The following is a 226,806-nucleotide window of genomic DNA, read 5'->3' as shown; positions in this document are numbered from 1 at the left end:
CCGCCCGTTACGCCTTCAACACGGCCGACGTGCACGCCGCGCTGCCGGCCGTCCTCACGGCCGTCCTCGTGTGGGTGCTCAACGTCGTCCAACTCGGTGACGGCCTGCCGAACGGGCCGCTGGGGGTGCAGATGGCCGCCTTCCTCGGCGGGCCGCTGTCCGTCACGGCCGTCTCCGCCTGGGAACTGCACGTGCTGCGCACCCGCCACAACGTCCGCGTCCGCGGCTGAGTCACGGAAGGGGGCTTGCTCCCCCGGCCGGGGTCTACTCCCCCAGCCCCGCCAGGTCCCGCAGCCGCCGCCCCTGGGCGGCGCGCTCGGCGGCGCGCTGGTCGTCGTGCGTGCGGCCGGCCGCGCCGCGCAGCAGCGCCTTGGTCTCGACGACGGCGTCCCGCGGTGCGGCGAGGACGGCCGCGGCGAGGTCCTGGACGGCGGCGTCGAGCTCTCCCGCGGGCACGACCAGGTTGGCGAGGCCCGTGCGCTCGGCCTCCTCGGCGTGCACGAAGCGCCCGGTGGCGCAGATCTCGAGCGCGCGGGCGTAGCCGACGAGGGTGACCAGCGGCTGGGTGCCGCCGAGGTCGGGCACCAGGCCCAGGCTGGGCTCGCGCATGGCGAACTGCACGTCCTCGGCGCAGACCCGCAGGTCGCAGGCGAGGGCGAGCTGGAAGCCGGCGCCTATCGCATGGCCCTGGACGGCGGCGATGGAGACGATGTCGTTCCGCCGCCACCAGGTGAAGGCGGACTGGTACGCGGAGATCTCGGCGTCGAGCGCCTCTTCGGGGCCGCGGGCCAGGTCGAGGAACGAGGGCTCGCCCTCGAAGCCCTCGGGGGTGAAGGCCTGCCGGTCGAGACCGGCGGAGAAGGACTTGCCCTCCCCGCGCAGCACGACGATCCGCACGCTGCCCGGGAGCAGCCGCCCGGCTTCGGTCAGCGCCCGCCAGAGCGCGGGCGACTGGGCATTGCGCTTGGCGGGGTTGGTGAGGGCGACGGTGGCCACCGCGTCATCCACGGTGAGCCGTACGCCGTCCTGGTCGAGCAGAGTCTTGGGGGTACTCATCAGGGCCTCCGATCGGACTACTGCACAGTAGGTGACTGCACAGTAACCACCCGGTCGACTGCTCGACCGACCGGGTGGCACTGTCCACACTGTCGGTTGCCCTGGGGTGCGCGGGGCGTCAGGCCGAGGCGGCCTTCTTGCCGCGCGTCGCTCCGCCGCGACCCCGGAGGATCACGCCGGATTCACTGAGCATCCGGTGAACGAAGCCGTAGGAGCGGCCGGTCTCTTCGGCCAGCGCCCTGATGCTCGCACCGGAGTCGTACTTCTTCTTCAGGTCTGCCGCGAGCTTCTCGCGCGCGGCGCCGGTCACCCGGCTGCCCTTCTTCAGAGTCTCGGCCACCCGTGCCTCCTCATGGGAGATGCGCCTCTTGACTCTCATGATCACCCCTATACGGCCTCCTGGCCACCCATTCGACAAGGTCCATGAGAAGTCCGCGGGCCCCGGCGGCCCTGAAATCCGGCGTCGGCGGCCTTTGGAACAGGCAATTCCGAACGGGCGCGCCCGTACGGCCGTACGGGTGGCGTAGCGAAGGGGCAGGTCAGACGGGGCACTCCCGCCCGGTGGTGCGAACGCCCCGGCGCATGACACTGGTCGTGCGCCGGGGCGGCGGGTGGCAGCGGGGTACGAGCCGCTCTCACTCAGATGATGGATCACCCGTCGGCCGAATGATCGGGACGGCACCGATCACGCCCGGTACGGGGCGGGGGGTCAGGCGAGGGCGACCAGGTCCGCGTAGTCCGGGCCCCAGAGGTCCTCGACGCCGTCCGGAAGCAGGATGATGCGCTCCGGCTCGAGCGCGTCGACCGCTCCCTCGTCGTGGGTCACCAGCACCACCGCGCCCTTGTACGTGCGCAGCGCGCCGAGGATCTCCTCGCGGCTGGCCGGGTCGAGGTTGTTGGTGGGCTCGTCGAGCAGCAGCACGTTGGCGGAGGAGACGACCAGGGTGGCCAGGGCCAGCCGGGTCTTCTCGCCGCCGGAGAGCACGCCCGCGGGCTTGTCGACGTCGTCGCCGGAGAAGAGGAAGGAGCCCAGCGTCTTGCGGACCTCGACCAGGTCGAGGTCGGGCGCGGAGGAGCGCATGTTCTCCAGGACCGTGCGGTCCGGGTCGAGCGTCTCGTGCTCCTGGGCGTAGTAGCCGAGCTTGAGGCCGTGGCCGGGGGTGACCTGGCCGGTGTCGGGCCTCTCGGCGCCGGCGAGCAGCCGCAGCAGCGTGGTCTTGCCCGCGCCGTTGAGGCCGAGGATGACCACGCGCGAGCCCTTGTCGATGGCCAGGTCGACGTCGGTGAAGATCTCCAGCGAGCCGTAGGACTTCGACAGGCCCTCGGCGGTGAGCGGGGTCTTGCCGCACGGCGCGGGCTCCGGGAAGCGAAGCTTGGCGACCTTGTCGGAGACGCGGACCTCGTCCAGGCCCTTGAGCAGCCGCTCGGCGCGCTTGGCCATGTTCTGCGCGGCGACGGTCTTGGTGGCCTTGGCGCGCATCTTGTCGGCCTGCGAGTTGAGGGCCGCGGCCTTCTTCTCGGCGTTCTGGCGCTCGCGCTTGCGGCGCTTCTCGTCGGCCTCGCGCTGCTGCTGGTAGAGCTTCCAGCCCATGTTGTAGACGTCGATCTGCGAGCGGTTCGCGTCGAGGTAGAAGACCTTGTTGACGACGGTCTCGACGAGGTCGACGTCGTGGGAGATCACGATGAAGCCGCCGCGGTACGTCTTGAGGTAGTCCCGCAGCCAGGCGATGGAGTCGGCGTCGAGGTGGTTGGTGGGCTCGTCGAGGAGCAGCACGTCGGCGTCGGAGAAGAGGATCCGGGCCAGCTCGACGCGGCGGCGCTGACCGCCGGAGAGGGTGTGCAGGGGCTGGCCGAGGATGCGGTCGGGCAGGCCGAGGGCGGCCGCGATGGTGGCGGCCTCCGCCTCGGCGGCGTAGCCGCCCTTGGTGAGGAACTCGGTCTCCAGGCGGGCGTACTTCTTCATCGCGTTGTCGCGGGTGGCGCCCTTGCCGTTGGCCATGCGCTCCTCGTTCTCGCGCATCTTGCGCAGGACGGAGTCGAGGCCGCGGGCGGAGAGGATGCGGTCGCGGGCGAGCACGTCGAGGTCGCCGGTGCGCGGGTCCTGCGGGAGGTAGCCGACCTCGCCGGAGCGGCTGATCGTGCCGCCCGCGGGCATGCCCTCGCCGGCCAGGCACTTGGTGAGGGTGGTCTTGCCCGCGCCGTTGCGGCCCACGAGGCCGATGCGGTCGCCCTTCGCGATGCGGAAGGAAGCGTTCTCGATGAGGATGCGGGCGCCGGCGCGCAGCTCGATGCCGGAGGCGGTGATCACGGGGATTACTCCAGGGCGTGGTGGACGGCGGTGGGGACGGGGGGTGAACTCGGCAGCGCGCGGGCGGGCCCTTGCGGGCGCGCGGGCGACGGGCGGCCGGCGCCGTCTAATGCACGAGGAGGAATGCCATACCCATCAGTCTAACGGGGAAGCGCAACTCGCTTTCCGGGGCGTTTCCGGGTCCGCGGACCGGCCGCCGTGCGGGTCAGGCGAAGGGGCGGTCCGCGGAGAACGCCGCGATCCGGGACGTCCACGGCGTTCCGGGGGCGCAGTGGCGTGCGATCAGGAGGACGTCGGCGCGGCGGGCCGTGCGGGAGGCGTCGAAGGCGCAGCCGGGCCCCGCTTCGCGGTGCCACCGGAGGCCGCCGTCGCCGAGCGCGTAGGCGGTGACCAGCCGCGGGGTGACGACGGCCACGGCGCCCGGCCGCGGGCCGAGCAGCTGGAGGGTGCCGGGCGCGCGCCGGGCGGCCGGGGCCCCGGGCCAGCCGGGGGCGCCGCGGTGCCAGACGGAGAGGGAGCCGTCGCGCAGGGCGGTGCCGGTGACGAGGCCGTCGTCCCACAGGGCGACGGCCGCGCCGCGGGCGGGGCGGGCCTGGAGGGGGTGGTGGCCGTCCCGGGCGTACGTCCAGCGGCGCGCGCCCGTGCCCGGGTCGTACGCCTCCAGGCCGCCCCGCGCGAGGCGCAGCCGGGGGGCGCGGGCGGCGCCGGAGAGGGCCGGGCGGGCGGCGGCGTGCAGGGTGAGCCGGTCGCCGAAGGGGGCGTGCTGGACGTGGCGGGCCGCGGCGGCCATCAGCAGGACCAGGAGCAGGGTGGTGAGGAGCAGCGCGAGGGAGGCCGGGAAGGGGGTGCCGCGGCCGCCGTGCACCGTATCCGCCGTCGCCATGGGGGCACTCCTTCCGTACCGTTTGTCCTGGATATCCGGGGCACCGCCGGACGGCCCCGCCGACACGCCGGACCAGACATTTCCGCAATAGCCATAAATGGGGCGATTCGCCGATACTCAGGGATGGGAAGGCGGTGGGCGCATGCAGTTCGACGACGACGCGGGACTGGACACCTCCCAGGTCCAGGACGAGCGCGGCAGCCGGATCCCGGGCGGCGGGATGACCATCGGCGGCGGCATCGTCGGGCTGGTCGCGCTGATGCTCGGGCTGTTCTTCGGCATCGGCCCGCAGGAGCTCGGGCTCACCTCCGAACCGGCGCCGGGCGGCACCTCCAACAGCGACGCCCAGGTCACCCGGGACTGCAAGACGGGCCGGGACGCCAACACCCGCGAGGACTGCCGCATCGTCGCCGTGGTCAACAGCGCCCAGTCCTTCTGGAGCCGGGAATTCGCCCGCCGCTCGGCCACCTACACGCCGGCGTCGACGGTCTTCTTCACCGGCCAGGTCCGCACGGCCTGCGGAGCCGCGTCCTCGGCCGTCGGGCCCTTCTACTGCCCCGGCGACCGGAAGGTCTACCTCGACCTCGGGTTCTTCGACGAGCTGCGGACGAAGTTCGGGGCGAGCGGCGGCCCGTTCGCCGAGGCCTACGTCGTCGCGCACGAGTACGGGCACCACGTCCAGAACCTGATGGGCACGCTCGGCCGCTCCCAGGACGGCGGCACGGGCGCCGGGAGCAACGCCGTCAGGGTCGAGCTGCAGGCCGACTGCTACGCGGGGGTCTGGGCCCGGCACGCGACGACCACGCCCGAGAAGTCCAGCGGGCGCCCCCTGATCAAACAGCTGACCGAGGCGGACATCGCCGACGGCCTGTCGGCGGCCGCGGCCGTCGGCGACGACCGCATCCAGGAGAAGTTCCAGGGCCGGGTGACCCCCGAGAGCTGGACGCACGGCTCGGCCGCGCAGCGGCAGCAGTGGTTCAACACGGGGCACAGCACGGGGGACATGGCCCGGTGCAACACCTTCCGCTGACCGTTCCACCGACCAACGATTCCGCCGGCCAACGATTCCGCCGACCGAGGAGTGACCTCAGATGACAGGCACGCACACGCCGGGCATCTGCCCCACGCTGCTCTACCGCGACGCGAAGGCGGCGATCGCACAGCTCACCAAGGCGTTCGGCTTCACCCGGGCCGCCCTGTACGAGAGCGAGGACGGCACGGTCCTGCACGCCGAACTCGCCTACGGCAACGGCAGGGTGATGATCGGTTCGAAGGGACGGGTGGGGGTGTTCGCCGAGGCCATGCGCGAGAGCGGCCCGGTGGGCGTCTACGTCGTGGTCGAGGACACCGACGCGCACTTCCGGCAGGCCGAGAAGAGCGGCGTGGAGATCCTGATGCCGCCCACGGACCAGGAGTACGGCTCGCGGGACTACATGGCGCGGGACCTGGAGGGGAACGTGTGGAGCTTCGGGACGTACGTCCCGGCCGGGTGAGCCCGGCGCGGGCCGCGGCCCGCGGGGACGGGCCCGGCCCGGGCCGGCCGGGCTCCTAGGCTCCGCCCGTGTGGACCTGGAAGGCCGCCTTCCGGACAGCCTTGGCCAAGGCCGGGTCCGGGTGTGCCGCCGCGAGGGCGACCAGCACCTGCACCGTGCGCGGGTGCCCCACCGCCCGCACCTCCTCCAGCAGCCCCGGCACCGTGCCCTGGACGGCCGAGTCGAGGTGCCGCACCAGCAGCCGGCTCTCCCCGTGGTCGGCGACGGCCGCGGCGGTGTCCACCCACAGCCATGTGGCCTCCTCGCGGGTGAGCACCTCGGCGGCCTGCTCCGGGTCGCGGCCCTCGTGCTCGGCGAGCCACAGCAGGGCGTAGGGCCGCAGGCACGGCTCGTCGGCCACGGCCCGCACGGCCGGTTCCGCGGCCGCGCCGACCGCGCGCAGGGCCTCGAAGGCCAGGCCCCGCACGAGGGCGTCGTCGCCGCGGGCGGCGTCGAGGAGCTCGCTGAGGGCGCTGCCGGCGGGGCGGGCCGCCAGCCAGGCGCGGTACTCGGCGCGGGCCGGGCCCGGCGTGAGGTCGGCGCAGCCGCGCAGCATGGCCTCGGCGGACAGCTCGATGTTGCCCGCGGGGCTCTGGGCGGCGACGCAGATCTGCTCCAGCTTGACCCACACCGCCCAGTTGCCGAGCGGGGTCAGCACGGCTTCGGCCCCCGGCCCGGTGCCGCCGGGCACGAGCAGGGCGCCGACGGAGGCGAGCCCTTCGAGGGCCCAGGCCAGCAGCTCCTCCAGGGGATCCTCGTCGGTGGGCGCGGACCGGGCCGGGGGCACCGGGCGGCCGCCGTAGGGCACTTCGCAGCGCTCGGCGCGGATCTCGGCGACGCGCTGCTGGAGCAGGTCGAGGAGCATCGGCACGGCCACCGGCCCGGCCGACAGGTGCATGACGGACAGCAGCTGCGGCGCGGCCTCGACGACCTCGGCGGCGACCGTCGCGTCGGTGCCCGCGGGCGCGGGGTGGGCGAGCGACCAGGCGTCGAAGAGGGCGACCCAGCCGCGCAGGACGGCGCCGTCGTCGCGGTCCCACGCCTGCAGGCGCCAGCCGGGGCGGGCGGTGCCGCCGTGGAGCTCGACGAGCCCGGCGAGGCGGGCGTGGTCCCAGTCGGTGCGCGCCTGGTGGGGCGTCAGGTGCAGGGCCGCGGCGGCCCGCTCGGCCGTCTCCGCGGAGAGCCCTCCGGTGGTGCCGGGGCGCAAGGTGGCGCCGCGGCCGCGCTCGTCGGCCGCCCAGCGGGCCACGCGGACCGCGCCGGTGAGGCAGTTTCTGGCCTGCCGGGCCAGCTCCGCCGGTGCCGGCGTGCCGGCGGGCGGGCGGGGCGCCGGGCGGGAGCCTCGGTTCGCCACGGCCCGGCGGGCAGCGGCGATCGGCTGTCGGGGGACAAGTCTGAGCCGGGAGTCGCGCGGAGTACGGGACGTCACAGGAGCAGTCTTGCCGCTGCCGCTCCGAAAACCCAATCGGAATCAATTGTCCAGCCGTCCGCCATTCACTTCCTGCCGCTGGATCAGGGCTGCTTGGAGGCTGTGAGGGCGTCACATCAAGGGGATGAGGAACCTCCGCAGAGCCTCCTCGTAGCGCCCCGGGGCAGCATTCCACATCGCGGCGTGCGGAGCCCTCCGGACGGTGTGCAGGACGATCAGATCGGGGCGGGCGGCCGCGAGTTCGCGTGACGTGTGCCACGGCGCGACGGTGTCGTCGGGGCCGTGGGCGAGGAGGACGGGCAGGGTCAGCCGGGCCGGGTCCCGGACCCGGGCGAGCCCGTCGGGGGCCATTCCGGTCCGGCCGCGGGCGGCGTGCAGGGCGAGCGGGAGCAGCGGGGCGGGCACGCCGCGGGCGGCGGCCAGGGAGTGCAGGGCGGCCGGCCAGTCGAGCACGGGCGAATCCATGACCAGGCCACTGATGTGCGGGCGCAGCGCGGGGTCGGTGGCGGCCAGCAGCGCCATGGTGGCGCCGGTGGACCAGCCGTGGAGGACGATGCGGCGGGCACCCTGGGCCAGGGCATAGCGGACGGCAGCGGCGAGATCATGCCATTCGGCCAGCCCGAAACGGCTGATTCCGTCCGGTGGCCGGGGGGCTCCGGAATCGCCCCGGTAGGCGAGGTCGAGGACCGGCAACCGGAGGCGGTGCAGGAGCGGCATGACGACCATCGGGTGCTCGCGGGTGGCGCCCAGGCCGTGCACGGTGATCACCCAGGTCTCGCGGGCGGCGGGCAGGAACCAGGCGGGCAGCGGCCCGAGCTCCCCGGGGACCAGGACGTCGGCGTGGTCGAGGCCGAGGGCGTCGCGGGGGTTCCCGGCGTGCAGCTGCGGGGTCATCCACACCCGGTCGCCGGGCTCGGGCACGCCGCGCGTGACGCGCTCCAGGCGGCGCACGACGGCGTCGGCGGAGTGCGGCGCGTCGTGGACGACGGATCCGACGACGGCGTGCAGGCCGCTTCCGGTCAGCCCGTAGGTGCCCGGGCGGAGCGAGGCCTGGTGGCGGGTGAGGGTGATGAAGTCGCCGTCGACGGCGTGGACGGCGAGCCGCGGCTGGTCGGGCGGCGGTCCGCCGGGGGAAGCGCGGAGAGCGGCGTCGGAGGCGTACCGTCCGGCCGCCAGGGCGGCCGCACCGGCACCGAAAGCCGTGACGGCGGCCACGGCCGCCGTGGTCCGTATGCCCATGCCCTCCAGTGTGAGCGGCGTGCCCGCCACCGGCCAGTGGGCGGGAGGCCCTGCCGGCGGCAGGCCCGCAATCCTGTGCCGCCGCCACGGCGTGCCGTCCCGGCGCGGTGGTTGCTCACCGTTGCGGCGGAGGTTGTTGTGTGGCGGAGGTCACCGCCGGGGCGGCCGGGGCGGTCTACGGCTTCCCGTAGTCGCGGAGCTTTTCCGTGGCCTGGTCGGCCTGGGCCGGGGTGAGGAGCGTCGGTGCGCGGCCGGGGAGGGACGAGGCGGTGAGCCAGACCCGGCACATCCACTCCAGCTGGGCGGTGCGGTCGTACGCCTGGTCGAGGCTCGCGCCGTAGGTGAGGGTCCCGTGGTTGCGCAGGAGGCAGCCGGTGCGGCCGGCCAGGGCCTCCAGGGCGTGCGCGGCCAGCTCGTCGCTGCCGTAGAGGGCGTAGGGGGCGACGCGGACCGGCCCGCCGAGCGCGCCGGCCATGTAGTGGATCAGCGGCAGCTCGTCGACGAGGGTGGAGACGGCCGTGGCGTGCACGGCGTGGGTGTGCACGATCGCGGCGGCGCCGGTGGCGCGGTAGACGGCGAGGTGCAGGGGAAGCTCGCTGGTGGGGGCCAGGTCGCCCAGGAGCGGGCGGCCCTCCAGGTCGACGGCGACCAGGTCGCGCGGGGTCAGCCGGTCGTACGGGATGCCGCTCGGGGTGACGACGACGGCGTCCCCGACCCGTGCGGAGACGTTGCCCGAGGTGCCCACCACGAGGCCGTCGGCCGTGGTGCGCCGGGCCGTGGCCACGACGCCGTCCCATGCCCGGCGGATCTGTTCGCTCTCTCTCATCCGTCCCTCCGTCCCACCCTGCGTCCGTCCTTGCGTCCGCCCTGTCATCCGTGCTCCGCCTCCGGTTCGCGTCATTGATCAGTCCGACCCAGTTCACCTTCCGTTCACCAAGGGTCTTTACGGTCCACGCTGTACTGACCATCGAGCTGATTGCCTGGGTGAATGGAACACATCACGCTTCTCATCGGGATCGTGATCGTCACGGCCTTGGTGTTCGACTTTACGAACGGCTTCCACGACACGGCCAACGCCATGGCCACCACCATCTCCACCGGCGCCCTCAAGCCCAAGACCGCGGTGGCGATGTCGGCGGTCCTGAACCTCGTCGGGGCGTTCCTGTCCGTCGAGGTGGCCAAGACCATCTCCGGGGGAATCATCGATGAGACCGCCGGCATCAGACCCGAAGTGATCTTCGCCGGTCTGGTCGGCGCCATCGTCTGGAACCTGCTGACCTGGCTCGCCGGGCTCCCCTCCAGCTCCTCGCACGCCCTCTTCGGCGGTCTGATCGGTGCGACGGTCGTCGCCGTCGGCTTCGACGCGGTCAACACCGACAAGGTCGTCATGAAGGTCCTGATCCCGGCCGTCGCCGCGCCGCTCGTGGCCGGCATCGCCGCCTGGTGCGCGACCCGCCTCACCTACCGGCTCACCAAGGGCCGCGACGAGCGCGAGACCGCCAAGGGCTACCGCGCCGGCCAGATCGCCTCGGCCGCCCTGGTCTCCCTCGCCCACGGCACCAACGACGCCCAGAAGACCATGGGCGTGATCACCCTCGCCCTCGTCGCCGGCGGCGTCGTCGCCCCGCACGCCGACCCGCCCATGTGGGTCATCGTCTCCGCGGGCCTGGCCATCGCGCTCGGCACGTACCTGGGCGGCTGGCGCATCATCCAGACCCTCGGCAAGGGCCTCACCGACATCAAGCCCGCGCAGGGCTTCGCCGCGCAGACCGGCGCCGCGACCGTGATCCTCGCCTCCTCGCACATCGGCTTCGCCCTCTCCACCACCCAGGTCTGCTCCGGCTCGATCATGGGCGCCGGCCTCGGCCGCAAGGGCGGCGTCGTGCGCTGGTCGACCGCAAGCCGCATGATCATGGCCTGGGGCCTGACCCTGCCCGCCGCGGGCCTGGTCGCCGGTGGCGCCGCCCTCCTCGCCGACCAGGGCGACTGGGGCGTCGCGGCCGTCGCCGTCCTCGGCCTGGCCGTCTCCGGCGCGATCTGGCTGGCCTCGCGCCGCAAGCCCGTCACCCACGAGGACCTGGACCCGAGCGAGGCCGGCACCGACGCCGAGCCGGCCGGTGTCGTCACCGCGGCCCTGCAGGCCGTCGCCCCGCCGCCGGCCGGCCCCCTGGCCGCCGCGGTCTCCCCCTCCCCCGAGGCCGGGCGGGCTCCTGCCGCCGCCACGGCGAGCTAAGGCTTAAGGAAGAAACAGCATGCAGATCGACTGGGCAGCCCTCGGCCAGGTCTTCGGCGTCAGCCTCGTGGTGACGGTCGGCCTGGTGGGCATCTTCACCCTCGGCATCGTCGGCACGTCGCCCCGCGCGGGGAGCTCGGCGGACTCGGCGGCGGGCGCGGGGGCGCTCGTGCGGCACTCCGGTGCGTACGCGTGCTTCGCGCTGTGCGCGGCGGCCGTGGGCTACGGCATCTACTTGATCGTGGTGTAACCGCTCACGACCCGCTTCGACGGCCGGGACCCCCACGGGGGTCCCGGCCGCTGCGTTTCCCTCCGGGGGTCGCAGGAAGCCTCCGGGTGCTGCGGGCAGCACGGCACCGCCGGAGAGGTGCGGAGAGGTGCGTCACAGGCGCGCGCCACGGCGGCGGCAGAAGATTCCGCGCGGCCCGGGCGGCGAAGGCCGGGAGCCCTCACACCCGCCGCGCGCAAAGATCCGCCGCCACGGCGAGCGACCGGCACGGCGGAGTCCGGCGGTGCCGCGCTCCCCGGGCTGCCCGGCGCAGCCGGGGACGGCGGGTCGGGCCAGGTCAGAGGTGAGTTGACGGCGCCCGCGGCACATGGTGGACTTCCGGAGCCAAACGGCGACAGCAGAGGAAGCCGGTGTGAATCCGGCGCGGTCCCGCCACTGTCACCGGGGAGCGTCTCCCCCACGCGATGCCACGGCGGCGAGCCGGAAGGCCGGGGCGGCGCGGATCCGGGAGCCAGGAGACTCTGGTCGCCGGTCACGTCGAGCCAGGGCGCGGACCCTGAGTGAGGACACATCGTCATGCCCGGCGCCCGCCACCGAACGCCCCGTACGCTTCCCTCCCCCCGCCGAGGCGTGACGGCGGTCTGAGCCGATGCGTGCCGATCCGATCGGTTTCGCGTGCGGCGCCGCCCTCGGCTTCCTCGGTGACCGCGTCCTGGGCGACCCCCGCCGCGGCCACCCCGTGGCCGCGTTCGGCCGCGCCGCCCAGGCCGTCGAGCAGCGCCTGTGGCGCGACCACCGCGGCCACGGCGCCGCGCAGGCCCTGCTGTGCGCGGGCGGCCCGGCCGCCGGTGCCGCGCTGCTGGCGCGCGCCGCGCGCGCTTCCCGCCCCGCCGGCATCGCCCTGACCGCCGCCGCCACCTGGGCCGTGCTCGGGGGCACCTCCCTGGGCCGCGAGGCCCGCGCGATCGGCGGCGCGCTCGCCGCCGGCGACGTGGACGTCGCCCGCGAGCGCCTGCCGCACCTGTGCGGGCGCGACCCGCAGGCCCTGGACGGGCAGCAGATCGCGCGCGCCGTCGTGGAGTCCGTGGCCGAGAACACCTCCGACGCCGTCGTCGGCGCGCTGGTGTGGGGCGCCCTCGGGGGCGTGCCGGGTCTGGTGGCCTTCCGGGCCGTGAACACGCTGGACGCGATGGTGGGCCACAAGTCCCCCCGCTACCGCCGCTTCGGCTGGGCCTCGGCCCGGCTCGACGACGTCGCCGGCTGGCCCGGCGCCCGCCTCACCGCGGCCCTCGCCGTCCTCGCGGGCCCGGATCCGCGCGGCGCCTGGCGGGTGGCCCGGCGGGACGCGTCCCGCCACCCCAGCCCCAACGCGGGTCCCGTGGAGGCCGCGTTCGCCGGCGCCCTCGGCGTGCGGCTCGGCGGCACCCTCGCGTACGCGGGCCGCGTCGAGCACCGGCCCGTGCTGGGGGCGGAGAACCGCCCGGTGGCGACGGACGACATCGAGCGCGCGGTACGCCTCTCGCGCCGGGTCTCCCTGCTGGCCCTGGGAACGGCCGTGGTGGGCAGGCTCTCTGTCGGAAGCTTCGCACGGTACGCACGGAGGAGGAGCCGGTGACGGCTGACAGGAGCGGGTCCGCGGGCCCGCTGGGCGGGGGCCTGCTGGTGGCCGGCACCACCTCGGACGCGGGCAAGAGCGTGGTGACGGCCGGCATCTGCCGCTGGCTGTCCCGCAAGGGCGTCAAGGTCGCGCCGTTCAAGGCGCAGAACATGTCGCTCAACTCGTTCGTGACGCGCGAGGGCGCGGAGATAGGCCGGGCCCAGGCCATGCAGGCGGCCGCGGCCCGCGTGGAGCCGAGCGCCCTCATGAACCCCGTGCTGCTCAAGCCGGGCGGCGACCGCAGCAGCCAGGTCGTGCTGATGGGCAAGCCGGTGGGCGAGCTCAGTGCGCGCGGCTATCACGCGGGCCGCCAGGAGCATCTGTTCGGCACGGTGACCGAGTGCCTGGAGGAGCTGCGGCGCACGCACGACGCGGTGATCTGCGAGGGCGCCGGCAGCCCGGCCGAGATCAACCTGCGGCGCAGCGACATCGTCAACATGGGCATCGCCCGGGCGGCCCGGCTGCCCGTGGTCGTGGTCGGCGACATCGACCGCGGCGGCGTCTTCGCGTCGTTCTTCGGCACGACGGCCCTGCTCTCGCCCGAGGACCAGGAGCTGATAGCGGGTTACGTCGTCAACAAGTTCCGGGGCGACGTGACGCTGCTGGAGCCCGGCCTGGACATGCTGTACGAGCTGACGGGCCGGCGCACGTTCGGCGTCCTGCCGTTCGCGCACGGCCTCGGCATCGACGAGGAGGACGGCCTGCGCGTCTCGCTGCGCGGCGCCGTGCGCGAGTCGGTGGTGGCCCCGCCGCACGGGGCGGACGTGCTGCGGGTCGCGGTGTGCGCGGTGCCGCTGATGTCCAACTTCACGGACGTGGACGCGCTGGCGGCCGAGCCGGGCGTGGTCGTCCGCTTCGTGGACCGCCCCGAGGAGCTCGCCGACGCGGACCTGGTCGTGGTGCCGGGCACCCGCGGCACCGTGCGGGCCCTGAAGTGGCTGCGGGAGCGCGGGCTCGCGGACGCGCTGGCCCGGCGCGCCGCCGAGGGCCGCCCCGTCCTGGGCATCTGCGGCGGCTTCCAGGTTCTGGGCGAGCGCATCGAGGACGAGGTGGAGTCCCGGGCCGGCGTCGTGGAGGGCCTGGGCCTGCTGCCCGTACGGGTGCGGTTCGCGGCGGAGAAGACCCTGGCGCGGCCGGTGGGCACGGCCCTGGGCGAGCCCGTCGAGGGCTACGAGATCCACCACGGCGTGGCCGACGTCCGCGGCGGCGACGAGCCGTTCCTCGACGGCTGCCGGGTGGGAGCCGTGTGGGGCACGCACTGGCACGGCTCGCTGGAGAGCGACGGCTTCCGGCGGGCGTTCCTGCGGCGCGTCGCGGAGGCCGCGGGCCGGGCGTTCGTCCCGGCACCGGACACGAGCTTCGCCGCGCTGCGGGAGGAACAGCTGGACCGGCTGGGCGATCTGATCGAGGAACACGCGGACACGGACGCGCTGCTGCGGCTGATCGAGGACGGGGTTCCGGTCGGCGCCCCCTTCATTCCGCCGGGGGCGCCGTGAACAAGGGAATCCCCGCACGTGCGGGGACGACAGCAGGGCTTCCACGAAGTGATCGCCGAGCAGCGGACCAACCCCGCCGGTGCGGGGACCAGAAGGCAAGCGTGACCGTCAACTGCTGCGACGGTCGACCCGTTCGGCGAGAGCCTCTCGAAGGAGTGAACAGCGCATGAACACCACCTACCCCTTCACTGCGATCGTCGGCATGGAGGATCTGCGCCTGGCTCTCCTGCTGAATGCCGTCTCCCCGGCTGTGGGCGGAGTGCTCGTACGAGGTGAGAAGGGCACAGCCAAGTCGACTGCCGTGCGTGGCATCGCGGGGCTGATGCCGTCCGTTGGCGTCATCGACGGCTGCCGGTTCTCCTGTGACCCTGCGGCGCCGGACGCCACGTGCCCTGACGGGCCGCACGAGCCGGATACGGCGGGCGACGTGCGACCCACACGGATGGTCGAACTTCCCGTTGGCGCCTCCGAAGATCGTCTCGTCGGTGCCCTCGACATCGAGAAGGCCCTCTCGGAGGGCGTGAAGGCCTTCGAGCCAGGCCTTCTGGCCGACGCGCACCGTGGTGTGCTGTACGTCGACGAAGTCAACCTCCTCCACGACCACCTGGTGGACCTGCTGCTGGATGCCGCCGCCATGGGCGCCTCCTACGTAGAGCGTGAGGGAGTGTCAGTCCGTCACGCGTCCCGCTTCCTCCTCGTCGGCACCATGAACCCCGAGGAGGGCGAGCTGCGCCCGCAGCTCCTGGACCGCTTCGGCCTGACCGTCGAGGTCGCGGCCTCGCGCGAGCCCGACGAGCGCGTCGAGGTCGTGCGCCGCCGCCTCGCCTACGACGAGGACCCGGCCGCGTTCGGCGCCAAGTGGGCCGCCGAGGAGGAGACGCTGCGCGAGCGGATCGCCGCCGCACGCGCGCTGCTGCCGTCCGTACGCCTGGGCGACGGCGCGCTGCGCCGCATCGCCGCCGTGTGCGCGGGCTTCGAGGTGGACGGCATGCGCGCGGACATCGTGACCGCGCGCACCGCGTCCGCCCTTGCCGCGTGGGCGGGCCGCACGGACGTGACGACGGCGGACGTACGGCAGGCGGCGCTGCTGTCGCTGCCGCACCGGCGCCGGCGCAACCCCTTCGACGCGCCGGGTCTGGACGAGGACAAGCTCGACGAGATCCTCGGCCGGTTCGAGGACGACGAGCCGGAGCCCGAGCCGGAGCCGGAGCCCGAGGGCCCGGACGACGACGGCCCCGACGGCGGTCCCGAGGGGGGCGGTCCCGACGGCGGCGGGCGGCCCCCGCAGGACGGCACGGACCCCGACGGCGCCCCCGACGTCCCGCAGCAGCGGCAGGAGCCGGAGCCCACCGGCCCCGAGCCCGCCTCCCCCGAGAGCCCGGACGCCCCCGAGGGCGCCCCCGCCCGCGGGGAGGCCCCCGAGGCCCCGGCCGTTGCCGCGGCCGACCCCTTCCGCACCCGCAGGTTCGACGTCCCCGGGCTCGGGGAGGGCGCCGACGGCCGCCGTTCGCGGGCCCGGACGGCCCACGGCCGGACGACCGGGGCCCGCCGCCCCCGCGGCGCCCTGTCCAAGCTCCACCTGGCCGCCACGGTGCAGGCCGCCGCCCCGCACCAGCGGGCGCGCGGGCGCAGCGGCGCCGGGCTCGTCGTCCGCCGCGACGACCTGCGGGAGGCGGTGCGCGAGGGCCGCGAGGGCAACCTCGTGCTGTTCGTCGTGGACGCCTCCGGCTCGATGGCCGCCCGCAAGCGGATGGGCGCCGTCAAGGGCGCGGTGCTGTCCCTGCTGCTGGACGCGTACCAGCGCCGGGACAAGATCGGCATGGTGACGTTCCGGGGCGCCGGCGCGGACGTGGCGCTGCCGCCGACGTCCTCGGTGGACACGGGCGCGGCACGGCTGGAGAGGCTGCCGACCGGCGGGCGCACGCCCCTGGCGGCGGGCCTCCTGCAGGCGCACGAGGTGCTGCGGGTGGAGCGGCTGCGCGACCCGTCCCGGCGCCCGCTGCTGGTCGTCGTCACCGACGGCCGGGCCACCGGCGGCCCGGAGCCGCTGGCGAGGGCGGCGCGCGCCGCCCGGCTGCTGGCGGGCGAGGGCACGGCGTCGGTGGTCGTGGACTGCGAGCAGGGGCCGGTGCGGCTCGGGCTCGCCGCCGAGCTGGGCCGGCAGCTGCGCGGCCCGGTCGTGACGCTGGACGAGCTGCGCGCGGACAGCGTCTCCGCGCTTGTACGTACCGTACGGACCGCACACACCAGGAAGGCCGCGTAATGCCCCAGGGACAGCCGACCGTCGTTCCCGACGACGGACTCACCACGCGTCAGCGCCGCAACCGGCCGCTGGTCTTCGTCCACACCGGCCTCGGCAAGGGCAAGTCCACGGCGGCCTTCGGCCTGGCGCTGCGGGCGTGGAACCAGGGCTGGCCGGTCGGGGTGTTCCAGTTCGTGAAGTCGGCGAAGTGGAAGGTCGGCGAGGAGAACGCGCTGCGGGTGCTCGGTGCGTCGGGCGAGGGCGGCACGGTCGCCTGGCACAAGATGGGCGAGGGCTGGTCGTGGATCCAGCGCGACCCCAAGGACGGCGAGCAGAGCAACGAGGACAAGGCGCGCGAGGGCTGGGAGCAGGTCAAGCGCGACCTGGCGGCCGAGGCGTACAAGCTCTACGTGCTGGACGAGTTCGCCTACCCCCTGCACTGGGGGTGGATCGACACGGACGAGGTGATCGAGGTGCTGCGCAACCGCCCCGGCACCCAGCACGTGGTGATCACGGGCCGCAACGCCCCGCAGGCGCTCGTCGACTTCGCCGACCTGGTCACCGACATGTCGAAGGTCAAGCACCCGATGGACACCGGGCAGAAGGGCCAGCGGGGCATCGAGTGGTGAGCACGCACATCCCCCGCCTGGTCATCGCCGCCCCGGCCTCCGGCAGCGGCAAGACCACGGTGGCCACCGGCCTGATGCGGGCCTTCGCGGACGCGGGGCTCGCCGTGTCGCCGCACAAGGTCGGCCCGGACTACATCGACCCGGGTTACCACGCGCTCGCGACGGGCCGCCCCGGCCGCAACCTGGACGCGTACATGTGCGGCCCGGACCGGATCGCCCCGCTGTTCCTGCACGGGGCCGCGGGCTGCGACGTCGCGGTCGTCGAGGGCGTGATGGGCCTCTACGACGGGGCGAGCGGGCAGGGCGAGCTGGCGTCGACGGCGCACGTGGCCAAGCTGCTCAAGGCCCCGGTCGTCCTGGTCGTCGACGCGTCGTCGCAGTCGCGGTCGGTGGCCGCGCTGGTGCACGGCTTCGCGTCGTGGGACCCGGAGGTACGGGTCGCGGGCGTCATCCTCAACAAGGTCGGCTCGGACCGGCACGAGGCGCTCCTGCGCGAAGCGCTGACGGAGTCGGGCGTACCGGTCCTCGGCGCGGTACGCCGCGCCGAGCAGGTCCACACGCCCTCGCGTCACCTGGGCCTGGTCCCGGTGGCCGAACGCAGCACGGAAGCGACGGACGCGGTGGCGGCCCAGGCGGCGAGGGTCAGGGAGGGCTGCGACCTTGAGGGGTTGCTGGCCCTGGCGCGCACGGCGCCTCCGCTCACGGCCGAACCATGGGACCCTGTCACCACCGCGTTGCGGGCAGGCGTTCCGGCCTCGTACCCCACCCCTACCGGTTTGTGGGCAGGCGTCCCGCAGGGCGGGACGGGTGGGCACGAACCGGCCACCGGGCCGCACTCGAAGAGCAAACCGGTGATCGCCGTGGCCGGCGGCCCGGCGTTCACCTTCTCGTACGCCGAGCACACGGAACTGCTGCAGGCCGCCGGCGCGGAGGTCGTCACCTTCGACCCCCTGAGGGACGAGGCCCTCCCGGCCGGAACCGCCGCCCTCGTCATAGGCGGCGGATTCCCCGAGGTCTACGCCCCGGAGCTCTCCGCGAACGAACGCCTCCGCAAGGAGGTCGCCGCCCTCGCGGCAACCGGCGCCCCGGTCGTCGCCGAGTGCGCGGGCCTGCTCTACCTCTCCCGTTCGCTGGACGGCAAGCCCATGTGCGGCGTGCTCCCCGCGGACGCCCGCATGTCCGGCCGTCTCACCCTCGGCTACCGCGAGGCGGTGGCCATCGCGGACAACGTGCTGGCGCAGGCCGGCACGCGCGTCCGGGGGCACGAGTTCCACCGCACGGTGACCGAGCCGGGCGCGGGCGGGGCCCCCGCCTGGGGGTTCACCCACCCGGAGCGCCGCACGGAGGGCTTCGCGCGCGACGGGGTGCACGCCTCGTACCTCCACGTGCACTGGGCGGGCGCCCCGGGCACGGCCGCCCGCCTGGTGACGGCCGCGGGCGCGGCCGAGGGCGCGGGCGGTGTCGGCGAGCGCCGGTGAGCGTCAGTGGGCGAGGCCCACGACCAGCCAGATGAAGCCCGCCCCGGCCACCGTGCAGGCGAGCGTGGAGACGGCCGGGTGGGTGTGGTGGGCCTCGGGGAGGATGTCGGACGTGGCCAGGTAGAGCAGGACGCCGCCGAAGAAGCCGAGGTAGACGCCGAGGAACCCGGCCGGAAGGGTGAACAGCAGGGTGGACGCCGCGCCGACGAGAGGGGCGACGGCGTCCGCGGCGAGCATCAGGAGGGCGCGGTGCCGGTCGTTCCCGTACAGGTCGGTGATCGTGTACGTGTTGAAGCCGTCCGCGAAGTCGTGCGCGATGACGGCCACGGCGACGGCGACCGCCACGCCGTGGCCGACCTGGAAGGCCGCGCCGATGGCGACGCCGTCCATGGCGCTGTGACCGACGAGGGCGGCGGCCGCGGTGAGGCCGACCTGCGGGGTGCGTTCGGCGGCGCTGACGCCGTGGGCGGCCTTGCGGACGGCGAGGAGCCGCTCGACCATGTGGGCGGCGAGGAAGCCGGCGACGAAGCAGAGCAGGGCGGCCGGCACGCCGAAGACGTCGTGGCCTGCGGCCTCCAGGGCCTCGGGCAGCAGGTCGAGGCCGACGACGCCGAGCATCAGCCCGCCCGCGAACCCCAGGACGAGGTGTCTGCGGTCGGTGATGCGGTGCGCGGCCCAGCCGCCGAGCAGCGTCATCAGGAACGCGCCCATGGCGATCACGACCGGCACGTCTCCACCCTTCTCGCGGCTGCAGTATCCCCCGCGGCTGCGGCCCTCGCACCTGTACCCGCCGCCGCACCGGCCGTGTACGTGGGTGTGGGCGCCCGGCGCGGCGTGGCGGCCGCGGAGGTGCTGGAGCTGGTGGAGCGGACGCTGGCGGAGGCCGGGGTGCGCGGGCCGCGGCCGGCGGCGCTGGCGACGGCCGAGGCGAAGGCGGGCGAGGGCGGGCTGGTGGAGGCGGCGGCCCGGCTGGGCGTGCCGCTGCGGGTGTACGGGGCCGCCGCGCTGGCCGGGGTCGCGGTGACGGACCCCTCGGCCGCCGCGCTGGCCGCCGTGGGGACGCCCGCGGTGGCGGAGGCGGCGGCGCTGCTGGCGGCCGGGGAGGGCGGGGTACTGGCCGTGGGGAAGCGGAAGTCGGCGCGGGTGACGTGCGCGGTGGCGTACGGACCCGCTTGACGGCCGTTCCGCAGCCGTCAGTACGGTCTTGGGGCGGGCAACTTCACCTGCCCGGCGACGTGTGAACGACAACCAGCAGCAAACGGACGAGAGAAGGCGGCCCGCGGCCATGCACAATCCCAGCGAACCCGACCTGCGCCACCACGGTGACGCCGAAGTGCGGGGTGCCGGCGCGGAGCTGACGGACCTCGCGGTGAACGTGCGGGCGGGCACGCCCCCGGTGTGGCTGCGCGAGCACATCGCCGCGTCGCTCGGCGGGCTCGCCGCCTATCCGGACGGGCGCGCCGCCCGGCGGGCGGTGGCGGAGCGGCACGGGCTGCCGGAGGAGCGCGTGCTGCTGACGGCGGGGGCCGCGGAGGCGTTCGTCCTGCTCGCGCGGGCGCTGCGGGTGCGGCGGCCGGTGGTGGTGCACCCGCAGTTCACGGAGCCGGAGGCGGCGCTGCGGGACGCGGGGCACCAGGTGGAGCGGGTGCTGCTCGACGAGGCGGACGGGTTCCGGCTGGATCCGCGCGCGGTGCCGGGCGACGCGGACCTGGTCGTCGTCGGCAATCCGACCAACCCCACGTCCGTCCTCCACCCGGCGCGTGACCTGGCGCGGCTCGCCCGGCCGGGGCGGACGCTGGTGGTCGACGAGGCGTTCATGGACGCGGTGCCGGGCGAGGCGGAGTCGCTGGCGTCCGTCACGGACCTGCCGGGGCTGGTCGTGCTGCGCAGCCTCACCAAGACGTGGGGGCTGGCGGGGCTGCGGATCGGCTACGTGCTCGCGTCGCCCGGCACCATAGCCCGGCTGGAGCGGGCCCAGCCGCTGTGGCCGGTGTCGTCGCCGGCGCTGGCCGCGGCGGAGGCGTGCAGCGCTCCCCCGGCGCTCGCGGAGGCCGCGCGCGCCGCGGACCGCCTCGCCGAGGACCGGACCTATCTCGCGGCCGCGGTCGGCCAGTTCGAGGGGGTGCGGGTCCACGGTCCGGCGGCCGGGCCGTTCCTGCTGATCCGGGTGCGGGGTGCCGCGGCCGTGCGGGGCCGGCTGCGGGGGCTGGGGTTCGCGGTGCGCCGCGGCGACACGTTCCCGGGGCTGGGACCGGACTACCTGCGCCTCGCGGTCCGGGACCGGGCCACCACGGACCGCTTCGCGGAGGCCCTCGGCAAGGCGCTGGCCGAGGGCTGAGGTAGCGTCACCCCCTGTTCGGGAGGCGGACTTGATCGCTAAGGTGCCGCCGTATGCCGACCCCGCGGATAGCCCCGACAGCCGCCGACCGGACGGCGCGGCTGGCTGTCACCGTGTTCCCCCTGCTCGTCCTCGCCGCCGGAGGGGTGGGGCTCGCCGCGCCCTCCCACTTCACCGGCTGGGCGCCGGCCGTGCCCTGGCTGCTGGGCGTCGTGATGTTCACGATGGGCCTCACGCTCACCGGCGACGACTTCCGTGCCGTCGCCAAGCGGCCCTGGGCGGTCGGGCTCGGCCTCGTCGCCCACTACGTGATCATGCCGGGGCTGGGCTGGCTGATCGCCACGGTGCTCGGGCTGCCGCCGCAGCTGGCCGCCGGCGTGATCCTCGTCGGCTGCGCGCCGAGCGGCACGGCGTCCAACGTCGTCACGTACCTCGCGCGCGGGGACGTCGCCCTGTCCGTGTCCGTCGCCACCGTCTCCACGCTCGTCGCGCCGCTCGTCACCCCGCCGTTGACGCTGCTGCTGGCGGACCGGTTCCTGGACGTGGACGCGGGCGCGATGCTCACCGACATCCTCAAGACCGTGCTCGTGCCGGTGCTCGGCGGGGCGCTCGTGCGGATGGCCGCGGGGCGGTGGGTCGGCAAGGTGCTGCGCGCCCTGCCGGCGCTCTCCGCCCTGACGATCGCCGTCCTCGTCCTCATCGTGGTCTCGGGCAGCGCGTCCCGCATCAAGGACGCGGCCGCGCTCGTCCTCCTCGCCGTCGTCCTCCACAACGGCCTCGGCCTGGCCCTCGGCTACGCGGCGGGCCACCTGGCCCGGCTGGGCCGCCCCTCCAGCCGGGCGATGGCCTTCGAGGTCGGCATGCAGAACTCGGGCCTGGCGGCCTCACTGGCCACGGCCCACTTCAGCCCGGCGGCGGCGCTGCCGGCGGCGGTCTTCTCGGTGTGGCACAACGTGTCGGGCGCGGCGGTGGCGGCCTGGATGTCCAGACGGCCGCATCCCTAGCAGCCCCAGCAGCCCTGGGCGGCCCTAGCGGATCACCCTCCCCCGCAGGATCACCCGCTTCGGTGAGCCCAGGACCCTCACGTCCGCCCGCGGGTCCGTCCCGTAGACGACGATGTCCGCCGGGGCTCCCTCCTCCAGGCCCGGGCGGCCGAGCCAGGACCGGGCCGACCACGTGGTGGCCGACAGGGCCGCGAGCGGGGGCAGGCCGGCCTTGACGAGTTCGGCCACCTCCTGGCCCACGAGGCCGTGGGCCAGGGAGCCGCCCGCGTCCGTGCCGACGAAGACCGGGATGCCCGCGTCGTACGCCGCCCGCACCGTCTCGTAGCGCCGGGCGTGCAGGCGCCGCATGTGGTCCGCCCAGCGCGGGAACTTCCGTTCGCCGCCGTCCGCGAGCCGCGGGAACGTCGCGATGTTGACGAGCGTCGGCACGATGGCGACCCCGCGCTCGGCGAAGAGCGGGATGGTCTCCTCGGTGAGCCCGGTGGCGTGCTCGATGCAGTCGATGCCCGCCTCCACGAGCGGCGCCAGCGACTCCTCCGCGAAGCAGTGCGCGGTCACGCGCGCGCCGAGGCGGTGCGCCTCGGCGATCGCCGCCGCGACCTCCCCGCGCGGCCAGCAGGAGGACAGGTCGCCCGTCTCGCGGTCGAGCCAGTCGCCGACGAGCTTGACCCAGCCGTCCCCGCGCCGCGCCTCCCGCGCCACGTAGGCGACGAGGTCGTCCGGCTCGATCTCATGGGCGTAGTTGCGGATGTACCGGCGGGTGCGCGCGATGTGGCGCCCGGCGCGGATGATGCGCGGCAGGTCCTCGCGGTCGTCGATCCAGCGCGTGTCCGAGGGGGAGCCGGCGTCGCGCAGCAGCAGCGCTCCCGCGTCCCGGTCGGTGAGCGCCTGCTTCTCGGCGGTGGATTCGTCGACCGGGCCGTGGGCGTCGAGGCCCACGTGGCAGTGCGCGTCCACGAGGCCGGGCAGCGCCCAGCCCTCGACGGTGGTGACGTCCCGCGCCCCCACCGGCCGTTCGAAGGTGATCCGGCCGTCGACGGCCCACAGCTCGTCGCGCACCCCGCCGTCCGGGTCCGCGCCGACGAGCACCCGCCCCTTGATGTGCAGCACCCCACTGTCGCTCATGGACCGCACTGTACGAGCCCGCTCCTCCCGCCCGCCAAGGGGCCGTCGCCGGGCCGGGGCCGCGGCGCGACCGATACGCGGCCGGCGCGGCCGGGCGCCGCCCCGGGCAATTCCCCGGCAATCCTCTCCGGTAATTCCGGAGACAACTCTCCGCGCATTCTCATGCCCGCTTTTCCGCACCCTAAACGCAGTAATTTCCTTACGCTTCGGCAAGGGAATTGGAGACCCCCGTCGATCACTTGTGACACACTCCACACGGCCAGCGATTTGCCCGGATATTAACGGGCAAAACACCCCATCTCCCACCCGCTTTGCGCGCCCCCACGCCTCCGCGCGATAACACAACCACCCACCCCCGGGTAACCCGGGCCCCCGGTGCGATTTCCGATCCGCATCGGTAAATTCCCTCCGCATGACCGCAGCACAAGCAGACCTTGCACGTGCCCGTCCCGCCCCCCTCCGGGAATTCCCGGAAATGCCGGAGGACCTCGCGCTCGACGTCCCGCGCGTCGAGGACGGAGCCGCGATCTGGCGCATCGCCCGCGACTCGGGAACCCTGGACCTCAACTCCTCGTACAGCTACCTGCTGTGGTGCCGCGACTTCGCGGCCACCTCGGCCGTGGCCCGCGGCACGGCCGACGGGGAGGTCGCCAGCTTCATCACCGGCTACGTCCGGCCCTCCCGCCCCCGCACCCTCGTGGTGTGGCAGGTCGCCGTGGACCGCCCGCACCGCGGCCGCGGCCTGGCCGCCGCACTGCTGGAGGGCCTCGTCGCACGGGTCGCCCGGGAGAGCAAAACCGGCATCGACGGGATCGAGACCACCGTCACGCCCGGCAACACCGCCTCCAACCGCCTGTTCGCCTCCTTCGCCGAGCGGCACCGCGCGCCCGTGGAGCGTGAAGTCCTCTTCCACGGCGGGCTGTTCCCCGAGACGGGGCACGACCCCGAGGTCCTGCACCGCATCGGCCCCCTCACGCACTGAGGCCCCGCACGCACCGGGGCACCGCCCCCTCACGCACCGACAGGAGCACCCCCATGACCATCACCCCGCCCGCACTCAGCGTCTTCGAGGCCCTGGAGTCGGAGGTGCGCAGCTACTGCCGCAGCTGGCCCGCGGTCTTCGACCGGGCCCAGGGCAGCCGGATGTACGACGAGGACGGCCACACGTACCTCGACTTCTTCGCCGGCGCCGGGGCGCTCAACTACGGGCACAACAACCCGGTCCTCAAACGCGCCCTGCTCGATTACATCGAACGCGACGGCGTCACCCACGGCCTGGACATGGGCACCACCGCCAAGCGCGCCTTCCTGGAGGCCTTCCAGGACGTCGTGCTGCGCCCGCGCGACCTGCCGTACAAGGTGATGTTCCCCGGCCCGACGGGCACCAACGCCGTGGAGGCCGCGCTGAAGCTGGCCCGCAAGGTCAAGGGCCGCGAGGCGATCGTGTCCTTCACCAACGCCTTCCACGGCATGTCGCTGGGCTCGCTCGCCGTCACCGGCAACGCCTTCAAGCGGGCCGGCGCGGGCATCCCCCTGGTGCACGGCACGCCGATGCCGTTCGACCACTACCTCGACGACCGGGTGCCGGACTTCCTGTGGTTCGAGCGGCTGCTGGCCGACCAGGGCTCGGGCCTGAACACCCCCGCCGCCGTCATCGTCGAGACGGTGCAGGGCGAGGGCGGCATCAACGTGGCCCGCCCCGAGTGGCTGCGCGGGCTCGCCGCGCTGTGCGAGCGCCACGACATGCTGCTGATCGTCGACGACATCCAGATGGGCTGCGGCCGCACCGGCGCCTTCTTCTCGTTCGAGGAGGCGGGCATCACCCCGGACATCGTGACCCTCTCGAAGTCCATCGGCGGCTACGGCCTGCCCATGTCGCTCACCCTCTTCCGCCCGGAGCTCGACGTCTGGGAGCCCGGCGAGCACAACGGCACGTTCCGCGGCAACAACCCCTCCTTCGTCACCGCCGCCGCGGCGCTCGACGCGTACTGGACCGACGGGCAGATGGAGAAGCAGACCCTCGCCCGCGGCGAGCAGGCCGAGGAGGCGCTGCGCGCGATCTGCGCCGAACACCCGGAGCTGGGCGCGCACTACCGGGGCCGCGGGCTCGTGTGGGGAGTGGAGTTCGCCGACAAGGCCCGGGCCTCCGCCGTCGCCCGGCGGGCGTTCGAGCTCGGCCTGCTGGTGGAGACGTCGGGCCCCGAGGGCGAGGTCCTCAAGCTGCTGCCCGCCCTGACGATCTCCCCCGAGGAGCTGGACGAGGGCCTGCGGATCCTCGCCCGCGCGGTCCGCGACACGGCGACGGCCTGACGTCCGCCACTCCGCGCGAAAGACCCTCCGCACGAAGACACTCCGCACGAAAGAAAGGAACAACCCGTGATCGTCCGTTCCCTCCAGGACATCGAGAACACCGACCGCCACGTCAAGGCCAGGTCCGGCACGTGGGAGAGCAAGCGGATCGTGCTCGCCAAGGAGCGCGTCGGCTTCTCCCTGCACGAGACCGTCCTCTACGCCGGCACGGAGACCTCCATGTGGTACGCCAACCACATCGAGGCCGTGCTGTGCGTGGAGGGCGAGGCCGAGCTCACCGACGACGAGACCGGCGAGAAGCACTGGATCTCGCCCGGCACGATGTACCTGCTCGACGGCCACGAGCGGCACACCCTGCGCCCCAGGACCGACTTCCGCTGCGTGTGCGTCTTCAACCCGCCGGTCACCGGACGGGAGGACCACGACGAGAACGGCGTCTACCCGCTGCTGACGGAGGAGGGCTGAACCATGGCCGCGGTCACCGACCTCTACCCCACGCGCGGCACGCACGAGGAGACCGTCCCGCGCCGTGACCCGGTGGTGTGGCCCGGGCCCGCCTCCGGCGCCGCCGCGCCCGGGCCGATCGACGCGGCCGGTCTCGCGGGCTACGAACGCGACGGGTTCCTCACCGTCGACGAGATGCTCACGCCGGCCGAGGTGCAGGTCCTGCGCGCCGAGCTCGACCGGCTGATGGCCGACCCGGCGGTGCGGGCCGACGAGAGAGCGGTCGTGGAGCCGCACTCGCAGGACGTGCGGTCGGTGTTCGAAGTGCACCGGATCAGCGAGGTGTTCGCGCGGCTCGTGCGCGATCCGCGCGTGGTGGGCCGGGCGCGGCAGATCCTCGGCTCGGACGTCTACGTCCACCAGTCGCGGGTCAACGTCAAGCCGGGCTTCGGGGCCTCCGGGTTCTACTGGCACTCGGACTTCGAGACCTGGCACGCGGAGGACGGGCTGCCGCGGATGCGGACGGTGTCGGTGTCGATCGCGCTGACGGAGAACCTCGACACCAACGGCGGCCTGATGATCATGCCGGGGTCGCACCGGACGTTCCTGGGCTGCGCGGGCGTGACGCCGCGGGACAACTACAAGAGGTCCCTGCGGATGCAGGAGGCCGGCACGCCGTCGGACGGCGCGCTCGCCGAGCTGGCGGGGCGGCACGGCATCCGGCTCTTCACGGGCGCGGCCGGTTCGGCGACGTGGTTCGACTGCAACTGCATGCACGGGTCGGGCGACAACATCACGCCGTTCCCGCGCAGCAACGTCTTCATCGTCTTCAACAGCGTGGAGAACGCGGCGGTGGAACCCTTCGCGGCTCCGTCCCGCCGCCCGGAGTTCGTGGGGGCGAGGGACTTCACGCCGGTGGGGTAGCCGGTCCGGGCGGTGGTACGGCGGGGCCGCCGCGCCACCGCCCGCTCAGGCCAGTGCCTCCAGGACGCGGTCCACGTCGTCCGTGCTGTTGTAGAGGTGGAAGGAGGCCCGCAGGCCCCCGGCGCGGGCGCTGACGCGTACGCCCGCCGCCGCGAGGCGCTCCGCCGCGTGGCCGAGGCCCGGGACCGACACGACGGCGGAGTCCTCCGCGGGGACGGGCCGGTGCCCGAGCGCGGCGAGCCCCGCGCGGAAGCGGCCGGCGAGGGCCCGGTCGTGTGCGGCGATGCGCTCCGTCCCGAGTTCCCCGACGAGCCGGAGGCCCGCCAGGGCGCCGGTGTAGGGCAGGAGGGCGGGGTTCTCGTCGTAGCGGCGGGCCGAGCGGGCGAGCGACACCTGCCCGTAGGTGCTGTCCCAGGGGTCCTCCCCCGCCACCCACCCGGCGAAGACGGGGGTGAGGCCGCCGAGGTCCTCGGGAACGGTGAGGTAGGCGGTCCCGCGGGGCCCCATCAGCCACTTGTAGCCGACGCAGACGGTGAAGTCGTGGGCGCCCGCGTCGACGGGCAGCCAGCCCGCGGCCTGGCTGACGTCGACGAGCGTACGGGCGCCGTGGGCGCGGGCGGCCTCGCCGATCGCCCCGAGGTCGGCGAGGCGGCCGTCGGCCGACTGGACGGCGCTGACGGCGACGAGCGCGGTGCCCGGCGCCACGGCGTCCGCCACCTTCTCCAGGGGAACGGTGCGGACGCGGAGCCCGGGCCGCACGTGGAAGGGGTTGACGAGGGAGCTGAAGTCCCCTTCCACGCACAGGACTTCCGAGCCCTCGGGCAGCGACTGGGCGACGAGCCCGCAGAAGACGGCGGCCGAACCCCCGGTGGCGACCTGCCGGGCGGGCACGCCGACGAGCCGGGCGAAGGCGGCACGGACGGCCTCCACGACCGGGAAGTGGTCCTCCGCGCCGGGGCGGCCCAGCGAGAACGCGGTGGCGGCCTCGGTCATGGCGGCGACGGCGGACGCGGGCACGAGCCCGGTGGCGGCGGTGTCGAGGTAGACGGTCTCGGGCGCGAAGTGTGCGGGGGCGAGGCTCTCCATGCGCACCCACTATGCGCGTACGGCGATCGATCCGTCCATGAGTCCATCCACCGGTCCGTCCGTGCGAGTCCCCGGTCCCCTGCCTGAGAACTAGCCGTCCCTCCGCCTCTCGGCGGAGGAAGTCCGCCGGTCAGGGCGACGCGCCGGCGCCTGCCGGACGGAAGGCTGGTCACATGACCAGTACGACGACCGTCCCGGACGACCACGCCACCAAGCGCCGCGCGCTCCGCGCGGTGACCATCGCCGCCTGCCTGCCCTACCTCGGCCTCAAGGCCGCCTGGGTGGCGGGCAGCCACGTCGGCATCCCGGAGGGAAGCAGCCTGCGGGATGCCGGCACGGGCCTGGTCGTGGCGAACGCCGTGACCATCCTGATGGACGCCGCGGTCGTCGTCCTCGCCCTGCTGCTGACCAGACCCTGGGGCCAGCGCGTCCCGGCATGGCTGCTGGCACTGCCCATGTGGGGTGCGGTGGGGCTGCTGACGCCCATCATGTACGGCTTCCCCGCGCAGTTGATCGTCCGCGCCCTGGGCGGTTCGGCGTCCGGTTCCGGGAGCGGGGCCGACGAGCCGTTCCTCGACGAGTGGGTCTTCGGCGTCGTCTACACGGGGTTCATCGTCCAGGGGCTGGCCCTGGGCACCCTGTTCGCGCTGTACGCCCGCGAGCGCTGGGGCCACCTGTGGCGGGGCCGCGTCGGGGACCTGGCGGACCGCCCGCTCGGCCGGGGCCCGCGGGCCGCGCTGACCGCGGCGGGCGTCCTGGCGGTCCTGCCCGGCGCGGTCCACCTGATGTGGACCTGCGGAGTGTCGGCGGGCCTCTCGCCGGAGATGGCCCGGATGTACAGCGGCACCTTCGCGGCCGGGGAGTCGGGCTACGTGCTGTACGCCGCGGCGACGATCGCGGGCGCCGTCCTGCTGCTGTCCGGCCGGGCGCTGTCCGGACGCGGCGGGCGGCTGCCGCTGCGGGTGCCGCTGCTCCTCGCGGGCGTCGGCTCGGCCGCGTCGGCGGCGTGGGGCGGCTGGCAGCTGCTCGCGATGCTGACCTCCCTGGCCGACGACGGCCGGGGGCCGACGGCGACGATGGCCGTCGCCTACGCTGTGCAAGTGATCATCGGACTGCTCGTCCTCGCCGCCGGCACGCGCTTCTTCGTCCAGCGCTCCGCCCGGGCCGCCGCGCTGTGACGTCTCTCCTCCGGCGCGGCGCCGGTGCCCTGGTGGGCCGCCGCGCCCGGCTGCGGTGGGTGCACCTGCTGCTCGGCGGTGCGCTGCTGATGCCGTACTACCTGCTGGCGAGCACACTGACGGCGGTCTTCGTCAGGGACACGAACATCCTCTTCCCCTCCACCGTCGGCCGGCAGTTCGGCGTCTTCGCGCTGGCGCTGGTGCCGGCGGCGGTGACCGCGCTGGTACCCCTCGTACGGACGCTGGAGTCGGCGGCGGCACGCGCCCTGTGCGGGGTGCCGGAGGAGGCCCTCGCGACGGGCCCGGGCGATTCGCGGGCCGCGCGCGGGCGGACCGCCCTGTGGTACACCCTCCACCTGCTGGCCGGCGGCATCGTGAGCGGCATGTCGCTGGCCACGCCCCCGTTCGCGCTGATGCTGATCGCCCTGCCGTTCACGGGCGTCCCGGGGGGCGACGACGCCCCGTACGGGCTGGGGGACCTGGCCTTCCCGTGGACGCTGCTGGCGGTGCCCGCCGGCCTGGCGGTACTGGTCCTGCTCGCCGCGGCGTCCTGGGGCGCGGGCGCGCTCCTCGCCCGCTGCGCACCCCTCCTGCTCGGCCCGACGGCCGCCGACCGGCTGGCCGAGGCCGAGCAGCACGCCATGCGGCTGGCCCTGCGCAACCGGCTGGCCCGCGAGCTGCACGACTCCGTGGGGCACGCGCTGAGCGCCGTCACCCTGCAGGCGAGCGCGGCGCGCAAGGTCCTCGACGCCGACCCGGAGTTCGCGCGGCAGGCGCTGGCCGCGATCGAGGAGACCACGCGCGAGGCGGTCGGCGAACTGGACACCGTCCTGGGCCTGCTGCGCGAGGACGGCGCCGCGTCCGCCGCGCCGGCGCCGACCCTCGCCGGCCTGGACGGGCTGCTGGAGCGCACCCGCGCCGCGGGCGGCACCGTCACCCTCGCCGCGCCCCCGGCCCTGGACGGCGTGCCGCCGGTCGTCTCCCGCGAGGCGTACCGGATCGTGCAGGAGGGCCTCACCAATGCCTTGCGGCACGCGGGCCGGGTGCCCGTGCTGCTGCGGATCACCGTGCACGACGACGCCGTGGAGGTCGCCTTGGAGAATCCGGTCAACCCCGACAAGGCCCCCGGCCGCGCGCACCGCCGCACCGGCGGCGGCCGCGGTCTGACGGGCATAGCCGAACGGGCCCGGCTGCTGCGCGGCAGCAGCAGCTCCGGCGAGCGGGACGGGGTGTGGCGGCTCGCCGTCCGCCTGCCGCTGAGCGGGGGTGCGGGCCGGTGACGCCGCCCCTGCGGATCGTGCTCGCCGACGACGAGCGCATGGTGCGGACCGCCCTGCGGGCCATCCTGGGCGCCGAGGAGGACCTGGAGGTCGTCGGCGAGGCCACGACCGGCGCGGAAGCGGTCTCCGTCGTCCGCGAACTGCGCCCCGACGTCGTCCTGATGGACGTACGGATGCCCGAGGTCGACGGGATCCGGGCCACCGAGCAGCTGCTCGGCGGCATGGACTCCCCGCCGCGCGTCATCGTCGTCACCACGTTCGAGAACGACAGCTACGTGTACGACGCGCTGCGCGCCGGCGCCAGCGGCTTCCTCCTCAAGCGGTCGGGCGCCGACGAACTCGTCCAGGCCGTCCGGCTCGTGGCCCGCACCGACTCGCTGCTCTTCCCCTCCGCCGTGCGCGCCCTCGCGGCGGAACACGCGCAGGCCCGCCGGGCGAAGACGGCCGCCGGGAAGCTGCGCGCGCAGCTGTCGGACCGGGAGGCGGAGGTGCTCCGCCTGATGGCCCGGGGCCTGTCGAACGCCGAAATCGCCGAACAGCTCGTCCTGGGCGCAGCGACGGTGAAGACCCACGTGGCAGGCGCGCTGGCCAAACTGGGCGTCCGCAACCGCACCCAGGCGGTCATCGCCGCCTACGAATGCGGTTTCGTGTCCCCGCGCTGAGGGGCGGCGGCGCGGGACGGGCTGCGGCCCGGCCCGGCACCGCCGGATGCCCCGGTGGGGTCAGCGGCCCGCGGCCTCGCCGACCGCCTTCGCCAGGCGTGCGACCTGCGGGTCGTTGTCGTCCCGGAAGCCGTACCGGCGGCGGTTGAAGCCGAAGGCCAGCCCGTTGGACGGGTCGGCGAAGGCCTGGGAGCCGGCGGCGCCGCCGTGGCCGAAGGCGCGGGCGCCGAGGAAGGGGTACTTGTCCCCCATGGCGCCGAAGCCCAGGCCGAAGGCCTGGTGCTGACGCGCGACCACGTCGTAGCCGACGGAGTGGATCTGGGCGAAGTCGGCGGCGGTGGCGGGCGTCAGCAGCGCCTCCTTGCCGCCGACGCCGCTGATGGCGGCCGCGTACATGCGGGCCAGGCCGCGCGCGGAGGCCATGCCGCCGACGGAGGCGGGGCCGGCCGCGCGGATGACGCGGTGGTTCGGCAGGTCCTCCAGCACGGTGGGCCGGGGGTGGTTGAGGTTGAAGGCGATGCCCGTCAGGCTCCGCGGGCCGAAGGCGCCCTCGAGCAGGGCGCGCTTCTGGCCGGGCGTCGGGTCCATGGGCTGGATGTCGAGGACGCGGTGCTCGTGCTCCTCGGGCAGGCCCATGTAGAAGTCGATGCCGTAGGGGGCGCGGATGCGCTCCTCGTAGAGCTCCTGCATGGTGCGTCCCGTGGCGCGGCGGACGACTTCGCCGGTCAGGGCGCCGATGACGAGGGCGTGGTAGCCGAAGGCGGTGCCGGGGCGCCAGTGGGGCCGCTGGCCGGCCAGCTTCTCGGCTATGGCGCGGTCGTCGGCGAGCTCCTCCATGGTGAAGCCGTCCTCGGCTCCGACGACTCCGGCCCGGTGCGCGAGGAGGTCGCGCAGGGTGACGGACTCCTTGCCGGCGGCGGCGAATTCGGGCCAGTAGTGGGCGACCTCGCGGTCGAGGTCGAGCACGCCTTCCTGGACGAGGAGGGCGACGACGAGGTGGGCCGCGCCCTTGGTGGAGGAGAACACGCCGGTGAGCGAGTCGCCCTCCATGCCGGGGCCGCCCCACAGGTCGACGACCTGCTCGCCGTCGACGTAGGCGGCGAACTGGGCGGAGTGCCCGGCCCGCTCCTCGGCGAAGGTGGCCTCGAACTCCTCGCGGACGCCCTCGTATCCCTCGGCGACGGTTCCCCGGACGACGGTCCCCTGCGCGGCGGTGGGGCTCGGCATGTGTGTGCTCCCTGTGATCAGTGATGGCTCCGGTGGGTGCAGCAGAGCGGGGGCCGCCGTTATTTCGTGATGATCGTCATCTCTCCGAAAGCCGTCCGTGCCTCCTTGACCACCCCGCACCGGCTCCTTAGCGTGTGCGCTTCCTCTTCCGGATCCCGGACTGCCCCAGGAGGCCCAGGCGCCATGCCCGCATCCCGCACGGTCCTCCTCACCGGCGCGGCCGGCCGCATCGGCACCCACCTGCGCACGCGGCTGCCCGCCCTCGGCCACCGGCTGCGCCTGTTCGACGCCCGGCCGGTGCCGGGCGAGCCGGACGCGGTCACCGCGGACCTCGCCGACCGCGAGGCGCTGCGGAAGGCCGTCGACGGCGTGGACGCGGTCGTCCACCTGGCGGGCATCCCTCTGGAGGCGTCCTTCGCGGACATCCTGCGCGTCAACATCGAGGGCACGTACCACCTGTACGAGGCCGTCCGGGAGGCGGGCGTCCGGCGCGTGGTCCTCGCCTCCAGCAACCACGCCGTCGGCTTCGCGCCCGTCCCCGCGCAGGGCGCCCCGCTCCTGCCCGTGGAGACCGCGCACCGCCCGGACACCTTCTACGGCCTCTCCAAGTGCTTCGGCGAGGACCTGGCCTCCCTCTACCGGGACCGGCACGGCATCCAGACCGTCTCCCTGCGCATCGGCGCCTGCTTCCCCGAGCCCGTATCGGTGCGCATGCTGTCGGTCTGGCTGAGCCCCGGCGACTGCGCCCGGCTCGTGCACGCCGCCCTGACGGCCGACGGCGTCGGCCACACCGTCGCCTACGGCAGCTCCGCGAACACCAGGCTGTGGTGGGACCTGTCGACCGCCCGTGCCCTCGGCTACGAGCCGCAGGACGACTCCGAGCCGTACGCGCCCACCCTGCTGGCCGCGGAGAGCGGAACCCCGCGGGAGGGCCACGGACGCGTCGGCGGCGAGTTCTGCGCAACCGAGCCGCCCCGCTGGAACCCGGGCTGACCTGCGGCGACGGCACACCGGCCGGGCTGCGGCCGCCTTACGGAACCGGCCGCGACCGGGCGGAACCGGGAGGAAGCGGGCGAAACTGAGGGCTCGGTAATGGAACCGCAAAGAGCGGCCACTCGTTACCCGGGGCATGACCGCTATGACACCCGGCTCGAACATCCCTCTCTCCGTCGCCCGCGTGACGGTGGACGTCACCGCCCCGGTGCGGCTCGACGTGTCGGGCCTGCTGCTCACCGCCGACGGCAAGGTGCGCTCCGACGACGACTTCGTCTTCTACAACCAGCCCTCCGGGCCGGGCGTGGCCCACCGCGCCGCGTCCGGCGGCTCGCCCGACGCCATCGTGGTGGACACCGCCGCCGTCCCGGCCGGCATCGAGAAGATCGTGGTGACCGCCAGCCCCGACGCCCAGGGCGCGAGCTTCGCCGGCATCGAGCCGACGGCCACCGTGCGCAGCACCGACGACGGCTCGGTCCTCGCCACGTTCACCCCGCCCCGGCTGGGTGCCGAGACCGCCCTGGTGATCGTGGAGGTCTACCGGCGGGCGGGCGCCTGGAAGGTGCGCGCGGTCGGTCAGGGGTACGCGAACGGCCTGGCGGGCATCGCCACCGACTTCGGCGTGAGCGTGGAGGAGCCCGCGGCCCCGGCGCCCGCGCCCGTGGCCCCCGCGCCCGTGCAGCCGGCCGCCCCCGTGGCGCCGGCGGCCCCCGTGCCTCCGATGCCCGCGGCCGCCCCGGCCGCGCCCGCCGCTCCCCCGGCGCCGCCCGCCCCCGCCCCCGGCGCCGGGAAGATCAACCTGGACAAGGGCCGGGTCAGCCTGCAGAAGAACCAGACGGTGTCCCTGGTCAAGGGCGGCCGGCCGCTGACGCAGTCGGTGAAGATGGGCCTGGGCTGGGAGCCCGCCTGGGGCGCCCCCGCCATCGACCTGGACGCCTCCGTCATCGCCTACGGCCCCGACCGCAACATGATCGACGCCTGTTACTTCAACAAGCTGCAGATCCTCAACGGCGCCATCCAGCACTCCGGCGACAACCTCACCGGCGAGGGCTCCGGCGACGACGAGACCATCACCGTGCACATGGAGGGCCTGCCGCCCGAGGTGACCGGCCTGGTCTTCACCGTCAGCTCCTTCACCGGCCAGAAGTTCAACCAGGTCGCCAAGGCCTACTGCCGGCTGCTCGACGCCCGCACGGGCGAGGAGCTGGTGCGCTTCGACCTGACCGGCGCGGAGCCCAAGACCGGCGTGCTGATGGCGAAGTTCATCCGGCAGTACTCGGGCGAGTGGGAGATGACCGCCCTGGGCGAGTTCGTGAAGTCGCGCACCGTGCGCGATCTGGTCAAGCCCGCCGCGCAGGCCCTGTGAGCCGCTCCCGGCCCGCCGGGCCCGCGGTCAGCCCGGCGAGCCGGGCCAGCCTGCGGTAGGAGTCCAGCAGCGCCTCCCGGTCGTACGAGGACGTGGTGACGAGCACCTCGTCGGCGCCGCTGCGCTCGATCAGCGCCCCGAGCGCGGCGGACACCTCGTCCTCCGTGCCGTGGACGTGCCCGCGCAGCCCGTCCTCGTACAGCCGTCGCTCCCGCTCGCTCATCGCCCGCGCCTCGGTCTCCTCCGCGGGCTCCAGGGGCGGGAAGGCGCCGTGCGTCCGCGCGTGCGCCAGCGCCCACGCCTCGGGCACGAGCAGCCTGCGGGCCTCCTCGCGGGTGGCGGCGACGGCCACGTTCCCCGCCACCACGACGTACGGGCGGCGCCACCACTCCGAGGGCCGGAACGCCGCCCGGTAGCGGGCCACGGCGGCGAGCATCCGCTCCTCGCCGCTCAGGCCGCCGATCACCAGGGCCGCCCCCGCGGCGGCCGCCAGGTCCGCGCCCGCCTCGTTGGCGAGGACGAACGCCGGGACCGACAGGCCCTCCGCCGGGCGGGCGTGCACCCCGTCGTGCGGGCGCGGGCCCCCGGTGAACCAGCCCTCCAGCTCGGCGAGCTGCCCGGCGAAGTCCCCCATGGCGTCCTTGTCCGTGCCCAGGGCCCTGCGGATGCCGTCCGTGAAGCCGACCGAGCGGCCCAGGCCCATGTCGATGCGGCCCGGGAAGAGGGACTCCAGCACCCCGAACTGCTCGGCGACGACGAGCGTGCGGTGGTTGGGCAGCATCACACCGCCCGTGCCCACCCGGATCCGCGAGGTCGCGGCCGCCACCGCCGCGGCGAGCACCGTCGGGGCCGAACCCGCCACGCCGGGCACGCTGTGGTGCTCCGAGACCCAGAAGCGGTGGTAGCCGAGTTCCTCGGCCTGCTGCGCGAACCGCACGGTGTCGCGCAGTGCCTCGCCCTGCGGGCGGTCCCGGCGGGTGCGGGAGCGGTCGAGTACGGAGAGCCGGATCGTCACCTCTCCTTCAACAAAGGCGACCGGTCATGATTCCCGGGCGCTCCGGGCGCTCAGGTACTCATGTGCCCGGTTCACCTGCCCTGACGGCGCCAGGGGCCGGTGATCGCCAGCATGATGCCCGGGTCCTGGAGGTTGGCGAAGAGCGTCCTGCCGTCGGGCGAGAAGGTGACGCCGGTGAACTCGCTGTACTCGGGCTTCTGCGGGGTGCCGATGTTCAGTTCGTTGCGGGCGATGGGGTACGTGCGGCCGTCGTCGAGGGCGCCGAAGAGGTGCTGGATCCCCTCGCCGTCCTCGGCCACCACCAGGCCGCCGTGCGGCGAGACGGTGATGTTGTCCGGACCGTCGAAGGTGCCGTCCCGGCCCGGGTCCTTGTTGACGCCGAGGCGCACCTTCAGGGTGAGGGTGCGGCGCCCGGGGTTGTAGAACCACACCTGGCCGTCGTGCTGGACGGGGCTCTCCTCCCGGGCGAAGGACGCCACGATGTACGCGCCCCCGTCCGCCCACCACATGCCCTCCAGCTTGCGGGCCCGGGTGACCTCGCCGTCCTTGAACTGCTTGCGCACCGGCACCGACCGGGCGTCGCGGTCGGGCACGCCGACCCAGTCGACGCCGTAGACCGTGCCCGTCCGGGTGGCGCGGGAGAGGTCGTCGACGAAGCGGCCGCCGGAGTCGAAGCACTTGAAGGCCTGGAGCGCGCCCGCGTCGTCGGCGAGGGTGCGCAGCCTGCCGCGGCCGTGCCGGAAGCCCTTCGGCGGGGTCCAGCGGTAGAGCAGGCCGTTGGGGCCCGAGGCGTCCTCGGTGAGGTAGAGGTGACCGCGGGAGGGGTCGGTGACGACGGCCTCGTGGGCGTAGCGGCCCAGCGCCTTGACGGGCTTGGGGGCGCGGTTGGCGCGGCGGTCTTGCGGGTCGACCTCGAAGACGTAGCCGTGGTCCTTGGTCATGCCGTTCTGGCCGGCCTTGTCCTCGGTCTCCTCGCAGGTCAGCCAGGTGCCCCACGGAGTGGCTCCGCCGGCGCAGTTGGTGGACGTGCCCGCGATGCCGACCCGCTCGGCGACGTGCGAGCCGTCGTGGGAGACCTCGACGACGGTGCAGCCGCCGGACGCGGCCGGGTCGTAGACGAGGCCCTCGGCGAGGGGCACCGGGTGCTTCCAGCCGGCCCGGGGGCCCTTGAGCTCGTGGTTGTTGACGAGGACGGTGGCGCCGCGGGGGCCTGCGAAGGCGGCGGTGCCGTCGTGGTGCGAGGGTGTGTGCTCGCCGGACTCCAGCTTGGTGACGCCGGCCCGGGTCACGACGCGGTAGGAGAACCCGGCGGGCAGCGCCAGCAGGCCCTTCGGGTCCGGCACGAGGGGCCCGTAGCCGGGCCGGGGGCGGGGGCGGGCGCCGGACTGCTCCGGCACGGCGCCCGCCAGGGCACCGGGGGCACTGGCGAGCACGCCGACACTGCCGGTCAGCGCCACCCCGGCACCGGCGACGGCGGATCGTTTCGCGAAGTCTCTTCGGCTGAGGGTCATCTGATCTCCAGGGTCCGCAGGCTCACGCGCTTACGTTCCCGTTCCCCGCCGAATACCGTATGAACACCACACGAAGCGCACGGGTCGGAACCCCTAGCGCCAAGGGAGCGCAAGCCCCCTCCCACACGCCACCCACGCCCCGGACTGCGCCCGGCAAGGCACAGCCGGGGCCCATCAGGGTCCCCGGAGCCGACCGGCCCGGCCACTCGCTTCCGCCGCGACGGCGCACAACCCTCACGACGAAGACCGGCGGTGCCGAACCGACCCCGGGTACAGGCAGCAGCCCCCGGCACCCCCCGCGGCGCGGCACCCGCGGCGCCGGGACGGCGCCGGCCGCGCCGTCGCCGCGAAGCTCAGCGCAGCGTCACCGCTGGGAGCGGGCCTTGAACGCCGCCTTGCGGGCTTCCTTGGCGATCTTCTTCTCCGGGTGGAGGCGGCCCATGGCCTCCAGGACCTCCGCCGTCGCCGGGTGGTCCACGCGCCACGCCGTCTCGAAGAACCCGCCGTGCTGGCCGACCAGGCCCTCCACGAGGCCGCGCAGCTCGTCCGTGTCGCCGGAGGCGGCCAGCTGTGCGGCGATCGTGTCGATCGTCAGCCAGAAGACCATGTCCTCGCCCGGCTCGGGCACGTCCGTCGCCCCGTGCTCGGCGAGCCACACCCGGGCGAGCCCGCCCAGCTCGCGGTCGTCGAGGACCTCGCGCACGGCCGGCTCGGCCCCGGCGCCGAGGAGGGAGAGCGTCTCCTGGCAGGCGAGGCGGCGCGAGGGCGCGTCCATGTCGTCCCCGCGCCCGGCGGCGAGCAGCTCGCGGGCGGCGTCCACCGGCGTGCGGCGGGCGAGCCACAGGCCGGCCTCCGCGCGGGCGGCCGTCTCCGGGTGGCCGGGCAGGGCGGCCAGGAGCACGTCGGCGCCCTTGTCGGCTAGGTCGCCGACGGCGGGGGCGTCGATGCCCGCCTCCGCCATGCGGGTCCGGACGGCGAACAGGCCGAGGGGGGTGAGGGAGACCATGCCGTAGCGGCTGACGTCCTCTTCCTCGGGGGCGTCGGAGGCGACGCCGTCGACGGACTCGCGGATGTGGCCCTCGCCGTCGACCTCCTCGATGAGGGACTCGTCGACGGGCCGGTACTCGATGATCCCGGTGGGCGCGAGCAGCCGGAACTGGTCGTCCAGGCGCATCATCGCGTCGGAGACCTCTTCGAGGATGTCGTCCGTGGGCTCGTCCATGTCGTCGGGCACGATCATGGACGCGGCGAGCGCCGGCAGCGGTACGGGGTGCTGGGCGTCGCTCTGCTCCAGCGCGGTCAGCAGGTAGAGGTTGCCGAGGACGCCGTCGAGGAAGTCGGCCTCGCCCTCGGGGTCCCAGTCGAGGGAGTCGAGGTCGAGGTCCTCGCCCTCGGCGATCCGGTCGGCGATGTCGCCGAGGTCGGGCGCGGCGGCGTCGGCGAGGACGCTCTCGAAGCCGCCGAGGAACAGTTCGAGGACGTCGGCCGGGCTGCCGGAGGTGAGCGTGGGGAGCTCCTCGCCGGCGACGGCGGTGCCCCGGGGCTCGTCCTCGCCCGCTTCCGGCACCTCGCCGCCCGCCTCGCCCGCCTCGTCCTCTTCGTTCTCCTCGAAGTCCACGAGCCCGGTGTCGAGCGCGTGCTGCCACGCGTCCATGGCGTAGGCGTCGCCGTCCTCGTCGCCCGCGAGCCCGAGGAGCTCGGTGGCCGCCCGCAGCTGCTCCGCGAGCAGCTCGCCGCCGACCCCGACCGGGATGCCCTCCTCGCCGGCCCAGCGCGCGAGCTTCGCGGCGCGGGCGAGCAGCGGCGCGGACAGCGCGTCGCGCGCGAGCTCCGCGTCGGAGGGGAGCCGCACCGGCGGCATGGTCGGACGGTCTCCGGACATCAGGGGGGTCTCTCCTCGTCGTGACATGCGTCGCGGCACGTACGGTGACGTGCGGCGATGCGCGGTGTGGCCGTGCGGCGCCGCGGACCGGGCGCGGTGCCCAAGCGTAGACGGGATTTCCGCCTTGCCGCCCGGTTCGCCGAACCGCCGACGGACATATGGCTGACGGTTACCCACGGAACCTTGACAACTTCCCCGGGCTCGCAAGACATTGACGCGCGTAGAGATCGTCAGGATCGCGTCAACGACGATTCCTCCACGTCATACCCCCCTCGCATTCCCACCGGAGGCCCCCGTGCCCGCTCGCCCGTCCACCCGCCGCTCCCTGCGCAGACCCGCGGCCCTCGGCTCCCTCGTCGCCGGCGCGCTCGCCGCGGGGCTGCTCGCCGCTCCGCAGCAGGCGAACGCCGAGGGCCTGCGCATCCACGACATCCAGGGCAGGACCCGGGTGTCCCCGCTCGCCGGGCAGCAGGTGTCGGACGTCCCCGGCGTCGTCACGGCCGTGCGCGCCTTCGGCTCGGCCCGCGGCTTCTGGATCCAGGACACCCGCCCGGACCGCAACGACGCGACGAGCGAGGGCATCTTCGTCTTCACCGGCTCCACCGCGCCGTCCGTCGCCGTGGGCGACGCCGTGGCCGTCTCCGGCACCGTCACCGAGTACTACCCGGGCGGCGAGAAGGCCGGCCTGCAGTCGGTCACCCAGCTCACCAAGGCCACGTGGACGGTGCGCTCCTCCGGCAACGCCCTGCCCGCCCCGGTCAAGCTGCGCCCGTCGCAGATCCCCGACCGCTACGCCCCGGACGCGCGCGGCGGCTCCGTCGAGAAGCTCGCGCTGCGGCCCGGCTCGTACGCCCTGGACCGCTACGAGTCACTGGAGGGCATGCGCGTCTCCGTGCAGGACGCCCCCGTCGTCGGCGCGACCAGCGAGCACAAGGACCTGTGGGTCACCGCCGAGCCGCGCCACAACCGCACCGCCCGCGGCGGCACCCTCTACGGCTCCTACGGCGACCCGAACGCCGGCCGGGTCAAGGTGGTCTCGCTGATCCCCTTCGCCCAGCGCCCCTTCCCCGTCGCGAACGTCGGCGACGAGCTGACCGGCACCACGGCCGGCCCGCTGGACTACGACAACTTCGGCGGCTACACGCTGCAGGCCACCGAGCTCGGCAAGCTCACCGACCGCGGCCTGAAGCGCGAGACGACGCGCAAGCAGCGCGGCGACGAGCTCGCGGTCGCCACGTACAACGTGGAGAACCTCTCCCCCAGGACGCCGCAGGCGAAGTTCGACCGGCTGGCGGCCGCGCTGGTCACCAACCTCGCCGCGCCCGACATCGTCGCCCTGGAGGAGGTCCAGGACGACAACGGCACCACCGACGACGGCACCGTGGACGCCGGTCACACGCTGCGCAAGCTCACGGACGCCATCAAGGCGGCCGGCGGCCCGGCGTACGAGTGGCGGCAGATCAACCCCGTCAACGGTCAGGACGGCGGCCAGCCGGGCGGCAACATCCGCACCGCGTTCCTCTTCAACCCCGCGCGGGTCTCCTTCACCGACACCCCCGGCGGTGACTCCACCACCGCCGTCAAGGCCGTCCGCGCGGGCGGCAAGGCCGCGCTGACCGCCTCGCCCGGCCGCATCGACCCCGGCAACGCCGCGTGGGCGAACAGCCGCAAGCCCCTCGCGGGCCAGTTCACCTTCCGGGGCCAGCGGGTCTTCGTCGTCGCGAACCACTTCAACTCCAAGGGCGGCGACCAGGGCGTCGACAGCCGCTTCCAGCCCCCGGCCCGCCCGTCGGAGGTGCAGCGCAAGGAGCAGGCCAAGTCGGTGAACGCCTTCGTCAAGCAGCTGCTGGCGGCCGACCGGCACGCGAACGTCATCGTCGCGGGCGACCTGAACGACTTCCAGTTCTCGTCCGCCGTGAAGACCCTCACCGCGGGCAAGGTGCTGACCGACCAGGTCGACCGGCTGCCGCGCAACGAGCGCTACGGCTACGTCTTCCAGGGCAACTCCCAGGTGCTGGACCACATCCTGACCAGCCCTCACGTGCGCCGCGTGGACTACGACATCGTGCACATCAACGCGGAGTTCGCCGACCAGGCGAGCGACCACGACCCGCAGGTGCTGCGCTGGAAGCCGTAGCAGTGCTTACCGGTCAAGGCCAGAACAATTAAATAGACCTGTACGGTCGAAGGGGCCGAGAATCGCGTCCATGACGCCCACTCCCACCAGCCCCTTCGGCCGTACCGTCTGCGCGATGGTCACCCCCTTCACCCCGGAGGGAGAGCTCGACCTGGACGGGGCGCAGGCCCTCGCCGACCGCCTCGTCGGGGAGGGCGGCTGCGACGGCCTCGTCCTCAACGGCACCACCGGGGAGTCGCCGACCACCGGCGACGCGGAGAAGAGCGCGCTCGTGCGGGCCGTGGCCGAGGCCGTCGGCGACCGGGCGCGCATCACGGCGGGCGTCGGATCGGCCGGCACCCGGCACACCGTGGAGCTGGCCCGGGCCGCCGAGGCGGCCGGCGCGCACGGCGTGCTCGTGGTGACCCCCTACTACAGCCGGCCGCCGCAGGAGGACATCGCCGAGCACTTCCTGACCGTGGCCGACGCGACCGGACTGCCCGTGATGCTCTACGACATCCCGGGCCGCACCGCCACCCGCATCGAACCCGGCACCATGCTGCGCCTGGCCGAGCACCCGCGCATCGCGGGGGTCAAGGACTGCGCGTACGACCTGCTGGGCAGCGCGAAGGTCATCGCGGCCACGGACCTCGCGTACTACTCGGGCTCCGAGGAGCTCAACCTTCCGCTGCGCGCCGTGGGCGCGACCGGCTACGTCAGCACGGTCGCCAACGTCGCGGGCCCCCTGCTGGCCGCGGCCCTGGACGCCTTCGACCGCGGCGCCCCGGCGGAGGCCACCCGCCTGCACCAGCAGGTGCTCCCCCTGACCGAACTGATGATGGCCTCCGGCCTCCCCGGCACGGTCACGGCGAAGGCCCTGCTGAACGCCCTCGGCCGGCCCGCCGGCCCGGTGCGGGCGCCGCTGCGCGCGGCGTCCCCGGACCGTACGGAAGCACTGGTCAAGACATACGAAGCCGCAATTCCCGGCCCGTCCGGCGTTTGAGGACACCGCGCGCGGCGCGGCGGCACGGGAGGGGCGGGCCCGGAATCGTCCCGCCCCGTCCACCTCTAGTTGTGGCTGTGCAGGATCTCGTTCAGGCCGCCCCAGGTGCTCTTGTAGGGGCGGGCCTCGACGGCGCCCGTCGTGGAGTTGCGGCGGAAGAGGATGTTGTCCGCGCCCGAGAGGGTCAGCGCCTTGACGATCTCGCCGTCCGGCAGGGTGACGCGGGTGCCGGCCGTGACGTACAGGCCGGCCTCGACGACGCACTCGTCGCCGAGCGCGATGCCGATGCCCGACTCGGCGCCGAGCAGGCAGCGCTCGCCGATGGAGATGATCTGCTTGCCGCCGCCGGAGAGCGTGCCCATGGTGGAGGCGCCGCCGCCGATGTCGGTGCCGTCGCCGACGACGACGCCCGCGCTGATGCGGCCCTCGACCATGGAGGTGCCCAGCGTGCCGGCGTTGAAGTTGACGAAGCCCTCGTGCATGACGGTGGTGCCGGAGCCGATGTGGGCGCCGAGGCGGACGCGGTCGGCGTCGGCGATGCGCACGCCGGACGGGGCGACGTAGTCCGTCATCCGCGGGAACTTGTCGATGCTGGTCACCTGCAGGTGCAGGCCCTCGGCGCGGGCGGCCAGGCGCGTCGTCTCGACGCGGTCGACGGCGACGGGGCCGAGCGAGGTCCAGGCGACGTTGGCGAGCATGCCGAAGATGCCGTCCAGGTTCTGGCCGTGCGGCTTGACCAGGCGGTGGGAGAGCAGGTGCAGGCGCAGGTAGACGTCGTGCGCGTCGAGCGGCTTGTCGTCCAGCGAGGCGATGACCGTACGGACGGCCACGACCTCGACGCCCCGGCGCGGGTCCGGGCCGACGGCCTTGAGGGCGTTCTCGCCGAGCAGCTCGGCGGCGCGCTCGGCGCTCAGCCGCTCGGTGCCGGCGGGGCCGGCGTCCTCGGTGAGCTCCGGGGCGGGGAACCAGGTGTCGAGGACGGTCCCGTCCTCGGTGATCGTGGCAAGGCCGGCGGCGACGGCGCCGGTGGTACGGGAGGCAACAGCATCGGTCATGCTCGAAAACCTAACCGGACCGGGCCTCTCAAGGCGAACCGGTCGCGCCCGCGGCGGCCGCGCCCCGGCCCGGACGGCCCCTGCCGGTCACCGGACCGGGCCGCCCGTCACCGCGGCCAGCGCCCGGACCGCCTCGTCCCGGTCGAAGGGCCGCCCGGTGAGCAGGTGCTGCAGCAGCATGCCGTCGATCAGCGCGGCGAGCGCGCGGGCGGTCGCCTCGTCGGCGGTGCGGCGGCGCAGGACGGCGGCCATCTCGTCCACGCACTCCGCGGCGATGGGCCGTACGGCCGGGCGGCGCAGCGCGGCGAGGTAGAGCTCGTACTCCAGCTCCAGGCGCCTGCGGTCCCCGGTGAGCGACTCGCCGACGAGCCGGCCCAGCTCCTCGGCGAGGGGCAGGCCGGGGTCGGCGGCCCGCTCCCAGGCGGCGAGGCCGTCGAGCCACTCCCGTGCGGTGCGCCGCAGCGCCTCCACGAGCAGGTCGTCGAGGGTGGCGAAGTGGTACGTGGTGGAGCCGAGCGGCACGTCGGCGGCGGTGGCCACGGCGCGGTGGCTGAGGGCGTCGATGCCGCGTTCGGCGACGACGCGGATGGCGGCGTCGATGATGCGGTCGCGGCGCTCGGGGTCGTAGCGGCGGGCCATCAGTGGGACGCCCCGCCCAGGTTGAGGACGACGACCCCGGCGATCACCAGCAGGACGCCGCCGATCCGAGCCGCGTTGACGGCTTCGCCGAGGAAGAGCATGCCGATGGCGGCCACGACGGCGGTGCCGGCGCCGGACCAGATGGCGTAGGCCGTTCCGACGTTCATGGTCTTGAGCGTCTGCGCGAGCAGGGCGAAGGCCACGAGGTACCCCGCCACCGTGCCGACCGAGGGCCACAGCTTGCTGAAGCCGTCGCTGAGCTTCATGGCGGTGGTGGCCAGGATCTCGGCGAGGATCGCTCCGGCGAGCGTCACGTACATCATGCGTACGAGCGTACACATCGATGCGTACGGCCGTACGCATCCAGGTCCGGCAGGGGCTCGCGGACTCGTCAACGCCGATGCCGGTTTCCGCGTCATCCTGGTGGAAAAACCATGACCGCAGTCCGTCCGAGCAGCTCCGAGGAATCCCGACGATGCATCAGATGCCCGCCGAGTCACAGCCCCACCTGCGCACCTTCATGGGCTGGCCACCGGCCGGCTCCGTATGGGGCCGGTACACCACCGCGGTGCGCAGGGACGTCGCCGCGATCGCCCGGACGCTCGCGGAGTACGAGCCCGTGGTGCTGCTCGCCTCGCCCGAGGACGCCGGGGCGGCGCGGAAGGCGTGCGGCGGGAGCGTCGAGGTCGTGCCCCTGCCCGTCGACGACCTCTGGCTGCGCGACTCCGGCCCCGTCTTCGTCACCGGCCCCGGCGGGGCGGACGCGGGCGTCGACCTCGGCTTCAACGGCTGGGGCGGCAAGCAGGAGCACCCCCGGGACGGCCTGGTCGCGCGCCGGGTGCTGGAGGCCTTCGGGGTGCCCCGCACCGAGGCGCCGATCGTCGCCGAGGGCGGCTCGCTGGAGACCGACGGCGAGGGCACGCTGCTGGTCACCGAGAGCTCGCTGGTGAACGACAACCGCAACCCGGGCCGCTCGCGCGACGACATCGAGAAGGCCCTCGTGGAGCTGCTCGGCGCCCGCAAGGTGATCTGGCTGGAGGGCGTGCGCGGCGAGGACGTCACCGACTGCCACGTCGACGCCCTCGCCCGCTTCGCCGCCCCCGGCACGGTGCTGCTGAGCAGCCCGCCGCCCGGGGCGCGGCCGGACGTCTGGACGCGCGTGTACGAGCAGGCGCGCGCCGCCCTGGAAGCGGCCACCGACGCCCACGGTCGCCGCCTGGAGATCGTGGACCTCCCCGAACCGGACCCGGCGGAGCTCGGCGAACGCGGCGAGGACTTCCTCGGCTGCTACGCCAACTACTACGTGGCGAACGGCGCCGTACTCGTCCCCCGCTTCGGCGACCGCCGCGCCGACGACCACGCGGCGTCCCTCCTGCGCGACCTCCACCCCGGCCGCACGGTCCGCCAGGTCGAGATCCACGACCTGGCGGAGGGCGGCGGCGGCATCCACTGCGCCACACAGCAGCAGCCCGCTCTCTGACCGGGGGTCAGGGAGCGGGCTGCTGCTGTCTGTCGTACGGGGTCGTACGGCTCGTACGGCGTGCGGCTCAGACGTTGAAGCCGAGTGCCCGGAGCTGCTCGCGGCCCTCGTCCGTGATCTTGTCCGGGCCCCACGGCGGCATCCAGACCCAGTTGATCCGGAGCTCGTTGACGATGCCCTCGGTGGCCGACTTCGCCTGGTCCTCGATGACGTCGGTCAGCGGGCAGGCCGCGGACGTCAGGGTCATGTCGAGGGTGGCGATGTTGGCGTCGTCGATGTGGATGCCGTAGATCAGGCCGAGGTTGACGACGTCGATGCCCAGCTCGGGGTCGACCACGTCGTAGAGGGCCTCGCGGACCTCTTCCTCCGTGGCCGGCTTGGTGGTCACCTCTGCGTTGTCACTCATGCGGTCTTCCTTTCAGCGCCCTCACCCATTGCCTGGGCGGTCGCGTCCTTCCACGCCATCCAGCTCAGCAGAGCACATTTCACGCGCGCCGGATACTTGGAGACGCCGGCGAACGCGACCGCGTCCTCCAGCACCTCCTCCATCGCGTCGTCCGGCTCGATGCGGCCCTTGGACTGCATCAGCTCCAGGAAGGTCTCCTGGATCTTCTGCGCCTGCTCCAGCTCCTTGCCGACCAGCAGCTCGTTGAGCACGGAAGCGCTGGCCTGGCTGATGGAGCAGCCCTGGCCCTCGTACGAGACGTCCTCGATGGTGTCGCCGGCCATGCGCACCCGCAGCGTGATCTCGTCGCCGCAGGTCGGGTTGACGTGGTGCACCTCGGCGTCGCCATCCCGCAAGCCCCGGCCGTGCGGGTGCTTGTAGTGGTCCAGGATGACGTCCTGGTACATCGAATCAAGCTTCACAGTCAGCAGCTCTCAGCCGAAGAAGTTCCGGACGTGCTCCAGACCCTCGATCAAGGCGTCGACCTCGCCGGGGGTGGAGTACAGATAGAACGACGCCCGCGTGGTCGCAGGAATTCCGTACCGGAGGCAGACGGGCCGCGCGCAGTGATGGCCGACGCGCACCGCGATGCCCTGCTCGTCGAGGACCTGGCCCACGTCGTGCGGGTGGATGTCACCGAGCGTGAAGGAGATCGTGGCGCCGCGGTCCTCGGCCGTGGTGGGGCCGATGATGCGCAGGTCCGGCACCTCCTGGAGGCGGCGCACGGCGTACTGCGTGATGGCGTGCTCGTGCCGGGCGATGTTCTCCATGCCGATCGCCGACAGGTAGTCCACCGCGGCGCCGAGGCCGACGGCCTGGGCGATCGGGGGCGTACCGGCCTCGAACTTGTGCGGCGCGGGGGCGTAGGTGGAGGAGTGCATCGAGACGGTCTCGATCATCTCGCCGCCGCCGAGGAACGGCGGGAGGTCCTCCAGCAGCTCCTGACGGCCCCACAGGACGCCGATGCCCGTCGGGCCGCACATCTTGTGGCCGGTGAAGGCCACGAAGTCGGCCTGGAGGGCCTGGACGTCCAGCACCATGTGCGGGGCGGCCTGGGAGGCGTCGATGACGACGAGCGCACCGACCTCCTGGGCGCGCCGGACGATGGTCTCGACGGGGTTGACGGTGCCCATGATGTTGGAGACCAGCACGAACGAGACGACCTTGGTCTTCTCGGTGATGATCTCGTCGATGTTGGACAGGTCGAGCCGGCCGTCGTCGGTGAGGCCGAACCACTTCAGCTTCGCGCCGGTGCGCTGCGAGAGCAGCTGCCACGGAACGATGTTGGAGTGGTGCTCCATCTCGGTGATGACGATCTCGGTGTCGTGGTCGACCCGGTAGGGCTCGTCGGCCCAGCCGAGCATGTTGGCCACGAGGTTGAGCGACTCGGAGGCGTTCTTGGTGAAGATCACCTCGTCGCGGCTGGGGGCGTTGATGAAGGCGGCGACCTTGTCGCGCGCGCCCTCGTACAGCGCCGTGGCCTCCTCGGCGATGGTGTAGACGCCGCGGTGGACGTTGGCGTTGTGCCGCTCGTAGTACGCGTTTAGCGCGTCGAGCACCTGGCGCGGCTTCTGGGAGGTGGCCGCGGAGTCCAGGTAGACGATCTTCTTACCGTCGTGGACCGTGCGGTCCAGGATGGGGAAGTCCTTGCGAATCGCCTCGGTGTCGAGGAGGCCCGGCAGTATGGTCACGCGGTTACGCCACCCTTCGTCTGGTAGGCCTCGTAGCCCTCGGCCTCGAGCTTGTCGGCGAGCTCGGCGCCGCCGGACTCGACGATGCGGCCGCCCGAGAAGACGTGGACGAAGTCGGGCTTGATGTAGCGCAGGATGCGCGTGTAGTGCGTGATCAGCAGGGTGCCGACCTCACCGGTCTCGCGGACGCGGTTGACGCCCTCGGAGACCTGGCGCAGGGCGTCGACGTCGAGGCCGGAGTCGGTCTCGTCGAGGATCGCGATCTTCGGCTTGAGCAGCTCGAGCTGGAGGATCTCGTGGCGCTTCTTCTCACCGCCGGAGAAGCCCTCGTTGACGTTGCGCTCGGCGAAGGCGGGGTCCATGTTGAGGCGCTCCATGGCCCCCTTGACCTCCTTCACCCAGGTGCGCAGCTTGGGGGCCTCGCCGCGGATGGCGGTGGCGGAGGTGCGCAGGAAGTTGGAGACCGAGACGCCGGGCACCTCGACGGGGTACTGCATGGCGAGGAAGACGCCGGCGCGGGCGCGCTCGTCGACGGACATCTCCAGGACGTCCTCGCCGTCGAGGGTGACGGTGCCGCCGGTGATCGTGTACTTGGGGTGACCCGCGAGGGAGTACGCCAGGGTCGACTTGCCGGAGCCGTTGGGGCCCATGATGGCGTGGGTCTCGCCCTGCTTCACGGTCAGGTCGACGCCCTTGAGGATCTCGCGCGGGCCGTTCTCGGCTTCGACGGAGACGTGCAGGTCGTGGATCTCAAGCGTTGCCATGGGGAACTCAGGACTCCTGGGTGACGGAGACGAGCACGTCGTCCCCTTCGATCTTGACGGGGTATACGGGGACGGGGCGCGTGGCGGGCAGGCCGGAGGGCTTGCCGGTGCGCAGGTCGAAGCTGGAGCCGTGCAGCCAGCACTCGATGGCGCAGTCCTCCACCTCGCCCTCGGAGAGCGAGACGTTCGCGTGCGAGCAGATGTCGTTGATGGCGAAGACCTCCCCCTCCGTGCGGACGAGGGAGACGGGGACGCCGTCGATCTCGACCCGCTTGGGGGTGTCCTCCTCCAGGTCGCTCAGTGCGGCCGCGCGGATGTACGGGGTCTCGCTCATGCCACCGACGCCTCCAGCTCGGCCTCGATCTTGGCGATGAGGCGCTCCTCGAGCTCCGGGATGCCGATCTGCTGGACCAGCTCGGCGAAGAAGCCGCGGACCACCAGACGGCGGGCCTCCTCGGCCGGGATGCCGCGGGCCATCAGGTAGAACAGCTGCTCGTCGTCGAAGCGGCCGGTCGCCGAGGCGTGGCCGGCGCCGACGATCTCGCCGGTCTCGATCTCCAGGTTGGGCACGGAGTCGACGCGGGCGCCGTCGGTGAGGACGAGGTTGCGGTTGAGCTCGTAGGTGTCGGTGCCCTCGGCCTCCGCGCGGATGAGGACGTCGCCGATCCAGACGGCGTGGGCGTCCTGGCCCTGCAGCGCGCCCTTGTAGGCGACGTTGCTGCGGCAGTGCGGGGTGTCGTGGTCGACGAAGAGGCGGTGCTCCTGGTGCTGGCCCTTGTCCGTGAAGTACAGACCGTAGAGCTCGGCCTCGCCGCCGGGGGCGCCGTAGACGACCCGGGGGTGGAGGCGGACCAGGTCGCCGCCGAAGGTGACGATCACGGACTTGAAGGAGGCGTCGCGGCCGACCAGCGCGGTGTGCTGGGCGGCGTGCACCGCGGTGGCGTCCCAGTCCTGGACGGAGACGACGGTGAGCTTGGCACCGTCGCCGACGAGGAACTCGACGTTGGCGGCGAGCGTGGTGTCACCGGTGTGGTCGAGGACGACGACCGCCTCGGCGAAGGCGCCGACCTCGATCACCTGGTGGCCGAAGGCCACGCCGCCCTCGCCGTGCACGGAGATCGTGACGGGCTCGGTGAGGACGGTGTCCTTGGGGATCGAAACGACCGAGGCCTTCTCGAAGGAGGTGTAGGCCTGGGCGGCGACGCGGTCGACCGGCTTGCCGGAGCGGCCGAGGCGGGCGTCGTCACGGCCGACGGTCTCGACGGTGACGCCCGCGGGGGCGCTGACCTCGACCTTGACGCCGCCGCCGTTCGCAACGGCGGTGCCGTCGTGCAGACCGCGCAGGCGCTCCAGCGGGGTGAAGCGCCACTCCTCCTCGCGGCCGTGCGGCACGGGGAAGTCCGCCACGTCGTACGAGGCGGGGGCGCTCACGCGCGCGTCGATGGGCTGGCGGGGCCCGCCCACCTGGATGGCGCCGTCGGTCGTGCTGCCGGCGGGGGTGTTGTCAGCCATGGCTGTCGTCGTGCTCTCTTCCTGTCACAAAGGGTTCGCTGCTGCGGTCGGGGGCGCCCGTGCCCCTCCCCCGCCTCCGGGGCGGGGAGAGGGTCAGCCGACGGAGCCTTCCATCTGCAGCTCGATCAGCCGGTTGAGCTCCAGCGCGTACTCCATGGGCAGCTCGCGGGCGATCGGCTCGACGAAGCCGCGCACGATCATCGCCATCGCCTCGTCCTCGGAGAGGCCGCGGCTCATCAGGTAGAAGAGCTGGTCGTCGCTCACCTTGGAGACGGTCGCCTCGTGGCCCATGGAGACGTCGTCCTCGCGGACGTCGACGTAGGGGTAGGTGTCCGAGCGGGAGATGGTGTCCACGAGCAGGGCGTCGCAGAGCACGTTCGACTTGGAGCCGTGGGCGCCCTCGCCGATCTCGATCAGACCGCGGTAGGAGGTGCGGCCGCCGCCTCGCGCCACCGACTTGGAGACGATGTTGGAGGAGGTGTTCGGCGCCATGTGGACCATCTTGGCGCCGGCGTCCTGGTGCTGGCCCTGGCCGGAGAAGGCGATGGAGAGGGTCTCGCCCTTGGCGTGCTCGCCCATCAGGTAGACGGCCGGGTACTTCATCGTCACCTTGGAGCCGATGTTGCCGTCGACCCACTCCATGGTCGCGCCCTCGTAGGCCACGGCGCGCTTGGTGACCAGGTTGTAGACGTTGTTCGACCAGTTCTGGATGGTCGTGTAGCGGCAGCGGCCGCCCTTCTTGACGATGATCTCCACGACGGCGCTGTGCAGCGAGTCCGAGGAGTAGATCGGGGCGGTGCAGCCCTCGACGTAGTGGACGTAGGCGTCCTCGTCGACGATGATCAGCGTCCGCTCGAACTGGCCCATGTTCTCCGTGTTGATACGGAAGTAGGCCTGCAGCGGGATGTCGACGTGGACACCCTTCGGGACGTAGATGAAGGAGCCGCCGGACCACACGGCGGAGTTCAGCGAGGCGAACTTGTTGTCACCGACGGGGATGACCGTGCCGAAGTACTCCTGGAAGAGCTCGGGGTGCTCCTTCAGGGCCGTGTCGGTGTCCAGGAAGATGACGCCCTGCTCCTCCAGGTCCTCGCGGATCTGGTGGTAGACGACCTCCGACTCGTACTGCGCGGCGACACCGGCGACGAGGCGCTGCTTCTCGGCCTCCGGGATGCCCAGCTTGTCGTAGGTGTTCTTGATGTCCTCCGGCAGGTCCTCCCAGGTGGCGGCCTGCTTCTCGGTGGAGCGGACGAAGTACTTGATGTTGTCGAAGTCGATGCCGGAGAGGTCGGAGCCCCAGGTCGGCATGGGCTTCTTGTCGAAGAGCTTCAGGCCCTTCAGGCGCAGCTTGAGCATCCACTCCGGCTCGGACTTCTTGGCCGAGATGTCGCGGACGACGTCCTCGGAGAGGCCGCGCTTGGCTGCGGCACCGGCCACGTCGGAGTCGGCCCAGCCGTATTCGTACGTGCCCAGGCCTTCGAGCTCAGGGTGGGCAGTCTCCGTGGGGAGAGTCATGCGGGGTTCCTCCCGGCCGTGCTGGCGGATGCTGTGGTGGTCTTGGTCTTGCTCTTCGGGATGAACGTCGTGCACACCCCGTCGCCGTGGGCGATGGTGGCAAGACGCTGCACATGAGTCCCGAGCAGGCGGGAGAAGACCTCGGTCTCCGCCTCGCACAGCTGCGGGAACTGCTCGGCGACATGGGCGACCGGGCAGTGGTGCTGGCAAAGCTGTTCGCCGACCGGCGCGCTACGCGCCGTAGCAGCGTACCCGTCCGCGGTCAATGCCCTGGCAAGGGCCTCGGTGCGCGACTCGGGCGCGGCGGCCTCGAGCGCCTTGCGGTAGCCCTCGGCCTGGGCGGCCATGCGGGCCCGGGCGAAGGCGGCGACGGCGGCCTCGCCCATCTCCCCGCCCCCGGCGGCCTGCGCGATCCAGCGCAGGGCGTCCCCGGCGAGCTTGTCGTAGGCCTGGTCGAAGGCGTCCCGGCCGCAGTCGGTCAGGGCGAAGGCCTTGGCGGGGCGGCCGCGGCCGCGCGCGCCGTAGACCCGCTTCTCGCGGGGCTCGACGACGCCCTCGGCGACGAGGGTGTCGAGGTGGCGGCGGACGGCGGCCTGGGTGAGCTCCAGGCGCAGGGCCAGCTCGGCCGCGGTGGACGGACCGTGGTCGAGGATGGAGCGGGCGACGCGGTTGCGGGTGCCGCGCTGCTCGTCGTGACCGCGCTCGTCGGCGCGGGCGGGCGCGGGCGCAGCCTGCTGGGGCCCGGCGGCCACGGATCCCTCCGTACTGGCCGCGGGGTCCTGCGGGACCTCGCGCACGTATTTCACAACACCATTGTTGCGTAATTGCCGGGAGCCGGACAAGCCCGGCCGGGGCCGCCCGGGGTGTCCTCGATCACTAAGGGTTACCTAACCGCCACCCGTCGATCTTGGTTTTCCCCGGCCCGCGGCCGCCCGTCCGGAATCGGGTTCCACCCCGGGGCATCCGGGGACACGCCGGGCTTCGTAGACTTCCCGCCATGCGCAGCGTCTTCCCGGGGGACACCCCCGAGGCCCCCGGCCCGCCCGCGGTCGAGGTCCGCGGGCTGGTGAAGCGGTACGGACAGAAGGCCGCGGTGGACGGGCTCGACCTGTCCGTCGCCCGCGGCGGCCTCACCGCCGTCCTGGGCCCCAACGGGGCCGGCAAGACCACCACGATCGAGACCTGCGAGGGCTACCGCCGCCCCGACGCCGGCACCGTCCGCGTCCTCGGGCTCGACCCCGTAGCCGACTCCGCGGCCCTGCGGCCCCGCGTCGGCGTGATGCTGCAGAGCGGAGGGGTGTACGCGGGGGCGCGCGCGGAGGAGATGCTGCGCCACGTCGCCTCCCTGCACGCCCACCCCCTCGACGTGCCCTCCCTGATAGACCGGCTGGGCCTGGGCGGCTGCGGCCGGACGGCCTACCGGCGGCTGTCCGGCGGCCAGCAGCAGCGCCTCGCGCTCGCCATGGCCGTCGTCGGCCGCCCCGAGCTGGTCTTCCTCGACGAGCCGACGGCCGGCCTCGACCCGCAGGCCCGGCACGCCACCTGGGACCTGGTGCGCGAGCTGCGCGCCGACGGCGTCACCGTCGTCCTCACCACGCACTACATGGACGAGGCCGAGGCCCTGGCCGACGACGTCGCCATCATCGACAGCGGCAGGGTCATCGCCCAGGGCAGCCCCGAGGAGCTGTGCCGGGGCGGCGCGGAGAACACCCTGCGCTTCGGCGGCCGCCCCGGACTGGACCTGAACTCGCTCCTGAAGGCCCTGCCCGCCGACTCGACGGCGGCGGAGCTCACCCCGGGCACGTACCGCGTCGGCGGCCGCATCGACCCGCAGCTGCTCGCCACGGTCACCACGTGGTGCGCGCAGAACGGCGTCATGCCGGACCGCATCGCGGTCGAGCGGCACACGCTGGAGGACGTCTTTCTCGAGCTGACCGGCAAGGAGCTGCGGGCATGAGTGACGTGATCTCGACGGGCAACGGGACGTTCGCCCCGCGGCCCGGCGCCGCGCCCCTCTCACGGATGATCCGCGCGCAGGCCGCGCTGGAGACGCGCATGCTGCTGCGCAACGGCGAGCAGCTCCTGCTGACCGTCGTCATCCCCACGCTGCTGCTCGTCCTCTTCAGCGCCGTCGACATCGTCGACACGGGCGAGGGCAAGGCCGTCGACTTCCTGGCCCCGGGCGTGCTGGCGCTGGCCGTGATGTCCACGGCGTTCACCGGCCAGGCCATCGCCACCGGCTTCGAGCGCCGCTACGGCGTGCTCAAGCGCCTCGGAGCCTCGCCGCTGCCGCGCTGGGCGCTGATGACGGCGAAGACCTGCTCGGTGCTGGTCACCGAGGTGCTGCAGATCGTGCTGCTGACGGTGATCGCCTTCGCGCTGGGCTGGTCGCCGCAGGGCAACCCCTTCGCGGTCCTGCTGCTGCTCGTCCTGGGCACGGCGGCCTTCTCCGGGCTCGGGCTGCTGATGGCCGGCACGCTCAAGGCCGAGGTGACGCTGGCCGCGGCGAACCTGGTCTTCCTCCTGCTGCTGGTCGGCGGCGGGGTGATCGTGCCGATGGAGAAGTTCCCCGGCGGGGTGCGGGCGGCACTGGAGCTGCTGCCGATCTCGGCGCTCTCGGACGGCCTGCGGGACGTCCTGCAGCACGGCGCGGGCATGCCGTGGGGCGACCTCGGCATCCTCGCCGTGTGGGCGGTGCTGGGCCTCGGAGCGGCGGCGAAGCTCTTCCGCTGGGAGTGAGCCCTCTGCCGGAAGCGAGCCTGGTGAGCTGCATGAACGCACGCCACACCGCCCCCTCGTGAATCCGTGCACAAGCTCCCCTTTACGATGAGCCCGTGCCGAAAACGCTGAACCCCCTCCAGATCGTCGCCGACCGCTGGCAGCCCTCCGCGCGCTTCGTCCGGCGGGCTGCCCTCGCCGCCGTGGTGATGGCCGTGGTCATCGTGGTCACGGGCGGCGCGGTCCGGCTCACCCAGTCGGGGCTCGGCTGCCCGACGTGGCCCACCTGCACCGAGGACAGCCTGACGCCGACCCCGGAGATGGGCATCAACGGCGTCATCGAGTTCACCAACCGCATGCTGACGTACGTACTGTGCGTGTTCGTCGGCGTCGCGATCGTGGCGGCACGCGCGCGTGCCCCGCGCCGCCGCTCCCTCACGCGTCTGGGCTGGGCCCAGTTCTGGCTCATCGCGAGCAACGGCATCATCGGCGGCATCACCGTGCTGACGGGCCTCAACCCGTACATCGTGGCCCTGCACTTCCTGGCGGCCACCGCGCTGCTGACGGTGGCCGTGGTGATGTGGCACCGCTCGGCCGAGGGCGACGACGAGCCGCGCGACCTGGTGGCCCGCCCCGTGCGGCAGCTCAGCTGGGTCCTGGTCGGGGCGACCGTCCTGCTGATCCTGGCCGGCACGGTGGTGACCGGCTCCGGCCGGCACGCGGGCGACGCCTCGAAGGACGTCCACCGCATCCCGCTGGACTGGCGCGAGGTCACCCAGCTGCACGTCGACTTCGTCTACATCGTGGTCGGCCTGACCGTCGCCCTGTGGTTCGTGCTGCGGGCGGTCAAGGCGCCGGCCGTGCCGCGCCGCCGCGTGGTCGAGCTGTTCGCCGTGCTGATGTTCCAGGGCGTCATCGGCTACGTGCAGTACTTCAACGACGAGCCGGAGCTCGTCGTCGGCGCCCACATGTTCGGCTCCTGCCTGGTGTGGATCGCCGTGCTGCGGGTCTTCCTGTCGCTGCGGGAGCGGGGCGAGGCGGCCACCCTGCCCGCCCCCTCGGGTGAGCACGAGGCGCTTCAGGCCGCCGCCTCCGCGTCCAGCCGGTAGACCCTGCGGGCGGTGCCGGCGGCGACGAGCGAGGCGATCCTGCGCGCGTCCGCCCACCGGCACCAGCCGTCGGCCACCCAGTCGTTCATCAGCCGGTTCATGGCCTGTGAGAACGACCGGGCGGCGACCACGTAGAACTCGGCCGGGCCGCGCGCGCCGCTGGAGAACAGCAGCTTGCCGAAGGGCGCCTCGCGCAGCGTCTCCTCGGGCCGTGCGCCCACGTCCGCGTACACGTGCGGGAAGGCCCCCGCGAGCTGCGCGGCCTCCCGGTGGTGCCACGGGTCCGGCAGCAGCACCAGATCGGCGCCCAGGCCCGCGGTGGCCCGCAGGAAGCGGGAGAGCCGCAGCGGGTCGGGGCAGTGCAGCTGGACGGGCAGCCCGGCGGCGAGCGCGCTCCACAGCAGATGGCGGGCGAGCACCGGATCGTCCAGCCGGCCGCCCGGCCGGCGCGTCCTCAGCCACTGGCCCGCGGCCTTGCGCACCTCCGCGAGGCCCGGCGGGCTGCCGTCGCAGAAGGGGACGCCGCAGGCGAACGCGGTGGCGCTCAGAGCGGCCGCGTGGAGCGCCTCGGCCAGGTAGGCCGTGAAGGAGTCCGCGCTTCCGGAGGTGTCGGCGACCTGCTCGGCGAGCGGTTCGAGCCGGACGATCTCGTGGGCGCTGCCGTCCGCGGCCCCGGCGAGCTCGGCGGCCGAGGTGAGGCCGCTCCGCTCGCCCGTCTCCAGCAGGAAGGTGCCGATGCCCGCGCCGCGCAGCAGCAGCTGCCCCGCGCGGTAGGCGCCCAGCTCGCGGCGGCGTGCCAGGTAGCGGACGGGCGGGCAGTGCGGGTCCAGGCCCAGCAGGGGCGGGCACCAGCGGCGCAGGGCGAGCCCGGTGCGGCTGTCGAAGAAGGTGGTGCCGGGCGGCGCGGGGCCCGCGGCCCCGGCGGCCGCGGCCAGGTGCGCCTCGAACCCGCCGAGCCCCAGCTCTCCGTGGACCGCGCCGTGACTGTGCTGGTCGACGAGCAGCGGCAAGCCGTCCATCCGCCCCCCTCGTGCCGTACCCCCCGAGCGGCGCGTGTGCGGCCGCTCCCCGCGGGTCTAACGGCCGAGGGGCCCGTCAGTTATCGGCGGGGTTGGCCGGCCCGCCGAGCTGGATGCCCGCCATGCGCGACCACTCGTACGGGCCGGTGCGGACCTTGGCGGCCAGCTCGCCGTCGAAGTCGTCGTGGAGGGTGAGCCCGGCCTTCTCGGCGGCCTTGCGGGCGACGTCCATGGAGGGGGCGACGAGGTTGCCCCACTCGCCGTTGGCGCCCACCAGGGCGATGCGGGCGGTGCCGCGGGCGATGTGGGCCAGCTGGCCCTCGGCGGAGCCGCCGTGGCTCTTGGCGAAGGATTCGATCTGGCGGGCGAGCCGGGCGGCCTTGCGGTCCGCCCGGGCGTCGGAGGGCGCGGTCTTCTCCGCCGTGCCGTCCTGCGGGGTGGTGTCATCTGCCATACGCAGATGCTACCGAGCGGTAATTAACGAAGGAAGGGACCGGCGCGGGAAGAAGCGATCAGCGCAGGTCAGCGCAGGAAGGGGTCCACGGCCACCGCCACGAACAGCAGCGACACGTAGGTGATGGACCAGTGGAACAGCCGCATCTCCTTGAGCTTCGCGCCCGTGATGCCGGCCTTGGCCCGGGCCTGCAGGGCGTGGGCCTCCTTCAGCCAGAAGCCGCCGAGCGCGGCCGCCACCACCGTGTAGAACCAGCCGGTGTAGCCCAGCGGCTGCAGCGCGAGGGAGACGGCGACCATCACCCAGCTGTAGAGGACGATCTGCTTGGCGACCGCCTTGTTGCCCGCGATCACGGGAAGCATCGGCACGCCGACGCGCTCGTAGTCATCCTTGACCTTCATCGACAGCGGCCAGTAGTGCGGCGGCGTCCAGAAGAAGATGACCAGGAAGAGGACGAGCGCGGCCCAGGAGACGGAGTTCGTGACGGCCGACCAGCCGATGATGACCGGCATGCAGCCCGCGATGCCGCCCCAGACGATGTTCTGCGCGGTGCGGCGCTTGAGGATCATCGTGTAGACGACGACGTAGAAGGCGTTGGCGCCCAGGGAGAGCATCGCCGACAGCGGGTTGACCAGGAACCAGAACCACAGGGTGGAACCGACGGTCAGCGCGGTGGCGAAGACCAGGCACTCGCGCGGCGAGACCATGCCGGTCACCACCGGGCGCTGCGACGTGCGGTCCATCAGGGCGTCGATGTCGCGGTCGTACCACATGTTGAACGCACCGGCGCCGCCCGCGGACAGGTAGCCGCCGATGCAGGTGGCCAGGACGAGCCACAGATCGGGCACACCCTCGGCCGCGAGGAACATCACCGGCACGGTCGTCATCAGCAGCAGCTCGATGACACGCGGCTTGGTCAGCGCCACGAACGCCTTGGCACGGGCTCCGAACGGCCGGTGACCGGGGCTTTCGGTAAGCACCCCCGCAGGACGGGATTCGACGGCCGTCACGCACACCCCTGACAGAGATAAGGCCAGCAAGCACATCCGGGACGGAAAGCCCGGTAAAGACTTGCGCGTACCACGCCACTTTAGACGCAGGGCATGGCGCGGCCTCCGCCGGGGTGGGTCGTGTTGAGGGCGCACCGAAGGGATCAAGAAGGCGCCCCCGCACCACCCGGACGCGACCGCGGAGCCCCCGGACATGACGGAACGGTCGCGTTCGGGAGGCGGGCGGCCGCCCCGCCCGGCAGGCTGTGAACAGGGCGCCGCACCCGCGGCGGGAATCCCTGCCGCCGCGATTCGTCTGCCCGTAAGCGGGCAGCCGACTGTACGTCGAAAAGATGCACGTCCCCACAGGGGTAGGCTCGACCACGCCGCGTCGTGGCGGAACATACCGCCCCCGGCAGATAAGACCATGTGGAGAGGAGCCCTGATCCAAGGGTGAGCACCAAGCCGACCACCACAGACCTCGAATGGACCGAACTGGACCAGCGGGCCGTCGATACCGCCCGCGTCCTGGCCATGGACTCCGTGCAGAAGGTCGGCAACGGCCATCCGGGCACGGCCATGAGCCTGGCCCCCGCCGCCTATCTGCTGTTCCAGAAGATGATGCGTCACGACCCCAGTGACGCCGACTGGACCGGCCGCGACCGGTTCGTCCTCTCCCCCGGCCACACCAGCCTGACGCTGTACGTCCAGCTGTTCATGGCGGGCTACGGCCTGGAGCTGTCGGACCTGAAGTCCTTCCGCACCTGGGACAGCAAGACCCCCGGCCACCCGGAGCACGGTCACACGCGTGGCGTCGAGACGACGACCGGCCCGCTGGGCCAGGGCATCGCCAACGCCGTGGGCATGGCCATGGCCGCCCGCTACGAGCGCGGCCTGTTCGACCCGGAGGCCCCCGAGGGCACCTCCCCGTTCGACCACACCGTCTGGGCGATCGTCTCCGACGGCGACCTGGAGGAGGGCATCTCCGCGGAGGCCTCCTCGCTCGCCGGCCACCAGAAGCTCGGCAACATCGTCGCGCTCTACGACGACAACCACATCTCGATCGAGGGCGACACCGAGACCGCCTTCTCCGAGGACGTCCTCAAGCGCTACGAGGCCTACGGCTGGCACGTCCAGCGCATCGAGCAGGCCGCCAACGGCGACTTCGACGTCCACGCCCTGTACGCCGCGCTGAAGGCCGCGCAGGAGGAGACCTCGCGTCCCTCGCTCATCGCCGCGCGCACGATCATCGCCTGGCCGGCCCCGAACGCCCAGAACACCGAGGCCTCGCACGGCTCGGCGCTGGGCGCCGACGAGGTCGCCGCGACCAAGCGCGTCATGGGCTTCGACCCGGAGCAGGACTTCCAGGTCGAGGACGACGTCTTCAGCCACGTCCGCAAGGTCGTCGACCGCGGCCGCGAGGCCCACGCCACGTGGGACAAGCGCATCCAGGAGTGGCGCGAGGCCAACCCGGAGCGCGCCGCGGAGTTCGACCGCATCGCCTCGGGCGAGCTGCCCGACGGCTGGGAGAAGGCCCTCCCGGTCTTCCCGGCCGGCAAGGACGTCGCGACCCGCAAGGCGTCGGGCGAGGTCCTCAAGGCGCTGGGCGGCGTGATCCCCGAGCTGTGGGGCGGCTCCGCCGACCTCGCCGGCTCGAACAACACCACGATCGACCCGTCGTCGTCCTTCCTGCCGAAGGGCAACCCGCTGCCGGAGGCGAACCCCTACGGCCGCACGATCCACTTCGGCATCCGCGAGCACGCCATGGGCTCGACCATGAACGGCATCGCGCTGCACGGCAACACCCGCGTCTACGGCGGCACCTTCCTGGTGTTCTCCGACTACATGCGCCCGGCCGTGCGTCTGGCCGCCCTGATGAAGCTGCCGGTCACCTACGTGTGGACGCACGACTCCATCGGTCTCGGCGAGGACGGCCCGACCCACCAGCCGGTCGAGCACATGGCCGCCCTGCGCGCCATCCCGGGCCTGAACATGGTCCGCCCGGCCGACGCCAACGAGACGGCGATCGCCTGGCGCGAGATCACCAAGCGCCACACCGTCAAGCCCGCGCCGCACGGCCTGGCCCTCACCCGCCAGAACGTCCCGACGTACGAGGCGAACGAGGGTGCGGCCAAGGGCGGCTACGTCCTGTTCGAGGCCGAGGGCGGCCGTCCGCAGGTGATCCTGATCGGCACCGGCTCCGAGGTCCAGCTGGCCGTCGAGGCCCGCGAGCAGCTCCAGGCCGATGGCATCCCGACCCGCGTGGTCTCCATGCCGTCCGTCGAGTGGTTCGAGGAGCAGGACCAGGCGTACCGCGACGGCGTGCTGCTGCCGGACGTCAAGGCCCGCGTGGCCGTCGAGGCCGGCATCGGCCTGACCTGGCACCGCTACGTCGGCGAGGCCGGCCGCATCGTGTCGCTGGAGCACTTCGGCGCCTCCGCCGACTACAAGGTGCTCTACCACGAGTTCGGTCTGACCACCGAGGCCGTCGTCGCGGCCGCGCGCGAGTCGATCGAGCACGCCGACGCCAACCGCCGCTGACGCCCCTTTACGAGCAAGTAGGAGATGCAGAACCCATGACAGACGCACTCAAGCGCCTCTCCGACGAAGGCGTCGCGATCTGGCTGGACGACCTGTCCCGCAAGCGCATCACGTCCGGCAACCTGGCCGAGCTGATCGACCAGAGCCACGTCGTGGGCGTCACGACCAACCCGTCGATCTTCCAGAAGGCGATCTCGGGCGGCGACGGCTACGAGGCGCAGCTCGCCGACCTCGCGGCCCGCAAGGTCACCGTGGACGAGGCCATCCGCATGATCACCACGGCGGACGTCCGCGACGCCGCCGACATCCTGCGCCCGGTCTTCGACGCGACGGACGGCCAGGACGGCCGGGTCTCCATCGAGGTCGACCCGCGCCTCGCGCACAACACCGCGGCCACCGTCGCCGAGGCCAAGCAGCTGGCGTGGCTGGTGGACCGCCCCAACACGCTGATCAAGATCCCGGCCACCAAGGCGGGCCTGCCGGCCATCGCCGACGTGATCGGCAAGGGCATCAGCGTCAACGTCACGCTGATCTTCTCCCTCGAGCGCTACCGCGCGGTCATGGACGCCTACCTGACCGGTCTGGAGCAGGCCAAGGCCGCGGGCCTGGACCTGTCCCTGATCCACTCGGTCGCGTCCTTCTTCGTGTCCCGCGTGGACACCGAGATCGACAAGCGCCTGGACGCCCTGGGCACCGACGAGGCCAAGGCGCTGCGCGGCAAGGCCGCCCTCGCCAACGCCCGCCTGGCCTACCAGGCGTACGAGGAGGTCTTCTCCTCGGACCGCTGGGCCGCCCTGGAGAAGGCCGGCGCCAACAAGCAGCGTGCGCTGTGGGCCTCGACCGGCGTCAAGGACCCGGCCTACAAGGACACGCTGTACGTGGACGACCTGGTCGCCCCGAACACGGTCAACACCATGCCGGAGGCCACCTTGGAGGCCACGGCCGACCACGGGCGGATCACCGGTGACACGGTGCGCGGCACGTACGAGCAGGCCAAGGCCGAGCTCGACGCGATCGCCAAGGCCGGGATCTCGTACGACGACGTCGTGCAGCTCCTGGAGGACGAGGGCGTCGACAAGTTCGAGCAGTCCTGGAACGACCTGCTGAAGTCCACCGAGGCGGAGCTCAAGCGCCTCGCTCCGGAGGCGTGAATTGAGCACAAGCAGCAATCCGCTGCGTGACGCTCTGGACCGACGGCTCCCGCGTATCGCGGGGCCGTCGGGCCTGGTCATCTTTGGCGTCACGGGCGATTTGTCCAGGAAAAAGCTGATGCCGGCGGTCTACGACCTCGCCAACCGCGGGCTGCTGCCGCCGGGCTTCTCGCTCATCGGCTTCGCGCGCCGCGACTGGGAGAACGAGGACTTCGCCCAGATCGTCCACGACGCCGTCAAGGAACACTCCCGCACGCCCTTCCGCGAGGAGGTCTGGCAGCAGCTGGTGCAGGGCTGCCGCTTCGTGCAGGGCGACTTCGACGACGACGCCGCGTTCGAGACGCTCAAGAGCACCATCCAGGAGCTCGACAAGCAGCAGGGCACCGGCGGCAACTTCGCCTTCTACCTCTCGGTGCCGCCCAAGTGGTTCCCCAAGGTCGTCCAGCAGCTGAAGAAGCACGGGCTGGCGGACCAGAAGGAGGGCTCCTGGCGGCGCGCCGTCATCGAGAAGCCCTTCGGCCACGACCTGGCCAGCGCCCAGGAGCTCAACAAGGTCGTCCACGAGGTCTTCCCGACCGAAGAGGTCTTCCGGATCGACCACTACCTGGGCAAGGAGACCGTCCAGAACATCCTGGCGCTCCGCTTCGCCAACACCCTCTTCGAGCCGATCTGGAACCGGTCCTACGTCGACCACGTGCAGATCACCATGGCCGAGGACATCGGCATCGGCGGCCGCGCCGGCTACTACGACGGCATCGGCGCCGCCCGTGACGTCATCCAGAACCACCTGCTCCAGCTGCTCGCGCTGACCGCCATGGAGGAGCCCGCCTCCTTCGACGCGGACGCGCTGGTCGCCGAGAAGACCAAGGTGCTGGGCGCCGTCCGGCTGCCCAAGGACCTCGGCAAGGAGACCGTCCGCGGCCAGTACGCGCACGGCTGGCAGGGCGGCGAAGAGGTCGTCGGCTACCTGGAGGAAGAGGGCATCGACCCCAACTCCAAGACCGACACCTACGCCGCGATCAAGCTGGAGATCGACAACCGCCGCTGGGCGGGCGTCCCCTTCTACCTGCGCACCGGCAAGCGCCTGGGCCGCCGCGTCACCGAGATCGCGGTCGTCTTCCAGCGCGCCCCGCACTCCCCCTTCGACCACACCGCGACCGAGGAGCTGGGGCAGAACGCCCTGGTCATCCGGGTGCAGCCGGACGAGGGCGTCACCATGCGGTTCGGCTCCAAGGTGCCCGGCACCCAGATGGAGGTCCGGGACGTCTCGATGGACTTCGCCTACGGCGAGTCCTTCACCGAGTCCAGCCCGGAGGCCTACGAGCGGCTCATCCTCGATGTGCTGCTGGGCGACGCCAACCTCTTCCCGCGCCTGAAGGAGGTCGAGCTCTCCTGGCAGATCCTCGACCCGATCGAGCAGTACTGGGAGAGCAACGGCAAGCCCGCGTCCTACCCGGCCGGCACCTGGGGACCGGTCGAGGCGGACGAGATGCTCGCACGAGACGGACGGAGCTGGCGCCGGCCATGAAGATCGACCTTACGGACACCACCTCCAGCAAGATCAACAACGCGCTGGTCCAGGGCCGCCGCGCCATCGGCACCCCCGCCATCGGCATGGTCCTCACCCTGGTCATCGTCACCGACGAGGAGCACGCCTACGACGCGCTCAAGGCCGCCAACGAGGCGTCCCGCGAGCACCCCTCGCGCAAGCTCGTCGTCATCAAGCGCGTCAGCCGCTCCCCGCGCGACCGCGCCAAGGCCCGCCTCGACGCCGAGGTCCGGGTCGGCACCTCCGCGGGCACCGGCGAGACCGTCGTGCTGCGGCTGTACGGCGAGGTGATAGACCACGCCCAGTCGGTCGTCCTGCCGCTGCTGCTGCCCGACGCCCCCGTGGTGGTCTGGTGGCCGGTCGGCTCCCCGGTCGACCCCGACAAGGACCCGCTGGGCGCGCTCGGCCAGCGCCGCGTCACCGACGCGTACGCCGCCGAGGACCCGGTCAAGGAGATCGCGGCCCGCTCGGCGCACTACACGCCCGGCGACACCGACCTCGCCTGGGCCAGGATCACGCCGTGGCGCTCCATGCTCGCGGCCGCCCTGGACCAGCAGCACGCCGACGTCGTCTCCGCGGAGGTCGAGGGCGAGGGCTACAACCCCAGCGCCGAGCTCCTCGCCCTGTGGCTCGCCGACCGCCTCGGCGTCCCGGTGCGGCGCACCGTCTCCGACGGCCCCGGCCTCACCGCCGTCCGCCTGGAGACCAAGAGCGGCCCCGTCGTCCTGGACCGCCCGGACGGCTCCCTGGCCACGCTCTCCATGCCCGGCCAGCCCGACCGCGCCGTCGCGCTCCAGCGGCGCGAGACGGCGGAGCTCCTCGCGGAGGAGCTGCGGCGGCTCGACCCGGACGACATCTACGAGGCGGCGCTGAAGTACGGCGTGGACCGGCTGAACGACGCACCGGCCGCGGCGCCGGCCGCGAAGGCCCCGGCCGCCGCCGCCGACGCCGCCGAGGCTCCGGTCGCTGCCGAGGCTCCGGCTGCCGCCGAGGCCGCGGAGGCCGGGGAGAAGTCCGCTCCGGCCCCCGCCAAGAAGGCCGGCGGCAAGAAGGCGGCCGGCAAGTGAGCACCCCGCAGATCGTCGTCCACCGGGACAAGGAGCTGATGGCCCGCGCCGCGGCGGCCCGGCTGATCACGAAGATCGTGGACGCCCAGTCCGCCCGCGGCTCGGCCTCCGTCGTCCTCACCGGCGGGCGCAACGGCAACGGGCTGCTCGCGGCCCTCGCCGCCGCGCCCGCCCGGGACGCGGTCGACTGGTCCCGGCTCGACCTGTGGTGGGGAGACGAGCGCTTCCTGCCCGAGGGCGACCCCGAGCGCAACGCCACGCAGGCCCGCGAGGCCCTGCTGGACGCCGTGGACCTCGACCCGGCGCGGGTGCACTACATGCCCGCGGCGGACGGGAAGCACGACGACGCGGACGCGGCGGCCGAGGCGTACGCGGCGGAGCTGGCCGCGGCCGCGCGGCCGGAGGACCACGGTCCCGTCCCGTCCTTCGACGTCCTCCTGCTGGGCGTCGGCCCGGACACCCACGTCGCCTCGCTCTTCCCGGAGCTCCCGGGCGTCCGGGAGACCGAGCGCACGGTCGTGGGCGTCCACGGCGCGCCGAAGCCGCCGCCGACCCGCGTCTCCCTGACGCTGCCGGCGATCCGGGCGGCCCGGGAGGTCTGGCTCCTCGCCGCGGGCGAGGACAAGGCGAACGCCGTCGCCATGGCGCTGTCGGGCGCGGGCGAGATCCAGGCACCGGCGGCCGGCGCGTACGGGCGCCGGCGGACGCTGTGGCTCCTGGACGCGCCTGCCGCGGCCCAGCTGCCGCGGGGGCTGTATCCCCCGGCTTCGCCCTGACGGGAGCCTTGCACACGGCGATGGCCCGGTCCCCTGCGAGGGGGGCCGGGCCATTTTCGGCACCGCCGGAATCCACCGCGGTGGCCGAGCGCCGCTGCGGCGGGAGGGATGCCCCGGTCCCGCCCCTTCCCGAAACCGGGGGCAAGCCCCCGGACCCCGGGCGGGGTCTGGGGCGCCGCCTCAGGAAACGGTGAAAGGGCGGGACCGGGGCCCACTCCCGCCGCAGCGGCGCTCAGCCACCCTCCGACGTGCCCGGCGGTGCCGGACCCGCCTCAGGCCGAACGCCCAAGCCGCCCCGCGCCTAGCGCCCCCGCAGCTCGCGGTAGCGGGCGACCAGGGCCGACGTCGAGGCGTCCAGCCCGGAGACCTCCGCGCCCTCCGTGAGCGCCGGCTCCACCCGCTTCGCCAGGACCTTGCCGAGCTCGACGCCCCACTGGTCGAAGGAGTCGATGTTCCAGATCGCGCCCTGGACGAAGACCTTGTGCTCGTACAGCGCGATGAGCTGACCGAGCACCGACGGGCTCAGCTCGCCCGCGAGGATCGTCGTCGTGGGGCGGTTCCCCCGGAAGGTCTTGTGCGCGACGAGCTCGGCCGGCACGCCCTCCGCCGCGACCTCCTCCGGCGTCTTGCCGAAGGCCAGCGCCTGCCCCTGGGCGAACAGGTTCGCCATCAGCAGGTCGTGCTGGGCCACCAGCCCCGGCTCCAGGTCGTCCACGGGCTTGGCGAAGCCGATGAGGTCCGCGGGGATCAGCTTCGTGCCCTGGTGGATCAACTGGTAATAGGCGTGCTGACCGTTGGTGCCCGGCGTGCCCCACACGATGGGCCCGGTCTGCCAGTTGACGGGCCGCCCCTCGCGGTCGACGGACTTGCCGTTGGACTCCATGTCCAGCTGCTGCAGGTAGGCCGCGAACTTCGACAGGTAGTGGCTGTAGGGCAGCACGGCGTGCGACTGCGCGTCGTGGAAGTTGCCGTACCAGATGCCGAGGAGGCCGAGGAGCAGCGGGGCGTTCTCCTCCGGCGGGGCGGTGCGGAAGTGCTCGTCGACGAGGTGGAAGCCGGCGAGCATCTCGCGGAAGTGGTCCGGGCCGACGGCGAGCATCAGGGAGAGCCCGATGGCCGAGTCGTAGGAGTAGCGGCCGCCGACCCAGTCCCAGAACTCGAACATGTTGGCCGTGTCGATGCCGAACTCGGAGACCTTCTCCTCGTTCGTCGACAGGGCCACGAAGTGCTTGGCGACGGCCTCCTCGCCGGCGCCCAGCCGGTCCAGCAGCCAGTTCCGCGCGGAGGTGGCGTTGGTGATGGTCTCGATCGTCGTGAAGGTCTTGGAGGCGACGATGAACAGCGTCTCGGCGGCGTCCAGGTCGCGCACGGCCTCGTGCAGGTCCGCGCCGTCCACGTTGGAGACGAAACGGAACGTCAGGTCGCGGGCGGTGTAGGCGCGCAGCGCCTCGTAGGCCATCGCCGGACCGAGGTCGGAGCCGCCGATGCCGATGTTGACGACGTTCTTGACGGGCTTTCCGGTGTGGCCCTTCCAGTCGCCGCTGCGCACGCGGTCGGTGAAGACCTGCATCTTGCGCAGCACGGCGTGGACCGCCGGGACCACGTTCTCGCCGTCGACCTTGACGACGGCGGACTCCGGGGCGCGCAGCGCGGTGTGCAGCACGGCGCGGCCCTCGGTGGTGTTGATCTTCTCGCCGCGGAACATGGCGTCGCGCAGCCCGGCCACGTCGGCGGCGGCCGCCAGCTCGCGCAGCAGGCGCAGGGTCTCGTCCGTGACGAGGTGCTTGGAGTAGTCCAGATGGAGGTCGCCGACGGTGAGCGCGTACTTCTCGGCGCGTCGCGGATCGTCCGCGAAGAGCTGGCGCAGGTGCACCTCCCCCAGTTCGTCCCGGTGCTTGGCCAGAGCGTTCCACTCCGGGGTCCGGTCCAGCCTGGTGCGGTCCTCTGCGTTCATCTCGGACATCAGCCCATTCATTCTCGTAACTGCCCCGCCGCCCTCCAACCTAATTGATCTGCGGTCGGTTCGAGCGCAAGACGAAACGGCACCCACGAGGGGTGCCGCTTCCTTGAGATGTCGCCGTGTGTCAGATCTCTCCGCGGAGCTTGGCGAGCGCCTCCGCGAGGATGGCCTCGCCGTCGGCGTCGCTGCGCCGTTCCCGGACGTACGCGAGATGCGTCTTGTACGGCTCGGTGCGCGGCGGGTCCGGCGGACTGTCCCGGTCCTGGCCGGCCGGGAAGCCGCAGCGCGGGCAGTCCCAGGTGTCCGGTACCTGTGCGTCGCTGGCGAAGCTCGGCTGCGTCTCGTGCCCGTTAGAGCACCAGAAGGAGATGCGGAGGCGCGGCGCGGACTCGCCCCGCTCGGCCTCACCCATCGGCCCCGCTCCGACCCGGCTTCCCCGGATCGCGTTGCCACTTGCCACGGTCGTAACTCCCTGCGTAATGGTGCTGCGGATCATCTGAACCGATGGTTCCGCTGCGGGCGCCCCAGTCTACGTAAGGCCCAACGCGCGTCCAGTGGCAGGAGTTACAGCCCGGCCGTGAGGACGCGACCCCAATGATAGGCCGCGTTCACGACGGTACGTCAGCTATCGAGCTTCATCAGCAGGCCGAGCGCGACGATGCACGCGAACCACAGCAGACCGACGACCACGGTGATGCGGTCGAGGTTCCGCTCGGCGACGGAGGAACCGCCGACGGAGGACTGCATGCCGCCGCCGAACATATCGGACAGGCCGCCGCCCTTCCCCTTGTGCATGAGCACCAGCATCATCATCAGCACGCTGAAGATGATGAGGGCGATCGAGAACCCCATGACCACGGCTGGACCAACTCTCTCGGACGTCGATGGTGAGGGCCGGGGCGGCGTGAAAACGCCGGTCCCGGCCCCGACAGGGTACGACGAGGAGGAGTCCTCGTCATAGCGCTGCTACTGGTCGCGGAAGCGAACGATCTTGACGAAGTCGTCCACGTCCAGCGCGGCGCCGCCGATCAGCGCGCCGTCGACGTCGGGCTGCGCCATGATCGCGGCGATGTTGCCGGACTTGACGGAGCCGCCGTACTGGATGCGGATCTTGTCGGCGACCTCACGGCCGTAGAGCTCGGCGAGGCGGCCGCGGATGGCACCGCAGACCTCCTGGGCGTCTTCCGGCGTGGCGACCTCGCCGGTGCCGATGGCCCACACGGGCTCGTAGGCGATGACGATGCTCTCCGCCTGCTCGGCCGGGACGTCCTTGAGGGCGCCGTCGACCTGGGCGAGGCTGTGCGCGACCTGGCCGCCGGCCTTGCGGACGTCCAGGCCCTCGCCGACGCACAGGATCGGGGTGAGCCCGTGCCGGTAGGCGGCCTTGACCTTGGCGTTGCAGATCTCGTCGGTCTCGCCGTGGTACTGGCGGCGCTCGGAGTGCCCGATCGCCACGTAGGTGCACTTGAGCTTGGCGAGCATGGCGCCGGAGATCTCGCCGGTGTACGCGCCGGAGTCGAACGCCGAGACGTCCTGGGCACCGTACTTGATCTTCAGCTTGTCGCCGTCGACCAGCGTCTGCACCGAGCGGAGGTCGGTGAAGGGCGGCAGGACGGCGACCTCGGTGCCCTCGTAGTCCTTGTCGGCGAGCGCGAAGGCGAGCTTCTGGACGTGCGCGATGGCCTCGAGGTGGTTGAGGTTCATCTTCCAGTTGCCCGCCATCAGCGGGGTACGTGCACTCACAGTGGTTCAGTCCTCCAGTGCGGCGAGGCCGGGGAGCGTCTTGCCCTCGAGGTATTCGAGGCTGGCGCCGCCGCCGGTCGAAATGTGGCCGAAAGCATTCTCGTCGAAGCCCAGGGTGCGCACGGCCGCGGCCGAGTCGCCGCCGCCGACGACGGTGAAGCCGTCGCACTCCAGCAGGGCCTGGGCAACGGCCTTGGTGCCGTTGGCGTAGTCGGGGTGCTCGAAGACGCCCATCGGGCCGTTCCAGAAGACGGTGCCGGCGTCGGCGAGCTTCGAGGCGTAGAGCTCGCGCGTCTTCGGGCCGATGTCCAGGCCCTCCTTGTCCGCCGGGATGGCGTCCGAGGCGACGAGCTCCGGGTTGGCCGGGGCCTTGGTCTTCAGGTCCGGGAAGTCGGCCGACACCAGGACGTCGACGGGGAGGACGAACTCCACGCCGCGCTTCTCGGCGCGGGCCAGGTACTCCAGGCAGACCGGGATCTGGTCCTCCTGCAGCAGCGAGATGCCGACCTCGTGACCCTTGGCCTTGAGGAAGGTGTACGACATGCCGCCGCCGATGAGGATTCGGTCGGCCTTCTCCAGCAGGTTGTCGATGACGCCCAGCTTGTCGGAGACCTTGGCACCGCCGAGCACCACCACGTAGGGGCGCGCGACGTCCTCGGTGAGCTTCTTCAGGACGCCGACCTCGGTGGCGATCAGGTCGCCGGCGGCGTGCGGCAGGCGCGCCGGGAGGTCGAAGACCGAGGCGTGCTTGCGGTGCACGGCACCGAAGCCGTCGCCCACGTACAGGTCGGCCAGGGACGCGAGGGCGTCGGCGAAGGCGCCGCGCTCCGCGTCGTCCTTGCTGGTCTCGCCCGCGTTGAAGCGGAGGTTCTCCAGCAGCGTGACCTCGCCGTTCGCCAGTGCGGCGACGGTGGCCTTCGCGCTGTCGCCGACCGTGTCGGTGGCGAACGAGACCTTCTTGCCCAGGATCTCGCCGAGCCGCGCGGCGGCCGGGGCGAGGGAGAACTGGGGGTCCGGGGCGCCCTTGGGACGGCCCAGGTGGGAGGCGACGATCACCTTGGCGCCCGCGGCGGCGAGCTTGGCAATCGTCGGGGCGACGGCGCGGATGCGGCCGTCGTCGGTGATGGTGGTGCCGGCGAGCGGCACGTTGAGGTCGGCGCGGACGAAGATCCGCTTGCCCTCGACACCGTCCTGGATGAGTTCGTCGATCGTCTTCATGCGGTGACTCCGGTACTTCCGTAAGGGGTCATTCATGAGACGGGGCTCGTACGACGCGCCATCGCGTCGTACGAGCCCCGTCCCCTACATCCCGATGCCTGTGATCGTACGACCAGCGGGCGGAGGGATCAGAGCTGGCCGCCGACGAAGACGGTCAGGTCCACCAGGCGGTTGGAGTAGCCCCACTCGTTGTCGTACCAGCCGACGACCTTGACCTGCTTGCCCTGGACCATCGTCAGCTGCGAGTCGAAGGTGCAGGAGGCCGGCCAGTTGACGATGTCCGAGGAGACGATCGGGTCCTCGGTGTACTCGAGGATGCCCTTGAGCTGGCCCTCGGCGGCCTTCTGGAAGGCGGCGTTGATCTCTTCCTTGGTGGTCTCGCGGTCGAGCTCCAGGACGAGGTCGGTGACCGAGCCGGTCGGGACCGGGACGCGCATGGCGATGCCGTCCAGCTTGCCCTTCAGCTGCGGGAGGACCAGGGCGGTGGCCTTGGCGGCACCCGTCGAGGTCGGGATGATGTTCTCCGCGGCGGCGCGGGCGCGACGCAGGTCGGAGTGCGGGAAGTCCAGGATGCGCTGGTCGTTGGTGTACGCGTGGACCGTCGTCATCATGCCCTTGACGATGCCGAAGGTCTCGTCGAGGACCTTGGCCATCGGCGCCACGCAGTTGGTGGTGCAGGAGGCGTTGGAGATGACGTCGTGCTTGGCCGCGTCGTACTTGTCCTGGTTGACGCCCATCACGATGGTGATGTCCTCGTTCTTGGCCGGAGCCGAGATGAGGACCTTCTTCGCACCGGCGGCGAGGTGCTTGGCGGCGTCCTCGCGCTTGGTGAAGATGCCCGTGGACTCGATGACGATGTCGGCGCCGAGCTCGCCCCAGGGGAGGTTCGCCGGGTCGCGCTCGGCCATCGTCTTGAAGGTCATGTCGCCGACAGTGATCGTGTCGTCGGTGTGGCTGACCTCCTGCTTGAGACGACCGAGGATGCTGTCGTACTTCAGCAGGTGCACCAGGGTGGCGTTGTCGGTCAGGTCGTTGACACCGACTACCTGAATGTCCGCACCCTGCTCCAGGAGCGCGCGGAAGTAGTTACGACCGATACGGCCAAAGCCGTTGATGCCTACGCGGATCGTCACGAACCGATCTCCTCGTTGGTGTGCCGGACTGTCCGCCGGCGGGCTGTATTGGGATGTCCCCGACCAACCCCGACCCTACCTCTAAGAAGGGGGGGACGTGACATTGGCGTCACTGGGCCCGTAGAGCGGCTTCACCCCTTGACAGAGCGCAGTGCTGCACTAATGAGCGCGACCCTCTCCCCGGGGTCCGGGACGTGCTGCAGACCGAAGCCCAGGAGCACCGTGCCGGCCGTGGAGACGGCTGCCGCCCGGCGCGCGTCCGCCGCCGCGGCGCAAGCGCCGTCACGCAGTGTGACGTCCGATCCGGTGCAGCGGGCGCTTGTTGCTCCGTTCGTGTTCCCCGCGGCCCGGCCTTCCGCCGCCGTGTAGTCGCCCGCGGCCGCGCTGCGGAACTGCGGGAAGCCGGCCGGCGGCAGTTCGTCGGAGACGGGGGCGAACGAGCCCGCGGCGTCCAGCTTGTCCCCGGGGGCGTCGCCGAGGCGGACGCTGATGCCGGCGAGCGCGCCGGAGCCGGTGAAGCGTGCCGGGGCGGGGTGCTGCAGGCGGCTGCCCGCACCCAGGTAGTACTGGCTGAAGTCGTTCGTCTCGGCGGGGCCGACGACGCCGTAGCCGCCCGCCTGCCTGCCCGCGGCGACGAGCTTGCCGCCCTCGTTGACGAAGTCCCGCACGGCCGTCAGCGTGGCGCCGCCGGGCCGGTTGCCGCCGGAGTACCACACGACGCTCTTGAAGTGGCCCAGCACGCCGAGCGCGTGCGGAGCGCCCTGGCCGGCCACGTCCCACACGGCGGCGTCACGGCCGGCCGCGGTCAGCGCCGCGGTGTAGGCGGCGGTGTGCCGGGCGGCTCCGGGCCCGCCCTCGTCGGCTATCACCAGGGTGTCGGCCTCGGGGCGGTCCGCCACGGTGTAGGTGAAGGGTTCACTGGCGGTGGCCCTGCCGTCGCGCGTCCGGCCGGTGTACCAGACCCGGACGACGGACCCGGGCTCGGCGCCCTCGACGTAGGCGCGGTACTCGGCGAAGCGGATGCTGTCCTCCCCGCCGTAGCGGTCGCCGCCCTTCCACGCCTCCAGCGGGGCGGTGTGCGTACGCCCGCCGTCGATGCGGTAGTTGAGGCGCAGGTCGCGCAGGCTCTTGCGGGCGGTGACGGAGACCTCCTGCTCGTCGCCGAGCGCGTAGGAGGTGGTGAAGGCGTCCGGGGTGAAGTCGGGGGCGGAGAGGCCCACGACGGAGCGGGGCCGGTCGGCGCCCTCGCGGTTGACGGCGGTCTCGGCGACGGACAGCGCGAAGGGGACGTTCTTGGCGAACTCCTGCTGGATCAGCTTCTCGTCGTCGGGGAAGCTGAAGGACGACGGGCAGTCGTCCGGGTTCCAGCGGTCGTCCGGGTCGGCTTTCGACGCGGTGCGGCAGGTCGACATCTCGGGGGTGAACATCATCGTCCCGTTGACGTTCGCCGCGTGCCCGTCGGCCTCGCCGTTGGTCGTGTAGAGCTCGGAGGAGAGCTGCGGGTGGTAGCCCGGGACCGCGGGCTTCTCCGGCGTGCCGGCCAGCGCCTTGTAGAGGACGTCGTCCGGGGTGGGGGTGGCGACCTGCCAGCCGACGCCGTAGAGCAGCAGTTCGGCGGCCGAGTGGTAGTTGACGGCGTAGCTGAAGCGGTGCGCCTTCTCGAAGGCGTCGATCGCCTTCGTCTCCGGCTCGGAGGCGGGGGCCGTGCCGCGGTAGGTCTCGGAGCCCGGGCGGGGCGAGGAACCCTCGTTGTCGTAGCCCCACTTGAAGGGGAAGTTGCGGTTGAGGTCGACGCCGTCGCCCGGGGTGATCTTCCCGTCGCCGTTGTTGTCGCGCAGGTTCTTGCGCCACAGGCGGGTGTCCGGGCTCTGGAAGGTGTAGTCGTAGCCGTCGGGGTTGGCGGACGGGACGAACCACAGTTCGGCGCGGTCGACGACGTCGGTGACGCGGGGGTCCTTGCCGTAGGCGTCGAGGTAGTGGTGGAGCAGCCGCCGCGTCATCTCCGGGGTGATCCACTCCCGGGCGTGCTGGTTGGACATGTACAGCACGGCGGGCTTGCGGCCGTCGGGGGCGGTGCGGGCGTCCTTGCTCAGCTTCAGGGCGAGGATGTCCTGGCCGCGGACGGTCCTGCCGATGCTCACGACCTTGGTGAGGCCGGGGTGGGCCTTCGCCGTGTCCAGGAGCTCCTGACGGAGGCCGTTCTTGCCGCTGTACGGGCGGAAGACGCCGTCTCCTGCGGCCTTGAGGCGCTCCTTGGTGCGCTGCGGGATCCGCTTCTCGGTGAGGTCGACTCCCCGGCCGCGCAGCTCGCGGGCCTGCTCGCCGGTCAGGTAGAGCTCGACCGAGGCGGCCCCCGTCCCGGTCGGGCGCTCGGCCAGCTCGTGGCCGTCGACGCCGGCCGCGAGGAGCAGCGGCACCTGGCCGGCGGTGATGCGGGCGGTCCAGACGGCCGGTGCGCCGTCGCCGTCCCGCGCCGGCGTCGCGGCGCCGGGTTGCGCGTGGGCGAAGGGTGCCGCGGCCAGTCCGCCTAAGAGCAGCGAAGCCGCCGCGAGGACCGATCTCGTCCTGCGTCTCATGAGCCCCCCTTGCTGTTGTCTGCCACGTCGGTGCACGGACGCCAGACTGGAGAGCCTGCATGATCATGTCAATGATGCAGAAAGAGCCACTCCGGCGCCCTGCACGGCGCGGGGTGGCTCGATGTACCGGTGGGCGGGACGGCGCCGGGGACGGGTCCCGTGCGCGGTGTCGGCCCGGGCGGGGCGTCGGCCCGTGCGGGGCGTCAGCCCGCCATGCCCTCCGCCATCTCCTCCGAGAGGTCCGAGAGGTCGGAGAGGTTGGACTCCGTGCCGGGGATGCCGAGGTCCTGGGCGCGCTTGTCCGCCATGGCGAGCAGGCGCCGGATGCGGCCGGCCACGGCGTCCTTGGTCAGCGGCGGGTCGGCCAGGGCGCCCAGCTCCTCCAGGGACGCCTGCTTGTGCTCCATGCGCAGCCGGCCCGCGGCCGCGAGGTGCTCGGGCACCTCCTCGCCGAGGATCTCCAGGGCCCGCTGCACCCGGGCGCCCGCCGCGACGGCGGCCCGGGCCGAGCGGCGCAGGTTGGCGTCGTCGAAGTTGGCGAGGCGGTTGGCCGTGGCCCGCACCTCGCGGCGCATCCGGCGCTCCTCCCAGGCCAGCACGGACTCGTGCGCGCCCAGGCGGGTCAGCAGGGCGCCGATCGCATCGCCGTCGCGGACGACCACGCGGTCGACGCCGCGCACCTCGCGCGCCTTGGCCGCGATCTGCAGCCGGCGGGCCGCGCCGACCAGCGCCAGCGCCGCCTCGGGCCCGGGGCAGGTCACCTCCAGGGAGGAGGAGCGGCCGGGCTCGGTGAGCGAGCCGTGGGCGAGGAAGGCACCCCGCCAGGCGGCCTCGGCGTCGCAGGTGGCCCCGGAGACGACCTGCGGGGGCAGCCCGCGGATCGGCCGGCCGCGGCCGTCGACCAGGCCGGTCTGGCGCGCCAGCTGGTCACCGCCCGCCACCACCCGCACCACGTACCTGCTGCCGCGGCGCAGTCCGCCGGGGGCCATCACCACCAGGTCGGAGGCGTGTCCGAAGATCTCCAGGATGTCCTTGCGCAGCCGCCGGGCGGCGATCCCGGTGTCCAGCTCCGCTTCGATCACGATGCGCCCGCTGACCAGGTGCAGACCACCCGCGAACCGCAGGATCGCCGAGACCTCCGCTTTCCGGCAGCAGGTGCGGGTGACGGGGAGCCGGGAGATTTCATCCTTCACCGCTGCCGTCATCGCCATGGGCCGATCCTTCCATGCATCCGAAAAATACGGTCGTACGCGGCGGCCAACAGCTCCGGGTCATGGGTCGGGGAGCCGTCGGGCGCGGCGACCGGCGCCAGCTCGACCGCGGCCCCGAGCCGCTTCGCGGCATCGGTGAGGCTCTCGCGGTCGGGCACGGCGGCCTCGTCGGCCAGCACCACGTCCAGGGCGAGTTTAGGGGCGTGTCGGGCCAAAACCTCCAAATGACGCTGCGGGGAGAAGCCATCGGTTTCACCCGGTTGTGGTGCGAGGTTCAACGACAGCACCCGGCGGGCCTTGGTCTCCTGCAGGGCTTCCAGCAGCTCGGGGACGAGCAGGTGCGGGATGACGGAGGAGAACCAGGAGCCCGGGCCGAGCACCACCCAGTCCGCGTCGAGGACGGCGGCGACCGCCTCCGGCACGGCGGGCGGATCCTCCGGCACGACGTGCACGGACTGCACCTCGCCCGGGGTGAGCGCCACCGTGGCCTGGCCGCGGACGGTGCTCAGGGCGCCGGGCGCGGCGGGGTCGTGCCCCCGGACGAGGGCCTGCAGCTCCAGCGGCACGGCGGACATGGGCAGCACCCGGCCGTGCGCGCCCAGCAGCTTGCCGACCAGGTCGAGGGCCTGCACGGGGTCGCCGAGCTGCTCCCACAGGGCGACGATCAGCAGATTGCCGACGGCGTGGTCGTGCAGATCGCCCTCGCTGGTGAAGCGGTGCTTGATCACCCGGGCCCAGGTCTGGCCCCAGTCGTCGTCGCCGCACAGGGCCGCGAGGGCCTTGCGCAGGTCGCCGGGGGGCAGGACGCCCAGCTCGTCGCGGAGCCGGCCGCTGGAGCCGCCGTCGTCGGCGACGGTGACGACGGCGGTGAGGTCGCCGGTGATCCGGCGCAGGGCGGCGAGCGAGGCGGACAGGCCGTGGCCGCCGCCGAGGGCGACGACCTTGGGCTGGGCGCCGCGCTTCGCACGGCCCTCGGGCCCCCGGGTGGTCCGCCCGGGGACGAGGCGGCGCACCCGGCGGAGCCGGGACGGGCGGCCGGTCACTCGCGCCCCATGTCCCGGTGGACGACGACGGTCTCCACGCCCTCGGAGACCAGGCGGTGGGCGAGCTTCTCGGACATGGCGACGGAGCGGTGCTTGCCGCCGGTGCAGCCGACCGCGATGGTCACGTAGCGCTTGCCCTCGCGGCGGTAGCCCGCGGCGATGAGCTGGAGGAGCTCGGTGTAGCGGTCGAGGAACTCCTTGGCGCCGGGCTGGTTGAAGACGTAGCCCGAGACCTCCTCGTTGAGGCCCGTGAAGGGGCGCAGCTCCGGCACCCAGTGCGGGTTCGGCAGGAAGCGGCAGTCCACCACGAGGTCGGCGTCGACGGGCAGGCCGTACTTGTAGCCGAAGGACATGACGGTGGCCCGCAGCTCCGGCTCCTCCTCGCCGGCGAACTGGGCGTCCATCTTGGCGCGCAGCTCGTGGACGTTGAGGCTGGAGGTGTCGATCACCAGGTCGGCGTCGCCGCGCAGCTCGCGCAGCAGGTCCCGCTCGGCGGCGATGCCGTCGACGATGCGCCCGGAGCCCTGGAGGGGGTGCGGGCGGCGCACGGACTCGAAGCGGCGCACCAGGGCGTCGTCGGAGGCCTCCAGGAAGATCACGCGCCGCTTGACCTTCTTGGCGGCCAGGTCGGCCAGGGACTCGCGGAGGTTGTCGAAGAAGCGCCGGCCGCGCACGTCCACGACCACGGCGATCCGGGCCACGTTGCCCTGGGAGCGGGCGCCGAGGTCCACCATGGTGGGGATCAGGGCGGGCGGCAGGTTGTCCACGACGAACCAGCCGAGGTCCTCCAGACACTTGGCGGCGGTGCTGCGGCCCGCCCCCGACATGCCGGAGATGATCACCAGTTCGGGGATGGCCGTGCCCTCGCCGGTCGCATCCGCCGTCGTGCCCGTACTCACCTGTGCTCCGTCTCGCTCGGTCCCGGTCATACTGCCTACCCCCGTCTCACCGACGGTGCCGCGGGTGCGGCCCCGTCTTCCATACTGCGTGCCCCATCATTCCCCCGCCTCTTCCATGATCTCGCCCGTGGCCGTGTTCACGGCGGGGGCGGGCGGGGCGGCCGCCGCGAGCGCGGCGGCGATCGTCTCGGCGGTCTTGCGGCCGATGCCCGGCGTCTCGCAGATCTGCTCGACCGTGGCGGCGCGCAGCCGCTTGACCGAGCCGAAGTGCTTGAGCAGCGCCTTCTTGCGGGTCTCGCCCAGGCCCGGGACCTCGTCGAGCGGCCCGGCCCGCAGCGTCCTGGTGCGTTTGCTGCGCTGGTAGGCGATGGCGAAGCGGTGGGCCTCGTCGCGCACGCGCTGCAGGAGGTAGAGGCCCTCGCTGGTGCGGGGCAGCACGACGGGGTCGTCCTCACCGGGCAGCCAGACCTCCTCCAGCCGCTTGGCCAGGCCGCAGACCGCCACGTCCTCGATGCCGAGCTCGTCCAGCGCCTTCCGGGCGGCCGCCACCTGCGGCTGCCCGCCGTCGACGACGACCAGCTGCGGCGGGTAGGCGAAGCGCTTGGGGCGCCCGTCCTCGGTGCGGGCCTCCCCGGCGAAGGCGTCCCCGGCCCGGACGTCCGCGGCCCGGCCGTTCTCCTCCTCGACCGCGTTCTCCTCGGACCACTCCCCCGCCTTCTGCTTCTCCTGCAGATAGCGGCGGAACCTGCGGCCGATCACCTCGTGCATCGACCGGACGTCGTCCTGGCCCTCGAACGACTTGATCTGGAAGCGGCGGTACTCGCTCTTGCGCGCCAGGCCGTCCTCGAAGACGACCATCGACGCCACCACGTCCTGGCCCTGGAGGTGGGAGATGTCGAAGCACTCGATGCGCAGCGGCGCGGAATCCAGCTCCAGGGCCTCGGCGATCTCCTCCAGCGCCCGGGAGCGGGTGGTCAGGTCCGAGGCGCGCTTGGTCTTGTGCAGGACGAGGGCCTGCTGGGCGTTGCGCTGGACCGTCGCCATCAGGTCCTTCTTGTCGCCGCGCTGGGGGATGCGCAGGTCGACCCGGGAGCCGCGGCGCTCGCCCAGCCACTGGGCGACGGGCTCGACCGGCTCCGGCAGCGCCGGGACCAGGACCTCCTTGGGCACGGCGTCGCCGCGCTCCTCGCCGTAGAGCTGCTGCAGGGCGTGCTCGACGAGGCCCGCCGTGTCGACGTTCTCCACCTTGTCGGTCACCCAGCCGCGCTGGCCGCGCACCCGGCCGCCGCGCACGTGGAAGATCTGCACCGCGGCCTCCAGCTCGTCCTCGGCGACGGCGATCAGGTCGGCGTCGGTGGCGTCGGCGAGGACGACGGCGTTCTTCTCCAGGGCGCGCCGGAGGGCTTCCATGTCGTCCCGAAGGCGGGCGGCCTTCTCGTACTCCATCTCCTCGGCGGCCTCGTGCATCTGCTGCTCCAGGCGGCGCAGGTAGGCACCGGTGCGGCCGGCCATGAAGTCGCAGAACTCCTCGGCCAGTTCGCGGTGCTCCTCCGCGCTGACGCGGCCGACGCAGGGGGCGGAGCACTTGCCGATGTACCCCAGCAGACAGGGGCGGCCGATCTGGGCCGATCGCTTGAACACCCCGGCGGAGCAGGTGCGCACGGGGAAGACGCGCAGCATCAGGTCGACGGTCTCGCGGATGGCCCAGGCGTGGGCGTACGGGCCGAAGTAGCGCACGCCCTTCTTCTTGGGACCGCGCATGACCTGCACGCGCGGGAACTCCTCGCCCATGGTCACGGCGAGGGAGGGATAGCTCTTGTCGTCGCGGTACTTGACGTTGAAGCGGGGGTCGTACTCCTTGATCCAGGTGTACTCCAGCTGGAGCGCCTCGACCTCGGTGGAGACCACGGTCCACTCGACGGAGGCGGCCGTGGTCACCATCGTGCGGGTACGCGTGTGCAGGCCGGCGAGGTCCTGGAAGTACGAGGAGAGCCGCTGGCGCAGGCTCTTCGCCTTCCCGACGTAGATCACCCGGCCGTGTTCGTCACGGAATCTGTAGACCCCCGGCGAGTCGGGGATCTGTCCCGGCTTGGGTCGGTAGCTGCTGGGGTCGGCCATGTCACACACCCTACTTGCGGGCAGTGACAATCCGCGTCCGTCTGCGGAGGGACCGGCTCCGGCCCCGGCGGGGGGTGGCTGCCGGGGACGGAGCCGGAAGGGAGCCGGCCCGGAGGCCGGCCCGGGGAGCGGTCAGCGGCGCCGGAGCCTGCGCCGCGCCGCCACCGCACCCGCGCCGAGGAGCAGGGCCGCACCACCGGCCGCCGCGGCGGAAGTGGTGCTCAGCGGGCCGGAACCGTCCTGCGGCGCCGGGGCCGCCCGCTGCTCCGCGGGCGCGGCCTGCTGCGGGCCGTAGCCCCCCGCCCGGCCGTCCTTCGCGTACGCGGAGCCGGGCAGCTTGTCGCCGTACGCCTTGTGGACGCGGGCGCGGTAGCCGTCGAGCGTAGTGCCCTGCGCGCCGACGGCACGGACGGCATCGGCGTCCAGCGGCAGGACCTTGTCGCCGCGCTGCACGTACCAGGCGTCGATCTGCGGCTCACGGAAGACGGTGCCGCCGCTGAGCTTCTGCGCCCCCTCGGCGGCGTAGCGCGTCTCGTCGTCCCCGGTGGCGATGTTGACGACCTTCCAGTCGCCGCCGGTGCGCGCCGTCCACACCGACGCCTTCTGCCCGTCGGACGAGACGGCCTTGCTGGCGAGGAACTCGAGCGTGGCGACGGGGGCGCCGTCCTTGCCCGCCACGAACTCCGGGGAGAGCGTGTAGACGGGCACCGTCGCGCCCTCGATCCTCGGCTGCGCCTTCGCCGCGGCGACCGCACCGTCGCGGGCGAAGAAGCGGGAGAGCGTCCCGAGGGTCGAGGAGGAGGCGGCCGCTTCGTGCGCGGCGGAGACTCCGGCGGCGGTGGGGGCCGCGGGAGGCGCCGGCGTGGCGGCGTGCGCGAGGGGGGCGAGGCCGAGGAGGGCGGCGGTGAGCGCGCCGGCGGCCGCCGCACGGGCCGCGTTCCTGCGGACGTGCTGCTGCTGGTGCGTCCGGTCGGTCATGACGTCACGCCCCGATCCGGTAGAGCGAGTGGGTCCAGGAGAAGTTGCTGTTGTTGACGTACCAGCTGTGGGACGCCCAGTTGTAGCGGTTGCTGGAGGGCCAGGGGTCGCCCCAGTAGACGAACTGGTTCGCGTCGTCGTAGCCGTAGATGACGTGCATGTGGCCGCCGCCGGAGGACCACTGGATGCGCGTCTCTATCGGCCTGTTGGCGCTTACCTCGGTCTGGACGGTCGGGTAGCGCAGCCACCCGGTCACGTACGAACCGGGGTTGATGCCCGCCCACTGGAAGGCGGTCTGCACATTGCCCAGCGTGGCCTGGTTGTTGGGGCACTCCGAGCCCATCTGGCGGCGGAAGGCCGCGTTGCAGAACTGGTTCTGGGTGTAGTTGCGCCCCAGCCAGGTGGCGATGGTGTTGCCGGAGGCGGCCCAGCACCAATTGCTCTTCTGCTGGGCCTGCATGGTGATGTCGAGCTTCTTCGAGGCGCGCAGGGAAGGCTGGTCGCCGCCTGCCGCGGACGCCGTGGTGGGGACGGCGAGGAGCAGGGCGGCGGCCACGGCGGCTGCGGTGGACAGCCGTCTGCCGCGTATGCGGGTCCTTCCGGACTTGTTCAGTTGTGCCGATGCACGGGACATGGACGTTCCTCCCGAGGCGGGGGGTGGTGATGGAGGCGCGTCCGGACGCTGGTCAGGAGCATCAGGGAGTTGTCAGTGAATGGTCAACCGGCTTCAATGCTCGGTGAGCCGACGGTGTGAACGAGGCGTACCGGATGTGAACGTCCGCTGCCCGGCCATGAGGATCACAGCGGTCCGGCGGCACCCGCCGCATTCACCGCTGGTGAATATTCACAGAGGCGCAGGGGTGGGACGGATGGCAGGCAGACGCGCGGACGGCGACGCGACCGAGGCCGAACTGGCCCTCGCGTTGCGCACCGGGCCCTTCCACGTGGCGCTGCGGACCGCGCTGAGCGCACGGGGACTGGCGCTGCACCGGGTGCAGCACCGGCTGGCGCAGCGCGGCGTGCACGTCGGCGTGACGAGCCTCAGCTACTGGCAGCAGGGCGCGCGCCGGCCGCAGCGCGCGGAGTCGCTCAGGGCGGTGCGGGCGCTGGAGGAGCTTCTGGAGCTGCCCGCCCACTCGCTGACCCGGCTGCTGGAGCCGGCCTCCCCGCTCACCGGTGCCGAGCGGCCCGCCGCGCGCTCGTACCGCTCCCTGGTCGAGGAGTCCCGCGCCCTGGAACGGCTCCTGGCCGACCTGGGCTCCCCCTCCGACGGCGGCCTGCACACCGTCTGCCACCTGGAGCGGGTCCGCATAGGCGCGGGCCGGGAGCTGCAGGGGCGCGACTCCCACCACGTCGTGCGCGCCCACCGCGACGGCGTGGACCGCTACCTCGCCATCCACCACGGGGACCGGGGCTGCGACCCCGGACGGGTCGCCGTGCGGGCGAACGAGAACTGCCGCGTCGGCCGGGTGCGGTGGCACACGGCCGGCGTGCTCGTCGCGGAGCTGCTCTTCGACACCCGCCTGCGGGCCGGGGACACGTACGTCTTCGGCTACGGCTTCGAGGACGGCACCGCGGGGCCCAGCAGCGAGTACGTGCGCGGCTTCAGCTTCGCCGGCGGGCAGTACGTCCTGCAGGTCCGCTTCGATGCCGCCGAGCTGCCCGCGCACTGCCTGCGCTTCACCCGCACCTCGGCGGGCGCGCCCCGCGGCGCACAGCAGGAGCTGACGCTCGCGGGGCGCCACCGGATGGTGCACCTGGTGGAGCAGACGGTACGGCCGGGGATCGTGGGGATCGCCTGGGACTGGTCCTGAGGGCCCGGCGACCGGGGTGACGCCCGGGGGCCGGACGCCCCGGAGGGCGTGCCCCGGCGGCGGATCAGGCTTCGGGGCCCGCGATCAGCTTGCCGCCGACCGCCTTGACCGGCACGGCCGGCAGCGGGGCGCCTGCCGGGCCCTGGAGGACCTTGCCGGTGTTCGCGTCGAACTCGCTGCCGTGACAGGGGCAGCGGACCTTGCCGTTCTCCACCTTGTCGGCCACGCAGCCCGCGTGCGTGCACACCGCGCTGAAGGCCTTGTACTCGCCCGGAGCGGTCTGCGAGACGACCAGGCGCTCCTCCCGGAAGAGCCGCGCCTGGCCGACGGGCACGCGGTCCGCCGCGCCGAGGTCCACCGGAGCGGTGGGCGTGGCGGACGCCTTGGGGCCCGTCCTGCCGTCGCAGGCGGCGGCACCCAGCCCGGCTGCGCCCGCGAGCGCTGCGCCCCGGAGCAGCACGGTGCGCCGCGACGCGCAAGGGGGCTCGGCGGGGCTCTGCGGGCACGAGGGGGTGGTCATGGGGGCTCCAGCGCTGGACTCACGGTGAACTGCCGATCGTCGACCTTACCCGGCGCCCGGGACCGCCCCCGCGCCTGGCAGGCTGAGCCGCAGGAGCCACGGCCAGAGAGGACCGCTTCGTGATCGTCGTAGCCGGAGAAGCCCTGATCGACCTCGTACCGGCCGGCAAGGCGCCCGGCGGGGACCCCGCAGGGGACCTGCCGGCCCTGCTGCCGCGGCGCGGCGGCGGGCCGTACAACACCGCCGTCGCGCTGGGGCGGCTGGGGACGCCGGCCGCGTTCTGCTCGCGGGTCTCCACGGACGGCTTCGGGGAGGCGCTGCTGGCCGGCCTGCGGGCCGCGGGGGTGGACACCTCGCTGGTGCAGCGGGGGCCCGAGCCGACGACCCTGGCGGTGGCCGACATCGGCGCCGACGGCTCCGCGGGCTACGGCTTCTACGCGCAGGGCACCGCCGACCGCCTCTTCGAGCTGCCCGGGCCGCTGCCGGGCACGGCGCGGGCACTGTGCCTGGGCACGTGCTCGCTGGTGCTGGAGCCGGGGGCGAGCGCGTACGAGGCCCTGCTGCGGCGCGAGGCGGAGCGCGGGGTCTTCACCCTGCTCGACCCGAACGTGCGCCCGGGGCTGATCCCCGACGCGGACGCCTACCGGGCCCGCTTCCGCTCCTGGCTGCCGTACGTGTCGGTGCTGAAGCTCTCCGCCGAGGACGCCCGCTGGCTGGGCGGCTCCCCCGGGGAGTGGCTGGCGGCCGGACCGGCCGCGGTGGTGGTCACGCACGGCGGCGAGGGGCTCGCCGTCCACACGCGCTCCGGCGGGCGGATCGCCGTGCCCGCGCCCCGGGTGGAGGTCACCGACACGATCGGCGCGGGGGACACGGTGAACGCCGCGCTGCTGCATCGCCTCGCGGCGCTGCAGGGCGCGCTGGACGGGCCCGCCCGGCTCGACGGGCCCGCCTGGCGCGACGCGCTGTCCTTCGCGGCCCGCGCGGCGGCCCTCACCTGCACGAGGGCCGGTGCGGAGCCGCCGTACGGCGCCGAGCTGTCGTCATGACCTCCGCCCGGGAGGCCGTGGTCACGCCTTGCGGGCAGCGGCCTTCTTGGCCGGCGCCTTCTTGGCCGCGGCCTTCTTCCGGGCCTTCGGCGCGGAGACCGCAGGCGCATCGCTGACCCGGTCGCCCAGCAGCTCCCGCAGGAACTTGCCGGTGTGGCTGGACGGCACGGACGCGACGTCCTCGGGCGTGCCCTCGGCGATGACGAGGCCACCGCCGCTGCCGCCCTCCGGGCCCATGTCCACGACCCAGTCGGCGGTCTTGATCACGTCGAGGTTGTGCTCGATGACGATGACGCTGTTGCCCTTGTCGACCAGGCCTGCCAGCACCGAGATGAGCTTGTTGATGTCCTCGAAGTGCAGGCCGGTGGTGGGCTCGTCCAGGACGTAGACCGTGCGGCCCGTAGAGCGCTTCTGCAGCTCGCTGGCGAGCTTCACGCGCTGGGCCTCGCCGCCGGAGAGCGTCGGCGCGGACTGCCCGAGGCGCACGTAGCCGAGGCCGACCTCGTGGAGCGTGCGCAGGTGGCGGGCGATGGTGGGCACGGCCTCGAAGAAGGAGAGCGCCTCCTCGATGGGCATGTCCAGCACCTCGGCGATGGACTTGCCCTTGTAGTGCACCTCCAGGGTCTCGCGGTTGTAGCGCGCGCCGTGGCAGACCTCGCACGGCACGTACACGTCCGGCAGGAAGTTCATCTCGATCTTGATGGTGCCGTCGCCGGAGCAGTTCTCGCAGCGGCCGCCCTTGACGTTGAAGGAGAAGCGGCCGGGCAGATAGCCGCGGACCTTGGCCTCCATCGTCTCCGCGAAGAGCTTGCGGACGTGGTCGAAGACGCCGGTGTACGTGGCGGGGTTGGAGCGCGGGGTGCGGCCGATGGGCGACTGGTCGACGTGGACGACCTTGTCGACCAGGTCGTCGCCGTCGACGCGCGTGTGGCGGCCGGGCACGGCCCGGGCGCCGTTCAGCTCGCGGGCGAGGTGCGTGTACAGGATGTCGTTGACCAGGGTCGACTTGCCGGAGCCGGAGACGCCGGTGACGGCCGTGAGCACGCCGAGCGGGAAGGAGACGTCGATGTCCTGCAGGTTGTTCTCGCGGGCGCCGCGGACGGTGATCCGGCGCTCGGGGTCGACGGGCCGGCGGGCGTCCGGTATGGCGATGGCCTTCTTGCCGGAGAGGTAGTGCCCGGTCATCGACTCCTTGTTGCGCAGGAGCTCCTTCAAGGGCCCGCTGTGCACGACCTTGCCGCCGTGCTCGCCGGCGCCGGGGCCGATGTCCACGACCCAGTCGGCGACCTTGATGGTGTCCTCGTCGTGCTCGACGACGATGAGGGTGTTGCCCATGTCGCGCAGGCGGACGAGGGTCTCGATGAGGCGGTGGTTGTCGCGCTGGTGGAGGCCGATGGAGGGCTCGTCCAGCACGTAGAGCACGCCGACGAGGCCGGAGCCGATCTGCGTGGCGAGGCGGATGCGCTGGGCCTCGCCGCCGGAGAGGGTGCCCGCGGCGCGGTTGAGCGAGAGGTAGTCCAGGCCGACGTCGACGAGGAACTTCAGGCGCTCGTTGACCTCCTTGAGGACCCGCTCGGCGATCTTCTTCTCGCGGCCGGTGAGCGTCATGTCCCGCAGGAAGTCGGCGCATTCGCTGATCGACATCGCGGAGACCTCCGCGATGGACCGGCCCTGGACGGTGACGGCGAGCACGATGGGCTTCAGGCGCGTGCCCTCGCAGGTGGGGCAGTTCACCTCGCGCATGTAGCCCTCGAAGCGCTCGCGGCTGGCGTCGCTCTCGGCCTCGGAGTGGCGCCGCTTGACGAAGGGCACCGCGCCCTCGAAGGCGGTGGTGTACGCGCGCTCGCGCCCGTAGCGGTTGCGGTAGCGCACCTCGATCTGCGTCTTGTGGCCGTTGAGCAGGGCCTTCTTGGCGCGCGCGGGCAGGCCGGCCCAGGGGATGTCCGTGCGGAAGCCGAGGGCGTCGGCGAGGGCGCCGACCAGGCGGCTGAAGTAGTCCTTGGTGTGGCCGTGCGACCAGGGGCTGATCGCGCCCTCGTCCAGGGACTTCTCCGGGTCCGGGACGATCAGCTCGGGGTCGACCTCCATGCGGGTGCCGATGCCGGTGCACTCCGGGCAGGCGCCGAAGGGCGAGTTGAAGGAGAACGAGCGGGGCTCCAGCTCCTCGAACGACAGGTCGTCGTAGGGGCAGTAGAGGTGCTCGGAGTACATCCGCTCGCGCTCGGGGTCGTCCTCGGGGAGGTCGACGAAGTCGAGGATGACCATGCCGCCGGCGAGGCCCAGGGCGGTCTCGACCGAGTCGGTCAGCCGGCGCTTGGCGCCGTCCTTGACGGTGAGGCGGTCGACGACCACCTCGATGGTGTGCTTCTCCTGCTTCTTGAGCTTGGGCGGATCGGAGAGCTGGACGGTCTCGCCGTCCACCCGGGCCCGGCTGTAGCCCTTGGCCTGCAGGTCGGAGAAGAGGTCGACGAACTCGCCCTTGCGCTCGCGCACCAGCGGCGAGAGCACCTGGAAGCGGCTGCCCTCGGGGAGCTCCAGCACCTTGTCCACGATCGCCTGCGGCGACTGGCGGGTGATGGGGCGGCTGCACTCGGGGCAGTGCGGCTTGCCGATGCGGGCGAAGAGCAGCCGGAGGTAGTCGTAGACCTCGGTGATCGTGCCGACCGTCGAGCGCGGGTTGCGCGAGGTCGACTTCTGGTCGATGGAGACGGCCGGGGACAGGCCCTCGATGAAGTCCACATCGGGCTTGTCCATCTGCCCGAGGAACTGCCGGGCGTAGGAGGAGAGCGACTCGACGTAGCGGCGCTGCCCCTCGGCGAAGATCGTGTCGAACGCGAGGGACGACTTGCCCGAGCCGGAGAGCCCCGTGAAGACGATGAGGGAGTCGCGGGGGAGGTCGAGCGAGACGTTCTTGAGGTTGTGCTCGCGAGCGCCACGGACGATGAGACGGTCAGCCACGCCGGTCGGCACCTTTCTTGAGAACGAGGAAGGGGGGTGGTTCTTGAGAGTGGTGGTTCTTGGGAGCGATGGGGCGCGCACCCCCGACCCAGGGTATGGGGGTCGCCGCGCGGATGTCGGATTCCGATGCCTCATCGAGCCTATAGCACGCACATTCGATTTACGGCCGGAGCCGGACACCTTCACCCGGACGAGTGGCGGCGCTATCGTCGGCCGCATGATCGACTACGTGCGCGACCTGGCCTCTGTACACGAAGCGACCGAGCGGTTCCTGAGCGCGGCCGGCGCCCTCGACGACGCCGCCGTGACCGCCCCGTCCCGGCTCCCGGGCTGGACCCGCGGGCACGTGATGGCGCACGTCGCGCGCAACGCGGACGCCCTCGTCAACGTCCTCGCGGGCCGTCCGATGTACGCGACCGCCGAGGCCCGCGACGAGGACATCGAGAAGGGCGCGGGCCGCTCCCTGGCGGAACACCTCGCCGACCTGCGCGACAGCGCCGAGCGCCTGCGGGCCCAGGCCGCCGTACCCGCCGACTGGGACCGCACCATCACCATGCGCAACGGCGTGACCGACAAGGCCGCCCGCGTCCCCTTCCGCCGCTGGATCGAGCTCGAACTGCACCTCGTCGACCTGGGCGTCGGCTACGAGCTGCGGGACCTGCCGGAGGAGTTCACCGGACGGGAGATCGGGTTCCTCGCCGAACGCTGGTCGACGCGGCCCGGGATTCCCGCCGTCACGGTCGTCGCCGACGACGGCAGGCGCTGGCACACGGGAGGCACCGCCGAGGGCGCCCCGGTCACCGTCAGCGGCCCGCCCGCGGACCTCCTGGGCTGGCTCGCGGGCCGCGGCGACAAGGGCGCGGCGCTCGGCACCGCGGGTGCGCCGCTCCCCGCCCTCCCCCCGCTGTGAACGGCCCGAAGGAATAGGCTGATGTCATGACGTACAGCGGAGCGGTGAAGGTCGGCGGACCGGCGGACGTGCACGAGCTGACCGGCCTGATGATCTCGAAAGTCGCGGTCGGCCCGATGGACAACAACGCCTATCTGCTGCGCTGCCGCGCGACGGACGAGCAGCTGCTGATCGACGCGGCGGCGGAGCCGCACACCCTGCTCTCCCTGATCGGGGACAGCGGCATCGCCTCCGTGGTCACCACGCACCGGCACGGCGACCACTGGGGAGCCCTGCAGGAGGTGGTCGACGCCACCGGCGCCACCACGTACGCGGGCCGCGAGGACGCCGAGGGCATCCCCGTGCCGACCGCCGTGCCCGTGGCCGACGGCGACGTCATCCGCGTCGGCCGCGTGGAGCTGACCGCACGGCACCTGGTGGGGCACACCCCGGGCAGCATCGCGCTGGTCTACGACGACCCGCACGGCCACCCGCACGTGTTCACCGGCGACTGCCTGTTCCCGGGCGGCGTCGGCAACACCCACAACGACCCGAAGGCCTTCGCGAGCCTCCTGCACGACGTGGAGACGAAGCTCTTCGGGCAGCTCCCGGACGAGACGTGGGTCTACCCGGGCCACGGCGCGGACACCACGCTGGGCGCCGAGCGCCCCCACCTCGCCGAATGGCGCGAACGCGGCTGGTGACACTCCCCCGCACCGGAATCCTCCGGGCATGCAGTGAGGCCGTCCATCCAAATCACTCCGGATGCGGCGGCCTCATTTCTTAAGGTACTCCTCCCCGGGCCGGATCGCCATACCTACGCAAATCCGGACGAAAAATTTTCTGTGGCCTTCCCGGCCCCACGCGCCCCCCGCTGCGCCCCCGCACGCCCGTTGCCTCCCTGCCGACTGGCTGTTGGGCAGTACATGCAACCGCACAGCAGCCCACCCCCTCGCCGGCCGTCCATGCCGCGCCTGGCGCTCGCCGCCATGACCGGCACCGCCATCGAGTTCTACGACTTCTACGTCTACGGCACCGCAGCGGCCCTCGTCCTGGGACCGCTGTACTTCCCCACCGTCTCCCCGCTGCTCGGCACCCTCGCCGCCTTCGCCACCTTCGGGGTCGGCTTCCTCGCCCGCCCGCTGGGCGCGGTGCTCTTCGGCCACATCGGCGACCGGCACGGCCGGCGGCCCGTCCTCATGGCGTCCCTACTGCTGACGGGCCTGGCCACGGTCGCGGTGGGGTGCGTCCCCACCTACGAGAGCATCGGCATCGCCGCGCCGCTGCTCCTGCTCGTCCTGCGGTTCGCGCAGGGGCTGGGGCTCGGCGGGGAGTGGGGCGGGGCGGTGCTGCTGACCGCGGAGCACGCCCCGGCGCACCGCCGCGCCCTGTGGACCAGCCTCCCTCAGCTCGGCGCGCCGACGGGGTTCCTGCTGGCCAACGGTCTCGCCCTCGCCCTGTCGGCGGGGCTCGCCGAGGCGGACTACCTGGCCTGGGGCTGGCGGGTGCCGTTCTGGGGCGCGGGCCTCATGGCGGCGGCGGGCCTGCTGCTGCGCTCCCGGCTCCCGGAGACGCCGCAGTTCCGCGCGCTGGAGGCCACGGACAGCCGGGCCGCCCTGCCCCTCGCCGAGCTCCTGCGCGGCCACTGGCGGCCGGTCCTGCTCACCGCGGGCGGGCTCTCCCTCGTCTTCGCCGCCCACTACGCGATCAGCACGTGGGCCCTGGCCTACGGCACCGAGCAGCTGGAGGTCGGCCGCACAGCCATGCTCGGCTGCATCATGGCCGGCGTCGTCGTCTCCAGCCTGCTCACCCCGTTCTTCGCCGTGCTGGGCGACCGCTACGGGCGGCGCTCCCTGTGCCTGGCCGGCAGCGCCGGCCTGGGCCTGTGGATGGTCCCGCTGATGGGCCTGCTGCACACCGGGCGGCCCGCCTGGATGGTGCTGGGCTTCGCGGGGGCTGCGGTGCCCTTCGCGGCGGTGGTCGGCGTCGTCGCCGCCTATCTCCCGGAGCTGTTCGAGACCCGGGTGCGCTGCACGGGGGCGGCGGTCGGCTACAACCTGGCCGGGGTGGTGGGCGGCGGCCTCACCCCGGTCGCGGCGACGGCGCTGGCGCAGGGCTCCGGCCCGCCCTGGGCGGTCGCCGGCTACCTCGGGACCGTCGCCCTCGTCAGCCTGGGCTGCTTCGCCCTGCTGCCCGAGACCCGGCCGGCCGCGGCGCCCGGAACCGCGGCGGAGGCCGCCCCCGCCTGAGCGGGGACGGCCTCCGGTGAAGCGCGGGCGGCAGGGGCGGGGCCTGCGTCAGACGCGGACCTCGTCCTTGCCCTCCGGGGCGCCTTCGGTCTCCGCGGCGACCGCGGCCTCCGCAGCGGCTTCCCGCTCCTGCTTGCGGGAGGCGCGCAGGCTGGTGATCGTGGTGACGACCAGCACCGCGCAGATCACGCCGAGGGACACCGGGATGCTGATCTCGGGGACGCCCACGCCGTTCTCGTGCAGGGCGTGCAGGACGAGCTTGACGCCGATGAAGCCCAGGATGACCGACAGGCCGTACGAGAGGTGGACGAGCTTCTTCAGCAGTCCGCCGATCAGGAAGTACAGCTGGCGCAGACCCATGAGGGCGAAGGCGTTCGCCGTGAAGACGATGTACGGGTCCTGGGTCAGGCCGAAGATCGCGGGGATCGAGTCCAGGGCGAAGAGGACGTCGGTGGTGCCGATCGCCAGCATGACGATCAGCATCGGCGTCATCAGACGCTTGCCGTTCTCCACGATGAAGAGCTTGGTGCCGTGGTAGCGGTCCGTGGAGGGGAAGCGCTTCTCGACCAGCTTGAGGAAACGATTCTCCTCGAACTCCTCGTCCTCCTCGTCGGCACGCGCCTCCTGGATGAGCTTCCAGGCCGTCCAGATGAGGAAGGCGCCGAAGATGTAGAAGACCCAGGAGAAGTTGGCGATGATCGCCGCGCCCGCACCGATGAACACGGCCCGCAGGACCAGGGCGATGAGCACGCCGACCATCAGGACGCGCTGCTGGTATATCGACGGGACCGCGAACTTCGCCATGATCAGGACGAAGACGAAGAGGTTGTCGACGCTGAGCGACTTCTCGGTGATGAAGCCGGCGAAGAACTCGCCGGCCGGCTGGCCGCCGCCGAAGAGCAGCAGGCCGAGGCCGAAGAGGCCGGCGAGGGCGACCCAGACCGCCGTCCACACCCCGGCTTCCTTGAGGGAGACCTCGTGCGGCTTGCGGCCTCCGATGAAGAAGTCGGCGGCGACGAGGGCGCACAGACCGAGAATGGTCAGCACCCACAGGGTCAGGGAGACGTCCAACTGTTCCTCCGGTACGTCGTACGGGCGTACGGCAGTCCTCAGAACGGTACAGGAAGACCCAAGGAACAGTAAAGAAAGACCCAAATTCCCAGCTCAGCAGCCCTTTACCTGCTAGATGCCATACGCCTGCCGGGCCTGGCCCACGCTCCGCAGCACCTGCCCCAGCACGTCGCTGCCGACCGGCACGAGCGAGGGCTCGTACGTCCAGGTGTGCCCGACCCACGGGTCGGCGAGGTGGTCGTCGGGGACCGGCGTGATGCGCAGCAGGGCGCGCCAGAGCGGGTCGAGCACCGGACCGTAGCCCCGGGCGTCCTCCCGGTCGGCGACCATCATCAGGTGCACCCCCACGGACGGCCCCTCGTCCGCGATGTACCGCAGCTGGTTGACCGAGCGGTCGTCGAAGCCGTGCGGGAAGTCGTTGACGATCAGCAGCTGCTCGGCGGTGTCCACGTCCGGCGGGAGGGAGTCGGCTGCGCCGCTGCGCGCGGCCATCTGCACCAGGTCGACGCGGCGCGTCAGCCGCTCCAGCAGCGCGGAGACGCCCTGCGCCCCGGCCGCGGGAGCCTCCTTCAGCGCGCCGGACTGCAGCAGCGGCGCGAGCGCCCCGCCGGCCGCGCCCGCCGGGTCGATCACGTGCACCGTGTAGTCGCCGACGGGGTGCACGGCCAGCAGCCGCGCGGCGTGGGCGACCGCCGTCTCCATGGCCAGGCGGCGCAGCTCGGAGGAGTCCACGATCGCCGCCTGCAGGCCGGAGGTGCGGCCGCTGTCGATCCACAGCCCGCGCTCCAGGGGCAGCCGCACCAGCATGGGGATCCGCAGGTCGGTGCGCTCCGGCAGGTGCAGCTCGCCCAGGCGCAGCGCCATCGGGGTCTCCAGCGGCACCTGGAAGCCCTGCCAGACCGGGCTGTCCCAGCGGGCGAAGGCCGGCGGCAGTGCGTGCTCGACGACCTCGGCCTCGGCGGCGAGCTGGGCGAGGTCGCGGTCGAGGACCGCCCGGGCCTGCTCCACCAGGCTCGCCTGCCGGGCCCGGGCCTCGGCCCGGGCCGCGTCGGCCGCGGGGCCCACGCGGGTGGCCGGGTCGGAGAGGACCTTGTCCAGCTCCTGTTCCAGGCGCGACTCCGCGAAGTCGACGGCGCTGCGGTAGGCGGCGGCCGAGCGGGCCAGGTCCTCGAACATGCCCCACACCTGGTTGTAGAGCCGCTCGTTCATGGTCCAGCCGTTGGCGTCGCCCGCGACGGGGCGGGGCGGCTGCCCCGGCCCGGCGGCCGGGGCGGCGGCCGGAGCGGGGTCCGGGGGCGTCGCGGTGGCACGGCGGGGGTGGCGGTAGTCGACGGGGCCGCCGCCGGCCGCGGGGGCCTGGGGTGCGGGGGCCTGGGGCGCGGGGTCCGCGGCCGGACGCGGGGGCGGCGGCGCGACCGCGCGGGCCATGCCCCGGGTGACGGCCTCGTTGATGGCCGCGGCGGTCTCGAAGGCCCGCTCCAGCCCCTGGTCGTGCAGCATCGCGGCGAGCCCGCCCGCGTACCCCTGGCCGACGGCGCGCACCTTCCAGGCGCCCTGCCTGCGGTACAGCTCCAGGGCGACGACGGCGGACTCCACGCCGAGGTCCGTGATCGTGAAGGTGGCGATCTCTGCCCCGTCGAGCTCGGTGACGGCGAAGAACGGGGCGGCCAGCGCGCCGAAGGACGTGGGGCCGCCCGCTCCGGTGGGCAGCGCGAGCATCACGTGGACCCGGTGCACGTCCTCGGGGAGGGCCTCCAGGTCGACGGCGAGCCGGTGGTCGGCCGCGGCCTGCCGGGAGACCTCCAGGCCGGGGAGGCGGTGGGAGGCGGGGTGCGCGACGCGGTCGGCGCCGGCCACCTTGCCGTCGTCGCCGGCGAGCGTGGCGCCCGCGACGACGGGGCCTCCCGCCGAGACCCGGATCTCCAGGCGGGTACCGGACAGCGGGTGGTTCTGCCCCCGCACCAGCTCGGCCGTCATTGCTGCGCCCCCTCGTTGTTCGTGTTCGTGCTGCGCTCGTCGTGCCCGCGGGCCCGGCGGAAACGCTCTCCGCCGGGCCCGGGATGTTCTCAGGTTGCGTATGCCTACAGGCTCGGCAGGATCGCCGGCATGAGGTCCTGGAAGGTCTTGCCGTTGGCCGGGTTGCCGATGGCGGTCATCGCCCAGCCGGTGCCGGAGCGGTGGACCTTCGCCATGATCTGCGCGGTGTACGCGCCGCCGCCGTCGAGGGTGTAGCGGGCGAGCTCCTGGCCGTTGGTCTCGTCGACCAGGCGGCAGAAGGCGTTCTGCACCTCGGAGAACGTCTGGCCGGTGAAGGAGTTCACCGTGAAGACGATCTGGTCGATGTGCACGGGGACGCGCTGCAGGTCGACGAGGATGGCCTCGTCGTCGCCGCCCGTGCCGGCGCCGCCGACCAGGTTGTCACCGGTGTGCCGCACCGAGCCGTCGTCGCTGACCAGGTGGCGGAAGAAGACCACGTCCACCGGCTGGCCCCCGGCGAAGAGCACCGCCGAGGCGTCGAGGTCGATCTCCCTCGTGCGCGACCCGAACAGTCCGCGGCGGGGGGCGGCCTGCCAGCCAAGCCCCATCCGCACGGCGGTCAGGGTGCCTCCGTCTGCCTTCTGCAGGCTGATGCCCTGACCCTTGGACAAGTTGACCGTCACGCGCAGTCCCTTCTCGTTCTATCCCCGTGGGCCGGGCGTCCGCACGGCCTCCGCCCAGACCCTACGCACGGACCCCGACCCCGGACGAATCCGAACGGGATTTGTGGCGGTCTTGCAACATCCCGGCCCGTACCTCAGGCGAGCCCGGCCTCCTTCATCTGCCGCAGCTCCTTCTTCAGCTCGCTCACCTCGTCGCGCAGCCGGGCGGCGACCTCGAACTGCAGCTCCGCGGCCGCGGCCCGCATACGGTCGGTCATGTCCTCGATCTGCTGAGCCAGTTCGGCGGCGGGGCGGTCCGTCACCGCGACGGCGGCCTTCGCCTTGCCCTTGGCTGCCTTGGCGCCCTTGCCCGCCGCCTTCCCGGCCGGGGCGGTGGGCACCGGGGCCTTGCCCTTGGCGCCCTTCTCGCGGTAGCCGGAGCCCAGGAGCTCCTGGGTGTCGATCTCCTCGCGGGCCAGGGTGGCGACGATGTCGCCGATCTTCTTGCGCAGGGGCTGGGGGTCGATGCCCCGCTCCTTGTTGTACGCGATCTGCTTCGCCCGGCGGCGGTTGGTCTCGTCGATGGCCTTCGCCATCGCCGGGGTGACCTTGTCGGCGTACATGTGGACCTGGCCGGAGACGTTGCGCGCGGCACGCCCGATGGTCTGGATCAGGGAGGTGCCCGAGCGCAGGAAGCCCTCCTTGTCGGCGTCCAGGATGGCGACCAGGGACACCTCGGGCAGGTCGAGGCCCTCGCGCAGCAGGTTGATGCCGACCAGGACGTCGTACTCGCCGGCGCGCAGCTCGCGCAGCAGCTCCACGCGGCGCAGCGTGTCGACGTCGCTGTGCAGGTAGCGGACCTGGATGCCGAGCTCCAGGAAGTAGTCCGTGAGGTCCTCGGCCATCTTCTTGGTGAGGGTGGTGACGAGGACGCGCTCGTCCTTCTCGGTGCGCGTGCGGATCTCGTGCACCAGGTCGTCGATCTGACCCTCGGTCGGCTTGACGACGACCTCGGGGTCGACCAGGCCGGTGGGGCGGATGATCTGCTCGACGAAGCCGTCCGAGCGCGAGAGCTCGTAGTTCCCGGGGGTCGCCGAGAGGTAGACCGTCTGCCCGATGCGCTCGGTGAACTCCTCCCACTTCAGCGGGCGGTTGTCCATGGCCGAGGGCAGCCGGAAGCCGTGCTCCACGAGCGTGCGCTTGCGGGAGGCGTCGCCCTCGTACATGGCGCCGATCTGGGGGACGGTGACGTGGGACTCGTCGATGACGAGGAGGAAGTCCTCCGGGAAGTAGTCGAGGAGGGTGTTGGGCGGGGAGCCGGGCTCGCGGCCGTCCATGTGCAGCGAGTAGTTCTCGATGCCGGAGCAGGAGCCGATCTGGCGCATCATCTCGATGTCGTACGTGGTGCGCATGCGCAGGCGCTGCGCCTCCAGGAGCTTGCCCTGCTTCTCCATGCGGGCGAGGGTCTCCTCCAGTTCCGCCTCGATGCCCGCGACGGCCTTCTCCATGCGCTCGGCGCCGGCGATGTAGTGGCTGGCGGGGAAGACGTACAGCTCCCGGTCGTCGGAGAGGACCTCGCCGGTGAGCGGGTGGAGCGTGGAGAGCGCCTCGATCTCGTCGCCGAACATCTCGATGCGGACCGCGAGCTCCTCGTAGACCGGGAAGATCTCGATGGTGTCGCCGCGGACGCGGAAGGTGCCGCGGGTGAACGCGAGGTCGTTGCGGGTGTACTGGATCTCCACGAAGCGGCGCAGCAGCTCGTCGCGGTCGATCTCCTCGCCGACCTTCAGCGGCACCATGCGGTCGACGTACTCCTGGGGGGTGCCCAGGCCGTAGATGCAGGACACCGAGGCCACCACCACGACGTCACGCCGTGTGAGCAGGGAGTTGGTGGCGGAGTGGCGCAGCCGCTCCACCTCCTCATTGATCGAGGAATCCTTCTCGATGTACGTGTCCGACTGCGGTACGTAGGCCTCGGGCTGGTAGTAGTCGTAGTACGAGACGAAGTATTCGACGGCGTTGTTGGGCAGGAGCTCGCGGAACTCATTGGCGAGCTGGGCCGCCAGGGTCTTGTTCGGCGCCATGACGAGCGTCGGCCGCTGGAGCTTCTCGATCATCCACGCGGTGGTCGCGGACTTGCCGGTACCGGTCGCACCGAGGAGCACGACATCCTTCTCACCTGCGCGGATACGTCGTTCCAGCTCGGCGATGGCCGTCGGCTGGTCACCGCTGGGCTGGAAGGGGCTGACGACCTCGAAAGGCGCCACCTTGCGTTCGATCTTCGATACGGGCCGCATGAGACCACGGTACGGCCCCCCACTGACAACGGCCGGACACCCGGCGTCCGGCCCCCGTTCCCTGGGCGAACGGGCGGCGTCGATCCGGCGAAGAACAACCGTTCCCGCTCCCCTCCCCCGCCCCCGTCGCGTACTTGTCCGAGGTACGCCCATCCCCTACACCAAGGGCAGGGGACGCCCGGTCCCCGATGTACGTGCCCGTCCGTGTCCAGACGCCGCGAGGAGCCCGTATGCGCATCCGCCCCGTCTCCGCCGTGACCAGCGCGCTGCTCGTCCTGTCCACGCTCGTCCTCGCCGCTCCCCACGCCCGGGCGGCCGCCCCCGATCGGGCGGCCGCCCACACGCGCGTGCCGCTCGCGATCGGCCACCGAGGGGTGCCCGTGCAGGCCCCGGAGAACACGCTGGCCTCGGTCGACAGAGCCGCCGACCTGGGGATCACCTGGGTGGAGAACGACGTGCAGCGCACCAAGGACGGTGCCCTGATCGTCATGCACGACACCACCCTGGAGCGCACGACCGACGTCAAACGCCGCTTCCCCGGCCGCGCCCCCTGGAAGATCGCCGACTTCACCCTCGCCGAGATCCGCAAGCTCGACGCGGGCAGCTGGTACGACCGCAGGTTCGCCGGGCAGCGGGTGCCCACGCTGCGCAGCTATCTGCAGCGCGTCGACCGCAACCGGCAGAAGCTGCTGCTGGAGGTCAAGGCCCCCGAGCTCTACCCGGGCATCGAGCGGCAGCTGGCGGGCGAGCTGCAGCGCGCAGGGTGGCTCAACGCGCGCCACGTGCGGAGCTCCCTGGTCGTGCAGTCCTTCAGCGCCGCCTCCCTCAAGGCCTTCCACCGGGTGAGGCCTGACGTGAAGACGGGGTTCCTCGGGGCCCCGAAGCCCTCTGAGCTGCGCTCGTACGCCGCGTTCGCCGACCAGATCAACCCGCACCACCGGAGCGTCACCGCCGCATGGGTGCGAGCGGTGCACGCCCTGCGGGGGCCGCACGGGCGGATGCTCGAGGTCTCGGCATGGACCGTGGACAACGGCGACCGGGCCGTCGGCCTGGCGCGCATGGGGGTCGACGCCATCATCAGCAACGCCCCGCACGAGATCGAGGACGCTCTGGAGGAGGACCTCGACGAGCAGGAGGAGCAGAACGAGGCGAACGACGACAACGAGGAGGACGACGGCCTGTCGATCCTGGGCTTCCTGGGCCTGTAGACCGCCCGTCCCCCTCCGCAGCCCGCGGGGACCGGGGATCACTTGATCGTGGATCACTTGTCCGGTCCGGGGTCCGGCGGGGCCCCGGACGGCCTACGCTGGGCCTCATGACGGACCTGGAACCGACCGCCCCGGCGGCTGCCCCGGCCCCCTCGCCCCGCCCGCAGGAGTGGGCCTGGACGACGGTCGGCACCTCCATCGGACCGCTGGGGCTGGCGGCGACGCCCAAGGGCCTGCTGCAGGTCTCCTTCCGCGCGGACGAGGCGGTCTCCGCCGAGGCCGTCGCCGCCCTCACCCGCCGCATGGGGACCGGCCCGGCGTCCGGGCCCTGCGCCTCGCGCGAGATCCTCACCGAGACCGCGGCCGAGCTCGAGGACTACTTCGCGGGCCGCCGGGAGACCTTCTCCGTCCCGCTGGACTGGTCGCTGATCTCGGGCTTCAACCGCCAGGTGCTGCGCGAGCTGGCCGGCGGCGTCCCTTACGGCACCGTGGTCAGCTACCAGGACCTGGCCGACCGCGTCGGCGAGCGCGGAGCCGCCCGCGCCGTGGGCGTGGCCATGGGGAGCAATCCCCTGCCGGTCGTGGTGCCCTGTCACCGCGTCATCGAGAGCAACGGCGGCCTGGGCGGGTTCGGCAGCGGCCTGGAGATCAAGCGCTCGCTCCTGTCCCTCGAAGGGGTGCTTCCCGAGCCCCTCTTCTGACCGCCGGCCGCCCGCGGCCCCCGCCCCGGCGGCGTTCGCGCAGGCTGCCGCAGACCGATTGTCAGTGCCTGCCCCTAGCGTGCTGCGCACAGGAGATCGGCCGGCGCGGCCGACGGGGAGAGGGGCTTTGCCATGGCGGGAGAGACGACGTACCTGGAGCTGTCGCAGGACGGCGGCGGGGCGCACAAGTTCTACGAGGTCACGGTCGCCGGCACGGCGGTCACGGTGCGCTACGGCCGGATCGGCGCCGCGGGCCAGGTCCAGACCTCGTCGTTCCCCAGCGTGGAGAAGGCCCGGGCCGCGGCGGCGAAGAAGGTCGGCGAGAAGGTCCGCAAGGGCTATGCCCCGGCGGTGGCCGGGCAGCGGGCGGCCCGGCCGGTGACGCGCCGCGAGGTGACGTCCGCGCCGTCGACCGCGCGGGCCGTGGCCCCGGTGCTGTGGCGGTTCGCCACCGGCTCCTCCGCGTTCGGCATCCACGTGGACGAGGACCGCTGCTGGGTCGGCAACCAGGCCGGCCACGTCCACACCCTCGGCCACGACGGCGAGGTGCTGGCCCGCTACCAGCTGCCCGCCGGCGTCAAGTGCCTGGTGGCGGACGACTTCTGGATCTACGCCGGCTGCGACGACGGCACGGTCTACGACCTGTCCTCCAAGCTCCCCTTCGCCGCCTACCAGATCGCCTCCGACGTCGACATCTTCTGGCTCGACATCCGCGAGGGCGTCCTCGACGTCGCCGACCGCAACGGCGGACTGACCGTCATCGACCACGAGGACGAGCACCAGTGGTCGCGCCGCAGCAGCGGCGACCACGCCTGGATGGTCCGGCGCGACGAGCACGCCGTCTACCACGGGCACGCGCGCGGGGTGACCGCCTACGCCCCCGACGGCACCGGCGAGCTGTGGCACACCCCCACCTCCGGCTCGGTGCTGTTCGGCTGGCAGGAGGACCACGCGGTCTACGCCGGCACCAACCGCCGCGTCGTCCAGCGCCTGTCGAAGGCCACGGGCGCCGTCGAGGCCACCTACCAGTGCGACACCGTGGTCTACTCCTGCGCCACCGCGCCCGGCGGCCGCTACGTCTTCGCGGGCGACTCCGCCTCCTCGGTCTACTGCTTCGCGGCGGACGGCACCCGCCTGTGGAAGCTCGGCACGGGCAGCGGTTCGGCGCTGTCCATGCAGTACCTGGACGAGAAGCTGTACATGGTCACCACGGAGGGCTCGCTCGTCTGCGTCGACGCCAGTGAGAGCGCGGTCTCCGCCGCGCAGGCGGGCAGCGTCCCCGTGCCGGTGGACGTCAAGTCGGCCGCCGCCGTGCCCACGTACACCCCGTCCCGCACCCTCGCCACGGTGAGCGCTGCGCCCGCCTCGGGCGTCGTGGTCGAGTGCGTGCAGGAAGCCGGCAGGCTGCGCGTGCACGTCGTCTCCGAGGGCTACGACCCCCGCTGGAACGTCCAGTTCCCCCGTCACATACGTGAGGCCGGCGCCCGCTACGTCATCGACGCCCTCTCCCCCGCCGCCGGCGGCTTCTACCGCGTACGGGGCGAGATCCGGCGCCTCGTCTGATCCCCGGAGGGTGGATGCTGGAGGTGGAGGCACCGCCATGCGCACCGGCAACGAACCCGCCACGGCCCGCAGCCCCCTGCGGCTGCGCTGCGGGCTGGCCGCCTGGGGCCTGGCCTGGGCCGTCGCGGGCACCGTGCTCTTCGCGATCACCGGCCACCCCGGCTGGGCCGTCGCCTGCGGCGTCCTGACCGCCGTCACCGCCGTCGACCTGTCGCTGGTGATCCGGCACATCCGGCAGGGCCCGCACTACCAGCCGGGCCGGGACGTCCCGCCGTACCGGCCCGTCAGCGACCGCCGCGGCCCCGGGAAGGACCGGCGCGGCCCGTAGCCCTCAGCCCGGCCGCCCGGCCCGCGGGAAGGCCACACGGAGGCCGCGGTCAGCCCGGGTACGGGGGCACCGCCCCGTCGCCCCCGGGCGGGCCGAGCGTGCGCCGGGCCTCCTCCGCGTACCGCGCGCGTTCCTCTTCCGGCAGGGCCCGCCATGCCGCGCTCAGGGCCCGCGTCCCCTCTCCCAGGGCCTCGGCGTACGTCCCGACCCGGACGGCGTCCCGCAGGCCGATGCGGCCCGTGAGGACCTCGCGGGCCATCTCCTGGAGCGCGTCACCGGCGCTTCCGGCGGCGAGCCGCCGCAGCACCCCGTGGAGGGCCCGCGCCCGGTCGGCACTGCGTCCCGGGGTCACGAACTCCTCGAAGCCCACGTGCTGTTCGGCCATATCGGTCGCCCTCCTCCTCTCTCAGACCGCGGGGTGGTCGTAGCTCGCGCCGGGCAGCGGGAAGGCGTTGAGACCGGCCAGGGCCTCGGTGCCGAGCCGGACCAGCGTGCCGTGGCCGGCGTGCACCAGCGCCTGGACCGCCGCCACGCACCGGACCATGCGCTCCCACTCCCTCAGGATGGTCAGCAGTTCCTCGGTGCCCAGCGCCGCGGCCGCGACTGCGGCGGTCCCGCCGCTGGCCGCTTCGACCGCGGCCGCGAGGGCCAGGGCGATCAGCGCGTCCACGATCGCCCCGAGGCAGTCGCCGACGGCTTCCCCCGCAGCGGAGACGGCCTGGGCGATGGCGAGGTATTCCACGCCCATCGCGTCGAGGGCGGTGCGGAAGTCCACGAGATTTCCGGCGAGAGCGGCGAAGTAGAGCGCGGCCGCCCCGGCGGCGTTGCCGTCCCAGGTCACGTCGATGCGGGCACTCCCGGAGCGGAGGTTGCGCGCGACGCCGTCGCAGGCCCGCCCCGTTGCCTGCCAGGCCGAGACGCACCTGGCATAGGCCTCCCAGTCGCCGGCGAAGCTCTCCTTGGCCCACTTCACGGGGTCCTTCGGCAGGTACAGCTCCGCCAGTTTGAACAGCCAGCCGGACGGGCTGAGGAGTTCCGCCACGTCGTTGAGCGGCTTCATCGGGTCGAGGAATTCCTCCGGTTCCGCGGGCGGGACGAGGCACGCCGTCGGCTCCGTCACGTCGGCGAAGTGCGTCACCGTTCCCCGCCCCGTCCCCGGGCCGCCGCATCGAATCCGGCGGCGGCACCGCGGTCGGTACGGCGGTAGTAGGAAGCCGCCGTGGTGAGTTCCTCCGAGGAGCTCTGCAGGAGCTCGGCCATGCGCTGCACGGCGTTCAGGACGTCGCTGCGCAGGGAGCCGTGCTGGTGGCAGGCCGCTTCGAACAGTCCGCCCGCTCCCGGGGGCAGGGCAGTGTGCCGCCGGACGTACGCCAGAACCTCCCGCATGTCCTCGGCACCCCTGCCGACCTGCCGCGCGAACGCCTCGAGCTGGCCGGGATCGACCCTCAGATCCATGTCGTTCCCCTCCTACGGCGAGACGAGGAGCAGCAGGACGCACACGGCAGTTCCGGCCCCGGCAGTCCGGAACAGCCATGTGACGTAGGGCGCCACGGAGGTCCGGCGCAGCACCGCCCAAGCGGCCCTGCCTTCGGCGATGGTCCTCACGCGGTACCCCACCACCGTGGTCATCACTCCGACGGCGACGCCCGCCAGTCCGGCGAAGAAGAAGGCCAGTCCGCCCCAGAAGTAGCGCAGGCCGACCGGGTGGTAGCCGTAACCCTCGCGGTAGACGCGCACCTTCTCACCCGTCACGTACCAGCCGCGCAGAGCGGAGCCGTCCCGTACGACGCGGCCGTTGTCGGCGCGGAAGGAGCCGAAACACAGGGTCTGCAAACGCGAGGCGCTTCTCCCGTGGCCGCCCTCGCGGTGTTGCTCGCACCTCTCCACCGTCAGCGTGCCCTTGCCGGCCACGAGCCCGGCGGCCTTCTCCGCCTGCCGGACCATCATCCCCATGCAGGCCAACGACAACACGACGACGCCGACGCCGAACAGCCGCGGCAGGGGCCGTGGTGCGGGCAGCGGGCAGAACGGGCTCGTCGCGGCTAACTCGGGCACGGCCACGCAAGGTCTCCTCGAAACGGCTCGGCGAGCGGAATCGCGGAAACCTTATGCGTGCGGCAACGGCGTCGACGGCGGGCGGAACCGGTACGGGAGACCGGCCGCAGGCCCCGCGCCCTTGCCCTGCCTGTGCGCCGCCCGCGCACCGGGCCGACGGGCCCTCACCCGATATGACTAACGCCGGGCGGCGCGCTCGCGCAGCTCGTCCCAGACCTTCTCGACCTGGCGCCGCAGCGCCTCGATCGGGCCGTCGTTGTCGATGACGAAGTCGGCCACCGCGAGCCGGTCCTCGCGGGTGGCCTGGGCCGCCATGCGGGCGCGGGCCTCGTCCGGGGTCATGCCGCGGAGGCGGACCAGGCGGTCCAGGCGGGTTTCGGTGCCCGCGTCGACCACGAGGACCAGGTCGTAGAGGGGGGCCAGGCCGTTCTCGGCGAGGAGGGGGACGTCGTGGACGACGACCGCGCCGGGGGCGGCGGCCGCCTCCAGTTCGGCGGAGCGGGCCCGGACGAGGGGGTGCACGATGGCGTTGAGGGCGGCCAGCCGGTCCGGGTCGGCGAAGACGACGGCGCCCAGCCGGGGGCGGTCGAGCGCGCCCTCGGGCGTGAGGACCGCCTCGCCGAACTCCGCGACGACCGCGGCCAGTCCGGGCGTCCCCGGCTCGACCACTTCGCGGGCGATCCTGTCGGAATCGACGATCACCGCTCCGTACGAAGCCAGCAGCCGCGACACCTCGCTCTTGCCGGCACCGATTCCGCCCGTGAGGCCCACTCTCAGCATGGGCCCCACGGTAGCGGGCGTGCGGTCAGTGACCGCTGTCGCCCTCCCTGTCGGCGAGGAAGCGCTCGAATTCGGCGCCCAGTTCGTCGGCGGAGGGCAGCTCGACCGGCTCGGCGACGAGATTGCCGCGGGTCTCGGCACCGGACACGGCGTCGTACTGGTGCTCCAGGCCGCGCACGAGGGAGACAAGCTCCTCGTCCCCCTCGGCGATCTGACGCTCGATCTCCTCCTGGGTGCGCAGCGCCTCCGACCGCAGGGCGTGGGCGGCGTTGGGCAGCACCAGGCCCGTGGCGGCCGTGACCGCCTCCAGGGCGGTGAGGGCCGCGTCGGGGTAGGCGGAGCGGGCGATGTAGTGCGGAACGTGGGCGGCGACGCCGAGCACGTCGTGACCGGCCTCCGCGAGGCGGTACTCGATGAGGGCCTCGGCGCTCCCCGGCACCTGCGCCTCGTCGAAGAAGCTGCGGTGACCGGGCATCAGGTCGGTGCGGTTGCCGTGCGGGGTCATGCCCACGGGGCGGGTGTGCGGCACGCCCATGGGGATGCCGTGGAAGTTGACGGACAGCCGCACGCCGAGGCGCTCGACCAACTGCCGCACGGCGGCGGCGAACCGCTCCCACTCGACGTCCGGCTCGGGGCCGGAGAGCAGCAGGAAGGGGGCGCCCGTCGCGTCCTGCACGATGCGCAGCTCGATCGCCGGGGTCTCGTAGGCGCTCCAGCGGTCGCGCTGGAAGGTCAGCAGCGGGCGCCGGGCGCGGTAGTCGATGAGCCGGTCATGGTCGAAGCGGGCCACGACCTGGTGGGGCAGGGTGTCCAGGAGTCGCGAGACGATCTGCTCGCCGGTCTCCCCCGCGTCGATGTAGCCGTCGAAGTGATAGAGCATGACCAGGCCGGCCGTGTCCTGGGCCAAGGCCAGGTCGGCCACGGCGAGCCCCTTGGGCTCCCATTCGTACAAACCCTGCGGATCCAACACAGTGACCGCTCCTCCTCATGTTCCGTACGGGGGAACGCGCCTGGAGGGCCTCGCCATTCCCGCCTTGCGGATCACGCCGGCGCATTTCACATGGCGGAACGAGCGCCTGACGGAAACGAACGGCTGTCAGCAGAACACGAGTAAGGCCCGCTCCCCAAGGGGAACGGGCCTTACTCAGTCAGCTGTCAGCTGCCGTGGTGCAGAGCCTCAGCTCTGGCCGCCGGCGAGCTTCTCGCGGAGCGCGGCGAGCGCCTCGTCCGACGCCAGGGCGCCGGAGTTGTCGGCCGACTCCGAGGAGTACGAGCCGCCGGAGACCTGGGCGCCACCGGCCTGCGGGGCAGCCTGGGCGCCCTCGGCCGCAGCCTCGGCGTCCGCCTCGCGGGACTTGATGACCTGCGCCTGGTGCTGCTCGAAGCGCTGCTGCGCCTCGGCGTACTGGCGCTCCCACTCCTCGCGCTGCTTCTCGTAACCCGGCAGCCAGTCGTTGGCCTCGGGGTCGAAGCCCTCGGGGTAGATGTAGTTGCCCTGGTCGTCGTAGGACGCGGCCATGCCGTACAGGGTCGGGTCGAACTCGACCACGGACGGGTCGGCACCGAAGGACTCGTTGGCCTGCTTCAGCGAGAGGCTGATGCGACGACGCTCGAGGTCGATGTCGATGACCTTGACGAAGATCTCGTCGTTGACCTGGACGACCTGCTCCGGGATCTCCACGTGGCGCTCGGCCAGCTCGGAGATGTGGACCAGGCCCTCGATGCCCTCGTCGACGCGCACGAACGCACCGAAGGGAACGAGCTTGGTGACCTTACCCGGGACGACCTGACCGATCTGGTGGGTCCGGGCGAACTGCTGCCACGGGTCTTCCTGGGTGGCCTTGAGCGACAGGGAGACGCGCTCGCGGTCCATGTCGACGTCGAGGACCTCGACGGTGACTTCCTGGCCGACCTCGACAACCTCGGACGGGTGGTCGATGTGCTTCCAGGACAGCTCGGAGACGTGGACGAGACCGTCGACGCCGCCCAGGTCCACGAAGGCACCGAAGTTGACGATGGAGGAGACGACGCCGGAGCGCACCTGACCCTTCTGCAGGGTGGTGAGGAAGGTCTGGCGGACCTCGCTCTGGGTCTGCTCCAGCCAGGCACGGCGGGACAGGACCACGTTGTTGCGGTTCTTGTCCAGCTCGATGATCTTGGCCTCGAGCTCCTTGCCCACGTAGGGCTGGAGGTCGCGGACGCGGCGCATCTCGACCAGGGAGGCCGGGAGGAAGCCACGGAGGCCGATGTCGAGGATGAGACCACCCTTGACGACCTCGATGACGGTACCGGTGACGATCCCGTCCTCTTCCTTGATCTTCTCGATGGTGCCCCAGGCGCGCTCGTACTGGGCGCGCTTCTTCGAGAGGATCAGGCGGCCTTCCTTGTCCTCCTTCTGGAGAACCAGGGCCTCGATCTCGTCGCCGACCTTGACGACCTCGTTCGGGTCGACGTCGTGCTTGATCGAGAGCTCGCGGGAGGGGATCACACCCTCGGTCTTGTAACCGATGTCGAGCAGGACCTCGTCCCGGTCGACCTTCACGATGACGCCGTCGACGATGTCGCCGTCGTTGAAGTACTTGATCGTCTCGTCGATCGCGGCGAGGAAGGCTTCCTCGTTACCGATGTCGTTGACCGCAACCTGCGGGGTGGTGGCGGTGGTCTCGGTGCTGCTCGTCATGTGGGAAAGGGCTCCGGTACGGACATTGAGTCGTAGGTACTGCTACGCCGAGAGCCCGTATCGCACTGCCGAAGCCGGACAGCCTTGGAGGCGCAGGCCCTGAGATCCGAAGATCACTGCTCACGCCTCGGCAACCGAGGGGACATACAACAAGTGCGAGCGCGGCCTGCTCCGTCTGAGGCGCGCAGGCCCGCAGCGCAACTTGTAGCATACGGGGGCAGCCGGGCACGGTCAATGCGCGAAGGCGCACACCCGGGACGAATCTCCCCATACCGGTCACAACTTATGTTTTGCGAGGCCACGAGGGCCTCGCCGCACACTACCGCGGGGGCACGCCGCCGATGATCGAAGAGCACGAGCCGGAAGCGGTCCGGCGGACCACGGGCGGCGCCGAGAGCAGCCGGGCGAGCCGCGGCTGGTGGGACCGCAACGCCGACGAGTACCAGACCGAGCACGGCGCCTTCCTCGGCGACGACCGCTTCGTCTGGGGCCCCGAGGGGCTGGACGAGGCCGAGGCCGCCCTGCTGGGCCCGGCGAGCGGCCTCAAGGGCCTCGACGTGCTGGAGATCGGCGCCGGCGCGGCGCAGTGCTCGCGCTGGCTCGCCGCGCAGGGCGCCCGCCCGGTGGCCCTGGACCTCTCCCACCGCCAGCTCCAGCACGCCCTGCGCATCGGCGGTGACGTTCCGCTGGTCGAGGCCGACGCGTGCGCCCTGCCCTTCGCCGACGGCTCCTTCGACCTGGCGTGCTCGGCGTACGGGGCCGTCCCCTTCGTCGCGGACCCGGTGCAGGTGATGCGCGAGGTCCGGCGCGTGCTGCGGCCCGGCGGCCGCTGGGTCTTCTCCGTCACCCACCCCCTCCGCTGGGCGTTCCCCGACGAGCCGGGCCCCGAGGGCCTCTCCGTCGCGGCCTCCTACTTCGACCGCACCCCTTACGTCGAGCAGGACGAGCAGGGCCGCGCCGTCTACGTGGAGCACCACCGCACGCTCGGCGACCGCGTGCGGGACGTCGTCGCCGCCGGCTTCCGGCTGACCGACCTCGTCGAGCCCGAGTGGCCCGCCTGGAACCAGCAGGAGTGGGGCGGCTGGTCCCCGCTGCGCGGGAACCTCATCCCCGGCACGGCGATCTTCGTCTGCGAGCGGGACTGAGCAGTCCTGGCGGACCGGCAGGACCGTTCGGGGCCCGCGGGCCCCTGGGCGAGACTGGGCGTGTGATCCACAGCGACGCCCTCGACCGGCTGCCCGTCCGCTCCGCCCTGCCCGCCCTGACGCGCGCGCTCGACGCGCACGGCGCGGCCGTGCTGTGCGCGCCCCCCGGCACCGGCAAGACCACCCTCGTGCCGCTGGTCCTCGCCGGGCTCACCGGCGAGGGCCCGCGCCGGCGCGTCGTGGTCGCCGAGCCGCGCCGGATCGCCGCGCGGGCCGCCGCCCGCCGCATGGCGTGGCTGCTGGGCGAGAACGTGGGCGAGCAGGTCGGCTTCACCGTGCGCGGGGAGCGGCGGGCCGGGCCGCGCACGGTGGTCGAGGTGGTCACCACCGGCGTGCTGCTGCAGCGGCTGCAGCGCGACCCCGAGCTCGCGGGCGTGAGCACGGTCGTGCTGGACGAGTGCCACGAACGCCACCTCGACGCGGACACCGCCGCCGCCTTCCTCCTGGACGTACGGGCCGCGCTCCGCCCCGAGCTGCGACTGGTGGCGGCGTCCGCGACGACCGACGCCGAGGGCTGGGCCCGGCTGCTGGGCGACGCGCCCGTGATCACGGCCGAGGGCGTCTCGCACCCGGTGGAGACGGTGTGGGCGCCGCCGGAGCGGCCGGTGCGGCCGCCGCACGGGATGCGGGTGGACCCGGCCCTGCTGGAGCACGTCGCCGGGGTCGTGCGGCGGGCGCTGCGGGAGCGGGAGGGGGACGTCCTGTGCTTCCTGCCCGGTGTCGGGGAGATCGCGCGCGTGGCGGGCCGGCTGGGCGGCCGGGAGGCGCTGGGGGCCGAGGTGCTGCAGGTGCACGGGCGGGCCCCGGCCGCGGTGCAGGACGCGGTGCTGGCCGGGGCGAGCGGGGGCCGGCGGGTGGTCCTCGCGACGTCCGTGGCGGAGTCCAGCCTGACGGTGCCCGGGGTGCGGGTCGTGGTGGACGCGGGCCTGGCCCGCGAGCCCCGTACCGACCACGCGCGCGGGCTGAGCGCACTCACGACCGTACGGGCCTCGCGGGCCTCGGCCCGGCAGCGCGCCGGGCGTGCGGGGCGCGAGGCGCCGGGGACGGTGTACCGCTGCTGGTCGGAGGCCGACGACGTACGGCTTCCCGGGTTCCCGGCGGCGGAGATCACCGTCGCGGACCTGACGGCCTTCGCCCTGCAGGCTGCGTGCTGGGGCGATCCCGACGCGTCCGGGCTCGCCCTGCTCGACCCGCCGCCGTCCGGCGCGATGGCCGCCGCCCGCGAGGTCCTGACGGCCACGGGCGCCGTCTCGGCCGGCGGCCGGCCCACGGACCGGGGCCGGCGCATGGCCCGCCTCGGCGTCCACCCCCGCCTCGCGCGCGCCCTCCTCGACGGGGCCCGCGAGGCCGGTGTCCGCCGCGCGGCGGAAGTGGTGGCCCTGCTGAGCGAGGAACCGCCCCGGGAGTACGGCGACGACCTGGCGGCCGCCTGGCGTACGGCGCGGCGCGGCGGCGACGCGTACGGGGCCCGGTGGCGGGCGGAGGCCCGCAGGCTCGAAGGAGCGCTGAAGGGCGTGGCCGAGGAAGGCGCGGCCGGCTCGGCCGGGGCGTGCGGTCCCGGTGCGCCGCCGGATCCCGGTGCGCTGCCGGACGATGCCGTGGCCGGGATCGTCACCGCGCTGGCCCACCCCGAGCGGGTGGCGAGGCTGCGCGGCGAGGGCTCGTACCTCATGGTGTCCGGGACGGGGGCGCAGCTCGGCGACGGGTCCCGGCTGCGCAGCGCGCCCTGGCTCGCGATCGCCGTCGCCGACCGGCCGGTCACGGCGGCCTCGGCGCGGGTCCTGCTCGGCGCGGTGATCGACGAGGGCGCGGCGCGGGCCGCCGCCGGGGCCCTGCACGCGGAGGGCGAGGAGGTTCGCTGGTCGGAGGAGCGGCGGGACGTGGTGGCGCGGCGGGTCGAGCGGCTCGGCGCGGTCGAGCTGGCGTCCCGTGCGCTGCCGGAGCCCGACCCGGAGCTCCTGCGGGCCGCGCTGGAGGAGGGGCTGCGGCGGGAGGGCCTCGGGCTGCTGCGCTGGACGGCCGAGGCGGCCGGGCTGCGGCAGCGGCTGGCGTTCCTGCACCGGGAGCTGGGCGAGCCGTGGCCCGACGTGTCCGACGGCGCGCTGCTGGGGCACCTGGACGACTGGCTCGGCTGGGAGCTGGCCCGCGCCCGTCGGCGCTCGGACCTGGAGCGGGCGGACGGCGGCAAGGCGCTGCAGCGGCTCCTGCCGTGGGCGTCCGGGGACGCGGCACGCCTGGACGAGCTGGCGCCCGAGCGGATCCAGGTGCCCAGCGGGTCGCGGATCCGCGTGGACTACGGCGGCGGGCAGCCGGTGCTGGCCGTGAAGCTGCAGGAACTGTTCGGCTGGCAGGAGACGCCGCGGCTCGCGGGCGGCCGGGTGCCGGTGCTCGTCCACCTGCTGTCCCCCGCGGGGCGGCCCGCGGCCGTCACGGCGGACCTGGCGTCGTTCTGGCGCGACGGCTACCGCTCGGTACGCGCCGAACTCCGCGGCCGCTACCCCCGCCACCCCTGGCCGGAGGACCCGACGACGGCGCCGCCTACGCGGCGGGCGACGGGGGGTCACTGAGGGGTACGGGGTACGCGGCCGCTCCGGCGCGGCGCCGGCGCCGGGCAGCACTCGCCTCGCCCGCGCCGCGGGCCGGCCCGGCACGGCGCCCTGCGCTTCACCGGGGCGGGCCCGGTGAGGCACCGCCGGACAGCACGTATTGGGTTGCTCTCCATCGCGGCAGGAGGATTTCGGCCGGGCCGGAAGAGGGAAGAGTGCCTGGCCGGCCGCCGGGACAACCCGGCACCTGGCAGTCGGCCCGCCGTCGCGGCGGTGAGGCGGCGGTGAGAAATCCGGCGCCGCCGAAACGGCACCGGTTACCGGCCCTCGGCACGGCCGAAGACGGCAACTGTCCCGGCCCGGGTGCCCAAGGCACGGCGGCCCGCCGTCCCGGCGGAAGAAGTCCCGCGCACCTTTCTCTTCCGCCGGGACGGCGGGCCCGCTGCCGGCGTCGCCCTCCGGGAACCGGCCCGGAGGGCGAGCGCGCCTCAGGGGAGGTAGCGCTCGACCGCCGCCGCGCCCTTCTCCTCGATGAGCCGCTTCGCCCGCTCCACCCGTTCCGGTGTCACGTCCCGGCCGGACGCCATGACGAGGTCCTCGGGGTCGATCGGCCGTTCGCCCCCGGTGTACAGCCGCCTGGGCCGGGACGTGGTGGATCCGTCCTCGGTCTTCTCCTTCGTCGTCTTCTCCTTCACGGCGAGCCTCCTCTGCTCCGTGCGGCCCTTTTCCCCGGGGCCTGCCGCTCGGTTTTCCCTCCATCGTGTTCCTTTTGTCCGGTAAATGCACGACGAGGGCGAGCGCGGGCTTCCAGAAGGAGGGCGAGGGCCAGCAGGAGGCCGCCCAGGACCGCGCTCCCCCACGGCAGCCACGAGGTCAGCAGGAGCACGAGCCGCCGCTGGGACGTCACGAGGGCGACGGTGGAGTCGACGTAGTCGGCACGCATCTTCACGTGCCCGGCGAAGGCCGTGATCGGCTTCTTCTCCGGGTGCCCGGTCCAGCGCAGCTCCTCGCGGTGGATCTCCTCGCCGTTGACGGGGGCGCCGGTGACGGGGTCGATCCAGAACATGCGCCGGGTGGTGTACCAGCGCTCCAGCCCCAGCTGCCGGACGGTCTCGGGCGTCACGCCGAGGGGCATCGCCTTGGGCAGGGGGACGCGGGTCCAGGGGATGGTCTGCTCGAAGTAGTAGACGCCGAGGCCGCGGAAGGAGCGGGTGCCCCGGTAGTGGATGGGCGCGGAGGTGCGGGTCTGCATGTCGAAGTAGCGGTAGTCGCGCTTCTCCACGAGGAAGGGCCACTTGTACTCGATGCCGTCGCGCCGCACGGGGGTGTCGTCCACGTGCTCGCCGCCGGCGTGCACGGGCTGCTGGCTGTGGGCGTCGAAGACGTACCGCTCGGGTATCCGGGAGATCATCGCGCCGTCGGGCCCGGACATGTGGGTGAGGGCGTCCCAGACGACGACGTCGCGGCCGGTCTCGCGGCGGACCTTGCGGGCCTGTTCGGCGTTGCCCTTGAGCGTCTGGACGAGGGTCACCTTGGGGACGGTCCGGGGCTCCATGCGGGCGTAGTCGACGAGGGTCGCGTCCTTCGCCTCCAGGACGGCGGTCTGGTAGCTGCCCGCCGGGACCTTGGCCAGGCGGGGGAAGGCGTACCAGCGCAGCAGCGGGGCGAGGGCCGCGAGGAACACGGCCACCGCGAGAAGGACGAGGCTCGCTCTGCGGCGCACGGCGCGGCCTGCCCGTCAGGGGTGTGCGGGCGCGGAGGTGAGCAGGGGCTCGGGGGAGGTCTTCCCCTCGGGCGGGCCGATCGCGGTGACGGCGAGGACCAGGGCGAGGGCGGCGGCCAGTCCGACGGCCGCGGCGGCCAGTGCGCGCATGCGAAGCCTCCCGGCGGGATCACCCGGACCTGACGAGGCGTCAGGAGTGGGCACGGTAGCAACGCACGCGGCAGATGAGAACCACGCGTACAGCCCCCTCTCCCGTGAATACGGCCCCTCTCCCATGAAAGGGAGAGGGGCCGTACGCACACGCGCGGGCACACTCAGTGCGCGGCGGACTCCCAGTCCCGGCCCACGCCGACCGACACGTCCAGCGGCGCGCTCAGCGACACCGCCCCGGCCATCTCGCGGCGGACCAGCGCCTCGACGGCCTCCCGCTCGCCCGGCGCGATCTCCAGCACGATTTCGTCGTGCACCTGCAGGAGCATCCGGGAGGAGAGCTCCTCCGCCTCCAGCGCCTCGCCCACCCGCAGCATCGCGATCTTGACGATGTCGGCGGCCGTGCCCTGGATCGGGGCGTTCAGCGCCATCCGCTCGGCCATCTCACGACGCTGGCGGTTGTCGCTGTTGAGGTCCGGGAGGTAGCGGCGGCGCCCGAGCATGGTCTCGGTGTAGCCCGTGGCGCGGGCCTCGACGACGACCCGCTGGAGGTAGTCCCGCACACCGCCGAAGCGCTCGAAGAAGGTGTCCATCAGCTTGCCGGCCTCGCCCGGGGCGATGTTCAGCTGCTGGGACAGGCCGAAGGCCGACAGACCGTACGCCAGCCCGTACGACATCGCCTTGATCTTCCGGCGCATCTCCGGGTCGACCTCGGCCTTGGCCACGCCGAAGACCTGGGAGGCGACGGTGGTGTGCAGGTCCTCGCCGGAGTTGAACGCCTCGATCAGGCCCTCGTCCTCCGACAGGTGGGCCATCACGCGCAGCTCGATCTGGCTGTAGTCGGCGGTCATCAGGGACTCGAAGCCCTCGCCGACGACGAAGCCGCGGCGGATGGCCCGGCCCTCGTCCGTCCGCACCGGGATGTTCTGCAGGTTGGGGTCGGTGGAGGAGAGCCGGCCCGTGGCCGCCACCGTCTGGTTGAAGGTGGTGTGGATGCGGCCGCCGGGGGCGATCGACTTGATCAGCCCCTCGACCGTGGAGCGCAGCTTCGACTGCTCACGGTGGCGCAGCATGATCACCGGGAGCTCGTTCTCCGTCTGCGCGGCGAGCCAGGCCAGGGCGTCGGCGTCCGTGGTGTACCCGGTCTTGGTCTTCTTGGTCTTGGGCAGGCCCAGCTCGCCGAAGAGCACCTCCTGCAGCTGCTTGGGGGAGCCCAGGTTGAACTCGCGCCCCGCCGCGGCGTGCGCCTCCTGCACGGCCTGCTGCACCGCGGCCGCGAACTGCTGCTCCATGCGCTCCAGCCAGCCGCGGTCGGCGGCGATGCCCGCCCGCTCCATGCGGGCCAGCAGTGCGCTCGTCGGCAGCTCCACATTGCGCATCAGCTCCGCCGCGCCGACCTCCTCCAGGCGCGTGGTGAACGCCACGCCCAGGTCCAGGACCGTACGGGCCCGGCCCATCAGCGCATCGGCCTCGGCCTGCTCGTCCGCGCCGAAGGCCAGCTGGCCGTCGCCCGCGGCGGCCGTGGCCAGCTCGCGGCCCAGGTACTCCACGGACAGGGCGTCCAGCGCGAAGGAGCGGCGCCCGGGCTTGACGAGGTACGCGGCCAGCGCCGTGTCCATGCTGACGCCCTCGACCGTCCAGCCGTGCTCGGCGAAGACCCGCATCGCGGACTTGGCGTCGTGCATGACCTTCGGCGCGCCCGCATCCGCACTCCACGCGGCGAACGCCCGCTCGTCGGCCTCGTCGAGCTCGGCGGGGTCGAACCAGGCGGCCGGGCCCTCGCCCGTCGCCAGCGCGATCTCCGCGACCCGGCCGCTGCCCAGCGACCACGAGTCGACCACGGCCACGCCGAGCGGAGCCGAACCGTGCCCGGCCAGCCACGGCGCGAGCTCGCCGGCACCCAGCACCGTGCCGTCCACCTCGGCACCGGCCTCGGGAACGATCTCCTCCGCGGCCTCCCCACCGGGGTCGGCCGCCAGCAGCCGGTCCCGCAGACCCTGGTTGCGGATCTCCAGGCCCTCCAGGAACGCGATCAGCGCCTTGCGGTCGTACGCCGCGCGGCGCAGCCCCTCCGGGCGCACGGGCAGCTCGACGTCGCGCACCATCTCCGTCAGACGGCGGTTGAGCTTGACGGCCTCCAGGTGGTCCCGGAGGTTCTGCCCGGCCTTGCCCTTGACCTCCTCGACGCGCTCGACGAGGTCCGCGAACGAACCGAACTGGTTGATCCACTTCGCGGCCGTCTTCTCGCCCACACCCGGGATGCCCGGCAGATTGTCCGACGGGTCGCCGCGCAGGGCCGCGAAGTCCGGGTACTGCGAGGGGGTCAGGCCGTACTTCTCCTGCACCTTCTCCGGGGTGAAGCGCGTGAGCTCCGAGACGCCCTTCGTCGGATACAGCACCGTGACGTCGTCCGAGACGAGCTGGAAGGAATCGCGGTCGCCGGTGACGATCGAGACGTGGAAACCCTCCGCCTCCGCCTGCGTCGCCAGCGTGGCGATCACGTCGTCCGCCTCGAAGCCGTCGACCGCGAACCGCGGCACGCTCATCGCGTCCAGCATGTCGCCGATCAGCTCCACCTGGCCCTTGAAGTCGTCCGGCGTCTTGGAACGCGTCGCCTTGTACTCCGGGAACTCCTCGGAGCGCCACGTCTTGCGCGACACGTCGAACGCCACGGCGAAGTGCGTGGGCTGCTCGTCACGCAGGGTGTTCGCCAGCATCGACGCGAAGCCGTACACCGCATTCGTCGTCTGCCCGGCCGCCGTCGTGAAATTCTCCGCGGGCAGCGCGAAGAACGCCCGGTACGCCATCGAGTGCCCGTCCATGAGGAGCAGGCGGGGGCGACCTCCCTCCACTGCCTCGGTGCCGGTCGGTTCGTTCGTCTTCACTGCCTTTGCTGCCACGCCCCCGATCCTGCCACGGCCCACTGACAATCCCGGCCACGGCGACCTCGCCCCGGCACCCGCCGCCACCCCGTGACAGGATCGGAGCCGTACACAAAGATCCGTACACAGAGATCCGTACACAGAGATCCGCACGGAGAGACGTGTACGAAGAGATGCGTACGCACAGATCCGAACGGCAGACCCGCACGCGACAGCGCACCACCGACCGCTCAAGGGAGAGCGACATGGCAGGCAAGCCACCCACCGGCGATCCCGTCCAGGACGCACCGGACGTCACCGCCCCGCAGCACGCCGCGGCCGGGCTGCCCGCCGTCGCCCACTCCCTGCGCATCGCCCACCAGCAGATGGGCGCCCGCCGCACCGCCCTCACCCTCCTCAAGGTCAACCAGAAGGACGGCTTCGACTGCCCCGGCTGCGCCTGGCCCGAGCCGGACAAGCGCCACGCCGCCGAGTTCTGCGAGAACGGCGCCAAGGCCGTCGCCGAAGAGGCCACACTGCGCCGCGTCACCCCCGACTTCTTCACCCGGCACCCGGTCTCCGACCTCGCCGGGCGCAGCGGCTACTGGCTCGGCCAGCAAGGCCGCCTGACCACCCCCATGTACCTGGCCGAAGGGTCCGACACCTACGAGCCGGTCAGCTGGGAACGAGCCTTCGACATCATCGGCGAGGAACTGGCGGCCCTCGGCTCCCCCGACGAGGCCGTCTTCTACACCTCCGGCCGCACCAGCAACGAAGCCGCCTTCCTCTACCAGCTCTTCGCCCGCGAGTTCGGCACCAACAACCTGCCCGACTGCTCCAACATGTGCCACGAGTCCTCCGGCTCGGCGCTGTCGGAGACCATCGGCATCGGCAAGGGCAGCGTCCTCCTGGAGGACCTCTACAAAGCCGACCTGATCATCGTCGCCGGGCAGAACCCGGGCACCAACCACCCCCGCATGCTCAGCGCCCTGGAGAAGGCCAAACGCGGCGGGACGAGGATCATCACGGTCAACCCGCTCCCCGAAGCGGGCCTGGAGCGCTTCAAGAACCCCCAGAACGCCCGCGGCCTCGCGGGCGGCGGCACCGCCCTGACCGACCTGTTCCTGCAGATCCGCCTCGGCGGCGACCAGGCGCTCTTCCGCATCCTCAACAAGCTCGTCCTGCAGACCGAAGGCGCCGTCGACACCGAGTTCGTCCGCGAACACACCCACGGGTTCGAGGACTTCCGCACCGCGGCCCTCGCCGCCGACTGGGACGAGACCCTGCGGGCCACCGGCCTGAGCCGGGCGGAGATCGAGCAGGCGCTCGGCATGATCCTGGCCTCCAAGCGCACCATCGTCTGCTGGGCCATGGGCCTGACCCAGCACAAGCACGCCGTGCCCACCATCAAGGAGGTCGTCAACCTCCTGCTGCTGCGCGGCGACATCGGCCGCCCCGGCGCCGGCGTCTGCCCCGTCCGCGGCCACAGCAACGTCCAGGGCGACCGCACCATGGGCATCTTCGAGCGCCCCGCGCCGGCCTTCCTCGACACCCTGGAAAAGGAATTCGGCTTCACCCCGCCGCGCGAGCACGGCCTTGACGTCGTCCGCGCCATCCGTGCGCTCCGCGACGGACAGGCCAAGGTCTTCTTCGCCATGGGCGGCAACTTCGTCTCCGCCACCCCCGACACCGACGTCACCGAAGCCGCCGTGCGCCGCGCCCGCCTCACGGTGCACGTGTCGACCAAACTCAACCGCTCCCACGTGGTCACGGGCGCCCGCGCCCTCATCCTGCCCACCCTCGGCCGCACCGAGCGCGACCGGCAGGCCGGCGGCGAGCAGTTCGTCACCGTCGAGGACTCCATGGGCATGGTCCACGCCTCCCGCGGCGGCCTGAAGCCCGCGAGCCCCCACCTCCTCTCCGAGCCCGCCATCGTCTGCCGCCTGGCCCGGCGCGTGCTCGGCGCCGCCTCCGCCACCCCGTGGGAGGCCTTCGAGCGGGACTACGCCACGATCCGCGACCGCATCGCGCGCGTCGTCCCCGGCTTCGAGGACTTCAACGCCCGCGTCGCCCGCCCCGGCGGCTTCACCCTGCCCCACGCACCCCGCGACGAGCGCCGCTTCCCGACCGCCACCGGCAAAGCGAACTTCACCGCCGCACCGGTCGAATACCCCCGCCTCCCCGAAGGCCGCCTGCTGCTGCAGACGCTCCGCTCGCACGACCAGTACAACACCACCATCTACGGCCTCGACGACCGCTACCGCGGCATCAAGAACGGCCGGCGCGTCGTCCTCGTCAGCCCCGAGGACGCCCGCGCACTCGACCTCGCCGACGGCTCCTACGCCGACCTCGTCAGCGAGTGGACCGACGGCACCGAACGCCGCGCCGCCGGCTTCCGCGTCGTCCACTACCCGACCGCCCGCGGCTGCGCCGCCGCCTACTACCCCGAGACCAACGTCCTGGTCCCGCTCGACCACACCGCCGACACCAGCAACACCCCCGCCAGCAAGTCCCTGGTCATCAGGATCGAAAAGGCGGAGCAGGCGGAACAGGCGGAACGGACCGGGCAGAAGAACGACCCGGCCGGTTGACGGCAAGGCCGTTGAACTGAAAAAACGTTCACATCACAACGGCCGAGGGTGATCGGAGCACGACGCATGGGCGAGCACGGCAAGACCACGTTTCCGCAGGAGGTCCTGGACCAGTGGTCCGGCAGCGGGCTCGACCTGCCCGCCCTCTTCTCCGCCGGGCACCTCGGCGAGCGCATGAGCGTACGGGTCGTCGAGGCCTCCCCGGAGCGCGTGGTCGGCACCATGCCCGTCGAGGGCAACACCCAGCCGTACGGCCTGCTGCACGGCGGCGCCTCCGCCGTGCTCGCCGAGACCCTCGGCTCCGTCGGCGCCATGCTCCACGGCGGCCCCTCCCGGATCGCCGTGGGCGTCGACCTCAACTGCACCCACCACCGGGGCGTCCGCTCCGGAATGGTGACCGGCGTCGCCACCCCCGTCCACCGCGGGCGCACCACCGCCACCTACGAGATCGTCGTGACCGACGAGAACGACAAGCGCGTGTGCTCCGCGCGCCTCACCTGCGTCCTGCGCGACGCCGAAGCGGCCTGACCGGCGCGGGAGCGTCCTGACCGGCGCCGGAGCGGCCCGACCGGAGCCCCGGCGCCGCGGCGCCGGCGGCCCGACGCCCGCCTCCGCGTCCCGCAGCACCTTCCCGCGCCCGCCGGCACGCTCTACCGTGCCCGCATGCGGGCACCTTCGCGCCGCCGGCCGGCCGGCGCATCGCTGCTTCTGACGGCCGCGCTCCTGGCCGGCTGCGGGGACTCCGCGGCCGGCCCGGCCCCGCGCTCCCCCACGCCCGACTCCCCCGTGCAGCTGTGCACCAAGCTCATCTCCTACTGGGCCGAGCAGGACCTCATCGGCAGCAAGTGGGCCGGGCTCGACTGGGAGCAGAAGGGCCTGTCCAACGAGCAGTTCGCCCTCTACGACGACATCGTGCAGGCGGCCCGCGGCGAACAGCGCAGGCACGGCACCGCCGCGGCCCTCGAACTGGCCCGCCGCCAGGCGCGGCAGCGCTGCGAGGCCGCGGGCGGGGCCACCCGCAGCTCGGAGAACTGGAGGCCTCCGACGTGACCGTGTGTAATCGTCACGCGGGGCGGGAAACGTAGCACCGTCGGCAGTCGCCGACAGGACCACGACTCCTCGCGGCCCGTCCACCCCCTTCCCACACCCTCGACCGCTTAGCGGAACTGCACTTTCTGGCTCCGCACTCGGGGGACAAATCACCATCCGCGAAGATCATTCGCTCACGGCTGCTACACAAAAATCCCCAGAAGTGATCTGCGTCATAACAAGACAGTCACATCATGGCCAGCACCTCTGCCCCCCGCAGCCGCACCCCCCTAGAGTCACGGCCAGTCACCGCCCCGCCGGGGAAAGGACACACCGTGCGCCACCGTCCCCTGCTCATCCTCACCAGCACCCTCGCCGCCGGCACCCTCGCCCTGAGCGCCTGCGGCTCACGCGACGGCGGCAAGAGCGACGACAACCAGGGCAGCGGCAAGCAGACCACCGTGGTGATCGGTGTCGACGCCCCGCTGACCGGCTCCCTGTCCGCCCTCGGCCAGGGCATCAAGAACTCCGTCGACCTCGCCGCCCGCACCGCCAACAAGAACAAGGAAGTCCAGGGCATCACCTTCAAGACCGAAGCCCTGGACGACCAGGCCGTCCCGGCCTCCGGCCAGCAGAACGCCACCAAACTCGTCGCCGACAAGGCCGTCCTCGGCGTCGTCGGCCCCCTCAACTCCGGCGTGTCCCAGTCCATGCAGGGCGTCTTCGCCCGGGCCGACCTCACACAGGTCTCCCCCGCCAACACCAGCCCCGAACTCAGCCAGGGCGACAACTGGCTCAAGGGAGAGAAGAAACGCCCCTTCAAAACCTACTTCCGCACCGCCACCACCGACATCATCCAAGGCCGCTTCGCCGCGCAGTACGCCTACAAGGACGCCAAGAAGAAAAAGGTCTTCGTCGTCGACGACAAACAGACCTACGGCGTCGGCCTCGCCTCGATCTTCGCCCAGGAATTCAAACGCCTCGGCGGCGAAGTCGTCGGCACCGACCACATCACCGTCAAGGAAACCGACTTCTCCAGCGTCGCCAACAAGGTCAAGACCAGCGGCGCCGACATCGTCTACTACGGCGGCCAGTACCCCGAAGGCGGCCTCCTCTCCGACCAGGTGAAGAAGACCGGCGCCCGCATCCCCCTGATGGGCGGCGACGGCGTCTACGACCCCGCCTTCATCAAAGCCTCCAGCGAGAACAACGACGGCGACCTCGGCACCTCCGTCGGCTACCCCGTCGAAGGCCTCGACTCCGCCAAGGCATTCGTCCAGAACTACAAGGACGCCGGCTACAAGGACCCCTACGCGGCCTACGGCGGCTACTCCTACGACGCGGCCTGGGCCATCGTCCAAGCCGTCAAGAAAGTCGTCGCCGACAACAACGGGAAACTCCCCGCAGACGCCCGCGCCAAAGTCACCGAAGCCATGGGCAAAGTCTCCTTCGAAGGCGTGACCGGAAAGGTCTCCTTCGACGAATACGGAGACACCACCAACAAGCAACTGACCGTCTACCAGGTCAAGGGCGACGCCTGGCAGTCCCTCAAGAGCGCCACCTTCAAGGACTGAACAGCAGCCCGAACAGCGGCCCGAACAGCGGCCCGAACAAGCCCAGCGGAAACCGCACCCACCGCGCGAGGACGCGACCCACGCCCTCGCGCGGACCCACATCCGACACCCGCATCGGAGGCCCAGCGGTGCACCAACTGCCGCAAACGCTGGTCAACGGTCTCGCCCTCGGTGCCCTCTACGGCCTCATCGCCATCGGGTACACCATGGTCTACGGCATCGTCCAGCTCATCAACTTCGCCCACGGCGAGATCGTCATGATCGGGGGCTTCGGCGCCCTCAGCGTCCACCTCTGGCTCCCCGCCGGCACACCCCTCTCCGCCGCCCTCCCCCTCATGCTCATCGGCGGCGCCCTCGCCTCCGTCGCCGTCGCCACCGCAGCGGAACGCTTCGCCTACCGGCCCCTGCGCGACGCCCCCAGGCTCGCCCCCCTCATCACCGCCATCGGCCTGTCCATCGCCCTCCAGCAACTCGTCTGGGCCTTCTACCCGGACGCCAAGAAATCCCGCGGCTTCCCCCAGTTCCAAGGCGACGCCTTCGAACTCGCCGGCAACATCCACATCCAGCGCGACGACGTCTTCGTCCTCCTCGCCGCACCCCTGTGCATGCTCGCCCTCGGCTTCTTCGTCGCCAGAAGCCGCACCGGCCGCGCCATGCAGGCCACCGCCCAGGACCCCGACACCGCCAAACTCATGGGCATCAACACCGACCGCATCATCGTCCTGGCCTTCGCCATCGGCGGCGCCTTCGCCGCCGTCGCCGCGGTCGCCGCAGGCCTGCGCGCCGGCCAGATCAACTTCGAAATGGGCTTCATCCTCGGCCTCAAGGCCTTCACCGCCGCCGTCCTCGGCGGCATCGGCAACATCTACGGGGCCATGCTCGGCGGCGTCGTCCTCGGCATCGCCGAAGCCGCCGCCTCCACCTACATCCAGCACATCCCCGGAATGCAACAACTCGGCGGAGGCGGCTGGAAGGACGTGTGGGCCTTCGCCCTCCTCATCCTCGTCCTCCTCATCAGGCCCCAAGGCCTGCTCGGCGAACGTGTCGCGGATCGGGCGTGAGCACGATGAATCCACAGAAAACCACAGGCGACGACGCCAACAGGAACGGGAAAGGGACCGGGCAAAAGGCTGAGGCCGGGCCCGAGAACGGAAACGGGCCGGCAACCCCCACCACCGAAACCACCCCCCTCATCCCCCTCCCCCACGGCACCGCCCGCATCCTCACCGCCACCGGCGCCACCCTCAGCGCCGCCTCCACCTTCCTCCCCTGGACCTGGACCACCGACTTCCCCGGCAACCTCACCATCACCGGCTACCCCGGCGGCCTCCAACTCCTCACCCTCACCGGCGCACTCCTCACCCTCCTCTACGCCCTCACCACCTGGAACCTCCCAGGCCTCCGCTGGCTCAACCCCGCCCGCAGCCACAACGCCACCGCACTCCTGGCCACAGCCACCCTCGCCACCACCTGGTACACCCTCATCGCCATCGCCGTACAACTCGGCGGACTCGTCAACCTCGAACCCGGCGGATACGCAGCCGCCCTCGCCACCCTCCTCGCCCTCCTCGGCACCCTCGCCCTCCCCCTCGACCGGCGCACCACCAACTCCTTCCCACCCACCAGCCGCCTGAGCACCACCCGCACCGGAACACTCCTCCGCTCCGTACTCCGCACCATCCGCCCCGGCCGCACCGACCGCCGCACACCACCCGCCCGGCCCCTCCCCGCCTGGGCCGAAATCCTCATCATCGCCGCATCCTTCGGCCTCGCCCTGAGCCTGGTCACCTACGGCATCGGCACCACATACGGCGAACTCTTCACCGGATTCCTGCTCCTGGCCGGCCTCGGCGCCGCAGCCCTCGCCCGGGCCGGGCTCATCGGACGGCTCACCACCCTCACCGCCAGGCACCGCACCCCCACCGTCACCGCCGCCTTCGCCGCCGCGGCCCTCTTCCCCCTCACCCAGGACACCGACCAGTACACCCTCATCGCCGTCAACATCCTGATCTTCTCGACCGTCGCCCTCGGCCTCAACGTCGTCGTCGGCCTCGCCGGCCTCCTCGACCTCGGCTACGTCGCCTTCCTCGGCGTCGGCGCCTACACCGCCGCCCTCGTCTCCGGCACGACCGCCTCCACCCTCGACGTCCACTTCCCCTTCTGGGCCGCCGTCCTCACCGGAGCCGCCGCCTCACTCGTCTTCGGCGTCGTCATCGGAGCCCCCACCCTCCGCCTGCGCGGCGACTACCTCGCCATCGTCACCCTCGGATTCGGCGAAATCTTCCGCATCACCGTCGGCAACCTCAACGGCGAATCCGGCCCCTCCCTCACCAACGGACCCAACGGCATCCCCAACATCCCCGACCTCGTCCTCTTCGGCTACGAATTCGGCGAAACCCACACCCTCGGCAGCATCACCCTCAACCCCTTCGCCAACTACTACCTCCTGATGCTCCTCTTCACCGTCCTCGTCGTCCTCGTCTTCAGCCGCGCCGGCGACTCCCGCATCGGACGCGCCTGGATCGCCATCCGCGAGGACGAAACCGCCGCCACCGCCATGGGCATCAACGGCTTCCGCCTCAAACTCCTCGCCTTCGCCCTCGGCGCAACCCTCGCCGGACTCGCCGGCACCGTACAAGCCCACGTCGCCTACACCGTCGTCCCCGAGCAATACGTCTTCGCAGGCCCCGTACCACCCAACTCCGCCTTCCTCCTCGCAGCCGTCATCCTCGGCGGCATGGGCACCATCAGCGGCCCCCTCCTCGGCGCCGCCCTCCTCTACCTCATCCCCGCCAAACTCCAGTTCCTCCACGACTACCAACTGCTCGCCTTCGGCGCCGCCCTCATCCTCCTCATGCGCTTCCGCCCCGAAGGACTCATCCCCGACCGCCGCCGGCAACTCGAATTCCACGAAGGAACCACCGGCAGCAGCACCCTCAAGCACGCGGAGGCGCCCACACCATGACCACCACCGCCCCCGCCGCCCCCGCCGGAACACCCACCGACACACCCGCCCTCACCGCCACCGGCGTCACCATGCGCTTCGGCGGCCTCACCGCCGTCCGCAACGTCGACCTCACAGTCCACCGCAACGAAATCGTCGGCCTCATCGGACCCAACGGCGCAGGAAAAACCACCTTCTTCAACTGCCTCACCGGCCTCTACATCCCCACCGAAGGCACCGTCGCCTACAAAGGCACCACCCTCCCGCCCAAACCCCACCTCGTCACCAAAGCCGGCATCGCCCGCACCTTCCAGAACATCCGACTCTTCGCCAACATGACCGTCCTCGAAAACGTCCTCGTCGGCCGCCACACCCGCACCAAAGAAGGCCTCTTCTCCGCCCTCCTGCGCGGCCCCGGATTCCGCCGCGCCGAACGAGCCTCCGAAGAACGCGCCATGGAACTCCTCGCCTTCACCGGACTCGCCACCAAACGCGACCACCTCGCCCGCAACCTCCCCTACGGCGAACAACGCAAGCTGGAAATCGCACGCGCCCTCGCCAGCGACCCCGGACTCCTGCTCCTCGACGAACCCACCGCCGGAATGAACCCCCAGGAAACCCGCGCCACCGAAACCCTCGTCCGCGCCATCCGCGCCCAGGGAACCGCCGTCCTCGTCATCGAGCACGACATGCGGTTCATCTTCAACCTCTGCGACCGCGTCGCCGTCCTCGTCCAGGGCGAGAAACTCACCGAAGGCACCTCCGAAGCCGTCCAGGCCGACGAACGCGTCGTCGCCGCCTACCTCGGCACCCCCTTCGAAGGCGCCCCCGGCGAAGAAGAAGCGGCCGAGGTGGCCGCCGCCGAGGCCCGCACCGAGGAAGAGGCCCGCACCGAGGAAGGGGACGAGCCGTGACCGCCCTCCTGGAAGTCGAAAACCTCCGCGTCGCCTACGGCAAGATCGAAGCCGTCAAAGGCATCTCCTTCACCGTCGAAGCGGGCCAGGTCGTCACCCTCATCGGCACCAACGGCGCCGGCAAGACCACCACCCTGCGCACCCTCTCCGGACTCCTCAAACCCCTCGACGGCACCATCCGCTTCGAAGGCCGGCCGCTCACCGGAGTCCCCGCGCACCGCGTCGTCGCCCTCGGCCTCGCCCACTCCCCCGAAGGCCGGCACATCTTCCCGCGCCTCACCATCGCCGAGAACCTCCAGCTCGGAGCGTTCCTGCGCAAGGACGCGGGCGGCATCGCACAGGACGTGCAGCGCGTCTACGACCTCTTCCCCATCCTCGGCGAACGCGCCCGCCAGGCCGCCGGCACCCTGTCCGGCGGCGAACAGCAGATGCTCGCCATGGGCCGGGCCCTGATGTCCCGCCCCAAGCTCCTCATGCTGGACGAGCCCTCCATGGGCCTCTCGCCCATCATGATGCAGCGGATCATGGCCACGATCACCGAGCTCAGGGCCTCCGGCACCACGATCCTGCTGGTCGAGCAGAACGCCCGGGCCGCGCTCTCCCTCGCCGACCGCGCGCACGTCATGGAGATCGGGAAGATCGTCCTCTCCGGGACGGGGGCGGACCTCCTCCACGACGAGTCGGTACGCAAGGCGTACCTCGGCGAGGACTGACGAGGGCCCGCGTCCGGTACGGACACGGGCCCTCGCTCACGACACGGCCGGGCTACTGCCCCTTCGCCGCCTTCTTCTCCTCGGCGTCCTCGATCACGGCCTCCGCGACCTGCTGCATCGACAGCCGGCGGTCCATCGACGTCTTCTGGATCCAGCGGAAAGCCGCCGGCTCGGTCAGCCCGTACTGCGTCTGCAGGATGCTCTTCGCACGGTCCACCAGCTTGCGCGTCTCCAGCCGCTGGGAGAGGTCCGCGACCTCCTTCTCCAGCGCCTTCAGCTCCGTGAAACGGGACACGGCCATCTCGATGGCCGGGACGACGTCGCTCTTGCTGAAGGGCTTCACCAGATAGGCCATGGCCCCGGCGTCCCGGGCCCGCTCCACCAGCTCGCGCTGGGAGAAGGCGGTCAGCATCAGCACGGGCGCGATCGAATCGCGGGCGATCTGCTCCGCGGCGGAGATCCCGTCCAGGACGGGCATCTTCACATCGAGGATCACCAGGTCGGGCCGGTGCTCCCGGGCCAGCGCGACCGCGGTCTCGCCGTCGCCCGCCTCGCCCACGACGGAGTAGCCCTCTTCCTCGAGCATCTCTTTGAGGTCGAGACGGATCAGGGCCTCGTCCTCGGCGATCACGACACGGGTGACATGCGGAGGGGTGTGCTGCGGCTCGTCGTCGACGGGCGGCGTGGGCTCGGCGGCGGTCACGGGTCTCCTCGTTAGGGCAGGTGCTGCTGCACGAGCCTACCTACGTCATGTAGTTTTGAGCACCGAGGGGGTATACACTTCCCTTAGATTGCAAGGCCCCGGTAGCCCAATTGGTTAGAGGCCATGGATTCAAAACCCATCCAGTGTCGGTTCGAGTCCGACCCGGGGCACTTCACCTTCGATTCGAAGGTCAGCTGAAGCTCTAAACCGTTGGCGATCTTCACTCGCCATGGTGAACATTGCTTCGAATTGGCCTGCGAGACGCGACCGCTCGACCAGGCTCGTTGGCATGTACGACATCCGAACGCGTCGGTACGCGCTCACACTCGTCAACCAGGGCCGCAGCCTTAACTCGGTGAGTAAACAGACCGGGGTATCCCGGTCCGCGATACGCGGATGGCAAGCCGGGACCGAACCCCTCCCACGCACGACCGAGTGCTCCATGTGTGACGGCGATCCCCAGCCACCAGCGGATCACGCCACCTACTGCTACCTGCTCGGCCTATACCTCGGCGACGGCTGCCTGAGCGCCGGTCGACGCGGCGTCTACGCCTTACGCATTGCCTGCGCGGATGCGTGGCCCGGCCTCATCGAGTCCTGCCGGGATGCCATGGCGAGGGTTCGCCCGACGAACAGCGTCTGCATCGTCCGCAAGCAGGGTTGTGTCGCAGTCACCAGCTCCAGCAAGCACTGGCCCTGTCTCTTTCCGCAGCACGGCCCCGGAAAGAAGCATGAGCGCCCCATCAGGCTGGAGCCGTGGCAGCAGGAGCTCGTAGAGGCGCATCCCTGGCCGTTCATCCGCGGGCTCATCCACTCGGACGGCTCACGCATCACCAACTGGACGTCCCGCATCATCAACGGCCAGCCCAAGCGCTACGAATACCCGCGGTACTTCTTCACCAACGCGTCTACAGACATCTTGAAGCTCTTCACCGACACCCTCGACAGGGTCGGCGTCGACTGGAAGTCCACTCGCCAGAGCCGAAGAGCTCAGAGCATCTCCGTAGCCCGCAAAGCATCCGTCGCCCTCATGGACGCCTACATAGGCCCCAAGTACTGACCGGAGCGCGGCTACTCCTCCCCGATGTGGTGCACCCGCACCATGTTCGTCGTGCCAGGCGTCGCCGGCGGCGAACCGGCCGTGATGATCACCCGATCCCCCCGCCGGCACCGCCCGATCCGCAGCAGGTACTCGTCGACCTGGTCGACCATCTCGTCCGTCGTCTGCACCATCGGGCCCAGGAACGTCTCCACGCCCCACGTGAGGCTCAGTTGGGCCGCCGTCGCCGGCTCCGGCGTGAACGCCAGCAGCGGGATCGGGGAGCGGTAGCGCGACAGCCTCCGGACCGTGTCGCCGGATTGGGTGAAGGCGACCAGGAACTTCGCCTCCAGGAAGTCGCCCATCTCGGCGGCCGCCCGCGCCACCGAGCCGCCCTGGGTGCGGGGCTTGCTCCGTTCGGTCAGCGGGGGCAGGCCCTTCGCCAGGAGGTCCTCCTCCGCGGCGGCGACGATGCGGCCCATGGTCTTGACCGTCTCCACGGGGTACTTGCCCACGCTCGTCTCGCCGCTGAGCATCACCGCGTCCGTGCCGTCGATGACGGCGTTCGCGACGTCGGAGGCCTCCGCGCGGGTGGGGCGGGAGGCGTCGATCATGGAGTCGAGCATCTGCGTCGCCACGATCACCGGCTTGGCGTTGCGCTTGGCGAGTTTGATGGCCCGCTTCTGGACGATCGGGACGGTTTCCAGGGGCATTTCGACGCCCAGGTCGCCGCGGGCGACCATGATGCCGTCGAAGGCGGCGACGATGCCGTCGAGGTTCTCGACGGCCTGGGGCTTTTCGATCTTGGCGATGACGGGGAGGCGGCGGCCTTCCTCGTCCATGACGCGGTGGACGTCGACGATGTCGTCCGCGCTGCGGACGAACGACAGGGCGATGATGTCGGCGCCGATGCCGAGGGCCCAGCGCAGGTCTTCGACGTCCTTCTCGGAGAGGGCGGGGACGGAGACGGCGACGCCGGGGAGGTTGAGGCCCTTGTGGTCGGAGACCATGCCGCCTTCGATGACGATGGTCCGTACGCGCGGGCCGTCGACCTCCGTCACTTCGAGGGTGACGCGGCCGTCGTCGACGAGGATGCGCTCGCCCTTGGTGACGTCGGCGGCGAGGCCGTCGTAGGTGGTGCCGCAGGTGTGGCGGTCGCCTTGGACGGGTTCGACGGTGATGGTGAATTCGTCGCCGCGTTCAAGGAGTACGGGGCCTTCGTGGAAGCGGCCGAGGCGGATCTTCGGGCCTTGAAGGTCGGCGAGGATGCCGACGCTGCGGCCTGCTTCTTCGGCGGCTTTGCGTACGCGCTGGTAGCGGGCCTCGTGGTCGGCGTAGGTGCCGTGGCTGAGGTTGAAGCGGGCGACGTCCATGCCGGCGTCGACGAGTGCCTTGATCTGCTCGTACGAGTCGGTGGCGGGCCCGAGGGTGCAGACGATTTTTGCTCGGCGCATGTCTCGACCTTACGACCTACCAGTGGGTAGCGAATCTGTCGTCCGCGACAGCCCAACGGCCGTTGGGTAAAAGGTTTTTGACAACGAGTGAATGTGCGCGTGCGCGCTCCGATGAGCACCCTCGGGGCCTTGTGCCGGTCGTGTCAGAGCCGGGGCGGTGCCATGGTGAAGCGGGCGCTGACCTGGGCGCGGAGGGTCTGTCGCTGGGGTTCGAGATCCAGTTCGGGTGTGGGGGCGGGGGTTCCCGCGAGTCCGCCGCCGCCGGGCCGTCCCCGGCGCATCGCGCCGGGGGGTGACGGGCGGGTGGCGTGCTCGGCGCCGTCGTCGGCGAGTTCGAGGAGGGCGCCGAGTTCGGTGCCGAGGGCGTCGGCGTATGCGCGGGCGCGCTGGAGGGCTTCGTGGACGGCTTTGCGGCGGACCTCGGTGTGGGCGGGCGAGTCGGGGCGGAGGGCCCACCGGGGTCCGCTGATGCGGGTGAGGGGGAGGTCGGAGAGGCGGGCGGTGAGTTCGCCGAGGAGGGTGAAGTCGTTGACGGTGGCGGTGAGGTGGATGCTGCCGTTGTAGGTGCTGATGCGTTCGCCGCGTCCTTTTTCGGTGAGTTGGGGGGTGATGCTGATGTAGCCGGTTTCTATTTTTTCGACGGCGTCGCCGTAGGACTTCACGAGGTCGAGGGCCTGGGAGTTGCGTTGGGTGAGGTCGTGGAGGGTGGTGGTGCGGTCGGTGCCGCGGGCGGTGACGGTGATGCCGAGGCGGGCGATTTCGGGGTCGGCTTCGAGGCGGGCTTCGCCGCGGACGGAGACGCGGGGGGTGTCGGGGGTGCCGTAGGGCAGGGGTGCGGGTGTGGTCATGCGGTCAGTGTGGCCTGCTGGTTCTCGCGGTGAAGTTACCGGGGAGTCACCGGATCGCAACCTTGGGAGGGTGTCGCGGGTGGGGTGGCCCGGGTCAGAATCTACGCGCGTTGTCAGCATGTGATTTGCACTGTGACTTGGGGAGAAGAAGTGCCGCTGAACCGGAGGAACTTTCTGGGGCGTACTGCCGCGACGGGTGCGGGGGTCGCGCTCGTGGGGGCGGTGGGTGCCGGGTCGGCCGAGGCGCGGGAGGTGGATGGGGGCCTGACGGGCGGCCGGGGGAAGCGGAAGTACTCGTTCACCGTGATGGGGACGACGGACCTGCACGGGAACGTCTTCAACTGGGACTACTTCACGGACGCCGAGTTCGACGACAAGGCGCACAATGACGTGGGTCTGGCGAAGATCTCGACTTTGGTGAATCAGGTCCGTGCGGAGAAGGGGCGTCGCAACACGCTGCTGATCGACGCGGGTGACACGATCCAGGGCACTCAGCTTTCGTATTACTACGCCAAGGTGGATCCGATCACCAAGGCGCACGGTCCGGTGCACCCGATGGCCCAGGCGATGAATGCCATCGGTTACGACGCCGCGGCGCTGGGGAATCACGAGTTCAATTACGGTATCCCGGTGCTGCGGAAGTTCGAGGAGCAGTGTGATTTCCCGCTGCTGGGGGCGAATGCGCTCGATGCGAAGTCGCTGCGGCCGGCTTTTGCGCCGTATGTGATGAAGCGGGTGTGTACGCCTTTCGGGCGGGATGTGAAGGTGGCGGTCCTGGGGCTGACGAATCCGGGGATCGCGATCTGGGACAAGGCGAATGTCCAGGGGAAGATGGTGTTCCCGGGTCTGGAGGAGCAGGCGGCGAAGTGGGTGCCGCGGCTGCGTTCGATGGGTGCGGACGTGGTGATCGTCTCGGCGCACTCGGGTTCGAGCGGGACTTCTTCGTACGGTGACCAGCTGCCGCACATCGAGAACGCGGCGGCGCTGGTGGCGGAGCAGGTGCCGGGGATCGACGCGATCCTGGTGGGGCATGCGCACACGGAGATCCCGGAGTACCGGGTGGCGAACAAGAAGACGGGCAAGCAGGTGGTGCTGTCGGAGCCGCTGAAGTGGGGTCAGCGGTTGACGCTGTTCGACTTCGGTCTGGTGTGGGAGCGGGGTCGCTGGCAGGTGGAGTCGGTTTCGGCGAAGGTGCTGAACTCGAACACGGTGCCCGAGGACAAGAAGATCACCCGGCTGCTGCGTGACGAGCACGAGAAGGTCGTGGCGTATGTGAATCAGGTGATCGGTACGTCGACGGCGGCGATGAGCGCCGGCGAGGCGGCGTACAAGGACACGCCGATCATCGACTTCATCAATCATGTGCAGAAGGAGACGGTGAGGGCGGCGCTGGCCGGGACGGCTCACGCGGGCCTGCCGGTGCTGTCGCAGGCGTCGTGCTTCTCGCGGACGGCTGCGGTGCCGGCGGGGAAGGTGACGATCCGCGAGGTTGCCGGGCTGTATCCGTTCGAGAACACGCTGGAGGCCCGGGTGCTGACGGGTGCGCAGCTGCGGGAGTATCTGGAGTTCTCGGCGCGGTATTTCGTGCGGACGGCTGCGGGGGCGCCGGTGGATCCGGCGAAGCTGACGAATGCGGAGAGCATTCCGGATTACAACTATGACGCGGTCAGCGGCCTCTCGTACGAGATCGACATCGCGAAGGCGCCGGGGTCGCGGATCGCGAAGTTGATGTTCGACGGGAAGCCGCTGGACGACGCGGCGCAGTTTGTCTTGGCGGTGAATAATTACCGGGCGAGTGGTGGGGGGAATTTCCCGCATGTGGCTCGGGCGAAGCAGGTGTGGGCGAACTCGGAGGAGATTCGTAACACGATCATTTCTTGGGTGAAGGCTCAGGGGACGATCGATGTGGCGAAGTTCGCCTCAGTGGACTGGAAGCTGACGCGGGATGGTGCGCCGGTCTTCTGATGCGGTGGTGCGGGGTCGTGGCTGAGGCCGCGGTTCCAGGCCGAAGGTGGTGAAGGCGGTCCGCTCCGGGAGGGGGTAGGCCGCCTTTTCCGTGATGGCGTTGAGGATGGTGGCGCTGCGCCAGGCGGCGAGGCCGAGGTCGGGGGTGCCTACGCCGTGGGTGTGGCGTTCGGCGTTCTGGACGTGGATGGCGCCGCGGACGAGGGGGTCGAGGACGAGGCGGTGGTTTTCGTCGATGCGGGGGCGTTCGCTGTGGTCGCGGCGGATGTAGGGGTCGAGGGCGGCGAGGAGGGTGTCGACGGGGCGTTCGCGGTAGCCGGTGGCGAGGATGACGGCGTCGGTGGTGACGCGGGAGCGGGTGCCTTGCTGGGCGTGTTCGAGGTGGAGTTCGACGCGGGTGGTGCCGACGCGGCCGGCGGTGCGGACGAAGACGCCGGGGGTGAGGACGGTGTCGGGCCAGCCGCCGTGGAGGCTGCGGCGGTAGAGCTCGTCGTGGATGGCGGCGAGGGTGTCGGCGGCGATGCCCTTGTGGAGTTGCCATTGCTGGGGGAGGAGTTGGTTGCGGACGGCTTCGGGGAGGGCGTGGAAGTAGCGGGTGTAGTCGGGTGTGAATTGTTCGAGGCCGAGTTTGCTGTATTCCATGGGGGCGAAGGCGGGGGTGCGGGCGAGCCAGTGGAGTTTTTCGCGGCCGGCGGGGCGGTTGCGGAGGAGGTCGAGGAAGACTTCGGCGCCGGACTGGCCTGATCCGATGACGGTGATGTGTTCGGCGGCGAGGATGCGCTCGCGGTGGTCGAGGTAGTCGGCGGAGTGGATGACGGGGACGGCGGGGGCGTCGACGAGGGGGCGTAGGGGGTCGGGGACGTAGGGGGCGGTGCCGACGCCGAGGACGAGGTTGCGGGTGTAGGTGCGGCCGAGGGCTTCGGCTTCGCCGTCGGTGTCGAGTTGGGTGAAGTCGATTTCGAAGAGGTTGCGTTCGGGGTTCCAGCGGATGGCGTCGATCTGGTGGCCGAAGTGGAGGCCGGGGAGGGATTGGCTGACCCAGCGGCAGTAGGCGTCGTATTCGGCGCGTTGGATGTGGAAGCGCTCGGCGAAGTAGAAGGGGTAGAGGCGTTCGCGGGACTTGAGGTAGTTGAGGAAGCTCCAGGGGCTGGTGGGGTCGGCGAGGGTGACGAGGTCGGCGAGGAAGGGGACTTGGAGGGTGGTGCCGTCGATGAGGAGGCCGGCGTGCCAGCGGAAGGTGTGGTTCTGGTCGTAGCAGGCGGTGCGGAGGCCGGGGATGCCGTGGGCGAGGGCGGCGAGGGAGAGGTTGAAGGGGCCGATGCCGATGCCGGCGATGTCGAGGGGCTGGTCGGGGGTGGTCTGGGGGGAGGCGGAGGTTTCGGGGGCTGTTTCGGGCTTGGGGGGCGGCGGGGTGTCGGGGGTGTTCTGCGGGGGGTTCTTGGGGGGTGGCGGGGTCTTCATCGGCGTACCTGGCCTTCCACGAGGGTGAGGAGTGTGCGGAGGTCGTCGGGTGTGGTGTGGGGGTTGAGGAGGGTGGCTTTGAGCCAGAGGCCTTCGGGGGTGGTGGTGCGGCCGAGGACGGCGTGGCCGTGGTGGAGGAGGGTGCGCCGGAGGCCGGCGGTGGTGCGGTCGTCGGTGGGGGTGGGGCGGAAGAGGACGGTGCTGAGGGTGGGGCGCGCGTAGAGGTCGAAGCCGGGGTGGGCGTCGATGAGGTCGGCGAAGTGCCGGGCGGTGGTGCAGACGCCTTCGACGAGGTCGCCGAGGCCGCGGCGGCCCAGGGCCCGGAGTGTGACGGCGATCTTGAGGATGTCGGGGCGGCGGGTGGTGCGCAGGGAGCGGCCGAGGAGGTCGGGGAGGCCGGCCCCGGTGTCGTCGGGGGCGTTGAGGTAGTCGGCGTGGTGGGCCAGGGGGTGCAGGGCGGTGCTGTCGGGGACTGCGAGGAGGCCTGCGGCGACGGGTTGCCAGCCGAGTTTGTGGAGGTCGATGGCGATGGTGTGGGCGCGGTCGAGGCCGTCGAGGGCGGGGCGGAGGGTGTCGCTGAAGAGGAGCGGGCCGCCGTAGGAGGCGTCGATGTGGAGGCGGGCGCCGTGGGTGTGGCAGAGGTCGGCGAGGGCGGGGAGGGGGTCGATGCTGCCGGTGTCGGTGGTGCCGGCGGTGGCGATGACGAGGGTGGGGGTGCCGGTGGTGGTGGGGTCGGTGAGGGCGGTGTGGACGAGGGTGGGGTCGAGGATGCCGGTGGGGGTGGGGAGGGTGGTGGGTGCGGGGAGTCCGAGGAGCCAGGCGGCGCGGTGGATGCTGTGGTGGGCGTTGGCTCCGCAGAGGATGCGGAGTGGCCGGGTGGTTCGCTCGGGTGCCGGTTCCCCGGCGGCTTCGGGGGCCGGCTGCCTTGAGGGGCTGCGGGCGGGCTTCCCGGTTGCCGCGCGGGCCGGCTCTTCGGTTGCTGCCCGGGTCGGCTGTCCGGTTGCTCGCCCGGTCGTCTCCCTGGCTGTCCCCCTGGCCGCCTCCCTGGTTGTCTCCCTGGCCGCTTCCCTGGCCAGGAGGAGGGCCAGCTGGTTGGACTCGGTGCCGCCGGTGGTGACCAGGGCGTCGGGGGCCGGGTGGCGGGGGTAGGCGAGGGCGGCCAGGGCGCGGGTGGTGAGGGCTTCGAGGGCGGTCGCCGCCGGGGCCTGGTCCCAGGAGTCGAGGGAGGGGTTGAGGGCGGCGGCCGCGAGGTCCGCGGCGGCGGCCAGGGCGAGGGGCGGGCAGTGCAGGTGGGCGGCGCAGTGGGGGTGGGCCGGGTCGGCGGCGCCCTCGGCCAGGGCGGTGACGAGGGTGTGGAGGGCTTCGTGGGCTCCGGTGCCGGTCTCGGGGAGGGCGGGGGCGGCCCGGGCCCGGAGGCGGGCGGTGACGGCTTCGGGGCCGCCGGCCGGGAAGGGGCCGCGGCGGGTGGCGGTGCCTTCGTCGAGGGCGTCGAGCACGGTACCGAGGAGGGGCCGCAGGGCTTCGGGTCCTCGGGTGCCGCCGGCGAGGGGGGCGGGGGTGCGGTCTGCGGCGTCGTGGGGGGAGGCGACGGTGGGGCCGGCGGGCGCAGGCATTTGACTTTGCCCCTTTTGGGTTGACTTCGAGCGCATGCTGTGGGGTCGGTCCGGGCTGTGACGAGCGGCAACTGCAACAAGTTACGTTCGGCGCACGTTCGGTGACCGGCGTAGCGGCGGGTTTCGCTCGATGGGGGGAAGGCCGTGCAACAGGGGTGAGATGTGTCTGCTAATGGGGTCCGGGGCGGACGCACCCCGTTCCGTCGACTAATCTGCACCCCATGGCCATGAACTTTCTCGCTCTCGACGTAGGGCCGCTCAAGCCCGAGCCCGCGCCGCTCGTGCTCGGCGCCGTGCTGTTCTTCATCGTCTTCGCCGTGATGGCGAAGGTGCTGCTGCCCCGGATCAACAAGGTCCTCGTCGAGCGCGAGAAGGCCACCGACGGCCGCTTCGACGAGGCGGAGGAGATCCGCGCGGAGGCCGCCCGGGTCCACACCGAGTACCAGGAGCTGCTGGCCGAGGCCCGGCACGAGGCCGCGCGCCTGCGCCAGGAGTCGCTGGAGCAGGGCACGGCGATCATTGCCGAGCTGCGTGCCGAGGGTCAGCGCCAGCGCGAGGAGATCATCTCCGCGGGCCACGCGGTGATCGACGCCGAGCGCGCGGTCGCCGAGGCCGAGCTGCGCCAGCAGGTCGGCGTGCTGGCCACGGAGCTGGCCGGCCGCATCGTCGGTGAGGACGTCGCCCAGTCCGCCCGCGAGAACGGCACGGTGGACCGCTTCCTGGAGGAGCTGCGCACCGCGCAGGCCTCCGACGCCGCCCGCGAGGCGCGCGGCTGACAGCGGCAGGCCGCCGCTGCGACACATCTCGGACGCCGAAGGCTCCGCACCCCTTCCGGGTGCGGAGCCTTCGGCGTTCCCTGGGCGTTCCCCGGGGTTACGCCTGGCGTTCCCTGATGCGCAGGGCGCGGCGCAGGTCGTCGAGCTGGTCGTCGAGCCGGCGGCGCAGGGCGGGGGTCGGGCCGTCGGTGCACAGGCATTCCTCGCCGAGGTCGAGGGTGCGCTGCTCGACGAAGGGGTGGGGGAAGCCTGCGGCGCCCGCGGCCGTGGCCAGGGCGGGGCCGCGGCGGGCCGCGAGGGCGACGGCGGCCGGGTGGTAGCGGTCGAGGTAGGGGCGTACGAGGTCGAGCTGCTCGTGCTGCCAGAAGCCCTCGGCGGTGGCGGTGAACAGGTAGTTGGAGAGTTCCGGGCGGTGCTCCGGGTCGTACATGGCCCGCCAGGCGGCCTCCTTGGCCGCCGGGTCCGGCAGGGCGGCGCGGCAGCGGGCGGCGCCCTCCTGGCCGGTCGCGCTCGGGTCGCGGGCGAGTTCTGCGTCGACGGCCCCGGCCGTGGTGGCGCCGAGGACGGCGAGGCGGGCGAGGGCGCGCCAGCGCAGTTCGGGGTCGAGGGCCGGGCCGCCGGGGACGGTGCCGTCCCGGAGCCAGGTGTCGAGCGTGTCCGGGGCGGTGGCGCTGTCGATCAGGGTGCGGACGGCGGTCAGGCGCAGGCCCTGGGCCGTGCCGTCCTCCTCCCGGTCCCGGGTGCGGTCCAGCAGGTCCTGGGCGAGGTCGGTGAGGCCGGCGAGGGCCGCGGGGCGGTCGGCGGGGGTCACGTAGCGGTCGGCGACCTGGCCGCGGGCGAACGCGAGGACGGCCCGGGTGACGGCGACGTCGGTCTCGTGGGGCAGGTGGGTGCGGGCGGCGTCCAGGTACGCGGTGGGGGCGAGCTCGCCGTCGCGGACCATGTCGCGGGCGGCGTTCCACAGGACGGCCCGGGTGAGGGGGTCGGGCAGCGCCGACAGCGAGCCGAGGGCGGTCTCCCACGACGTGGCGTCCAGGCGGACCTTGGCGTAGGTGAGGTCGCCGTCGTTGAGCAGGACGAGGGCCGGGCGGGGGCCGGTGCCCTCGACGGTGCGGGTGCCGCCGCCCGCGGGGAGGTCGGCGGTGAGGCGGTCGCGGGCGGTGAGGGCTCCGGAGCCGTCCGGGGCGCGGTCGTAGAGGCCGACGGCCAGGTGGTGCGGGCGGGTGCCGTCGTGGCGGACGTCCAGGCGCCAGCCGCCGCGGCCGTCGTCGGCGACCGTGGGGGTGAGGGTGTCGGTGCCGCTGGTGCGCAGCCAGGTGGCCGCCCAGGCGTGCACGTCGCGGTCGGTGTTGCGGGCCAGGGAGTCGAGGAAGTCGGCGAGCGCGGCGTTGCCGAAGCGGTGGCGGGTGAAGTGGTCGTTGATGCCGGCGAGGAAGTCCTTCTCGCCGAGCCAGGCGACGAGCTGGCGCAGGGCGGAGGCGCCCTTGGCGTAGGAGATGCCGTCGAAGTTCAGCAGTGCGGAGGCGGTGTCGTGTACGGCCTCCGCGTCGGGGGCGACGGGGTGGGTCGAGGGGCGCTGGTCGGCGTCGTAGCCCCAGCCCTTGCGGGCGCAGGCGAAGTCGGTCCAGGCGCCGTCGAAGCGGGTGGATTCGGCGAGGATCTGGTAGCCCATGTACTCCGCGAAGGACTCGTTGAGCCAGATGTCGTCCCACCAGCGGAGGGTGACCAGGTCGCCGAACCACATGTGGGCCATCTCGTGGGCGACCGTCACGCCGCGGGTCTGGCGCTCGGTGTCGGTGACCGCCGAACGGAAGATGTACTCGTCGCGGAAGGTGACCAGTCCCGGGTTCTCCATCGCGCCGGCGTTGAACTCGGGGACGAACGCCTGGTCGTAGGAGTCGAAGGGGTAGGGCTCGTCGAAGATCTCGTGGAAGCGGTCGAAGCAGCGGCGGGTGATGTCGAGGAGTTCCTCGGCGTCGGCGTCCAGGTGCGGCGCGAGGGAGCGGCGGCAGTGCAGGGCGAAGGGCAGGCCGGCGTGCTCGGTGCGGACGGAGTGCCAGGGGCCGGCGGCGAAGGCGACGAAGTAGGTGCTCAGGGGCTGGGTGGTGGCCAGCTCCCAGCGGCCCTCGGCCGGGTCGCCGGTGCGGGTGGCCACGGCGTTGCCGAGGACGGTCCAGTGCGGGGGTGCGGTCACCGTCGCGTCGAAGACCGCCTTGAGGTCGGGCTGGTCGAACGCGGCGAAGACGCGCTGGACGTCGTCGATGAAGGTCTGGGTGTAGAGGTAGGTCTCGCCGTCGGCGGGGTCGGTGAAACGGTGCATGCCCTCGCCCGTGCGGGAGTAGCGCATGTCGGCCTCTATCAGCAGCTCGTGCTCGCCCGGGGTCAGGGCGAGGGCGAGCCGGTTGTCGTCGAGCGCGGCCGGATCGAGCGGCCGGCCGTCGAGGACGGCGCGGTGCAGGGCGGCCGGCCGGAGTTCGACGAAGGTGTCGCCCGCGTGGCGTGCGGTGAACCGGATACGGGTCGTGGATCCGAAGAGTTCGTCGCCACGGGTGAGATCGAGGTCGACGGCGTACCGGTGAACGTCGAGGAGACGGGCGCGGGCCTGGGCTTCATCGCGTGTGAGTACGGGCATGGGGTCATGCTGCCGTATCGCCGGCGCTGTGCCGAAGCGAGTATTCGGGGGTTCGCACGCGGTACGGGGCGGCTTCGTCTCCGCCGTGACGGCGGGCCGCGGGGGCGCGGAGCCCGGCGGCGCCGGGCCTGCCGACAGGCGAGCACGGCACGCCGCCGCGGCCGGAAGAGGGCAACGGACTGCCCCGCCCAGCAGGGCCCGCACGGCACCGCCGGACCGCGCCGTCGCGGCTGAGCGCCGCTGCGGCGGGAGGAAAACACGCGGCTGACACACGAGGGCGCCCCGCAACGTCTCCCCCGCCGCCACGGCGAACAACCCCCGCGGCGGAGACCGGCGGTGCCCAACCAACCGGCAGGTGAGCCCGGCACCGCCGGACCGCGCCGTCGCGGCTGAGCACCGCTGCGGCGGAGGAAAGCCCGCGGCTTACGCACGAGGGCGCCACGCAGCCCCTCCCCCGCCGCCACGGCGAACAAGCCCCGCGGCGAAGACCGGCGGTGCCCAACCAACCGGCAGGTGAGCCCGGCACCGCCGGGCCGCGCCGTCGCGGCTGAGCACCGCTGCGGCGGAGGAAAGCCCGCGGCTTACGCACGAGGGCGCCACGCAGCCCCTCCCCCGCCGCCACGGCGGACAACCCCCGCGGCGGGGACCGGCGGTGCCGGGCTGGCCCGCAGGGGGTGCGGCACCGTCGGGCCACGTCGCCGCGGTGAAAGGGGTACTGCACGCACGGTGCCGAACCGGCCTGCGGCCCGTCGGCGTGCTGCCCGCGCCGGGAGCGTTACGCGCGGGCGATCGTTTCGTGGTGGCGGATTACTTCGGCGACGATGAAGTTCAGGAACTTCTCCGCGAAGGCGGGGTCGAGTTTGGCGTTCTCGGCGAGTTCGCGGAGGCGGGCGATCTGGCGGGCCTCGCGGGCGGGGTCGGCGGGGGGCAGTTTGTGGGCCGCCTTGAGGTGGCCGACCTGCTGGGTGGCCTTGAAGCGCTCGGCGAGCATGTGGATCACCGCTGCGTCGATGTTGTCGATGCTGTCGCGCAGCCGGCTCAGCTCGGCCCGTACGGATTCGTCCATGGAACTGTTGCTCATGGTCACCGAGCCTATGCGGAGGGGCGGGGCGCGATCACCGGTGGGTGGTCCGGGTCGGGGATGCGCGCGCTCCAGCCGCCGGGCACGGCGCGCCCTTGGCGGGCGCGGAAGCGGACGGGTGCGGTGCCGACGCGGCGGGTGAAGAGGCGGCTGAAGTAGGCGGGGTCGGTGTACCCGACGCGGCGGGCGACGGCGGCGACGGGCAGTTCCGTGGCGGCGAGGAGTTCCTTGGCGCGGCCGAGGCGGATGGTCAGCAGGTAGTCCTTGGGGCTGCAGCCGGCCCCGCGGCGCACGGCGGCGCGCAGTTCGGCGGTGGTCATGCCGTGCCGGGCGGCGTGCTGGGCGACGGACAGGGGCAGGAAGGCGTCCCGGGCGAGGGCCTGAAGTATCGGTTCTCCGCCCCCCGTGGTGTCGGCCCGCGCCCGGCGCAGGGCGACGAGGAGTTCGTGCACGGCCGCGGAGGTCTCGACCTCCAGGAGCGGATTGGCGCGCCGGGCGGCGCGGGCGATGCGGTGGACGACGGCGCGGACGGCCGTGGTGTCCGTGAGGGGCACGAGGGGCCGGTGGGGCTCGATGCAGCCCAGTTCCGTATAGGCGGCGACGGCCGGGCCGGTGAAGTCGACGAAGCTCTCGTCCCAGCCGGTCCCGCCCGCGGCCCCGTAGTGGTGGGGGACCCCGGGGGCGAGCCACAGGAGCGCGGGGCCGGTGACGGTGCGGGTGCGCCCGTCGGGCGTGCGCAGCCAGCCGCTGCCGGCGTGGACGACGACGGCGACGTGGTGGTCGAGGGTGCGGGGGCCGACCGCGGGGAGCGCCCCGTGCTGCAGGCCGACGCCGAGGCAGACGAGGCCGAGGCGGTGGTGGACGGGGCCGGGGGTGAAGTAGCGCATCCATGTCTGGTACATGGGTCCCGGCCTCCCGCGGTGTCGGCCCCGTGTGCCGATCTTCGCGTATGGCGGCGCGCTTTCACCAGGGGGCGGCGGCCCCCTCCGCAGTCCCCTCGGCGGCGCGCTTCGCAGCCTCCTCCGCGGTCCCGTCCGTCTCGCGCGTCCCGTCCGCCTCGTGCACCGTGAAGCCGTCGAGGACGAATTCCGCCGTGTTGCCGTCGCCCGTCTTGCGCAGCCCCACCCACGCCTCCCCCGTCTCCGGCGCGGTGAACTCGTAGGTGTGCGTGGCGGGTGCGTGGGCGGCGGGCAGCGGGGTGCGGTGCAGTTCGCGGGTCTCCGGCGTGTCCACGGCGGTGATCCAGGCGTACTGCCCGGCGGCCTCGTTCTCGTAGCGGAAGGAGACGCGGTAGCGGTGTCCGGGCCGGAAGCGGACGGTGTGCGGCACGGTGCGGTAGACGACGCCGGTGTTCTCGCCGCGCGACTTGAGGGACTGGGTGCCGTCGATGACGTCGTCGACGGCCTTGCCGTTCCAGCCGCGCTGGGTGAAGGGCGCGTGCCGCTGGGCGATGTGGGTGCGGGGGTCGGTGGCGCCGCCCGCGTCGCCCTTGACGAAGGGGCCCCATCCCTGGGGGACGTGCTCGAAGTCCTCGAAGACGAGCGCGCCCGCGCGAGCGGCCGGCGCTTCCGCGGCGACGACCCGCAGTGCGTCGAAGCGGACGCGCGCACCGCCTTCGGCGGCGGTCAGCGTCAGGGTGACGGGGCCGCCGCCCGGCGGGACGGTGAACCGGGTGAACATCCGCTGGAAGCGGGTGCCGTGCTTGCGGTCGGCACCTACGTGGTTGACGGCGGTCGAGGTGTCCGTCCAGTTGGCGGCGGTGATGCCGTCGGCGGTGCGGACCTCCAGGCCGGCCCGGCGCCGCTCCCCCGCGGTGTCGCCGACTTCGACCTGCACGGACGCCGCGTAGGTGCCGGGCCTGAGGCGGGCGAGCCGCTGGCCGGCCGTGGCCGCTCCCCCGGCGCGGACGACGAGTTCCCAGTCGCCCAGGGGGCTGCGTTCGACCGCCGCGGGCCCGGTGACCTGCCACCCGTCGAGGCGGCCGGAGTGGAAGCCGGGGTCGTGCAGGGGGGTGCCCTCGCCCCAGGCGGGGTCCGGCGAGCGGCCGTGACCGCGGGTGAGGACGTACGGCTGCCCGGCCGCGGCCTCGATCGTGACCTCGCCGCCGCGGACGGGCAGTTCGAGGGCGTCGGCGCGGCCCTGGTCGGTGAGCCGGTGGAGGACGATCGTGCGCCGCCCCGCCCAGCCGCGCGGCAGGCGCCAGCGGGTGGCGCCGCCCTGCGGGTTGTAGTGGTAGAGCTTGGCGGGGTCGCGGGCCTCGCGCGGCTCCCAGGGCAGGAGGTAGGTGCCTCCGCGGTAGACCACGCGCCCGTCCGTGGTGATGGTCCGCGTGCCGTCGGCGTCGCCGACGGCGGTCCGCACCGGCCCCTCGAAGGTGATCTCGTGCTCGCCCCAGGTGCGGACGGGGTACGCCTGCAGGTATTTGGCCGGGAGGTTCTCGGTCCACAGCAGGCGGAGGAAGGGCTCCCAGCCGGTCTTGCCCTGCCATCCCGAGAACGTGCCGAGCTTCGCGGTGCCGAGGAGCGGCCACTTGTCGGCGAAGACGTCCTTGCGGTGGTGGTGGACGAAGCGGATGAGCCGGGAGTTGATGCCGCGCGAGGTGTCGGGCCCGTAGTCGGTCTCGCTCGCCCAGTGCGCCCAGAGGCTGGAGCGCTCCAGGCCGTGGCCCCATTCGCTGGTGATCTGCCAGCCCTGTTCGCGCAGGGCGCGCTGGAGCCGGTCGGAGTTCCAGCCGGACTCGCGGAAGACGTCGATGTAGAGGGTGGTCAGGGCGGGGTCCGTCTCGTCGCGCAGCTGCCGGAAGCGGCGGACGACGTCGCCGGAGAGGAGGTCGCGCCGAGCGTCGATCTTGTAGGACTGGTCGAGCCAGTCCCACTGTCTGTCGTTCTTGTCGACGAGGGTCTCGGAGAAGGCGTGGGCCACCGGGTAGGACTCGGTGGTGTTGACGTGCACGGCGAAGTCGCTGTTCCAGCGCTTTCCGGCGCGCAGCAGGGCGTTGAGGCCGGCGAGGCCGCCGGCGCGGGTGTTGTAGTTGCCGCCGTAGTCGGGGTGGGCCGAGTCGTGGCCTTCGGACTGGTAGCCCTTGAGGAGGGTGAACTGCCGCAGTCCGTCCGTGGCCAGGGCGATCCGCTTGATGTCGTCGAGGGTGGCGAGGAACGGGTTCGTGGCCTGGCTTGCGAAGTTGAACGCGATGTGGGGGACGACGCGCAGGTGCTGTTCGGCGGCTCCGAGTGGCTCGGGGGTGATGTCCCGCAGGGCGATGGCCGCGTCCTGCCAGTCGGCGTCGCCGTCGCCGTTGCGGTCGGGGGTGAGGACGACGGTGGCGTAGGGCAGGGGTTCGGTGTCGGTGAGGGCGGCTCCCGCGGCCCGGTGGGTCCACTGGCCGCAGGTGAGCTGGGTCTTGGTGTAGCCGGTGCGGGTGAGGGTCTGGCGCCGGAAGCGGCCGTTCTCCCAGGCCGTGGCGGCGTCCGGCCGGTCCTGGACGGTGTTGGTGTCGGCGGCGGCGGCGAGCCGGCCGGTGCTGACGACGGCGTAGGCGCAGCCGATGGGCGCCTCGTCGGCGGGCGTGTCCGGGCCGGGGCGGACGAGGGTGTCGCCGTTCTTGGCCTTGTCGAGCTGGATGCGGGCGGCGAGGAGCGCGGCTCCGGGCTGGCTGCTGCGGACGCTGAGCAGGGCGAGTCCGGGGATGCGCAGGGTGCCGACGCGCAGGGCGGGGGTGTCGGCGATGCGGGTGATCCGCCAGTGGACGAGCGAGCCGTAGACGTGGATCTCGGCGTCGATGCGGGTGCCGCCGTCGAGGGTGAGGACGTAGGCGGCGCGGTCGCCGTGGACGGTGGAGGTGACGTGGGGGGTGTGTTCCTTCTCGTCCACGAGGAGGGAGGTGACGGGGTCCTCCTGGGCGTGGACGACGTCTCCGGTGGGGCGGTGGGTGTAGGCGATGACGCGGGGGAAGGCGGTGTCGACGCGGACGTCGAGGTCGGCGGAGCGCAGGACGGCTTCGGCGGCGGGCCGGGCGGGGGTGGCGGCCGCGGCCGTACCGGCGGGCCCGGTGACGCCGGCCGCTCCGGCGATGGCGGTGATTCCGGTGATTCCGGTGATTCCCGCGAAGGCGCCGGCGGTGACGACGGCGCGCCGGGTGGGCGCTGCGCTGCCGGCGTGCGGGGGCTGCTGCCGCGTCCCTGGGTCGACGTCCACGCCGTGTTCCTCCTCCGTGCCCCTCCGTACCTGTGGTCACGGCTCACAGTGGAGGGCGCGGGCCGCGGCGCCCATGGACAAAAGTGCGGCGGCTCTTGGACTCCTGTCCTGAAGAGGGCAGGATCGTTTCATGATCGCAAAACTGATGTATCCCGTCATCGACTGCCCGGACCCGGCCGCCCTGGCCGGTTTCTACGCCCGGATCCTGGACTGGGAGGTGGACGCCTCCGACCCGGAGTGGGTGTGGCTGACGTCCGCCGCGGGGCAGCGGATCGCCTTCCAGGAGGCCAAGGACCACCGCCCGCCGCGCTGGCCGGACCCGGAGTTCCCGCAGCAGTTCCACCTGGACTTCGAGGTCGGCACGATCGAGGACGTGGAGCGCGCCCAGCGCGAGGTGATCGCGCTGGGGGCCGTGTTCCTCCACGACAGCGGCGGCGAGCGGAAGGGGTTCCGGGTGTTCAACGACCCGGCGGGGCACCCCTTCTGCATCTGCTACGGGCAGTCGCTCTAGGACGCGGTGCAGGCGGGGGCGGGGGCGGGGGCGGGCCCGCAGCGGCCGGAGCTCACGCCGGCCCGGCCCCGCACCGGCCAGGCCCCGCACGCCCGGCCACGCACTGCCCTGCCCCGCACCGGCCCGTACCGCCCCGCGCCTACCTCCTGCGCTCCACCGGGAACAGGGCCGTGACCTCCCAGCCGCCCTCCGGCGCGGGGCCCGCGCGCAGGAGGCCGCCCATGGCCTTGGCGCGCTCGCTGAGGCCGACGAGCCCGAAGCCGCCGCCGCGGGCCTTGTCGGAGAGGACGGCCGCGTGCTTGCCGTCGTCGGCGATGCGCAGCTCGACGCCGGCCGGGACGCCGCGGATGCCGATCCGTACGGCCGTGGCGTCGGCGGCGTGCTTGCGGATGTTGGTGAGGGCCTCGCGGACGACGCGGTGGACGCCGGCGGCGACCTCGGCGGGGATCCAGTCCTCCATCCCCTTCTCGATGTAGAGGGTGACGGGCGGCCCGGTGCGGGCGAAGTCCTCGGTGAGGGCGCGCACCTGCGGCAGGCCCGCCACCGGCTCGGTCTCGGCGTCGCCCTCGCGCAGGATGCCCACCAGGCGCCGCATGGAGCTCAGGGACTCGCCGGCCGACAGCTCGATGCGTTCGAAGGCGGCCGCCGCCGCGGGCCCGTCGAGGGCGGTGAAGCGGGCGGCCTGGGCCTGGACGACGATGCCGGTGACGTGGTGGGCGATGAGGTCGTGGAGCTCGCGGGCGAGTTCGAGGCGCTCGGCGTTGCGGACGGCCGCGAGGTCGCGGACGCGCTGCCCCGACTGGTTGCGCAGCAGCACCGAGTACGCGGTGACGACGACCGTGAGCGCGCAGAAGACGGCGGTGAACGGCCCGGGGTCGAGGTCGCGCATGGGGGCGGCGAGGGCGGCGAGGGCGAGCAGGGGGCCGAGGATCGCGGCGGCGCGCGTGGAGGCTCGCTGCAGGACGGAGGTGAGGAGGGCGAGCAGGGCGATGGCCTCGCCCATGCCCCACACGGTCTCGGGGTGCTGCCCGGTCATCAGGACGAGGCTGGTGGTCCAGGAGACGGCGACGGCGGCGGAGGCCCGTACGGCGAGGGGGATCCACTTGTAGGGGACGGCGCACAGGCAGACGGCGATGCCCGAGGCCAGCACCATGGCGTGGGGGCGGCTCGGCTGCCGGGCGAGGACGATGCTCTCGGAGACGACCAGGCAGAGCAGGGCGACGGCGAGGGCGGCCTTCGCGGCGGCGGCGCGCCGGGGGTGCCGGGCGGCCCATCCGGCCACTCTGTTCATGCGCTGCCCGTGGCCAGTCCGCTCTCCCAGGCCCACGCCGCGATCTCGACGCGGTTACGGGCGTCGAGCTTCAGCTGCACGTTGGCCAGGTGGGTCTTGACGGTGGACAGCGAGACGAAGAGCTCGGCGGCGATCTCGGCGTTGGTGGCGCCGCGGGCGAGGCAGCGCACCACGTCGGCCTCGCGGTCGGTGAGCGGCTCGGAGGGGGCCCTGGCGGGGCCCGCCGGGTTGGCGGGGGCCATGTCGCGCAGGAGGCGGACGGTGATGGCGGGCGAGATGAGGGAGTCGCCGACGGCGGCGGCGTGGACGGCCTCGACGAGCATGGCGGGGCTCGCGTCCTTGAGGAGGAAGCCGGAGGCACCGTTGCGGAGCGCGGTGTGCACGTACTCGTCGAGGTCGAAGGTGGTGACGATGACGATGCGGGGGCTCCGGCCGGTCCCGGGGCGGCCGGCGGCCCGCTCGGAGAGGCGGCGGGTGACCTCCAGGCCGTCGAGCTTGGGCATGCGGATGTCGAGGAGGAGCACGTCGGGCTCGTACTGCTCGACGGCGGCGAGGGCGGCCTCGCCGTCCACGACGTCGGCGACGACGTCGATGTCGGGCTGGCTCTCCAGGATCATGCGGAAGCCGGTGCGGACCATCTCCTGGTCGTCCGCGATGACCACGGTGATCGCCATACTCGTTCCTTGCGCTGTGCCGGCCGTGCGGGGGCCTGGTGTGTACGGGTGACGGGCCGGTGCTGCCTCCGCCCCTCCATGTCAGCGGGGCCGCGGGGCCGCCGCAACCGCGGATCAGGCTCCGCCGCGGGCGGCCCGGCGGGCGGCGAGGCGGCGCACGCCGTAGGCGCCGCCGCCGAGGGCGAGGAGCCCGGCGCCGCCCGCGAGGGCGGGGGTGCCGATGTCGTGGCGGACCTTGATGACCTCGCCGGCCTCGACGACGCGCTTGACGGGGTTGCTGGAGGCCGCGTGGAGGGTGCGCGCGGGGGGCGTGGCCTGCTGCTCGCGGCCCTCCGCGGAGCCGTTGCGCACGGTGATCACGCCGCGGGCGTGCTTGGCGCCCTTGTCGTGGCCGGCGCCGCTGCTCGTGACCGTGGTGCCCTCGGCCCCGTCCGCGGTGTGCCGCAGCGTGCCGGAGGCGAAGTCGTAGTAGTTCGTCAGGCCGGTGCCGTCGAGGGAGGCGCGCAGGGTGGGCTTGTGCGTGTCGCCGCCGAGGATGCGCAGGTGGAGCCGGTCGAGGTCGGCCGTGGGGCGGGCGGCGTCGAAGGTGTGGCGCTGCTTGCCGTGCTTGGTCACGGTGACGGTCGTGCCGTGCTCGCCGGAGGTCAGCAGGGCCCGGCTGCCGTCGGGCAGCCGGACCTGCTGCACGATGACGGGGCGGCCGCTGCCGCCGTCCGTGTCGCCGGCGGTGCGCAGGTCCGCGGCGAACGCGCTCGCCGTGGGCCAGGCCACCGCGCCGACGGCTGCGGCGAGGACGGTGGCGGCGGCGATGCGGGTCTTGGCGGACACGGGGGTGGTCCCTTTCCGTAACGGGCGGCTCGGTCTGCGGGCGCCGCGGGCGCCCCGGATTCGTGTCGTCCTCCGGGGCCGGCGGGCCGTGCTCCTCACGTTACGGGCCTTTATCGCGCCCACACCTCGACTGTCCGACCATTCCCGTCTCGGCCGAAAGGATGACGGAGGCCCGCCCACGTCATACCGGAGTCGGGCGGGCGGGCCGGGGAGGGCCGTACCGGGACTGGTCCGTACGGGTTCGCGGGACCATCCGGACGGCCCAGCGGGCCTGGGGGGGCGGGGCCTGCCCGGCGGGACGTGGCGGGATCCGCCGGGCAGGCCGGTCGTCAGCCGCCCAGGCTCGCGGCGGCGCTCTTGATGTTCGCCGCGAAGGTGCTCACCTCGGAGTAGACGCCGGGGTAGTGCGGCCGGGCGCAGCCCTCGCCCCAGCTGACGATGCCGACCTGGATCCAGGCGCCCGCCGCGTCCTTGCGGAACATCGGGCCGCCGGAGTCGCCCTGGCAGGTGTCGACGCCGCCCTGGTCGAGGTATCCGGCGCAGATCTCCTCGCCGGGTATGAGGTTGCCGTAGGCCTTCTGGCAGGCGGTGTCGTCGACGAAGGGGACGGTGGCCTTGAGCAGCTGCCGCTGCTGGCTGCCGCCTTCGCGGTCCGCGCCCCAGCCGGCGATGGTGAAGGTGCCGTTGTTGTACGCGGCGGTGTCGGCGGTCTTGAGGGTGGGCAGGTTGACGGGCTGTGCGAGTTTGATCAGCGCCCAGTCCTTGCCGGAGCCGTTGTAGCCGGGTGCCTGGAGCACGCGGGTGGACTTCACCTTGATCGCCTGGGAGGAGCCGAGGTCGGCGACGCCGGCCGTGGCGGTGATGGAGGTGTTGGCTCCGCTGCCGCTGACGCAGTGGGCCGCGGTGAGGACGATCTGCTGGGTGTAGAGCGAGCCGCCGCAGCCCATGGACAGCCGCACCATCCAGGGGAATTCGCCTTGCTGGGCGGGGGTGCCGCCGACGACGCCGGGGCGTGGGGTCGGGTCGTCGGCCAGGGCCGCGGTGGCGGTGAGGGCGAGCGCGGCGACGGTGGCCGCGCCGACGGCGACGGTTCTCCTGAGCGTGAAGAGGAAGGAACGCAACGGTCTTCCTTTCGTGGGAGGTTACGCACGAATGTCAGGCTCATGACAATTCCGGCCGTCCGATTACCGGAATCGAACCTTCGATGCGCGGTGCGATTATGAGGATCGGACGAACGTGCGACAAGCACCCCGTTTCGGCCAGCCCGGCGCACTGCCCGCCGGCGGGGCCCCGCCCGTACAGTGGACAGGGGGCGCAGCGGCCGGCAGGGGGACCCCAGGGGGTGGTCACGCGTGGGCACCGGCATCAAGATCGTGCACGGCTTTCCGCACATCGCGACGGTGCGCGCCGCGATCACCGCGCTGTACAAGCGCCTGTCCTACGACACGGTGCACAGCTTCGAGCTCAGCGTGCCCCCGTCCGACGCCGCCTTCTCCGACGAGGAGGATCCCTACCTCGGCGTGCAGCGCGTCGCCGGTGCGATGGTGCGGCACCTGCGGCTGCCGGACGCCCGGATGATCGTCAGCTTCCGCGAGATGCGGCACGCGGGCAGCATCGAGCTCGCCGCCGGCCCGGAGTACTTCATCGAGCTCAACTCCCGCTTCAAGACCCACCGCAGGGACATCGGCGCGGCCCTCTCCCACGAGGTCATGCACGTCTACCTGCACCGGCTCGGCCTGGAATTCCCCGGCACGCGGGACAACGAGATCCTCACCGACACCGCGGCGGCCTACCTGGGGGCGGGGTGGCTGCTGCTGGACGCCTACCGCGAGTCGCCGGTCTCCACGCAGAAGCTCGGCTACCTCACCCCGGAGGAGTTCGGCTACGTCATCGCCAAGCGGGCGCTGGCCTTCGGCGAGGACCCCTCCCCCTGGTTCACCAGCCCCCAGGCGTACGAGGCCTACGTGAAGGGCCTGGCGGAGGCCCGGCGCGACGGCCGGCGGCCCCCGCTCGCGGCGGCCGGGCGGCTGGGCCGCCACCGCTACGCCCGGGACCGGCGCGCCGTGCGGAGCGCGCGGCCCGGCGCGCCGGGCGACCGGGACTACGCCTTCGAGGGCGACGGCCCGCTGCGGGTCAGCTTCCCGTGCCCGACGTGCCACCAGCGCATCCGGGTGCCGGTGCGGGGGAAGGTACGGGCACGGTGCGGGCTCTGCCGCACCGTGCTCGAGTGCGATACGTAGGGGCTGTGCCCGGCCTCGGTACCGCCGTGCGCAGCCCGGCCGTTCACAGGAGTCGCGCCCTGCACGGCACCGCCGGTCCGGTTCACCGGGGTTGCTCGCCGTCGCGGCGGAGGTGAGGCGCCGGGCATCCTCCTTCCGCCGCGGCGGCGCGCGACCACGACGGCGCGACCCGGCGGTCCGCGACGGAAGCTGCTCGCCCTCGCAGCGGGGCGGGGACGCCCGGCATCGTGCTTCCGCCGCGGCGGCGCCCGGCCACAGCGGCGCCCGGCCACAGCGGCGCCCGGCCACGGCAGCGGCCCGGCGGTCTGCAGCCGGGCCCGGCCGGATCGCGGCCGCCCCGCGCGGTCCGGCCTCAGCCGGTGTCCGCGCCCGTGCCGCCGCCCCATCGCCGGCGCAGCACGTCCTCGGCCGGCTTGCCGTGCGGGGTGTAGGCGAGGCGCCGCGGGGTCTCGCCGCTGTCGGGCCAGTCGTCCCACATCCACCAGCAGACCCCCGCCCACCACGGCTTTCCGTCGAGCGCGGAGAGCAGCGCCTCGTAGGCGGCGGCCTGTTCGTCCTCCCCGGCGCTCTTGCTGACGGTCCAGGAGTAGGGCGCGGTGGTGGCGCCGCGCTGGCTGACGTAGCCGGCCTCGGTGAAGAGGATCCTGCGGTGGTGGCGGGCGGAGAAGGCGGCGAGCTCCTGCGTGATCGGCTTCCAGGCGTCGCGCAGCCGGGCGGCGTCGGCGGTGGGGCGGTCGGCGAGGGGCCAGTAGGCGTCGATGCCGATGACGTCGAGGTCGTCCCAGAAGGGGACGGTGCGGTACTCGTCGTAGTTGGCGGCGTAGGTCAGCGGCCCGCGGTACTGCGCGCGGACGGCCCGGACGACCTTGCTCCAGCGGGCGCCGTCGCGGGAGGTGCCGGCCAGTTCGGTGCCGACGGCGAACTGTTCGGCGCCGGTGCTTTCGGCGAGCTTCGCGTAGTGGGTGATGAAGCGCTCGTAGGCGGAGAACCAGGCGCCGGCGTCGCGCGGCCGGATGCCGGCCCGGTCGCCGCCCTTCGCGAGGTCGACGTGGGGTTTGAGCATGACCTTGAGGCCGGTGCGGTGGGCGAGGCCGATGACGTGCCGGAGGCCGTCGTCGGCGGCGGTCTCGCCGGTGGTGTGCATGCCCGCGTCGGTCGCGCCCTCCTGGTACCAGGTGGGGGTGAAGGTCACCCAGCGGGCGCCGGTGGCGGCGATCTGCCGCAGGTACGCCGCGGCGCCGGGGCTGCTGTAGTCGCCGGTGTTCCACGAGGGGAGCGTGATGCCGCGCAGTGCGGCCCCCTTTCCGCCCCCGGGGCGGGTGCTCGTGCCCGGCCCGGGCTCCTCCTGCCCGGCCTCCTCCGCCGGGCCGGAGGAGCACCCGGCGAGGAGGAGGGCGGCCGCGAGCAGCGCGCCGGCCGCCCTCCTCCCGGCGTTCACTGCTTCAGGTCCGCGGGGCCGACGAAGGTGTAGCCGAGGGCCTTGATGCCCTCGATCGTCTGCTGCAGCGGCGCCACCGGGTAGTAGGGGTGGTAGAAGAAGCTCGCCACGCCGTCACGGACGGCCAGGTTGGCCTTGGCCGAGGCGATCAGGTCGGCGGGGAGCCGGGGCGGGTGGTTGTTGTACGCGTCCGGCTCGTAGTTGCCGATGTTCTCGGGCAGGACGGTCGTCCCGTAGACGTCCTTGACCGCGTACGGGAAGAACTGGCCGATGTAGCGGCCGGTGTCCGGTGTGCCACCGGTGAGCGTGCCGGAGAAGTACAACGAGCGCTCCAGGCGGGCGGAGTAGTTCTGGCCGAGGACACGGTAGTCGGTGGCGGAGGCCGCGTAGTGCGGAGTGGTCCAGAAGGCCGGTTTCGGCAGTCCGGCGGCGGCGAAGCCCGCCAGGGCCTGGGTGACCCGGCCCTGGGCCCAGACGGCGGAGTCCTCCGCGGGCGGCCCGTCGAGGATCACGTTGTCCGAGGCGTCGACGTGGGCGCGGAAGAACTCGAAGTCGTCGCCGGTGACGCCGTTGTAGGGGTTGTTCGCCGTGCCGTACTGGTGGGTGTAGCCGTGGTTCATCAGGACGGCTCCGTTGGCGAGCATGTGCTTCAGCTCGGCGACGACGGCCGGGGCCTGGGTGAGGGTGATGGTCTCGGGGACGCCGTTGTTGTAGGTGCCCTTGGGGTCCTTGTAGACCGGGATGACATTGATCCCGTACGGGATGTTCTGCGACTTGAGGTAGTTCGCGATGGCGCGCAGCTGGGCGGGCTCGGCCTTGGGGCTGATGTCCTCCAGCCGGACGAAGGCCCGGTGGCGCTCGGCGGTCGCGGGGGCGAGGGCGTCGAAGAGGAGGTCCTCGAAGACGATGACGCGGTCGCTCTCGGAGACGTAGGCGAAGGGCATCTCGCCGAGGTAGGTGAGGTTCGAGGAGCGGATCGCCCAGGGGCTGACGGCGCCGGTGGTGCCGTCCTTGGCCTCGGCGAGGCGGGTGACCGCCGGGTAGCCGGGCCCGGTGAGGATGTCGGGGTGGAGCACTCCCCCGTCCTGGCCCGCGGGGATCTTCCGGGTCAGCTGCCGTCCCTTGTACGTGACCTGGTTGATGTTCCCGACGGAACCGCCGGACTCGTAGTACGAGTTGGTGGGGTCCCAGCCGTACTTCTGCTTGAACTGGGTGACGCCGACGGCGCCCGCCATGTTCCAGATGTTGTCGCCGATCCAGGTGACGGGCCGGCTCGTGGCCAGTGCGTCCTGGTAGAAGGCGGCGGGGACGGCGTCGGGGATGGTGCCCCCGTAGTAGGTCGAACCGAGGTAGACCGTGGCGGTGTACTGGTTCACCATGCCGGCGGTGTAGGCCGAGACGGGCTTGGCGGTGACGGTGCCGAAGTGGCCGGCGAGGTTGGCCGTCGCCATGGCGTAGAGCTCGCCCAGCTGCCCGTAGGGGCCGGCGTTGTCGTACAGGACGAGGGCCGAGGTGCCGGCCGGAGCGGCGGCCGCCCGGGCGGCGGGGGCCTTCGTGAGGGGCGCGAGGGTCAGGGCCAGCTTGCCCGCACGGCGCAGCCGGTCCGAGGCGATCCGGGCCTTCGCCGCGACGGCGAGGTCCTTGGTGCTCTTCGGCGAGAGCGAGAGCGGGTTGACGGCGTCGGTGGCGTGCGGCCCGGATATCGCGCCCTCGGCGGTCCGGGAAAGCATGACGCCGCCCAGCAGGGCGGCGAGGAGCACGACGACGGCGGAGATCCGGAGCTTCCTGGATCTCCCGCGCTTATTCTGCATGGAATTCCCCCTGGGTAATGCATCGGTCGCCACCCCCGTTGCCTCGGGGGCCCGACAGGCGCCAGATTCTTCTGGCCGGGAAGGATGTATGTCAATAGACAACTTCGATCCCGAATGTGCAGTTCCGTGCACCAGACCTGGTGCAGACCAGAGGCCACACCCGTCACAGATAAGCGATCACCAGGCATAATTACCGGTACGTTCACCGAATTTGAGATTCCGCTCCAACAATTCTCATCAAGTCCGACAGTAGTACCTGTCTGATCTGATACCTTCCCTGCGCATGCCTTGCCTCGCATCGAGGCGACATACGGGGGAGAACTCATGTACGGAAAACCCGCTCTGGGATCCGTCCTGCCCATGGCCGGGCTCACTGCGGCACCGGAAGTGCTACCGGGCATTCCCTTCGCCCGCGGATTGCAGGAGGCCGCCGGGGCCGGATTCCTGCTGTACTGCGCGAGCGCTTTCGTCATCATCGCCGTCAAACTCTGGTTCGCCGTCCGGGCCACCACCATGGACCACAGCCCCGGCGGCCGGCCTTGACCGGCGAGATCCTGCTGGGATCCGCCATCGCCATCATCGTGATGGCGGGCTGCTACAACACCGCGCTCTTCCTGCTTTCCCGGCGCCGGGTGCGCCGCGTCCGCGGCCCCCGCCAACAGCGTCTGTACGTCTTTCTGCTCGCCTGTCTGAACGAGGAAAAGGTTCTCGCCGAGAGCCTGGCCCGCATCACTGCCCTGCCCGCAGGCAATTTCCTCGCCCTGGTGATCGACGACGCCTCCGACGACGGCACCGCGGAGGTCGCCCGCGCCGCCGACCCCGAGCGCGTCCGGCTGCTGCAGCGCACCCTGCCCGACGCCCGCCGGGGCAAGGGCGCCGCCCTCAACGCCGGAATACGGCACCTGCGCGAGTCGGGCCTGCTCGACGGCTACGACCCGCACGACGTCATCGTCTGCGTCGTCGACGCCGACGGCCGGCTCGACGAACACGTGGTCCAGTCCGTCGATCCTTTCTTCGACAATCCATGCACCGGGGCCACCCAGGTCGGCGTCCGGATGTACAACCGCCACCAAGGGCTGCTGGCCCGGCTCCAGGACATGGAATTCGTCATCTACGGCGATATCTTCCAGTGCGCCCGGCGCTATATCGGCAGCGTCGGAATGGGCGGCAACGGGCAGTTCATGCGGCTCGCCGCGCTGGACTCCCTCGCCCCGCCCGGAGAGACGGCCGGCGGACCCTGGAGCGACTCGCTGACCGAGGACCTCGACCTCGGGGTCCGCCTCATCGCCCGCGGCTGGACCAACCAGCACTGCACCGCGGCGGCCGTCTCCCAGCAGGCCGTGCTCGACGTCCGGCGCCTGGTGCGCCAGCGCTCCCGCTGGTTCCAGGGCCACCTGCAGTCGGCGGGCCTGGTGCCGCTGATCCTGCGCTCCGTCCCCACCCGCGCCGCCGTCGACCTGCTCTACCACCTCTCCAGCCCGGTCCTGATCCTGCTCACCTCCCTGCTGCCGCTGTCCTTCCTGGTCGCGGTGGCCGGCACCGTCATCGGATCCGTGCAGGCCGGGCGCGCCCTGATCTCCCCGATGTGGATCATCGGCCCGTACCTGCTCTCCTTCACCGCGGCCTACGCGTACGGCTTCGTCTACCGCCGGCGCGAACGCGGTCTCGGGCTCGTGCGCTCGATCCTGCTGTCGCACGTCTTCATCTTCTACGGCTACATCTGGTTCGCCGCCGGCTGGTGGGGGCTGTGGCGGATGCTCACCGGCAAGCAGACGTGGCTGAAGACGGCGCGCACCTGAAGCGACCGCGCAACACCCGAGGACCCCTGCACTCCACCCGCCCGTCAGGCCTTCCCCGCGGCAGGCCTTTCCCAGGGAGATCCATGTCCGCTGACCTCATCACCGCGCCCGTACGCGCCATGCTCGTGCTGGGCACCCGACCCGAGGCCATCAAACTGGCGCCCGTGGCCCGTGCCATGGCGCACTCCCCGCTCTTCGAACCGCTCGTCGTCACCACCGGCCAGCACCGCGAGATGCTCCACCAGATGCTGGACCTGCTGCGCGTACCGGTCCACACCGAGCTCGACGTCATGCGCGACCGGCAGCAGCTGTCCACCCTCACCGCCCGCCTCGTGGACGGCCTCGGCGAGGTGATCCGCACCGAGCGCCCCGACCTCGTCGTCGTGCAGGGCGACACCACCACCGCCCTGACCGGCGCCCTCGCCGCGTTCTACGAGCACATCCCCACCGCCCACGTGGAGGCCGGCCTGCGCACCGGGGTCCTCGACAACCCCTTCCCGGAGGAGCTCAACCGGCGCCTGATCGGCCGTATGGCCCGCTGGCACTTCGCGCCCACGGAGCGCGCCGCGGCCAACCTGACGGCCGAAGGCGTCCCGGACGCCGAGGTGTTCACCACCGGCAACACCGTCATCGACAACCTGCTGTGGGTGCTGGCCGAGGGCACCGGCCGCTGCCTCTTCCGCACCGGCCTGCGGCGCGTGCTGGTCACCCTGCACCGTCGCGAGAACCAGGGCGCGGTGATGCGCTCCATGGGCAAGGCGCTGGCCCGGCTCGCCGACCGCGGCGACGTGGAGATGGTGGTGCCGCTGCACAAGAGCCCCGCCGTCCGCGAGGCCCTCCTGCCGGAGCTGACCGGCCACCCGCACATCGAGGTCGCCGAACCGCTCGGCTACCTCGACTTCTCCGCCACGCTCGCCGGCTGCGACCTGGTCCTCACCGACTCCGGCGGCATCCAGGAGGAGGCCCCCACCCTCGGCAAGCCCGCCCTCGTGCTGCGCACGACCACCGAGCGCCCCGAGGCGGTCGAGGCCGGCGCCGCCCGGCTCGTGGGCACCGAACCGGAGTCCATCCTGCACGCCGCCTTCCACCTTTTGGATGATCCTGACGCCTACGAGCGGATGGCCACGGCGGGCAATCCCTTCGGGGACGGACACGCCACCGACCGCATCGTCGCCCAGCTCGCGGAGGACTTCGGCGCCGACGCGGAGGACGGCGGCGGGGCCGCACTGGTCGCCTCCCGCACCGAGGGGCCGGGGTCATACTCGACGGCATGACGAGAGTTCAGCGGCTGCTCGGTCTCGCGCTGCTCGCCGCCGTCGTGGTGGCGGGCGCCGCCCTCGCGGCGGGCAGCCTCTGGTCCGGCGACGGCGAGCCGGAGCGGCCGTGGGCCGAGGGCTCGGTCCACGGCCCGTGGCGGTCGGTCTTCGACGGCCACGGCGAGAACGCCGGCCGCCACGACGGCCTCTTCCTCGCCCCCCTGCCCGCCCGGGTGCCGGAGGAGACCCACGCCGGGCTGATCGTCTCCACGGCCCGCTTCGAGGACGTGGACTTCGAGGCACGCATGCGGACCGTCGCCCAGCTGCGCACGCCCGAGCCCAATCCCTGGGAGGTGCCGTGGCTGCTGTGGGCGTACACCGACCCCGAGCACTTCTACTACGTCACCCTCAAGCCCAACGGCTGGGAGCTCGGCAAGCGCGACCCGGCCTACGAGGGCGGGCAGCGCTTCCTGGCGACCGGCCAGGGGAGCTTCCCCGTCGGCGGGTGGTCCTCCGTCCGGGTCGCGCAGCGCGGCGCGCGCATGGAGGTGAGCGTCGACGGCCGGGGCCTGGTCGCCTACGAGGACCGCGAGCGGCCCTACCGGGAGGGCAGCGTGGGGGTGTACACCGAGGACGCGAAGGTGGAGTTCCGCGACCTGCTGGTGCGCCGGGCCGGTTAGCGGCCGGGACGGGGCGGGTACGGCAGCGCGGGTACGACAGCGCGGCGCCTGCCACCTGTGGTCGGGGTGGGGCAGGCGCCGCGAGCTTTTCGGGGAGGGTCAGACCGTCAGGGCGCGGTCCGTCGGGCGGACCGGGGCCGGCAGGGTGCTGGTGCCGGTGAGATAGCGGTCCACGCCGCGGGCGGCGGAGCGGCCCTCGGCGATGGCCCAGACGATGAGGGACTGGCCGCGCCCGGCGTCACCGGCGACGAACACGCCGGGGACGTTGGTGGCGTAGTCGGCGTCGCGGGCGACGTTGCCGCGGGCGTCCAGCTCCAGGCCGAACTGCTCGACGAGGCCGTTGTTCACGTCGGTGCCGGTGAAGCCCATGGCGAGGGTGACCAGCTGGGCCGGGATCCTCCGCTCGGTGCCGGGCTTCTGCGTGAGCTTGCCGCCGGCGAACTCCACCTCGACGAGGTGCAGCCACTGGACGTTGCCGTCCTCGTCCCCTTCGAAGTGGGTGGTGGAGACGGAGTAGACGCGCTCGCCGCCCTCCTCGTGGGCCGAGGTGACCTTGTAGAGCATGGGGAAGGTGGGCCAGGGCTGGCCCTCGTTCCGCTCCTCCCCCGGCCGGGGCATGATCTCCAGCTGGGTGACGGAGGCCGCGCCCTGGCGGTGGGCGGTGCCCACGCAGTCGGCGCCGGTGTCGCCGCCGCCGATGACGACGACGTGCTTGCCCTCGGCGGTGATCGGGGAGACCGTCAGGTCGCCCTCCTGCACCTTGTTCGCCATGGGCAGGTACTCCATCGCGAAGTGGACGCCCTTCAGGTCGCGGCCGGGGACGGGCAGGTCGCGGGAGGTGGTGGCGCCGGCGGCGATGACGACGGCGTCGTAGCGCTTGCGGAGCTTGGCGGCGTCGATGTCGCGGCCGATCTCCACCTCGGTGCGGAACTTGGTGCCCTCCGCGCGCATCTGCTCGATGCGGCGGTTGATGTGCCGCTTCTCCATCTTGAACTCGGGGATGCCGTAGCGCAGCAGCCCGCCGATGCGGTCGGCGCGCTCGTACACCGCGACCGTGTGCCCGGCCCGGGTCAGCTGCTGGGCGGCGGCCAGGCCGGCGGGGCCGGAGCCGATGACGGCGACGGTCTTGCCGGAGAGCCGCTCGGGCGGCTGGGGGGTGACGTCGCCCGCGGCCCACGCCTTGTCGACGATGGTGACTTCGACGTTCTTGATGGTGACGGGCTGCTGGTTGATGCCGAGCACGCAGGCGGACTCGCAGGGCGCGGGGCACAGGCGGCCGGTGAACTCGGGGAAGTTGTTGGTCGCGTGCAGCCGCTCGCTCGCGGCCTGCCAGTCGTCGCGGTAGGCGTAGTCGTTCCACTCGGGGATGAGGTTCCCGAGCGGGCAGCCGTTGTGACAGAACGGGATGCCGCAGTCCATGCAGCGGCTCGCCTGCTTGCTGATGATCGGCAGGAGCGAGCCGGGGACGTAGACCTCGTTCCAGTCGCGGACGCGCTCGGCGACGGGACGGGTGCGGGCGACCTCGCGGTCCTCGGTCAGAAAGCCCTTCGGGTCAGCCATGGGTCGCCGCCTCCATCATCTTCTCGTGGGTCTCGGTCTCGGAGAGACCGGCTCGCTCGGCGGCGTCCTTGGCGGCGAGCACTGCCTTGTAGGTGGCCGGGACGACCTTGCGGAAGCGGCCGGCGGCCGTGTCCCAGTCGGCGAGGAGCCCGGCCGCGACGGTGGAGGCGGTCTCCTCGTGGTGGCGGCGCACGACGTCGTGCAGCCACTGCCGGTCGTCGGCGTCGAGGGTCTCGACGGCGCCGGCCAGCTCCTTGTTGACGTTGTCGGGGTCGAGGTCGACGACGTAGGCGACGCCGCCGGACATGCCGGCCGCGAAGTTGCGCCCGGTCTCGCCGAGGACGACGGCCCGGCCGCCCGTCATGTACTCGCAGCCGTGGTCGCCCACGCCCTCGGAGACCACGGTGGCACCTGAGTTGCGGACGCAGAAGCGTTCGCCGACCCGGCCGCGCAGGAACATCTCGCCGCCGGTGGCACCGTAGGCGAGGGTGTTGCCGGCGATGACCGAGTACTCGGCGAGGTGGTCGGCGCCGCGGTCGGGGCGGACGACGATGCGGCCGCCGGAGAGGCCCTTGCCCACGTAGTCGTTGGCGTCGCCCTCCAGGCGCAGGGTGACGCCGCGGGGCAGGAAGGCGCCGAAGGACTGGCCGGCGGAGCCCGTGAAGGTGATGTCGACGGTGTCGTCGGGCAGTCCGGCGCCGCCGAACCGCTTGGTGACCTCGTGGCCGAGCATCGTGCCCACGGTGCGGTTGATGTTGCGGATGGGCACCTGGGCGCGGACGGGGCGGGCGTCCTCGGCGGAGGAGACCTCCAGGGCGTCGGCGGCGAGCTTGACGAGCTCGTTGTCGAGGGCCTTGGCCAGGCCGTGGTCCTGCTCGGTGGTGCGGTGGCGGACGGCGCCGGCGGGCAGGTCCGGCACGTGCAGCAGCGGGGCGAGGTCCAGGCCCTGTGCCTTCCAGTGGGTCACGGCGCGGCCGGTGTCGAGGAGCTCGGCGTGGCCGACGGCCTCCTCGAGGGTGCGGAAGCCCAGCTCGGCGAGGATCTCGCGGACCTCCTCGGCGATGAACTCGAAGAAGTTGACGACGAATTCGGCCTTGCCGGAGAACCGCTCGCGCAGTACGGGGTTCTGGGTGGCGATGCCGACCGGGCAGGTGTCCAGGTGGCAGACGCGCATCATGACGCAGCCGGAGACGACCAGCGGGGCGGTGGCGAAGCCGAACTCCTCGGCGCCGAGGAGGGCGGCGACGATCACGTCGCGGCCGGTCTTCAGCTGGCCGTCGGTCTGCACGACGATGCGGTCGCGCAGGCCGTTGAGCAGCAGCGTCTGCTGGGTCTCGGCGAGGCCGAGCTCCCAGGGGCCGCCCGCGTGCTTGAGGGAGGTGAGCGGCGAGGCGCCCGTGCCGCCGTCGTGGCCGGAGATCAGGACGACGTCGGCGTGGGCCTTGGAGACGCCCGCCGCGACCGTGCCGACGCCGACCTCGGACACCAGCTTCACGTGGATGCGGGCGGCCGGGTTGGCGTTCTTGAGGTCGTGGATCAGCTGGGCGAGGTCCTCGATGGAGTAGATGTCGTGGTGCGGGGGCGGCGAGATCAGGCCGACGCCCGGGGTGGAGTGCCGGGTCTTCGCGACCCAGGGGTAGACCTTGTGGCCGGGCAGCTGGCCGCCCTCGCCGGGCTTGGCGCCCTGGGCCATCTTGATCTGGATGTCGTCGGAGTTGACCAGGTACTCGCTGGTGACGCCGAAGCGGCCGGAGGCGACCTGCTTGATGCTGGAGCGGCGCTCGGGGTCGTAGAGGCGCTCGGGGTCCTCGCCGCCCTCGCCGGTGTTGGACTTGCCGCCCAGCCGGTTCATGGCGATGGCGAGGGTCTCGTGGGCCTCGCGGGAGATGGAGCCGTACGACATGGCGCCGGTGGAGAAGCGCTTGACGATCTCACTGACGGGCTCGACCTCGTCGAGGGGGACGGGCTCGCGGTCGTTCTTGAGGGAGAACAGGCCGCGGAGCGTCATCAGCCGCTCGGACTGCTCGTTCACGCGCTCGGTGTACTGCTTGAAAATGTCGTAGCGGCGGGCGCGCGTGGCGTGCTGCAGCCGGAAGACGGTGTCGGGGTCGAAGAGGTGCGGCTCGCCCTCGCGGCGCCACTGGTACTCGCCGCCGATGTCGAGGCGGCGGTGGGTGGCCGCGATGCCGGTGGCCGGGTAGGCCTTGGCGTGGCGGGCGGCGACCTCGCGGGCGACGACGTCCAGGCCGGCGCCGCCGATCTTGGTGGCGGTGCCGTGGAAGTAGGTCTCGACGAAGTCCTCGTTCAGGCCGATGGCCTCGAAGACCTGGGCGCCGCGGTAGGAGGCGACGGTGGAGATGCCCATCTTGGACATGACCTTCAGGACGCCCTTGCCGAGGGCCTTGATGAGGTTGCGGATCGCGTCCTCGGGCTCGATGTCCTGCAGGAACGTCCCTGCGCGGACGAGGTCCTCGACGGACTCCATCGCCAGGTACGGGTTGACGGCGGCCGCGCCGTAGCCGATGAGCAGCGCGACGTGGTGGACCTCGCGGACGTCGCCGGCCTCGACCAGCAGGCCCACGTGGGTGCGCTGCTTGGTGCGGATGAGGTGGTGGTGGACGGCCGAGGTGAGCAGCAGCGACGGGATCGGCGCGTGCTCGGCGTCGGAGTGGCGGTCGGAGAGGACGACGAGGCGGGCGCCGTCGGCGATGGCGGCGTCGGCCTCGGCGCAGATCTCCCGCAGCCGGGCGGCCAGGGACTCGCCGCCGCCGGTGACGCGGTAGAGGCCGGAGAGGGTGACGGCCTTCAGGCCCGGCATGTCGCCGTCGGCGTTGATGTGGATGAGCTTGGCGAGCTCGTCGTTGTCGATGACGGGGAAGGGCAGGGTGACGCTGCGGCAGGAGGCCGCGGTGGGCTCCAGCAGGTTGCCCTGCGGGCCGAGGGAGGAGATCAGCGAGGTGACGAGCTCCTCGCGGATGGCGTCCAGCGGCGGGTTGGTGACCTGCGCGAACAGCTGGGTGAAGTAGTCGAAGAGCAGCCGGGGCCGCTCGGAGAGCGCGGCGATCGGGGAGTCGGTCCCCATCGAACCGATGGGCTCGGCCCCGGACTTCGCCATGGGCGCGAGGATGACGCGCAGCTCCTCCTCGGTGTACCCGAAGGTCTGCTGGCGGCGGGTGACCGAGGCGTGGGTGTGCACGATGTGCTCGCGCTCGGGGAGGTCGGCCAGGTCGATCAGCCCGCTCTCCAGCCAGTCGCCGTAGGGCGCCGCGGCGGCGAGGCCGGCCTTGATCTCGTCGTCCTCGATGATGCGGTGGTGCTCGGTGTCGACCAGGAACATCCGGCCGGGCTGCAGGCGGCCCTTGCGGACGACCTTCGCCGGGTCGATGTCGAGGACGCCGACCTCGGAGGAGAGCACGACGAGGCCCTCGTCGGTGACCCAGTAGCGGCCGGGGCGAAGGCCGTTGCGGTCGAGGACGGCGCCGACGAGGGTGCCGTCGGTGAAGGTGACGCAGGCCGGGCCGTCCCAGGGCTCCATCTGGGTGGAGTGGTACTGGTAGAAGGCGCGCCGGGCCGGGTCCATGGAGGCGTGGTTCTCCCAGGCCTCCGGGATCATCATCAGGATGCTGTGCGGCAGGGACCGGCCGCCGAGGTGGAGGAGCTCCAGGACCTCGTCGAAGGAGGCCGAGTCGGAGGCGTCGGGGGTGCACACGGGGAAGATGCGGTCGATGCCGCGCTCCCCGCCGTTCCCCTGGCCGGCAGAGCCGAACAGCTCGCTGGCCAGCTGCGACTCCCGGGCCCGCATCCAGTTGCGGTTGCCCTGAACGGTGTTGATCTCACCGTTGTGGGCCACGAACCGGTACGGGTGGGCGAGCGGCCAGCTGGGGAAGGTGTTGGTGGAGAAGCGGGAATGGACCAGCGCGATGGCGGTGGCGCAGCGGCGGTCGGAGAGGTCCGGGAAGAACGGCTCCAGCTGACCGGTGGTCAGCATGCCCTTGTAGACGATGGTGCGGGCGGAGAGCGAGGGGAAGTAGACCCCGGCCTCCCGCTCGGCGCGCTTGCGCAGCACGAACGCCTTGCGGTCGAGGGCGAGCCCGGTGTTCTCGCCGTCGCTCACGAACAGCTGGCGGAAGTCCGGCATGGTGGCGCGGGCGCTGGCGCCGAGGAGCTCGGGGGCGACGGGGACGGCGCGCCAGCCGAGGACGGTCAGGCCCTCCTCGCGGGCGATCGTCTCGATGGACGAGACCGCGGCGTCCGCGTCCGCGGCGTCCGCGGGGAGGAAGCCGATGCCGACGGCGTACGCGCCGGGCTCGGGGAGCGCGAAGCCGGCGGACTCGCGCAGGAAGGCGTCGGGGACCTGCATCAGGATGCCGGCGCCGTCGCCCGAGTCGGGCTCGGAGCCCGTGGCGCCGCGGTGCTCCAGATTGCGGAGGACGGTGAGCGCCTGCTGCACGAGCGCATGGCTCGCCTCGCCGGTGAGGGTCGCGACGAAGCCGACGCCACAGGCGTCGTGCTCGTTCCGCGGGTCGTACATACCCTGCTGGGCGGGGTGGGATGCGGATCGCATCGGCGGCTCCCGTCGTCGTCTTGGCAGTCCCGGCCGGTGCGGCCGGTGCATGTGCCGAGGGACGACGTTGGCCCTCTGCGAAAGAAGTTGGTGCAGGTTACATGATGGGGCGCTTCTCGAAAAGTGGAAGCACCGGTCCAGCATGTGGACACTGCGGTGAAGGCGGCGAGCTGCCGGAAGCACTGGGGATCGCCCGGCCCGGCCCCGCCGGACACAGCACAGAGCGGGCGGCGTTGCCCGCTGTGCTACCGGATTGTGCCCGGCCGTCGAGGGCTTGAAACCGCGATGTCATCCGTACGTTATGCGGGAGCCCGCATAAAGCATCACCCCAGGGCGGTGCCGAAGGCAATACCGAGGGCGTAAGTCACACCCGCGGCCGCCGCGCCCAGGAACAGCTGGCGCAGGCCGCTGAACCACCAGGAGCGGGCCGTCACCCGCGCCACGACCGCCCCGCAGGCGAAGAGACCGAGCAGCGCGAGCAGCACGGCGGGCCACAGCGAGGTCGCTCCCAGCAGGTACGGCAGCAGGGGCAGCAGCGCGCCCAGCGCGAACGAGCCGAACGACGAGACCGCCGCGACCATGGGCGACGGCAGGTCGGAGGGGTCTATGCCGAGCTCCTCGCGGGCGTGGATCTCCAGCGCCTGCTCGGGGTCGCGGGACAGCTGCATGGCGACCTCGAGCGCGAGCTTGGGCTCGACGCCCCGCGACTCGTAGAGCGCGGCCAGCTCCGCCAGCTCGTCGGCCGGGTGCTTGTGCAGCTCGCGGCGCTCCACGTCCAGCTCGGCGAGGACGAGTTCGCGCTGCGAGGCCACGGAGGTGTACTCGCCGGCGGCCATGGAGAACGCACCCGCGGCGAGGCCCGCCAGGCCGGCGATGACGATCGTCTGCGCGGAGGCGGAGCCGCCCGCGACACCGGTCATCAGGGCGACGTTGGAGACCAGACCGTCCATGGCACCGAACACCGCGGGGCGCAGCCAGCCGCCGTTCACGTCGCGGTGCGTGTGGTTGTCGCGGTGCGCGGCGTGCGGTGCGGCAACGGCTTCCAGGACAGACATCTCCGGTGGGCTCCCTTCCCCTGGGGGTGGCGCCTCTCCGCCCGCCCCACTGATTCGAAGGTACGCACGAACGCCATGATCCGCTAGCAAGGAAGGCCTGCCTGACCTGGGCATACGGGCCCCCTGCGGGGGCTCGTCCGACGTCGCCGGGCAGTGCCGCAGGCACAAAAATCCCGCCGCAGCGGCGATCAGCCACTGCGGCGGGATCCGGCGGTGCCGAGCGAAGCTCAGACCTTCTTCGGTTTGGGGGACGAGCCCTCTACGGGCGAGTCACCGTCACCCCCCGGCTTTGTCAGGGAAGTCGGTCCCTCGCCGGCTTCCCCGATGGCCCCCGGTTCCACCACGAGCTCCCTGCCAGGGCACCGCTTCGCGGAAATGATCATGTAGACGACGGCCGCGACGAAGACCACGATCGACGTCCACCCGTTGAGCCGCAGGCCCAGCACGTGGTGCGCGTCGTCCACGCGCAGGTACTCGAACCAGAAGCGGCCCACCGTGTACGAGGCCACGTACAGCGCGAACGCGCGCCCGTGCCCGAGGGTGAAGCGCCGGTCCGCCCAGATCACCAGGCCCGCGATCAGCAGGCACCACAGCGACTCGTACAGGAACGTCGGGTGGTAGGTCCCGGCGACCCGGCCGATCGCCGGGTCGGCGTCGATCTTCAGCCCCCACGGCAGGGTCGTCGGCTTGCCGTACAGCTCCTGGTTGAACCAGTTGCCCCAGCGGCCGATCGCCTGGGCGACGGCCAGGCCGGGGGCGAGGGCGTCCGCCCAGGCCGGCAGGGGGATGCCGCGGCGGCGGCAGCCGATCCACGCACCGACCGCGCCGAGCGCGACCGCGCCCCAGATGCCGAGGCCGCCCTCCCAGATCTTGAAGGAGTTGACCCAGTCGCGGCCCTCGCCGAAGTACAGCTCGTAGTCGGTGATGACGTGGTAGAGCCGGCCGCCGACGAGCCCGAAGGGCACCGCCCAGACGGCGATGTCGGCAACCGTCCCGGCCCGACCGCCGCGGGCGATCCAGCGCCGGTTGCCCAGCCAGACCGCCACGAAGACGCCGATGATGATGCAGAAGGCATAGCCGCGCAGCGGGACCGGTCCGAGGTGGATCACGCCGGTCGACGGGCTGGGAATGTATGCGAGTTCCATGACATCCCCGACGCTACCCTGCCGGGGCGACGGAACGGCAACCCACCCGGCGCAACAGCTGCGTAACGCCCCGGGGCCTCAGCCCTTCTGGGCTTCGGCGACCATCTGCCGGAGTTTGTCCGGGGTGAGCGGGTTCTTCTGGTCGCCGTAGATGCTCTTGCCGTTGAGCAGGACGGTCGGGGTGGCGCGGTAGGAGGACTTGCCGAAGGCCTCGTGGGACTTCTTCACCCAGCTGTCGTGGGTGCCGTCGTCCACGCAGGTGCGGAAGGCGGGGGTGTCGAGCCCGGGCACCTGCCCGGCCAGCTCCAGCAGGCGCGCCTTCTTGCCGTAGGCGTCGTCGGTCTCCTGCGGCTGGTTCTTGAAGAGCAGGTCGTGGTACGGGGCGAACTTGCCGGCGTCCTGCGCACAGGCCGCCGCGTTGGCGGCGTTGAGCGAGCCGCTGCCGCCGAGGTTGTTGTCGATGAGGGTGACCAGGTGGTACTCGGCCTTGAGCTGGCCCTTCTGCTCCAGCTCGTTGACCGTGTCGCGGAAGACGTTCTCGAAGCCGCCGCAGCCCGGGCAGCGGAAGTCCTCGTAGACCGTGAGGGTCGCCTTCGCGGCGGGCTTGCCGACCGGGATGGTGACGCTGTCCTTTCCGGTGGCGCCCTGCGGGGCGACCAGGGGCCCGGCGGCCTCCTTCTTGCCGCCGCCCGTGTTCGCCACGAGCGCCGCGATGCCGGCGCCCGCGCCGAGGACGGCGACGACGATCACACCGGCGATCAGCGTGCGCTTGCGTTTGGCCCGGGCCTCTTCGCGCTCCCGCTGTTCCTGCAGCCGCTCACGGGCGCTGCGCTTCCCATCCGAGTTCTTCTGGCTCACATCCCCCTACAACGAACCGGGGGCCCGCCCATGCGCGCCCCCGGTCGCCGGTTCCTTCAAAAGAGTTACGCGCGTTTGCGCACGCCTTCGGCCAGTTCACCCGCGAGGGCGCGGACGGCGGCGAGGCCGGTCTCCAGGTCGGGGGCGTCCAGGAGCCGCTTGACGAAGGCCGAGCCGACGATCACGCCGTCGGCGAAGGCCGCCACCTCCGCGGCCTGGGAGGCGTTGGAGACGCCCAGGCCGACGCAGACCGGCAGCTCGGTGACCGCGCGCGTGCGGCGCACCAGGTCCTGCGCCTCGTTGCCGACGGACTCCCGGGTGCCCGTGACGCCCATCAGCGAGGCCGCGTACACGAAGCCGCTGCCCGCCGCCGTGATCTTGGCGAGGCGCTCGTCGCGGCTGCTGGGCGCGACCACGAAGACGGTGGCGAGCCCGTGCCGCTCGGCGGCCTTGCGCCAGGCCTCGGACTCCTCGACCGGCAGGTCGGGCAGGATGCAGCCCGCTCCCCCGGCGGCGGCGAGGTCGGCGGCGAAGCGCTCGGGGCCGTAGGCGTCGACGGGGTTCCAGTAGGTCATGCACAGCACGGGCGCGCCCGTGATCTCGTGCGCCTCCTTGACCGTGCGGATGACGTCGACGATCTTGATGCCGCCGCGCAGGGCGATGTCGTCGGCGGTCTGGATGACCGGGCCGTCCAGGACGGGGTCGCTGTGCGGCAGACCGACCTCGACGATGTCGCAGCCGCCGTCGAGCATGGCGGTGAGGGCGCGCACGCCGTCGTCCACGGTCGGGAAGCCGGCGGGGAGGTAGCCGACGAGCGCGGCGCGGTTCTCGGCCCTGGCGGCGGCCAGGACGGAGCCGAGGAGTTCGATGTTGCCCGCCATTACCGCTCCCCCGCGCTTTCATCGGTCGCGTCGTACAGCCCGAAGTAGCGGGCTGCGGTGTCCATGTCCTTGTCGCCGCGGCCGGAGAGGTTGACCAGGACCAGCCCGTCCGTGCCCAGCTCCTTGCCGACCTCCAGCGCCCCGGCCAGCGCGTGCGCGCTCTCGATGGCCGGGATGATGCCCTCGGTGCGGGAGAGCAGCCGCAGGGCCTGCATGGCGTCGTCGTCCGTGACGGCCCGGTACTCGGCGCGGCCGGTGTCCTTCAGATAGGAGTGCTCCGGGCCGATGCCGGGGTAGTCCAGGCCCGCCGAGATCGAGTACGGCTCGGTGATCTGGCCGTCCTCGTCCTGCAGGACGTAGGAGCGCGAGCCGTGCAGGATGCCGGGCGTGCCGGCGGTGAGGGTGGCCGCGTGCTCGCCGGTGGCCAGGCCGTGGCCGCCGGGCTCGCAGCCGATCAGGCGCACGCCCTCGTCGGGGAGGAAGGCGTGGAACAGGCCGATGGCGTTGGAGCCGCCTCCCACACAGGCCACGGCGGCGTCCGGCAGGCGGCCGGCGCGCTCCAGGATCTGGCGGCGCGCCTCGACGCCGATGACCCGGTGGAAGTCGCGGACGAGGGCCGGGAAGGGGTGCGGGCCCGCGACGGTGCCGAAGAGGTAGTGCGTGCGGTCGACGTTGGCGACCCAGTCGCGGAACGCCTCGTTGATGGCGTCCTTCAGGGTGCGGCTGCCGGACTTCACGGCGATGACCTCGGCGCCGAGCATCCGCATGCGGGCGACGTTCAGCGCCTGCCGCTGGGTGTCCACTTCGCCCATGTAGATGGTGCATTCGAGGCCGAAGAGGGCGCAGGCGGTGGCGGTGGCGACGCCGTGCTGGCCGGCGCCCGTCTCCGCGATGACGCGGGTCTTGCCCATGCGCTTGGTGAGCAGGGCCTGGCCCAGCACGTTGTTGATCTTGTGCGAGCCGGTGTGGTTGAGGTCCTCGCGCTTGAGGAAGATCCGGGCGCCGCCGGCGTGCTCCGCGAAGCGCGGCACCTCGGTGAGGGCGCTGGGCCGGCCGGTGTAGTTGACCATCAGGTCGGCCAGCTCGGCGGCGAAGGCGGGGTCGGCCTTGGCCTTCTCGTACTCGGCGGCGACCTCGTCGACGGCGGCGACGAGGGCCTCGGGGATGAACTTGCCGCCGAACGCGCCGAAGTAGCCTTCGACGCTGGGAACTTGACCCTCCGGGTCCGGGACGAAGAATTCAGAGGACACGTACGTACTCCTCGGACGACTGTGAGGTTACGGGTGACGGGTGGACGGCTGGAGCGCAGCGCTCCGGCGCCATCGCATCCCGTTGATCTGACCCGGCTCACAGCCGATGTGGTACCGCACGCGACGTCCCAGGGTGCGTCGCGCGGGCGCGCGGCAGCCCCGGGGCCGGCAGCCCCGGGCCAGTCGCGCGTACGCCCCCATGCCTCGTCAGCCCCGCCCGTGCCGCAGGGCCGGGTGGGCTCCCGCCGCGACCAGGTCGGCGACGGCGCCCTTGGGGTCACGGCCGGTGACCAGGGACTCGCCGACCAGGACGGCGTCGGCGCCGTCGTTCGCGTAGGCGATGAGGTCGTGCGGGCCGCGCACGCCGGACTCGGCGATCTTGACGATGCCGTCCGGGATCTCGGGGGCGACCCGGGCGAAGGTGCCGCGGTCCACCTCGAGGGTCTTGAGGTTGCGGGCGTTGACGCCGATGATCCGGGCGCCGGCGTCGACCGCGCGCTGGACCTCCTCCTCGTCGTGCACCTCGACCAGCGGGGTGAGCCCGATGGACTCGGCCCGCTCGATGAGGGAGACGAGGGCCTCCTGCTCCAGGGCGGCGACGATCAGCAGGGCCAGGTCGGCGCCGTAGGCGCGGGCCTCCCACAGCTGGTAGGCGGTGACGATGAAGTCCTTGCGCAGGATCGGGATGTCGACCCGGGCGCGGACGGCTTCGAGGTCGGCGAGGGAGCCGCCGAAGCGCCGCTGCTCGGTCAGCACGCTGATCACGGCCGCGCCGCCCGCCTCGTAGTCGGCGGCGAGGCCGGCGGGGTCGGCGATGGCGGCCAGCGCGCCCTTGGAGGGGCTGGAGCGCTTGACCTCGCAGATCACGCTGACGTTCTCGCCGCGGAGGGCGGCGGCGCCGTCCTTCGCCTGTGGCGCCCCGGCGGCCCGCTCCTTGAGCTCGTCGAGGCTGACGCGCGCCTGCCGCTCCGCGAGGTCGGCACGGACGCCCTCGATGATCTCGTCGAGCACACTCACGCGAGCGGCCCCCTTCCGGACTCGGATGGTCTGGGCTGGTGCGGCAGGAATCCTCCCCCACCAGGCACTGCGATGGTATCTGCCGCGGGGCGAAGGTTTCGCATCCGGTTGACGCGGGTCCCACCTCGTGGACGTCCGATGGACACCCTCCGCTGCCGGACCGGAGGTCCGTCTAGGGGGTCAGGGCGGCGCCGAAGGGCAGGTTCCGCACGACCGTGAAGAGCAGGACGAGGGCGCCGAGGGCCCACCAGTGGCGGGCGCGCGGGGACAGCCGCACGCCCTCGTGGCCCCGCAGGGCCCTGGTGATCCACACGCACCACAGGACGGCGAAGGCGGCGTACCCGGCGACGGCCAGGGCGTTCGCGCCGAGCGCGGCCGGGAGGTCGCCGTGGGCGAGCGCGTGGACGCCGCGCAGCCCGCCGCAGCCGGGGCAGTACAGGCCCGTCCAGCGCAGCAGGGGGCAGGCGGGGTAGTGGCCGGGGCGGCCCGGGTCCACGGCGCCGACGTAGCCGAAGGCCGCGGCCAGGCCGGCGGCGACGCCCAGCGGGGCGGCCAGCGGGCGCGTACGGTCCCTCACGGCGGCGATCACACCGAAAGTCTCCGCCGGGGAGCACGAAGGCGCAGCTCAGGGCCGTCGTACGGAGGATCGTACGGGCCCGGGGCCGCGCCTCGGGGCGGGGATGGCGTGGAGGACGCGGGGCGTCAGCTCCGGCCGGTCTCGCCGGCCATCTTCAGAGGAGCCCGCTTGGGCATGCCCATGCCCATCATGCTCATGACGCCGCCCACGACACCGCCGATCGCGATGATGGCGATGCCGGCCCAGAAGCCGGCCGGCTTCGCGGCCACCATGAAGGCGCCGGAGACGCAAAAGCCGATGAAGGCGATCGTGACACCGGTCCAGGCGGCCGGGGTGTGTCCGTGGCTGGTACCCGCCATGACTAAGACTCCTCGTTGCTGTGGCGCGCCCGCGGGCGCGGAGAACGCTCATGGTCATTGTCCCCGACGGCCGGGGCCGCCTCGATCCGGGGGGCGCCGCCGGGGCGTGTCACGCCCTCGTGGGGTCCTCGCCGCGGTCGAGGGCCTTCCACAGCTCCTCGGGGCGCTCCGGGTCGGGGGCGGTGCGGGTGCGGCGCGGGCGCGGGGTGCCGTCGCGCTCGTACCGCCCGGACATGGCCGGCCAGTGGCGGCCGTAGCGCAGGGCGAGGAGCCCCGCGAGCAGCAGGAGGACGCCGCCCGCAAGGGCGACCCACGGCCACGCCGTGTGGGTGACGTTGTCGATGGCGCCGCTGGTGAGCCCGTTGGCCTTGGCGGCCTGCTCGTCCAGGGCGGAGGAGTCCCCCGCACCGGTGGCCGCGCCGGCCACGACCCCGGCGCCCGCGAGGACGAGCCCGGCGGCCACCACGGTGCGCCAGACGCCGCGGACGGCGAAGACCGCGACCAGGGCGGCGAGGCCGACGACGGCGAGGGCGCCGGGCAGGCCGGTGACGTCCTGGCCGCTGACGTGCTTGGCGACGGTGCTCCCGGCGACGGTCGTCGTCCCCTCGGCCCAGGTGCGGCCGCCCGCGAGCAGGGCGAGGGCGGCGCCGGCCGCGCCGAGGAGCAGAGCGGTGCCTACGGTTCTTCCTGTGCTCACGGGTCCACTATCCCTTGTGGGTGGTTTGTCGGTGCCGCCGGGGTGGCGGCTAGGCGAGCCGGTTCGCGGTGTGCACGGCGCGCAGCACGGCCGCGGCCTTGTTGCGGCACTCCGCGTCCTCCGCCGCGGGGTCGGAGTCGGCGACGACGCCCGCGCCCGCCTGGACGTAGGCAGTGCCCTCCTTCAGGACGGCGGTGCGGATGGCGATGGCGGTGTCGGAGTCCCCGGCGAAGTCCAGGTAGCCGACGCAGCCGCCGTACAGGCCGCGGCGCGACGGCTCCAGTTCCTCGATGATCTGCATGGCGCGCGGCTTGGGCGCGCCGGAGAGCGTGCCGGCCGGGAAGCAGGCGGTGAGCACGTCGAAGGCGGTGCGCCCGGCGGCCAGGCGGCCGGTGACCGTGGAGACGATGTGCATCACGTGGCTGTAGCGCTCGATCGACATGAAGTCGACGACCTCGACGCTGCCGGGCTCGCAGACCCGTCCGAGGTCGTTGCGGCCGAGGTCGACGAGCATCAGGTGCTCGGCGCGCTCCTTGGCGTCGCCGAGGAGCTCCTCGGCGAGCGCGGCGTCCGCCTGCGGGGTGGCGCCGCGCGGCCGGGTGCCGGCGATGGGGTGCACCATGGCCTGCCCGTCCTCGACCTTGACGAGCGCCTCCGGGCTGGAGCCGACGACGTCGAACCCGTCGAACCGGAACAGGTACATGTACGGGCTCGGGTTCGTCGCCCGCAGCACGCGGTAGACGTCGAGCGCGGAGGCCGTGCAGGGCGTCTCGAAGCGCTGCGAGGGCACGACCTGGAAGGCCTCGCCGGCGCGGATGCGCTCCTTGATGTCCTCGACGGCCGCCATGTAGTCGGGGCCGCCCCAGCGGGCGGTGTACCCGGGCAGCTCGGAGGGGGGCAGGGCGGTGGGGGCCGAGGGCGCGGGCCGGTTCAGGTCGGCGGCCATCGCGTCCAGCCGGGCCACGGCGTCGGCGTACGCCTCGTCCACGCCGGTGTCGAGGTCGTTGTGGTTGATCGCGTTGGCGATCAGCAGGACGGTGCCGTTCCAGTGGTCGAGGACGGCGAGGTCGGAGGTGAGGAGCATGGTGAGCTCGGGCAGGCCGAGGGGGTCGCGGTCCTCGCCCCCGTGCTCGCCGATCTTCTCCAGGCGGCGGACGACGTCGTAGCCGAGGTAGCCCACCATGCCGCCGGTGAAGGGCGGCAGCCCGGCACCCTCTATGAGGTCGCGCGGGGTGTGCAGGGCGGCCACGGTGGCGCGCAGCGCCTCCAGCGGGTCGCCGTCGGTGGGGACGCCGACGGGAGGGGTGCCCAGCCAGTGCGTCCGGCCGTCGCGCGCGGTGAGGGTCGCGGCGCTGCGGACGCCCACGAAGGAGTAGCGCGACCAGGTGCGGCCGTTCTCCGCGGACTCCAGCAGGAAGGTGCCGGGGCGCTCGGCGGCGAGCTTGCGGTACAGGCCGACGGGGGTGTCGCCGTCGGCGAGGAACCGCCGGGTGACCGGGATGACCCGGCGGTCCTTCGCGAGCGTACGGAAGGTGTCGGCGTCCGGGGTGATGTCACCGGTGGTCGTGGCAGCCATGGCAGCGGAGCCTACTTGCCCAGCGGGAGGACGTCGGCATCGAAACAGGTGCGGTCGCCTGTGTGGCAGGCGGCGCCCACCTGGTCGACCTTGACGAGGAGGGTGTCCTTGTCGCAGTCGAGGGCCACGGACTTCACGTGCTGGACGTGTCCGGAGGTGTCGCCCTTGACCCAGTATTCCCGGCGGCTGCGGCTCCAGTAGGTGCAGCGGCCGGTGGTCAGGGTGCGGTGGAGCGCCTCGTCGTCCATCCAGCCGAGCATGAGGACCTCGCCGGTGTCGTACTGCTGGGCGATGGCGGGAATCAGCCCGTCGGCGCTGCGCTTGAGCCGCGCGGCGATGGCGGGGTCGAGGGAGGACGCGGGGGCGGTGTTGCCGGTCATGGGGTCCATTCTGCCGCGCGGGCCGGCCGGGACCCCCCGAACGGGCCTGTCAGTGGCGTACGGCATGCTTCGCCCATGAGTACTCCGCCCTCGAACTCCCCGCAGCCCCCCGGCGGCGGTGGGTTCGGCCCGCCGCAGCAGTTCGGGCCGCCGTCGGCCCAGCCGCCCGCCCAGCCCTACGGACAGCCCCAAGCGCCGCAGGGATACGGCCAGCAGCCCGGCTTCGGTCAGCAGCCGGGTTTCGGCCAGTACGGCCAGCAACAGCAGTACGGACAGCAGTTCGGCCAGCCCATGCCGCCCCCGCCCCCGCCCTCGGGCGGCAACGGCGCGAAGGTCGCCGCGATCGTCATCGGCTGCGTCCTGGTGGTCGGCCTCATCGTGGGCGGCATCATGCTGACCGCCGGCGGTGACAAGGACGACAAGCCGACCGCCAAGCCGAAGAGCTCGTCGGCCCCGTCGGCGGCGCCGTCCGCGCCGGCCACGGACCCGAGCGCCCCGGGCACCGACCCCTCCGGCCCGCAGCCGTCCTCCTCCGGCCTGCCGTCGGTCTCCCGCGTGCCGTACGTGGTGCTCAAGCCCGGCCAGTGCTTCGACCACCCGCGCATGAGCATCGGGCTCACCGAGGTGAAGACGAAGCCGTGCAGCGGTCCGCACGACGGCGAGGTCATCGCCAACGAGACCCTGACCGGCAAGTTCGACACCGAGCTGGACATCCAGACCAAGGCCCGGGAGCTGTGCAAGAAGAGGGCGCAGGACCGCATGCGCTCCATATCCGACGGCAAGAACTACTACTCGTACGTGCTCTACCCGACCCCGACCACCTACGCCCGGGGCCAGGACCAGATCACGTGTTCGATGACGCTGAGCGTCTCGCAGGGCGGCCAGAAGATGGACAAGCCGCTGCCCGAGTAGTCGCGGGGGCGTGGCACCGGCAGGGGGCCGGCCTTAGGGTGGCGCCATGTCGACCCACGCCCAGCGCGAACGTCTGTTCCTCGCCGATCTGTTGGAGTCGGCGGGCCCGAACGCCCCGACGCTCTGCGACGGCTGGCGGGCCCGTGACCTCGCGGCCCACGTCGTGGTGCGCGAGCGCCGCGCCGACGCCGCCGCCGGGATCGTCCTCAAGCCCCTGGCCGCACGCCTGGAGCGGGTGCAGGCGGAGTTCGCCGCCAAGCCCTACGAGGAGCTGATCCAGCTCATCCGCACCGGGCCGCCGCGGCTGTCGCCGTACGCCCTCAAGCAGATCGACGAGGCCGCGAACACGGTCGAGTTCTACGTGCACGCCGAGGACGTCCGCCGGGCCCAGCCGGACTGGGCCCCGCGCGACGTCGACCCCGTCTTCGCGGACGCCCTGTGGACCCGGCTGGAGCGGGTGGCCCGGATGCTCGGCCGCAGATCGCCCGTCGGCCTGGTCCTGCGCCGCCCCGACGGCCGCACGGCGGTCGCCCGGCGCGGCGCGCCGGTGGTCACCGTCACCGGGGAGCCCGGCGAGCTGACCCTCTTCGCCTTCGGCCGCCAGGCGGCCGCCCGGGTGGAGCTGGACGGCGAAAAGGACGCGGTGGCCGAGGTGGAGGGGGCCAAGCTGGGAATCTGAGGTTCCGTGCCGGACCCGACTCCGAAGAGGTGCCCTGCCATGGCGTACACCAGCAGACCCGCCCACTCCGCCCCGTCGCCCGCACCGCCCCTGACCGGATTCTCGCTGGGGATCCTGCTGCTCCGGCTGATGATCGGCCTCATCATGATGGGGCACGGCACGCAAAAGCTGTTCGGCTGGTTCGGCGGGTTCGGCCTCGACGGGACCGCGAAGGGCTTCGCGGGCTCGGGCTATCCCGCGCCCAAGGCGATGGCCGTCATCGCGGGCCTCAGCGAGACGCTGGGCGGCGCCGGCCTCTTCCTCGGCCTCCTCACCCCGCTGGCCGCGGCCGCCGTGCTGGGCACGATGGTCAACGCGCTCGGGGTGACGTGGGACGGGTTCTTCCTCCCGAAGGGCATGGAATTCACCCTGCTGGTCGCCGTCACGGCGGCGGCCCTCGCCCTCACGGGCCCCGGGAGGTACTCGGCGGACGCCCACCTGCCGGTGCTGCGGCAGCACCGGCTGTCCTACGGGCTCGCGGCGATCGTCCTCGCCCTGGTGACGGGGGCGGTCTTCCTGCTCATCCGCGATTAGCCCCCGGCGGCCCTTCACCCGGCTGTGGTGCGGTCCGGCACCGCCGGGCTGCCGTGTCGTGGCGTGTCGCCGTTGCGGCGGGAGAAGAATGCCCGCCGCAACGGCGAGGCACCACGACGGCGCGGCCCGGCGGTGCCGGACCCGCCTCGGGCCTACCGGACCGGGTGACCCGCCTCGCGCAAGGCGTTCTTGACGTCGGCGATCCTCAGGTCGCCGAAGTGGAAGACCGACGCGGCGAGCACCGCGTCCGCGCCCGCCTCGACGGCCGGGGCGAAATCGGCCAGCTTGCCCGCGCCGCCGCTCGCGATGACCGGTACCGTGACGTGCTTGCGCACGGCCTCGATCATCTCGGTGTCGTAGCCGTCCTTGGTGCCGTCGGCGTCCATGGAGTTCAGCAGGATCTCCCCGGCGCCGAGCTCGGCCGCGCGGTGGGCCCACTCGACGGCGTCGATGCCGGTGCCGCGGCGGCCGCCGTGGGTGGTGACCTCGAAGCTGCCCGAAGGGGTCCGGCGGGCGTCGACCGACAGGACGAGGACCTGCCGGCCGAAGCGCTCGGCGATCTCCTGGACGAGCTCGGGCCGCTCGATGGCCGCCGTGTTGACGCCCACCTTGTCGGCACCGGCCCGCAGCAGCTTGTCGACGTCGGCCGCGGTGCGCACGCCGCCGCCGACGGTCAGCGGGATGAAGACCTGCTCGGCCGTGCGGCGGACCACGTCGTAGGTGGTCTCGCGGTTGCCGGAGGAGGCGGTGATGTCGAGGAAGGTCAGCTCGTCGGCGCCCTCCCGGCCGTACACCTTGGCCATTTCCACCGGGTCGCCCGCGTCGCGCAGGTTCTGGAAGTTGACGCCCTTGACGACACGGCCGTTGTCCACGTCCAGGCAGGGGATGACTCGGACCGCCAGGGTCATGTGCTCGTTGCTCCTCGGTACGCTTCCAGCTCTACTTCGACCAGCACGCGCGAGTCGACGAACCCGGAGACGACGACCAGGGTCGCCGCCGGGCGGACCGCGTCGAAGAGCTCCTTGTGGGCACGGCCCACCTCGTCCACGTCTCGCGCGTGGGTCAGGTACATCCGGGTGCGGACGACGGCCTCGGGGCCGAGGCCGAACCGCTCCAGCGCGGCGAGGGCGTTGCCGAAGGCCGACCTGGCCTGTTCGTACGGATCGCCCTCGCCGTTCAGCACGGTGCCGGTGAACGGCATCGTGCCGGCCACCAGCACCCGGTCTCCCGCCGCGACCGCGCGCGCACAACCGAAGGCCTCTTCCCAGGGACTGTCGCTCTGCACACGCTGCACGGCTTCGGTCATACGGACACAGCCTCCAGGGCCTCTTCCAAGGTGAACGCCTTGGCGTAGAGGGCCTTTCCGACGATGGCGCCTTCGACACCCTCCGGTACCAGGTTGGCGATCGCCCGCAGGTCGTCAAGGGACGAGACTCCGCCGGAGGCGACGACCGGCTTGTCGGTGGCCGCGCAGACGTTCTTCAGCAGCTCCAGGTTGGGGCCCTGGAGGGTGCCATCCTTGGCGATGTCGGTGACGACGTAGCGGGCGCAGCCCTCGGAGTCGAGGCGGGCGAGGGTCTCGTAGAGGTCGCCGCCGTCGCGGGTCCAGCCGCGGCCGCGCAGGGTGGTGCCGCGGACGTCCAGGCCGACCGCGATCTTGTCGCCGTGCTCGGCGATGACCTTGGCGACCCACTCGGGGGTCTCCAGGGCGGCGGTGCCGAGGTTGACGCGGGTGCAGCCGGTGGCGAGGGCGGCGGCGAGCGAGGCGTCGTCGCGGATGCCGCCGGACAGCTCGACCTTGATGTCCATGGCCCCGGCCACCTGGGCGATGAGCTCGCGGTTGTCACCGGTGCCGAACGCGGCGTCCAGGTCGACCAGGTGCAGCCACTCGGCGCCCGAGCGCTGCCAGGCGAGGGCCGCCTCCAGCGGGGAGCCGTACGAGGTCTCGGAGCCGGACTCGCCGTGGACGAGGCGCACGGCCTGGCCGTCGCGGACGTCGACGGCGGGGAGGAGTTCGAGCTTGCTCACAGGGTTCCGATCCAGTTGGTGAGGAGCTGGGCACCGGCGTCGCCGGACTTCTCGGGGTGGAACTGGGTGGCCCACAGGGGGCCGTTCTCCACGGCGGCCACGAAGGGCTCGCCGTGCGTGGCCCAGGTGACCTTGGGGGCGCGGATGTTGGGGTTGGTCACCTCCAGGCTCCACTCGCGCACCGCGTAGGAGTGCACGAAGTAGTAGCGGGTGTCCGCGTCGAGGCCGGCGAAGAGCTGCGAGTCCGCGGCGGGCGTGACGGTGTTCCAGCCCATGTGCGGGACGACGTCCGCCTTGAGGGGCTCGACGACGCCGGGCCACTCGTCCAGGCCCTCGGTCTCCACGCCGTGCTCGATGCCGCGCTCGAAGAGGATCTGCATGCCGACGCAGATGCCCATCACGGGGCGGCCGCCGGAGAGCCGGCGCCCGACGAGCCAGTCGCCGCGGGCGGCGCGCAGGCCCTGCATGCAGGCCGCGAAGGCGCCGACGCCGGGGACGAGGACGCCGTCGGCGTTCATGGCCTTGTCGTAGTCGCCGGTGATCTCGACGTCCGCGCCGACGTGGGCGAGGGCGCGCTCGGCGGAGCGGACGTTGCCGAAGCCGTAGTCGAAGACGACGACCTTCTTCTTCGGGGCGCTCATGACCACAGTCCTTCGATCCGGAGGGTGCCGGCGGTCAGGCACATCGCCGCGCCTATCCCGAGCAGCACGATGATGCTCCTGGGCATGCCCTGCTTGAGGAAGGAGATGATGCCGCCGACCAGGAAGAGGCCGACGACGATGAGCGTGGTGGACAGGCCGTTCACAGGGCACCCTTCGTGGAGGGGAGGATTCCGGCAGCGCGCGGGTCGCGCTCGGAGGCGTAGCGCAGGGCCCGGGCGAGGGCCTTGAACTGGCACTCCACGATGTGGTGCGCGTTGCGCCCGTACGGGACGTGCACGTGCAGGGCGATCTGCGCCTGCGCGACGAAGGACTCCAGGATGTGCCGGGTCATCGTCGTGTCGTACGTGCCGATCATCGGCGCCATGTTCTCGGGCTCGGTGTGCACCAGGTAGGGGCGGCCGGAGAGGTCGACGGTGACCTGGGCGAGGGACTCGTCCAGCGGGACCGTGCAGTTACCGAAGCGGTAGATGCCCACCTTGTCACCGAGGGCCTGGCGGAAGGCGGCGCCCAGCGCGAGGGCGGTGTCCTCGATGGTGTGGTGGGTGTCGATGTGCAGGTCGCCGTCGGTCTTGACGGTGAGGTCGAAGAGGCCGTGGCGGCCGAGCTGGTCGAGCATGTGATCGTAGAAGCCGACCCCGGTCGACACGTCGACCTGCCCGGTCCCGTCGAGGTCGATCTCGACGAGGACGGAGGTCTCCTTGGTGGTGCGCTCTACGCGGCCCACGCGGTTCATTGCTTGTTCTCCTTCAGTACGGCGCGGACCGCGTCCAGGAACGCGTCGTTCTCCTCCGGGGTGCCGGCGGTGACCCGCAGCCACCCCGGTACGCCGTTGTCCCGCACCAGCACGCCGTGGCCGAGGATGGCCCGCCACGCGGCGGGGCTGTCCTCGAACCGGCCGAACTGGACGAAGTTGGCGTCCGAGTCGGTCACCTCGCAGCCCATCGCGCGCAGCTCGGTGACCAGGCGGTCGCGCTCGGCCTTGAGCTGCTCGACGTAGCCGAGCAGCGTGTCCGTGTGCTCCAGGGCGGCCAGCGCCGTGGCCTGGGTGACGGCCGACAGGTGGTACGGCAGGCGGACGAGCTGGACGGCGTCGACCACGGCCGCGTCCGCGGCGAGGTAGCCGAGCCGGAGCCCGGCCGCGCCGAAGGCCTTGGACATGGTGCGGGAGACGACGAGGTTCGGGCGGCCCTCGATGAGCGGCAGCAGCGAGGGGCGGTGGCTGAACTCGCCGTACGCCTCGTCGACGACGACCAGCGAGGGCCCGGCCGCCTGCGCGGCCTCGTACAGCCGCAGGACCGTCTCCGCCTCGACCGCCGTGCCCGTGGGGTTGTTGGGCGAGCAGACGAAGACGACGTTCGGCCGGTGCTCGGCGATGGCGCGCTCGGCCGCCTCCACGTCGATGGTGAAGTCGTCGCGGCGGGGGCCGGAGATCCAGCCGGTGCCGGTGCCGCGCGAGATCAGGGCGTGCATCGAGTACGAGGGCTCGAAGCCGATCGCGGTGCGGCCGGGGCCGCCGAAGGTCTGCAGCAGCTGCTGGAGGACCTCGTTGGAGCCGTTGGCCGCCCACACCTGCCGCATGGTGACCTCGTGCCCGGCGGTGCGGGTGAGGTACTTGGCCAGCTCGGTGCGGAGCTCGACCGCGTCCCGGTCGGGGTAGCGGTTGAGGTGCCGCGCGGCCTCGGCGACGCGCTCGGCGATGCGGGCGACGAGGGGCTCGGGCAGCGGGTAGGGGTTCTCGTTGGTGTTCAGGCGTACGGGCACGTCCAGCTGGGGGGCGCCGTACGGGGACTTGCCGCGCAGTTCGTCCCGGATGGGGAGATCGTCGATACGGGTCACGTGCGTCACTTGCCGTCCGGAACCTTCCAGTCGAACCGCGCCTTGACCGCGGCCCCGTGCGCCGGCAGGTCCTCCGCCTCGGCGAGCGTCACCACGTGGCCCGCGACCTCGGCCAGGGCCTCCCGGGTGTAGTCCACGACGTGGATGCCGCGCAGGAAGCTCTGGACGGAGAGGCCGGAGGAGTGGCACGCGCAGCCGCCGGTGGGCAGCACGTGGTTGGAGCCGGCCGCGTAGTCGCCGAGCGAGACGGGGGCGTACGGGCCGACGAAGATCGCGCCAGCGTTCTGCACGCGGGCGGCGACGGCCGCGGCGTCGGCGGTCTGGATCTCCAGGTGCTCGGCGCCGTAGGCGTCGACGACGGCGAGGCCGTGGTCGACGGAGTCGACCAGGACGATGCCGGACTGGCGGCCGCCGAGCGCGGGCACGATCCGGTCCTCGACGTGCCGGGTCATGGCGACCTGGGTCTCGAGCTCCTTCTCCACCGCGTTCGCGAGGTCCTCCGAGTCGGTGACGAGGACGGAGGCGGCCAGCGGGTCGTGCTCGGCCTGGCTGATCAGGTCGGCGGCGACGTGCACGGGGTCGGCGGTGGCGTCCGCGAGGATGGCGATCTCGGTCGGGCCGGCCTCGGCGTCGATGCCGATGCGGCCCTTGAGCAGCCGCTTGGCGGCGGCGACCCAGATGTTGCCCGGGCCGGTGACCATGTTGACCGGGCGGCACTCCTCGGTGCCGTAGGCGAACATGGCGACGGCCTGGGCGCCGCCCGCGGCGTACACCTCGTCGACGCCCAGCAGCGCGCAGGCGGCCAGGATCGTGGGGTGCGGCAGGCCGCCGAAGTCCGCCTGGGGCGGGGAGGAGACGGCCATGGAGCCGACGCCGGCCTCCTGGGCCGGCACCACGTTCATGATCACGGACGAGGGGTAGACGGACCGGCCGCCCGGGACGTACAGCCCGACGCGCTGCACGGGCACCCAGCGCTCGGTGACCGTGCCGCCGGGCACGACCTGGACGGTCTTGTCGGTGCGGCGCTGCTCGCGGTGGACGATCCGGGCGCGGCGGATGGACTCCTCCAGCGCGGCGCGCACGGCGGGGTCGAGCTCTTCGAGGGCGCGGGTGATCGCCTCGGCGGGGACCCGGATCCGGTCGAGCGTGACGCCGTCGAACCGATGCGCGTAGTCGATCAGGGCCGCGGTACCACGATGATGCACGTCCTCGCAGATGGGCCGCACCTTCTCCAGGGCGGCCTCGACGTCGAGTTCGGCTCGGGGCAGCAGGTCGCGGTCGACGCCGGCCTCGGGGGAACCCGGGGCAGGGGCGGAACCACGCAGATCGATTCGGGAGATCACACGGTAATTGTCTCAGACCCGTCCCGCCGCACGGCGCCCCGTACCACTCAGTGGTACGGGAGTTTCACCGAGAGTGTTCAATCGGTCACGCGTTTGGGAATGGGGACAGTGCACCGAGGTGTACGGGACGGGAGGGGGTACGGAGCGTGACCGACCCGACGGACGGCGACCCGCCGGCGGAGCTCGAGCTGACGCCCCCCGAGCGGGCCATGTGGGAGGCCTTCCGCCGCGGCGCCACCCATGACCTGCGCACCCCCCGCCCCGAGTGGAACGATCCGCGCGCGCCGCACGTGTGGGGGCCCGAGCGCAGCGTGCGGGCCCGCCTCGTGGCCCTCCTCCTGCTGGACGGCCCGCCCGCGCTGCCCGGCCGCGTCTGCGCCCTCAAGCTCAACGGCGTGCAGATCACCGGCCAGCTCGACCTGTCGGGGGGCACGGTCGTGCCGTACGTCGAGATGCACAACTGCCGCTTCGAGCAGGAGGTGCTGCTGCCCGAGAGCCACTTCACGACGCTGCGGCTGGTCGCCTGCGCCCTGCCCCGGCTGGAGGCCGCCCGGCTGCGCACCGAGGGCGATCTGCACCTGCCGCGGTGCGCCGTCCGGCGCGGCATACGGCTCACCGACGCCCAGATAGGCACCGACCTGCTGCTCAACCAGCTGGTGGTGCGCGCGGACCGGCGCGGGGTGTCCATCGCCGCCGACGGCATCAGCGTCGGGCAGGACCTGCAGGCCGAGATGATGCGCTCGTACGGCGAGCTGAGCATGCGGGCCGCGACGATAGGGGTCTCGCTGAGCCTGCGCGGCTCCACGCTGAGCAATCCGCAGGGGCGGCGCGCGCTCAACGCCCCGCAGCTGACCGTGGAGCGCACGCTCTACCTGACCGGGGCCGGGGTCGGCGGCTATCCGTTCGCCACCGGCGCCACTCCCCCGTACGGCATCACCACCACCCCGCAGCACGGCGTCCGCACCCAGGCCTTCGAGTGCCGCGGCGGGGTCCGTCTCGACGACGGCCGCTTCGGCGACGCCGTCGACTTCAGCCAGGCCCGGTTCGTCCTGGAGTCCGACCAGGAGCTGTCGCTGCGCCGCGTCCAGACCCCCGAGCTGCGCTTCCTCGGCGAATGGGTGCAGCGGGGTCGGGTGGTGCTCTCCGGGGCCCGCGTCTCCAACCTGGTCGACCGCTACGCGAGCTGGCCCGGCCCGGGCAATCTGGTGATGGCCGGCTTCTTCTACGAGACGCTGATACCGCTCGGCCACTTCCCCCTGGCCCTGCGCCTGGAATGGGTGGCCGCGGCCACGCCCGAATACGCCCCCGAGCCGTACGAGCGGCTGGCCGGCGCCCTGCGCGACAGCGGCGAGGACGCCGACGCCCGCGCCGTCCTGCTCGCCAAGCAGCGGCGCCGCCGCGAGACGCTCCCCCCGGCCGGCAAGGCCTGGGGCTATCTGCAGGACTGGACGGTGGCCTACGGCTACCGCCCCGGGCGGGCGGCCGTGTGGATGGCCGTCCTGTGGGCGGCCGCCACGGTCTACTTCACCTGGCGGCCCGTGCCGCCGCTGAAGGAGGGCGAAGGCCCCGCCTGGAGCCCCGAGCTCTACGCCCTCGACCTCCTCGTCCCCGTCATCGACCTGGGACACGGCGGCGCCTGGCGGCCCACCGGCGCCACGCAGTGGGTGGTGACCGCGCTCATCCTGCTGGGCTGGGTGCTCGCGACGACCGTGGCGGCCGGGGCGTCCCGGCTGCTGCGCCGGCAGTGAACGCCGGGGCGGCATCGCTGCACAGGCCATTAGGCTTACCGGCTGTGACCACCGCGCGCCTGCCCCTCTTCCCGCTGAACTCGGTGCTGTTCCCTGGGCTCGTCCTGCCCCTGAACGTCTTCGAACAGCGGTACCGCGCGCTGATGCGCGACCTGTCGGCGCTCCCCGAGGAGGAACCCCGCCGGTTCGGCGTCGTCGCCATCCGCGACGGCAGCGAGGTCGCGCCCACGGCGCCCGGGCTGCCCGAGGGCGCCCGCCCCGAGCCCGGCCCCGCCTCCGGCTTCGGCCCCGACCCCCGCAAGGCGTTCCACGCCGTGGGCTGCGTGGCCGAGGCGGCGACGATCCGCGAGCGCTCCGACGGCACGTACGAGGTCCTCGCCACCGGCACCACCCGCTTCCGCCTGCTGTCCGTCGACGCCTCCGGCCCCTACCTCACGGGCGAGGTCGAGGACATCGAGGAGGAGCAGGGCGAAGGGGCGGGCGCGCTCGCCTCCGGGGTCGTCCGCGCCTTCCGCGCCTACCAGAAGCGGCTCGCGGGAGCCACCGAGCGCACACTCGCCGGGCAGAGCGACCTGCCGGGCGAGCCGTCCGTCCTCTCCTACCTGGTCGCCGCCGCGGCGATGCTCGACACCCCCGCCAAGCAGCGGCTCCTGGAGACGCCGGACACGGCCACGCGGCTCGCGCGCGAGCTGAAACTGCTGCGCACCGAGACCGCGGTGATCGGTAAGCTCCCCTCGCTGCCGGCCGTCGACTTCACCCGGCGGCCCACGAACCCCAACTGACCCGACGGGACGGACCCTTGGCACGCAAGGCCGGCAAACAGCAGGCGGGCTCGACCCCGGCGATCGTCGCCCTGGAGAAGGCCGGAGCCGCCTTCTCCGTGCACTCCTACGCCCACGACCCGGCGGCCCCGTCCTACGGCGAGGAGGCCGCGGAGGCGCTCGGGCGCGATCCCGCGCAGGTCTTCAAGACGCTCGTCGCCGAGGTCGACGGCGCCCTGACCGTGGCCGTCGTGCCCGTCTCCGGCTCGCTCGACCTCAAGGCGCTCGCGGCGGCGGTCGGCGGCAAGCGGGCGGCCATGGCCGACCCGGCGGCCGCCGAGCGCACCACGGGGTACGTACGGGGTGGCATCTCCCCGCTCGGGCAGCGCCGGCGCCTGCCGACCGCGCTGGACGCCTCCGCACGCTCCCACGCCACCATCTGCGTCTCGGCCGGGCGGCGCGGCCTGGAGGTCGAACTCTCCCCCGCCGACCTGGCCGCCCTCACGGACGCGGTGATCGCGCCTATCGCCCGCGCGTGACCCTTCGGGTGCCGGAGGTCTGGACGGCCGCCCCTCCCTCGACTACGACCTTCAGGAGCGGGCCGCCGCGCGTGCGGCCCGCGCCCCGGGAGGGACGCCCATGTCGAAGCGCACCCGCAAGCGCCGCTGGCGCCTGAAGAAGAACCGTGCCAACCACGGCCGCAGGCCGGCGTAGCCGCAGGCCTTCTCCGCCGCGGCGGCACGCAGCCACTACGGACGAACCCGGCGGTGCCGGACCGGGCGCCGGGCCGGGCCCGGCCCGGTGCCGCGGGCATCTGCGGATTCCGCCGGACTCTCGCCATCGTGGCTACTCGCCGTCGCGGCGGGGAGGGTGTACCCGGGCTGCGCCTTTGCCCGGTGCTTCCGCCCCGGCGGGCGTGGGTTGCCGAAGCCAGTCCTCTTGCTCCGCCGCCGCGGCGCGCAACCACTGCGGACCAATCCGGCGGTGCCGGACCGGGCGCCGGGCCGGGGCCCGGCCCGGTGCCGCGGGCATCTGCGGATTCCGCCGGACCCTCGCCATCGTGGCTACTCGCCGTCGCGGCGGGGAGGGTGTACCCGGGCTGCACCTTTGCCCGGTGCTTCCGCCCCGGCGGTGCCGGGCCAGGCGTCAGGCCGAGGGGTCCGGGTCCGCCGGGACGGGCCAGTGCGGGTCCGGGTCCGGGTCCCGGGGGCCGAAGAGAGCCGTCAGGAGCAGGTGCACCGCCAACGCCGCCAGCGGCCACGCCAGCAGCGCGCCCTTGGCGGCGAGCTTCAGCGGGGCGTCGAAGACGACGCCGCGCCCCGCCGCTCGGGCCGCCGCCACCACGTCCGTCGTCGGGCCGAGCGCAGTGCCCACGCGCCAGGCGATCACCGAGGCGACCAGGGAGCCGGCGGCGAGGCCGGCGACCAGCGGCAGGCCCCCGCGGCGGCGGAGCAGGAAGACGACCGCGCCGCTCAGCGCGCCGAACCCGAGCGCCAGCAGCACGAACGTGCCGTCGGCGCCGATCGCCTGCTCCCCCTCGCTGTTCTTGAGGTAGACCGCCTTGCCGTCCGAGATCAGCGGCACGCGCGGCGCCAGCCACACCCACAGCAGCCCGAGCAGCACTCCGGCGACGGCCACCGCCGCGGCGACGACCGCGGCCTGCCGCGCCTCGGTGCGGAGCTCCTCCCGGTCGGCGGGGAGAACGGCGGGGCCGTCCCCGGCGGACTGCTCGTCGGCGGGCGGGTCGTGCGGCGTCAGCGGTGCGGTCACCCTGTCATCGTGCCAGGTCGGGGCCGCGGGACCCGCGGCAGGACGGTCCTGGCGCGTCACCGCACGGCCGCCCGGCGGTACGCCCAGGTCGCCGCGGCCAGCGAGACGACGCCGACGGCGGCGCACACGCCGAGGTCGGCCGCGACCACGGCCCAGTCGGGGCTCGCGTCGAAGCTGCGGGCCAGCGCCTCCACCCCGTACGTGGAGGGCAGCAGGTCACGGGCGTAGGCGATGGGCGCGGGCATGTGGGCGGCGGGCAGCACGCCCAGCAGCAGCGCGGCCGACATGCCCAGCTGCCCGCAGAGCGTGGCCAGCTCCTGCCGGGGGGCGAGCAGCCCGAGGGCCGCGCCGAGCCCGGCGAGGGCGGCGCCGGAGAGGGGGATCACCGCGGCGAGCACCCACAGGTGCCCCATCGGCAGGTCGAAGAGCACGCTGCCGACGACCGCGGTGACGGCCGTGCCGGGCACGGTGAAGGAGGCGTACGCGCCCGCCGCGCCGAGGACCACGGCCGCGGGCGGCACCGGCAGCGTCGCGTAGTGGTCGAGGCCGCCGCTCGCGCGCAGCTGCCCGAAGTACTGGGCGAGGAGGTTGAGGGCGACGAAGGCCACGACGAGCACGCTGGAGCCGGCCACGACGGCGCGCGCCTCGTCGCCGCCGTCCACCACGCCGCGCATCATGATCATGATGCCGACGGACTGGAACGTGGCCACGAAGAGCAGCGGGATCCGCGCCACCTTGGCGCGCGAGAGCTGCGCGCGGTACACGGCGGCCAGGGCCGGCAGCAGCTTCGCCCTGGGCGCGAGCGGGGCGGCCTCTTCGCCGCCGGACCGCGGCCGGGCGTCGCTCCCGGTCCGGACCGCCCCGGACACCGCCTCTGCGGATACAGCACTCACCCGGCACAGCTCCTGTTCGGTCGGGTCCGGTGACCCCGTCTCGCCGTCGCCCCCGTCACGCCTTCACCAGCCCGTCCGCGCGGCCGCCGAGCGCCAGGTACACGTCCTCCAGGCTCGGCGTGGTCAGCGTGAAGTCGTCGAGCGCGGCGAAGGCGGGCCCGCCGGTCACGGCGGCGACGGCCGCGCGCGCCTCGGCGGGGGCGAGCCGCAGCGTCCAGCGGCGCCCCGCGGCGTGAGCGGCGTCGCGCAGCGCGGCGACCTCGGGGACGTTCAGCGGGGCCTCGTCGCGCCAGACGAGCTCGACGCGGACCTCGTCGCCGACGAGCTCCTTCAGCCCCGCGGGGGTGTCGCAGGCGATGATGCGTCCGCGCTCCAGCACGGCGACGCGGTCGAGGACGGTCTCGGCCTCGATGACGTTGTGGGTGACGAGCAGGACGGTCGCCCCGCGCTCGGCGCGCCGCCGGTCGACGGCGGCCCAGACGGCGCGGCGGGCCACGGGGTCCATGCCGGCGGTGGGTTCGTCGAGGACGAGCACGGGCCGGTCGCCGACGAGCGCGGCGGCGAAGCAGGCCAGCCGGCGCTGGCCGCCGGAGAGCTTCTTCAGCGGGCGGCCGGCGAGGCCGGTGAGGCCCAGCTCCTCGAGGACGGCGTCGCGCTCGGCGCGGGCGGCGCGCAGGCCGAGGCCGCGCAGCCGGCCGGTGGTCTCGGCGGCGAGGGAGACCGTCAGCTCGTCGAGCGCGGTCGACTCCTGGCCGAGGTAGCCGACGAGCCGGGCGGCGCGCTCGGGGTGGCGCACGAGGTCGTGGCCGAGGAGTTCGACGCTGCCCTCGTCGGGCCGGAGCAGGCCGGTCAGCTGGCGCACCAGGGTGGACTTGCCGGCTCCGTTGGGGCCGAGCAGTCCGAAGATCTCGCCGCGCCGGACCTCCAGGTCGATGCCGTCGCTGGCGCGCACGGCCGCGGTGCCGGGCGCGCCGCGGCGGCCGCGCGCGGCGGGGTAGGTCTTGACCAGGCCGCGCACGGTGCACACCGTGGCGGCTGCCGCCGCCTCTTTCACGCCCGTCCTCACGAGCTATGAGGGTACGCGGTTGGGCTCGCGCCCCGGCCGTTGGGGCGCCCGAAGGCGGGGCGTGGTGCCGTCAGTCGCCCACCGGCGCCTTCTCCGCGGCCGTGCGCGCGTCGATTTCGCGCCAGAACCCGGCACGGATCGCATAGCGGTCGTGCTCGTCGATCTGGTCGTCCTTGTGGGCGAGGAGCCCGAACCGGGCGGCGTAGCGGAGCAGCTCGCCGTCGATGCGGTGCGGGATGCGCGGGTACTCCGTGGAGAGGTGCTGCAGGTGGACGGGGTCGGGGAGCCGTTCGGCCCAGCGCCGGGCGAAGACCTGGCCGACCTCGAAGGGGTCGCCGCCGACGGTGGTGATGTCCTCCTCGCGGTCCGCCCAGCGCTGCTCGGCGCTGGTGAGCTGGGCGAGCATCGGCAGGGAGGCGGTTTCGGGGGGCTCGCCGAGCCCGGTGCCGGTGCCGCGCTCGATCCAGCCTTTGTCGGAGGACCAGCGCAGGGTGGCGTTGGCGGCGAGGGCGCCGCCCTGGCCGCCGCCCTGGCCCGGCTGCCCGCCGGGGCCGGACTGGGCCGCGGCGGGCTGGCCGGCGGGGCCGCGGCCGAGGATGGCGAGGTCCTTGGGGGTGGGCACGCCCCGGGCGGCGGGGGCCTCCGGCGCGTCCTGCTCGTCGCGCTCGCCGTCGGTGCCGGGGGCCGCGGCGGGCCGGGAGCCGTTGCGCTCGGCGGGGACGGGCTCGGCCGCGCGGGGGGCCGGGGCCGCGCCCGCCGCGGCGGTCTCGGGGAGGGGGGCGGAGAGGATCGCGGCGATCTCGGGGCGGGGCGCGGGCTGCGGGGCGCAGGACCCGGTGAGCTCCTTGGCGCGGACGGCGCGGGTGATCCACGTGCGGTCGAGGACGCGGCGCTCGTCGGCCTCGGCGACGAGGTCCTCGGACTGGTTGTAGTCGCCGTCGGCGGCCTGGACGGCCCACAGGTGGACGGCGACGCCGTGCTCCTTGGCGGACATCAGGCCCGGGAGGAGGTCGCCGTCGCCGGTGACGAGCACGATGTCGGAGCAGGCGCGGTTGCGGGCGAGCTCGGTGAGCTCGGCGTGCATGGCGGCGTCGACGCCCTTCTGTGCCCAGCGGCCGTCGCTGCGGGTCAGGGCCCCCAGCCGGACGGTGACGCGGGGCATGACGCGCAGCCTGCGGTGCTCGGGCTGGGGCACCCGGTCGGGCGCGCCGTCGAACCAGTAGATCCTCAGCAGGGGCTGCTCGGTCTCGGCCTCGGCGCGCTCGCGCAACCCCTGGATGAGGATCGCGTGGTCGACGGAGATGCGGGACCGGGCGGGCTCGCCGGCCAGCAGGCTCGCGGCGGCGCCCAGCAGGTACCCGGCGTCCACCAGGACGACGCAGCGGTCCACGTTCCACCCTCTTTCTGTGCGTGCAGAAATTGCGGTCGCCCCCCGGCACGGCAAGCAGTGCCCCGGTTCTCCTCGGCTTTCCCTGGAGTCTGCCCGACCGTGCGGGGGTTATCAGTCCGAACTGGATCTTCGGCGTGGCGGATACGCCTTCCCGGCGGTAAGTGCACGGATCACGCACGGTAATTACCCGAAATGCGCCATTCGCCGGTGCGTGCGAGTGTGTTCGGCGGGGGGACACCCCGAGTGGAGGCTGAGCATGGCGAAGAACAGGAAGCAGGACAGGAGCCAGCAGCGGGGCAGCGCCGCCGAGCGCGGGCAGCAGCAGGCCAAGAGCTCCTCGATCGAGTCCCAGAGCGAGCAGCGGGCCACGCAGGTCACCCCGGGCGACATGGCCCGCAAGAGCAAGCAGAAGCGCTTCGGGCACAACTGACCGGTGCCCGGACGGCATCCGGCCGATAAACGACGGCGCCCGGCAGCGCTTTGATGCAGCGAGGGGCGCGCCCGGAGAGTCCGGGCGCGCCCCTCGTGCGCGGGTAGCGGGTCCGGCCGGTGCTCAGCCGGCCAGGCAGGACGGTCCGAGCAGCTGCTTCAGATCGCCGAAGAGCGCCGGGTCGGGGGTGACCCGGTGCCGGTCCAGGCGCAGGACGGTGGTCTTCCGCGGGCCCTGGAGTTTGATCCGCACCTCGGTGGAGCCGCGGTGGTGGGTGAGGACCTGGCCGAGCCGCTCGACCATCGGCGGGGTGACCTTCACCGTGGGGATGGTGATGATCACGGGGGCGTTGGTGCCCGCGTTCGACAGGTCGGGGACCATCAGCTCCATAGCCACCAGGCGGGGGATGTCCTCGCGCTTGTCGAGACGGCCCTTGACGAAGACGACGGCGTCCTCGACGAGCTGGGTGGAGACCAGCTGGTAGGTGGCGGGGAAGAACATGCAGTCGATGGATCCGGCCAGATCCTCGACGCTGGCGATGGCCCAGGCGTTGCCCTGCTTGGTCATCTTGCGCTGCAGGCCGGAGATGATGCCGCCGATGGTGACGATCGCGCCGTCGGCGTGCTCACCGCCGGTGAGCTGGGAGATCCCGGCGTCCGCCTTGTCGTTGAGGACGTGCTCGATGCCGAAGAGCGGGTGGTCGGAGACGTAGAGGCCGAGCATCTCGCGCTCCTGCGCGAGCAGGTAGGCCTTCTCCCACTCGACGTCGGAGAACTCCACGTCCAGCCCGAAGCCGGGGCCGTCGTCGCCGGTGTCGTCGCCCATGCCGCCGAAGAGGTCGAACTGTCCCTCGGCCTCCTTGCGCTTGACCTGGACCACGTTGTCGATCATCGGTTCGTAGTGCGCGGTGAGGCCCTTGCGGGTGTGGCCCATCTCGTCGAAGGCGCCGGCCTTGATCAGCGATTCGACGGTGCGCTTGTTGCAGACGACGGCCTCGACCTTGTCGAGGAAGTCGGGGAAGGAGGCGTACTTCCCCTTGGCCTTGCGGCAGCGGATGATCGAGTCGACCACGTTCTGTCCGACGTTGCGGACGGCGGTGAGACCGAAGAGGATCACGTCGTCGCCCTGGGCGGCGAAGTTGGCCTCGGACTCGTTGACGTTCGGCGGGAGCACCTTGATGCCCATGCGCCGGCACTCGTTCAGATAGATCGCCGACTTGTCCTTGTCGTCGCGCACCGAGGTGAGCAGCGCGGACATGTACTCGGCGGGGTAGTTCGCCTTGAGGTAGGCGGTCCAGTACGAGACGAGACCGTACGCGGCGGAGTGGGCCTTGTTGAAGGCGTAGCCGGCGAAGGGCACCAGCACGTCCCACAGGGCCTGGATGGCCTCGTCGGAGAAGCCCTTCTTCTGCGCGCCCTCCTTGAAGAAGACGAAGTTCTTCGCCAGCTCGTCGGGCTTCTTCTTGCCCATGACGCGGCGGAGGATGTCGGCCTCGCCGAGCGAGTACCCGGCGACGATCTGCGCGGCCTTCTGCACCTGCTCCTGGTAGACGATCAGACCGTAGGTGACGCCGAGAACCTCTTCGAGGGGCTCCTTCAGCTCCGGGTGGATCGGTGTGATCTCCTGCTGGCCGTTCTTGCGCAGCGCGTAGTTCGTGTGCGAGTTCATGCCCATCGGGCCCGGCCGGTACAGGGCGGACACGGCGGAGATGTCTTCGAAGTTGTCGGGCTTCATCAGCCGCAGCAGGGACCGCATGGGCCCGCCGTCGAACTGGAAGACGCCGAGGGTGTCGCCGCGCTGGAGCAGCTCGAAGGTCGTGGGGTCGTCGAGCGGGAGGGCCAGGAGGTCGATGTCGATCCCCTTGTTGGCCTTCACCATCTTGACGGCGTCGTCCATGATCGTGAGGTTGCGCAGGCCGAGGAAGTCCATCTTCAGCAGGCCGAGCGACTCGCAGCTCGGGTAGTCCCACTGGGTGATGGTGACGCCGTCGGTGTGCCGGACCCAGACCGGGACGTGGTCGGTGATCGTCTCGCTGGACATGATCACACCGGCCGCGTGCACGCCCATCTGCCGGACCAGGCCCTCGACGCCGCGCGCGGTGTCGATGACCTTCTTCACGTCCGGCTCGTTCTCGTACATCGAGCGGATCTCGCCGGCCTCGCTGTAGCGCGGGTGCTGCGGGTCGAGGATGCCGGAGAGGGGGATGCCCTTGCCGAGGACGTCCGCGGGCATCGCCTTGGTGAGGCGGTCGCCCATCGCGTACGGATAGCCGAGGACGCGGGCGGAGTCCTTGATCGCGTTCTTGGCCTTGATGGTGCCGTAGGTGCCGATCATGGCGACCTTGTCGGCGCCGTACTTCTCCGTGACGTACCGGATCACCTCGGCGCGCCGGCGCTCGTCGAAGTCGATGTCGACATCGGGCATGGAGATGCGCTCGGGGTTGAGGAACCGCTCGAAGATCAGGCCGTGCGGGATCGGGTCGAGGTCGGTGATGCCCATGGCGTACGCGACGATCGAGCCGGCCGCGGAGCCCCGGCCGGGGCCTACCGCGATGCCCTGGTTCTTCGCCCACATGATGAAGTCGGCGACCACGAGGAAGTAGCCCGGGAAGCCCATCGAGATGATCGTGTCCATCTCGTACTCGACCTGCTTCATGCGGTCCTCGGGGATGCCGCCGGGGAAGCGGCGGTGCATGCCCCGCATGGTCTCCTCGCGGAACCAGGTGACCTCGGTGTAGCCCTCGGGGATGTCGAACTTGGGCATCAGGTTCCGGAACTGGAACATGCCCTCGGTGTCGACCTGCTCCGCGACCAGGCGGGTGTTGGCGCAGCCCTCCTGCCAGGCGTCCGAGGAGTCGATGGCGTACATCTCCTCCGTGGACTTCAGGTAGTAGCCCGAGCCGTCGAAGCGGAAGCGGTCCGGGTCGGAGAGGTTCTTGCCGGTCTGGATGCACAGGAGGGCGTCGTGCGCCTCGGCCTCGTGCGCGTAGGTGTAGTGCGAGTCGTTGGTGACCAGGGGCGGGATGCCGAGCTTCTTGCCGATCTCCAGCAGGCCGTCGCGGACGCGGCGCTCGATCTCGATGCCGTGGTCCATCAGCTCCAGGAAGTACCGGTCCTTGCCGAAGATGTCCTGGTACTCGGAGGCGGACTTCAGGGCCTCGTCGAACTGGCCGAGGCGCAGCCGGGTCTGCAGCTCGCCGGAGGGGCAGCCGGTGGAGGCGATCAGGCCCTCGGACCACTGGCTGATGGTCTCCTTGTCCATGCGGGGCCACTTGGTCAGCCAGCCCTCGGCGTAGGCGTCGGAGGACAGCCGGAAGAGGTTGTGCAGGCCGGTGGCGTTCGCCGCCCAGATCGTCTTGTGGGTGTAACCACCCGAACCCGAGACGTCGTCCCGCTTCTGGTGCGGCTGGCCCCACTGGATCCTGCGCTTGTTGCGCCGGGACTCGGGGGCGACGTAGGCCTCGATGCCGATGATCGGGGTGATCCCGGCCTTCTGGGCGGAGTGGTAGAAGTCGTACGCGCCGTGCAGGTTGCCGTGGTCGGACATGGCGATGTGTGTCATGCCCATCTCATTGCAGGCATTGAACATGTCCTTGAGCCGCGCGGCACCGTCCAGCAGGGAGTACTGGGTGTGGACGTGCAGGTGCGTGAAGGGCGGCTTCGTGGCCACGGTGGGAGACCTCCGGCGGTGGTGGCTGCGGGTCGGGCGGGACAGTTTTGAAGGTTACCGGCCCCCACCGACAGCCGCGGGCACGCGCCGGTAGCCTCACGCGTTGAGCACCACAGCACTGATGTTCGTTCCATGCCCCACCCCAGGAGGACCCCGCGATGGCGACCGAGCACGACCGGGCCGCGCAGCGCGGCGAGGAGATCCTCGCCGTTTTCGACACCGCCTTCGGCGAGCTGCTCGCGGCCGATCCCGCCGCCTTCCGGGTGAAGTTCCGGAAGATGGCGGCCTCCGCCTTCGCCTTCTACCGGGGCACGGCCTGCCTCTTCTACCGGGACCTGGCCGCGCAGGCCCCCGAGGGCGCCGCCGGGCCGTACCTGGACGAGCGCACCAGCCGGGTGTGGATCCACGGCGACCTGCACGCCGAGAACTTCGGCACGTACATGGACGCGGGCGGCCGCCTGGTCTTCAACGTCAACGACTTCGACGAGGCCTACGTCGGCCCCTTCACCTGGGACCTCAAGCGCTTCGCCGCCTCCGTCGCCCTGATCGGCTACACCAAGGCCCTCAGCGACGAGATGATCACCGAGCTGGTGCGGACCTACGCCGCCGCCTACCGCGAGCGCATCCACGCCCTGGCCACCGGCGCCGCGGAGGACGGCCACACGCCCTTCACCCTCGACACCGCCGACGGCCCCCTGCTCGGCGCCCTGCGCGAGGCCCGCTCGATGACGCGCTTCGGGCTGCTCGCCTCCATGACGGAGATCCGGGACTTCGACCGCCGCTTCGCCGCCGACGGCGGCGCCGTCGAGCTGGACGCGGCCACGCGCTACAAGATCCTCGCGGCCTTCGACGGCTATCTGGAGACCCTTCCGGACACGAGCCTCGCCCGCCCCGACTCCTACCGGGTCAAGGACGTCGTCGGCCGCCGCGGCATCGGGATCGGCAGCGCCGGCCTGCCCTCGTACAACATCCTCCTGGAGGGCAACAGCGACGCCCTGGAGAACGACGTCGTCATCTACATGAAGCAGGCGCAGACCCCGGCGGTCTCCCGGCACATCACCGACCGCGCCGTGCGCGACTACTTCCGGCACGAGGGCCACCGCACGGTGATCTCCCAGCGCGCGCTGCAGGCCCACGCCGACCCGTGGCTGGGCTGGACCGAGCTGAACGGCACCGGGCAGCTGGTGGCCGAGGTCTCGCCGTACGCGGTCGACCTGGACTGGTCGGACATCGACGACCCCGCCGAGATCGCGGCGGTCGTCGCCGACCTGGGCCGCGCCACGGCCGCCATGCACGCCGCGGCGGACGACCAGAGCGGCCACTCCCTGGTGCCCTTCTCCACCGAGCGGGCCATCGACGCCGTGATCGCCGCCGACGAGGAGGGCTTCGCGGAGCTCCTGACCGAATTCGCCCACTCCTACGGGGCCCGGGCCCGCGCGGACCACCAGATCTTCGTGGACCTCTTCCGCAACGGCCGCATCCCCGGCCTCTAGGACCGCCCGCGGGCCCGCCCTTAGTCACGGTTTACGGCGGGTCGTGCCAGACTCGTTCACCATGGACATATCGGCGGCACGGCTGCGGGCACTGCGCGCGGCGCTGTTCACAGCGCTGTGCGTGACGCTGTCCGCGGGCTCCCACGTGCTGCTGTCCGGCACCGGCCTGCCCCTGATGACGGTCGCGGTGACCGCGGCCGCCGTCTTCGCGCTCGCGTACGCCCTGGCGGGACGCGAGCGCGGCTTCGCGCGGATCGCCGCGCTGTTCGTCCCGCTGGAGCTGGCCTCCGACGCCCTCTTCTCCACCGGCCAGGAGAGCTGCTACGGCATGGGCGGGCACGCCGTGCCGGGCGCGCTGACCGCCCTGTGCGGCGGCGGCACGGTCGGCGGGCCCTTCGCCCCCGCGCCGGGCCCCGACACCGCCGCGTGGCTGCTGCTCGCCGCCCACGTCGCCGTCGGTCTCCTGGCCGCCGCATGGCTGCGGCTCGGCGAGGCGGCGCTGGTCCGGCTGCTCGGCGCGCTCGCCGCGGCCGCCCTGCGCCGCCTGCTGCCGGCGCTCGCCACGGCCACCGCGAGCGGGCGCCACCGCGCCGCGCCCGCGCGGGCCGCCGGCCCCGCCCGCGAGGCGCCGGCCCTCCCCCTCCTCGTGCACTCCGTCGTCCGCCGTGGACCCCCGCCCGGGCCCGTCCCCGCCTGAGCACACGCACCACGCAATACGCACCACGCACCACGCACGACCGAGCACGGAGAGCAAGACCATGAGCAAGCGCAACAACTGGGAGAACAAGCAGTCCGCACGCGAGCGGCTGCGCGCCGAGCGCGAGCGCCAGGCCAAGAAGGACAGGACGCGCCGTCAGCTCGTCGTCGGCGGAGCCGTCGCCGCGGTCCTGGCCGTCGGCGCGGGCATCGTCGTGGCCGTCTCCCAGCTGGGCAAGGACGGCAAGAGCGGCCTGAACGCGGCGTGGGAGGCCGCGTCCAAGAAGGAGCTCGTCAAGCCCGCCAACACGGGCGGCGACAAGGGCACCGAGGTCGTGATCGGCGACAGGAACGCCAAGCACACCCTGGACCTCTACCAGGACATGCGCTGCCCGATCTGCTCGGTCTTCGAGCAGAGCGTCGGCGGCACGATCGACAAGGACGTCAAGGACGGCAAGTACAAGGTCTCGTACCACGTCGCCACGTTCCTCGACCGCAACTTCGGCGGCAGCGGCTCCAAGAACGCCCTCAGCGCCCTGGGCGCCGCCCTCGACGTCAGCCCCGAGGCCTTCAGCGCCTACAACAAGGCCCTCTACTCCAAGGCCAACCACCCCGAGGAGACGAAGGACGAGTACGCGAAGGACGACGTCCTGCTGAAGGTCGCCAACGAGGTCCCGGCGCTCAAGGGCAACAAGGACTTCGAGAAGAACGTCAAGGACGGCACCTTCGACAAGTGGGCGCTGACGGTGTCCGACGAGTTCGACAAGGCCAAGGACGTCACCGGCACGCCGACCCTCAAGCTGAACGGCAAGAAGCTGACGGCGGAGGACGGCAAGAACGTCCCGATCACCCCCGAGCAGTACACCAAGGCCGTCGACGCGGCCCTGAAGTCCTGACGGCCGGTCCTCCCGTCCGGGTTCCCGCCCGGGTTTCCCTCCGGGTTCCCGTCCCCTCCGGCGGCGTTCAACGATGCCGAATCTTGACACGACACTTAACGTCTGCCGTGGCAGACTTCGGCCTCATGGAGGGGACGGGAGTTCGACTGAGGGCGCTGCGCGCAGCGCTCTTCACGGCGCTCTGTGTCACGCTGTCCGCCGCTTCGCACGTCCTGCTCTCCCGTACGCCCCTTCCCGCCGCCACGGTCGCCGTGCTGTCGGCGGTGTTCTTCGCCGTCGCCTACGCCCTCGCGGGCCGTGAGCGCGGCTTCGGGTCCATCGCCGCCCTGATGGTCTCCCTGGAGCTCACGGCGGACACCGTGTTCACGGTCGGCCAGCACGCCTGTTACGGGCGGGCCGGCGGCCCCGTCGCGGGCCCCCTGCACTCCCTGGGCCTCGACCTCGCCTGCCGCGGCGAGGTCGGCACCCCGCTGGCCCGCATGGCCGCCGAGGGCGACGCCGGGCCGGTCGCCGGCTCCGCGCTGCCCTGGCTGCTGCTCGCCGGCCACGTCGCGGTGGGCCTGCTGGCCGCCGCCTGGCTGCGCCGCGGCGAGGCGGCCCTGGCCCAGCTGCTGCGCACGGCCGCCGCCTTCGCCTTCGGCCCCCTGCTCCTGGCCTTCGCCTCCCCGGCGGCGCCCGCCGCCCCGGGCGCGCGCGTACGCCCCGCGCGCCGCACGCTCCGTGCGCGCGGCCTCCCCCTCCTCGTCCACTCCGTCGTACGGCGCGGACCGCCCCTCGCTCCGGCAGCTGCCTGAGCCCGGCGATCCCCCCATTCCCGTACGTCCACACCGGAGAAGACATCATGAGCAACCGCAACAGCCACCAGAACAAGCAGGCCGCGCGCGAGCGGCTGCGCGCCGAGCGCGAGCGCCAGGCACGCCGGGACAAGACGCGCCGTCAGCTCGTCGTCGCCGGCGCCATCGTCGTCGTCCTCGCGATAGCCGGCGGCGTCGGCTACGCCGTGACCAACATGAACGACAGCAAGGACGGCGCGAGCAGCTGGGCGGGCGACAAGACCCTGGTCAAGCCCGCCAACACCACCGGTGAGAACGGCAACGAGATCATCCTCGGCGACGCCAAGGCCAAGGAGACCCTCACGGTCTACGAGGACCCGCGCTGCCCGTCCTGCGCCGCCTTCGAGAACGAGTCCGGCGCCCAGCTGCGCCAGGACGTCAAGGACGGCCGCTACAAGGTCCGGTTCGTCATGGTGAACTTCATCGACGACCTGGCCAAGGGCACCGGCTCGAAGAACGCCGTCAGCGCCCTCGGCGCCGCGCTCAACGTCAGCCCGGACGCCTTCGTCGCGTACAAGGAAGCGCTCTACTCCCCGAAGAACCACCCCGACGAGCGCGACGACGCCTTCGCCAAGGACTCGCGGCTGATCGAGATCGCGCAGCAGGTCCCGGCCCTGAAGGGCAACAAGGACTTCGAGAAGGCCGTCAACGAGGGCACCTACGACAAGTGGGCCGTCGAGATGGGCACGCTGTTCGAGAAGAACAAGATCGGCGGCACTCCGGCCCTGCTCCACGGCGACAAGCAGCTGAAGGGCCCGAACGGCAACCCGCCGATGGCCAAGGAGTCCTTCATCGCGGCGATCGACAAGGAGTTCGGCCCGAAGAAGTAGTGACGGGGCGGTGAGGGGCGGACGAACTGTCAGGTTTCGTCCGCCCCGCGGCTTACCGGGCAGTAAGGTGATGGTCCGTGACCATTGACTCCTGCATATCGCGCCGCACCGCCGTCACGGCCGTGGCCGGCGCCGCGACCGTCGCACTCCTGCCGCTGGCCGCAGCCGCCCCGGCGCACGCCGCGGACCCGCCCGTCTTCCTGCACGGCGTCGCCTCGGGCGACCCGCTGCCCGACGGCGTCCTGCTGTGGACGCGCGTCACGCCCTCCCCCGAAGCCGTGCCCGGCTCCGGCCGCGGCGCGGACGTCGAGGTCGCCTGGGAGGTCGCCGAGGACGAGTCGTTCGGCAAGGTCGTCGCCCGCGGCACGGTCACCGCGACGGCCGCGAGCGACCACACCGTCAAGGCGGACGTCCGCGGCCTGCGCCCGGCCACCGGCTACTGGTACCGCTTCACCGCCGGCGGCGCGCACTCCCCCGCCGCCCGCACCCGTACGGCACCCGCGGCGGGTGCGGCCGTCGCCGGCATCCGCTTCGGCGTCGTCTCCTGCGCCAACTGGGAGTCCGGTCACTTCGCCGCCTACCGCCACCTCGCGGACCGCCGCGACCTGGACGCGGTCCTGCACCTGGGCGACTACATCTACGAGTACGCCTCGGGCATCTACCCGCCCGCGAAGCAGGTCGTCCGCCCGCACGCGCCGGCGCACGAGATCGTCACGCTCGCCGACTACCGCACCCGCCACGGCCGTTACAAGACGGACCCCGATCTGCAGGCCCTCCACCGGACCCACCCCTTCGTGGCCATCTGGGACGACCACGAGTTCGCCAACGACACCTGGACGGGCGGGGCCGAGAACCACACCCCCGGCGCCGAGGGCGAGTGGGCCGCGCGCATGGCGGCCGCCAAGCAGGCCTACTTCGAGTGGATGCCGGTGCGCCCGTCCACCGAGGGCACCACGTACCGCCGCCTGCGCTTCGGCAACCTCGCCGACCTGCACCTGCTGGACCTCAGATCCTTCCGGTCGCAGCAGGTCAAGTCGGGCAACGGCAAGGTCGACGACCCCGAGCGGACGATCACCGGGCGCGCCCAGCTCGACTGGCTGAAGGCCGGGCTCGCCTCCTCCGACACCACCTGGCGCCTCGTCGGCAACCCCGTGATGATCTCCCCGTTCGCCTTCGGCGCCCTGCCCGCCCACCTGCTGGAGCCGCTCGCCAAGCTGCTGGGCCTGCCCGCGGGCGGCATAGCCGCCAACACCGACCAGTGGGACGGCTACACCGACGACCGGCGCGAGCTCCTCGGCCACCTGAGCGACCGCGGGATCCGCAACACCGTCTTCCTGACCGGTGACATCCACATGGCCTGGGCCAACGACGTGCCCAAGAAGGCCGCCACGTACCCGCTGTCGCCGTCCGTCGCCACCGAGTTCGTCGTCACGTCGGTGAGCTCCGACAACCTGGACGACCTGCTGGGCGTGGCCCCGCACACCGTCTCGCTCGCCGCGGTCACCGCCATCAAGGCCGCCAACCGGCACGCGAAGTGGGTGGACATGGACTCCCACGGCTACGGGGTCCTCGACATCACCCCCGAGCAGGCGCAGATGGACTACTACGTCCTCTCCGACAAGACCGACCCCAAGGCCGCGACCGAGTGGAGCCGGTCGTACCGGACGCGCTCGGGCACACAGCAGATCGAGCGGGTGAAGGCGCCGGTACGGTGACCCGCGCCCGGCGCCGGGCGGCCGGCGCCGGCGCCTAGCCGCCGATCTCCTCCAGGAAGGCCAGCGCGACGCGCCAGGCCCTCTCCGCGGCCTCCTCGTCGTAGTCCGCGAGGTCCGGGTCGGTGAACAGGTGCCCTGCCCCGGGGTACCTGTGGACCTCCACGTCCGCGCCGGCCCGGCCCATGCGCAGGTACCAGGCGTTGAGCCAGTCGTGCGGCTCGAAGGGGTCCGGGTCGGCGACGTGCAGCTGGACGGGCAGCTCGTCCACGGCGGCGTCGTCGGCCAGGTCCGAGGTGCCGTGCAGGAGCAGCAGGCCGCGCGCCTTCTCGTCGCCCAGCGCCAGGTTCTGCGCGATCGAGCCGCCGAGCGAGAAGCCGGCATAGACCAGGCCCCGGTCCGACAGCGGCGCCACCGCGGTGACGGCGCGGCGCAGCAGCTCCTCGCGCCCGATCTCGTCCTTGACGGCCATGCCGTCCTCCACCGTGTCCGCGGTCCGGCCCTCGTAGAGGTCCGGTACGTGCACCTCGTGCCCGGCGGCGCGCAGGCGCTCGGCGGCGGCGTGCACGGCCGGCCTCAGGCCGTAGGCCGAATGAAAAAGGACAATCGTGGTAGAGGACGCCACTGGAGTCACTTCCTAACAGGTGGATCGCGTGCCTCCCATCGTGCCAGCTACGGTCGGGGTGAAGCGCCACCCGGTGAGTGCCCCGCCAGCTGCCGGCCGGAAGGAGCCGAGGTGTCCATGGAGGGCGTACTGCGTCCGCTGTCCGTCGTCGGCGGAGCGTTGATCGTCACCCTGGCCGTGGGGTGGGCGGCCGACCACGTCCTGCGCAGAATCGACGTGCGGCACCCCGAGACGCCCCTGTGGGACCTGCTGCGCCGGTGCCGGATCCCCCTCCAGGTCGTCCTGTGCACGGCGCTGCTGCGTGGCAGCTACCGCTCGGCCGGCATCCTGCCGGACCACGAGGAGGTGGTCGGCCAGGTCCTGACGCTCGTGCTGATCGGCGCCTGCGCGTGGCTGGTGGTACGGGTCGCCGTCGCCATAGTGGAGGCCGCCTACGCGCGCTACGCCGCGCGCGCCGAGGACGCGGCCCGGGTGCGCCGGGTACGGACCCAGGTGACACTCATCCGGCGGATCGTCACGGCCGTCGTGTGCGTGGTCGCGGTGGCGTCGATGCTGCTGACCTTCCCGACCATGCGGGCCGCCGGGGTGTCCGTGCTGGCCTCGGCCGGTCTGCTCGGCATCGTCGCCGGTGTGGCGGCGCAGTCCACGCTCGCCAACCTCTTCGCCGGGCTGCAGATCGCCTTCGGCGACGTGGTGCGCATCGGGGACACGGTCGTCGTGGACGGCGAGTGGGGCCGGGTGGAGGAGATCACGCTCACCTATCTGGTGGTGACCACCTGGGACGAACGGCGCATCACCATGCCGGTGTCGTACTTCACCAGCCGTCCCTTCGAGAACTGGTCCCGCAGCAACCCCCGGATGACCGGAACGGTCTTCTTCCACCTGGACCACTCCACGCCCATAGACCTCATGCGGGAGCAGTTGCACGGGATCCTCAAGGGCCTGCCGGAGTGGGACGGGCGGTCCTGGAGCCTGGTGATCACCGACACGACCCCGACGACGATCCAGGTGCGGGCGCTGGTGACGGCGAAGGACGCCGACGACATCTGGACGCTGCGGTGCGTGGTGCGGGAGCAGCTGATCGAGTGGCTGCGGCGGGAACACCCGTACGCACTGCCGCGCATCAACACGGCACCGGCCCCGGGCCTGGAAGAGGCCCCGGACCGCCGCCAGGCCCCACCGACATCGGAGGACATCGGCCCGGGCCCCGGCACGACGTAGGCTCCGCCCGGGTTCCGATGACGTCCGGGGTCCCGCCCGGCGCGGAACGGCCGGACCTCGGCCTCGCGGCCGCCGGTGGCACGGGCCGGTCCGGCACCGCCGCCGGCCTGTCGGCTTGCCGGGCCTGTCGGCCTGTCGGCCACCAGGTCGTACGGCCGGTTCGGCACCGCCGGAGGGCGCCGTCGTGGCGGATCGCCGTTGCGGCGGAGTTTCTTGCCTGGCGGCAAGACAGCAGGGTGGGCCGGGAACAAGCCGGCGGCCCGGGAGCGCCCGCCCCGGGCAAGTGAACCGCCGCCGGGCAGCAAATCCCGCCGCAGCGGCGATCAGCCACCACGGCGTCGCCCGGCGGTGCCGGGCCGGGCCCCGGCCGCGGGGCGTGTGGCCTCCGGCGGACAGCCGCCCCGGGGTCTCCCTCCCGGGCAAAGGAACCACCGCCGGGCAGGAAGGACCCGCCGCAGCGCCCGGCCACCGCGGCACAGCCCGGCGGTGGCCGGGCGCGGCCCGGTCGCCCCGGACGCCCCGGTCGTGGGGCGCCGCGGCGTCAGCCTCCCCGGAGGCTGCGGACGTCCAGGTGGCGGAGGACCCGGTCCACCACCTCCGGGTCCGCGCCCGGTTCGCTGCGGGCCGCCAGGACCTCGCGGCGGGCGGCCGAGAGCATCTCGGCCTGGATGCGCTGGGTCGCCCGGATCCTTTCCACCCGCTGCGCGTGCGCCTCGCGCCGTTCCTCGTCGACCATGTCGGGGCTGATGCGGGCGCCGACGTCGTACGCGCGCCGCGTGAGCTGCTCGACCATGTCGTCGGGGAGTTCCTCGGTCTCCTGGATCTCCTTCAGCCGCCGCTTGGCGGCCTTCGCCGCGCGGACGGCGAGGCGGCGGGCGAGCTCCCGCTCGGCGTCGGAGTCGGACTGCACGCCGAGCCGCCGCACGAGCCACGGCAGGGTGAGGCCCTGCAGGACGAGCGTGGCGAGGATGACGGCGAAGGCGACGAAGACGATCTCGTCGCGGGCGGGGAAGGGCGTCCTGTCGTCCTGGGCGTGCGGGATGGCGAGGGCGAGCGCGACGGAGGCGACGCCGCGCATCCCGGACCACCACATCACGACCGTCTCGCGCCAGCTGAGGGGGACGTCCTCGTCGATGTCCCGCCGGCTGTGCAGCTGTTTGGCCAGCCACGCGGCGGGCAGCAGCCACAGCAGCCGTACGCCGACGACGACCGCGACGACGACGGCGCCGATGCCCAGCATCTCGCTCCACCGGCCGGAGGCGGTCCGCAGGACGTGGTGGAGTTCGAGGCCGATGAGGCCGAAGGCGACGCCGGTGACGAGGGTGTCGACGACCTCCCAGAAGGAGTGCCGGGCGAGCCGGCCGAGCACGTCGTCGGCGTCACCGGCGTACTCGGCGAGGAAGAGCCCGGTGACGAGCACGGCGAGCACGCCGGAGCCCTTGAACTCCTCGGCGAGGACGTAGGAGACGAAGGGGACGAGCAGGGTGAGGCCGATCTGGAGGGTCGCGTCCCCGAGGACGTCCATGAGCTTCTTCGTCGCCCAGCCGAGCGCGAGCCCGACGACGAGGGCGACCACGGCGGACAGCACGAACTCCCCCGCGGCCTTCGGCGCGGAGAAGCTGCCGCTGACGGCCGCCGCGATGGCCACGTGGTAGAGCACGATGGCCGTCACGTCGTTGAAGAGCCCCTCGCCCTCCAGGATGGAGACCAGGCGGCGCGGCAGCCCGAGCGAGCCCGCGACGGCCGTCGCGGCCACCGGGTCGGGCGGGGCGACGAGGGCGCCGAGGGCGACGGCCGCGGCGAGGGAGATGCCGGGCACGATGGCGTCGGCGACGGCGGCCACGGCCGCGGTCGTCACGAACACCAGGGCGACCGCGAGCAGCAGGATGGGCCGGACGTTGGCCTGGAACTGCCGCCAGGACGTGCGCTGCACGGACGCGTAGAGCAGGGGCGGCAGCACCAGCGGGAGGATGAACTCCGGCGGCATCTCCACGTTGGGCACGAAGGGCAGCAGCGCGAGGACGATGCCGCCCAGCGTCATGAGGACGGGGGCCGGCAGGCGCAGCCGGTCCGCGACCGGCACCATGACCAGCGACCCGATGAGCAGCACGAACAGCAGGGCGAGCTGGTCCACGGACGTCCTCCGGGCGGGATCGGGCAGTCGATCGTTTTTCCAGCCTGCCACGAACCGGATGAACCCGGATCTTCCGGAGATTCCGGACGGAGTCAGCGTGTGCTGGTCACAGCGCCTTCGTCATCGCGCGGTGCGGTATGCCGCTGCCCTCGTCGAACTCGGGCCCGTGGGCCGCGTAGCCGAGCCGCTCGTAGAAGCCGAGGGCGTGCGTCTGGGCCTCCAGGTAGACCCGCGCCAGGCCCAGCCGGCGGGCCTCCGCCTCGACGGCCAGGACGAGCTCGGCGCCCAGGCCCGTGCCGCGCGCGGCACGGGAGACGGCGAGCCGGCCGAGGACGGCCGTGACGTCGTCCTCGACGCCCGCGTGGCCGTACTTCTTGCGGGCCGGGGCGCCGTGCAGGAAGCGGACCGTGCCGGCGGGGCCGGCCGGACCGGTGGCCAGGAGGTGGACGGCGTGGACGTCGTACGCGTCCATCTCCTCGGCCTCGGGGATGCGCTGCTCGCCGACGAAGACCTCGCGGCGCACCGCGTGGCAGCCGGGCAGCCCGTCGGGCCCGACGACGCGGACCGTGATCCCCTGCGCGGCGCCCACGGTGCTCAGGCGCTCTCGGCGCGCACCGTGTCCAGCGCGCGCTGCAGGTCCTCGGGGTAGGAGCTCTCGAACTCGACCCAGCGGCCGTCCTCGGGGTGCTCGAAGCCGAGCCGCACGGCGTGCAGCCACTGGCGGGTGAGCTTGAGGCGCTTGGCGAGGGTCGGGTCGGCGCCGTAGGTGAGGTCGCCGACGCAGGGGTGGCGGTGGGCGGCCATGTGCACGCGGATCTGGTGCGTCCGGCCGGTCTCCAGCTTCACGTCCAGCAGGCTGGCCGCGCGGAACGCCTCGATCAGGTCGTAGTGGGTGACCGAGGGCTTGCCCTCGGCGGTGACGGCCCACTTGTAGTCGTGGTTGGGGTGACGGCCGATGGGGGCGTCGATGGTGCCGCTCATCGGATCGGGGTGCCCCTGGACCAGCGTGTGGTAGCGCTTGTCGACCGTGCGCTCGCGGAACTGCTGCTTGAGCAGGGTGTAGGCGCGCTCGGACTTGGCGACGACCATCAGGCCGGAGGTGCCGACGTCCAGGCGGTGCACGATGCCCTGGCGCTCGGCCGCGCCGGAGGTGGAGATGCGGTAGCCCGCGGCGGCCAGGCCGCCGATGACCGTCGGGCCCGTCCAGCCGGGGCTGGGGTGGGCCGCCACGCCGACCGGCTTGACGATCACGACGATGTCGTCGTCGTCATGGACGATCTCCATGCCCTCGACGGGCTCGGCGACGATCTGCACCGGGGCGGGCGCGGCGGGCATCTCGACCTCGAGCCAGGCCCCGCCGGTCACGCGGTCGGACTTCCCGGCCACCGCCCCGTCCAGCTGGACCTTGCCCGCGGCCGCCAGCTCGGCCGCCTTGGTGCGGGAAAAGCCGAACATACGGGCGATGGCGGCGTCGACGCGCTCGCCCTCCAGGCCGTCGGGTACGGGCAGGGCGCGGATCTCGGGAATGGTGCTCACCCGTCGAGTATGACGGACGGGTGCGACACCCCCGCCCCGGGCTCAGTCCTGGTGGACCGTGCCGTCCGGGTCCAGACCGCGGAAGGACAGGATCACGATCAGGAAGCCGCCGCAGACGATCGCGGAGTCCGCGAGGTTGAAGACCGCGAAGTGTGCGGGCGCGATGAAGTCGACGACACCGCCCTCGAAGCCGCCCGGGGCGCGGAACAGGCGGTCCGTGAGGTTGCCCAGCGCGCCGCCGAGCAGCAGGCCCAGCGCGATCGCCCACGGCAGGCTGTAGAGCTTGCGGGCGATCCGCGCGATCACCACGATCACGGCGGAGGCGATCACCGTGAAGACGATCGTCATCGCCTCGCCGATGCCGAAGGCGGCACCGCGGTTGCGGACCACCTCCAGCTGCAGCCAGGTGCCGAACACCTCGATCGGGTCGTGGTGCTCCAGCTTCGCGACCACGAACAGCTTGCTGCCGAGGTCCAGCAGATAGGCGAACGCGGCCACCGCCAGGAGTACCCCGATGCGCCGCCCGCCCTTGGCCGCGGTCGGTTCCGCGGCCTCCGGCGTGCCGGTGGTGGTCTGTTCCGCCTCTGTCACGTGAGTCCTTCGACGTCGTCCAGGTCGCCAGGGCCTGCCTGACTGAGGACGAGGGTACGGCACGCCCGTGCGACGGGGTCAGCGGCGTTCCTGGCGTTGTTTGCACTCCACGCACAGGGTGGCCCGGGGGAACGCCTGCATGCGGGCCTTGCCGATGGGCTTCCCGCAGTTCTCGCAGAGGCCGTACGTGCCCGAGTCGAGCCGTTCCAGCGCCCGCTCGGTCTGGTCCAGCATCTCCCGGGCGTTCGCCGCCAGGGCCAGCTCGTGCTCCCGGGTGATGTTCTTGGTGCCGGTGTCGGCCTGGTCGTCGCCCGCGCCGTCGCCCGAGTCCCGCATCAGGCCGGTGATCGCCTCCTCCGAGTGGGCGATCTCCGCCCGCAGCCGCAGCACCTCGCTCTGCAGCTCCGTCCGGGCCTCGGCCACCTCGCCCGGCGACCAGGGCTCCTCCCCCGGCCGCACGGCCAGCTCGCCGGGCGCCGCGGGTCCCGTACGGGCCCCCGGCACCTTCCCGGCGGCCTGTGTCCCGTCCATCGTCTTCTTCGCAGCCACCGTCCTGGCTCCCGTCTTCTTCGCGGGCACCGCCCTCTGGGCAGGTGCGGCCTTCTCGATGGGGTCGGTCTTCCCGGCGGAGCCCGCCCCCGTGACAGAACCCGCGCCACCGCCACTGCCTGCGGCACGCTTACCGGCTGCCCGGGGTGCGCCCTCCTCGGCGGGCGCCGCCGTCCCACCGGAGGAGGCGGGACCCGCCGTCTTGCCTGCGGCACGCTTGCCGGTCGCCCGGGTGGCACCCTCCGCGGCGGGTGCCGCCGCGCGACCGGAGGAGGCGGGGCTCGCCGGGGCCTTCTTGCCTGCGGCACGCTTGCGGGTCGCCGGGGTGGCACCCTCCCGGACAGGTGCCGCCGCGGCGGCCTTCTTCCCTGCCGCATGCTTGCCGCTCGCCCGGGTGGCGCCCTCCCCGGCGGGTGCCGCCGCGCCACCGGAGGACGCGGGGCCCGCCGGGGCCTTCTTGCCTGCGGCACGCTTGCCGACCGCCGGGGTGGCACCCTCCACGGCAGGTGCCGCCGCCGTGCCGCCGGAGGAGGCGAGGCCCGCCGGGGCGGCCGCCGCCTTCTTCTTGCTCGCGGTCTTCTTCCCGGACGCGGCGGCGGCGCGCTCCTCGGCGGCCGTCGGCGGAGCCGTGGCGGCTTTCCCGGCGGCCGTCTTCTTGGCCGTGGCGGCCTTCTTCGCCGCCGCGGCCGCCTTCCCGGTAGACGCCTTCTTCGCCGCTCTCCCGGCCGGAGCGGAGGCCTTCGCCGCCTTGCTCGCCGCGGGCGGCACCTTCTTGGCCGGGGCGGCTTCGCCCGCGGCAGACGCCGGCGTCTTCCCCCGAGCGGTCGCCTTCACTGCCGCCTTCTTGGCAGACCCGGTCGCACCCCCGGCGGCCGTCTTCTCAGCCGAGGCAGCCTTCTCCGCAGCCTTCCCGCCCTCGCCCGCCTCGGCGGCCTTGCCCGCGGCAGACGACGACGTCCTCGCCGGCACGGACGTCCTGGCCGCCTTCCCGCCGCCCCCGACGTTACGCGCCGACGGCGCCTTCTTCGCCGCGGTCCCGCCGCCTCCGGCGGCCTTGGCGGCTTCGGCGGCCTTGGCGGCGGTCTTTCCGGCAGCCCCCGCGGCAGCGGCCCCGCGGGCCTTCCCCTTCGCGGAAGCGGCGCCCGCGTCCGCGCCCGCGTCCGCGCCCGCGTCCGCTGCCGCTCTCTTCGCCACCATGACCGCGGCCCCTTCACATTTTATGATCTTGCGCGCGAATCGTGCCGGAACGATAAAACTCCACCGGGCACGCGGCAACGGGGCACGCCGGTCTCCTCGGTTGTGCCCCGCCCCCGGCCCTGTAATCGGACTGCTCCCGTCCCCCGCCCGGCCCCGGCCGAAACCGGTGGGCCGCGTCCGGTCCGGCCCCGTACACTGGGCCGCAGCGAAAGGCGTGGAAGGGACGAGTAGCGCCGCACGCAGTCTGCAGCGACCCGGGGACGGTGGGAGCCCGGGGGCGTGCGCGGTGTGAAGATCACCCCTGAGCCGCCGGAAGAACGCCCCCGGACACCCCGGCGGGTCAGTAGAGCCGGCATCGCGGCCCAATGAGGGGGCCCGGGCGCGAGCGCCCGCGGCCAAGGAGGGTGGTACCGCGGGAGGCGCACCGCACGGCGCATCTCGTCCCTCCGACGGACAGCGCAATGACGTTCCGCCGGAGGAAGCCTCATATGAGTCCCCAGCCGCAGTACCACCAGGTACCCGCCCAGGTGGACCTGCCCGCCCTGGAGCACGCCGTGCTCGAGTTCTGGCGCGAGAGCAAGGTCTTCGCCCGTAGCCTCGAGCAGTCCGAGGGCCGCCCCGAGTGGGTGTTCTACGAGGGCCCGCCCACCGCCAACGGCATGCCGGGCGCCCACCACATCGAGGCCCGCGTCTTCAAGGACGTCTTCCCCCGCTTCCGCACGATGCAGGGCTACCACGTCGGCCGCAAGGCCGGCTGGGACTGCCACGGCCTGCCGGTGGAGCTCGCGGTGGAGAAGGAGCTGGGCTTCTCGGGCAAGCAGGACATCGAGGCGTACGGCATCGCGGCCTTCAACGACAAGTGCCGCGAGTCCGTCACCCGCCACACGGACGCCTTCGCCGAGCTCACCACCCGCATGGGCTACTGGGTCGACCTGGACGACGCCTACCGCACGATGGACCCGGACTACGTCCAGTCCGTGTGGTGGTCGCTGAAGGAGATCTTCAACAAGGGCCTGCTGGTCCAGGACCACCGCGTGGCCCCCTGGTGCCCCCGCTGCGGCACCGGCCTGTCGGACCACGAGCTGGCCCAGGGCTACGAGACGGTCGTCGACCCCTCCGTCTTCGTCCGCTTCCCGCTGACCTCCGGCCCGCTCGCGGGCGAGGCCTCGCTGCTGGTGTGGACGACCACCCCGTGGACCCTGGTCTCCAACACGGCCGCCGCCGCGCACCCCGACGTCACCTACGTCGTGGCCACCGACGGCACCGAGAAGCTGGTCGTCGCCGAGCAGCTGCTGGAGAAGGCGCTCGGCGAGGGCTGGACGGCCACCGGTCGGTCCTTCACCGGCCGCGAGATGGAGCGCTGGGCCTACCGCCGCCCGTTCGACCTGGTCGAGCTGGAGGGCGCCAACTTCGTCGTCAACGCCGAGTACGTCACCACCGAGGACGGCACGGGTCTGGTCCACCAGGCGCCCGCCTTCGGTGAGGACGACCTCAGGACCTGCCGCGCCTACGGCCTGCCGGTCGTCAACCCGGTCCGCCCGGACGGCACCTTCGAGGAGGGCCTCGGCCTCGTCGGCGGCCAGTTCTTCAAGAAGGCCGACGAGAAGCTCGTCGCGGACCTCACCGAGCGCGGCCTGCTCTTCAAGCACATCGCCTACGAGCACAGCTACCCGCACTGCTGGCGCTGCCACACCGCGCTGCTCTACTACGCGCAGCCGTCCTGGTACATCCGCACCACCGCGGTCAAGGACCGGCTGCTCCAGGAGAACGAGAAGACCAACTGGTTCCCCGAGTCGGTCAAGCACGGCCGCTTCGGCGACTGGCTGAACAACAACATCGACTGGGCGCTCTCCCGCAACCGCTACTGGGGCACACCGCTGCCCATCTGGCGCTGCGAGGACAACCACCTCACCTGCGTCGGCTCCCTGGCCGAGCTCTCCGAGCTCACCGGCACCGACCAGAGCGGCCTGGACCCGCACCGCCCCTACATCGACGACGTCACCTTCACCTGCACCGCCGAGGGCTGCGCCCACACGGCCGTGCGCGTGCCGGAGGTCATCGACGCCTGGTACGACTCGGGCTCGATGCCGTTCGCGCAGTGGGGCTACCCGTACAAGAACAAGGAGCTCTTCGAGCAGCGCTACCCGGCGCAGTTCATCTCGGAGGCCATCGACCAGACCCGCGGCTGGTTCTACACCCTGATGGCCGTCGGCACCCTCGTCTTCGACAAGTCGTCGTACGAGAACGTCGTCTGCCTGGGCCACATCCTCGCCGAGGACGGCCGGAAGATGTCCAAGCACCTGGGCAACATCCTCCAGCCGATCCCCCTGATGGACCAGCACGGCGCCGACGCGGTCCGCTGGTTCATGGCGGCCGGCGGCTCCCCGTGGGCCGCGCGCCGCGTGGGCCACGGCACCATCCAGGAGGTCGTCCGCAAGACGCTCCTCACGTACTGGAACACGGTCGCCTTCCAGGCGCTGTACGCCCGTACGACCGGCTGGGCCCCGTCCGCCGCGGACCCGGCCCCGGCCGACCGCCCGCTGCTGGACCGCTGGCTGCTCGGCGAGCTCAACGCCCTGGTCGGCCAGGTCACCGAGGCCATGGAGGCCTACGACACCCAGCGGGCCGGCAAGCTGCTGTCCTCCTTCGTCGACGACCTGTCCAACTGGTACGTGCGCCGCTCGCGCCGCCGGTTCTGGCAGGGTGACGCGGCCGCGCTGCGCACCCTCCACGAGGTCGTCGAGACCGTCACCCGCCTGATGGCCCCGCTGGTGCCGTTCATCACCGAGCGCGTCTGGCAGGACCTCGTGGTCCCCGTCGACCCGCAGGCCCCCGAGTCGGTCCACCTGGCCACCTGGCCGGTGGCGGACGCAGCCCTCGTCGACCCGAAGCTCTCGCAGCAGATGCTGCTCGTGCGGCGCCTGGTCGAGCTGGGCCGCGCCACCCGCGCGGAGTCCGGCGTCAAGACCCGTCAGCCGCTCTCCCGCGCGCTGGTGGCCTCGGCCGGCTTCGACGAGCTGGGCCCCGAGCTGCGCGCCCAGATCGCCGAGGAGCTCAACGTCTCCTCCCTCGCCTCCCTCTCGGAGGTCGGCGGCTCGCTCGTCGACACGACGGCCAAGGCGAACTTCCGTGCCCTGGGCAAGCGGTTCGGCAAGGGCGTCCAGGCGGTCGCCAAGGCCGTCGCCGGGGCCGACGCCGCGGCGCTGTCGCTGGCCCTGCGCGAGGGCACGGCCTCGGTCGAGGTGGACGGCGAGACGGTCACCCTCTCCCCCGACGAGGTCATCATCACCGAAACGCCCCGCGAGGGCTGGTCGGTGGCCTCGGACTCGGGCGCGACGGTGGCCCTGGACCTGGAGATCACCCCGGAGCTGCGCCGCGCGGGCCTCGCCCGCGACGCCGTCCGGCTCATCCAGGAGGCCCGGAAGAACAGCGGCCTCGACGTCGCCGACCGGATCGCCGTGCGCTGGGAGTCGGCGGCCGAGGAAGTCCGCACCGCCCTCTCGGAGCACGCCTCCCTGATTGCCGACGAGGTCCTGGCCACGGACTTCGCCGCGGGCGAGGCCGACGGATCCTACGGTGAGCCTTTCACCGACGAAGCGCTTTCGCTGACGTTCCGTCTCCGGAAGACGACCGAGGCCTGATAAAACCGGCAATGGCCGGGCGAGGATTTCCCTCGCCCGGCCATTGCCATATGTCGTATTGACCGACATCCGTACGGAAATGCAGAGCGCATAAAGGGCCGGGCCCCTGGGAATCCCAGGGGCCCGGCCCTTTATGACTGCCGACCGACCGACTGCCGACTAGCGGCCGGACGGGCGCCTCAGTTGTCGTCCTCGTCGATGAGGAAGCCCCGCATGGGGGACGGCGCCTGCTGCATCGGCTGCTGGCCCTGCGGCCGCACCGGTGCCATCGGCTGGGTCATCGCCGGGGACATCTGCTGCTGGCCGCCGTAGGACGGACCACCCATGGAGGAGTTGCCGCCCATCGAGGTGTTGCCACCCATGGACGGGTTGCCGCCCATGCTGTGACCGCCCATGCCCGCACCTGCCGGAGCCATCGACCCGCTCATCGAGGGGGCCGCGGGCAGCGACGGGGTGTTGGGGTTGCGGGGCGGGGCCAGCGAGTCGTCCGCCTGGTTCTCCAGCTGACGCAGCTGGCTCTCCAGGTAGGACTTCAGACGGGTGCGGTACTCGCGCTCGAAGCCGCGCAGGTCCTCGACCTTGCGCTCCAGCGTGGCGCGGGCGGACTCCAGGGAGCCCATCGCCACGCGGTGCTTCTCCTGCGCGTCCCGCTCCAGGGCGTCGGCCTTGGCGCGGGCGTCCCGCTCCAGGCCCTCGGCCCGGCTGCGCGCCTCGCCGACGATCTTGTTGGCCTCGGAACGGGCCTCCGCGATCGCCTGGTCGGCGGTCTGCTGAGCGAGCGAGAGCACACGGGCGGCGCTGTCACCGCCCGGGCCCTGGCCCGGCTGCGGCAGCTGCGGGCCGCCCATGGGGCCGTTCTGACCCATGGGGTTCTGCCCCATGGGACCGTTCTGCCCCATTCCGTTCTGGCCCATGGGGCCAGGACCGTTCTGACCCATGGGACCGCCCATGGGGCCGCCCATCGGACCGTTCTGACCCATGGGGCCGGGACCGTTCTGACCCATCGGGCCGGGACCGTGCGGACCCTGGGGACCGTGGCCGTGACCGCTGGGGCCGGCCGGAAGCTGCGGGGCACCGCCCGGCAGCTGCGGCGGGCCGCCCATCTGCTGCTGCTGCGGCACCGGCTGCGGTCCGGATATGGCGGCGGGCACCGGAGCCCCGCCGGGTCGCTGGTCCTGCGGCTCGGGCTTGCGCATGCCCTGCTGCTGGTTCTGCGCGGCGGCACGCGTGGCGGCGGCCAGCTTGGCGCGCAGGTCCTCGTTCTCGCGGAGCAGACGGGTCAGTTCGGCCTCGACCTCGTCCAGGAAGGCATCGACCTCGTCCTCGTCATAGCCTTCTCGGAGACGGACGGTCGTGAACTGCTTGTTCCGCACGTCCTCGGGGGTCAACGGCATCTCTTCTTCACCTCAACGTAGTCGTCGGCAATCGGCAAGACCGTATCGTTCACACCTGCTCCACGACGCGGATCAGGATGAAGACGATAATCATCAATACGAAGAAGGACAGGTCGAGCGCCACGCCCCCGAGACGCAGCGGCGGAATGAACCGCCGCAGAAGCTTGAGTGGCGGATCGGTGACAGTGTAGGTGGCCTCAAGGATGACCACCATCGCCTTACCGGGTTGCCATGAGCGAGCGAACTGGAAGACGTAATCCATCACCAGCCGGAAGATCAGTACAAACAGGAAGCAATACAGCGCGATGTAGATCACCTGCAGTGCGATGCTCATTCCCGCGCTTCCCTCTCCCCTTGCTCGTACCCGGCCTGTTCGGCCGTCATTCTCCCGGTATCGCCAGGTATTGCGTCTCAGCTCTGATTGAAGAACCCACCCTCTGCGATGCGGGCCTTGTCCTCCGCCGTGACATCGACGTTAGCAGGAGACAGCAGGAACACCTTCTGCGTCACCCGCTCGATGCTGCCGTGGAGACCGAAGACGAGGCCGGCGGCGAAGTCGACAAGTCGCTTCGCATCCGTGTCGTCCATCTCCGTCAGATTCATGATCACCGGGGTGCCCTCGCGGAAGTGTTCCCCGATGGTACGGGCTTCGTTGTAGGTCCGGGGGTGCAACGTCGTGATGCGGTAGGGCTCCCGCTCGGACACAACCTTGGGCATGATCACCGGTGCGTTCTTCTCCAGAGAGTGGCGTTCGGGTGTGATGGACGCCACGGGGGCGATTCGGGCGGGTCGTCCCGTTTCCGCTGTGAGCGGAGCGGGTTCGCGCTGTGCAGGCGGCTGGGCGACTCGAACCGGTTCGTCCGATTGCGTCTGTTGTGCGAGGTGTTGCTGATGCTGCTGCCTGCGTCGGTCGGGCTCCGGCTCGGGTTCGAACTCGTCGTCGGGGTCGAACCCCGGGCCGTCGTACCCATCGTCCTCCACGAGGCCGAGGTAGACCGCCATCTTGCGCATCGCGCCGGCCATTCTCTGCGTCCTCCGCTCTGTGGTGGATCGGCTCCGTCAACGGCGCCTTGGATCCACGCGGTCTGCCCGCCTTCTGGCGGGAATGACCATATTTTTTGCTGTGGTCCGACTTCTTGGCGACGTTACCCGAGCCTGGGTCGGACTCCGAGTACCGCCGATCCGACACGTACATGTGTCGCCCCGGCGGCCACGGCGTCATCCAGATCCGCGCTCATCCCTGCTGACACCATGTTCGCAGCAGGATGGGCCGCGCGCAGGCCCGTTGAGATTTCCATCAGGCGGTCGAAGGCGGCCCGCGGCCGTCCGGCATATGGTCCGACGAGCGGAGCGACCGTCATGAGGCCCGCGGGGCGCAGGCCTTCGGCCCCGGCGAGCGCGTCGGCCAGTTCTGCCACACCGTCAGGAGCGACTCCGCCCCTTTCGCTGCGTTTTCCGGGTTCGCCCGACTCTGCGTCAAGTGCCACCTGAATCAGGCAGTCCAGGGTCCGGCCGGCCTTGGCGGCCGCCGCGGAGAGTGCGGTGACGAGCCGGGTCCGGTCGACCGAATGCACAAAGTCGGCATAACCGGCCACCGAACGCACCTTGTTCGTCTGCAATTGTCCGACGAAGTGCCAGGTGAGGGGCAGGTCCGCGCACTCGGCCGCCTTCGGCGCCGCGTCCTGGTCGCGGTTCTCGGCGACGTGGCGCACCCCGAGCTCGGCGAGGAGTCGCACGTCACTCGCGGGGTAGGTCTTGGTGACCACGATCAGGGTCACGTCCTCGCGCGGGCGGCCCGCCGCGGCGCACGCCGCGGAGATACGTTCCTCCACGCGGGCCAGGTTGTCGGCGAGTTCCGTTCTCCGGTCCGTCACAGTCCTCAGTCCAACCAGACATAGCTAGCAAGTCGCCCCGTAGTGCGCTCGCGCCGGTACGAGAAGTGATCAGCCGACTCCAGCGTGCAGATGTGAGATTGTCCGCTCATCGTCACGCCGAGCCGGGCGAGTTGGGCGCGCACCCCCGCGGCCACGTCCACGGCCGGGGTGCCCTGCCGGGTGGTGGCCCAGGCCTCGGGCACGACCTCGGCGACCTCGGCCCGCATCGCCTCGGGCACCTCGTAGCACAGGCCGCAGACCGCGGGGCCGGTGTGCGCGAGGATCCGGGCGGGGTCCGCGCCGAGAGTGATCATCATCTCGACGGTCGCGGGAACCACCCCCGCCACCAGGCCCGGGCGGCCGGCGTGGGCCGCGCCCACGACTCCGGCGACCGGGTCGGCGAGGAGCACCGGGGTGCAGTCCGCGGTCAGGACCGCGAGGGCCAGACCCCGGCGGGCGGTCACCACCCCGTCGACCGCGGGGATCCCGGCGCTCCGCCAGGGGCCGTCGACCACGGCCACGTCCCGGCCGTGCACCTGGTTCATCCAGACGACGTCCGCCGGGTCGAGGCCGAGCGACTTCGCCGCGCGCTCCCGGTTGGCCCGGACGGCGGCCGGGTCGTCGCCGACCGCGCCGCCCAGGTTGAGCTCGTCATACGGAGCGGCGCTCACCCCGCCCCACCTGTCGGTGAAGGCGAAGTGCGCGCCGCTCTCGTGCTGATCGTGCGACACAGCTTCCGATGTCACTGCGTGCTGTTGTCCTATGCCGCTCACTCGCTCGTACGTCCTACTTGAGGAAGTCCGGAACGTCCAGTTCCTCGGCGGTCGAGTCCTGGTACGGACGGGCCGGCGGGACCTGCGGGGAGGAGACCGGCGGCGGCGGGAGCTCGTTGACCGGCACCGGGTCGGCCGCGGGCTCCTCGGTGCGCGGGGTCACGCTGCCCAGCCCGCCGAAGGACGGGCGGGAGGGCTCGGCCGGGGTGGCCGGACGCGGGGCCGCGGCGGCCGGGGTCTCCTCGCGGCCGGAGCCGTAGGAGGAGCCGAGCACCTTGTCGCGGCTGCCCTTGGCCGGCGGCTGGCCGCCGTCGAAGCCGGCGGCGATAACGGTGACCCGGACCTCGTCGCCCAGGGCGTCGTCGATGACGGCGCCGAAGATGATGTTGGCCTCGGGGTGGGCGGCCTCGCTGACCAGCTGGGCGGCCTCGTTGATCTCGAAGAGACCGAGGTCGGAGCCGCCGGAGATGGAGAGCAGGACGCCGCGGGCGCCGTCGATGGACGCCTCCAGCAGCGGCGAGGAGATCGCCATCTCGGCCGCGGCCACCGCGCGGTCGTCGCCGCGGGCCGAGCCGATGCCCATGAGCGCCGAGCCCGCCTCGGACATCACGGACTTGACGTCGGCGAAGTCGAGGTTGATCAGGCCCGGGGTGGTGATCAGGTCGGTGATGCCCTGGACGCCCGACAGCAGCACCTGGTCCGCGGACTTGAACGCGTCGAGCACGCTCACCTGACGGTCCGAGATGGACAGCAGCCGGTCGTTCGGGATCACGATGAGGGTGTCGACCTCGTCGCGCAGTCCCGCGATGCCGTCCTCCGCCTGGTTCGCACGGCGGCGGCCCTCGAAGGTGAACGGCCGGGTGACCACACCGATCGTCAGGGCGCCCAGCGAACGGGCGATGTTGGCGACCACGGGGGCGCCGCCGGTGCCGGTGCCGCCGCCCTCGCCCGCGGTCACGAAGACCATGTCGGCCCCCTTGAGGACCTCCTCGATCTCCTCGCGGTGGTCCTCGGCGGCCTTGCGGCCGACGTCGGGGTTGGCGCCGGCGCCGAGGCCGCGGGTGAGCTCGCGGCCGACGTCGAGCTTGACGTCGGCGTCGCTCATCAGCAGGGCCTGTGCATCGGTGTTGATCGCGATGAACTCGACGCCCTTGAGACCGACCTCGATCATCCGGTTGATGGCGTTCACGCCACCGCCGCCGATGCCGACGACCTTGATGACTGCGAGGTAGTTCTGCGGTGCTGCCACGTCGAAGGCCTCTCGCCTCGAGTTACGTATGCCTGGGGGACGGTTCAGTGCCGACCCGAACCCTCAACGTGAAGTTTAGGGTTACCGGTGCCGCTGTTCGCTGGGGTTCTCCGAACAGGACACTAAGTCGACAAGCCGCGCGCGTTCAACGAACACGCCGAACCTCCCGTTTTTCTTTTCACCCTATGTGATCACCCATAGCCGTAGCCAGCCAGGGTGCTGCCCGGCCACCCCGGCCGTCAACTCCCCGACGCCGCGGGAGCGCTGGGAGAGCTCACGTCGAAGCGATCGGCACCCCGAGCGGCCTTCAGCAGAGCCGTCAGCGCACGGGCCTTCGCCTCGCCCCGCTCCCCGCTGCCCCACACGACCGTCCGATGGCCCGTCAGCTCCAGGGTGATGGAGTCGTACGAGCGTACGCGGATGGTTCGGGTGTCCGCCCGCACGGCCTCGGGCAGCGCCTCGGCGACCCGCACGCCTTCACGCTCCAGCCGCTCGGGGCCGAACCGGCGCAGGCTGGCCGCCGCGGCGTCCGAGGGTTCCACGGACAGCCGGGGCACACCGCCCGGAGCTTGATCGACTGTTGCGAACCGTACGCCCTCGCCGTCGATTTCGATAAATCTTCCACCCTTTGCGGCGTCCTGGACGATCGCCTTGGGCTGACGCTCGACCACTTTCAGGCCGACCGTGTGCGGCCAGGAACGCTCGACCCTGACCGAGGCGATCCGCGGCAGGGCGTCCCGCAGCCGTTCCTCGATGGCGTCGGTGTCCACGGAGACCAGGGGTCCGCCGAGCCGGACGTCGGCGGCGGAACGGACCTCATCGGGCGTCAGCACGCGGGCGCCGGAAACCTCCACCCGGGTGGCGCGCAGCCAGGTGGAGCCGTAGAGGGCCCATCCGGCGGCACCGCCGGCGAGGACGGCCGCCACCGCCCACAGCACCAGCCGGCGGCCGCGGGGCAGTCTGGAGCGCAGGCCGCCGCGGCGCGGACCGCGCCCGGGCGGCCTCCCGGCCGGCTTCCTGGCCGGCCGGGAGGGAGCGCCGCTCCGGGGCCGCACCGACTTGCTGCTCTTCGCGCCACCGCGCCGTGCGGTCGTCGGTCCGGCCACGCTCCAGCCTCCTGCTCCGGGCGTCAGCCCGCTCTCTTGGCGGCAATCGCCTCGTACACCATGCCGACGAGCAGGTCGTCGGCGTCCCGGCGGCCGAACTCGGAGGCGGCGCGGGACATCTCGTACAGCCGGTGCTGGTCGGCGAGCACCGGGAGCACGTGGCTCTGCACCCACTCGGGCGTCAGCTCGGCGTCGTCCACCAGCAGCCCACCGCCGGCCTTGACCACCGGCTGGGCGTTCAGCCGCTGTTCACCGTTGCCGATGGGCAGCGGGACGTAGGCGGCGGGCAGCCCGACGGCGGACAGCTCGGCGACGGTCATCGCACCCGCGCGGCAGAGCATCATGTCGGCCGCGGCGTACGCGAGGTCCATCCGGTCCACGTACGGTACCGGGATATAGGGCGGCATACCGGGCATGTTGTCCACGCGCGGCAGGTCGTTCTTCGGACCGACCGCGTGCAGCACCTGGATGCCGGCGCGCTGCAGGAACGGGACGACGGCCTGGACGACCTCGTTCAGCCTGCGGGCGCCCTGCGAGCCGCCGGAGACCAGCAGCGTGGGCAGGTTCTGGTCGAGCCCGAAGTACGCCCGCGCCTCGGGCCGGGCGGCGCCGCGGTCCAGGGTGGCGATGGTGCGGCGCAGCGGGATGCCCACGTAGCGGGCGTTGCGCAGCTTGCTGTCCGGGGTGGACACCGCGACCCCGGCGGCGTAGCGCGAGCCGATCTTGTTGGCGAGGCCGGGCCGGGCGTTGGCCTCGTGCACGATGATCGGCACGCCGAGCCGCTTGGCGGCCAGGTAGCCGGGCAGTGCCACGTAGCCGCCGAAGCCGACCACGCAGTCCGCCTTGGTGCGCTCCAGGATCTGCTCGGCCGCCTTGATCGTGCCGCGCAGCCGCCCGGGGACGGTGATCAGCTCGGGTGTGGGCTTGCGGGGCAGCGGTACGGCGGGGATGAGACCGAGCTCATAGCCCCGCTCGGGCACGAGCCGGGTCTCCAGACCCCGCTCCGTGCCGAGCGCCGTGATCCCCACGGTCGGGTCCTGCCTGCGCAGGGCGTCCGCGAGGGCGAGCGCGGGCTCGATGTGGCCGGCGGTCCCCCCACCGGCGAGTACGACATGCACCGAAATTCACCGCTCTCCGGACGGTCGCTTCTTGACGCGCCGTCTCATCGTCTTCCATCTCACCCCAGGCTGCCGCATGGCCAGCGCCGCCCGCGCACCGGGTTCGTCGCGTGCGAAGGCGATCAGCAGCCCGATGGCGAACATGGTCGGCAGCAGGGCGGACCCTCCGTAGGAGAACAGCGGCAGGGGGACACCGGCGATCGGCAGCAGGCCGAGCACCGCACCGATGTTGACCACGGCCTGGGCCGTGATCCAGGTGGTCACACCTCCCGCGGCGTACCTCACGAAGGGGTCCTCCGTGCGTCCGGCCACGCGGATACCCGCATAGCCTAGAGCCGCGAAGAGGGCGAGTACCGACAGCGTCCCCGCCAGGCCCAGCTCCTCACCGGTGATGGCGAAGATGAAGTCGGTGTGAGGTTCGGGGAGTTCGCCCCATTTCTCCACGCTCGCCCCCAGCCCGGCACCGAACCAGCCGCCGTTGGCCAGCGCGTAGATTCCGTGCACGGCCTGCCAGCACTGGTCGTGGTTGCCGGGGTCGGTGGCCCCGATGCAGGCCAGCCGGGACATCCGGTTGGCGCTGGTCTTGATGAACAGGACGGCCAGCACGGCGGTGACCCCGAAGACCCCGGCGAACAGCCGGGTGGGCGCCCCGGCCACCCACAGCAGCCCGAGCAGCACCGTGGTGAGCACCACGGTGGTCCCCATGTCGCCGCCGAGCATGATCAGGCCGAGCAGCACGAAGGTGACGGGCACCAGCGGCACCAGCAGGTGCTTCCACTGGGTGAGCAGCTTCTTGGACTGCTTGCGGGCCAGCAGGTCCGCGCCCCACAGCACCAGCGCGAGCTTGGCGAACTCGCTCGGCTGGAGCTGGAAGGGGCCGCCGAGGGAGATCCAGTTGGTGTTGCCGTTGATGGTCTCGCCGATGCCGGGCACCTGCACCAGGCAGAGCAGGAAGAGCGAGCCGGCGAGCGCGGGGTAGGCGAAGACGCGCAGCAGGCGCACGGGCATGCGCGCGGCCAGGAGCAGCATGACGGCGCCGATCGCGGCGGCCAGCAGCTGCTTGCGGAAAAAGTAGGTGGGCGGCAGGCCGTTCTGCAGTGCCTTGATCTGGGAGGCCGAGTAGACCATGACGAGGCCGAGCACGGTGATCAGCAGGGAGCCGCCCATCACCAGGTAGTACGCGGTCAGGGGACGGTCCCAGGCGCGCTTGGCGCGCCTGTGGAGCTGCCTGAGGCCCCCCAGCAGGCTGCCGCGGCCCGGCCCGGGGCCGCCGGGCCCGCCGCGGCCCGCGCCGCCTCCACGGCCCGCTGCCGGGCGCGGACGGGCCGTCCGCGGGGGTCCGGAGCGTGCGACGGGGCCGCGCAGGGCCGTCCAAGGGCCGGACGGCCTCAGGGTGTCGTCCGCGTGCATCCGGGTGTCCCCTTCGCTGGTCTCCGGCGGCGTACGGCTGCACCGTTCCGTCGGGACCGGCCGGGAGGTTCCCCGGATCCGAGGAACCTCCCGGCCGTCACAAGGAGCCGTGCCGCTAGGCGCCCGCGCCGCCGGTCTCCTGGCCGGCCAGGTCCCGGACCGCCTCGGCGAAGGCCTCGCCGCGCTTGTTGTAGTCGGTGAACATGTCCATCGAGGCGCAGGCCGGGGCCATGAGCACGGTGTCCCCCGGCCCGGCGAGCCGTGCGGCTTCCCGCACCGCCGCGGCCATCGCCCCAGTGTCGGTCCGGTCGAGGTCGACCACCGGGACATCCGGGGCGTGTCGCGCCAGCGCTTCCGCGATCAGGGCACGGTCGGCCCCGATGAGGACGACGCCGCGCAGCCGCTTGGCGGCCTTGGTGACCAGACTGTCGAAGGTGGCGCCCTTGGCGAGCCCGCCGGCGATCCACACGATCGACTCGTACGCCGCGAGGGACGCCTCGGCGGCGTGGGTGTTCGTGGCCTTGGAGTCGTCCACGTACGCGACGCCGGCGACGTCCGCGACGTGCGCGATCCGGTGGGCGTCCGGCCGGAAGGCGCGCAGGCCCTCCCGTACGGCCGCGGGCTCGACGCCGAAGGCCCGGGCGAGGGCCGCGGCCGCGAGGGCGTTGGCGACGTTGTGCGGGGCCGCGGGCTTCACGTCGGAGACCTCGGCGAGCTCCTGCGCGGTGGTCTGCCGGTCCGCCACGAAGGCCCGGTCCACGAGGATGCCCTCGACGACGCCGAGCATGGACGGGCCGGGGGCGCCGAGGGTGAAGCCGATCGCGCGGCAGCCCTCCTCGACGTCGGCCTGGCGGACCAGGTGCTCGGTGGCGGGGTCGGCGGCGTTGTAGACGCAGGCGACCTGGTTGCCCTCGTAGATCCGGCCCTTGTCGGCGGCGTACTCCCGCATGGAGCCGTGCCAGTCGAGGTGGTCGGGGGCGAGGTTCAGGACGGCCGCGGAGTGGGCGCGGACGGACGGCGCCCAGTGGAGCTGGTAGCTGGAGAGCTCGACGGCGAGGACGTCGTACTCCTCCTCGCCCAGCACCACGTCGATGATCGGCGTGCCGATGTTGCCGACGGCCCGCGTGCGCAGGCCCGCGGCCGCGAGGATCGAGGCGAGCATCTGGACCGTGGTGGTCTTGCCGTTGGTGCCGGTGACCGCGAGCCAGGCGGCCGGCTTGCGGCCGCTCTCGCCGCGCAGGCGCCAGGCGATCTCCACGTCGCCCACGACCTCCACGCCCGCCTCCGCGGCGGCCGCGAACAGCGGGCTCGACGGCTTCCAGCCGGGGGAGGTGACGACGAGCTCCGTGCCCTCGGGCAGGGTCTCCGCGTCGCCGAGGCGGACGGCGATGCCCTCGGCCTCGACGGCCGCGGCGCGCTCGCGCAGCTGCGGGCTGTCGCCGCCGTCGACGACGGTCACCCGGGCGCCGAGGCCGGCCAGGGCGCGGGCGGCGCTGATGCCGCTCACGCCGAGGCCGGCGACGGTGATGTTCTTGCCGCTCCAGGCGGCGGAGGGGAGCGTCACTTGATGGCCAGCCATCCCGCGTAGAAGATTCCGAGGCCGATGGCCACGCACAGGCCCTGGATGATCCAGAAGCGGACCACCACGAGGACTTCGCTCCACCCCTTGAGTTCGAAGTGGTGCTGGAGCGGGGCCATCCGGAAGACCCGCTTCCCGGTGAGGCGGAAGGAGCCCACCTGGATGATCACCGACAGGGTGATCAGCACGAAGAGGCCGCCCAGGAGGGCGAGCAGCAGCTCGGTGCGCGAGCAGATCGCGAGGCCCGCGAGGGCGCCGCCGAGGGCCAGCGAGCCGGTGTCGCCCATGAAGATCTTGGCGGGCGAGGTGTTCCACCACAGGAAGCCGAAGCAGGAGCCCATCAGGGCCGAGGCGACGACGGCGAGGTCGAGTGGATCGCGTACCTCGTAGCAGCCGGAGCCGGCGGTCAGCGGGTTGCCGCAGGACTGGCCGTGCTGCCAGGTGCCGATGAAGACGTAGGCGCCGAAGACCATCACGGAGGCGCCGGTGGCCAGGCCGTCGAGGCCGTCGGTGAGGTTCACGCCGTTCGACATCGCGAGGATCATGAACAGCGCCCACACCACGAAGATGACCGGGCCGACGGACCAGCCGAAGTCCTGGGTGAAGGAGAGCCGGGTGGAGGCCGGGGTCTGGCCGCGGGTGTCCGCGAACTGCAGGGCCAGGACCGCGAAGGCGATGCCGACGATCAGCTGGCCGGCCATCTTCGCCTTGGCCCGCAGGCCCAGGCTCCGCTGCTTGACGATCTTGATGTAGTCGTCGAGGAAGCCGACGAGACCCATGCCCGCCGTCAGGAACAGCACCAGCAGACCGGAGAAGGTCGGCTCGTGGCTGGTGATGACCTTCGTCAGCGCGTAGGCGATCAGCGTGGCCAGGATGAAGGCGATGCCACCCATGGTGGGCGTGCCCTTCTTCCCGGCGTGGCCGCGCGGGCCGTCGTCGCGGATGAACTGGCCGTAGCCCTTGCGGGCGAGGAACTTGATCAGCAGCGGGGTGCCGATGAGGGTCAGGAAGAGACCGATGACACCCGCGAAGAGGATCTGGTTCATCAGCCGGCGACCTCACCGTCGACGGCGAGCAGCTGCTCGGCCACCCGCTCCAGCCCCACCGACCTGGACGCCTTCACCAGCACGACGTCACCCGGGCGCAGCTCGCTGCGCAACAGGTCGACCGCCGCCTGCGCGTCGGACACGTGCACCGACTCCTCACCCCACGAACCCTCGTTATAGGCGCCCATCTGCAGCCAGGCCGCTTCCCTGCCCCCGACTGCCACGAGCTTGCCGACATTGAGCCGGACGGCGAGCCGTCCGACCGCGTCGTGCTCGGCGAGTGACTCCTCGCCGAGTTCGGCCATCCGACCGAGCACCGCCCACGTGCGGGCCCCCTTCGCCGTTGCGGCGGCGCCCATGGCGGCCAGCGCGCGCAGCGCGGCTCGCATGGACTCGGGGTTGGCGTTGTAGGCGTCGTTGACGATCGTCACGCCGTCCGCGCGCTCGGTGACCTCCATCCGCCAGCGGGAGAGCTGGCCGGCCTCGGAGAGCGCGGTGGCGATCTCTGTCACGGGCATGCCCAGCTCATGGGCGACGGCGGCGGCGGCGAGCGCGTTCGACACGTGGTGCTCACCGTACAGCCGCATGGTCACGGCGGCGCACCCGGTGGGTGTGTGAAGCGTGAAGGAGGGCTGCCCGGTCGCGGTGAGGCGGACGTCCTCGGCGCGCACGTCGGCGTCGGCGGCCTCGCCGAAGAGGACCGTGCGGGCCTTGGTGCGGTCGCTCATGGCGCGCACCAGGGGGTCGTCGGCGTTGAGCACGGCGACGCCCCCGGCGTCCGCCGCGGGCAGCGCCTCGACGAGCTCGCCCTTGGCCACGGCGATCTGCTCGCGGCCGCCGAACTCGCCGACGTGGGCGGTGCCGACGTTGAGGACGACGCCGATGCGCGGCGGGGTCAGCCCGGTGAGGTAGCGGATGTGGCCGATGCCGCGGGCGCCCATCTCCAGGACGAGGGTGCGGGTCTCGGGGCCGGCGGTCAGGGCCGTCAGCGGCAGCCCGATCTCGTTGTTGAGGGAGCCGGGGGTCCACACGGTGGGGCCGAGCCGCTGCAGCAGCTGGGCGATCAGGTCCTTGGTGCTGGTCTTGCCGGCGGAGCCGGTCAGGGCCACCACGTCGGTGCCGAGCTTGTCCACGACGGCGCGGGCGAGGGCGCCGAGGGCCGCCACGACGTCCGGGACGACGATGGCGGGGACGCCGACGGGGCGGGTGGCCAGGACGGCCACGGCGCCGTCGGCGACGGCCCGCTCGGCGAAGTCGTGGCCGTCGACGCGCTCACCGGCGATGGCGGCGAAGAGGCTGCCGGGCCGTACGTCGCGGGAGTCGCGCACGACCGGGCCTTCGGCCATGCGGCCGGGGTCCGGTATGTCGTGCTGCTGCCCGCCGACGATGGCGGCGATCTCGGCGAGGGACAGAGCGATCACTGAGATTTACCTCCGGCCGTTCGGGAGAGCTTCCGGGGGGAGGGTTGTGCGCGCATGGCGGTCTGTCATCCCTGGTCGTTCCGGTGCGTGGTCAACGAGCGCAGCGCGGCTTCGACGGCCTCGCGCAGCACCTGGCGGTCGTCGAAGGGGCGGACGACGCCGTTGATGTCCTGGCCCTGCTCGTGGCCCTTGCCGAGGATCAGGACGATGTCGTCGGCCTCGGCCCGGGCGACCGCGGCGGCGATCGCGTCGGCCCGGTCCTCCAGCAGCAGGACGGTGCCGCGCTCGTGGACGGGCACCTCGGCGGCGCCCGTGAGCATGGCGGCGAGGATCGCGAGCGGGTCCTCGGAGCGGGGGTTGTCGGAGGTCAGCACGGCGGTGTCGGCGAGCCGGGCGAGGGCTGCGCCCATGGGGGCGCGCTTGGTGGTGTCGCGGTCGCCGCCGCAGCCGAGGACGGCGTGGATGCGGCCGTTGCAGACCTTGCGCAGCGCGCGGAGAACCGATTCGACGGCGTCCGTCTTGTGCGCGTAGTCGACCACGGCCAGGTAGGGCTGGCCGGCGTCGACGCGCTCCAGGCGGCCGGGCACGCCGGGCACGCCGGCGACGCCGTCGGCGGCGGTCTGCGGGTCGATCCCGGCCGCGACGAGGGCCACGACGGCCGCCAGGGTGTTGGCGACGTTGAACGGGCCGGCGAGCGGCGCCTTGGCCCGGACGCGCTCGCCCTGCGGGCCGAGGATCGTGAAGACCGAGTCGAACGGGCCGATCTCGACGTCGGCGGCGCGCCAGTCGGCGTCCGGGTGACCCTCGGCGGAGAACGTGGTCACCGGCACCTCGGACTCGCCGGAAGCGAGCCGGCGGCCGTACTCGTCGTCGAGGTTGACCACGCCGGCGCGGCTGCGGGCCTTGGTGAAGAGCTCCGCCTTGGCCTGGAAGTAGTCCTCCATGCCGGAGTGGAACTCCATGTGCTCCGGGCTGAGGTTGTTGAAGACCGCGACGTCGAAGACGCAGCCGTCGACGCGGCCGAGGCGCAGGGCGTGGCTGGAGACCTCCATGGCCACCGAGCGGACGCCGCGCTCGCGCATGACGGCGAAGAGCGCCTGCAGGTCCGTGGCCTCGGGGGTGGTGCGCTCGGACTTGATCCGCTCGTCGCCGATCCGGGACTCGACGGTGCCGATCAGGCCCGTCAGCGCCCCGGCCGCCCGCAGCCCGCCCTCGATGAGGTACGCGGTGGTGGTCTTGCCGGAGGTGCCCGTGATGCCGATCTGGAGCAGTTCCTCACCCGGACGGCCGTAGATCGTGGCGGCCAGCTCGCCCATGACGGCGCGCGGGCCGGCCACGGTGAGCACGGGCAGCCCGGTGGCCGCGGCGCGCTCGGCGCCGGCGGGGTCGGTCAGCACGGCGACGGCGCCGAGGCTCGCGGCCTGGGCCGCGAAGTCGGCGCCGTGGAAGCGGGCGCCGGGCAGGGCGGCGTAGACGTCGCCCGGCCGCACGGCCCGTGAGTCGTGGGTGATGCCGGTGACGGCGGCCCCGGAGCCCTGCGGCGCGGGGATGCCCAGCTGACCGGCCAGCTCCGCCAGGGGCGCGGGGCGGACATGGGTGGGACGGGGCGCACCCGCGGGAACGGCGGGGGCGCCCTGGGGGCTGGTGTGGGACTGATCAGCGTGTGGCACGGCGGTGAGCGTACCGGGCGCACCCGCCCCGTCGCGAAGCGAGGGGCGCCCCGGGCCGCGGTTCCCCGGATCGGGAGTGATGGTCGTCACGGCCGGCCCCGGGCTCACTGGTCGTCGTAGCTCACCGGCAGCCGGGGCGGCTGGGTGCCGGAGGGGGGTACCTGCAGGGTCTTCAGGGCGAACTCCATCACCTGCTTGTAGACGGGTCCGCAGATCTGGCCGCCGAAGTAACTTCCCTTGGTGGGGTTCTGGATGGCGCAGTAGACGGTGACGCGCGGCTGGTCGGCGGGGGCGAAGCCGGCGAAGGAGGCGGTGTAGCCGTGGTAGCGGCCGGTGCGCGGGTCCACCCGGTTGGAGGTGCCGGTCTTCCCCGCGACGCGGTAGCCGGGGATCTTGGCCTTGGTGCCGGTGCCCTCGCGGTCGTCGACGACGGACTCCAGCATCGTGGAGAGCTCCCGGGCGGTGCGGTCGCTGATCACCCGGGTGCGCTCGGGGACGGGCGCGGGGGTGAAGCGGCCGTCGGGGCCCTTGGTGCCGCGGACGAGGGTGGGGCGGATGCGCTCGCCGCCGTTGGCGATCGTGGAGTAGACCGAGGCCGCCTGGACGGCGTTGAGGGACAGGCCCTGGCCGAACGGGATGGTGTACTGCCGGGAGCCCTGCCACTTGGCCGGCTGGGCGAGGATGCCGGGCGTCTCGCCCGGGAAGCCGAGGCCGGTGGGCTCGCCGATGCCGAACTTCCGCAGGTAGGAGTAGAGGACCTGGTTGGCCCGGCCCTGGTCCTTGCCGAGCTGCTCGGCGGCGAGGATGGTGCCGATGTTGCTGGACTTGGCGAGGACGCCGTTGAGGGTCAGGTGCCAGGTCGGGTGGTCGACGTCGTCGGCGAAGGAGCGGTCGGCGCGCGGCAGCCGGTTGGGCACCTCGACGTGGGTCCCGGGGCCGGCCGCGCCCTCCTCCAGGACGGCGGCCATGGTCATCACCTTGCTGACGCTGCCGGGCTCGTAGGCGTCCTGCAGGGCGGCGTTGCCGAGGGCCGCGCTGTCGGCGTGGGCGAGGTCGTTCGGGTCGTAGCCGGGGGCGTTGGCCATGGCCAGGATCTCGCCGGTGCGGTTGTCCTGGACGACGACGTAGCCGCGGTCGGCCCCGGACTCCTGCACCTGCCGGGTGATGGCGCTCTGGGCGGCCCACTGGATGTCCCGGTCGATGGTCAGCTCGATGTCCGAGCCGGGCACGGCGGGCTGCTCCTTGACGTCCCCGGTGGGCACCTGGCGGCCGCCGGACTGGGCGTAGACGAGCTTGCCGTCCTGGCCCGCGAGGACGCGGTCGTACTGCGCCTCGATACCGCCGCCCCCGCGGCCCTCCGCGTTCACGAAGCCCAGTATCCCGGCCGCGAGGCCGCCGTTGGGGTAGACGCGCTTGCTGTGCGGTTCTCTGTTGACCCCGGCGAGGACGTCGGCGCCCTCCTTGTGCTGCGCCCGGGCGGCGGAGGCCTTCTTCAGCTCCTTGATCCGGTTCCAGACCTTGGGGGTCTGCCGGCGGGCCAGGACGACGTACTTCGACTTGGGGTTGGCGGTGAGCTTCTGCTCCAGCACCGAGGGGCGCTCGCCGAGGACGGGCGCGAGCAGGGCGGCGGCCTGCCGGGCCGCGCCCTCCGCCTTGGTCCGCTCGGGGGTCAGCAGGTCGGGGGCCGCGGTGATGTCGTAGGCGTCGACGGTGGTGGCCAGGTCGATGCCGGAGCGGTCGGTGACGGTGCCGCGCTCCGCGGCGAGGGTGACCGGGATGTACCGGTTGACGTTGGCGCGGGCCGCGTAGGCGCTCGCGTCGAAGGCCTGCACCTGCAGCAGCCGGACGGTGAAGACGAGCAGGACGAGCGTGAGCCCGAAGCCGACCAGGCGCAGCCGCGGCCGGGGGCTGCCGAGCTTCAGCGGCCGGTCCCCGGCGGCCTTCAGGCGCGCCGGGCGGGGGCGGGCCTGGGGGCGGGCGGGCTCGGGGACGCGGCGGCGGGCGGGCCCGGACTGCCTGGGGGGCCGGCCCCCGGGGTTCTGCGGCACAGCGTCACCTGCCGGTGGTCGGGGTGGTCGGCACTGCGGTGGGGGCGGGCATCAGGGCCGGTACGGGGGCCGGCGGGGGCGCGGGGACGGCCGGCGCGGGCGCGCGGTACGCCACGGGGTCGGCGGCGGGGGACGGGGAGCCGCGGACGGTGCCGTCGGGGCTGAGGAAGGCGGGGTTGCCGCCGGGGACCATGCCGAGCTCGCGGGCGCGGCGCTCCAGGGCGTCCGGGGCGGCGAGCTGGTCGACCTCCTGCTGGAGGGCCTGCTGCTCGTCGGTGAGCTCGGTGGTCTTGCGCTGGAGGCGGGAGAGTTCGAAGGAGCCCTGGTTGAGGGCGGAGTTGAGCAGCAGGAGGGAGATCAGGCCGGAGCCGAGCAGCACGACCACCAGCAGGACGAAGGGGGTGCGCTTGACTCCGGCCTGGCCGCCCAGGAGGCGGCCCAGCCGGAGGCCCCGGCGGGCGGCCGGGGTCACGGGATGTCCTCGCGGATGCGCTCGGCTCCGCGCAGCCGGGCGGGGGCGGCGCGCCGGTTCTCGGCGACCTCTTCCTCGGTGGGCAGTTCGGCGCCGCGGGTGAGGAGCTTCAGGCGGGGCTGGTAGCGCTCGGGGACGACGGGCAGGCCGGGGGGCGCGGTGGTGGCGGCGCCGGCCGCGAAGACCTGCTTGACGATGCGGTCCTCCAGGGACTGGTAGGACAGCACGGCGATGCGGCCGCCGACGGCGAGCGCGGCGACGGCGGCCGGGATGGCCGCCTCGACGCTGGCCAGCTCGGCGTTGACCTCGATGCGCAGGGCCTGGAAGGTGCGCTTGGCGGGGTTGCCGCCGTGCCGCTTGGCGGCCTGCGGCAGGGCCTCGCGGATGACGTCGACCAGGCGGGCGCTGTTGGTGAAGGGCTCCTTGGCGCGCTCGCGGACGACAGCCTCGACGATCCTGCGGGCCTGCTTCTCCTCGCCGTAGGCGCGCAGGATGCGCACCAGGTCGCCGGGGGCGTACGTGTTGAGGACCTCGGCCGCGCTGATGCCCGTCGTCTGGTCCATGCGCATGTCCAGCGGGGCGTCCTGCGCGTAGGCGAAGCCGCGGTCGGCCTCGTCCAGCTGCATGGAGGAGACACCCAGGTCGAAGAGGACGCCCTGGACCTTGGGGATGCCGAGCCGCTCCAGCACCTCGGGCAGCTCGTGGTAGACGGCGCGCACCAGGGTGGCGCGCTCGCCGAACGGGGCGAGGCGCGTGCCCGCGAGGTCGAGGGCGGTGGGGTCGCGGTCGAGGGCGACGAGCCGGGCCTCGGGGAAGGTCTTGAGCAGCGCCTCGCTGTGCCCGCCGGCGCCCAGGGTGCAGTCGACGACGACGGCGCCGGGCTCGGTGAGAGCGGGAGCGAGCATGTCCAGGCAGCGCTGGAGCATGACGGGGACGTGTCGCGCGTTGCTGCTCATGCGCCCTTCTGAGTTAGGGGTACCCGGGACGCGCACGGGCGTCCGTATCCCCGGGTCCCCGCCCGCTCCAAGGGGAAGCGGCCTGCCCGGCACCGGGGAAGGGGCGCCGGACGACCGGGGAGCGGGAGGAGGCCGAGGGGTACGTCCGCGTCGCGCGCGTGCGGGTTTTTTCGGTGTCCAGGGGGAGCATCGGGCCTCCCACTTCGCGTCACTTTAGTCCACTCGTCCCCCCGGTCAATCAACCGGCCAGCGCGTCCCGGGACGGGCGCGGCGCGGGGTGCCCGCCGACACAAATGGCGGGAAGCATTCCGTTCACCCGGACGGCCGCAGGGCCGCAACCCCTGTGGCTTACCTCACAGTGACCCCTGTGAGCGGGGTTTTGTGGCGGGCGTAACGGGCCTGGGGGCGCCGCGCCGACTACCGTCGTTCATATGTCGATATCCGCGTCCCAGCCGGCGCCCCAGAGCTCCGACAGCGCCCGACAGCCGACGGTCACGGACCGTCTGGTTCAGGCCAACGCCGAATACGCCTCCCATTTCACCGATCCGGGCATGGACGCACGCCCCGTCCTGAAGGTCGCCGTCGTCGCCTGCATGGACGCCCGGCTCGACCTGCACGCGGCACTGGGCCTGCAGCTCGGCGACTGCCACACCATCCGCAACGCGGGCGGCGTCGTCACCGACGACATCATCCGCTCGCTGACCATCAGCCAGCGCGCGCTCGGCACCCGCTCCGTCGTCCTCATCCACCACACCGGCTGCGGTCTGCTGACCCTGACCGAGGACTTCCGCCACGAGATCGAGGCGGAGGTCGGGCAGCGCCCGGCGTGGGCGGTGGAGGCGTTCAAGGACCTGGAGCAGGATGTCCGGCAGTCCATGCAGCGCGTACGGACCTCGCCGTTCCTGCCCCACACCGACGACGTCCGTGGCTTCATCTTCGATGTGACGACGGGTCTGCTGCGCGAGATCGACCCGCAGCACTGATTGTCCACAGGCGGTGACGCGGCGCCGCGCGGACGGCCAGAATGCGGAGAGGACGCCGCCCTCGTGTGACGAGCGGGGTGCGGTGTCCGTATTCGGGGGCGGGCCGGTTCGCGACCAGCGGACCGCAAGCCCGCAGGACGGGCCGAGGAGGGCCGGGTGACGACCTATGGCGAGCCGGGGAGCCTTGGGGGTCCTACTACGCGGGCGGAGCCGAGCGTAGGGGGAGACCTCACCACCGCCGCGGAGCGGATCCGCCGGGCGGTGGAGGGCGTGATCGAGGGCAAGCCGGAGGTCGTGCGGCTCGCGCTGACGGTCCTCCTCGCCGAGGGCCACCTCCTCATCGAGGACGTGCCGGGCGTCGGCAAGACGATGCTCGCCAAGGCCCTGGCGCGCTCCGTCGACTGCTCGGTGCGCCGCATCCAGTTCACGCCCGACCTCCTCCCCTCGGACATCACGGGCGTGAGCGTCTTCGACCAGCAGCGGCGCGACTTCGAGTTCAAGCCGGGCGCGGTCTTCGCCCAGATCGTCATCGGCGACGAGATCAACCGCGCCTCTCCCAAGACCCAGTCGGCGCTGCTGGAGTCCATGGAGGAGCGCCAGGTCACCGTCGACGGGCACACCTACGAGCTGCCGAGCCCCTTCATGGTGGTGGCCACGCAGAATCCCGTCGAGATGGAGGGCACCTACCCACTGCCCGAGGCCCAGCGCGACCGCTTCATGGCCCGGGTCTCCATGGGCTATCCCAGCCCCGAGGCCGAGCTGCGCATGCTGGACGTGCACGACGGCTCCCGCCAGGTCTCCCCGCTGGAGGACCTGCAGCCGGTCGCCCACGCCCACGAGGTCGTCAAGCTCGTCGAAGCGGTCCGCTCGGTGCACGTGGCCGACTCCGTCCGGCGCTATGCGGTGGATCTCGTCGCCGCCACCCGGCACCACCCCGACCTCAGGCTCGGGGCGTCCCCCCGGGCGACGCTCCACCTGGTGCGCGCGGCCAGGGCGGCGGCCGCCCTGGCGGGCCGCGAGTTCGCCCTGCCCGACGACGTCCAGGCGCTGGCCGTCCCCGTCCTCGCCCACCGTCTGCTGCCCACGGCCCAGGCCCAGCTGAGCGGGCGCACCGCCGAGCAGGCCGTCCTCGACCTCCTGCGGCGCACCCCCGTGCCCGACCCGTCGGCGCAGGCTGCCTGGCGGCAGGCCCGGAGGCTGTGATGGCCCCGGGGGACGGTGCGGATCCCGGGCCGGAGGGCCGTCCCTCCCCGGCGGGCGGCAGCCTGTGGGCGGCGCTGGGCGGGCTGACCACCCGCGGCCGCTCCTTCCTGGCGGCCGGCATCGCGGCCGCCTCCTGTTCCTACGTGCTCGGCCAGGCCGATCTGCTGCGGGTCGGGCTGTTACTGGCCGTGCTGCCCCTGCTCTGCGTGGCCGTGCTGCACCGCACCCGCCACCGCGTCGCGGGCAGCCGCCGCCTGGCGCCGACCCGGGTCCCCGCCGGCGCCGAGGCCCGCGTCCAGCT

The 226,806-nt window shown here is 72.6% G+C and carries 201 protein-coding genes, 1 tRNA gene, 1 pseudogene and 1 riboswitch (2 of these 204 only partly in view); of the genes and pseudogenes, 81 read left to right on the top strand and 122 right to left on the bottom strand.

Translation table 11 applies throughout. The features are described from left to right. Positions 1-230: the 3' end of a hypothetical protein gene (locus tag ACFPP6_RS18330; RefSeq protein ID WP_382043167.1), read on the top strand. Its footprint begins 544 nt before the window's first position; only the last 230 of its 774 coding nucleotides appear in the window; the start codon falls outside the window, past its left edge; its stop codon occupies positions 228-230. A gap of 34 nt (positions 231-264) precedes the next feature. On the opposite strand, the gene ACFPP6_RS18325 is transcribed toward ACFPP6_RS18330, so the two are convergent. From ACFPP6_RS18325 to ACFPP6_RS18310, 4 genes are all read right to left on the bottom strand, one after another. After that, the gene (locus ACFPP6_RS18325; protein ID WP_382043165.1) at positions 265-1,056 is read right to left on the bottom strand and encodes an enoyl-CoA hydratase/isomerase family protein; all 792 of its coding nucleotides are present in this window, start codon (positions 1,054-1,056) and stop codon (positions 265-267) included. Positions 1,057-1,174: 118 nt separating this feature from the next. Continuing rightward, a complete protein-coding gene (locus ACFPP6_RS18320) occupies positions 1,175-1,396 on the bottom strand; it encodes a helix-turn-helix domain-containing protein (RefSeq protein ID WP_030366669.1) in 222 nt (73 codons plus the stop codon). Positions 1,397-1,765: 369 nt separating this feature from the next. Next, entirely contained in the window at positions 1,766-3,364 is a 1,599-nt protein-coding gene (locus ACFPP6_RS18315) for an ABC-F family ATP-binding cassette domain-containing protein (protein WP_382043162.1), read from the bottom strand. A gap of 205 nt (positions 3,365-3,569) precedes the next feature. Next, entirely contained in the window at positions 3,570-4,247 is a 678-nt protein-coding gene (locus tag ACFPP6_RS18310; protein WP_382043159.1) for a hypothetical protein, read from the bottom strand. A gap of 142 nt (positions 4,248-4,389) precedes the next feature. Here ACFPP6_RS18310 and ypfJ point away from each other — a divergent pair, with 142 nt between their 5' ends. Next, the gene (gene ypfJ / locus ACFPP6_RS18305; protein ID WP_382043156.1) at positions 4,390-5,277 is read left to right on the top strand and encodes a KPN_02809 family neutral zinc metallopeptidase; all 888 of its coding nucleotides are present in this window, start codon (positions 4,390-4,392) and stop codon (positions 5,275-5,277) included. A 61-nt stretch (positions 5,278-5,338) separates the two neighbouring features. Then, positions 5,339-5,740, top strand: coding sequence for a VOC family protein (locus tag ACFPP6_RS18300; RefSeq protein ID WP_382043153.1), 402 nt, complete (start codon positions 5,339-5,341; stop codon positions 5,738-5,740). Positions 5,741-5,795: 55 nt separating this feature from the next. On the opposite strand, the gene ACFPP6_RS18295 is transcribed toward ACFPP6_RS18300, so the two are convergent. The 3 genes from ACFPP6_RS18295 to ACFPP6_RS18285 form a co-directional block, all read right to left on the bottom strand. Next, the gene (locus ACFPP6_RS18295) at positions 5,796-7,208 is read right to left on the bottom strand and encodes a hypothetical protein (RefSeq protein WP_382043150.1); all 1,413 of its coding nucleotides are present in this window, start codon (positions 7,206-7,208) and stop codon (positions 5,796-5,798) included. A 111-nt stretch (positions 7,209-7,319) separates the two neighbouring features. Further along, on the bottom strand, positions 7,320-8,447 hold the full coding sequence (locus tag ACFPP6_RS18290) for an alpha/beta hydrolase (protein WP_382043147.1): 1,128 nt from the start codon (positions 8,445-8,447) through the stop codon (positions 7,320-7,322). 175 nt (positions 8,448-8,622) lie between these two features. Continuing rightward, entirely contained in the window at positions 8,623-9,273 is a 651-nt protein-coding gene (locus tag ACFPP6_RS18285) for a class II aldolase/adducin family protein (RefSeq protein ID WP_382043146.1), read from the bottom strand. Positions 9,274-9,435: 162 nt separating this feature from the next. Here ACFPP6_RS18285 and ACFPP6_RS18280 point away from each other — a divergent pair, with 162 nt between their 5' ends. From ACFPP6_RS18280 to ACFPP6_RS18250, 7 genes are all read left to right on the top strand, one after another. Beyond that, the gene (locus ACFPP6_RS18280; protein WP_382043144.1) at positions 9,436-10,680 is read left to right on the top strand and encodes an inorganic phosphate transporter; all 1,245 of its coding nucleotides are present in this window, start codon (positions 9,436-9,438) and stop codon (positions 10,678-10,680) included. Positions 10,681-10,699: 19 nt separating this feature from the next. Continuing rightward, a complete protein-coding gene (locus tag ACFPP6_RS18275) occupies positions 10,700-10,930 on the top strand; it encodes a hypothetical protein (protein WP_382043141.1) in 231 nt (76 codons plus the stop codon). A 380-nt stretch (positions 10,931-11,310) separates the two neighbouring features. Beyond that, positions 11,311-11,430: riboswitch (cobalamin riboswitch) on the top strand. Between the two features lie 128 nt (positions 11,431-11,558). Continuing rightward, a complete protein-coding gene (locus ACFPP6_RS18270; protein WP_382043138.1) occupies positions 11,559-12,524 on the top strand; it encodes a cobalamin biosynthesis protein in 966 nt (321 codons plus the stop codon). A gap of 29 nt (positions 12,525-12,553) precedes the next feature. Then, the gene (locus tag ACFPP6_RS18265; protein ID WP_382043311.1) at positions 12,554-14,062 is read left to right on the top strand and encodes a cobyric acid synthase; all 1,509 of its coding nucleotides are present in this window, start codon (positions 12,554-12,556) and stop codon (positions 14,060-14,062) included. 166 nt (positions 14,063-14,228) lie between these two features. Further along, positions 14,229-16,325 carry a putative cobaltochelatase gene (locus ACFPP6_RS18260; RefSeq protein WP_382043135.1) on the top strand — a complete coding sequence of 699 codons (2,097 nt, stop codon included), beginning with the start codon at positions 14,229-14,231 and terminating at the stop codon, positions 16,323-16,325. Next, positions 16,325-16,933 (top strand): cob(I)yrinic acid a,c-diamide adenosyltransferase, encoded by a 609-nt coding sequence (gene cobO / locus ACFPP6_RS18255; RefSeq protein WP_168093108.1) that lies wholly within the window; start codon positions 16,325-16,327, stop codon positions 16,931-16,933. Before ACFPP6_RS18260 ends, cobO begins: the two co-directional genes overlap by 1 nt. Further along, positions 16,927-18,411, top strand: a complete 1,485-nt coding sequence (locus tag ACFPP6_RS18250; RefSeq protein WP_382043132.1) for a cobyrinate a,c-diamide synthase — start codon at positions 16,927-16,929, stop codon at positions 18,409-18,411. Before cobO ends, ACFPP6_RS18250 begins: the two co-directional genes overlap by 7 nt. Positions 18,412-18,414: 3 nt before the next feature. Here ACFPP6_RS18250 and ACFPP6_RS18245 read toward each other — a convergent pair whose 3' ends face one another. Then, positions 18,415-19,122, bottom strand: coding sequence for a ZIP family metal transporter (locus ACFPP6_RS18245; protein ID WP_382043309.1), 708 nt, complete (start codon positions 19,120-19,122; stop codon positions 18,415-18,417). Positions 19,123-19,215: 93 nt separating this feature from the next. On the opposite strand from ACFPP6_RS18245, the gene ACFPP6_RS18240 reads away from it, so the two are divergent. The 3 genes from ACFPP6_RS18240 to ACFPP6_RS18230 all read left to right on the top strand — a co-directional run bounded on the left by ACFPP6_RS18240 (position 19,216) and on the right by ACFPP6_RS18230 (position 21,753). After that, positions 19,216-19,587, top strand: a complete 372-nt coding sequence (locus tag ACFPP6_RS18240) for a cobalamin biosynthesis protein (protein ID WP_382043129.1) — start codon at positions 19,216-19,218, stop codon at positions 19,585-19,587. A gap of 61 nt (positions 19,588-19,648) precedes the next feature. Continuing rightward, on the top strand, positions 19,649-20,749 hold the full coding sequence (gene cobC, locus ACFPP6_RS18235; RefSeq protein WP_382043126.1) for an Rv2231c family pyridoxal phosphate-dependent protein CobC: 1,101 nt from the start codon (positions 19,649-19,651) through the stop codon (positions 20,747-20,749). A 53-nt stretch (positions 20,750-20,802) separates the two neighbouring features. Next, positions 20,803-21,753, top strand: a complete 951-nt coding sequence (locus ACFPP6_RS18230; RefSeq protein WP_382043123.1) for a bile acid:sodium symporter family protein — start codon at positions 20,803-20,805, stop codon at positions 21,751-21,753. Between the two features lie 24 nt (positions 21,754-21,777). Here ACFPP6_RS18230 and ACFPP6_RS18225 read toward each other — a convergent pair whose 3' ends face one another. Next, the gene (locus ACFPP6_RS18225; protein WP_382043120.1) at positions 21,778-22,878 is read right to left on the bottom strand and encodes an amidohydrolase family protein; all 1,101 of its coding nucleotides are present in this window, start codon (positions 22,876-22,878) and stop codon (positions 21,778-21,780) included. Positions 22,879-23,290: 412 nt separating this feature from the next. Here ACFPP6_RS18225 and ectA point away from each other — a divergent pair, with 412 nt between their 5' ends. The 4 genes from ectA to thpD all read left to right on the top strand — a co-directional run bounded on the left by ectA (position 23,291) and on the right by thpD (position 26,556). Further along, on the top strand, positions 23,291-23,860 hold the full coding sequence (ectA, locus tag ACFPP6_RS18220) for a diaminobutyrate acetyltransferase (protein ID WP_382043117.1): 570 nt from the start codon (positions 23,291-23,293) through the stop codon (positions 23,858-23,860). A 53-nt stretch (positions 23,861-23,913) separates the two neighbouring features. Further along, the gene (gene ectB / locus ACFPP6_RS18215; RefSeq protein ID WP_382043114.1) at positions 23,914-25,188 is read left to right on the top strand and encodes a diaminobutyrate--2-oxoglutarate transaminase; all 1,275 of its coding nucleotides are present in this window, start codon (positions 23,914-23,916) and stop codon (positions 25,186-25,188) included. Positions 25,189-25,254: 66 nt separating this feature from the next. Further along, positions 25,255-25,653: an ectoine synthase gene (locus ACFPP6_RS18210; RefSeq protein ID WP_382043111.1), complete on the top strand. Its 399-nt coding sequence runs from the start codon at positions 25,255-25,257 to the stop codon at positions 25,651-25,653. A 3-nt stretch (positions 25,654-25,656) separates the two neighbouring features. Continuing rightward, a complete protein-coding gene (thpD, locus tag ACFPP6_RS18205; protein WP_382043108.1) occupies positions 25,657-26,556 on the top strand; it encodes an ectoine hydroxylase in 900 nt (299 codons plus the stop codon). 45 nt (positions 26,557-26,601) lie between these two features. Here the strand turns inward: thpD and ACFPP6_RS18200 are convergent, their stop codons facing one another. Next, positions 26,602-27,642 (bottom strand): aminotransferase class V-fold PLP-dependent enzyme, encoded by a 1,041-nt coding sequence (locus ACFPP6_RS18200; RefSeq protein WP_382043105.1) that lies wholly within the window; start codon positions 27,640-27,642, stop codon positions 26,602-26,604. A 173-nt stretch (positions 27,643-27,815) separates the two neighbouring features. On the opposite strand from ACFPP6_RS18200, the gene ACFPP6_RS18195 reads away from it, so the two are divergent. From ACFPP6_RS18195 to ACFPP6_RS18185, 3 genes are read left to right on the top strand one after another with little or no spacing between them, the layout of a single operon-like run. Next, a complete protein-coding gene (locus ACFPP6_RS18195; protein WP_382043102.1) occupies positions 27,816-28,820 on the top strand; it encodes a hypothetical protein in 1,005 nt (334 codons plus the stop codon). Beyond that, positions 28,817-30,100, top strand: coding sequence for a sensor histidine kinase (locus ACFPP6_RS18190; protein ID WP_382043100.1), 1,284 nt, complete (start codon positions 28,817-28,819; stop codon positions 30,098-30,100). Before ACFPP6_RS18195 ends, ACFPP6_RS18190 begins: the two co-directional genes overlap by 4 nt. Before the next feature lie 38 nt (positions 30,101-30,138). After that, positions 30,139-30,762, top strand: a complete 624-nt coding sequence (locus tag ACFPP6_RS18185) for a response regulator (protein WP_382043306.1) — start codon at positions 30,139-30,141, stop codon at positions 30,760-30,762. 60 nt (positions 30,763-30,822) lie between these two features. Here the strand turns inward: ACFPP6_RS18185 and ACFPP6_RS18180 are convergent, their stop codons facing one another. After that, a complete protein-coding gene (locus ACFPP6_RS18180) occupies positions 30,823-31,989 on the bottom strand; it encodes a serine hydrolase domain-containing protein (RefSeq protein WP_382043097.1) in 1,167 nt (388 codons plus the stop codon). 183 nt (positions 31,990-32,172) lie between these two features. On the opposite strand from ACFPP6_RS18180, the gene ACFPP6_RS18175 reads away from it, so the two are divergent. Both ACFPP6_RS18175 and ACFPP6_RS18170 read left to right on the top strand, forming a co-directional pair. Beyond that, entirely contained in the window at positions 32,173-32,982 is an 810-nt protein-coding gene (locus tag ACFPP6_RS18175; RefSeq protein ID WP_382043094.1) for an NAD-dependent epimerase/dehydratase family protein, read from the top strand. Positions 32,983-33,127: 145 nt separating this feature from the next. Further along, entirely contained in the window at positions 33,128-34,348 is a 1,221-nt protein-coding gene (locus ACFPP6_RS18170; RefSeq protein ID WP_382043304.1) for a TerD family protein, read from the top strand. Here ACFPP6_RS18170 and ACFPP6_RS18165 read toward each other — a convergent pair. The 3 genes from ACFPP6_RS18165 to ACFPP6_RS18155 all read right to left on the bottom strand — a co-directional run bounded on the left by ACFPP6_RS18165 (position 34,323) and on the right by ACFPP6_RS18155 (position 38,756). After that, positions 34,323-35,363 carry an MsnO8 family LLM class oxidoreductase gene (locus tag ACFPP6_RS18165; RefSeq protein WP_382043091.1) on the bottom strand — a complete coding sequence of 347 codons (1,041 nt, stop codon included), beginning with the start codon at positions 35,361-35,363 and terminating at the stop codon, positions 34,323-34,325. The two genes, ACFPP6_RS18170 and ACFPP6_RS18165, sit on opposite strands and share 26 nt — an antisense overlap. A gap of 71 nt (positions 35,364-35,434) precedes the next feature. Continuing rightward, entirely contained in the window at positions 35,435-36,874 is a 1,440-nt protein-coding gene (locus ACFPP6_RS18160) for an alkaline phosphatase PhoX (protein WP_382043089.1), read from the bottom strand. A gap of 364 nt (positions 36,875-37,238) precedes the next feature. Next, positions 37,239-38,756: a hypothetical protein gene (locus tag ACFPP6_RS18155; protein WP_382043086.1), complete on the bottom strand. Its 1,518-nt coding sequence runs from the start codon at positions 38,754-38,756 to the stop codon at positions 37,239-37,241. A 295-nt stretch (positions 38,757-39,051) separates the two neighbouring features. On the opposite strand from ACFPP6_RS18155, the gene ACFPP6_RS18150 reads away from it, so the two are divergent. Both ACFPP6_RS18150 and dapA read left to right on the top strand, forming a co-directional pair. After that, positions 39,052-40,893, top strand: a complete 1,842-nt coding sequence (locus ACFPP6_RS18150; RefSeq protein WP_382043083.1) for an endonuclease/exonuclease/phosphatase family protein — start codon at positions 39,052-39,054, stop codon at positions 40,891-40,893. A 70-nt stretch (positions 40,894-40,963) separates the two neighbouring features. Beyond that, complete coding sequence (gene dapA, locus ACFPP6_RS18145) at positions 40,964-41,875, top strand: 4-hydroxy-tetrahydrodipicolinate synthase (RefSeq protein WP_382043080.1); 912 nt, start codon at positions 40,964-40,966, stop codon at positions 41,873-41,875. A gap of 65 nt (positions 41,876-41,940) precedes the next feature. Here dapA and dapD read toward each other — a convergent pair whose 3' ends face one another. From dapD to ACFPP6_RS18130, 3 genes are all read right to left on the bottom strand, one after another. After that, the gene (dapD, locus tag ACFPP6_RS18140; protein WP_336011273.1) at positions 41,941-42,930 is read right to left on the bottom strand and encodes a 2,3,4,5-tetrahydropyridine-2,6-dicarboxylate N-succinyltransferase; all 990 of its coding nucleotides are present in this window, start codon (positions 42,928-42,930) and stop codon (positions 41,941-41,943) included. 87 nt (positions 42,931-43,017) lie between these two features. Next, positions 43,018-43,569, bottom strand: coding sequence for a TetR/AcrR family transcriptional regulator (locus tag ACFPP6_RS18135; protein ID WP_382043076.1), 552 nt, complete (start codon positions 43,567-43,569; stop codon positions 43,018-43,020). Then, the gene (locus ACFPP6_RS18130) at positions 43,569-43,892 is read right to left on the bottom strand and encodes a DMT family transporter (RefSeq protein WP_382043073.1); all 324 of its coding nucleotides are present in this window, start codon (positions 43,890-43,892) and stop codon (positions 43,569-43,571) included. Before ACFPP6_RS18130 ends, ACFPP6_RS18135 begins: the two co-directional genes overlap by 1 nt. Before the next feature lie 152 nt (positions 43,893-44,044). Here ACFPP6_RS18130 and ACFPP6_RS18125 point away from each other — a divergent pair, with 152 nt between their 5' ends. Next, positions 44,045-45,049, top strand: coding sequence for an agmatine deiminase family protein (locus ACFPP6_RS18125; protein ID WP_382043071.1), 1,005 nt, complete (start codon positions 44,045-44,047; stop codon positions 45,047-45,049). 67 nt (positions 45,050-45,116) lie between these two features. Here the strand turns inward: ACFPP6_RS18125 and ACFPP6_RS18120 are convergent, their stop codons facing one another. The 8 genes from ACFPP6_RS18120 to ACFPP6_RS18085 all read right to left on the bottom strand — a co-directional run bounded on the left by ACFPP6_RS18120 (position 45,117) and on the right by ACFPP6_RS18085 (position 51,782). Then, the gene (locus ACFPP6_RS18120; RefSeq protein ID WP_058044949.1) at positions 45,117-45,455 is read right to left on the bottom strand and encodes a metal-sulfur cluster assembly factor; all 339 of its coding nucleotides are present in this window, start codon (positions 45,453-45,455) and stop codon (positions 45,117-45,119) included. Continuing rightward, positions 45,452-45,916 carry a Fe-S cluster assembly sulfur transfer protein SufU gene (sufU, locus tag ACFPP6_RS18115; RefSeq protein WP_382043067.1) on the bottom strand — a complete coding sequence of 155 codons (465 nt, stop codon included), beginning with the start codon at positions 45,914-45,916 and terminating at the stop codon, positions 45,452-45,454. Before sufU ends, ACFPP6_RS18120 begins: the two co-directional genes overlap by 4 nt. A 12-nt stretch (positions 45,917-45,928) precedes the next feature. After that, positions 45,929-47,185 (bottom strand): cysteine desulfurase, encoded by a 1,257-nt coding sequence (locus ACFPP6_RS18110; RefSeq protein WP_058044947.1) that lies wholly within the window; start codon positions 47,183-47,185, stop codon positions 45,929-45,931. Continuing rightward, the gene (gene sufC, locus ACFPP6_RS18105) at positions 47,182-47,949 is read right to left on the bottom strand and encodes a Fe-S cluster assembly ATPase SufC (RefSeq protein ID WP_382043064.1); all 768 of its coding nucleotides are present in this window, start codon (positions 47,947-47,949) and stop codon (positions 47,182-47,184) included. Before sufC ends, ACFPP6_RS18110 begins: the two co-directional genes overlap by 4 nt. Positions 47,950-47,956: 7 nt before the next feature. Further along, the gene (locus ACFPP6_RS18100) at positions 47,957-48,283 is read right to left on the bottom strand and encodes a non-heme iron oxygenase ferredoxin subunit (RefSeq protein ID WP_058044945.1); all 327 of its coding nucleotides are present in this window, start codon (positions 48,281-48,283) and stop codon (positions 47,957-47,959) included. After that, positions 48,280-49,461, bottom strand: a complete 1,182-nt coding sequence (sufD, locus tag ACFPP6_RS18095; protein WP_382043061.1) for a Fe-S cluster assembly protein SufD — start codon at positions 49,459-49,461, stop codon at positions 48,280-48,282. The genes ACFPP6_RS18100 and sufD overlap by 4 nt, the downstream gene beginning before the upstream one ends. Before the next feature lie 93 nt (positions 49,462-49,554). Next, positions 49,555-50,976: a Fe-S cluster assembly protein SufB gene (sufB, locus tag ACFPP6_RS18090; protein ID WP_382043059.1), complete on the bottom strand. Its 1,422-nt coding sequence runs from the start codon at positions 50,974-50,976 to the stop codon at positions 49,555-49,557. Next, positions 50,973-51,782 carry a helix-turn-helix transcriptional regulator gene (locus tag ACFPP6_RS18085; RefSeq protein ID WP_382043056.1) on the bottom strand — a complete coding sequence of 270 codons (810 nt, stop codon included), beginning with the start codon at positions 51,780-51,782 and terminating at the stop codon, positions 50,973-50,975. Before ACFPP6_RS18085 ends, sufB begins: the two co-directional genes overlap by 4 nt. Before the next feature lie 191 nt (positions 51,783-51,973). Between ACFPP6_RS18085 and ACFPP6_RS18080 the strand changes: the two genes are divergently transcribed. From ACFPP6_RS18080 to ACFPP6_RS18070, 3 genes are all read left to right on the top strand, one after another. After that, positions 51,974-52,933 carry an ABC transporter ATP-binding protein gene (locus ACFPP6_RS18080; protein WP_382043053.1) on the top strand — a complete coding sequence of 320 codons (960 nt, stop codon included), beginning with the start codon at positions 51,974-51,976 and terminating at the stop codon, positions 52,931-52,933. After that, positions 52,930-53,715 (top strand): ABC transporter permease, encoded by a 786-nt coding sequence (locus ACFPP6_RS18075; protein ID WP_382043050.1) that lies wholly within the window; start codon positions 52,930-52,932, stop codon positions 53,713-53,715. The genes ACFPP6_RS18080 and ACFPP6_RS18075 overlap by 4 nt, the downstream gene beginning before the upstream one ends. 95 nt (positions 53,716-53,810) lie before the next feature. Next, positions 53,811-54,803 carry a COX15/CtaA family protein gene (locus tag ACFPP6_RS18070; protein WP_382043047.1) on the top strand — a complete coding sequence of 331 codons (993 nt, stop codon included), beginning with the start codon at positions 53,811-53,813 and terminating at the stop codon, positions 54,801-54,803. On the opposite strand, the gene ACFPP6_RS18065 is transcribed toward ACFPP6_RS18070, so the two are convergent. The 3 genes from ACFPP6_RS18065 to ACFPP6_RS18055 form a co-directional block, all read right to left on the bottom strand. Beyond that, positions 54,773-55,822, bottom strand: a complete 1,050-nt coding sequence (locus ACFPP6_RS18065; protein WP_382043045.1) for an amidohydrolase family protein — start codon at positions 55,820-55,822, stop codon at positions 54,773-54,775. The genes ACFPP6_RS18070 and ACFPP6_RS18065 overlap by 31 nt on opposite strands. 76 nt (positions 55,823-55,898) lie before the next feature. Then, positions 55,899-56,276: a hypothetical protein gene (locus ACFPP6_RS18060; protein ID WP_382043042.1), complete on the bottom strand. Its 378-nt coding sequence runs from the start codon at positions 56,274-56,276 to the stop codon at positions 55,899-55,901. A 68-nt stretch (positions 56,277-56,344) separates the two neighbouring features. Then, positions 56,345-57,286 carry a heme o synthase gene (locus ACFPP6_RS18055; protein ID WP_382043040.1) on the bottom strand — a complete coding sequence of 314 codons (942 nt, stop codon included), beginning with the start codon at positions 57,284-57,286 and terminating at the stop codon, positions 56,345-56,347. 432 nt (positions 57,287-57,718) lie between these two features. On the opposite strand from ACFPP6_RS18055, the gene tkt reads away from it, so the two are divergent. Genes tkt through pgl form a run of 5 tightly spaced genes read left to right on the top strand, consistent with a single transcriptional unit; the run spans position 57,719 to position 64,349 of the window. Then, the gene (gene tkt, locus ACFPP6_RS18050; RefSeq protein ID WP_382043039.1) at positions 57,719-59,806 is read left to right on the top strand and encodes a transketolase; all 2,088 of its coding nucleotides are present in this window, start codon (positions 57,719-57,721) and stop codon (positions 59,804-59,806) included. Between the two features lie 35 nt (positions 59,807-59,841). Then, entirely contained in the window at positions 59,842-60,957 is a 1,116-nt protein-coding gene (tal, locus tag ACFPP6_RS18045; protein ID WP_382043037.1) for a transaldolase, read from the top strand. A gap of 1 nt (position 60,958) precedes the next feature. Continuing rightward, positions 60,959-62,485: a glucose-6-phosphate dehydrogenase gene (gene zwf / locus ACFPP6_RS18040; RefSeq protein WP_382043035.1), complete on the top strand. Its 1,527-nt coding sequence runs from the start codon at positions 60,959-60,961 to the stop codon at positions 62,483-62,485. Beyond that, positions 62,482-63,573: a glucose-6-phosphate dehydrogenase assembly protein OpcA gene (gene opcA / locus ACFPP6_RS18035; protein WP_382043032.1), complete on the top strand. Its 1,092-nt coding sequence runs from the start codon at positions 62,482-62,484 to the stop codon at positions 63,571-63,573. Before zwf ends, opcA begins: the two co-directional genes overlap by 4 nt. Then, positions 63,570-64,349, top strand: coding sequence for a 6-phosphogluconolactonase (pgl, locus tag ACFPP6_RS18030; protein ID WP_382043029.1), 780 nt, complete (start codon positions 63,570-63,572; stop codon positions 64,347-64,349). The genes opcA and pgl overlap by 4 nt, the downstream gene beginning before the upstream one ends. Positions 64,350-64,650: 301 nt before the next feature. Here pgl and pgi read toward each other — a convergent pair whose 3' ends face one another. From pgi to ACFPP6_RS17965, 13 genes and pseudogenes are all read right to left on the bottom strand, one after another. Continuing rightward, positions 64,651-66,303: a glucose-6-phosphate isomerase gene (gene pgi, locus ACFPP6_RS18025; protein ID WP_382043301.1), complete on the bottom strand. Its 1,653-nt coding sequence runs from the start codon at positions 66,301-66,303 to the stop codon at positions 64,651-64,653. Positions 66,304-66,433: 130 nt separating this feature from the next. Then, positions 66,434-66,769: an RNA polymerase-binding protein RbpA gene (locus ACFPP6_RS18020; protein ID WP_079110552.1), complete on the bottom strand. Its 336-nt coding sequence runs from the start codon at positions 66,767-66,769 to the stop codon at positions 66,434-66,436. Between the two features lie 161 nt (positions 66,770-66,930). Next, positions 66,931-67,161, bottom strand: a complete 231-nt coding sequence (secG, locus tag ACFPP6_RS18015) for a preprotein translocase subunit SecG (protein ID WP_030366610.1) — start codon at positions 67,159-67,161, stop codon at positions 66,931-66,933. Positions 67,162-67,275: 114 nt separating this feature from the next. Then, the gene (gene tpiA / locus ACFPP6_RS18010) at positions 67,276-68,052 is read right to left on the bottom strand and encodes a triose-phosphate isomerase (protein WP_382043026.1); all 777 of its coding nucleotides are present in this window, start codon (positions 68,050-68,052) and stop codon (positions 67,276-67,278) included. A gap of 6 nt (positions 68,053-68,058) precedes the next feature. Continuing rightward, complete coding sequence (locus ACFPP6_RS18005) at positions 68,059-69,270, bottom strand: phosphoglycerate kinase (RefSeq protein ID WP_058044929.1); 1,212 nt, start codon at positions 69,268-69,270, stop codon at positions 68,059-68,061. Positions 69,271-69,398: 128 nt separating this feature from the next. Beyond that, positions 69,399-70,403, bottom strand: a complete 1,005-nt coding sequence (gene gap, locus ACFPP6_RS18000) for a type I glyceraldehyde-3-phosphate dehydrogenase (RefSeq protein WP_382043024.1) — start codon at positions 70,401-70,403, stop codon at positions 69,399-69,401. Between the two features lie 365 nt (positions 70,404-70,768). Further along, a pseudogene (locus ACFPP6_RS17995) lies at positions 70,769-72,979 on the bottom strand (M14 family metallopeptidase); the annotation flags it as partial. A gap of 203 nt (positions 72,980-73,182) precedes the next feature. After that, positions 73,183-74,190: a DNA-binding protein WhiA gene (gene whiA, locus ACFPP6_RS17990; protein WP_030366605.1), complete on the bottom strand. Its 1,008-nt coding sequence runs from the start codon at positions 74,188-74,190 to the stop codon at positions 73,183-73,185. Beyond that, positions 74,181-75,233 carry a gluconeogenesis factor YvcK family protein gene (locus ACFPP6_RS17985; protein WP_382043021.1) on the bottom strand — a complete coding sequence of 351 codons (1,053 nt, stop codon included), beginning with the start codon at positions 75,231-75,233 and terminating at the stop codon, positions 74,181-74,183. The genes whiA and ACFPP6_RS17985 overlap by 10 nt, the downstream gene beginning before the upstream one ends. Beyond that, on the bottom strand, positions 75,230-76,162 hold the full coding sequence (rapZ, locus tag ACFPP6_RS17980; protein ID WP_179080431.1) for an RNase adapter RapZ: 933 nt from the start codon (positions 76,160-76,162) through the stop codon (positions 75,230-75,232). Before rapZ ends, ACFPP6_RS17985 begins: the two co-directional genes overlap by 4 nt. A 66-nt stretch (positions 76,163-76,228) precedes the next feature. Further along, complete coding sequence (uvrC, locus tag ACFPP6_RS17975; protein WP_382043018.1) at positions 76,229-78,250, bottom strand: excinuclease ABC subunit UvrC; 2,022 nt, start codon at positions 78,248-78,250, stop codon at positions 76,229-76,231. Between the two features lie 132 nt (positions 78,251-78,382). Next, a complete protein-coding gene (locus ACFPP6_RS17970; RefSeq protein ID WP_382043015.1) occupies positions 78,383-79,228 on the bottom strand; it encodes a hypothetical protein in 846 nt (281 codons plus the stop codon). Positions 79,229-79,232: 4 nt separating this feature from the next. Continuing rightward, the gene (locus ACFPP6_RS17965; protein ID WP_382043013.1) at positions 79,233-79,862 is read right to left on the bottom strand and encodes a papain-like cysteine protease family protein; all 630 of its coding nucleotides are present in this window, start codon (positions 79,860-79,862) and stop codon (positions 79,233-79,235) included. A 235-nt stretch (positions 79,863-80,097) separates the two neighbouring features. On the opposite strand from ACFPP6_RS17965, the gene ACFPP6_RS17960 reads away from it, so the two are divergent. After that, positions 80,098-81,042 (top strand): hypothetical protein, encoded by a 945-nt coding sequence (locus ACFPP6_RS17960; RefSeq protein ID WP_382043010.1) that lies wholly within the window; start codon positions 80,098-80,100, stop codon positions 81,040-81,042. A 64-nt stretch (positions 81,043-81,106) separates the two neighbouring features. Here the strand turns inward: ACFPP6_RS17960 and ACFPP6_RS17955 are convergent, their stop codons facing one another. Further along, positions 81,107-81,562, bottom strand: coding sequence for a Rieske (2Fe-2S) protein (locus ACFPP6_RS17955; protein WP_382043007.1), 456 nt, complete (start codon positions 81,560-81,562; stop codon positions 81,107-81,109). A gap of 119 nt (positions 81,563-81,681) precedes the next feature. On the opposite strand from ACFPP6_RS17955, the gene ACFPP6_RS17950 reads away from it, so the two are divergent. After that, positions 81,682-82,608: a carbohydrate kinase family protein gene (locus ACFPP6_RS17950; RefSeq protein WP_382043004.1), complete on the top strand. Its 927-nt coding sequence runs from the start codon at positions 81,682-81,684 to the stop codon at positions 82,606-82,608. A gap of 21 nt (positions 82,609-82,629) precedes the next feature. Here ACFPP6_RS17950 and uvrA read toward each other — a convergent pair whose 3' ends face one another. Continuing rightward, positions 82,630-85,566: an excinuclease ABC subunit UvrA gene (gene uvrA, locus ACFPP6_RS17945; RefSeq protein ID WP_382043001.1), complete on the bottom strand. Its 2,937-nt coding sequence runs from the start codon at positions 85,564-85,566 to the stop codon at positions 82,630-82,632. Between the two features lie 217 nt (positions 85,567-85,783). Here uvrA and ACFPP6_RS17940 point away from each other — a divergent pair, with 217 nt between their 5' ends. The 3 genes from ACFPP6_RS17940 (at position 85,784) to ACFPP6_RS17930 (ending at position 88,704) form a co-directional block, all read left to right on the top strand. Then, positions 85,784-86,476, top strand: coding sequence for a maleylpyruvate isomerase family mycothiol-dependent enzyme (locus tag ACFPP6_RS17940; RefSeq protein WP_382042999.1), 693 nt, complete (start codon positions 85,784-85,786; stop codon positions 86,474-86,476). 26 nt (positions 86,477-86,502) lie between these two features. Continuing rightward, complete coding sequence (locus ACFPP6_RS17935; protein WP_382042996.1) at positions 86,503-87,159, top strand: MBL fold metallo-hydrolase; 657 nt, start codon at positions 86,503-86,505, stop codon at positions 87,157-87,159. A gap of 261 nt (positions 87,160-87,420) precedes the next feature. Beyond that, positions 87,421-88,704 carry an MFS transporter gene (locus ACFPP6_RS17930; RefSeq protein WP_382042993.1) on the top strand — a complete coding sequence of 428 codons (1,284 nt, stop codon included), beginning with the start codon at positions 87,421-87,423 and terminating at the stop codon, positions 88,702-88,704. A 48-nt stretch (positions 88,705-88,752) separates the two neighbouring features. Here the strand turns inward: ACFPP6_RS17930 and ACFPP6_RS17925 are convergent, their stop codons facing one another. From ACFPP6_RS17925 to uvrB, 4 genes are all read right to left on the bottom strand, one after another. Then, on the bottom strand, positions 88,753-89,775 hold the full coding sequence (locus ACFPP6_RS17925) for a TerC family protein (protein WP_382042991.1): 1,023 nt from the start codon (positions 89,773-89,775) through the stop codon (positions 88,753-88,755). A gap of 111 nt (positions 89,776-89,886) precedes the next feature. Beyond that, a complete protein-coding gene (locus ACFPP6_RS17920; protein WP_382042989.1) occupies positions 89,887-91,752 on the bottom strand; it encodes a TerD family protein in 1,866 nt (621 codons plus the stop codon). A 104-nt stretch (positions 91,753-91,856) separates the two neighbouring features. Beyond that, positions 91,857-92,435: a TerD family protein gene (locus ACFPP6_RS17915; RefSeq protein ID WP_168093526.1), complete on the bottom strand. Its 579-nt coding sequence runs from the start codon at positions 92,433-92,435 to the stop codon at positions 91,857-91,859. Positions 92,436-92,569: 134 nt separating this feature from the next. Next, complete coding sequence (uvrB, locus tag ACFPP6_RS17910) at positions 92,570-94,711, bottom strand: excinuclease ABC subunit UvrB (protein ID WP_382042986.1); 2,142 nt, start codon at positions 94,709-94,711, stop codon at positions 92,570-92,572. 230 nt (positions 94,712-94,941) lie between these two features. Here uvrB and ACFPP6_RS17905 point away from each other — a divergent pair, with 230 nt between their 5' ends. The 4 genes from ACFPP6_RS17905 to ACFPP6_RS17890 all read left to right on the top strand — a co-directional run bounded on the left by ACFPP6_RS17905 (position 94,942) and on the right by ACFPP6_RS17890 (position 98,511). Next, a complete protein-coding gene (locus ACFPP6_RS17905; protein ID WP_382042984.1) occupies positions 94,942-95,919 on the top strand; it encodes a glycerophosphodiester phosphodiesterase in 978 nt (325 codons plus the stop codon). Positions 95,920-96,026: 107 nt separating this feature from the next. After that, entirely contained in the window at positions 96,027-96,620 is a 594-nt protein-coding gene (locus ACFPP6_RS17900; RefSeq protein WP_382042982.1) for a methylated-DNA--[protein]-cysteine S-methyltransferase, read from the top strand. A gap of 132 nt (positions 96,621-96,752) precedes the next feature. Next, positions 96,753-98,183 (top strand): WGR domain-containing protein, encoded by a 1,431-nt coding sequence (locus ACFPP6_RS17895; protein ID WP_382042979.1) that lies wholly within the window; start codon positions 96,753-96,755, stop codon positions 98,181-98,183. A 37-nt stretch (positions 98,184-98,220) separates the two neighbouring features. Continuing rightward, positions 98,221-98,511, top strand: coding sequence for a DUF6343 family protein (locus ACFPP6_RS17890; RefSeq protein WP_382042976.1), 291 nt, complete (start codon positions 98,221-98,223; stop codon positions 98,509-98,511). Between the two features lie 49 nt (positions 98,512-98,560). On the opposite strand, the gene ACFPP6_RS17885 is transcribed toward ACFPP6_RS17890, so the two are convergent. From ACFPP6_RS17885 to rpsA, 7 genes are all read right to left on the bottom strand, one after another. Next, on the bottom strand, positions 98,561-98,896 hold the full coding sequence (locus tag ACFPP6_RS17885; RefSeq protein WP_382042973.1) for a hypothetical protein: 336 nt from the start codon (positions 98,894-98,896) through the stop codon (positions 98,561-98,563). Between the two features lie 21 nt (positions 98,897-98,917). Beyond that, the gene (locus ACFPP6_RS17880; RefSeq protein WP_382042972.1) at positions 98,918-99,649 is read right to left on the bottom strand and encodes a hypothetical protein; all 732 of its coding nucleotides are present in this window, start codon (positions 99,647-99,649) and stop codon (positions 98,918-98,920) included. Continuing rightward, on the bottom strand, positions 99,646-99,966 hold the full coding sequence (locus ACFPP6_RS17875; protein WP_382042970.1) for a WXG100 family type VII secretion target: 321 nt from the start codon (positions 99,964-99,966) through the stop codon (positions 99,646-99,648). The genes ACFPP6_RS17880 and ACFPP6_RS17875 overlap by 4 nt, the downstream gene beginning before the upstream one ends. A 12-nt stretch (positions 99,967-99,978) precedes the next feature. Then, positions 99,979-100,572 carry a hypothetical protein gene (locus ACFPP6_RS17870; RefSeq protein ID WP_382042967.1) on the bottom strand — a complete coding sequence of 198 codons (594 nt, stop codon included), beginning with the start codon at positions 100,570-100,572 and terminating at the stop codon, positions 99,979-99,981. A 171-nt stretch (positions 100,573-100,743) separates the two neighbouring features. After that, positions 100,744-101,346 (bottom strand): dephospho-CoA kinase, encoded by a 603-nt coding sequence (gene coaE / locus ACFPP6_RS17865; protein WP_382042965.1) that lies wholly within the window; start codon positions 101,344-101,346, stop codon positions 100,744-100,746. A 25-nt stretch (positions 101,347-101,371) separates the two neighbouring features. Further along, positions 101,372-102,316: a PAC2 family protein gene (locus tag ACFPP6_RS17860; protein WP_382042962.1), complete on the bottom strand. Its 945-nt coding sequence runs from the start codon at positions 102,314-102,316 to the stop codon at positions 101,372-101,374. Between the two features lie 207 nt (positions 102,317-102,523). Next, complete coding sequence (rpsA, locus tag ACFPP6_RS17855) at positions 102,524-104,026, bottom strand: 30S ribosomal protein S1 (protein WP_058044905.1); 1,503 nt, start codon at positions 104,024-104,026, stop codon at positions 102,524-102,526. A 341-nt stretch (positions 104,027-104,367) separates the two neighbouring features. Between rpsA and ACFPP6_RS17850 the strand changes: the two genes are divergently transcribed. Then, on the top strand, positions 104,368-105,171 hold the full coding sequence (locus tag ACFPP6_RS17850; protein ID WP_382042959.1) for a class I SAM-dependent methyltransferase: 804 nt from the start codon (positions 104,368-104,370) through the stop codon (positions 105,169-105,171). Between the two features lie 62 nt (positions 105,172-105,233). Continuing rightward, a complete protein-coding gene (gene hrpB / locus ACFPP6_RS17845; protein WP_382042956.1) occupies positions 105,234-107,798 on the top strand; it encodes an ATP-dependent helicase HrpB in 2,565 nt (854 codons plus the stop codon). Positions 107,799-108,265: 467 nt separating this feature from the next. Here hrpB and ACFPP6_RS17840 read toward each other — a convergent pair whose 3' ends face one another. From ACFPP6_RS17840 to polA, 4 genes are all read right to left on the bottom strand, one after another. Continuing rightward, the gene (locus ACFPP6_RS17840) at positions 108,266-108,472 is read right to left on the bottom strand and encodes a hypothetical protein (RefSeq protein ID WP_382043318.1); all 207 of its coding nucleotides are present in this window, start codon (positions 108,470-108,472) and stop codon (positions 108,266-108,268) included. Next, positions 108,469-109,500, bottom strand: coding sequence for a cell envelope lipid trafficking protein PgfA (gene pgfA, locus ACFPP6_RS17835; RefSeq protein ID WP_382042953.1), 1,032 nt, complete (start codon positions 109,498-109,500; stop codon positions 108,469-108,471). Before pgfA ends, ACFPP6_RS17840 begins: the two co-directional genes overlap by 4 nt. Positions 109,501-109,515: 15 nt before the next feature. Further along, a complete protein-coding gene (locus ACFPP6_RS17830; RefSeq protein ID WP_382042950.1) occupies positions 109,516-109,650 on the bottom strand; it encodes an SPW_0924 family protein in 135 nt (44 codons plus the stop codon). Between the two features lie 164 nt (positions 109,651-109,814). Beyond that, entirely contained in the window at positions 109,815-112,472 is a 2,658-nt protein-coding gene (gene polA, locus ACFPP6_RS17825) for a DNA polymerase I (RefSeq protein WP_382043298.1), read from the bottom strand. A 305-nt stretch (positions 112,473-112,777) separates the two neighbouring features. Between polA and ACFPP6_RS17820 the strand changes: the two genes are divergently transcribed. The 8 genes from ACFPP6_RS17820 (at position 112,778) to ACFPP6_RS17785 (ending at position 122,276) form a co-directional block, all read left to right on the top strand. Then, positions 112,778-115,102, top strand: coding sequence for an FdhF/YdeP family oxidoreductase (locus ACFPP6_RS17820; protein ID WP_382042947.1), 2,325 nt, complete (start codon positions 112,778-112,780; stop codon positions 115,100-115,102). Between the two features lie 66 nt (positions 115,103-115,168). After that, entirely contained in the window at positions 115,169-115,630 is a 462-nt protein-coding gene (locus ACFPP6_RS17815) for a PaaI family thioesterase (protein ID WP_382042944.1), read from the top strand. A gap of 135 nt (positions 115,631-115,765) precedes the next feature. Then, complete coding sequence (locus tag ACFPP6_RS17810; protein WP_058044898.1) at positions 115,766-116,152, top strand: hypothetical protein; 387 nt, start codon at positions 115,766-115,768, stop codon at positions 116,150-116,152. A gap of 314 nt (positions 116,153-116,466) precedes the next feature. Next, the gene (locus tag ACFPP6_RS17805) at positions 116,467-117,705 is read left to right on the top strand and encodes a branched-chain amino acid ABC transporter substrate-binding protein (RefSeq protein ID WP_382042941.1); all 1,239 of its coding nucleotides are present in this window, start codon (positions 116,467-116,469) and stop codon (positions 117,703-117,705) included. A gap of 128 nt (positions 117,706-117,833) precedes the next feature. Further along, complete coding sequence (locus ACFPP6_RS17800; RefSeq protein ID WP_382042938.1) at positions 117,834-118,766, top strand: branched-chain amino acid ABC transporter permease; 933 nt, start codon at positions 117,834-117,836, stop codon at positions 118,764-118,766. A 5-nt stretch (positions 118,767-118,771) separates the two neighbouring features. Next, on the top strand, positions 118,772-120,670 hold the full coding sequence (locus ACFPP6_RS17795) for a branched-chain amino acid ABC transporter permease (protein WP_382042936.1): 1,899 nt from the start codon (positions 118,772-118,774) through the stop codon (positions 120,668-120,670). Further along, positions 120,667-121,563 (top strand): ABC transporter ATP-binding protein, encoded by an 897-nt coding sequence (locus tag ACFPP6_RS17790; RefSeq protein ID WP_382042934.1) that lies wholly within the window; start codon positions 120,667-120,669, stop codon positions 121,561-121,563. Before ACFPP6_RS17795 ends, ACFPP6_RS17790 begins: the two co-directional genes overlap by 4 nt. Beyond that, positions 121,560-122,276, top strand: coding sequence for an ABC transporter ATP-binding protein (locus ACFPP6_RS17785; RefSeq protein ID WP_382042931.1), 717 nt, complete (start codon positions 121,560-121,562; stop codon positions 122,274-122,276). The genes ACFPP6_RS17790 and ACFPP6_RS17785 overlap by 4 nt, the downstream gene beginning before the upstream one ends. Positions 122,277-122,328: 52 nt before the next feature. Here the strand turns inward: ACFPP6_RS17785 and ACFPP6_RS17780 are convergent, their stop codons facing one another. Further along, positions 122,329-122,979 carry an ANTAR domain-containing response regulator gene (locus tag ACFPP6_RS17780; protein ID WP_058044893.1) on the bottom strand — a complete coding sequence of 217 codons (651 nt, stop codon included), beginning with the start codon at positions 122,977-122,979 and terminating at the stop codon, positions 122,329-122,331. Between the two features lie 95 nt (positions 122,980-123,074). Here ACFPP6_RS17780 and ACFPP6_RS17775 point away from each other — a divergent pair. Then, positions 123,075-123,149: transfer RNA gene (locus ACFPP6_RS17775), tRNA-Leu, on the top strand. A gap of 119 nt (positions 123,150-123,268) precedes the next feature. After that, complete coding sequence (locus tag ACFPP6_RS17770; protein WP_058044892.1) at positions 123,269-124,039, top strand: hypothetical protein; 771 nt, start codon at positions 123,269-123,271, stop codon at positions 124,037-124,039. Positions 124,040-124,050: 11 nt separating this feature from the next. Here the strand turns inward: ACFPP6_RS17770 and pyk are convergent, their stop codons facing one another. Together pyk and ACFPP6_RS17760 are read right to left on the bottom strand one after the other, a co-directional pair. Further along, positions 124,051-125,472 (bottom strand): pyruvate kinase, encoded by a 1,422-nt coding sequence (gene pyk, locus ACFPP6_RS17765; protein WP_382042927.1) that lies wholly within the window; start codon positions 125,470-125,472, stop codon positions 124,051-124,053. 143 nt (positions 125,473-125,615) lie between these two features. After that, entirely contained in the window at positions 125,616-126,320 is a 705-nt protein-coding gene (locus ACFPP6_RS17760; RefSeq protein ID WP_382042924.1) for an SIMPL domain-containing protein, read from the bottom strand. Between the two features lie 150 nt (positions 126,321-126,470). On the opposite strand from ACFPP6_RS17760, the gene ACFPP6_RS17755 reads away from it, so the two are divergent. Then, positions 126,471-128,285 (top strand): bifunctional metallophosphatase/5'-nucleotidase, encoded by a 1,815-nt coding sequence (locus tag ACFPP6_RS17755; protein WP_382042921.1) that lies wholly within the window; start codon positions 126,471-126,473, stop codon positions 128,283-128,285. Here the strand turns inward: ACFPP6_RS17755 and ACFPP6_RS17750 are convergent. Continuing rightward, the gene (locus tag ACFPP6_RS17750; protein ID WP_382042918.1) at positions 128,241-129,746 is read right to left on the bottom strand and encodes a lysine N(6)-hydroxylase/L-ornithine N(5)-oxygenase family protein; all 1,506 of its coding nucleotides are present in this window, start codon (positions 129,744-129,746) and stop codon (positions 128,241-128,243) included. The genes ACFPP6_RS17755 and ACFPP6_RS17750 overlap by 45 nt on opposite strands. Beyond that, positions 129,743-131,359 (bottom strand): pyridoxal phosphate-dependent decarboxylase family protein, encoded by a 1,617-nt coding sequence (locus tag ACFPP6_RS17745; RefSeq protein WP_382042915.1) that lies wholly within the window; start codon positions 131,357-131,359, stop codon positions 129,743-129,745. Before ACFPP6_RS17745 ends, ACFPP6_RS17750 begins: the two co-directional genes overlap by 4 nt. Positions 131,360-131,580: 221 nt before the next feature. Between ACFPP6_RS17745 and ACFPP6_RS17740 the strand changes: the two genes are divergently transcribed. Then, entirely contained in the window at positions 131,581-132,135 is a 555-nt protein-coding gene (locus ACFPP6_RS17740) for a F0F1 ATP synthase subunit B (protein WP_256791482.1), read from the top strand. 97 nt (positions 132,136-132,232) lie between these two features. Here ACFPP6_RS17740 and pepN read toward each other — a convergent pair whose 3' ends face one another. From pepN to ACFPP6_RS17720, 4 genes are all read right to left on the bottom strand, one after another. Further along, the gene (gene pepN / locus ACFPP6_RS17735; protein WP_382042912.1) at positions 132,233-134,767 is read right to left on the bottom strand and encodes an aminopeptidase N; all 2,535 of its coding nucleotides are present in this window, start codon (positions 134,765-134,767) and stop codon (positions 132,233-132,235) included. A 775-nt stretch (positions 134,768-135,542) separates the two neighbouring features. Then, complete coding sequence (locus tag ACFPP6_RS17730; protein ID WP_382042909.1) at positions 135,543-135,848, bottom strand: chorismate mutase; 306 nt, start codon at positions 135,846-135,848, stop codon at positions 135,543-135,545. 11 nt (positions 135,849-135,859) lie between these two features. After that, complete coding sequence (locus ACFPP6_RS17725; protein WP_382042907.1) at positions 135,860-136,750, bottom strand: helix-turn-helix domain-containing protein; 891 nt, start codon at positions 136,748-136,750, stop codon at positions 135,860-135,862. Between the two features lie 61 nt (positions 136,751-136,811). After that, positions 136,812-140,042, bottom strand: a complete 3,231-nt coding sequence (locus ACFPP6_RS17720) for an endo-alpha-N-acetylgalactosaminidase family protein (RefSeq protein WP_382042904.1) — start codon at positions 140,040-140,042, stop codon at positions 136,812-136,814. A gap of 130 nt (positions 140,043-140,172) precedes the next feature. Here ACFPP6_RS17720 and ACFPP6_RS17715 point away from each other — a divergent pair, with 130 nt between their 5' ends. After that, positions 140,173-140,553: a VOC family protein gene (locus ACFPP6_RS17715; RefSeq protein ID WP_382042902.1), complete on the top strand. Its 381-nt coding sequence runs from the start codon at positions 140,173-140,175 to the stop codon at positions 140,551-140,553. Between the two features lie 139 nt (positions 140,554-140,692). Here the strand turns inward: ACFPP6_RS17715 and ACFPP6_RS17710 are convergent, their stop codons facing one another. The 4 genes from ACFPP6_RS17710 to ACFPP6_RS17695 form a co-directional block, all read right to left on the bottom strand. Further along, complete coding sequence (locus ACFPP6_RS17710) at positions 140,693-141,844, bottom strand: sensor histidine kinase (RefSeq protein WP_382042899.1); 1,152 nt, start codon at positions 141,842-141,844, stop codon at positions 140,693-140,695. Beyond that, positions 141,841-142,518, bottom strand: a complete 678-nt coding sequence (locus ACFPP6_RS17705; protein ID WP_382042895.1) for a response regulator — start codon at positions 142,516-142,518, stop codon at positions 141,841-141,843. The genes ACFPP6_RS17710 and ACFPP6_RS17705 overlap by 4 nt, the downstream gene beginning before the upstream one ends. A 114-nt stretch (positions 142,519-142,632) precedes the next feature. Then, positions 142,633-143,346, bottom strand: coding sequence for a hypothetical protein (locus tag ACFPP6_RS17700; RefSeq protein WP_382042892.1), 714 nt, complete (start codon positions 143,344-143,346; stop codon positions 142,633-142,635). Between the two features lie 329 nt (positions 143,347-143,675). Then, a complete protein-coding gene (locus tag ACFPP6_RS17695; protein ID WP_382042889.1) occupies positions 143,676-144,467 on the bottom strand; it encodes a S1 family peptidase in 792 nt (263 codons plus the stop codon). 231 nt (positions 144,468-144,698) lie between these two features. On the opposite strand from ACFPP6_RS17695, the gene ACFPP6_RS17690 reads away from it, so the two are divergent. Next, complete coding sequence (locus ACFPP6_RS17690) at positions 144,699-145,586, top strand: hypothetical protein (RefSeq protein WP_382042887.1); 888 nt, start codon at positions 144,699-144,701, stop codon at positions 145,584-145,586. A 352-nt stretch (positions 145,587-145,938) separates the two neighbouring features. Here ACFPP6_RS17690 and ACFPP6_RS17685 read toward each other — a convergent pair whose 3' ends face one another. Continuing rightward, entirely contained in the window at positions 145,939-147,024 is a 1,086-nt protein-coding gene (locus tag ACFPP6_RS17685; RefSeq protein WP_382042884.1) for a glycoside hydrolase family 113, read from the bottom strand. Then, on the bottom strand, positions 147,021-148,835 hold the full coding sequence (locus ACFPP6_RS17680) for a DUF2334 domain-containing protein (protein ID WP_382042882.1): 1,815 nt from the start codon (positions 148,833-148,835) through the stop codon (positions 147,021-147,023). The genes ACFPP6_RS17685 and ACFPP6_RS17680 overlap by 4 nt, the downstream gene beginning before the upstream one ends. Before the next feature lie 324 nt (positions 148,836-149,159). On the opposite strand from ACFPP6_RS17680, the gene ACFPP6_RS17675 reads away from it, so the two are divergent. The 4 genes from ACFPP6_RS17675 (at position 149,160) to ACFPP6_RS17660 (ending at position 152,570) form a co-directional block, all read left to right on the top strand. Then, positions 149,160-149,378, top strand: coding sequence for a hypothetical protein (locus ACFPP6_RS17675; protein ID WP_216824006.1), 219 nt, complete (start codon positions 149,160-149,162; stop codon positions 149,376-149,378). After that, positions 149,375-150,634, top strand: a complete 1,260-nt coding sequence (locus ACFPP6_RS17670; RefSeq protein WP_382042879.1) for a glycosyltransferase family 2 protein — start codon at positions 149,375-149,377, stop codon at positions 150,632-150,634. Before ACFPP6_RS17675 ends, ACFPP6_RS17670 begins: the two co-directional genes overlap by 4 nt. Before the next feature lie 83 nt (positions 150,635-150,717). After that, positions 150,718-151,908: a non-hydrolyzing UDP-N-acetylglucosamine 2-epimerase gene (wecB, locus tag ACFPP6_RS17665; RefSeq protein WP_382042876.1), complete on the top strand. Its 1,191-nt coding sequence runs from the start codon at positions 150,718-150,720 to the stop codon at positions 151,906-151,908. After that, entirely contained in the window at positions 151,905-152,570 is a 666-nt protein-coding gene (locus ACFPP6_RS17660; protein ID WP_382042873.1) for a 3-keto-alpha-glucoside-1,2-lyase-like domain-containing protein, read from the top strand. The genes wecB and ACFPP6_RS17660 overlap by 4 nt, the downstream gene beginning before the upstream one ends. A gap of 99 nt (positions 152,571-152,669) precedes the next feature. On the opposite strand, the gene ACFPP6_RS17655 is transcribed toward ACFPP6_RS17660, so the two are convergent. From ACFPP6_RS17655 to hisI, 14 genes are all read right to left on the bottom strand, one after another. Beyond that, positions 152,670-154,130 (bottom strand): glutamate synthase subunit beta, encoded by a 1,461-nt coding sequence (locus ACFPP6_RS17655; protein ID WP_382042870.1) that lies wholly within the window; start codon positions 154,128-154,130, stop codon positions 152,670-152,672. After that, on the bottom strand, positions 154,123-158,694 hold the full coding sequence (gene gltB, locus ACFPP6_RS17650) for a glutamate synthase large subunit (RefSeq protein WP_382042868.1): 4,572 nt from the start codon (positions 158,692-158,694) through the stop codon (positions 154,123-154,125). Before gltB ends, ACFPP6_RS17655 begins: the two co-directional genes overlap by 8 nt. Positions 158,695-159,017: 323 nt before the next feature. Next, positions 159,018-159,749: a VIT1/CCC1 transporter family protein gene (locus ACFPP6_RS17645; RefSeq protein WP_336004006.1), complete on the bottom strand. Its 732-nt coding sequence runs from the start codon at positions 159,747-159,749 to the stop codon at positions 159,018-159,020. Between the two features lie 227 nt (positions 159,750-159,976). Beyond that, complete coding sequence (lgt, locus tag ACFPP6_RS17640; RefSeq protein ID WP_382042865.1) at positions 159,977-160,894, bottom strand: prolipoprotein diacylglyceryl transferase; 918 nt, start codon at positions 160,892-160,894, stop codon at positions 159,977-159,979. Positions 160,895-160,972: 78 nt separating this feature from the next. Next, positions 160,973-161,752 carry a DsbA family protein gene (locus ACFPP6_RS17635; protein WP_382042862.1) on the bottom strand — a complete coding sequence of 260 codons (780 nt, stop codon included), beginning with the start codon at positions 161,750-161,752 and terminating at the stop codon, positions 160,973-160,975. 65 nt (positions 161,753-161,817) lie between these two features. Continuing rightward, positions 161,818-162,633, bottom strand: a complete 816-nt coding sequence (trpA, locus tag ACFPP6_RS17630) for a tryptophan synthase subunit alpha (protein ID WP_382042859.1) — start codon at positions 162,631-162,633, stop codon at positions 161,818-161,820. Beyond that, positions 162,633-163,883 (bottom strand): tryptophan synthase subunit beta, encoded by a 1,251-nt coding sequence (trpB, locus tag ACFPP6_RS17625; RefSeq protein WP_382042856.1) that lies wholly within the window; start codon positions 163,881-163,883, stop codon positions 162,633-162,635. Before trpB ends, trpA begins: the two co-directional genes overlap by 1 nt. Positions 163,884-163,910: 27 nt before the next feature. Continuing rightward, a complete protein-coding gene (trpM, locus tag ACFPP6_RS17620; protein WP_382042853.1) occupies positions 163,911-164,084 on the bottom strand; it encodes a tryptophan biosynthesis modulator TrpM in 174 nt (57 codons plus the stop codon). 6 nt (positions 164,085-164,090) lie between these two features. Next, complete coding sequence (gene trpC, locus ACFPP6_RS17615) at positions 164,091-164,900, bottom strand: indole-3-glycerol phosphate synthase TrpC (protein WP_382042850.1); 810 nt, start codon at positions 164,898-164,900, stop codon at positions 164,091-164,093. A 172-nt stretch (positions 164,901-165,072) separates the two neighbouring features. Further along, the gene (locus ACFPP6_RS17610) at positions 165,073-165,477 is read right to left on the bottom strand and encodes a DUF2752 domain-containing protein (RefSeq protein ID WP_382042847.1); all 405 of its coding nucleotides are present in this window, start codon (positions 165,475-165,477) and stop codon (positions 165,073-165,075) included. Positions 165,478-165,602: 125 nt separating this feature from the next. Beyond that, the gene (locus ACFPP6_RS17605) at positions 165,603-165,836 is read right to left on the bottom strand and encodes an HGxxPAAW family protein (protein WP_382042845.1); all 234 of its coding nucleotides are present in this window, start codon (positions 165,834-165,836) and stop codon (positions 165,603-165,605) included. 109 nt (positions 165,837-165,945) lie between these two features. Continuing rightward, positions 165,946-166,533 (bottom strand): TIGR02234 family membrane protein, encoded by a 588-nt coding sequence (locus ACFPP6_RS17600; protein WP_382042842.1) that lies wholly within the window; start codon positions 166,531-166,533, stop codon positions 165,946-165,948. A gap of 49 nt (positions 166,534-166,582) precedes the next feature. After that, positions 166,583-168,109: an anthranilate synthase component I gene (locus tag ACFPP6_RS17595; protein ID WP_382042839.1), complete on the bottom strand. Its 1,527-nt coding sequence runs from the start codon at positions 168,107-168,109 to the stop codon at positions 166,583-166,585. Between the two features lie 11 nt (positions 168,110-168,120). Next, positions 168,121-168,489 (bottom strand): phosphoribosyl-AMP cyclohydrolase, encoded by a 369-nt coding sequence (gene hisI / locus ACFPP6_RS17590; RefSeq protein ID WP_058044862.1) that lies wholly within the window; start codon positions 168,487-168,489, stop codon positions 168,121-168,123. Positions 168,490-168,564: 75 nt separating this feature from the next. On the opposite strand from hisI, the gene ACFPP6_RS17585 reads away from it, so the two are divergent. From ACFPP6_RS17585 to ACFPP6_RS17575, 3 genes are read left to right on the top strand one after another with little or no spacing between them, the layout of a single operon-like run. Further along, on the top strand, positions 168,565-169,401 hold the full coding sequence (locus ACFPP6_RS17585; protein ID WP_382042836.1) for a septum formation family protein: 837 nt from the start codon (positions 168,565-168,567) through the stop codon (positions 169,399-169,401). Between the two features lie 46 nt (positions 169,402-169,447). Further along, positions 169,448-170,080: a TIGR03085 family metal-binding protein gene (locus ACFPP6_RS17580; protein WP_382042833.1), complete on the top strand. Its 633-nt coding sequence runs from the start codon at positions 169,448-169,450 to the stop codon at positions 170,078-170,080. Between the two features lie 39 nt (positions 170,081-170,119). Beyond that, positions 170,120-170,653: a DoxX family protein gene (locus tag ACFPP6_RS17575; protein ID WP_382042830.1), complete on the top strand. Its 534-nt coding sequence runs from the start codon at positions 170,120-170,122 to the stop codon at positions 170,651-170,653. Between the two features lie 152 nt (positions 170,654-170,805). On the opposite strand, the gene hisF is transcribed toward ACFPP6_RS17575, so the two are convergent. Genes hisF through hisD form a run of 8 tightly spaced genes read right to left on the bottom strand, consistent with a single transcriptional unit; the run spans position 170,806 to position 176,522 of the window. Continuing rightward, entirely contained in the window at positions 170,806-171,561 is a 756-nt protein-coding gene (hisF, locus tag ACFPP6_RS17570) for an imidazole glycerol phosphate synthase subunit HisF (RefSeq protein ID WP_382042827.1), read from the bottom strand. Then, on the bottom strand, positions 171,558-171,959 hold the full coding sequence (locus tag ACFPP6_RS17565; RefSeq protein ID WP_382042824.1) for a RidA family protein: 402 nt from the start codon (positions 171,957-171,959) through the stop codon (positions 171,558-171,560). Before ACFPP6_RS17565 ends, hisF begins: the two co-directional genes overlap by 4 nt. Next, positions 171,956-172,681, bottom strand: a complete 726-nt coding sequence (priA, locus tag ACFPP6_RS17560; protein WP_058044856.1) for a bifunctional 1-(5-phosphoribosyl)-5-((5-phosphoribosylamino)methylideneamino)imidazole-4-carboxamide isomerase/phosphoribosylanthranilate isomerase PriA — start codon at positions 172,679-172,681, stop codon at positions 171,956-171,958. Before priA ends, ACFPP6_RS17565 begins: the two co-directional genes overlap by 4 nt. Beyond that, a complete protein-coding gene (gene hisH, locus ACFPP6_RS17555) occupies positions 172,678-173,322 on the bottom strand; it encodes an imidazole glycerol phosphate synthase subunit HisH (RefSeq protein WP_336003966.1) in 645 nt (214 codons plus the stop codon). The genes priA and hisH overlap by 4 nt, the downstream gene beginning before the upstream one ends. After that, positions 173,319-173,486 carry a hypothetical protein gene (locus tag ACFPP6_RS17550; RefSeq protein WP_382042820.1) on the bottom strand — a complete coding sequence of 56 codons (168 nt, stop codon included), beginning with the start codon at positions 173,484-173,486 and terminating at the stop codon, positions 173,319-173,321. The genes hisH and ACFPP6_RS17550 overlap by 4 nt, the downstream gene beginning before the upstream one ends. Next, positions 173,483-174,076 (bottom strand): imidazoleglycerol-phosphate dehydratase HisB, encoded by a 594-nt coding sequence (hisB, locus tag ACFPP6_RS17545; protein ID WP_058044853.1) that lies wholly within the window; start codon positions 174,074-174,076, stop codon positions 173,483-173,485. Before hisB ends, ACFPP6_RS17550 begins: the two co-directional genes overlap by 4 nt. Next, the gene (locus tag ACFPP6_RS17540) at positions 174,073-175,179 is read right to left on the bottom strand and encodes a histidinol-phosphate transaminase (protein ID WP_382043295.1); all 1,107 of its coding nucleotides are present in this window, start codon (positions 175,177-175,179) and stop codon (positions 174,073-174,075) included. The genes hisB and ACFPP6_RS17540 overlap by 4 nt, the downstream gene beginning before the upstream one ends. A gap of 5 nt (positions 175,180-175,184) precedes the next feature. Next, positions 175,185-176,522: a histidinol dehydrogenase gene (gene hisD / locus ACFPP6_RS17535; protein WP_382042817.1), complete on the bottom strand. Its 1,338-nt coding sequence runs from the start codon at positions 176,520-176,522 to the stop codon at positions 175,185-175,187. 146 nt (positions 176,523-176,668) lie between these two features. Between hisD and ACFPP6_RS17530 the strand changes: the two genes are divergently transcribed. The 4 genes from ACFPP6_RS17530 (at position 176,669) to ACFPP6_RS36660 (ending at position 179,745) form a co-directional block, all read left to right on the top strand. Continuing rightward, entirely contained in the window at positions 176,669-178,270 is a 1,602-nt protein-coding gene (locus ACFPP6_RS17530; RefSeq protein WP_382042815.1) for an oxidoreductase, read from the top strand. Between the two features lie 44 nt (positions 178,271-178,314). Continuing rightward, positions 178,315-179,052, top strand: a complete 738-nt coding sequence (locus tag ACFPP6_RS17525; RefSeq protein ID WP_179080510.1) for an LON peptidase substrate-binding domain-containing protein — start codon at positions 178,315-178,317, stop codon at positions 179,050-179,052. A gap of 17 nt (positions 179,053-179,069) precedes the next feature. Next, the gene (gene ybaK / locus ACFPP6_RS17520) at positions 179,070-179,570 is read left to right on the top strand and encodes a Cys-tRNA(Pro) deacylase (protein ID WP_382042811.1); all 501 of its coding nucleotides are present in this window, start codon (positions 179,070-179,072) and stop codon (positions 179,568-179,570) included. Positions 179,571-179,670: 100 nt separating this feature from the next. Next, positions 179,671-179,745, top strand: coding sequence for a 50S ribosomal protein bL37 (locus ACFPP6_RS36660; RefSeq protein ID WP_430542707.1), 75 nt, complete (start codon positions 179,671-179,673; stop codon positions 179,743-179,745). A 432-nt stretch (positions 179,746-180,177) separates the two neighbouring features. On the opposite strand, the gene ACFPP6_RS17515 is transcribed toward ACFPP6_RS36660, so the two are convergent. The 4 genes from ACFPP6_RS17515 to ACFPP6_RS17500 all read right to left on the bottom strand — a co-directional run bounded on the left by ACFPP6_RS17515 (position 180,178) and on the right by ACFPP6_RS17500 (position 184,150). Beyond that, complete coding sequence (locus ACFPP6_RS17515) at positions 180,178-180,801, bottom strand: ABC transporter permease (protein WP_382042809.1); 624 nt, start codon at positions 180,799-180,801, stop codon at positions 180,178-180,180. Between the two features lie 56 nt (positions 180,802-180,857). Further along, positions 180,858-181,694, bottom strand: a complete 837-nt coding sequence (locus tag ACFPP6_RS17510; protein ID WP_382042806.1) for an ABC transporter permease — start codon at positions 181,692-181,694, stop codon at positions 180,858-180,860. 55 nt (positions 181,695-181,749) lie between these two features. Further along, a complete protein-coding gene (locus ACFPP6_RS17505) occupies positions 181,750-182,721 on the bottom strand; it encodes an ABC transporter ATP-binding protein (protein ID WP_382043292.1) in 972 nt (323 codons plus the stop codon). Positions 182,722-182,830: 109 nt separating this feature from the next. Continuing rightward, positions 182,831-184,150 carry an NYN domain-containing protein gene (locus tag ACFPP6_RS17500; protein WP_382042804.1) on the bottom strand — a complete coding sequence of 440 codons (1,320 nt, stop codon included), beginning with the start codon at positions 184,148-184,150 and terminating at the stop codon, positions 182,831-182,833. A 256-nt stretch (positions 184,151-184,406) separates the two neighbouring features. Here ACFPP6_RS17500 and ACFPP6_RS17495 point away from each other — a divergent pair, with 256 nt between their 5' ends. After that, complete coding sequence (locus tag ACFPP6_RS17495; RefSeq protein ID WP_168096632.1) at positions 184,407-184,580, top strand: hypothetical protein; 174 nt, start codon at positions 184,407-184,409, stop codon at positions 184,578-184,580. Between the two features lie 123 nt (positions 184,581-184,703). On the opposite strand, the gene dnaE is transcribed toward ACFPP6_RS17495, so the two are convergent. Beyond that, positions 184,704-188,249: a DNA polymerase III subunit alpha gene (gene dnaE, locus ACFPP6_RS17490; RefSeq protein ID WP_382042801.1), complete on the bottom strand. Its 3,546-nt coding sequence runs from the start codon at positions 188,247-188,249 to the stop codon at positions 184,704-184,706. A gap of 158 nt (positions 188,250-188,407) precedes the next feature. Here dnaE and ACFPP6_RS17485 point away from each other — a divergent pair, with 158 nt between their 5' ends. The 6 genes from ACFPP6_RS17485 (at position 188,408) to ACFPP6_RS17460 (ending at position 194,712) form a co-directional block, all read left to right on the top strand. Then, a complete protein-coding gene (locus ACFPP6_RS17485; protein WP_382042798.1) occupies positions 188,408-189,742 on the top strand; it encodes a DUF2252 domain-containing protein in 1,335 nt (444 codons plus the stop codon). Between the two features lie 61 nt (positions 189,743-189,803). Then, on the top strand, positions 189,804-190,439 hold the full coding sequence (locus ACFPP6_RS17480) for a hypothetical protein (RefSeq protein WP_382043289.1): 636 nt from the start codon (positions 189,804-189,806) through the stop codon (positions 190,437-190,439). A 61-nt stretch (positions 190,440-190,500) separates the two neighbouring features. After that, positions 190,501-191,334 (top strand): thioredoxin domain-containing protein, encoded by an 834-nt coding sequence (locus ACFPP6_RS17475; RefSeq protein WP_382042795.1) that lies wholly within the window; start codon positions 190,501-190,503, stop codon positions 191,332-191,334. A 125-nt stretch (positions 191,335-191,459) separates the two neighbouring features. Then, positions 191,460-192,128, top strand: coding sequence for a hypothetical protein (locus ACFPP6_RS17470; protein ID WP_382043286.1), 669 nt, complete (start codon positions 191,460-191,462; stop codon positions 192,126-192,128). Positions 192,129-192,175: 47 nt separating this feature from the next. Then, the gene (locus ACFPP6_RS17465; protein ID WP_382042793.1) at positions 192,176-192,997 is read left to right on the top strand and encodes a thioredoxin domain-containing protein; all 822 of its coding nucleotides are present in this window, start codon (positions 192,176-192,178) and stop codon (positions 192,995-192,997) included. Between the two features lie 77 nt (positions 192,998-193,074). After that, a complete protein-coding gene (locus tag ACFPP6_RS17460) occupies positions 193,075-194,712 on the top strand; it encodes an alkaline phosphatase D family protein (protein ID WP_382042790.1) in 1,638 nt (545 codons plus the stop codon). A 34-nt stretch (positions 194,713-194,746) separates the two neighbouring features. Here ACFPP6_RS17460 and ACFPP6_RS17455 read toward each other — a convergent pair whose 3' ends face one another. Further along, complete coding sequence (locus ACFPP6_RS17455) at positions 194,747-195,334, bottom strand: dienelactone hydrolase family protein (protein ID WP_382042788.1); 588 nt, start codon at positions 195,332-195,334, stop codon at positions 194,747-194,749. A 117-nt stretch (positions 195,335-195,451) separates the two neighbouring features. On the opposite strand from ACFPP6_RS17455, the gene ACFPP6_RS17450 reads away from it, so the two are divergent. Further along, on the top strand, positions 195,452-196,555 hold the full coding sequence (locus ACFPP6_RS17450) for a mechanosensitive ion channel family protein (RefSeq protein ID WP_382042785.1): 1,104 nt from the start codon (positions 195,452-195,454) through the stop codon (positions 196,553-196,555). A 541-nt stretch (positions 196,556-197,096) separates the two neighbouring features. On the opposite strand, the gene ACFPP6_RS17445 is transcribed toward ACFPP6_RS17450, so the two are convergent. From ACFPP6_RS17445 to ACFPP6_RS17425, 5 genes are all read right to left on the bottom strand, one after another. Further along, positions 197,097-198,689, bottom strand: a complete 1,593-nt coding sequence (locus ACFPP6_RS17445; RefSeq protein WP_382042783.1) for a Na+/H+ antiporter — start codon at positions 198,687-198,689, stop codon at positions 197,097-197,099. Between the two features lie 106 nt (positions 198,690-198,795). After that, entirely contained in the window at positions 198,796-199,278 is a 483-nt protein-coding gene (locus ACFPP6_RS17440; RefSeq protein WP_382042782.1) for a GNAT family N-acetyltransferase, read from the bottom strand. 5 nt (positions 199,279-199,283) lie between these two features. Next, positions 199,284-200,225: an RluA family pseudouridine synthase gene (locus ACFPP6_RS17435; RefSeq protein ID WP_336009472.1), complete on the bottom strand. Its 942-nt coding sequence runs from the start codon at positions 200,223-200,225 to the stop codon at positions 199,284-199,286. 42 nt (positions 200,226-200,267) lie between these two features. Continuing rightward, complete coding sequence (gene lspA / locus ACFPP6_RS17430; RefSeq protein ID WP_382042778.1) at positions 200,268-200,816, bottom strand: signal peptidase II; 549 nt, start codon at positions 200,814-200,816, stop codon at positions 200,268-200,270. Between the two features lie 78 nt (positions 200,817-200,894). Next, entirely contained in the window at positions 200,895-202,562 is a 1,668-nt protein-coding gene (locus tag ACFPP6_RS17425; RefSeq protein WP_382042775.1) for a TraR/DksA family transcriptional regulator, read from the bottom strand. A gap of 488 nt (positions 202,563-203,050) precedes the next feature. On the opposite strand from ACFPP6_RS17425, the gene ileS reads away from it, so the two are divergent. Beyond that, positions 203,051-206,203 carry an isoleucine--tRNA ligase gene (gene ileS, locus ACFPP6_RS17420; protein ID WP_382042772.1) on the top strand — a complete coding sequence of 1,051 codons (3,153 nt, stop codon included), beginning with the start codon at positions 203,051-203,053 and terminating at the stop codon, positions 206,201-206,203. 179 nt (positions 206,204-206,382) lie between these two features. On the opposite strand, the gene ACFPP6_RS17415 is transcribed toward ileS, so the two are convergent. The 16 genes from ACFPP6_RS17415 to rsmH all read right to left on the bottom strand — a co-directional run bounded on the left by ACFPP6_RS17415 (position 206,383) and on the right by rsmH (position 224,319). Then, on the bottom strand, positions 206,383-207,597 hold the full coding sequence (locus ACFPP6_RS17415; RefSeq protein WP_382042768.1) for a DivIVA domain-containing protein: 1,215 nt from the start codon (positions 207,595-207,597) through the stop codon (positions 206,383-206,385). Between the two features lie 49 nt (positions 207,598-207,646). Continuing rightward, positions 207,647-207,931, bottom strand: coding sequence for a YggT family protein (locus ACFPP6_RS17410; protein ID WP_030364712.1), 285 nt, complete (start codon positions 207,929-207,931; stop codon positions 207,647-207,649). Between the two features lie 77 nt (positions 207,932-208,008). Next, a complete protein-coding gene (locus tag ACFPP6_RS17405; RefSeq protein WP_058044831.1) occupies positions 208,009-208,620 on the bottom strand; it encodes a cell division protein SepF in 612 nt (203 codons plus the stop codon). Between the two features lie 122 nt (positions 208,621-208,742). After that, positions 208,743-209,471, bottom strand: coding sequence for a YggS family pyridoxal phosphate-dependent enzyme (locus tag ACFPP6_RS17400; RefSeq protein WP_382042764.1), 729 nt, complete (start codon positions 209,469-209,471; stop codon positions 208,743-208,745). Positions 209,472-209,476: 5 nt separating this feature from the next. Continuing rightward, on the bottom strand, positions 209,477-210,202 hold the full coding sequence (pgeF, locus tag ACFPP6_RS17395; RefSeq protein ID WP_382042761.1) for a peptidoglycan editing factor PgeF: 726 nt from the start codon (positions 210,200-210,202) through the stop codon (positions 209,477-209,479). Positions 210,203-210,257: 55 nt separating this feature from the next. Then, a complete protein-coding gene (ftsZ, locus tag ACFPP6_RS17390; protein WP_179080530.1) occupies positions 210,258-211,493 on the bottom strand; it encodes a cell division protein FtsZ in 1,236 nt (411 codons plus the stop codon). A gap of 239 nt (positions 211,494-211,732) precedes the next feature. Further along, the gene (locus ACFPP6_RS17385) at positions 211,733-212,599 is read right to left on the bottom strand and encodes a cell division protein FtsQ/DivIB (protein WP_382042758.1); all 867 of its coding nucleotides are present in this window, start codon (positions 212,597-212,599) and stop codon (positions 211,733-211,735) included. A 23-nt stretch (positions 212,600-212,622) separates the two neighbouring features. Then, the gene (gene murG / locus ACFPP6_RS17380) at positions 212,623-213,717 is read right to left on the bottom strand and encodes an undecaprenyldiphospho-muramoylpentapeptide beta-N-acetylglucosaminyltransferase (protein WP_168090813.1); all 1,095 of its coding nucleotides are present in this window, start codon (positions 213,715-213,717) and stop codon (positions 212,623-212,625) included. Between the two features lie 6 nt (positions 213,718-213,723). Beyond that, a complete protein-coding gene (gene ftsW / locus ACFPP6_RS17375; protein WP_382042755.1) occupies positions 213,724-215,127 on the bottom strand; it encodes a putative lipid II flippase FtsW in 1,404 nt (467 codons plus the stop codon). 115 nt (positions 215,128-215,242) lie between these two features. Then, entirely contained in the window at positions 215,243-216,706 is a 1,464-nt protein-coding gene (murD, locus tag ACFPP6_RS17370; RefSeq protein WP_382042752.1) for a UDP-N-acetylmuramoyl-L-alanine--D-glutamate ligase, read from the bottom strand. Continuing rightward, on the bottom strand, positions 216,688-217,752 hold the full coding sequence (mraY, locus tag ACFPP6_RS17365; RefSeq protein WP_168090810.1) for a phospho-N-acetylmuramoyl-pentapeptide-transferase: 1,065 nt from the start codon (positions 217,750-217,752) through the stop codon (positions 216,688-216,690). The genes murD and mraY overlap by 19 nt, the downstream gene beginning before the upstream one ends. Next, a complete protein-coding gene (locus ACFPP6_RS17360; RefSeq protein ID WP_382042749.1) occupies positions 217,752-219,173 on the bottom strand; it encodes a UDP-N-acetylmuramoyl-tripeptide--D-alanyl-D-alanine ligase in 1,422 nt (473 codons plus the stop codon). Before ACFPP6_RS17360 ends, mraY begins: the two co-directional genes overlap by 1 nt. A gap of 65 nt (positions 219,174-219,238) precedes the next feature. After that, the gene (locus tag ACFPP6_RS17355; RefSeq protein ID WP_382042748.1) at positions 219,239-220,933 is read right to left on the bottom strand and encodes a UDP-N-acetylmuramoyl-L-alanyl-D-glutamate--2,6-diaminopimelate ligase; all 1,695 of its coding nucleotides are present in this window, start codon (positions 220,931-220,933) and stop codon (positions 219,239-219,241) included. A gap of 14 nt (positions 220,934-220,947) precedes the next feature. Then, positions 220,948-222,891, bottom strand: coding sequence for a peptidoglycan D,D-transpeptidase FtsI family protein (locus tag ACFPP6_RS17350; RefSeq protein ID WP_382042745.1), 1,944 nt, complete (start codon positions 222,889-222,891; stop codon positions 220,948-220,950). A gap of 4 nt (positions 222,892-222,895) precedes the next feature. Then, positions 222,896-223,363 (bottom strand): cell division protein FtsL, encoded by a 468-nt coding sequence (gene ftsL, locus ACFPP6_RS17345; RefSeq protein WP_382042742.1) that lies wholly within the window; start codon positions 223,361-223,363, stop codon positions 222,896-222,898. Continuing rightward, the gene (rsmH, locus tag ACFPP6_RS17340) at positions 223,360-224,319 is read right to left on the bottom strand and encodes a 16S rRNA (cytosine(1402)-N(4))-methyltransferase RsmH (RefSeq protein ID WP_382042740.1); all 960 of its coding nucleotides are present in this window, start codon (positions 224,317-224,319) and stop codon (positions 223,360-223,362) included. The genes ftsL and rsmH overlap by 4 nt, the downstream gene beginning before the upstream one ends. Before the next feature lie 431 nt (positions 224,320-224,750). Here rsmH and ACFPP6_RS17335 point away from each other — a divergent pair, with 431 nt between their 5' ends. The 3 genes from ACFPP6_RS17335 to ACFPP6_RS17325 form a co-directional block, all read left to right on the top strand. Then, a complete protein-coding gene (locus tag ACFPP6_RS17335; protein ID WP_382042738.1) occupies positions 224,751-225,302 on the top strand; it encodes a beta-class carbonic anhydrase in 552 nt (183 codons plus the stop codon). Positions 225,303-225,551: 249 nt separating this feature from the next. Next, the gene (locus ACFPP6_RS17330) at positions 225,552-226,505 is read left to right on the top strand and encodes an AAA family ATPase (RefSeq protein ID WP_382043283.1); all 954 of its coding nucleotides are present in this window, start codon (positions 225,552-225,554) and stop codon (positions 226,503-226,505) included. Further along, positions 226,505-226,806, top strand: the 5' portion of a protein-coding gene (locus tag ACFPP6_RS17325) for a DUF58 domain-containing protein (protein WP_382042735.1). 1,081 nt of this gene lie beyond the right edge of the window; the window shows 302 of its 1,383 coding nt (coding positions 1-302); it begins with the start codon at positions 226,505-226,507; its stop codon lies off the right edge, out of view. Before ACFPP6_RS17330 ends, ACFPP6_RS17325 begins: the two co-directional genes overlap by 1 nt.

Source organism: Streptomyces aureoversilis (genome assembly GCF_042657885.1).
GTDB lineage: Bacteria > Actinomycetota > Actinomycetes > Streptomycetales > Streptomycetaceae > Streptomyces > Streptomyces aureoversilis.
Note: the sequence above shows the minus strand (reverse complement) of the source record. Positions and strands in the feature narration are given on the sequence as shown.

Excerpts from the sequence above, each read along its gene's own strand:
- ACFPP6_RS18325 (WP_382043165.1), bottom strand. The coding sequence starts at position 1,056 with ATGAGTACCCCCAAGACTCTGCTCGACCAGGACGGCGTACGGCTCACC.
- ACFPP6_RS18310 (WP_382043159.1), bottom strand. The coding sequence starts at position 4,247 with ATGGCGACGGCGGATACGGTGCACGGCGGCCGCGGCACCCCCTTCCCG.
- ypfJ (WP_382043156.1), top strand. The coding sequence starts at position 4,390 with ATGCAGTTCGACGACGACGCGGGACTGGACACCTCCCAGGTCCAGGAC.
- ACFPP6_RS18300 (WP_382043153.1), top strand. The coding sequence starts at position 5,339 with ATGACAGGCACGCACACGCCGGGCATCTGCCCCACGCTGCTCTACCGC.
- ACFPP6_RS18290 (WP_382043147.1), bottom strand. The coding sequence starts at position 8,447 with ATGGGCATACGGACCACGGCGGCCGTGGCCGCCGTCACGGCTTTCGGT.
- ACFPP6_RS18285 (WP_382043146.1), bottom strand. The coding sequence starts at position 9,273 with ATGAGAGAGAGCGAACAGATCCGCCGGGCATGGGACGGCGTCGTGGCC.
- ACFPP6_RS18280 (WP_382043144.1), top strand. The coding sequence starts at position 9,436 with ATGGAACACATCACGCTTCTCATCGGGATCGTGATCGTCACGGCCTTG.
- ACFPP6_RS18275 (WP_382043141.1), top strand. The coding sequence starts at position 10,700 with ATGCAGATCGACTGGGCAGCCCTCGGCCAGGTCTTCGGCGTCAGCCTC.
- ACFPP6_RS18270 (WP_382043138.1), top strand. The coding sequence starts at position 11,559 with ATGCGTGCCGATCCGATCGGTTTCGCGTGCGGCGCCGCCCTCGGCTTC.
- ACFPP6_RS18260 (WP_382043135.1), top strand. The coding sequence starts at position 14,229 with ATGAACACCACCTACCCCTTCACTGCGATCGTCGGCATGGAGGATCTG.
- cobO (WP_168093108.1), top strand. The coding sequence starts at position 16,325 with ATGCCCCAGGGACAGCCGACCGTCGTTCCCGACGACGGACTCACCACG.
- ACFPP6_RS18245 (WP_382043309.1), bottom strand. The coding sequence starts at position 19,122 with ATGGGCGCGTTCCTGATGACGCTGCTCGGCGGCTGGGCCGCGCACCGC.
- ACFPP6_RS18230 (WP_382043123.1), top strand. The coding sequence starts at position 20,803 with ATGCCGACCCCGCGGATAGCCCCGACAGCCGCCGACCGGACGGCGCGG.
- ACFPP6_RS18225 (WP_382043120.1), bottom strand. The coding sequence starts at position 22,878 with ATGAGCGACAGTGGGGTGCTGCACATCAAGGGGCGGGTGCTCGTCGGC.
- ectA (WP_382043117.1), top strand. The coding sequence starts at position 23,291 with ATGACCGCAGCACAAGCAGACCTTGCACGTGCCCGTCCCGCCCCCCTC.
- ectB (WP_382043114.1), top strand. The coding sequence starts at position 23,914 with ATGACCATCACCCCGCCCGCACTCAGCGTCTTCGAGGCCCTGGAGTCG.
- thpD (WP_382043108.1), top strand. The coding sequence starts at position 25,657 with ATGGCCGCGGTCACCGACCTCTACCCCACGCGCGGCACGCACGAGGAG.
- ACFPP6_RS18200 (WP_382043105.1), bottom strand. The coding sequence starts at position 27,642 with ATGGAGAGCCTCGCCCCCGCACACTTCGCGCCCGAGACCGTCTACCTC.
- ACFPP6_RS18195 (WP_382043102.1), top strand. The coding sequence starts at position 27,816 with ATGACCAGTACGACGACCGTCCCGGACGACCACGCCACCAAGCGCCGC.
- ACFPP6_RS18185 (WP_382043306.1), top strand. The coding sequence starts at position 30,139 with ATGGTGCGGACCGCCCTGCGGGCCATCCTGGGCGCCGAGGAGGACCTG.
- ACFPP6_RS18180 (WP_382043097.1), bottom strand. The coding sequence starts at position 31,989 with ATGCCGAGCCCCACCGCCGCGCAGGGGACCGTCGTCCGGGGAACCGTC.
- ACFPP6_RS18175 (WP_382043094.1), top strand. The coding sequence starts at position 32,173 with ATGCCCGCATCCCGCACGGTCCTCCTCACCGGCGCGGCCGGCCGCATC.
- ACFPP6_RS18170 (WP_382043304.1), top strand. The coding sequence starts at position 33,128 with ATGACACCCGGCTCGAACATCCCTCTCTCCGTCGCCCGCGTGACGGTG.
- ACFPP6_RS18160 (WP_382043089.1), bottom strand. The coding sequence starts at position 36,874 with ATGACCCTCAGCCGAAGAGACTTCGCGAAACGATCCGCCGTCGCCGGT.
- ACFPP6_RS18155 (WP_382043086.1), bottom strand. The coding sequence starts at position 38,756 with ATGTCCGGAGACCGTCCGACCATGCCGCCGGTGCGGCTCCCCTCCGAC.
- dapA (WP_382043080.1), top strand. The coding sequence starts at position 40,964 with ATGACGCCCACTCCCACCAGCCCCTTCGGCCGTACCGTCTGCGCGATG.
- dapD (WP_336011273.1), bottom strand. The coding sequence starts at position 42,930 with ATGACCGATGCTGTTGCCTCCCGTACCACCGGCGCCGTCGCCGCCGGC.
- ACFPP6_RS18135 (WP_382043076.1), bottom strand. The coding sequence starts at position 43,569 with ATGGCCCGCCGCTACGACCCCGAGCGCCGCGACCGCATCATCGACGCC.
- ACFPP6_RS18130 (WP_382043073.1), bottom strand. The coding sequence starts at position 43,892 with ATGATGTACGTGACGCTCGCCGGAGCGATCCTCGCCGAGATCCTGGCC.
- ACFPP6_RS18125 (WP_382043071.1), top strand. The coding sequence starts at position 44,045 with ATGCATCAGATGCCCGCCGAGTCACAGCCCCACCTGCGCACCTTCATG.
- ACFPP6_RS18120 (WP_058044949.1), bottom strand. The coding sequence starts at position 45,455 with ATGAGTGACAACGCAGAGGTGACCACCAAGCCGGCCACGGAGGAAGAG.
- sufC (WP_382043064.1), bottom strand. The coding sequence starts at position 47,949 with ATGGCAACGCTTGAGATCCACGACCTGCACGTCTCCGTCGAAGCCGAG.
- ACFPP6_RS18100 (WP_058044945.1), bottom strand. The coding sequence starts at position 48,283 with ATGAGCGAGACCCCGTACATCCGCGCGGCCGCACTGAGCGACCTGGAG.
- sufD (WP_382043061.1), bottom strand. The coding sequence starts at position 49,461 with ATGGCTGACAACACCCCCGCCGGCAGCACGACCGACGGCGCCATCCAG.
- sufB (WP_382043059.1), bottom strand. The coding sequence starts at position 50,976 with ATGACTCTCCCCACGGAGACTGCCCACCCTGAGCTCGAAGGCCTGGGC.
- ACFPP6_RS18080 (WP_382043053.1), top strand. The coding sequence starts at position 51,974 with ATGCGCAGCGTCTTCCCGGGGGACACCCCCGAGGCCCCCGGCCCGCCC.
- ACFPP6_RS18075 (WP_382043050.1), top strand. The coding sequence starts at position 52,930 with ATGAGTGACGTGATCTCGACGGGCAACGGGACGTTCGCCCCGCGGCCC.
- ACFPP6_RS18065 (WP_382043045.1), bottom strand. The coding sequence starts at position 55,822 with ATGGACGGCTTGCCGCTGCTCGTCGACCAGCACAGTCACGGCGCGGTC.
- ACFPP6_RS18060 (WP_382043042.1), bottom strand. The coding sequence starts at position 56,276 with ATGGCAGATGACACCACCCCGCAGGACGGCACGGCGGAGAAGACCGCG.
- tal (WP_382043037.1), top strand. The coding sequence starts at position 59,842 with ATGACAGACGCACTCAAGCGCCTCTCCGACGAAGGCGTCGCGATCTGG.
- opcA (WP_382043032.1), top strand. The coding sequence starts at position 62,482 with ATGAAGATCGACCTTACGGACACCACCTCCAGCAAGATCAACAACGCG.
- pgi (WP_382043301.1), bottom strand. The coding sequence starts at position 66,303 with ATGAACGCAGAGGACCGCACCAGGCTGGACCGGACCCCGGAGTGGAAC.
- secG (WP_030366610.1), bottom strand. The coding sequence starts at position 67,161 with ATGGGGTTCTCGATCGCCCTCATCATCTTCAGCGTGCTGATGATGATG.
- ACFPP6_RS18005 (WP_058044929.1), bottom strand. The coding sequence starts at position 69,270 with ATGAAGACGATCGACGAACTCATCCAGGACGGTGTCGAGGGCAAGCGG.
- whiA (WP_030366605.1), bottom strand. The coding sequence starts at position 74,190 with ATGGCGATGACGGCAGCGGTGAAGGATGAAATCTCCCGGCTCCCCGTC.
- rapZ (WP_179080431.1), bottom strand. The coding sequence starts at position 76,162 with ATGACCGGGACCGAGCGAGACGGAGCACAGGTGAGTACGGGCACGACG.
- uvrC (WP_382043018.1), bottom strand. The coding sequence starts at position 78,250 with ATGGCCGACCCCAGCAGCTACCGACCCAAGCCGGGACAGATCCCCGAC.
- ACFPP6_RS17970 (WP_382043015.1), bottom strand. The coding sequence starts at position 79,228 with ATGACCGACCGGACGCACCAGCAGCAGCACGTCCGCAGGAACGCGGCC.
- ACFPP6_RS17965 (WP_382043013.1), bottom strand. The coding sequence starts at position 79,862 with ATGTCCCGTGCATCGGCACAACTGAACAAGTCCGGAAGGACCCGCATA.
- ACFPP6_RS17960 (WP_382043010.1), top strand. The coding sequence starts at position 80,098 with ATGGCAGGCAGACGCGCGGACGGCGACGCGACCGAGGCCGAACTGGCC.
- ACFPP6_RS17955 (WP_382043007.1), bottom strand. The coding sequence starts at position 81,562 with ATGACCACCCCCTCGTGCCCGCAGAGCCCCGCCGAGCCCCCTTGCGCG.
- ACFPP6_RS17940 (WP_382042999.1), top strand. The coding sequence starts at position 85,784 with ATGATCGACTACGTGCGCGACCTGGCCTCTGTACACGAAGCGACCGAG.
- ACFPP6_RS17935 (WP_382042996.1), top strand. The coding sequence starts at position 86,503 with ATGACGTACAGCGGAGCGGTGAAGGTCGGCGGACCGGCGGACGTGCAC.
- ACFPP6_RS17930 (WP_382042993.1), top strand. The coding sequence starts at position 87,421 with ATGCCGCGCCTGGCGCTCGCCGCCATGACCGGCACCGCCATCGAGTTC.
- ACFPP6_RS17920 (WP_382042989.1), bottom strand. The coding sequence starts at position 91,752 with ATGACGGCCGAGCTGGTGCGGGGGCAGAACCACCCGCTGTCCGGTACC.
- uvrB (WP_382042986.1), bottom strand. The coding sequence starts at position 94,711 with ATGCGGCCCGTATCGAAGATCGAACGCAAGGTGGCGCCTTTCGAGGTC.
- ACFPP6_RS17905 (WP_382042984.1), top strand. The coding sequence starts at position 94,942 with ATGCGCATCCGCCCCGTCTCCGCCGTGACCAGCGCGCTGCTCGTCCTG.
- ACFPP6_RS17900 (WP_382042982.1), top strand. The coding sequence starts at position 96,027 with ATGACGGACCTGGAACCGACCGCCCCGGCGGCTGCCCCGGCCCCCTCG.
- ACFPP6_RS17895 (WP_382042979.1), top strand. The coding sequence starts at position 96,753 with ATGGCGGGAGAGACGACGTACCTGGAGCTGTCGCAGGACGGCGGCGGG.
- ACFPP6_RS17890 (WP_382042976.1), top strand. The coding sequence starts at position 98,221 with ATGCGCACCGGCAACGAACCCGCCACGGCCCGCAGCCCCCTGCGGCTG.
- ACFPP6_RS17885 (WP_382042973.1), bottom strand. The coding sequence starts at position 98,896 with ATGGCCGAACAGCACGTGGGCTTCGAGGAGTTCGTGACCCCGGGACGC.
- ACFPP6_RS17875 (WP_382042970.1), bottom strand. The coding sequence starts at position 99,966 with ATGGATCTGAGGGTCGATCCCGGCCAGCTCGAGGCGTTCGCGCGGCAG.
- coaE (WP_382042965.1), bottom strand. The coding sequence starts at position 101,346 with ATGCTGAGAGTGGGCCTCACGGGCGGAATCGGTGCCGGCAAGAGCGAG.
- rpsA (WP_058044905.1), bottom strand. The coding sequence starts at position 104,026 with ATGACGAGCAGCACCGAGACCACCGCCACCACCCCGCAGGTTGCGGTC.
- ACFPP6_RS17850 (WP_382042959.1), top strand. The coding sequence starts at position 104,368 with ATGATCGAAGAGCACGAGCCGGAAGCGGTCCGGCGGACCACGGGCGGC.
- ACFPP6_RS17830 (WP_382042950.1), bottom strand. The coding sequence starts at position 109,650 with ATGCGCGCACTGGCCGCCGCGGCCGTCGGACTGGCCGCCGCCCTCGCC.
- polA (WP_382043298.1), bottom strand. The coding sequence starts at position 112,472 with ATGGACGGGCACTCGATGGCGTACCGGGCGTTCTTCGCGCTGCCCGCG.
- ACFPP6_RS17820 (WP_382042947.1), top strand. The coding sequence starts at position 112,778 with ATGGCAGGCAAGCCACCCACCGGCGATCCCGTCCAGGACGCACCGGAC.
- ACFPP6_RS17815 (WP_382042944.1), top strand. The coding sequence starts at position 115,169 with ATGGGCGAGCACGGCAAGACCACGTTTCCGCAGGAGGTCCTGGACCAG.
- ACFPP6_RS17810 (WP_058044898.1), top strand. The coding sequence starts at position 115,766 with ATGCGGGCACCTTCGCGCCGCCGGCCGGCCGGCGCATCGCTGCTTCTG.
- ACFPP6_RS17795 (WP_382042936.1), top strand. The coding sequence starts at position 118,772 with ATGAATCCACAGAAAACCACAGGCGACGACGCCAACAGGAACGGGAAA.
- ACFPP6_RS17790 (WP_382042934.1), top strand. The coding sequence starts at position 120,667 with ATGACCACCACCGCCCCCGCCGCCCCCGCCGGAACACCCACCGACACA.
- ACFPP6_RS17770 (WP_058044892.1), top strand. The coding sequence starts at position 123,269 with ATGTACGACATCCGAACGCGTCGGTACGCGCTCACACTCGTCAACCAG.
- pyk (WP_382042927.1), bottom strand. The coding sequence starts at position 125,472 with ATGCGCCGAGCAAAAATCGTCTGCACCCTCGGGCCCGCCACCGACTCG.
- ACFPP6_RS17760 (WP_382042924.1), bottom strand. The coding sequence starts at position 126,320 with ATGACCACACCCGCACCCCTGCCCTACGGCACCCCCGACACCCCCCGC.
- ACFPP6_RS17750 (WP_382042918.1), bottom strand. The coding sequence starts at position 129,746 with ATGAAGACCCCGCCACCCCCCAAGAACCCCCCGCAGAACACCCCCGAC.
- ACFPP6_RS17745 (WP_382042915.1), bottom strand. The coding sequence starts at position 131,359 with ATGCCTGCGCCCGCCGGCCCCACCGTCGCCTCCCCCCACGACGCCGCA.
- ACFPP6_RS17740 (WP_256791482.1), top strand. The coding sequence starts at position 131,581 with ATGGCCATGAACTTTCTCGCTCTCGACGTAGGGCCGCTCAAGCCCGAG.
- pepN (WP_382042912.1), bottom strand. The coding sequence starts at position 134,767 with ATGCCCGTACTCACACGCGATGAAGCCCAGGCCCGCGCCCGTCTCCTC.
- ACFPP6_RS17730 (WP_382042909.1), bottom strand. The coding sequence starts at position 135,848 with ATGAGCAACAGTTCCATGGACGAATCCGTACGGGCCGAGCTGAGCCGG.
- ACFPP6_RS17725 (WP_382042907.1), bottom strand. The coding sequence starts at position 136,750 with ATGTACCAGACATGGATGCGCTACTTCACCCCCGGCCCCGTCCACCAC.
- ACFPP6_RS17715 (WP_382042902.1), top strand. The coding sequence starts at position 140,173 with ATGATCGCAAAACTGATGTATCCCGTCATCGACTGCCCGGACCCGGCC.
- ACFPP6_RS17710 (WP_382042899.1), bottom strand. The coding sequence starts at position 141,844 with ATGAACAGAGTGGCCGGATGGGCCGCCCGGCACCCCCGGCGCGCCGCC.
- ACFPP6_RS17705 (WP_382042895.1), bottom strand. The coding sequence starts at position 142,518 with ATGGCGATCACCGTGGTCATCGCGGACGACCAGGAGATGGTCCGCACC.
- ACFPP6_RS17680 (WP_382042882.1), bottom strand. The coding sequence starts at position 148,835 with ATGCAGAATAAGCGCGGGAGATCCAGGAAGCTCCGGATCTCCGCCGTC.
- ACFPP6_RS17675 (WP_216824006.1), top strand. The coding sequence starts at position 149,160 with ATGTACGGAAAACCCGCTCTGGGATCCGTCCTGCCCATGGCCGGGCTC.
- wecB (WP_382042876.1), top strand. The coding sequence starts at position 150,718 with ATGTCCGCTGACCTCATCACCGCGCCCGTACGCGCCATGCTCGTGCTG.
- ACFPP6_RS17660 (WP_382042873.1), top strand. The coding sequence starts at position 151,905 with ATGACGAGAGTTCAGCGGCTGCTCGGTCTCGCGCTGCTCGCCGCCGTC.
- ACFPP6_RS17655 (WP_382042870.1), bottom strand. The coding sequence starts at position 154,130 with ATGGCTGACCCGAAGGGCTTTCTGACCGAGGACCGCGAGGTCGCCCGC.
- gltB (WP_382042868.1), bottom strand. The coding sequence starts at position 158,694 with ATGCGATCCGCATCCCACCCCGCCCAGCAGGGTATGTACGACCCGCGG.
- ACFPP6_RS17645 (WP_336004006.1), bottom strand. The coding sequence starts at position 159,749 with ATGTCTGTCCTGGAAGCCGTTGCCGCACCGCACGCCGCGCACCGCGAC.
- lgt (WP_382042865.1), bottom strand. The coding sequence starts at position 160,894 with ATGGAACTCGCATACATTCCCAGCCCGTCGACCGGCGTGATCCACCTC.
- trpA (WP_382042859.1), bottom strand. The coding sequence starts at position 162,633 with ATGGCGGGCAACATCGAACTCCTCGGCTCCGTCCTGGCCGCCGCCAGG.
- trpM (WP_382042853.1), bottom strand. The coding sequence starts at position 164,084 with ATGGGGGCGTACGCGCGACTGGCCCGGGGCTGCCGGCCCCGGGGCTGC.
- ACFPP6_RS17605 (WP_382042845.1), bottom strand. The coding sequence starts at position 165,836 with ATGGCGGGTACCAGCCACGGACACACCCCGGCCGCCTGGACCGGTGTC.
- ACFPP6_RS17595 (WP_382042839.1), bottom strand. The coding sequence starts at position 168,109 with ATGGCTGCCACGACCACCGGTGACATCACCCCGGACGCCGACACCTTC.
- hisI (WP_058044862.1), bottom strand. The coding sequence starts at position 168,489 with ATGACCGGCAACACCGCCCCCGCGTCCTCCCTCGACCCCGCCATCGCC.
- ACFPP6_RS17585 (WP_382042836.1), top strand. The coding sequence starts at position 168,565 with ATGAGTACTCCGCCCTCGAACTCCCCGCAGCCCCCCGGCGGCGGTGGG.
- ACFPP6_RS17580 (WP_382042833.1), top strand. The coding sequence starts at position 169,448 with ATGTCGACCCACGCCCAGCGCGAACGTCTGTTCCTCGCCGATCTGTTG.
- ACFPP6_RS17575 (WP_382042830.1), top strand. The coding sequence starts at position 170,120 with ATGGCGTACACCAGCAGACCCGCCCACTCCGCCCCGTCGCCCGCACCG.
- hisF (WP_382042827.1), bottom strand. The coding sequence starts at position 171,561 with ATGACCCTGGCGGTCCGAGTCATCCCCTGCCTGGACGTGGACAACGGC.
- ACFPP6_RS17565 (WP_382042824.1), bottom strand. The coding sequence starts at position 171,959 with ATGACCGAAGCCGTGCAGCGTGTGCAGAGCGACAGTCCCTGGGAAGAG.
- hisH (WP_336003966.1), bottom strand. The coding sequence starts at position 173,322 with ATGAGCGCCCCGAAGAAGAAGGTCGTCGTCTTCGACTACGGCTTCGGC.
- hisB (WP_058044853.1), bottom strand. The coding sequence starts at position 174,076 with ATGAACCGCGTGGGCCGCGTAGAGCGCACCACCAAGGAGACCTCCGTC.
- ACFPP6_RS17495 (WP_168096632.1), top strand. The coding sequence starts at position 184,407 with ATGGCGAAGAACAGGAAGCAGGACAGGAGCCAGCAGCGGGGCAGCGCC.
- ACFPP6_RS17485 (WP_382042798.1), top strand. The coding sequence starts at position 188,408 with ATGGCGACCGAGCACGACCGGGCCGCGCAGCGCGGCGAGGAGATCCTC.
- ACFPP6_RS17480 (WP_382043289.1), top strand. The coding sequence starts at position 189,804 with ATGGACATATCGGCGGCACGGCTGCGGGCACTGCGCGCGGCGCTGTTC.
- ACFPP6_RS17475 (WP_382042795.1), top strand. The coding sequence starts at position 190,501 with ATGAGCAAGCGCAACAACTGGGAGAACAAGCAGTCCGCACGCGAGCGG.
- ACFPP6_RS17470 (WP_382043286.1), top strand. The coding sequence starts at position 191,460 with ATGGAGGGGACGGGAGTTCGACTGAGGGCGCTGCGCGCAGCGCTCTTC.
- ACFPP6_RS17465 (WP_382042793.1), top strand. The coding sequence starts at position 192,176 with ATGAGCAACCGCAACAGCCACCAGAACAAGCAGGCCGCGCGCGAGCGG.
- ACFPP6_RS17450 (WP_382042785.1), top strand. The coding sequence starts at position 195,452 with ATGGAGGGCGTACTGCGTCCGCTGTCCGTCGTCGGCGGAGCGTTGATC.
- ACFPP6_RS17425 (WP_382042775.1), bottom strand. The coding sequence starts at position 202,562 with ATGGTGGCGAAGAGAGCGGCAGCGGACGCGGGCGCGGACGCGGGCGCG.
- ileS (WP_382042772.1), top strand. The coding sequence starts at position 203,051 with ATGAGTCCCCAGCCGCAGTACCACCAGGTACCCGCCCAGGTGGACCTG.
- ACFPP6_RS17415 (WP_382042768.1), bottom strand. The coding sequence starts at position 207,597 with ATGCCGTTGACCCCCGAGGACGTGCGGAACAAGCAGTTCACGACCGTC.
- ACFPP6_RS17410 (WP_030364712.1), bottom strand. The coding sequence starts at position 207,931 with ATGAGCATCGCACTGCAGGTGATCTACATCGCGCTGTATTGCTTCCTG.
- ACFPP6_RS17405 (WP_058044831.1), bottom strand. The coding sequence starts at position 208,620 with ATGGCCGGCGCGATGCGCAAGATGGCGGTCTACCTCGGCCTCGTGGAG.
- ftsW (WP_382042755.1), bottom strand. The coding sequence starts at position 215,127 with ATGCACGCGGACGACACCCTGAGGCCGTCCGGCCCTTGGACGGCCCTG.
- murD (WP_382042752.1), bottom strand. The coding sequence starts at position 216,706 with ATGGCTGGCCATCAAGTGACGCTCCCCTCCGCCGCCTGGAGCGGCAAG.
- mraY (WP_168090810.1), bottom strand. The coding sequence starts at position 217,752 with ATGAACCAGATCCTCTTCGCGGGTGTCATCGGTCTCTTCCTGACCCTC.
- rsmH (WP_382042740.1), bottom strand. The coding sequence starts at position 224,319 with ATGAGCAGCAACGCGCGACACGTCCCCGTCATGCTCCAGCGCTGCCTG.
- ACFPP6_RS17335 (WP_382042738.1), top strand. The coding sequence starts at position 224,751 with ATGTCGATATCCGCGTCCCAGCCGGCGCCCCAGAGCTCCGACAGCGCC.